Source organism: Flavobacterium sp. CAU 1735, from assembly GCF_039888695.1.
Taxonomy (GTDB): domain Bacteria; phylum Bacteroidota; class Bacteroidia; order Flavobacteriales; family Flavobacteriaceae; genus Flavobacterium.
Genome location: NZ_JBDQQQ010000003.1, coordinates 1 through 230,686, shown reverse-complemented (window position 1 = coordinate 230,686; position 230,686 = coordinate 1). Strand labels below are relative to the sequence as shown.

Here is a 230,686-nt window from a genome sequence, read left to right as displayed (position 1 = left end):
TTCTGGAACAGATGAAATCCGGAGTAAACCTGATGTTACTGGAACAACGCAAATTTGAAATTGAATCCTTATTAAAAGAATTGGCCGCTTCATTAAAAGCCGATACCGAACAACAGATTCAGATTTATATTCAGAATGAGATTCATCCGATTCTGAAAAATGCGAAAAGTAACCATCTGGAAGAAGAGCTTATTGATGCTTATTTCGAAAAACTGGATGAAAAAACGGGTACCTTTTATGATTCCCGTAGAAAATTTGATCTCGCTTTATCACTTACCAATAAAAAAATGGCTTCCATTCTCGATGCCAAACAGGTAGAAGCACAAACGATTTTCCCGCATTATTACGAGCGTTTCAAAACCGATGGTGTGGAACACAACCTCTATATCGGGGCTTCCATCGCGCCACAACGGAATTTTGATCTGATGTTTTTACAGAACCTTCGTTTATGGCAGTTACAAGCCTTATGCGAAATGGAAATCGAACACGAGAAACTCAAACTATCATTACCTTTTCAATTGGAAGTGACCTCGCTGGTACTCGTTTTCAGTTCACCTATTGCGATCCGTTTCCGTATGGATGAAAAACGTTTTGACATTGACGGTACCTATAATGCCCGTTACGAAGTGGTTAAAAAGCGAATTGACAAAGCCCATATCCGCGGAACGGACGAACGCATCACCGAACAGGGTAAAATCACGATTGTTTATTCGCATCTGGCCGAGGAAACCGAATACAAAAAGTACATTCAGTTCCTGCAATTCAAAGGCATTCTGGAGCCAAATATCGAAAGTTTTGACGTCGAAAGCCTACAAGGTGTTTCCGGCTTAAAAGCCCTTCGCGTAAAAGTAAATTACAAATCGCAAAAAGGGACAACCCGAACCTATAGTTATCAGGAATTACTGGACGAACTGAAATAAGATCAAACGCCCAGTGAACGGAATGCGATTACGAATACAATTACCGAAAAGATAATCCCGATCATAAAGATCGTATAGGTGATGCGCAATAATTTGTATTTGCGATCCAATACCAATCCGAGGTAATATAGATCCTTGATCATGGAATTATACAAATAATCCCGGTCTTTCATCATGACGTTCATCGCCCATTGGTATTCGTCGATTGGCATTTTGTAAAAATTACCAAAAAAGAGCAGATTCACTTTTTTATCTTCGATATCCTTACGGGTAAAGGTTCCGCTGGTTACTTTGGGGCGGGTTGACAATATGGCAAAAATGATCGACAATACGCTAAACATAATCATCGTAAACGTTGGTATGATCAAATGCGAATTACTCGGACTGTCCAATTTAGGTACCAAAGTCGATAGTGCGATGGAAATGATAATCGCATTAACCGATAAAAGAATATTCGCCTTACTGTCGGCAATATCACTCAATCGCGTATGATTGCTTAGCGTCACGCGAAACATCGTATCAATACCGCGTTCGGGACGTTCCAGTTTTTCCAGTTTCTTTTTTTTGATATTCGATTTCGAATCGGCTCTGTCTTCCGTTAATTTCTGGATGATTCGCTGGCATTCGATCGTATTTTTTTCTTTTTTCGGTTGCCAGTTGGTTTTAGCAAAATCGGTATAATAACGATGACATTGTACCATCATGGCCCGGTTTCCCATAGCCCATTCCAGATCGGTATAATTCTTTTGTTGCGTCAGTTTCCATTCTTCGCGCAAAAGTTCGCTCAATTCACTATAATTATCGGCTGCAAAATGAAAATAATCGGCATCCTTAATAATCTTTTGCGCCAGATTTTCCGGTTCCCGATCGATTTTCGTAGCCCGGATAATTTCTTTTACTTCTTCAATATACGCCTCAGATTTCTCTTGTCCCCGAAGGAATTTTTCTACAATATGCGTTCCGCATTCTTCGTGTTCGGTACAACCTTCCGTATAACCGGTATCGTGAAACCAGGCTGCTATCATAATTTTCTCAGCCGTATCGGGATCAACTTTTTCATTTTCAACAAGTTGTTTGGCCGCAGACACCACCCGTACAGTATGATTAAAATTATGGTAAGTATATGAAATAGAAAGTTTATCTTTGAGTAAGGCGAAAACGTAATTTTCAGCTTGTTCTATAATATTCATAAGCCAATTTTTATCCCTCTAAATTATGAAATTGTTTTGGTTAAGTATTGATAAGAAACGTAATTATATACTATTTCAGTATGTATTGTTTATTTTATTATTCCAATCCTGTGCCACCCATACCATACAGACGGGTAAAAATCTTACCGATACAATTGACAACCAAGCGATAAGCAAAAGTCCGGAATACCAATTATATTTGGTGGGCGATGCCGGAAATTCGGATGAAAGCAACGGTCAGCAAACACTTAAATCGTTGGAAACCCAATTAAAAAACGCAGGAAAAAACACCACCTTACTGTTTTTGGGCGATAATATTTATCCGTACGGTTTTCCGGATTCCAAAAATGAAGCCGCACAACAACTGGCCCGACAAAAACTGGACAATCAGATACAAATGGGGAAATTATTTCCCGGTAAAACTATATTTATTCCGGGGAATCATGACTGGTACAGTGGCGTAAAAGGACTGGAACGTCAGGAAAAATATGTGGTGGATCAATTAAAAGACAAAAAAGCATTTTTACCCCGAAAAGGTTGTGCTATTGACGATATCAAGCTGAGCGACCGCATTACGATGATCACAATTGATAGTGAGTGGTACCTTGAAAACTGGGATCAACATCCCACGATAAACGACAATTGCAATATCAAAACCCGGGACGATTTTTTTGAGGAACTCGAAAGTTTGATCAACAAAAATCAGGACAAAACCATTGTTCTGGCTATTCACCATCCGCTGATGAGCAATGGGTCACACGGAGGCCAGTTTTCACTTCGAAAAGAACTGTTTCCACTGGAAAAAGACATCCCCTTGCCTTTTGTTGGTTCGTTGATCAACCTGATCCGAAAAACCTCCGGAATTAGTCCGCAGGATATCCAAAACAAACAATATACTGCCTTAACCAAAAGAATCAAAACCCTGATTCAGGGCAAAGACAATATCGTAGTCGTTTCCGGCCACGATCATAATTTGCAATATATCGAACACAACAACATCAAACAGGTGATTAGTGGTTCCGGATCGAAAAGAGAAGCCGCAAGAAGCATCTTTCCAAACGACTTCTCCTCTGGCGACAACGGTTATGCCCGACTGGATTTTGACGCAGACGGTTCGGTAGCGTTGAGCTTTTTCGATAAAAACAATACGACTTTATACCAGCAAACTATCATTAAGCCGGAAACCGAAACGCACCCGGCTTCCTATCCTGATACTTTTCCGGCCATTACCAAAGCTTCTATTTATTCGAAAAAAATGACCTCCAAAAGTGGTTTTTACCGTTTTTTATGGGGCGAACACTACCGCAAATATTATAGCATGCCGATAATGGTGCAAACGGCGACACTCGACACCCTTATGGGCGGATTAAAACCCGTACGCGCCGGCGGTGGTCATCAGTCAAAATCCCTGCGATTAAAAGACGAAAATGGCAAAGAATTCGTCATGCGTGCCTTAAAAAAGAGTGCCTCCCGATTTTTACAATCGGTAGCTTTTAAAGATCAGTTTGTCGAAAATGAGTTTGAAAACACTTTTGCAGAGAATTTCCTTTTGGATTTTTATACCTCATCCCACCCCTATATTCCCTTTATGGTAGGCAATCTGGCCCAGCCTATAGGTGTAAGCGCGACCAATCCGAAACTGTATTACATTCCAAAACAGGCGGCATTAGGTGCTTTTAACGACCGTTTTGGTGACGAATTGTATATGATTGAAGAACGTCCGAGCGACAGTCATGCGGAACACGAAAGCTTTGGTGAAGCGGATGCCATAGTGGGTACCGACGATGTGTTGAAAAACCTAAAAAAGGACGAAAAATACAAAATCAACGAGAGCGAATATATCAAAGCGCGCTTATTTGATATGCTGATAGGCGACTGGGATCGTCACAGTGATCAATGGCGATGGGCCGAAAACAAAGAAGGAAACACTATCGTATACCGTCCGATTCCAAGAGACCGTGATCAGGCTTTTAGCAAATATGACGGTGCCTTGCTTTCTCCATTGATGCGCGTTCCGGCCATACGTCATATGCAGGGTTTTGGCGAAAACATCCGCAGTGTCAAATGGTTTAATATGGAACCCTACCCTATGGACCTTTCTTTTGCCGCCAATGCTACCGAAAACGACTGGATCGCACAAGCCCGATATATCCACGACAATCTAACCGATGCGCTAATTGACAATGCTTTTTTTAACCTACCGGAAGAAGTGAACGATGCGACGATCGAAGACATCAAAAAGAAATTAAAAATCCGTAAAACACATTTGGAACAATATGCTTCCGAATATTACAAAGTGCTGCACAAAACCGTACTGATTGTCGGGACGGATAAAAAAGACAAATTTATAATCGACCGAACCAACAACGGCTCTGTAACGGTTTCCAACATCCGCTTAAAAAATAGCGGAGAAGAATTGATCAACTCCAAAACCTATCCCGATAGCGAAACAAAAGAAATCTGGATTTACGGACTAAATGATGATGATCAGTTTGAAGTAAAAGGCGACGGGAAATCCAAAATCAAAATCCGATTGCTCGGTGGTCAGAATCACGATACCTATACCGTTGAAAATGGCAAAAAAGTAATTGTGTACGATTTTAAATCCAAAGAAAACACCTATTCGCTGGACGGTAAAACCCGTAAATTCCTAACCGACGATTACGAAATCAACTCCTACGATTACAAAAAACCGAAGTACAACGCTTTTAACAGTCTGCCGACAATTGGTTATAATCCGGACGACGGTTTTAAACTCGGAATGATCGGCTCCTATACCGTTAATGGTTTTAACCGTGCCCCGTATTCGAGTATGCACGGCTTTAAAGCCAACTATTATTTTGCGACCCACGGTTTTGAATTAACCTATAATGCGGTAGTAACCAAAGTAATTGGTGACTGGCAGTTTGAATTTGAAGCACGCTTTACAAGTCCGAATTTTGCGATTAATTATTTCGGATATGGTAATGAAACCGAAAACCAGGACGAAACACTCGGAATGGATTACAATCGGGTTCGCATCCAATCGTATAAAGCGGCTCCGGCACTACGAAAAATAGGCCGAAACGGCAGCGATATACAAATCCAAGCGACTTTTGAGAATATCGAAGTTGAAGATACCCAAAACCGTTATATCAACATTCCGGGTGTGATTAATCCGAAAGTATTCGAAAACCTGCAATTTGCCGGACTGAACTTTAAATACGGCTTTGAAAATTACGATAATCCGTCGCTTCCCACTATGGGTATGGGCTTTTCGATCCTGGGAAGCTGGAAGATGAATCTATCCGACACCAATCGCAATTTCCCATATATCGAAAGCAAACTGAACTTCAATCATAAAATTGATCCGGAAGGAAAACTGGTACTGGCTACGATTTTAAAGGGGAAGTTTTTACTCAACAACAATTTCGAGTTTTATCAGGGCGCGACGATTGGCGGTGACCATGATATCCGCGGTTTCCGAAACGAACGCTTTTTAGGGAAACAGGCTTTTTACCAAAGTTCTGATTTGCGCCTTACACTCGGAAAAATCCGTAAAAGTATTATCCCGATGACTTTCGGAATGATTGGCGGATTTGATTACGGTCGCGTATGGCTAGACGGTCAGGATTCCCAAAAATGGCACAACTCCTATGGTGGCGGTTTATGGCTAAACGGCTTAAATGTGATCACCGCACGGGTGACTTATTTCAGAAGTAACGAAGACGGTCGGATTGCATTTGGATTAGGATTTGGTTTTTAAGGTTTTTATAGCAACCTCATATACCTTACCCCCATTTTTTTTGACTTTTTCATCCGCAATAATCAACGTGTCCTTATCGGTAAAGGTAATGGCTTCTTTTTGCGACATATGATTCAGTTCCAGTCGGGTTACTTTTCCGTTAAAGAAATCGTCATTTTTAAAATCTTCGAACAACCATACTTTCGTATGACTTAACAGTACCATCTGTTTGCCATCCGGGCTAATTGCCGCACTGGTAACCGCGCAATGGTTATAGATATCGCAGGTTTTAAACGATCCCAATAATTCGGCTTTATGATTTCCGGCTTTATTGGGCACGCGATATAACAAGGTTGTTCCGTCGAATCCTTTGCTACGGTTTTTAGTAAATAGGTAGAAATTGTCTTTCCAGATAAAAAAACCTTCTACATCATACCATAATTCTGTTTTTTTAGGAGGAAATGCTTTTTGTTCCGGATAAGAAAAATGAATGCTCGCACTGGAATTGGCTTCCGGTTGCGCTAAATCGGCCGCATTGACTTTATAAATTACCAAATCCTTACGCGTATTATCGTTATTTCCGAAATCGCCTATATACATATTTTTATGTTCATCCATCGTGAGATCTTCCCAATCGGTATTGGTTGCATTTCCAACCGTCACCGTATGTTGGATCGCTCCTTCCCGATCCAATTGGTACACTTTATTTTCATTACCGCTATCTTCGATCACCCACAAACTTTTACCGTTATCGGAGGTTGTGATTCCCGATACTTCTTTTAATTTTTTAGGAAGTTGAAACAAAACCGGTAATTCTTTTTTGGTTGTACAACAAAAAAGAAGAGTAAGACTAAGCAGGAAAAAAGTCGTTTTGATCGTTTTCATAACAGCGTGAATTCTTATTTCTTTCAAAGATAGTATAAATACAACTCCGATGTTGGTAACCGAAAAAACAGTAATTTATTTTGTACTTACTATAAAAAATGGTAATTATATATTAATTTACACTGGTGTTATTTTTTTTCTTACATTAACAGATAATTTTAAAATCATAATATTATGCCTGAGCCAATATTTAAAATTGGAGATATAGTTACTCTAAAATCTGGAAGTGTAAAAATGACTATAAATGCACTTAAACATAATAGACCTCTCAGTGGTACTCCTTACTTTAATGGTTTTGTAACTTGTAAATGGTTTTCCGATGGAAAACTAAATGAAAGTGAGTTTCATCAGGATGCATTAGACCTCGGTTAATTCTCTATAATATTTCTATCAGTTGAGAGATAGAAGCCGGTTTTTAGTTGTAGGGCTATTTTCAATAGTTCTATCTTATGTTCTATATTCATAATCAGTATTATTTACATTTTTAGAATTAAAAAAATTAGCTCTTTCTGAAAAGGAAGGGCTTTTTTTGTTGTTTTAAAAAATAAACCGATACCATTCGTCATCGGTTTTTATGATTCCGATCATTTAAATGCAAGCGGAGCCAAAAAACTATCGATATACCTTAATGAATGCACTAATAATATTCTAAACAAGAAGCTGTAATCGCATTTTAATAGCAACTTAACAAACAGAGAATGTAAAAACAGGCTTTATGTGATTTTTTTATGTACTTTCAATCGAACAAAAATAATCCCAAAAAAGAATAGTTATGCGTACAACAAAGCAACAAAATCCTACATGCGAACAGAAAGTTAAACCGACTGGTATCGCAATAAATAACGTTAAAGTGAATCGGTTGGAGGCACAAATCGACTTTCCAAATCCAAGACATGACAAACCATTACCTCCAATTTCTCAGGCAACAATCAATAAGAATAACGAATTAGAAATCAGTATTGTCGTATTTATTAGTCAAAACACTGAAATCAAAGGAGATGAATTAGGTGTTATTCAGGATTTTAGTTATACAAACGACCAAATTCCGTTTGCTAATTTTTACGTTTGTTATGATATCGCACCGGAACCCTGTGCCACCTTCAATATTTTTCAACTGAATTTTATCGCCGATCCGAAAGGCTTTGTTCCCAATGCAACCCTACCAAAAGGCTTACCCATACCGAATCTTTTAGAACTACCCGAAATTGTGACCTTTTTATGGGACGAAGACCCGGTTGGTTCCCGAGGTACGGTTACGACGGTACAATCGGGCGTATAACGGCGAATGGTTAAAAAACAGCGCGTATTTACACGCTGTTTTTTACTTAAATTGCGGTAAAAATCACCAGATGAAAGCCGTTTTTAAAATCGTATTTTTAAGTTTTTTGTGCTATTCCCAATTCACACTAGCGCAACAAAACTATAGCCCTTTTGAAAAAGAAATCATAACCAAAAGCAAGCCTCTTCTTGATCATCCTGATTTTGCCAAAGCACAGGGCTTTTTTTTACAAAAAGAATGGGACTCCTGTTTTGTTTATACCCTGAAACAACTAAGTATCGAAAATCAAAAAAAAGAGATTCAAGACTTTTGCCATTTCTTTAGAGGTTTCGGTTTTAAAGCGAAAAAACTTTTTAAGGAAAGTAAGAAAGAATTTCAATTCATCAGCAATGATTTTCCATTCCACAATCACATTAAAATGTTTCTAGGCGAAATAGCCTTGGAAGAAAAACAATTCAATACCGCCATCAATTATTTTAACGCAATTGAACAACTGCATCCCGATTTGCTTTTGGGAATCAAAAAAAGTAGTGTCAAACACAACCTGGGATTGTGTTATTTGCATTTGGAAAAATACGATAAAGCAGAGCATTATTTACTAGAAGAGTTACAACTGGAAGAAGCGCAAAACGATACTGCTGTACTCGTGGGTTCTTATGGCGATATTGCCACATTGTATTATGATCAATATAAAGACAATCTCGCGATTCCCTATTTTGAAAAAGCCTATCATCTTTCGAAAAAAGTAAACAATTACCAATTAAAACAAAATGCAGCCTTGAATATGGCTGTGGTCGAAGAGAATCGGAAAGATTACATCAAAGCGCTGACCTATCGAAAAGAGTATGAACAGTGGAAAGACTCCCTAAACGATCAGAATAAAGTATGGGAAGTTGCTCAACTTGAAAAACAATTTACGGTAAAACAAAAACAAAAGGAAGTCAGTCTGTTGAAAGCCGAAAATAAAATTAAAATCGCAGAGCGAAACGGACTCTTATATTCGGCCATCATTCTGTTATTGTTATTGGGTACAGCCGTTTATTTTTACCGCGAAAAAACAAAAAATAACAAAATTATATTGGCTCAAAAAGAAGCACTTTCCGAGTTAAATGCCACAAAAGACAAACTATTTTCCATCGTGAGTCATGATTTGCGTTCCGCTGTCAATGCCCTGAAAATCAGTAACGCTAAATTATTGGAAAATTTAGCCGCCAAAAACCTCGACGAGCTGGATTCACTGTTACAGCGCAATAGCGCCATTGCAAATGGTACCTATAACTTATTGGATAATTTATTGCACTGGGCATTGTTACAAACAAAACAATCGTATTTTGAAATAACAGCTATCCGTTTGTATCATTGCATCGAACAAATGGCTTATAATTATCAGCCTTTGATGCTTGAAAAGAATCTTGTTTTTGAAAATACCGTTTCCAAAAATGATTTTGTTTGTGCCGATCAGGAATCTTTAAAAATAATACTTCGGAATTTTATCGACAATGCGATTAAGTTTTCAAATGAAAATGGATTTATAAAAATATATACCCAAAATACCGATGAAAAGTATTGTACTTTAATCATAGAAGATAACGGAATTGGTATGGATGCGGCGCTACAAACAGCCTTATTAAACGAAACAACACTATTGTCGAAAACAGAAAATGAAGCCATAGTCGGCACGGGTCTGGGAATGCAATTGTGTAAATCATTGATTCAAAAAAACAACGGAAAATTAGACTTAAAAAGTGACGTTGGGAAAGGGACAAAAATCATTGTATCTTTGATTAAAAAGCAATCCAATGGATAATGTAAACATACTTATTATTGAAGACACCCCTTTAGAGAGCGAGGCGTTAATAAAAGTATTGAAAGCACATAATTATACAATCACGGGCGTCGCTACCAATCATAAAGAGGCCTTAACGCTTTTTTACAATCATAAAGTCGATATCGTTATCATTGACATTTTTTTAAATGGTTTACCCGACGGACTTGCTTTTGCCGAAACCATCAGTGTTGTTCCCAATGCTGCCAGGCCTTTCGTTTTTTTGACAAGTTCGACAGACCGACAACTATTTGAACGGGCAAAACTCACAAATCCATTTAGTTATCTGATCAAACCCTTTAACGAGCTGGAACTTTTATATGCTCTTGAACTCGCTGTTGAAAAATTCTACAATCAAAATGATGTGTTTCTTGGCGAAGAAGAAAATACGATTATCAGTCAGGATTATTTATTTATTAAAAAAGGAAAGTCCCTTAAAAAAGTGGAAATCCGTGATATTATCTATATTGAAGTCGAAGAAAAATACTGTAGCATTGTCACCGAAACCGAAAAATTTGTCATTCTGATATCCTTAACCAAAATTTTGGAGTTGTTCGATAGTCAAGTATTTTGTAGAACACATCGCAATTTTATCGTGAATACTAAAAAGATAACCGAGATCATTCCGATAGACAATTTGGTGCTACTGAAAGGGGACCATAAAGTAATCCTCAGCGACAAATACAAAGACAGTATTACCCAGCGTTATATTTTAAAGTAATCCTTCCCGCTTTTCCCAAAACCGATTCATCATAATCCTTTTTATGATTATGGTAAATGAAGTTTTAATTTGTACTTCCGATTGGGAATCTTATGCCTAAAAAGCACTGTCTCGTTCCATTTTTTTAAATCACGGTGGCTTGTTATGCTACTTTTATGAAACTAAATCAGTTCATAACTTTAAAAAAACAATATTATGGCAACATTAACAGTAAATTTTAAGAACAACAGCGGGTTACCGGATAACCTGGTATCAATTGGTTTTGTTTCAGGAAGTACTAGCGCTCCATTTAGCATAAGCTACCCTGATCCCAATCTGACACAACCATTGGAATTGGAAATACAACCTTTAAATCAAACAAAAGGCGCTGGAAATTGGTACTCCTTAACCGATTTAAGCAATGGCATTTCCATTTCAAATTTCAGTGGTCGAATTTATGTCGCTTATGGTCAGACGTGGTCTGTTTTGAATGCCGGATATGAGCCGGCTCAAAATATTACCGATGTCAATTTCTTTCTTCGCTATGACAAAATGGAGTTGACTTTTAACGGAAATCCGGCAGATGTAGCCGATTTAACCAGCATTGATTATTGGAGTATTCCGATGCAGCTGGAAACTTTCCTGAATGGAGTTAGCGTTCAAACAGATAATGGCATCAAAACCGGAAAAACGGCTGAGATGATTTATTCGCAATTAAGTGCCATTACAACACCACCGCAATCGGGTTTACAAAATGCTATTGCAGCGGTTGTTCCGGGTAGCTTTCAACAAGCGCCTACACAGCCTGGAACTGGTTTTGCCCGTATAATCGGACCTTCATCGTATCCGCCAATCGGAGGCGTTCCGATTATTCCCTATGCCCTTTTTTCAAATTATATCGACTACTTAATCCAAGACTTTGGACCAGGTACTACTTCAGGGCAAGTAATCCCAGGATTAGGAAACGGAACGATTGCCACCATTGCGGGTCATTTTAATGGTGTTGGACCCAATGTACCCACAACCGGACCACAAAGTGCTCAAAGTTATAATTTTACGGCTTCAGTAAATAGTTCGGGCGATATCACGTTAACCGGAACTGTAGGTAGCGTGACCGGAACGACGACAATCGTGTATAAAAAAAGTGATTTGATCAGTCCAAGTGGCATTTATGGTGCCAATGCTCCTTTTTCGATTAATGGAGGAGCGTCTCAAAATCCGGCCAACGATGTTTATGGTTGGATAACCGGTGATTTATTAGCTGGATTTAATATTGGTGCCATTGCTTCGGCAACCAAAATAAACAGCGTACAAGTAGGAACAATGGAAAGCTCGAAATGGTTTACTTTACCCGACACGTCTTTATTTAATAATCTGCAGCAGAATTCGTTATATTACAATCAATATGCCGCTATATTACAACAGTTGTCGGATGCGTATAATTTTGCCTATTCCGATCGCTTTTCTCCGGTGTTAGTGTCATTAGATCCTTCAACAGTTAATACATTACAAGTTTCACTGTTTAATGTGACCACAAGTAGCTAATTGCTACCTCGCAATACCATACAATGAGCTCAATAATTATTGGGCTCATTTTGTATCCTATACTCTTCCGTTATTTTTTTGGATTAAAATCGATAATCCATTCGATTCCATATTTGTCTCTAAACATTCCAAAATAGGAACCCCACGGGCTATTCGAAATGGGCATTTCAATTGCTCCACCAGCAGAAAGACTATGAAATAATTGGTTTGCTTCCTCTTTACTTTCAGCGCTAATTGAAATTTTACTTCTGTTTTCATTTTCATTGACCCTTCCTAAAAATTCCGGAACATCATTTCCGATTAGCACATTGCTTTTCCCAATCGGTAATGCAATATGCATAATCTTATTTTCTTCATTTTTACTTATTTGGAATTCCGGGTTTTTAAAATCTTTGAATCGAACAATTTTTGAAAATTCTCCGCCAAAAGCAGCTTTATAAAATTCAAATGCTTCTTCTGCATTACCATTAAAGTTGATATGAGGATTGATCAGTGCCATAATGTGGTTGTTTGGATTAATGACGTTTTTACAATGCTAATCAGGATTTTATTTTAATCCCCTAATTATGTTAAAGATAGCGATTTTCAACGAGGATAAAATACAAGATGATCAAATAATATGTCATTTGATTGGATGGTTATAAGACGACTGATTAATGATATCTTCCACATCTTTTTGGGTCGTTACGTTTTTTCCGGCATCGGTAAACTCATAGCGCTGCTGTTCTTTCGAAATCTCTTTGATCAATCCGTTATCGATTAAAAATATAAAACACCGAACAACCTCATGTTCTTTGCAACCACTTTTATTGACTTCATAAATGCTACGCGCTACATTTTTTATGACCTTTTTACCATAGTCCGATTGATACCACAATTCCCGGATTAATAGAAACATTGTTTCCGCGCTCAGTTTTCCGTTTTCTGGGTTTTGCATTTTGTTTTATTTATTGATTCCGATGGTGCAGATTTACTTTATCTGTCCGACTAAAGTATCGAACGTAATCCGAGTTCACAATTAAAGCCAATCTAAAAAAGCATTTGTATTCTGTACAATAGTCTATATCAATTTACTCGGATTTGTAATCAGAGCGATCTGGTTTAGTGAATTTTAAACTTAGCACGGATTGCAAATCCGCGCTATCGGGGTATAAAACCGCTGTTAGCAGATGTACTAAATCTTTTTACTTACATTTTCTATTATATTGGTGACGAGATTTGGTGAACCTATATCATTTTCAACACCGCCGTATCCTGTATTTTGGTGTGAAAATATTGCCTGTGTTGCTTGGACTAATAACTTATCGTTACCATCTTCTGATTTAGCTGTATCTAATAGACTTAATGTACTTTTTAAAGAATTTGATTTATGAGAATTGATTATAAAATTATGCATTTGAGCATTATAATTTTTCGCACAAAACCTAATTCCATAAATTAAAAGGGAATAATATAATAACTTAGAAAAAATATATTTCCCATAAGAAGCATAGATTGTATTATTTATGATAGTTGGATCATATTTTACTTTATCTGATGCAAAATCTTTTTGAATTGATTTTGCAATATTTGAGAATGCATCACTGGTTTGCAAAGTGGAGCAAAGTATCCAAAATAGTATAACTAGTAATAAAAACAATATTACAGCCCAAATAATTGCAATTTGTTTATTCGTTTTTGCGTCTGTTTGAAAATCAACTCCTTTATCTGCAAATTCAAGCTTGGTTTTAAAGGAATTTAGCTTTTCCTCTTCCAAAAGAATACTCTCAGTCCGTTTTTGAAGGTCTTCTTTAATCTGTTGTATCGCATTTGATTCTGCTTGAAGTTTTTCTCTTTCTTTCTCCGCCTCTTCGCGAGCTTTTGCTAGAATCTTTTGTTTCTCATCTTCAGTAACGAAATCTAAATTTCGAACTGACAAATCTATATCATCGATCATTGCGCTAATTACGCTACGAAGTTGGTTCATAGAACTCAAAAAAGAATTATAATCTATCACGTTAATATCTACTTCGTCAACTAATTCTTTGTAGTCTGGGTTATTGTCAAATAATCTTTTAATATAAAGTTTCAGTTTATTACGAACACTTGTCAAAGTTACCGTATCAAATTCTTCCCGATATAACGTATCATCAAGCTCTTTGAGTAATTCGAATAATTTCTTTTTAATTTCATCCATAGTGTTGATTTGTTCAGGTGTGCAAGTATATCTGCTAACAGTGTTATTTACTAAACTTTCTCCTTTTTTATTTCATAAAAAAGCTATATAGCTGTATTTCGTAGATCCACAAGAAAGTAATTTATAAACAACAAAACAATACGTGTTTTTACCTAATTTAGAACGTTCCTACTAAGCCAATATCAAAAAATCACTTACTTTTAGACGTTTTTTATAGCTGTATATGTTAGAGATTATTTATCAGGACGATTATTTAGTCGCCATCAATAAACCACACGGTCTTTTAGTGCATCAATCACCTATCGCAAGAGATGCATCCGAATTTGCCATTCAGTTGTTGCGGGATCAAATTGGTAAAAAAGTATATCCGGTTCACCGAATTGATCGCAAGACTTCGGGAATATTGCTTTTTGCATTGGACAAAGAAGTGAATAAAAATCTTACGGAACAGTTAACGCTAAAAACCGTTGAAAAAAAGTATTGGGCCATTGTAAGAGGTTATACTCCCGATGAGCAACTTATAGATTATGCTTTATACAAGGATAATGGCACTTTACAGGAGGCACAAACAATGATTAAGACTTTAGCAAAAGTAGAAATCGATATCCCTTCGGGTAAACACAGTACATCCCGATATTCGTTTGTGGAAGCTTTCCCGCTAACAGGTAGAATGCACCAGATTCGCAAGCATATGGCTCATATTTTACATCCAATTATTGGTGACCGTCCTCACGGATGCAACAAGCAAAATAAAATATGGCTGGAAAAATTTGAAATGAATACCATGTTACTCCATGCTCAGAAATTGGTTTTCACACATCCTGTAAGCAATAAAAAAGTGGAGCTTACCGCCCACCCACAAGACGAATTTATACGAGCCGCAGGAATTATGGGCTTTTATATTGATGAACAAAATTGTATTAGTATTGGGAATACATAGTTTTTAAGCTCCAAACTATTTGTGATGTAAATAACAGAGTCGTTATTACACACAAGCACAGTTATATTCTATTTTTTTCTTTACTAATTTTAGTATTCTTTTTCGGGCTCCTAAATCTATAATTCCTATCGGACGACTGGAAAAAGCGTTAAATTCAATTTGGCTTTCGTGGATCTGGAAATGTACTTCATAATATACACTCAAAGCATATTTTTGATATCCCAACTTAATAACCTCATTATCAATATTTTAAATCAATCTAAATCTTTTTTCTTTAGCCAGTTTAACAATACTATTTTTTTTAGAAGCAGTGTCAAGATTACAAAACACAAATACTGATTTGGAATTTTGATATACTTTATAAATGGCATAGACATTCAATATAAATAAAAAAACAGAAGCTATGATTAAACTTTTATGTCTGTTTTCATACCCTAGAAAAAATAACACTATAGGAGGTCCAAGAGAAAACATCAAGGTCATTGCATACTTTAATTTATCTAAAAAAGAAGTTTTAATTTGTGGCATTAAAATCGTGAATTTAGTCTGCTTGTGAGGATTACCTATTACTTTTTTTTCGAAGCTTTTCCAGATGTTATTTTATAGGTTACATTGCTATAAAACAACTCTTAAAGTCCGAATTGCATACTACTGAAAAGGGCATAAAAAAAGCTCTGATTTAAAATCAGAGCTTTCAAAAGTGGCGGGCTGAGAGGTATCACAATCGAACACCTCATACCACTTTTGTTGTATTTTAATAAGGTTGGATGATGTTATATATGACTGTATTGTTTAGTATTATTATGGCTTACTTATTTATAATGGTTTGGGGATTGCTGTAGGCGGGGATTTTTAGTACAAAAGTCCTATTGGTAACACCTAAATTTTCTTGATTATATTACTTTTTTCCGTTACGTCTTATTTGCTTCAAAAAATTATTTCTGAAGTTATCAGGTGAAAAACCATGGGCATTAATTAACTTTCCAATATCTTCTTTGTTAACTACATTAATCCCCTTATTTACAATCGCATCATAAAATTGCTCTAGTTTTGTTTTTAGATTAGATAGAGACATTTCATCTATAACCCTAGTATTTTCACTGGGATTCACATTCCAACCTTTAACATTAGGCGATTGTAGAGTAACTAATGTATGTGACACATTATTTCCGTAATTTTTTTTAAACCATTCACCTGATTGCAATAATTGTCCAATATTATCTCTTGTAATTTCTTCGTGAATCGCCATTGATTTTGCCTCCAAAATTAAATAATGATTATCACTCATGATCCATAGTACATCTGGTCCATTACCAAATTCGTTCTCTGGCTGTTGGGCATCAAATCCAAGTAACTTTCCAACCTCGCTAAGCGCCTTCTCAAATTTAGGTGCTTTAATGTCCTGACTAAATGTAAGATCAATAAGAAGGGACTGGATATGAATTTTCAAATCCTGTGACTTATTAAATTGACTAATGTAAGAAAGAATTGTAGAGGACTGACCTTCATTTTTATTCAGTTTACTGTAATTTTCTCCATTTATTGGTCTTAACATATGAGGTACCATTGTCGCTTTAATTTGTAAATCATTCGATAACACTGTATCTAGTTGATAGGTAAATTTCGCCGCATACTCATAATACCATCCTTGATGTTTCAAACTTAAACTCAATTCATTGTTATTTATAATTTTAGAAGTTATAATATCGGTTGCATTATTATATCTTCTTAAATTAAACTCATTCAACGCTTGTTTTTCTCGCTGTGCAACATTTAAATCCTTTCTCTTGATATCACTAAGTTCATCATCTTTTACTTCATCTAAAATCGTACTATGAAATTCTCTCCAACTTTCATCTTGATCAAGGCACAAAAAAATGGTTTCCCTAATAGTTCGTATCGAATTGGTTCTATCTTCCTCTTCATCAAGTATTGTAAGCCCAGTCTCAATTTGTTTTCGTGTCACTGGAGAGAAATAACCATAATTAAATTTATTCCCTAAAAACTGAACCAAATCATTCCCCATTAGAATTACGGAACAGTAATCACTCCCAGATCTAACAGCTCTACCTAAACCTTGTTCTATAATCTGCGATTTTAAGGAGGCTTGGATAGAGTCTACTCTCATTTCTTTATATAGATCACTATACGATACGAATCTTGGATATCCATCTATTATTAACAAACGACACATATCACCGTGCAAATCAATCCCATCATAACGATTAATCAAAACGTAAATTCCACCATTCGAACTTTTTAATTTCTCTATATTATATGCAATATTTGCACCATCATTAAGATTTTCAGCACCATACGAATACCAGACCCTGGCTCTTTCAATGGAAGGAACTAGTACAACAGCATTATATCCTTCACTAGTAATATCAACTACTAATTCTCTTATTTTCGAGTCTTCCAAACTTGGATCAAATCTCTTAGGAGCTAATATTAATCTTTGTCCAACGTCTTTTCTATTTCTAGGGACAATCGCATTAAGAATACTTTCTTCTGATATTCCAAAATCTTTAATTAAATCAACTTGATCTTCAAAAGTCGCTGATAAAATGTATTTAAATTTGGCCTCAGAAAACGATCGAACAGATTCATAAGGTACAATCATAGGTGATATTTGAAGTCCGTTCGGACCGATAAAGCAATCAAATGTGTCTAGAGAATCGCATATCATTTGCCATTTGAATTTTAACTCATTATCATGAGAAAACTCATTTAATATGTCTAAAATTTCTTCTTTTCGATCAAACCAAATCCAATAAGGGACTTTCAGTATTTTAGCATACGGATCACCGTCTATAAGTCTTCTGTAACTTCCAGGTGCTTGTCTTTTTAATTCAATTTCAAATAATTTGATAAGTCTTTCAAAGATTTCATGGGTCTTAGGTATCTCTAACGTGGTATTTTGCCTCGCAATATCTAAACAAGCATGAGCATCATCAATAACTATACCTCCAAGCTCAATATTATCCCTATTAAATATTGATTTTGAATTAAATAGTTTATAAAAGTTACAAAGTAATATACTCTTACAATTTAGAAAATCTGAAGGAAACTCATTTTGATCTGTGATCTCGCAAACAGGAATGCCATAAAATTGGGCCTGTCTTTTTGCTTGCTCTAATAAATAGTTATCAGGGCATACGTAAACAACTGTTCCCACTCCCTCGATTAATTTAGAGTAAAGCATCATTAAACTCACTAATGTTTTACCAGAGCCTGTATTCATTTTACATAAGACTTCCTTTTCATCTCTTCTTTGATGCCACGATTTTAGTACTTCTTCTTGAATCCCTCGTAAATACGCATAACCTTCTTTATGATATAAATTTTGGTATAAATCAATAGGATCTATAGGAAATGAGGGCTTATTTTTATTTTCGAGTTTCTTTTTAAATACATTCATATTACTCGCTTTTAGATGTTAATATATTATAAGAAATTTATTTATTATAAATGAGAACAGTGTACTCGAGAGCTAGTGAATCAAGGATTGTGAGCTACATCTTTAAAAAACAAAATGTACCAAAAATAAAAAATAACGACTAAAAACTCTATTATATTTTCTCAAAACGAGAATAAATTTAGCAAAAAAAATAAAACATTGCGATTTTATACATAAAACCTTATATTTATAGCTTAACAATACTTCATCATTAACTCAAGAAAAAATTGAAATAATCTATTCAATACAATCAATAGCTAAGCATTCCAAATGAACAAAGTCATCCAATAGTCTAGCCCAAGTGACATGGAGGTAATTAGCACATGGTTAGGTGCAGTATTATTGCATGAATGGGAAATACCTTTACTAAGCTCACTAATACATAAAGGTAATGATCAAAAATAAGGTGATGCTTCTATAAAATGTGTGAAGAAATTTACGGAGAAGATTGGAAAACGTTAAAAGCAAATCCGGATTTCGAAATAAACGCAATTAAGGAATGCTACTCATTTTGGAAAAACGACGACAACCTCATAACGATCAATTGAATTTAATTTCCGAATTAATTAAAATAAATAATAAAATAATTAAAACATGAACTGTCTATTATTAGGAGGAAATGAGAATGTAGGAAAAACAGAAACCATTATACGACTACATAAATATCTTGCCAATTTTATAAACGCTGCACCGCAACCACAACAACAACACAAGACTTTACAAGGTGTCCCCATTAACGATTATATGTGGATACTTGAAGGACAAAACAAAGAGAATAAGAATATCCGTATCATTATAAATACAGCAGCTGACGATAAAAATTCTATAATGTCTTTTAAAAATTTCTTTGATAAAAATTTTGGATTAGCTGGTTATGACATTTTAATTTCCGCTGTAAGAGACAAGGATACTGAAGAATCTCCTTCAAAACGTCACTTGTTCTTTAACACCATGAACATTAATCCCTTTTTCAATTTCATATTAGAAATTCCATTTGGCAAAGTCAGAAAAGGAAAAAAAAGTCCTATTGCAAAAAAATGGTATGCTGACCAAATAGACAACTTAATCCATCATACTTTAGCAAATCCTCCTTTCAATATATAAAAAGTTAACCTATCTCATGATATAGAAGAAAAATAGAGGCAGCTTATAACAACAACCTCATTTTTTTGAGATAGCACCTCTCTTACAATATATTGAAATCTACCTAGCTCCTACAGTAGATGATCCTCCCAAATGGGTTTTCTTCAACAGTATGACTATTAAGTCAGAAGGTGGAGCCAAACATGTAATAACAAGAAGTCTTACTTCCGAGTTTAGCTATACAGCAAAGTAATTAAAAAAGATCCCTACAAGTTATTGAAATAACCAGTAGGGACAATTTATTTTAGGAGGATTCTAAAAAACATCAATGAATGATCACTATACCTTCTAATAAATACGAAACCACTCCATCAAAAAACTGTGACTCGCAATTATAATATAAACAATCTTTTAGCATTTAATCCCAAACAGAAGCTTCCTATAATAAACCAGTAGTTACACGTATACTCATTCTCTTTTTATGATCTAACTTCCCTGTAACAAAAAAATAACTGATTATGAAAACATTACATATTTTAGGACTACTTCTCTTTGTTACAGGTAACAATTTTGCCCAATTTAAGGACAGCAATGAAACCGTTGTCTATAATATTGATAATCCAAATTTTAGTAATTTTAAAATTTCTACTAACGAAGCTATAGTAGAATTCCTTTTATTTGATTGGGAAAGCTCTTGGGTTGACACAAATGATACACTTAAAATCACTGCTATTAAAAAGAGTGGCGTATTTGCGAAGGGTGGCTTAACTAATACAAAAAAATTATTGACATCGATGATTTTAATTTTTCAAAACATGGATTTCTTTTAGGAGTAAGTTATGTATATGGAGCCAAAGAAGTTATTGATCCTAAAAAAGGTTTATCTACTTTTAGATTAAGTTTTGAATTCAGACAAGATAAATTTAACAATTATGATCCCGACACGAAAGATATAAAGTTAAGATACCCCGAGACCTTTTCAATAACCGGTGGCTTCACACATTATTCTTTTTATAATAAATTTGTTTGGGCATTATCTCTAAATGGCACATATAACCCTAGAACCTACAATAATTCAAGTTTGATAGATTATAAAGAAATCGATCCAAGTACAATAATTGATAATGTAGTTCCATTCAAAAGTCCTGATGGAAAATATGGTTCAATTAATAATAGAATTGCAGGAGGCAATTGGGGAATTTCATTACCTTTTTTCTTTGACTATACTCCCACCAAATTTTACCCATTGGTGAATATCGTACCATTTATTTCATCTCAAATAATACACACAAATAAACCAACATATAACTCTGGAATATGCATTGGCTTTTTATCAACAGAAATTTTTCAAAAACCAAAAGCATCTGAAAAAAAAACTACAGTCAATGTAGATCACATTCAAACGGAGATAGAGCGTAAAGAAGGTGCCAGAATTTTTAATACTCCAAGTTATATATCCATAGGAATTGACCGCATGTATCAAAGTGACTCCAAACCATCAAACGTCAATATTTTCTTATCAGGAACTTTTAATTTTTAAACTTACAGCTAACATATAACTAATTTTAATCTCTCTACCATCCGTAACTTTATCTAAACCCATACATTATAAAACAAAAATTTATAATAGATTTTATTTGAATGTGATAAACAAAATACTCTTAAACCAAGAAACTGCTTCATAATCGTTATGAAGCGGTTTTTTATTTCAGATTAAACTTGCTACTTCCCCTGTGCTACTTCGTTTTCAGGCATAAATTTGACTTTCTGCTTTCGTATGTTCCCAAAATTGTCTTTGACGGTAATCTCAAAGAAATGTTCGGTATCGGTATATGACGTATATTTCAATATGAAAGTCCTGTCATTCAAATCTTACTCAATGTTCTGACCTAAAAAAACACCTGATTCATTTTCCAGTGTACCAGTCCCCATATATTGAACATAGCTTACTTTATATTGTGTGGCGGACTGTTGTACCAATGGTACGATACGTAAACGTAATTCCAGAGGTGTATACTTTGCAATTATATTGAGAACTTTAGCTTCGAGACTTCCCAATCATCCGTTTTTCTATATCATCCCAGTCATCGACAAAAATTTCCAAATCAGAAGCAAACGGGCATTGCTTAGAATTAATTGTCAAACGTATCATAATCGATACTTTTCCATTTTTGTTTGGTCTATTTTTTCTCAAATAGAACAAGACACTTAGTCCTTTCTTCATCATAACACTCATCATTAGAGTTAAACATAATTGATTATTTGTTAATAATGAGTTATTTACACCTGCCAAATATTGACTAATGACCGACTAATGAGTAAATCGTTACCATTTTTTGAAGAGATTTTAATGGTAACGAATTGGTAACGTTTTCTATGTAAAAATTGGCTTTTAGTTGTCGCGACGTGGAATAGGCTTTAAGAAATGAAAAAGCGCCTTAACACATTACTGCATTAAGGCGCTTTCTTGATTTGGCAGACAAGTGTCTGACTATTAAGCGGAGAGTGAGACTCCCAAACCTTATTTTATAACGATTTGCAAATATGTTAGTTACAATACCTTTTCAAATCATCGGTAACTATTTTGTAACGATTTAAAAGAACAATTTTTCATTAAATTGTCACCATTTGTCATTACCACGTTTACAAAAAAAGCCCTGAGATTAAAAATCTTAGGGCTAAATATGCGTTTTAGATAGTCGCGGGCTAAGAGGTATTACAATCGAACACCTAATGCCGATTTTGTTGTATTTTAATAAGGTTGGATGATGTATATGATAGTATTGTATTATTGCTGCTTACTTATTTATAACGTTTCGCTGGCTTTACGTAGTTGCGGCAAGTTAAAGAAAAATGCAAGAAGAAATTGTAAGGTTCAGCGTATTTTCCAAGAAAGATATGCCTGCTATAACGCAAAACCGCTGTTAACTGTAGTTGCCATTAGTTAAAACGGTATCAATATTAGTTAAAATTGTCTGGTTTTTACTTTCTAAATTGAAGTCTCTATTCAATGAGATTTTTTCCAATTGATTTTTACAATCTTCAATTATTATTATTAATTCTAAATGAATTTTGTTATAGTTTTCAATTACTTCTTTTGATAAATCAAGATTAATATTTTTTGATTCAAGATCAACTAAGCTTTCATTATAAATATTAGAATATGCGTATGAGCATAGTTGATCTACTTTTTTTAAAATTTGTCTACTCAACTTTTTGATATTGTTGTAATCATCAAAATTTTCCGTTTCAAACCATAAACTGCAAACTTTTTCTAAATTGTGTACTACATTTTCATAGTTTTCAAGAGTGATGATGACTTTTTCTATAGAAGGGTTTAATCTAAACATTCTACTTTTAATGCCGTTCCAAACAATTCTGGTATAAACTATCAAACCTGGAACTCGTGTCATGGTGTGTCTACGCTTTAAAGATTTAATTTCATCTTTCACAAAATCTTTGAAATCATTGACGGTATCAACTTTCCATTGTCTATTAATGTGTGAATGATTGTGAATAGTAACTACTTCTACTTTATTCTTCCAACTGGATACTGAAAAATTACTTGAGCCATAATATAAATCTTTATCCGTTAGAATCCATTTAGAATGATTGTTTCCATTTAAAATCACTCCAATGCCATTTATAATGCAAAAATTAATGATTGCCGGTTGATTACTTCCATTTCCATATAAGTGTGATGGTAAAATAATTAATATAGGTAAGCCTTGCAATGCTTTTTGTCTTAATTCTCTAAAAAAAGAATATCCGACTGTTTTAAAAGTAAAATTATAACCTCCAACAATTATAAAATTATCTGCATTATGAATGATTCCAATTATATCTCCAGCTATATCATGTCCGCTTCGTTTAATTCCCCAGGTTGAATTTGAAAGTGTTATCATTTTTTATGTAGTTGGTTTGCAATTACAGCTAACATTCTTTTACACGAAACTTCTCCTTATTTATCTTATAAAAAAGCTATATAGTTATATTTCTTGGATCAACAAGAAAGCAATTTATTCATGATCAAACAATACGTGTTTTTACTTAATTTATAGACAACTACATTTTTAAAGTATTGAAATCTAATTCTTAATAAAAAAGAGAAAGTCTTTAGTTGAACCGAATAAAAAGCGAGCGAATTACAAAAAAGTAGCATAACTTTTTCTCCAGTTTTTGTTTGCATATCTAGGTGCCCTTTCAGCATTATTACAAGCTGAAGTAAAAGCAGAATTGTGAATGCTAAAATATATTTCATAGAAAGATGATTCTTCGAGTAATTACCACTAACGGTCTGGTAATTTGCTCAGTAGCTAATTTCGAAGAACAAAACTATCAATACACTATAAAGGTTGGTACGAGGTAGAATATTCAATTAACGACTTCACCTGATTTTTTACTAAACACTTGTTAGTAATTTGTACTTAGCCTTTTAATTTTTTCAAGTGTTCTCGTATAACCTCCCCCATGTCCTTTAATAAATCTGCTTTTACATTTGCGCTTAATTGTCTTGTATGAATTACTAATTTAATTCCATCCTCACTGTAATGTGAGAAAAACCAATTTGTTTTGGTATAAACTTTCTTAGGATATTCGACCTCATACTTTACACCGAAAATTTCGTCAATTTCTCGTAGATCGCCATTGTTTTTTATATAATTCGAGCAAGCTAAAACAACAACCGGAAAGTTTTGTATAAAATCAGATTCTTTAAGTAATGACTTTCGCTCGTTCAATTTACTTTTGTCGGCAGTAATGGTATTTTTGTTAGGTGCATCATTCATTTCTGTCGTAAACACATTTTCAAGAAAATCAATATGGTATGATCTTTCTTCCTTTTCAAATATATGATTTGTCAATCTTTGATATTTGCTCCAGGTGTTCTTCCCCCAGCTCTTTTCTCGTCTAAAAACATGGTCTTCTAGAATTGGATAGCTTAAAATTTCGCAAGTATTATTCTCTACATGATTTTGCCAATTACTTGCGTTTCTCTCATAGCATTTTTGATCTTCAAGATTGTCATCAGTAATTGCAGATTCTTTACCAATAAATAAAATTTGAGCGTTGGGATTACCAGTACCAATATGGAATTTATTTTCAACTCCCTTATTTACAAACTTTTTAAAATCGTCTTTGTGCATGTTTTTATTGATTTGATAGTTCTGTCCATCTGGTTCCACAGTATGACCATTAACGTTCCGCAGCTTGGTGCAGTGGCGGAACATTAATAATTTATAAGAAAGATAAGTAAAATTTGAATTAGCGGATTGTTTTCCAAGAAAGATAAACTAGCCATTACGCAAAGCTGCTGTTACCAGCCGTTTTTCTTAAAACCTTTGTACTCTCTCATATGCTAAATTCCCGTGTGCATAGTATTCAATTTGACAGCTTCTTTCTGCAATATTTACAATGACATAAACTCCTAGTAAATAGCCACAAACGTGCTCAGGATGCACTTCAGCTTCCCATGACCATACACCATCATAACTATCTTTTGTCATTGTTCTCAATCTTTTTCTGTCCGCAACTTTTTCTGCTTCTGGGCGAGTTGATTTTTTCATTTCTATAGCAATCAAGTTATCGTGCTTGACTACATTTCCTCTACTATGCACAATTAAATCGCATTGAATTGGGATGATAGTTTCTTCACCATCCAAAATAGTTTTTACTCGACCGCCTTGTTTACGATTATATTCTGGATCAGCAAAGTAACCTTTAATTCCGAATTCGTCTAGTTTAGGAGTAATGTAAATTGCAAGTCTTCCACACAAGTTTCTTTCTGCAACATTGCTTAGGATATTTTCTGTTTCGTGAGTTAAAAATATATTTAATGATCCGTCAAATAATTCGACTAATAATTCTTCATTCATAATTTATGCGATAGTTTTTAAAATGACTGGTAACATCCCTGTATTTGCGCTGGAGCGGAAATGGGAGCTGAGTTTTCTCTGTTAAGATACAACTTTCTTGGTTTTGAGGAACGTTTCAATTTATTCAAACCAGCTCTTGCACAAATGCAGTGTTGGTGGCAGTTTATGCTATTTTAATAATTTCTGAGATTAATTCATCTACACTTTTTTTTTCTGGTTTTCTTTTCGACAAATAATATTTCATAATTCCAAAGCAATGTTCCATATCTTTAAGTTGTTCATCTGTAAATGTTATTGTTGTTATTCCATATTGCTGGAAGTATTCATTTCTCTTAGTCATTTCATGAGCCCATCTTTTGGATAAATCTTCATTCATTTCTATTTGAGTTTTTGACTTTATTCCCGAAACAGCCATATGTGTCGATTGAGGACTTAATTCAAAACCTATACGCTCACCTGTGTGACAATTTAGTATTGTGAAATCTAAACGATATTTATGCTTCTTAGTTAATCCATCATATCTAAATTCTGGAATTAAGAAAGGTTCAGATAAAGGATCGGCTGATGAGTTAATGTAATCTTTATAAAAATCGAAAATAGCTTTTTCATAGATTGAATTTGAAACTCGCTTAAGTATAGATTCATAAAAATTCATAAAAACTGCAAGATCCCGAAATTTATACAATTTATCGTTTTCTGGGTCAACCAAACCTGTTTTCAATATTTGGCCAACAGTCCAGTATTCAAAATCAACTTTACGAATTCTTGCTGGCTTATTGTACCAAACTCCATCCCAAAAACGCGGCGCAATCAATAATCCCCATGTTAATGTTGAATTCCCAAACCAGATAGACCATAAATTTTCTTGGGGCTTTTGTTTGACTCGAATTTTATAATGACGATAAAAGTCACGTTCTAAAAAAAGCAAAATATATTCTCTTATTTCTTTGACCTTAAATATCTTCTGCATCATTGAGTTTCTTCCACTCGCAATCAAATCTTTTAACCCAGAAAGCCAACTTGCAATGTAGTCTTCATAAGTTGGCCACATTCCGTGAACTAGGTCTAGATTAGCTGCCTTATTAAGGCCAATTGTTCCGTGAAGTGAGTGGACAGAAAAAGTTCCACCTTTGATTTCACAATACTCTTTTAAAACAATTTCTTGCCGTTTAATAAGCTCGGCATTTATATCATTTTCTATTTTTTCAAAATGATCAGAGTCAATAACTTTCATTTCTATTTTTGAATGTTTATATGATGTTCTTATGGATTGACGTCAACAGTGTTTTTTACGAAACTTTCCCCTTATTTATTTCGTCAAAAAGCATATCGCTGTGTCTACACACGCAAGAAAGTAATTTATACATAATAAAGCAATCCGTGTTTTTACCTAATTGATAGGTAATTGAATTCGTAATAAAAAGAAGAGAATAACTTTATTAACCAGAAGAAGAAGAATGGCACAAATACATAAATAAAAAAACCTTAAAACAATCAAGCTTAAGGATTTACAAGAAAATTATTTCGGGTCGAGAGGTATCACAATCGAACACCTCCTGCTGCTTTTGTTGTATTTTAATAAGGTTGTGTGATGGATATTGTTTAGTATTATTATGGCTTACTTATTTATAATGTGTCGCGGCTTGACGTGTGTAGATACAATTTCGTGAAAAATGTAAAATTAAAATGAAGCTCGCATTTTTCACGAAAGATAAATAGGGTTATTATACGAAATCATTGTTAGCCAGTGGTGTGCTCATCCTCTCTAGTAACAAAGTTAAAAGCGCATTAGCATTTTCGAAATTTGTTTGTTGCTCATCTATAACTTGAATGTCTTTTACTCCATGAAAAAGATTGTTTCTAAATCGGTAAACAATAATAACTAAGGCTAGAATTATATCCCAAGTATTTGTATTATTTCCCAACAAAACTTGTTCAACTAATCCTTGTCGATCGTTTTGTCGAAAATTTAAATGTTGAAAACGTCCATTTAAGTTCGCATTGGTTACATAGCGATTTCTAAAATACTCTAAAAAAGGTTGAAATTCTAATATGTCAAAATGATGGATTTGTATTTCATTTTCAACAGTTTGTATTCTGAAATTAGATAGACAAACAGAACTCTCGAAAATGTTCCATATTAAGACAAAATCTTTCACACTTGCTAAGTCTTGGTCATTTAAATTTGTTCCAAATCTTCGATTAATCCATTCTCTCATATATTTTAGAATTATTTACGCCTCTACTAATTCAAGAGACATTAGCAGCAATTTAAGAAATATTATTAAACAATATTGAAACTCTGTAGTTTTTATAAAATATAAAAAACGAACTATTACACTACACAGCCTGTTAGGTGCTTTTACAATCATCTAAAATTTTAATACGTTTGAAAAGCAATTCTCTCATTTGAATATCAAGACGATTTACCTCTTCAAATTGTTTCAATGCTTTCTTGTTATGCTCATCAACAATAACTAAAAGTTCTTCATTGAAATTATATCTGATATCCTGCCTGATTTGATCATCCTTTTCTAAATTTAAATTAGTTTCCGCTTTCCAAAAAGCTTCATAAAGTGAGTATATTGTGTCTGATACAATTTTTTGAAGTTCGATAACTTCGTTAACTAATTTTTCTTTTAGTTCCATAAACTCACTATCGTGTATAAACAAGACAAGGTGAGCGGCAGCTAAGTCATATTCATATTGCCGCTTTTGATTTTCTAAATATTCCAACCCAACTTCTTTGTAAGTCTCGAAATTATATTTATAAAACGAAAATCTAATCAAAGAATATATCCATACAGACTTTTGTTTATTAAAATCGAACATCGCTTCTCTCTCTGCAGATTTGATATTTAACTTATGTTGATTTGTTAAAGAAAGTTGTGCTTTTAAAAATTCCGTTTGTTGAAATAAATCAGATTTAATATTTTCTATGATTTCGGTAATTTCCCCAATATCTTCTTTTGTAGCTTGGTTTGAAGCTTTAGTTTCGAAATACTTTGGCAAAAAGTTTTTGAATAGATAGAAAATCGATAAGGATATGAATATTAATATAAAATTGTAAAGATCTTGCTCAAAATTTTTCATTAGGCTATTTTATTTACGGAATGTTTAAGCAATTGCTGGGAATACTACTATTATTCGAAGTTGCTGTTAATTAATGAGTTCAAGTCATCAAACATATTTATTAATCCCGTAACTTTTAAATCTAAATAAGTTTTCAAATACTTCTCTGTTACAATATCTATACTTAAACTTTTATTATAGCCTTTTTCATATGGTGCTTTTAGCCTGTAATATTCAATATCTTTAAGTTCTAATTCTTTCTGATTAATTATTTCAATCATTTCACCTTGCAAAACAATTAGAGGTATGAATATTTCAAGTCTTGTAAAATCGGGACGAATTTCTTCCCATCTTTCTTTTGTGTCAGATTTCTTAATCTTTACGAATTGAGAAAGCTTACTTAAAGTTTGGTGAAAATCATCAGGATGGTTAGCCATCCATTTTTCATCTATATTTTTATCTTTTTTCATAATAAAACCACAATATTGACGTGCAGGCATGGACTTAATAATTTCGTTCTGTCTATCATATATCACTTGAGGAAAGCTCTCACTGCAAAATTCTAAGAATTGTGGACTACCATTTATAAAATTATATGCCCAATCTGTAGTTGGTTCTTCTCGATCACCATAACTACAAAACAAAGCTAATGGAACCGGATTATTTATACATTCTACGTAAAAATTAACGAAAAGTGTAATATTAGTTTTATTGGTGGAATTAGATGCTAGATTTGCCGTAGCCAACACATCTATTTCTCTAAATTTTCCTTCTACTTCATCGATAACGTATCGATGACTAGATTCTGCATCAAACTGGTTATCATTAAAAAAGTTTAAAACTCTATTCTCGAGTAAATAGCCCGACCTGATCAAAGCTTTTTTTATTTCATCAAAGGTGATTTTTTCCATTTTTGGGTATAATTTCGCTCAACATTCTTTTTTACAAAATTTTTCAACTGCTTATATAGTGAAAAGGCTATAGTCATATTTTGTAAAGTTATTCTGTTAGTTCATTAAATATCGCTTCTATATTCTCTAACAAATAAGAATTCTACTGGATTAGAAAAAAAATAACTTATTGATAATAAAGCAATATATGTTTTTACCTAATTACATATTTTCAATAGAAAAGTAAACAAACCATAGTGTAAAACGATTGTTTGTGACTACAGACTTATTCCTTTTTAGTATAATCAAGATATGCTATAATAACTGCTGCAATAGAAATCAAAAAAGCCAAAATTGATAGAATATGGGGGAGCCATTTGGTTTTGTAAAGCCATTTGTTTAAATCAGTTGTTATTTCTAAATTTTTTAATTCTAATTCTGTTCTATATTTTTGTTTTCTTTCAAGACTATTTATCTCTTCTAAATATTTTTTATAACCACCTTTAGATTTTATTTGTCTTCCATAATCAGTTAATTCGTCAAAAGCTCCACCAGTTTTAATTATTCCTCTTTGAACTAAAAGAAATCTTGCAAGATTATATAAATAAACACCTTTATCAGTTTTCATTGTGTCTACCAATATATCATAAACGAAATATTCATTATAACTCGGCCATTTACTAATAAATTCATCTATAAAATCTTCAACCTCTTGAATTTCAAATTCTTTAAAGTGTAAATTTGACATATTGATTTTTTTGGGATTTTGAGAATGATGTTCTTAGGTTGCTAACAGTTTCGGGATTTCCATTCTGGCTGGTTTCGGAGCATAAAACTTCATTTATGCACTGAATCCTCTTTTTATCACACGATTGTTATTTCTTCGCCCTTCTTTTTCTTTTGTCCGTTTTGTAGTCATTTTGTGTCTATCTTGGTGAGTAGGAATCAATATTCCAATTTGTTTCTTTCTGCATCTTCATCCATTTGTTGTGCATCAAATAAATATCCTTGTTTCATATTTTTGAAAATCTCAGCAACATTTGGAAATTTATTTTTATAGTCATTTTCTAACTTTTCAAAGTATGCTGCTTTTTCTCTTTCAATGCTTCCTCCTTCAAATGCAGCTCTTGATGAAAAACTTCTTTTGTTGAATAAAGCAGAAGAATAATTTTGCTTAAGACTATCTGTATTTATTTCTTCAATTAATTTAAATATTTTTTCCTGTGGCCACAAAGGAATATTTTCTGGATATTGTGCTAATACTTTACCAATTTCGGCATCAGCAACTTCTAGTCTACTTACGTTTTCTGCTAAAAATCTTGTTTTTATAATCCAATTTTTCAATTCCATTTCATCTATAGAATTGTCTTCTTTCATACCTGGAATTTTTTTCCAAGAATGAAGCAAATGATAGGCTTGTTTTGCTCTATTTTGAATAGCATCATCAGAAATACCCTCTCGTTCTTTCTCCAATAATGCTTTGTCTTTTGGAATGTAAATCCACTTTAAAATCTCAATAAAAAAATCAGGGTTGTTTGCCAATTCTTCTTCTAAAGTCTTGGGGTTTCTTCTTGTTCCGTATGAATCCAAAATCGGAAGATAAAGCCATTCCAAATGAATGAGGGTTGATTTCTCAATATCTGTACGCTTGTCAAGTTCTTCAAAAATTTGATCAATTTTATACCCACTGAAACGTGGCGTTTCACTTGCTTCCTCTATCGCTGCTTTTTTCAACATCTCTGACAGCAGGCTGCTCGAAATTACGTTTGCAAAATGTGAAGCAATATCTATTACAGAAAAAAATCTTTTGTATTTCAAAAGCATTTTAATTCCAATTGTTTTTTCTTCATCTGTAATGTGATAAAAATGTGGATTGATGTTTTGCCAATATTCATTTTGTATTTCTTCATCTAATGAAGCTACAAAATTCCACAATTGTTGATTTTGATTTAGTGGAATTAGAACATTAGAAAGTGCTTTGTTGCTAAACTTCTTTTCTTGTAATTCTTTGAATAGTGATTTTATCCAATCAAAGTTTTCAATAATTGATTTACGATAAATAAAGTTGTGAACAAAACCAATAAGATTTTTATCGTCATACAAACATTCACAAACTGTAATAACATCTTCTTTATTTGTGATTACGCCAGCTAAAGCACCGCCCAAAAGCCAAAACTCGTTAACTTTTTTTCGTAATTCTAAGGTTGCGTTTAAACCTAATTCTTGAAGAAAAACTGTTATTGCTGTTTTTCTTGCTTCATCAATACGCTTTTGTTGTTGATCGTATCGTTTTTCTGATTCATTGGGTTCGTATTTGAAACCTTCTGGAAACTCAGGCCAATGTTCATCGAAAAGCCAAATGTATTTGTGGACAATGTCTGTTGGTTGAAGTTTGTTATACAAATTTTCTAACCGTACTAACTCGGATTCGGGTAAAGCCCAATCGGTATCAGGATGCGACCTATGATGATTTAAAATTCTCCTTATTGTTTCCCAAGTTGAAAATTTTTCCTGTTTGACATTTGGGTAAACTTCATCAGCCCAATCCAAAACTCTTTTTCTATCTTTAGGAGAAAGATTGGTTATTTCCTTTATGAGTTGAGAAAACTTTTCTTCATCATTATCAAAAAGATTTATAAGCATTTCTATTACTTCTGAATGTGTATTCCATATTTCTTGATAAGAGTAAGTGAGATTGGTATTCTTATCAAACATTCGCCAACGCATTTTATGTGTTGGCTGTGCTATACCGTGATGATCTGGAAGCATCCTAATTAAAAGAGACCAACCTGATTCTTTTTCTTTTTCGGTAATGTATTTTAAAATTTCCATTCTTTCATCATATGATGAGAGAGTTTGAAAATGCCATGGTTTGAAAATTTCTGAAATACTATTCAGTGGCCTATTTGATAAACTACCGCCTGGGTCAAGGCTTGAAAGTTTAAGTAGTGCGAAACTCACATCCTTTAAATATTCGGGCAACCAAGCCAAATTTTCAAGTGCCCACAACAAACCAGTGTGATTACTTGTTTTGTGCAAAAAACCATCTTCCTCTTTGAACATATCCATTATTTCGGGCTGTTCTTTTGCCAATGAATTTTTTACTGCTTTAAGAAAACTTTCAGGTGATGCCTCCGAAATAAGAGGTAATTCGTGATCAACGGAAATCCACATTTCACCACTTGCATTGTTGAGTAAATCAAAAATGATTTTATCAACCCAATTTTGGGGATTGTCGAGGTTGGTAATTTTTACTCCATTCAATCGTCCAACTAATATTAACGATTGTGTTAAGCCTTCTCTTGACCAATTCGAATATTTGTTTTTTTTGTTAAAATAAGCTGCGAAACTGTTTTTGCCCTCAGGTTCCACTATCGGATTTCCATTTTTGAAAGCTAATGTATAACACTCTTGAATGTTCTGAAAGTCTTTAGATGAAAGTTGAAATGAAAGAGCTGTCCACAAATCCAGAGGAGAGATTAATCTCCAAGTCTGACCTATTTGGATAATGGGCGATTCTTCAAAGTTTTTCCATTTATTTAGGATAACTAAATAGTCTGAATACTTTTGTTCGGAAAGCTTTTCAATTAGTTCAATATCTCCAACAAATTTTTCATTCCATCTTCCAATTATAAGAGCAGGAATTATCTCACGGATGTTTTCTTTCTCTATCCATTTTGCTTTGTAGTGTGGGAATCCAAGTAGTTTTTTGAGTATCGTAATGTTTCTGCCTGATTCCCTAGAAAATTTCTCAGCATCTTCTTTTGATATACCACTCTTTATTAGGGCATTGATTTGATCATCTCTATCAATTGTTGGTAGAGTAATTGTTTCTTGATTAAAGTCATCATCTGCACCGAGAGGAACTAATACGTGGTTTCCTTTTGATACAGCTAAGTAAAGAGGTTGCGCTTCATCAAATCTTGGAATGAGATTTAACGTAGAGGTTATATTGTTTCTTACTATTCCGCGAAAATTCCCTTCAGTATCAACAACTAATGCTTTTGAAAAAAAACGGTCAAACTCTTCAGTTGGAAATAATTTTGCTGAAGCAATTATAAATGCAATTGCTTCAATCTTTGTTGATGCTTTTATTCCTTTGATTGTTGGGGCTCCTTGTAACGCTGATAATAACAAATCTTTCTCATATTCTCTTCCTGCTACTATACATTCTGGTGAAAGAACCAATCCTTTTGGACCAATTGACCATTCTTCCCAGAATTCGTCAGCCGTCATTATCCCATCAAATGGATATGTTCCAACTCCATCTTGCGAAGCAAGCCAACGAGAAACAGAGAACGTATCGTCAAGCCATTGCTCTAAGTCTATTGAATCATATACTATAACATCTTTCCAATGATTTTCAGCTTTTTTCGCTGCAACCCATGCGTCTTTTTTTGTCCAAAGTCTTGGCGTAACAAATATGAAAACAGAATCACGTGGTGTAAATCCTATTGGATTTGCTTTTCTTTTATCATAATCATCATCGGCTTTTCCTTTACAATCAGAAGAAGTGCCAAATTCCCACAAAGAGATTCCTTGAGGAACATAAGCTGTTTTAATTTCACAATTCACAACACCGTCCCAACCTCCAATATAGGATGCACTGCCCGAAGGAAGGTTTGCTTTTGTACTTGCAGGTGTTGTCGCTCTTACCAATCTTGAAATTAGGTAAGGTAGAATGGCTTTTGAAAAGGTAGTGTCTGCCCAATTTTCAAGATTATTTCTCGTAACAAGTTTCATATTGTAATTGTGATTTCTTTCATTTCTGTTTATACTTAATGTCTGTCATGTCGTCTTTTAGGGTAAGGCATAAAACTGTTTTTTACAAAACTTTCCACCTGTCTGTTTTCTAAACAAGCACATAATCTTATTTCGTAAAACTTATTCTTTAATAATTGTAATTTTGTTAAACTCGCAAGAAACTGATTTACAAACAACAAAGCAATACGTGTTTTTACTTAATTTTATGTTTTAAAAAAGACGTTAATAGAAAGCTTTTTTTTGCAAATACCTTGAAATATTTATGTGTTGATACGTGCAAATAAACAAGCACATTTACACATCTATAGATTTTATATCCCTTCTGTCACGGGTGAAAAGAAAGAACTATTTATAATCAATAATTAGAAAAAAATCTTTTTCTGTCTGTTGGATATAACACCTCCATAGTTTTATTAATTGATCAAAAAGGATTGCCTCTACCAATTGTAAGATCGGCCTCGTTTGAACTCAAAGCATAATTAACTGTAACATTCTAAGTTATACAGATACTTATTGCAAGAAAAGTATCACAATGTTTATACGTGTTTATACTGCATTTTGGTACAAAATGTCTTAACTACGGGAAAACCGTAATTGGATTGATTTTGAGAAGGTAATATTTGCACACGCATTTTAATAACAATTATGAAAACTATTTTTAAAGTATGGATTTTTATGATCCTGGTGATGCTTACTGGCTGTGAGCTGAACGAGGAAGTCGTTCGTAACGAAAACTATGCGGCTAAAATCAAGATTAGAGAAGCATCATTGGATAAATTACTTGGTGAAAGCAAGTTTGTTACTGCCTATAATAAAGTTTATGTTAACAGGGATAAATCCCGTACAGCTATGGAAGTTCAGTACAATTTCAGCATCGTACCGCATGGCGCAAAGGTGATAGAAGATGGTACTAAAACTTCCTACACTTTTAAGATTACACGGGAAATCAATAGCCCTGATTATTTTGAAAACCTTGTGATCAACGTAGACAGCATAGGACAACCAAGTGCATATATTTTAAAGTATACGCCTAGTGAGCCTTTACATTCAGGTGTACATGGCTCGTTTATATTTAAGGGAGACATTGATTTAATGCCGATAAATTATACTACATCATTATCAGGTAAAGATATTGTTTGCCATACAGCTACGATAATGATGTGCAATGAACATAAAGATGGAAATAAAATCGGACCAGAGCATGTTCGGGGTGAAGATTGTCAAAATTCTCTTTATTTATATGGGGTAACCTCAATAACCTGTGACGTCGTTGGCGGAGGAGGAAGTTTTGGAGCCGGAGCAGGTCAATACACCGGAGGTAGTAATACCGGAGGGCAAACCGGTAATGGCGGTGGCGGTGATGAAGATCCAAGTGGGGGAAACTCTAATCCTCCGAGTAATTGTCCACGTTGTCCAAATATAATAACGGTACCTGTTGAAGATTGGATTGAACCTCCTTTGCATTGTGACAAATTGAATGAGTTGTTGAAAAGCTTTAATTTTAAAGCGGCAATAAAAAAATTAAAAACAGATCAATCATTGACAGGTGTTAAAGAGCAAGGATTCAATTTATCCTATAATGGAAAAGGAAATCTTGTCGTATCAGAAGTTCCAGAGGCTAATACAGGTGACAATCATGTAAATTATTCCAGTAATTCACTGCTTTTTGGAGGAATACATTGCCATTTGAATGGTCATTTCTCAATGTTCTCGGAAGCGGATCTCTTTTTACTGGATAAATTTTATCAAGGGCATAATTATACTGCAAATAATGGAATTCCAGATCCATTAATACCTGTCCATATACTTGTTTCGAATATAGGAACTTATGCTATATCTGCTGATAATATTCAAGCATTGGAAAAGCTAAGAGCCATTTATTCGGATAATAGCAAGCGTGAAGATTTTAAAAGAGCTTTAGGAAGAAAATATAAAAAAATCGATAACAGTAGCTTTGCATTAGCAAATTATCAAACGATATTTTTAGAATTCCTAAAAGATAATGGCTTAGAACTTTCATTGTATAAAGCTGACGATAATCTAACCAAATGGACTAAATTAGCTTTGAATGAAAATCCAGAGACTAAAACAAACAAACCGATAAATGAAATAAACTGTAATTAATGTTAATATGAAATATATTCTTAAAATTCTCATGTTGCTAACCTTCTTCTCATGTAAAGCACAAATTATAGTGCCTCTTGCTGTAGATAGCGATGCAGCATATACAAATGGTACTTATAACAAAGATGTTGATAATGATTTTAGTAAATATATCGGTACTTGGAAATATCAAAACGGTAATACTACACTAACAATTTCTTTAGTAAAGAAAACTTTTGAATACTTCCCGTATAAAAATTACTATCAGGATTTGTTAATTGGAGAATACAAATATGTTCATAATGGGACTGAAATTATAAACACATTATCATTGCTTGCTAATAACTCACTACGAGGAGATGATCACAGCATTTCCGGAAATTTGATTTGGACAAAAAATTTGTACCCTATATGCAGTGATTGCGAAGAGAATGAACGTCGTATTAAATTATCAATTTCTGATCCTGAAAGAACCTATTTAAGTAACTCTATTGTTTTACGATATAAAAATGACAATGGAACCCAAAAGATAATTGTCAAAATATATAAAAGTGATAATTCTATTATGCAACCCGAAGGTTCTCCAAATGAAATGCGTGTTCCTTATGGAGAATATATTTTGATAAAGCAACCGTAATTAGATAGTATTAGCTGTAACTAAATACAACTATGAGATATATTTTCACAACGCTTGCTTTATTTGTCCTATTCTCCTGTAAGGCACAGACTGTGGTCTCACTTGCAAGTGATAGCGATTTAGCCTTTACAAACGGAACTTATAATAAAGATGTAGATAATGATTTTAACAAATATGTTGGGACCTGGAAACTCATACAGGGTAGTACTAGCCTGACTTTTGAGATAAAAAAGCTAACATTTAACCATTATCAATCAAAGAATTATTATGAAGATTTATTAGTTGGGGAATATCGATTTATTGAAAATGGTGTTGAAAAAATAAATACTTTAAGTCAAATGATTAATCCGCCTGCTAAGGCAGGATATCACAATATTTGGGGCAATTTAATATGGACAAAAAACTTGTTTCCTAAGTGTGATGATTGTTCTCAAAATGAGAGAAGAATAAAACTGTATATTACAGATCCTGAAAGAAAATATCTTGACAATGCTGTAATCTTACGATATAAAAATGAAAATGGAGTAGAAAGGATAATTGCTAGGATATATAAGAACGATACATCTGTAATGCTTCAAGAAGGGGCGCCGGATGAAATGCGTGTTCCTTATGGAGAATATGTTTTAACAAAACAACCTTAGAGTTTTTTAGGAAGTTTACCTCGTTCCTGTAAACGGCCAGATGTCCGGTTGTTAAACAAACCGATCTTTCAAGCCCTTAACTCGGAACTCGTAGGCTTAGCTTGCAGTAAGGATTTATACCTGTCTACTTAAATTAAAAGTAGACAGGTATTTTTTTTGTCTGGAATTAAGATACTCGATAGCGCGGATTTGTAACCTGTTAGTACGGATTTTTAATCCGTGCCCTACTAAGAAAAGATAACATTAAGGATAAAAAAAAGCCCTGATTTAAAATCAGGGCTTTCAAAAGTGGCGGAGAAAGAGGGATTCTTAATACCTATTTTCACTATTATGCACATGTTGTAAATCAGCACTTTACACTTATAAAATAGCTAAAAAATTAATGATTCTGACACAAAATTGACACAGGTCAAATCGCTGGATAACTAATAATTACAGGCCTTTCCTGCTATTTTATAAACAAAAAACCGTTGATTTTCGCAAAAATCAACACCTTATTAGTAATCCCCTTTCAAGGGATTACTAAAACCGTTTTTCATAGAAAAACACCATTAAAGAAGGCACAGCCTTTTTGTAGGCGGTCTTTTTTTTGTTTTTCCTTCCCTTTTATTCTATTTATTATTGTTTTTTGTATTATTTGTATTTATAAAGGAAAAATGTAGTAAAATCAACACTTTACGAGGTAATACAAAAAATAATACAAAAATTAAATAATACAAAAAAATGTATTATTTAAACTTTATCAATATTCCTTTGAAGTTTTGGCCGGTTCCGTCGTCTTCAAGTATTATTCCGTCAAATTGGATGTTTGTTTTTTCTGCTTTCTTAAGTAATTTCTTTTTTATCGTTTGATAACTCATGCCGTTGTAAAGGGTTCCTAATTTCTCTTGACCTACAACATCATAATTTTTATTCGTTGGTTGACAATCTGAAAATATAAGCTTCCCTTCATACTCATTAACTTCCGCCTGTTTATTAGGAGAAAATACATTAAAAGCTACCAAAAAACTAAGACTTGCGCCCATAGTTAAAAAAAGTATGTTTTTTTTCATATAAATAATATTTGATTATTGTAATTAACTCATTGTGTTTATTCTTATGCTAGCCTTGATAAGTGCCAGTGCTGTTATTTTTGATAAATGAATTTCTATATCATGATGATGCTTGTTTTCGCTAACAAGTTTTATGTGTTCATTACTTTTTTCGCTTTTGTGAATATATTTAACTGTAATCATTGGGTCATCATCCATTCGCCATCCAATTAAGTACATTTCTCCGAATATTATATTTTCTTTTACATTACTCAATTGTTTATACATTACAATATCTCCCGACTTCAATAAAGGATACATAGAATCTCCTGTAATGTAAAGCGCACCATCACACTTGGGAAGGTTAGGTATTTCTATATAGTCTACCGGTTTAGTATTTGACGAATCAGCAAATAAAGTAACGATACCAGCAGAGGCTTTTATACTGTACAATGGTACAGATTGATTTTTTATTATACGATCTGACTTCAAACTGAATATTGCTGTTTTATCTTTCTCCATACTTCCAACACCAGTAAGCAGCCATTCTATATTTATGTTAGGATATGTGGTCAAAATTTTTGCCACTGCGTCTGAATTCAAACTACCCTCCTTTGCTTTACCTTTAAAACTACCGTAACTCATATCGATAGATTCTAAAAAAAATTCGATGCCAATATTCTGATTTTTAGCAAAATACAACACTCTTTCCTTTATGTTGGTATATTTTTCGTCTATATTTATTTTTTTAGTCAAAATTTATACTATATTTGTTTAACAAAACGGATTTAAAGCGGAATTGAAACGGAAACAAAACCGAATTAAAACGGAAAATAAAATTAAGGTATTTGTATCGAAAGGTACCAATAATAAAACATTTTTTTTTCCGCTAAAAAAAAGGCAATAAAAAACCATTGAAAAACACCTGGTTAAAAGGTCTTTTCAATTAAACATTGCCACCCGCTTTGTAAGTCAATTATTATACCAAAGGTTAATTGAAATACTGAAACTGCTATATAAAAAGAGCGGGATAATCCCGCTCTTAAAAAAGTTGGTCGCTACTTTTTTGGCGTTAAGTCTACTTTTTTAAAAGAAGAACAAAGGCAAATGCAATAAGTGAAATAGCCAATTGTTCATCCGTGAGACTCAACTCAACATTGTCATTTAATTTAACAACATTCATACGACCATCGGGGCGCGAGTGGTTAGCGCGCCACCTACTCAAATATAGCAGTTTCTTTTTTATTAAAATAGCTATGATCAACAAAGCACAACAGGAAAAAATAAAATCAGTACTGGGTTCCAAATACTCCCCGGCCATTATTAAACGGCTGAACCGCCGTAAAGTGGTAAATGCCCGTGGCGGTTCCTATTCTCCCGAATCAATCCAGAAGATTGTTAAAGGAAAAATAGAAAACCCAGCGGTCGAATTGGAAATCGCAAAACTCGTTTCCGACACGATCGCGAAACAAAAAAAAATTGAAGCCCAAAAAAAAGCATTGTTAAAGTAGCCTACATCCATGAGTAACAATAACTACCCTATAACGACAGAACAAATTTTCGAGGCTACAAATGGCGGACTAGACATTTACAATAAGTATTTGTCGCTTCCTGCCGGTGTGGAAAACGGAAAGAAAAAGTTCAAACTACGCGATGAAGAGAAAACGCCTAGCTGTGTACTGGTAAATCGTGACGGTATTTTCTTTTTAAAAGACTTTGGAGATACTAAGGCTAAATCACCGATCACTTTTGTTATGGACTTTTTCGGTATTGAAATGGGTGACGCTATTAAAAAAATCGCTGCTGATTTCAACTTATTACCTGGACAAACATTCTATAAACCGGAAAAAGATTTTTCCGATACTGATCTGCCGGAAAACCATTGGAAGGTTGTATTTAAATATTACGGAAACCTGTCCACTATTGGTCCATTCATTGAGCCGGAATTAGCTATTGAATACGGTTTTAGAGAGGTCGAATACTATGAAAAAGTAATAATCAGTAGCAAAACGAATCGCAAAACGTTGCTAACGGTTACCGCAACGAATCATTATCCAATTTTCGCCTATTTGGAAAAGGATATTGAAGGAAACGTTTATCCGGTACCAGTAACCGGAAAATCTAAACCAAAAACAAAGCAGGAATCAACAAACAATTGGTGCAAATTATACGAACCTAAAGCAACTAAAAACGAATCCGGTTTTTCGTCCAAGCATTCTTATTTAGGAACCAAACCGGAACGTCACGTTTACGGCCTTGACCGGATTTTAAACAAAACGAACTATGACCGAATTTTAGATATTAAACGTGAAATAGCGACATCTAAGGATAAATCTTATATCGAAGAATTACGCGAAGAATTAAATTATTTAATGCTTGATCAGGTGTTTGTACTATCCGGCGGTACCGATGGTTTAAACTGTGCATCGCTTGATAATGATGTTATTTGGTTTGGCTCTGAAAGCGAACAAATTAATAGCAAGGAATACCAACTATTGAAAACGATCGCAAAAAAAGTGATCAACATTCCGGATATTGACGCGCCTGGCCAAAAGTACGGTAAAGAAGTAGCCGGTAAGCACTGGGAAATGTTGTCCTTATGGCTTCCTAAAGACAAAATGACCAAAGGCGGTAAAGACTTCCGAGACTGGATGGGCTTTTACAAGTCATGCGACAAAGAAAAATTGAAAGAGTATTTCAATTTACTATTGCCAACAGCTTTAAAATGCAAATTTTTCGATAAAAAAACCGCTAAAAACGGATCGATCACCTATAAAATAAACCTGTCAAACCTACACTATTTTTTAAATGTAAATAATTTTTACACTTATAAAATAGCACATAAACACATCGATATTTCTACGGATGAACAGATAATTTTTGTATTCATTCAAGGTAACATTGTCCGTAGGGTAAGTCCGCGAGATATTCGCCGTTTCTGCCTTAACTACATTAAGGAAAAAGGCCAAAAAATTGACGTTGCAAATTTAATACTGTCAACACCGTATTTTAATGAAAATCATTTATTAGGGCTTTCTGATATCGAGTTGAATTTTAAAAACTACGATTCGGAAAACCAGTACTTTTTTTTCCAAAATCAACTTGTAAAAATTAGTGCTGATTCCATTGATTTTAAAAAGCACGGAACGGCCTTAAATTATGCTTGGGATAAATCAATTATCAAGCATAATATTTTTCCGGAAGATCAATTTTTCAAATACTATACCGACGAATTAGGCCATAATAGAGTAAAAATACTCCGTTCGGATTGTCAGTACCAAAATTATTTGATCAACGGAAGCCGTGTTTTTTGGCGCAAAGAACTGGAAGAACCTTTCACCGATGAATCAAAAAAGAAAGCGTACCACGAAAAAAACCGGTTTAATCTGAACGGTGATAACCTTTCAATTGACGAACATATTAAACAAGAGCAACACTTTTTATCCAAATGCTTTGCTATTGGATATTTAATGCACAGGTACAAACGCAAGAGTTACGCCCGGCTTATTTATTCAATGGATAACGCGGTTAAAGATTCAACCAGCGACAGCAAAGGAGGTACCGGAAAGTCTGTTATGTTCGATGGTCTTGATTATTTATTGACTAACCGATTTTTCTTGAATGGTAAGGACAAAAACATGACCACAAACAACCACTTGTTGCAAGGTGTAACTGAAAACAATGATTATTTGTTGATAGAAGACATTGACCGATACATAGACATTTCTTTTCTGTACACATGGATAACGTCTTCGGTGAAGGTTAATCCTAAAAACAACGGGCAATATGAACTTTCGTTTCAAGAGTTTCCCAAAGTGGCAATTACATCTAATTACGGTATACCGTCTTTGGATGATTCCACGATGAGACGTGTATTTATTATCTCATATTCTGACTATTATCATGCCAAAAACGACAATTACAGAGAAGAACGCCGGATAACACATGATTTCAATGGAAAAGAGTTGTATGCTGATTGGGATAATTCCGAGTGGGTTAAGTTTTTCAATTTTCTATTTCAATGCTGCCAATTTTATTTACAAAACCGTCAATTGGATATTGTTGCGCCCGATGATAATATTAAAATCAATAACCTAAAATCCGGTATCGGCGATTCATTTATAGAGTGGGCAAACAGTTATTTTATAGCTGACAATTTAAATACAAAAATCCCACGCAAAGAGATGATGCGCGATTATTCAGACTTTGTAGGTAAGTCCTCTAAGTCCGCCCAAGCGTTCCGAACATCACTACAAAACTACTGTAAGTTAAACGGATGGCAGTTGAACCCGGATGAAGAAAAACGCGCAAGTGATGGGCGAATAATGATCAACCAATACGATCCACAAAAACAAAAAAACTCTATGGTTGAGTGTTTTTATATCAAAGCCGAAAATGTTGTCAAAGAACCATTGACCGACAACCCTGAATCGGAATCAGAGCCGGAACAACAGGAATTATTTAACAAAAAAGAAGTAGACACTGACGTACCATTTTAAAACCAATAACGATGGAAAACACGGAGTTCAATATTTATTTGAAATGGTGCCTGGATAATGATATTAAAATTTATCCAATACCGACAGTTGTACCAGGGCATTACCGGTTAATCATTTCCACACGTGGAATTGAAAAAATGGGAGACAACATTTACCGCGATAAGCCATTGAAAGATGAGCCGTCCGTTTGGGAAAAAATAAGGCTACTGTATAGAGACATTTATAAAAAAAATAACAATCCTAAAGCCGCATAACATGATGAGTATCGATACATTTTTAAAGAGAAAACACGACATAGTAAAGTGTTTAAATTGGGTTTTAACCGATTATAAATACGCTATGTTGATACCATTTGACGATTACAGCACCTTTGCTGATTTCCTTGAAGAACATCATATGTCAGCCGGAATTTGTAACTATTTAACCTGTGAGTTAAATAATGTATCAGCAGAATTAACGGTTTATATAAAACGGGAAATGTCTAAAACGTTTAACGAGTCTTTTGTTCCGGGTGATTTTTTTTCCGAAACGTTGCCTGATTTTCCGATACATACAAACATATCAGATCATTATTTTTTTCCAATACTGGATAATTCAATGCAAATAAACACAGTCCAGGAAGTTAAAAACATTGTCTTACTCCCACGAATAGAACTACTCCAAAAAACCATTGATCGGCTAAACATTGAATTAACCGATTTCATAGAAAAAATACATTGAAAATTACAAAACGCCAACCAAAATGAAAGAATTATTACGAATCAGAGATAAGGACGAACTATACAACTTGTACAGGCTTCAAATATCGGAAAAAGAAATACGCGCCGAAATAAACGAGATAATCGCCGAAAATAGGCCTAACCTATCGCGAGACAAACCGCTATTTGTCCGGTTACTCCGTATCGATGAGATAGTGATTTTCATTCATCGGAATGGCGTTCCTTTTGGCTATAAACTATCCGAAGAACTCCAATATAGATTGGACAGATATCGCGAAGAATTAGCCGCTGAAAAACGATTTACATTGAAAAGATATAAATATAGAGAGATATGACAGTAACAGATTTTATACACGGTGACTGTGTGGAAATAATGAAAGGCTTTGCAGATAACCAATTTGATTTGGCTATTGTTGATCCGCCTTACGGAATTGGCCAAAACTGGAAAAAAGATAAGTTCTCACAATTTTATGATCATGTTAATGATTTCAATAACACTATACCAGGTCAAGAATATTTCGATCAGTTATTTAGAGTTTCTAAACATCAAATAATTTGGGGTTGTAACTATTACTGGAATTTTTTACCGCCAACAAACAATTTAATTTTTTGGGATAAAGGTAAAGATGCAAAAAAACAGTTCGGATCGGCCGGCGAACTCGCCTATACTTCATTTACAAAATACCCCTTGATGAAATATTATTTTTTATGGAACGGCTGTTGTGTTTGTGAAACAACAAAAAAAATACACCCCCACCAAAAACCGGTTAAACTCTATGAACAATGCTTAATTGATTTTGCGCATCCAGGAATGAAAATACTTGATACACATCTTGGTTCCGGCAGCGGTGCGATAGCCGCCTATAAATTAGGATATGATTTTACAGGCATTGAAAAAGATGAGAATTACTTAAACGATGCAAGAAATCGATTTAATGAAACCGTAAAACAGTTAAGAATAGATTTTTAATCAATAATTCCTTAAAACCATGCAAACAGAAAACAACAATCTGCAAAATGACAACTGTATAACGTTTGAAATTCGATTAGATGAACTAATTGAAGTAGGTCAGGCTTTAGCAGAACATACAAAGTTTCAGTTGTTTGAAAAAGTTCATTACGTCTCTGCTACACAATCAGTTTTATCAAATAATGGAACTGTCTCTCAAAAGGTAACAATAAACATGGATTGTGATTTTATAATAGTAATTCACGACGGTACAGAAATACCTATTTCAATTAGTAATTGGAATAGTTTGTGCCAACTTGCGCAGCATTGCATTTCCAAAGTTGATGAAGTAACCAATTTTATAAAAAATAACTCTTAAAAACTAAAACAATGATATACAAGGAATTAAGCATACATCAAAAAATAAACGTCAAGCAGTCAATTATCAATTGGTACGAAAATGTAAATGGATGGTCGCAGACCGCAAAAAAAGAACATCTACCTGTATACATGATTTTTTATAATCCGGAAGTAACAGAAAGCGAATGTGAAATGATTCAGTATGTAAAAAAAACAAAAAAAAGATGAAAACAGAAAGTACAGAATATCTTATTCGAAACCTTGTCTCAATGACTGATTTCGTTTTAATCCGAAGCAATGAACCAGCATTAAAAGATTGTCCTGCCGAAATTAGAACAATACACCGTTACGCTGAGTTTTTACAACAACCGCTAAAACTCGAAATGTTTGTACCTATTGACTCGGATGGTTTTTTTTGTGAAGAACCAAATCATAAAGATTTTTTAGAAGCCGACGACTTTGTTAATAATGGCTTTTTCTTAGAATTAAACGACTACGAAAAAGCCTTAAATAAAATATTGTTCAAAGGCTTTAGTGTTCTACCAATCAACCCTTATCAAGACACAAACTTTGAAAATTTAATTGGACATATAGTCCCTTTAACCAATGGTGAGGTTATGTTACCATTTATAGACAACGCAAACATGACTATTGGGGATTTTATCGTGATGTTTAATCTTTTAGAAACTATTACGGTAGAAAAAAAGCCATTAACAGGAAAGGAAGATTTAAAGCATGGTGTAATCATCCTGACCGACACCGCATTAAAACAAATATTTGGTCATGCCGGCTATTAAATCCGACTGTCCGACACGAGCGGAAATCAATCGTCACTTTGTAATTAGCTACGAAGTTCAAGGCGAAAAAGGCTCTAAACTGATCGGAGCCGGGAAATATGAAAGCCTTGTCGGTGAAAAACTAAAAATAAAGCACTTTAACGAGGTTTTAAGCGGTAAAAGGTATCAATACACATTTAAAATCAGAAACCGCCTCACAATTAAATTTCGGTCAAAATAACAAAACCAATTAGACATTTAAACTATGAAAACAGAATTTACACCCGATAACTTTGAAAAACTGACAATCGCAACGGTTGAAGCTTTTAACAACTTACAACGCGTTAAAAAAACGCGTCAACACTTGAAAGTACCTTTAAAACCATTATCAATGACTGTTCAACAAGCTATTGACTATAATCAGGAATTGGACATAATTGAAACCGAAAGACAATCATGTTTATCGTATGAGCGCGAATTAGAAGCCGATTTCAATAGCAAAAGATCAAGTCTTTATCAAATGATTCCAGAGTTAAACCAATGGTTTATTGTGGATAGTCGCAAATATGCGGTCGGTATAGTTAACTATTCTAATTATAGATTTCAAAGAGACGCTATAGTTATTACAGATCAAGTAGATAATCTTAGAAGGTTGGAATATGATTCTTACAGGTCTTTTTCCGATGGTAATCTACTTAAATACGACGAACAATCTTAAATACCAATCCATGACAAAACAAGAAAAAATAAAGCACGTTTACGGCGGTCAATGGGATCGCTTAAAAGACAAGATCGACGATAACGGTTGGTCGACTGAAAAATTAAGTTACGAAGGTGCCGACGGTGATACTTATGGTTTTTTCGATTGTAATTCTCAAACCTTTAATGGAGTAACAATGTATCGTCCATTTGATCTAGTTGGCATTGAAAACAACAACGGTTGGTTTAAAATTGAAAAACAAGACGGTCTTTACCCGGCTGGTTTGTACTGGGTAGTTATGGAAATAACTACAAGTGATTCAATGAAATTTAAGGTTGTAGTGCCGTACACCGCAAACGAACCGTTTACTGATTGGCCACAACCTTCGGAAAGAGTAAGATATACTCATTATGATTTAATCGTTCGGCCAACAAAACTACCTCTTTACTAACCAATAACTAATTGAATTATGAGTAGACAAAATTTATTGGTAACCGTTTCCGGTGGTAGATCATCGGCAATGATGGCCAGGCATATTCAAATGAGCCATAAATATAAAGATTATAATAAACTTTATGTTTTCTGTAATACTGGTCAAGAACGTCATGAAACAATTGATTTTCTTAAAGACATTGTTAAGTACTGGAAAATACCTCTTAATATAATTGAGGGGGTGTATTCATTAGAACATGGCGTCGGCGTTAAAAGTAAGATTGTAGATTTTGACACAATGGACATGCAAAGTATGGTTTTTTCCGAAGCAATCGCCCATGTAAATAAAAATAAATGGATTGGGGTTCCTAATTCTGCTACTCCATATTGTTCAGAGTATCTTAAAATCCGTCCATCTCATCATTTTGCAAAAAAAATATTTGGGACTACAAAGTATGTTAAAGCTTTAGGTTATCGTCGTGAAGATATGCCCAAAAGAATCACTTTGGCTGAATTAAAACATGATGCCACCCGGATTGCACCACTATTAACAGACTTTGATCGTCCAATTGGACATCGGGAACTAAACCATTTTTACGACAACAATGAATTTAAACTTCGAATTCATTCCGACTTAGGTAATTGTGAAATGTGCTATAAAAAATCAACTAAGAATTTAATAAAATCAATCCAAACCGGAGCCACGCATATAGATTGGTACAGAGACAAACAAAATCAGTATGGAGACCTTTTTTTTCGGGAAAATATGTCGATCGATGATCTTGTAAAATTAGCAGAAAACAGCACTCAACTCGATATGTTTGAAAATGTAGGAGACGGATGCGTTTGTAATTTTTAACCAATAAAAAATTTAAAATCATGCTTGAAAACATCTTGAAAATAATCGACAACATCTACTTTAAAATTATTTACTTCTTGTGTCTAGGATATACAGTTATGTATATTCAGTTTTGGTTCAACCAGCTTAACGATCCGCCTTTCGAGAGGCTTTCGGCCATCGTAATTAAGTTTACATTAGTCACAACAATCGTTGCAATATTAATTTCAGCCATTGTATTAATCAAAAACAACCAAAAAGCGGCAAAATAGCCGCTTTTTTTGATGCTTTCAACTAATAATTGCTAAACCATTGCAATTATTAATTTAATTTTTATAACAATACACCTGCTCAAAGTTATAAAAACATAACACAACCTTTCCTAACCTTACGTAAACTACCCTATCCTTACCCGGCTTTCCTTAACCTTTCACGCCTAATTCACTGTACACCAACTTTGTAATGTTCAAAACAAGGAATATTAAAGGTGAGCGATACAACGAATTTTAATCCACTTTACAGGCCAATTTTAAGCGGTTCAGAATATAACAAATTAATTCCCGATGCTCCATGTATGGAATTTTCGCTCGGGAACGGTGATACCGGCTTCACGGTTACCGCAATGGAAACTTGGATTAAAGAGCATTTCAAACAACTTTCGAAAATCGCTCCCCTTTTAAAAGCGGAAACGCTTCAACAAACAATTGCAAATATTCATGGATGGACGTGCTGGCATTTTCAGTACGTGAGAGACGATGCCGAACAACGCTTAAAATCCCCGGCCTGTGCTTGGAAAACAAGATCACAGGGAATGGATTGTAAAAGTTATACGATCGTTGTTTCTAGCCTACTGCTAAACCTCGGAATCAAACACTATATCCGCAGGATTAAACAACCAGGAAGCGACCATCCGAATGAATATTCACACGTATACGCAATTGTTCCTTTTGATCAAAACACAGCCGATTTAAAATCCGGCTATTACACAGTAGACGCGACCCTACTGTTAAATAATGTAGAAGTTGAACACACAGAACCAAAAGACACACTGATGGACTTTAAACACACAGGACTTAACGGGGTTGCGAAATATCGTCCGGGAAAACCAAGACGGGGTCTTGGAATCTCGTTAGGCGATATTAAAAGTTTGAATTTCGGTTCGCTTTTTTCCAACATGAGTTGTTGGGGCGGATCGGCGTACGAAAGCCAGGATATCCAAAGAATGTTACCCGGGATAATGGCAAAGTACAAAAAAAATTATGATGAAATAAACGTTGCTGTTGCCACTAAAGACATGGCAAAATTGTCACAAACCGTAGCTTATGCACAAGCTTGGCCGTTCGCTGCTTGGAACAAATTGCAAAATATCTTCTATGGCAAAAAGTGGAACGTTTGTACAGATGACTCGATCAGGTACACTCAACAAATCCACACCGATATGAACAACAAAGTCAATCCTTTGTTAGTCGCATACCTGGACAAATATTTCATCAAAACACCATCCGGTCAAAAAGTATCGATATGCACTAACGTTTACACAGCTGAGTTTGCCACGATGTTTTTTAGCGATATCGGAGCGGAAGGCTGTCACTCGATTGACTCATACAATTTTATGATAAAACCCGGTATAACCATCGTACCAAAATTCGAGTTACCGCCTGATCTGATCAACGCAATCAATCAAGGATTGCCGGCACCTTCAACAGCATCGAGTTTGGCACAAATGGTTAACACGGCCGCTAGTTATATCAGCCCAACCGCACCACCGGGAGCAACGCCAACACAAGGCGGAAACTACACACAGGATCCAGCAGCCGGAACCGACGGCGTGGCACCAAACACACCCGGAACCGACAAAGGAAAAGGTATTGGCGTATGGGGATGGATTGCAGCCGGAACAGCACTATTAATCGGCGGTACCGCCTATTACATGAACGAAAAGAAAAAACCAAAAACACCAAATACAGATGGACGAAAGTAAATTTTTTGGGAAAGGAGGCTGGTTGGCTCGTCAGTTTAGACGTGGAGCTAGTTTGATAAGGGATACTCCAATATTAAGAGATTTTTTCGGTCAATTGGCTTTAGGGCTTGATTTTGCCGCGGATGGCGCGGAGGCCATCGAGGTCGGCTTTAAAACAACAGCAAATATAAGCCTATCACCTTTAGAAGAACAACAACTCGATGCCTGGGCGGATCAATTCTTAATCCAGCTATCACCAAGATTGGAAGATTTTGCAAGATATCAGAACAACGAATCATTGCAACAAAAAATTGACATACTGAACAATGCTTACAAGGAATCCGCAGCGATTAAAGCGCATTTCGCGGCTGCTACAACAGGATTAACAACAAACCAAGTTCAAGCCCGAAATACCTACGTACAGAAAATCACTGAGCAACTAATGTTAAAAGCAGAGCATTTGACAACAGATTTACCGGCGGAAATCACCGTACGTAATACCACCGTCCAAATGAGCAAAATTAATACGAACGGAATTACGGCAAATTCCCCGGTTACCGCGATTATAACGCCTCAAATTTCAACGAATGTAAAAACCGGAACAGTAGACCCGGTATTAATCATCCCGAACATTCCAACAACGGGAATCCCGTTTACTCCGGCACCAAACACACCGGTAAAAGACGTGGCGGTGGTTGATCCAATTAAAGTCGATCCAAACACGCCGGCAACAAATACCGGAAATAACACCACAGGAACCAAAACAACGACTTCCAGTAACGGAAAAATGGCTTTAGGGTTATTGGTTTTGGCTGGACTGTCTTTCGTGGGTTACAAAGCCTTATCAGGCAATAAAAAAAAGAGCAACAAAAAATAAAACAACTTTTTAAATCTTAAACAAAAATGGAATTCAAAAAACCGAAATCAAAGGATGTTGCGCCGGTTGCGGGTGCTGTTATCGCTGGTGCTGGTGGTGGTTTTGCTACCCGTGCAATCATTGATTCAGTAACAAAACCCGCGATTGAGGCCGCGCCAACACAAAAAGAATTAGATACTAAAAAATGGGCACAGGGCGGAGTGGCACTGGCTAGTTTAGTCGCTTTAATGTTTGTTTCAGGCAATGACACCGCCGCGCAAGTGACAAAAGGTGCTTTAGCTGGTACAGCTATCGTTAACGGGCTTGATTTTGCCGCAGCGGCATTCAAAAAAGAAGGCGCATTACCAGCTAACAAAATGGGTGATTTCGTTCGATCAGGTTTAGGCCTGGGTTGCGGATGCCAAACTGGACAAACCGACAGCGGATGGCATCAAGCATTAAATCAACCTTCATACGATGGTTATACGTGGGAAGAAATTTCCGCGATTCGCGATGCAAACCTTGACAGAGCAAATACCACGCTATTAAGCACAGGAAATTCGGATGCTTGGAAAAGTATGCCGGTAGTATAATCAAAACAAAAAAAACACTAACAAAAAAAACACATTAAAAATGTATACATCAGACAGACAAAACGAATTGAACAGAGCCGCGGAAGCGGTTAGCAAATTAGGAATTAGCCCCGCTACTTTCAAAGACACGACTGTTTACAAGCGTATGAATGTAAAGGGAAAAGGTGGTCAAATTAAGCTAATGGAAACCCAGGTTAACAAGCTTGTCGGAGATTCCAACCTTGACGGTAACATGTTAGCGCAAAACCGTCATTATATCATTGATGGGGCTAGAATTTTAGCTGATTCAGGTGCCGCTTCATTGGGCGCTGCTACATGGGAAGCTGATTTACTTCCACAATTGTTAAATTCCGAATTGGAAATCGAGCAAAACGGAAATACCATTTTCAAAATGCCGATTGCGGATTTGCACAAAAAAGAACTTGCTAACGGAAGTAATTTTTCTGTAAACAGTGAGTTCCGTTCGATCGCTAATCCGGTGGTTTTATTCCCGCAAAAACAATTTGAAATCAAAATCAATATGCCGGATGGTACTTCCGTTCCTGCGGGAACAGATTTCTACATCAGTGTAGAGTTTAGAGCCTTCGAAGCGTATTCCAAGTAATAAGCTGCGATTTTCATGTTTTCATAACCGAAAGCCCTTGAATCCGTTTGAGGGCTTTTTAAAAAAAACAATCCAAAAATGAACACACAGGAAGAAGTCATTCAATTTAAGATTGAAAAAGATGCAAAAGGCGGAATGATTGGATCAGGTGCATTGGCATCCGGTCAAGTTATGGAAGTTATCGTAAACTCAAATCGTAACAAGGATACGTATTTACAATTCCAAATCAAAGACGCTAACGGAGTAGAAATTTCCAAAATGCAACATATTGGAAACTACGAAATGCGAAACGCGGCAAACTATTACCAATGTGGAAAGCCTTTGTTTTTCAATCCAAACAACAGAACTATTTATCTGTATTTCAATTGCCCGGATGGGGCTACCGAAGACATAATCGGTGAAGCCACATTCGTTTACGAATGTCAAAACTAAAACCATGAAGAAAACAAATTTTGTATCAATGGAAATATCAGGAAATCACGCTTTTAAAGTCAAAAGCGTTACTTCTCTGTCTATCTCAAATCATGGCGATACAGATTTGCATGTATTTGGCCGGGTTATCCCCGCAATTTCAGGGGTAAATCCGTCTCGATTTGTAATCGATTCGGACGGTACTGAAACTGATATGGATTTTCCGTTAAAATTCGACACTGGTAAAGGGCGTGCATACATTGACTATAAATGTCTTGTAGAACCAAACAACTGTTAAAAAATGCGACCAAAACAACAGGAAAAAGAAACAACAATGTTAGAAATTATCACCAAGTTAGAAACCGACAGATGCTACGCGATTTCAGTAATGAACGCGGATAATTACGCATTTGTAGATAAAAATTTAATCGGCTCTAAAATGGTTGATGATTACGGCAGTGTAGAAGGTTATTTTCAACACCTTATTGATCAAAATATCACTGAAATTGTGATTCACCCTAAACGAACGAACGGAAAAAATGCATTTGTTCCAGCTGGAGAGAATCAAAAATTTTCCATTGGTAGTAAACCGGAAATTCCAAATCAATCAACCGTTGAAACGGAAAACGTGGAAAAACCTGTAAAAAACTACCATGAGACTAAACCGGAACCACCGAAACAAACACACAATATCCCGGTACCTACTGGGCTAAATGGTTCGTTTGGACTTGGTTTTACTGATATGATGAATTTATACGTCAATTCGAACGATAAAGCCAGGTTGGAAGTTGAAAACAATTTTTTAAAAGGCGAAAACGAACGGTTAAAAACCGATTTGGAAAAATTAAAGGAAGAAAAGCTAAAAAACAAGTATGACAACTCAAAATCCGAAGGAACCAAAGATTTTGTTTTAAGTTTAGCAGGTGTGATTAAAGATATTATTCCGACGGTCATACCAAGCGCCGCTCCCGGGCTAAACGCCCCAGCGCAACAACCTTTAAACCAATCACCGGAAATAACCTTTTTATCAAGTCTTGAGCCTGAGTTTTTACGCTTTTTAACTGGAGTCGGTCACATGGCACTTACTAACGAACAGTTCTGTAAAGAATTATTTGAACTAAAAAAAACACACGAAAATGTCACAGAAAACAATAGCGGTAACAATACCGGGATCTAACTTTATTGAAGAACAAACCCGTCAAGAAAAATTACAAACAATCGCACAGCTGCCATCTGACGACCTGGACAGGCTATCTCAAATAGCCGGAAACCCAAAAGCACTAAGCACGCTAAAATCAAAGTGGCTTTTCCTTAAAACAATGTTTTAAATGAAAAAAAATACCGGCCTAAAACGTTCGCCCGGTACTAGCAAGGTCGTAGCTAAACCGGGCAACAAAGGCCAAAAAACAAATAAAAGGGGGTTAGGTAACCCGGCGGCCATTGCTGCGGCATCTGCCGTGGCTTCGCCGGCGGGGCAAAAAGCAATAGATAAGGGAATTGACTTGTTTTATTTAGGCTTAAAAATTCTAATTGTAGGAGGTCTTGTATATTATGGATACAAAAAAATTTCCAACAAGTTTACTCCACGTCAAGAAGTTTCCACTTATCCTATTGCAAACATTACGCTTCACCAGGCGCAAGACCGTGCAAATGCATTATATCAAGCCATGGTAGGATATGGAAGTAATTTAGTGCAGGTTGCACAAAACCTTCAAGGTTTAAATTATAATGCATGGATAAGGGTTTATAATGCGTTTGGTCGCCGTCAGGGTGTTGTTCCTTTTTCAAAGGAAATGGACTTAACGGAATGGATAATTGATGAGTTTAACGATGCCGATTTAACGTATTTACGAGGTCTTGTCGGAGGCGTATTTTAAATAACAAACCAATGGATTTTACAGATAAAGAAAAAAAATACGGACTTATAGCGTTAGGTGTTGTTACGGCTGGTGTGATCGGATACTTTGTTTTTCGTTCGTCACCGCCCGGAAAAACTGGCGCAAGTGCCGATCCAACAGGAAACGGAACGGTTATAAATCCGGGATCATCCTATACGTTTGATGTTAACAAAACGGTAACCTCATTGTATGACGCAATGCGCCCAAGCGGTACCGCCGGATGGCCGCTCAATCCGAACGAGCGCGAAAAGATATTTGCGGCTTTAGAAAAGGTAACCGCGACTCAATTTGGACAGGTGTACCAAAAATTCGGAAAACGATCTTATAACAAGACTGCTGGAAATCAAATCAATTACCTGCCAATTACGCCGCTTCCGTTGGAACCTTTGGACGTGTGGTTGAAAAATGAATTGTCCTACGAAGATTATAGGCTTTTACAAATAAAATACCCTAATCATTTACCATAATGGATCAGAACAAAAAAATTTATATAGGAATCGGTGCTGCTGCCTTGCTTGGATTAGGGGTTTATTTTTATACTAAATCAAAAAAAAATCAGTCCGCACCTACAACCGATCAACCGGTTATAATTCCCACAAGCCCAACGCCAACCACGCCAACACCAATGGTTTTAGACCGAAATAAGGTGTTAAAAAAAGGCGTTTCCGGTGCGGAAGTTAAGGAACTGCAAAGGTTGTTAGGTGGTTTAACGGTTGATGGTTCGTTTGGAACAAATACCGAAAACAGATTGAAGGCGGTTAAAAACGTGATTCAAATTACTCTGAACACCTATACCACTACAGCATCAACTAATCCAAACGTATATCCTAATGGCACGAAAGTTTTTGCAGCAAAAACTAGCGGTGCAGTGGTCACGTTTGCAAAGGTTCGCGATGACGGAGCGTTTCTTGATACTGGGACTGTTTTTCGCACTATTCCACGTGGGGACACGGTTGGTGTTATTATATCAAGAGTTCCATCAGGTAATTACTACGTGGTAAGGTTTCCGTATGGAGACATACCGGTATTTGTTGCCGCGGTGGATGTAACCAAATCGTAAAAAAAATAAATGAAAGGATTTTTAATTTTTCTAGGTACCGTAGCTGCCGCCGGTACAGCTTATTGGTTGTACACGAAAAATAGTACACCACAACCAGTGGTTAGCGATGTTGTTTTGTCTCCACAGCTGGACTACAACAAGGTATTAAAGTACGGCGTACGCGGTGAAGAGGTAAAAGAGCTTCAACAAAGATTAGGCGGACTGGTTGTCGATGGAATCTTCGGAACCAAAACGCAATCCAGGCTAAAATCCGTTAAAAACGTGATTGAAATCACCTTAAATCAATTTTAAAATGATAATAACAGGAACAGTTTTTTTGCTTGATGATGGCCAAAGCGCTTACGGCGCAACAGTCACCGTCAAACAGACCGGACAAACCGCCACTACGAATTTGGACGGAACATTCAGTATTAATGTTCCTGATTTTAGCAGTGTATTAGTATTTGACTATCACGGTTTAACGCTACCGGTAGAAAAAACAGCGGCAGATGTAACCGGGCAAAAAACATGGTTGCAACTCGATCCGAGTGAGCCAGGTGCTCAAATCCAGGTAAAAGTAAAAAAGGATTACACCTTAGCGTACTGGGGGCTTGGCATTGCGGCGGTACTCGGAATCACTGCCCTTATTTTGGTTGCTGTAAAAGGCGACTCAAAACCGGATAAACCAAAAGTAGAACCTAAAGAAGTAGAAGTATAATTATGGCAAAAAGTTATCTAAATCAAAATGTACCTACACTGGGTTTAAAAAATAATAATCCCGGTAACATTCGTAGGTCAAAGGAAACTTGGGACGGAAAAGTACCTTTTTCATTAAGCCGTGATTTGTCGTTTGAACAGTTTTACGAACTACGGTACGGTTTAAGGGCGGTAATGCGAATACTGGTAACCTACTCTAAATCAGGTTACAGTACAATTTCGTTAATGATCAATCGATACGCCCCGGCTTCGGATAATAACGATACTAACGCATATATCAACTATGTTAGTCAAAAAACTGGATTGAAGCCTGATCAACCGATTACCAAATTAACAGGAACCTTGCTAATTGAACTAACCAAGGCCATTGTAAAAATGGAAATCGGACCATCGGTCGCAAATCAATACATTACCGATCAAGACTATCGTGACGGATTCAATATTATAGGGTTAGACTTAAATTCAATAGTCTTACCGGCTCCAAAAAAAAAACTGATTTAATCATTCCGATTGCTTTTGCATCGGTCGTGCTTTTTTCTATTTATAAAATTTTCAAATCGTCTGAAAAATGATCGGAATCATAATCCCGGAAGCTGCTTCCGATAGCAACAAAGAAGATAAGGTAAATAAAGTGTATGATTGGGAAATCATACAACCGGAATTATATCCGTCGGTTCCATTGGTTTACGAATCGGTTAAGGATTTGCAAAACCAAATAGACGATATGTGGACGCCTCGGACACACACTTTGCGATACACCGCTAACGCAATGCTTTCCGCGCAAACGTTGTGGCAAACTCACATTCGGGATTCTGCGCATTATCAAAATCCGGCGTTTACATACACAAACTTTAATCCAAACAATGTAGCTGGTACCAATTTCGATTGGAGAACGTTTAATGATATCGTGCCGTTTAACTGTAAAATCAAATCGGCACGCGTAAAATTCCAATCAGGAACAACGGCGGCCGTTGATTTTGCGGTTTACACAGCGAACCTACCGCAAGGAAGTGCGTTATATCCCACTGAACAGGGAACAAACCGAACCATCAATGTCCGAGAAACCCTGTCGTTAACAGCTACAAATGCATTTTCGCACAAAATAATCAATCCGGCCAATATCACTGATAACGTTATTCGTGAGGGGGCATTTTTGACAGTTCTATTTAATACCGGAAATCTCGCCGTGAATCTCTATTCATTCACGTTAATCCTTAACCTCGAAGAAATACAACTATGATGATGAGATACGTTTATAATGAAGACGGTTTTTACACCGAATCGGTTACCTCTGATGAATTAGTTGAAAATTCTACCTCGGTATCACCGATCGGTGTTATAACTCCAAAAATTGAGTTTCCAGGTGATCCTGATAGTAATTGGATTGATGGACGAACGCCTGACGAGATCAAAGATTGGAAGGCGTATCAGGTAGAACAAATTCAAGAAAAATACGATGGGTTAATTTCAAAACTCTTATCCAAACATATCGGTAAGTTTTTTATAGCAGAAACCCCTATTCCGGAAGAAATCAAAGCGGAAGGACAACGTTTGATTGATGAATGCAATTTGTTGATATCGGAGATCGATTCCGATGGTGACGAATACAAGTGACAATAAAATAAAAATCAACCAAATACCAAAAACAAAAAATGCCAATAGAATTATCTACACTCTTAACTATCATTTTAAGCGGAACGAATGCAGCACAATTTTTTATCATTTGGAAAACGCGCAAATCATCAGTCCGAAAATCCGACGCGGAAGCCCAACAGCAGGAAATATTAACTGTAGCCAATCTATCCGATGTTTATACTAAAATTAGTGAGGCTTTAAAAAAAGACGTAGAAGAACTGATAAAAAAAACTGAACGTCAAGCGGAACAAATTGAAAAACAGGCTAAACAAATCGCTGGACTTACAAAAACACTAACCGACTATGAAAGAAAATGCAAATTGTGTCAAAAGTAGGATAATCATCGGTCTTATTTTTTGGATTTTAATGATTGTAGGATTAATCAGTTTAGTATCGTGCGGATCCACACGCAAAAAAACGGAAATCACTGATACATCCAAAATAACTGATACGACTTTATACAAAAAAACAATCGTTTCGAAAGATTCTTTAATTCTGATCCCAGGCGCAACACTTAGGGTTTCGGTTCCGGCCGCACAATTGGACAACGGCCAACCAGTCGAAACAAAAACCGATCGTGGCCGGGTGATACTGCAAAAACAAGGCGAAAACATTGAAGCTGTTTGCATGATTGATGATTTGGTTAAGGTTATTCAATTACAAAATACAATTATTGAAAACCATCAAAAAATAGAATCATTGAAAATGAAAACGGAGAGTACAAGCGTTGTTAAGGATTCCTTTTGGAACACGTTTTTTGCTTCAATTGGATTTGTCTTATTACCTGTTACCGTTTTACAGTCAATATTCTTGATATGGATGATCAGAAAAAAAATAACTACATAGCCCCGGTTATTTGGGGAATAACTATAACCAGTTTAATAATTGCACTAACTATGACAGCAAAAAAAGCATTCGCGGCCATCGTGCCAAATCAAAAAATAAGAGGTTGTGACACTCACGGGTGTGGTTCCTTTGGTGCATCCCGAGGTGGTCGTAAGCATGAAGGTGTGGACGTTGTGGTAACACCAGGTACAAAAATTTTATCACCGATAGCAGGTAAAGTAATTCGACATCCTTTTCCTTATCCCGGAGATATTTTTTACAAAGGTATTTTAATTGAAAACGAGCAGTATAGTGTTAAGATTTTTTACCTGAATCCGACCGCTATTCAGAACACAACGGTGAAACAAGGAGATGTTATCGGAGTTGCGCAAAATATTGCGTCAAAATACAGTCCAGGTATGACAAACCATGTTCATATCGAAGTTAAAGACCGAACCGGAAAATTACTAAACCCAACTAATTTATTTACGTAAATGGGAACTGCAAAAAAAATATTGATTACTGGAGCCGTTATTCTTGGCGGCTTGATGCTTGTTGGCTGGAATAAAGCCAAAAACTTGACCAAAATTTTTTCAAAAATGGACATTTTCCCGTCAGGAATCAAAAATATTGATCTAAACTGGAAGCGTTTGTCTTTCAAAATGGATATAACATTTACAAACGGATCAAACGAGGACTTATCATTAAACGGATACGTTGTTACTTTAAAACGGCTAGACATTTACTACAACGGTAAATATGTGGCTTCCGCCCACCCTTATTTAACGTCAATTTCAATACCGGCTAACAATTCGTTGATTATACACGATATTCCGGTAGAAATTCCACTAACAGCCTTACCGAACATCCTGCTACAAATCACCGATTTTAATTTGTCTTTGTTAAAAGTAAATGCGACTATCGATGTTTTAGGTAAAGAATACTTAATAACCCAGGATTAACAAAAAGATATGAGCGCGATAAAAGAATTTAACGATCTGAACGGTAAGGAAGTCTCCCGGGTATATTTAACCGGTTTGATCAGCCGCGGCCGGAAAGAAAAAAACACGGAAGTGGTTTCCCGATTATCCGGCTTACTGAAAAATAATCCAGGTATTGATCGATTTGTAATTAAAATCACAAATCAAATCAAAGAAAATCCGCCGGCTGAGAAAAATACAAAACCTAAGCTGGTTAACCATAAATCAGCATCAAAACAGCCTATCGCAAAACCATCGCGAAGGATTTTGAGAAAACCAAAACGAACCGGCTTAAACAGCCCGGAAGGCGTTCAAAATAGTAATCTGTCAGCACTTGAAAAAATGGGTTTTGTGATGGCCGATAAGGCTCCGGAAAAAGCTGAAGGCATTTTCCAATTACCAGGCGATATCGGAAAGTTTATACAAGAAATTCAGCCGCATAAAGCGCTTATCTTGATTAAAGGAACAAAGCATACATCCAAATCACAGCTGGCTATGCAAATTGCTAATGCATTTGGTGAAATGGGTGAACCGGTAGCGTATATCGATTATGAGCAAGGCGGTATGGACAGTAAAGACACAATTGCCAGTTTAAACCGAAATTCAACACCGGCCGGTCGAAAAAATATCGCCGTTATTGGGTTCCTTGAAAACCCGATGGTGGATTTGAAAAAATTTTGCGGACACTGTAAGGTGATTGTAGCGGATTCGGTAACAGATTTAGGAATTACTGCCGATCAACTTAACGAACTCCGGGTTAACTACCCAAAGGTAATTTGGGTTTTTATTAGCCAGGTTCGCGAAAACGGTCAAATGTATGGCGGAAACAAAATGGCTCACAATCCAACCGCTATTATTCAGTGTCACCCATCACCAAACCCGGAAGATAGATACGCAACACTTGAAAAAAACAGGGGAAATGATTTGAGTTTGAAATACTCCATTTTTCATAAAGCCCTCATTGTTCCTATTGATCCCAACCGAAAACTAACCTTTAATGTACAATAATATGACTAGACAGCAAAAAGAAAGAATTATCAAAGAGTTGGAAAAGAGTCCTGATTTCATCATTGCTCTTACCGATACACTTAGTACACCAACAAAAACAGTCATTGAATCAGTTGCCTATATGCATAAGGTAGATAAAAATAACAAGCTAGGATTGAAAACGTTTGAAGATGAAGTTGGTATCGGGTATGTAATTGAAAAAAAAATAACTAAAAAACCAAAACTTATGAAGTGGAAAGGACAAAGAAAATCTAAAAACGTAGAAGACCGTCGAACTACTAAGCCAGGACGAAAGGTTGTAACGTTAAAATCATTAGCTTCCGATTCTGAAAAGAAAAGAGCGGTCGCGAAAAAGAAAAAGGCCACCGGATTAAACGGGGCGACTTCAACAACTAAAACAGTGCGGGTTTCAAAAGCTGCCGGAACCAAGGCAAATGGAACGTTGAAAAAAGGCCACCGGTACGTAAAAGGTGGCGGAATCGTCAAAGTTACAAGCAAATAAACAGCCCGTATTATACGGGTTTTTTTATGTGTTTCCGGATTCGAGTCAAATAAGAAATGCCCCTATATAGGGGCATTTCTTATTTTCATATAGATAAAAACAAAGCATACCAAACCACATTAAACAAATATAGTTATATCAAATGTTAAATAGCATTATTTAACATTTTCCGTTTCTTTCCATTGCGGGTGCTTGATTTTATCCAAAAACACGATAATACAAAATAATACAATTTGTATTTGCATAATAATACAAAAATAAAAACATATAATTATTTGATTTTCAATATTTTAAAATTAAAAAATACGGATAATACAAATAATACACTTTTTTCAAACTCATATACACCTAGCAGAAAAATAAAACAAATTTACTGGGCTTACAGCATTTTTCTAGCAAAATTCAATTTTTGCTTTTTTTATTTCAGCTACTCCGCCTTTTCCTCTCTCCGTATATAATTCTGTTATTTTTATGTCGTGATGGCGTGCTTGATCACGAATTTTAATTGCCGGAACTCCAGCGTTAAACAAATCTGTTATTCCTGTGTCTTTTAATGAGTAGAACTGAATAGAATCCGGAAGCCTGGCTATATCTCTAACACGCTCCCATTTGTCATTTAGCTTCCTAACAGACAATTTCTTTTTGCCCGGCCTAAAATCATCACTGGAGAATAAATAGTCATTTTTGTTAGCCCTTTTAATATGATCAATTAAAAGCTTTAACATTGGATCCGGAATTGTCACATACTCATCTTTCTTATTTTTCGAAACATCACCAGGAATAAATAACGTACTGTTTATTATGCTTATCATTCCGACTTTCAATTTTGTTAGTTCGGTATTCCGAACTAAACAATAATAAGTTGTCATTCCTAAACAAGCATATTCTTTCCCGATCTGATTCATAGCATCAATAATTCTTTTCTTTAACTTATCAGGGATGGGCGTTCTTTTTTTCTTACCAACTTTTAATTGTGAAATTCCAACCGTAGGATTTTCTTTTAAAATCCCTTGATTTACAAAATAGGTACATAACAGCCTCAAAAAAGCAAGATGATTATTTCTTGTAACCGGTGCTACGGCTCGATCCAAATAAATCCAATCAATGTATTTTACACAAAAAGCCTTATTAATTTCCATTGCAAAGGATATTTCTATATTTTTTTTCTCAACAAACTCCTTTATAAGGTTAATGTTGGAATTATATGTACGCTGCGTATCTGGACGCATAACATTATCTTTTATTTGTTTTTTAACGTATTTAACGAAATCATCTAAAGCCTCGGTAAAAGGCTTGTAATTGTTCCCACTCTCTAGCGCAGGCGTCCATCCTTCAGATAGGTCTGTATTAATATCATGAACCATTTTTTTTGCAAAACGCGTCCTGACCGTTTTGCCTTGCATTACAGGTACGCGAACACGATATCTGTCCAAGTTTCCTGTAATAGGGTTTTTTGCGTAATAAACAATAATCCAATCTTTTCCGATTCGAAGTTCCGCCGGCCGGTAGTCTACAAAGGCCTTATATTGTACGCGGGAAGATTTTTTTTGACTTGTAAGCATTTTTTTATTAGGCTAAAAAACAAGCTGTTTTATAACCGTAAAATGCGTGACACAAATCTGACACAGTAGTATAATAAAAAAAATAAGGGGTTCCCGTATTTTACTGGTATTCCCGTATTTTTAAGCGGAGAAAGAGGGATTCGAACCCCCGGACCTGTTACAGTCAACAGTTTTCAAGACTGCCGCAATCGACCACTCTGCCATTTCTCCAATATGTCACAACCATTTCCTGATTGCGGTTGCAAATATAACAAGCTTTTTCGTATCTGCAAATCTTTATGACTAAAAAAAGTAAACTTTTTATAACAATAACTTAATTCACTCAAAATCAAAATACAATTAGTAAAAATAAACATATAATCAGTTCTGCAAATTCATTACTATATTACCTTTGAAAATCGCAACGAACGTTTTTTTTCTTCCGGAGTTTATTTTAACTTTAACACAATGTATTATAAAACATTTGATCCGACTCCGGAGTTACGCGAACTTATAAAATGTTACTGGATTCTGGAAAGCCCTGAAGAAGCTGTCCCGGAACGACAAACCATTGTTCCCGACGGTTGTATGGAAATGATTTTCCATTATGGCGATTTATACCGACAATACCTCGCTGATGGAAGCAATATTGTCCAACCACGATGTTTTGTAATCGGGCAACTCACCCAACCGTTGGAAATTGAACCCACCGGTACAACCGGAATTTTTTCGGTTCGTTTTCATCCGGGCGGTTTTCTTCCCTTTGCTAACCTTCCGATTCGGGAAATGGAAAACACCGCCGTTTCGCTGGAACAACTATTTGGTAACGACGGACTCGAAATGGAGCAAAAAATCCTGAATACTCCATCGGTAACAGAACGCATTCAACATATTGAACGCTTTTTGCTGGATCGGCTAACCGATGCGAAAACCATCGATCGGATTATCAAGACTACGGTTGAAACGATTTTAACCGCTAACGGTCAGCTAACCATTGAAGCCGTTTCCAAACAAACCCATGCCAATCGCCGACAACTGGAACGCAAGTTTGCTACCACTATAGGACTCAGTCCCAAACAACTTTCTAAAATGGTACGCCTACAGGCCACACTTAAAATGATGCTTAACAATCAATTTACCAGCCTTACTACCCTGGCCTACGAAAATGAATATTATGATCAGGCACATTTTAGTAAAGATTTTAAAGAACTAACCGGATTTACACCAAAAGAATTTTATGGTGATCAGCTAAAAATGTCTGCTCTTTTTTATGGAACGGAATAGCACTGTCGCATTTTTACAATTTTATAATTATCGTATAGTGCAACTTTGCAGGACAACAAAACCATTAGTAGTATGAAAACAAAATTGCCATTACTGTTTGCCGCTCTTATGCTTTTAGGAGCCTGGACTCAGGAATCAACCGATATCAAAAAAGCCGATTGGATTATTGGCACTTGGGAAAACAAAACGCCTAAAGGAAGCCTCTATGAAACCTGGCGTAAAATTAACGATCATGAATACCGTGGTAAAAGTTATATATTACAGGGAAAAGATACAGTCGTTTTTGAAACGATTCAACTTGTACAGGAAGGTCCTAACCTATTTTACATTCCGACAGTTAAGGATCAGAACAATAACCAACCGGTGCATTTTATTGCGAAAACAAGCTCCGCAACACAATTGATTTTTGAAAACCGACAACACGATTTCCCACAAGTGATCACGTACACAAAAACGGGTACCGATGCGCTAACTGCCGAGATATCCGGTACCAAAAACGGACAGGAACGCAGGCAGTCCTTTCCAATGAAACGGATAAAATAAAAAAGCGTTCTTATGGAACGCTTTTTTATCTAGTATTCAAAATTATAGATCGTCAATATGATTTAGAAGTTGATCAACCTCATCGATGGTATTAAAATAATGCGGTGAAATCCGTACAACGCCTTTTATTCCTTTTTTATCAAAATCAATAACACCGGATTCACGAGCACTGATACTGCAATACACCTCCCTTTTTAACAACTCCTCTTTTAACGTTAGAATTGGTTTTTCCCCTTTTGTAAATGTCAGGATATTGCACGTCACAGAACCCTGATCAAAAGTTGCTACTCCGGGTATGGTCGCGATATTTTTCCGAAGATATGTCATTAATTGATCATTATAAGATTGAATGTTTTCTATGCCGAGGCCTTTCTGATAACGAATAGCTTCTTTTAAGCCCAATAATAAGGCATACGGAAGTTCCCAATACTGAAAACGTTTTCCCTGTTCGATTAGTTCAAATGTATCTTCCGAGCGCCAGATCGCTCCGGCTCCATCGATAAAAAGCGGGTAACTTCCCCGATCCAGCATTCGATCTGAAATATATAAAAATCCCGTACCTCTTGGTCCGCGTAGAAATTTCCGCCCGGTAACACTCATAAAATCACATTTTATTTTGGCTACCGAAACCGGCAACTGTCCAACCGACTGACAAGCATCCAATAAAAAGGTCAGTCCTTCGCGTTCACAGATTTCGCTCACTTTTTCGACATCCTGAACAAGACCTGAATTGGTGGGTATATGCGTTACACAAACCAGTTTTGGCTTTTTTATAGCGATAAGGCGTTCAAAATCTTCAAAATCGATATCGCCATTTTCTGTATTTCGTACCTTTTTAATCGCAATTCCAAATCGTTTTTGTAGTGACAAAAACTGCATTTGATTGGTTACATAATCATCGGCAGTGGTCAGAATTACATCGTCTTTTTGAAAATCGATCGCCGATAGCGCTTTAGCATAGGCATCGGTCGCGCTATGCGCAAAAGCAATATTATGAGGTTTGGCTTCGATTAATTCGGCTACTTCGTTATAAAACTGTTGGATTTCGGCGCTATTCCGATCGAAAGCTGCATAGCCACCGTATTTTTCTTCTTCAATAAGATATTCCTGAATTTTCGCCATAACCGGTTTGGGCATTAGCGAGGCACCGGCGTTATTAAAATATAATTTATCAAGACAATTGGGCGTGTCTTTTCGAATCTGATCCAGATTTAAGTTGGTATTATAAAGCATTAGTATAGTCTAAAATCCCTTTAACAAAGGCATTATTTTTTAAGAAATTTATAAAACTGTTTTTCGGCTTCCATTTGAATCTGAACAAAATAAGTACCGGGAGCCAATTGTTCGGTATCGATTTGTACCGCTTCATCTGTTTTCGCAATAGCAACGCGCATTTGTTTTCCTAAAACATCAAACACCGTAATTTGATCAAAATCTATGGCCGTCATATAAATCCGATCGGTAGCCGGATTCGGATACATCCGGATCTGTTTTTTAGTAAAATCCGTGTTGGATAATGCCGTAACTGTAAGCGTTTGTGTGTTTGTAGTATTCGTATTACAGGCATTGGTTGTCAGACTAACCGTATAGGTGCCATTGGCCTGATAGGTATGCTGCGGATTTTGTATAGTTGCTGTTGCTCCGTCTCCGAAATTCCAAAGATAGGTTGTCGCAGTCGGATTTAGCGAGTCAAATTTATAGGTTCGGTTTTGAAGATCGTCCCATTTGAAATCGGATGGATTGTCATGCACTCCAACAAACCAGGTACCAAGATGATCAAACACAATATTTTTTACAATTCCTTTGATCATATTGGCATCGTCTTGCGACAAATCACCGATAAACGATGTTAATGTGGGATCCTTTTTAAAAAAAATGGTGTAAAATGTAAACGCGGCCGCCATCGAACCGATATAGGATGGATGTGAGTTGTCTTCGATATACAACTCCATACCCGGGTTTTGTTCCCGGATAGCCCGCCAGACTTTTGATACTGGTGAAATCAGACTTTTATTATCGGTTGCCATTTTCATATACGAGGTATACAGAGCGTTGTCCATTCCTTCATAGGTACACAACTGTGGGAGTCCGTTGTTACAGTTTTGCTCATCGCCATACTTACGTCCCCAGGTCATATAAAAAACCGCAGAACCACACGGATTGGCTGTTTTAAACGCATCGACCAATTGCCGGGCATACGGATATACCATATTGGCCACCTGTTGCTGCGGAAACGACGGCAATTGACTTTGTTCCTGTAAAACCACATGATCCCAGTTCCCTTCGGCGATTTTATTCAACACCGTAGGATTGGCAGCATGCTGTTGAAAACGCGAACCGCCGGGCGTATGACTGTCATATTCTAAATGATCATTTGTAGATTGTGCTATTTTTTGGATTAATTCCGGCAGGTTATTATAATAGGTGTAACTATTCCCTACAAAATAAACCCTTTTGGTTGTCTGTGCATAACTCCAGGTTATCCACAACAAACACACGATAAGCAAGCCTTTAAATTTCATGGTTTTACCGAATTATAATTATCTCAAATAATGTAAACAATCCTTAAATACTATATACGAATATACTTAAGTATTCTGACATTTTTAATAAATCATCACTTCAAGTAATAAAAATAGTAATTCCTATAATTAAAAAGCCTCCGGGACGATCCCGGAGGCTTTAACCTCACTAACTATCAACAAAATTTAATAATCGCCCTTTCAGGCGGAATATTTAATTCCATCCACCTCCTAATGCGCGGTATATGTTTACCATCGCATTCATTTGCTTCATCTTCGTTTCAATCAGGTCAAATTTGGATTCCAGAGCGTCACGTTGGGTCATCAAGACTTCCATATAATCGGCTCTTGCCGAACTGAAAAGATCATTTGAAATTTCAATCGACTGGTTTAAGGCTTCCACCTGTTTGGATTTCAGGTCGAAGGTTTTTTCCGTATTGCTGATCTTAGCCAATTGGTTGGCCACTTCGATGTAAGCATTTAAAAGCGTACGTTCGTAATTATACACCGCCTGAATTTGTTTGGCATTGGCAGTATAATACGCCGCTTTTATAGCATTCCTGTTAATTAACGGCGCGGCAAGATCGCCGGCCAACGAATACAACAGGGATTCCGGTTTAATTAAATAACTTGGATTAAACGCCTGATAACCGATACCGGCCGAAATCCCCAAAGACGGATAAAACCGGGCTTTGGCCACTTTAATATCTAATTTGGCGGCAACAAGATCCAATTCGGCTTGTTTGACATCCGGACGGTTTTCCAATAATTGCGACGGAATTCCGGAATGAATCACATTTGGTACCAAACCACTAAACGTAGCGGTACTTCGTTCAACCGGTTGCGGGAAACGACCTACCAAAAAGTTGATTTTATTTTCCGTTTCCGTGATTCGCTGTTGAATATCGAATTGCAGACTTTTGGTATTTAAAACCTGTGCCTCGAATCGGCGTACGGCTAATTCGTTCACACGGGCTGCCTGTTTTTGTAATTTTACAATTTCCAGTGCATTTCCCTGGATTTCGATATTCTGTTTTACAATAGCCAACTGATTGTCCAAAGCCAATAATTCGTAATAGGAATTAGCAATTTCGGCGATCAGATTGGTCACGGTAAAGTTTTTACCTTCTACTGATGCCAGGTATTTGCTTACAGCTGCTTTTTTGGCATTATGTAGCTTATTCCAGATATCCAGTTCCCAGGTAGCATACGCTCCGATGGAATAATCCTGTAGCGGTTCCGGCATTTCTTTTCCGGGTTTGATCTCGGTATTGGCTTCCATCGCACCGATGTTTGTAAAACGGGCTACTTTATCGAAACCGGCCGAACCTTTTAATCCGATAAACGGCAGGTATTCTCCTTTTCGCGCCCGGATTTCGTTACGACTGATTTCAATCTCCTGCATTGTAATATTCAACTCCTGATTCTTTACCAATGCCGTATCGATAAGCGCTACCAGGTATTTATCGGTAAAATATTCCTTCCATTTCATTTTTCCGGTATTCACCGAATCCTGTACTGCTGTTGTGTTATAGGCAGCCGGAACGTTTTTATTTTCCGATCTACCCAAGGTTGCAGGGGCTTTACACCCCGCAACCGTTAGTAGTAAACTGCTTACTCCTATACCTATATATAAATTTAATCGCTTACTCATTTTCTTGTTCCTCTTTTGTAAAATTATCTATCTGATGTACAAATTCGTGTGATAAAGAACTGTCTTCTTCATCGCGTATCAATTTTCTACCCGCTGCCAGTGAGCCGAAAATATAATACAATCCCGGTACGATAATTACCCCGAAAACGGTTCCGAAGAGCATTCCTCCAAGTGCTGCAGAACCCAGTGTTCGGTTACCGATAGCTCCGGCTCCACTGGCAAGCATCAACGGAATTAATCCGGCGATAAACGCAAACGAAGTCATCAGGATCGGTCGGAAACGCACTTTGGCACCTTCGATTGCCGCTTCGAGTATTGTGGCACCTTCATGGTGCTTCTGGACGGCAAATTCGACGATTAGTACGGCGTTCTTACCGAGTAGTCCGACAAGCATGATCAATCCGATTTGCGCATAGATATCATTTTGAAGTCCCATCATTTTCAGTAATAAAAACGAACCGAAAACCCCAACCGGAAGCGAGAAAACAACCGCCAACGGAATGATAAAGCTTTCATATTGTGCCGCTAAAACGAAATAAACGAACGACAATACGATTAAAAAGATATAAATGGATTCATTTCCTTTACCGGCTTCGTCATACGAAAGTCCTTCCCACGCAATGTCATATCCTTTTGGCAATGATTTTTTAGCGACTTCACGAACCGCCTGAATGGCTTCGGCTGTCGTATATCCTTTTGCCGGAAGTCCCTGAATCGCAGCCGAGTTGTACATATTGTAACGGGTAATCTCATTTGGTCCCTGTGTTTTCTTCAATCGCATAAAGGCTGAATACGGTACCATTTCGCCATGATCATTTTTGATATACAGGTTTAAGATATCCGACGGAAGTCTTCTGAATTTAGGATCCGACTGTACGTATACTTTAAAGAAACGCTCGAATTTAATGAATCCCTGTTCGTAGGTACTACCAATTAAGATATCCAGATTTTCCATCGCTTTTCCGATAGATACCCCTTTTTGCATCGCCAACTGGTTATCGATTTCCAATTCATACTGCGGATAGTTGGCCGCGAAGAACGTAAACAAACCGGTTAATTCTTTACGTTTACCCAGATCTTCCATAAACTTCTTGTTTATTTTATCGAAGTCTTTGTAATCGACCGTGGTACTCTTATCCAAAAGACGCATTGAGAAACCACCCGACGAACCAAATCCCGGAATGGCCGGTGGTTCGAAAAACTCAATTTTCGCACCAAGTCCTTTGGTTTTTTCTTCCAACTCTTCCATGATTTCCGTAACCGTATGTTTTCTATCGGACCATTCTTTAAGGTTGATCAAACACGTACCGGCATTGGATCCCCTACCTTCTGTCATGATTTCATAACCTGCTAACGAGGATACCGATTCTACTCCATCCACATGTTCGCAAATCTTCTGTAAACGTTGTGAAACCTGATTGGTTGTTTCCAACGTCGATCCCGGAGGTGTCTGAATAATAGCATAGATTGTTCCCTGATCTTCACTTGGAATAAATCCGGACGGAAGAATCTTATTCACAAAGAAAGTACCGGCACAGAAGGCGATCAATACGCCAAATGTTAGCCATCTTCTACTTACAATCGATTTCAGCAGGCTTACATATTTACCGGTCATTTTATCAAAAACACGGTTAAAACTGTCCAAACTTTTGGTTAGTATGTTCTTTTTAACTTCTTTTCCGTGGTTATTTTTGAGCAACATCGCACACAACACCGGTGTTAACGTAAGCGCAATCAAGGCCGAAATTACAATCGAACTCGCCATCGTAATCGAGAACTGGCGGTAGAACGTTCCAACAGGACCGGACATAAAGGATATCGGTACGAATACAGACACCATTACAGCGGTAATAGCGATAATAGCACCACTAATTTCACCCAATACTAATTTCACCGCCTGATATGGCGTAATATGTGGGAATTCTTCAAATTTGGCATGGACTGCCTCGACGACGACGATCGCATCATCGACCACAATACCAATGGCCAGTACAAGGGCAAATAACGTTACAAGGTTGATCGAGATTCCGAAAAACTGAATGACAAAGAAGGCACCAATTAAGGAAACCGGAACCGCTAATATCGGAATCAGCGTAGAACGCCAGTCACCAAGGAAGATAAATACTACCAGAGCCACTAATATAAAGGCATCACGTAAGGTATCGACAACCTGTTCCATAGATGCATCCAGGAATTTCGATACGTCATAACTGATTTTATAATCCAATCCCGGAGGGAAGGTTTCTTTCATTTCCTCCAACTTGGCTTTTACCTGTTTGATTACATCGTTGGCGTTACTACCGTAGTTTTGTTTTAATACGATTGAAGCCGAAGGATGTCCGTCTAAATTGGAATAGATATCGAAAAATTCACTACCCAGTTCCGCTCGTCCGATATCTTTTAATCGGATACTTTCACCATCTGCATTGGCCCGGATAATTACATTTTCATATTCCGATGGTTCGCTATATCGTCCTTTATAGGTTAAAACGTATTCCAGGGATTGTGCCTGAATACCGGAACTTTGTCCGATACGTCCCGGACGTCCCACGATACTCTGTTCGCCCAGTGCTTTCATTACTTCATCTACCGAAACATTGTACGCTCGCATACGATCCGGATTTAACCAGATACGCATGGCGTAGGTTCTACTTCCTAATATCTGAGATCGGGCAACTCCTTTAATCCTGTTAATTTCAGGAAGCATTTTTACGTTGGCATAATTGTACAGGAATTTTTCATCCATGTTTTTACCTTTCGCATATAGGTTGATGTACATCAACATACTCGGCTGAATAGGTGTGATTACCACCCCTTCCCGTTGTACCAGTTCGGGTAGTAACGGCATTACCTGATCCACCCTTGTTTTGACCCTCACAACCGCCTGATTCGGGTCGGTACCCGGTTCGAAGATGATTCTTAAAGTCGCTTCACCGGCACTGGTTGCATCGGTTGCCATATAACGCATGTCCTGAACCCCGTTAATAGCATTTTCCAATGTTATCAGTGTTGATTTCACCAATACGTCTGCACTGGATCCCGGATAAGCGATAAAAATATTTACTGTTGTTGGCGCAATATCTGGAAATTGCGATGTTGGCAACTGTTTAATTGCCAGGGAGCCCATAAAGACAATCATAATCGAAATTACAATCGCAAATACAGGTCTATGTATAAATTTACTAAACATGTTTTCTCTTTTTAGTTATTCGATTATTCTGCATATAGCTCTAAATGCGACATAACATATTCAGGCTTCTCTAATTTGTAGTTGATTTTTTCATTCTCTTTTACGAGACGTATTCCTTCGATAAGTACTTTATCATTTAGCGACAAGCCGCTTTTAATCACGAAAATATGTGGTAATTCTGCAGCGATTTGAATTTCTCTTGATCGCAATACATTGTCTTTATCCACTACGTATACATACTTTTTGTCAAGAACTTCAAAAGTTGCTTTTTGCGGAATCAGAATCGCATTTTTAAGTGGAATTCCCATTTTGATGTTACCGGTTTCTCCGTGACGTAACAATCCTTTAGGGTTCGGGAATGTTGCTCTGAAGGCAATGTTTCCGGTTTCATTATTAAATTCACCTTCAATAGTTTCTACCACACCTGAATGGTCAAACATTTTATTATTTGCCATTAATAAGTTTACTTTTGGAGCACTATCGCTTTTTACTTTCGCTTTATAATCCAGATATTCGGCTTCGGGTACATTATAATACACCCACATTTTACTGTTGTCCGAAAGATTGGTTAACAGATCACCTTCGTCTACAAGACTTCCCTGTCTTACATGAAAACGGTCGATGATCCCGTCGAACGGCGCACGGATTTCGGTAAATCCAAGGTGTACCTGCGTTAGCGCTAATTCGGCTTTGGCTTTATCTAGTTTCGCTTTCGCCATAGCCAATTCATTTGGTGCTACCACATTTTTATCGGCAAGTCGTTTGGTATTTTTATATTCGATTTCAGCAAAACTGGCTTCAGCAGCTGCTTTTTGTGTTTCTGCCTGGTATAATTTTGGCATAATCTGGAATAACAATTGTCCTTTTTTCACAAATTGTCCTTCATCGACAAAAATTTTCTCCAGATATCCACGTTCCTGAGCTCTTAACTCGATATGTTGAATGGAATGAATCTGGGACACATAATCCTTTGTAATCATCGTATCCTTTTGAACAGGATTGGTTACCAGATATTTTACTTGATCTTCTTTTTCGGTTTCTTTTTTTGACGTACAGCCAATGGAACACAACAAGGTACATAACCCTGTGAGCATTAGGATTTTCTTCATAATGGTTTTGCTTTTAAGCAGTATAAAATTTTATTGATTTTTTAGTGTACGGGCATAGATATCCTTACTCCGAAACGGGCAAAAAAATCCCAGGAGCATGGTGCCGCAAAACAAATGTTAGTGGAGATAGCGTTTTAACGCCAATGGTGGTTTGGAATCAAATTCTGATAACGCGGAAGATGATAAATTTTTTGCAGGAAGGCAAAAACAAAAAAGGCTTACAAAGTTGTAAGCGCTTTTTTATAGTGTAGTAATCCCTAGCGGGTACTTGTGTGTATAATACGGTAGTAAAATAATTATTTAACTCCAACCATTTTTTAGAAGACGTCAGTTCATTTTCTTCGGTCTCATTATCGGTAGGATATGTTTTGTCATTTAATTTTTCTACATGACATGAAGTATAATTTGTGATATCACTAAGTGTACTGTATACACCAGCGTTCTGAAATTTTTCAGAATTCCCACTTGTTTCATAGCCCAAAAACTGCTGATGTGCCGTACGGGCAAAAAGCCCGACAGATCCGCTCAGCAGCACAAAACATAGCGCTATAAAAAGTCTAATTCTTAACTTCATAATAATGGATTCAAAATTATATAAAGTTGTGTATACAGACCTTTTAAGAAATGTTAAATTTTCAATAAAATAATACCTCCCAATCGAAGCTCTTTGTCCGGTTATTACATTTACAAACATCCTGAAATTTTTCGAATAACAGGTAAAAAATATACCTTTTCAAAAACAGTAACAGTTAATCAATAAAGAACTCTATTTCAACACTTTTAATTCTCATTGATTAGCTGTTTAACTGCTTTAATTCTTAAAAAAACATTTCATCTGAAACAATACCGACTACCATTATAATAGCCACCAGTTTCGGATTCAAAACTTTTATTTACCCTTTGTATGTATTTTTCACTACATAGTTTTTTCGAAACTCGTCCAGTTTTTTAGGACTTCTGTTAATTAATCGTTCGTTTAAGGCCACTTCAATGTCTGACATACGATAAAGACATTTCCCTCTTAATTTTGTATAAGGTAGTAATTCGTCCTTACGCAAACGTTGTAATGTTTTTGTACTAATATGGAACAATTGACATACATCATAATTGTCCATCCATATTTCATCTTGTTCTTTTACCTGTTTTGGCTTTGTGTCGTATCCTTTGATGTATTCCTCTATTTTCGCAATTTTTGCTAATAGCATCTGATACGCTTTGCTTTCTAAAGTAACTAACTCCATAATTTTCTGTTTTTTCAATAAAAAATAAAAGATCGTTTCCATTAACGTTTTCTAAAATTATCCCGTTTTTTTTATTCTGATAGTCTATTTGGCTCTTTATTAGTATGTTTTGACCTATAATTCCTTTTTTTAAAACTTGTGATTATTCTTTCATTTTCTCAAAAAGCAAACTATTAAATTGATACAAAAAATCACTTTTATACGCTTCTTTTTAAATAATAATCACATTTTTCAATTCTTTACTTTTAAATCGTTAAAGCTGTAGGAAGTGTATTTCGTGTAATCCGAAATTGTTTCTTTTGGGATTTCTATTCCGGAAAACCTGATATCTCTTCTACCCGCTGGCGTTCGGTATCCGATCATAAAAACCGCGTGTATTATTTTGAAACAGTTCTAACGCCAACTAGCTTTTGGGTTGACTTAAAGGAAATCGACTTTGGTGAAAAAGCAGCCGTTAGAAAATATAAAGTCTGTATTTAACAAATAACACCAATGCCCTTTTTATCCATAAGAATGATTTGTTTATCCATATAGTCACTCAACGTGATTAAAAAAATTGCCTTTTTGGGTCATTTTGAGAAAACAATACACATTAATTCTGCTCCAATTGGAAGTATTCGATTTTAACCAATTCGCCTGCTTAACAATTACATCATGTATAGTATAATTACTAAAAAACACAAATAATTCGCATTACGCCTACACTTAAACCGAAAAATGTGTCATTTCATTTAACAAATAATTTAAACCGGTAACATTCTGTTTAATAAAGAATAACCTACAGCTTACCATAACACAATCTTAGAAACGGCAATTTTTAACACCTAGCCTCTATGTTTGTATTGTATTGATAATCAATAGTACAACCAAATCTTTTAATTTATGAAAACACATTTACACAAGACAATTGGCAATGCCGGTCTTCTGTTTACGGCCTTAATGGCCTCGACAGTGATGTGGGGTCAGGTTACCTTACCGGGAACTTCGCCTTACTCAGAAAATTTCAACACCACACCAGGTGCAACCGGAACTACGTATCCTACTGGATGGACTTCGTATAACGGTACGGCTGTGGACAATGCCATGACAGTGGGTAATGCCACTTCTAATGGAGGTGCTAACTACAACTACGGATCAAAAATTGGTATCCTTGGTTCTGGAAGTGCTTTTGTACCGGGATCAATTGTATTGCGACTAACCAATACAACCGGTAAATCGAATTTAAAAATTTCGTATGATGTAATCAAAATCAGAGAGCAAGCCCGTAGCAACTCTTTCGATCTTGAAATCAGTACGACCTCAGCTACCAGCGGATTTACAGCTGTAAGCGGAGGAGCTTATGCATCCGGTACACTTGCAGAAGGTACTGTAACCAATTACACGAATATTGATCTTTCTGCCATCGACAATAACTCCGGAAACGTATGGATCCGTTGGAAATACGATGAAATCAGCGGATCAGGTAGTCGTGATGGTATTGCTTTAGACAATGTAGTGGTATCATGGGCTGATGCTCCAACAGTAACTACTGTAGCTGCTTCAGCAATTACAGCGTCTTCAGCTACACTTAACGGTACGCTTAACGCCAATGGAACAACATCTTCTGCTTCTTTTAACTGGGGAACTTCTTCAGCTTACGGAAACAGTATTGCAGCTACTCCATCATCTGTAAGTGGAACTACTGCAATTGGAATCAGTGCTGTATTAAACACTTTATTACCGAATACACAGTATTTCTTCAGAGCTGTTGGAACAGCTGGAAGTGCTGTTTCTAACGGAACAGGTGCTAACTTCTATACTGCTGCCAATGTTCCGGGAATTTTAACAGTGAACAATCCTGGAATTTACACTTTGGATATCACGGTAAACGCTACAACACAGAACAACAACCCTGCAGTTACTACCTATGCAATCCGTGAAATCAACGGAAGTTATGTACAGGCTAACGGTACTTTAGGTGTGAATCCTGTTTGGAGAACCGCTGCTCAATGGGGAACTATTACAGTAACAGGTCTTGCCGACAATACCGCTTATACTTTTGGTGTGAAAGCCAGAAATCAGGCTACTCCGGCAGTAGAAACTATCTTTAGTGCCGATGTTACTGCCAGTACTTTAGTAAATACTTTACCGACATTAACCGTTGGTACGATCCGTACGTTTGGAGAAGTTTGTGTGAATCAGTTCTCAGAAGTACGTAACTTTATCGTAGAAGGAATCAACATGACTACAGCTCCGCTAGTAGTAGGTCCTTTAGCCGGATATGAGTTTTCAGAAACGGCAACAGGTCCTTTTTCTGCTACTTTATCTATCGCTCAGGCAGGTGGTACACTTAATCAGACCGTATACATCCGTTTTGCTCCAACTACTACCGGTGCACACAACGGAAACATTGCTATCGTTGGTGGTGATGCTCCGGCTGTTGCTATTGCAGCTAGCGGAACAGGAATCAACACGCAATCGTCTATCACTACAATCGAAGCAGGTGCTTTATCTGCTGCTACTGCCAAAGTTACATCTGAAGTAAGTGCTGAAGGATGTTCGACAGTAACAGAAAGAGGAATTGTTTATAGTACATCGGCTAACCCGGTAATCGGTGGAACCAATGTAATCAAGGTTACAGATGCCGGAACCGGTATCGGAAATTATGTTACCAGCTTATCTGGTTTAATTGGAGGTACAGTGTACTATACAAAAGGATACAGTGTTAATAACGGTGGAACTACCTACGGTCAGGAATTGACTTTCACTACAGCTCCGGTTATTGCTCCTGTTGCTACAGATGCAACTAACGTAACACACAATAGTTTTACTGCCAACTGGGACGCATCAGAAGGTGCAGCCAGCTACCGTCTTGACGTGAGTGAATCGGCTACTTTTGGTACTTCATCTCCGGCTACTGAACTTTTCTTCTCAGAATATGTAGAAGGTACATCAACTAATAAATATGTGGAAATCTATAACGGAACCGGTGCTGCTGTTAACTTATCAGACTACCGTGTACGTTTATATTCAAACGGAAGTACAAGTGCTTCAGGTTCTGCCAACGACGTACAATTATCCGGTACTTTAGCAAACGGAAGTACTATCGTTTTACGTAATTCAGGTGCTTCTATCTACTCAGGTGCAGCTACAGTGGTGGCTTCTGTTAACTTCAACGGTAATGATGCCGTAGCCCTTTACAAAGTTTCAACAAACGCTAACGTAGACATCATCGGAAGAATCGGACAAGATCCGGGAGCTGCCTGGACTAGTGGTTCATTAAGCACTCTTGATCAAACTTTAGTTCGTAAAGCATTTGTTACTTCAGGTGTAACGGTAAATCCAACTTCTGGATTCCCTACATTGGCTACAGAATGGGATGCTTTACCATTAAACGATGTGTCTAACTTAGGTACACACACTTTCGCAGGTATTGCTCCTTCATTTGTTGCCGGTTATGAAAACTTAACCGTAAACGCTACACAGCAAAACGTAACAGGTTTAACTCCTGAAAAACACTACTACTACCGTGTAAGAGCTGTTGCCGGAAACACAAGTGACAACTCAAACATTATCGAAGTAGTTACTATCGTAAATACACAACCTACATTCACGGTAACGGCATTGACTAACTTCGGTGAAGTTTGTATTAACGCTGTAAGTACTGTACAAAACTTTACTTTATCCGGAATCAACCTTACTACTGATGCTATCGAAGTAGGACCAGCTGCTGGTTTCACTTTTGCAACTGATGCTGCGGGACCATTTACATCGACTCTTTCATTAACACAAGCCGGAGGAACCTATTCTCAGGTTATCTATGTACGTTTTGAGCCTACAACTGTAGCTGCTTATAACGAAAACGTAACTATCGCTGGTGCTGGTACAGAAATCATCGTTGCTGCTGCCGGTACAGGTGTAAACAAAGTTGCTACTGTAGCTACTACAGCTACTGAGGTATTATCGGCTTATGCTGCAAAAGTATCTGCTGAGGTAACCAACGAAGGATGTTCAACTGTAATCGAAAGAGGTATTGTTTTCAGTACATTACCTTCACCTGAAATCGGAGGAACTGATGTTGTAGCCAGAGCTGATGACGGAACTGGAATTGGAGCCTATACAGTTAACATTTCCGATTTATACGGACAAACAGTATACTATACAAGAGCATATAGCGTAAACGCTGCTGGTGTAAGCTACGGTCAGGAATTGACTTTCACTACGGCTCCGGTACCGGCTCCTATTGCTACTGAGGCTACTGCTGTTACAGGAACTAGCTTTACAGCAAACTGGGATGAAGTTTTCGGTGCTGAAAGCTATCGCATTGACGTGAGTGAATCAGCTACATTTGGTTCTACTGCTCTTGCTACTGACTTATTCTTCTCCGAATATGTGGAAGGAACTTCTACAAACAAATATTTAGAAATCTATAACGGAACCGGTGCTGCTGTTAACTTATCAGACTACCGCGTACGTTTATATTCAAACGGAAGTACAAGTGCTTCAGGTTCTGCAAACGACGTACAATTATCCGGTACTTTAGCTAGCGGAAGTACAGTTGTAATCCGTAACTCAGGTGCTTCTATCTATTCTGGTACTGCTACTGTAGTTGCTTCGGTTAACTTTAACGGTAACGATGCTGTAGCGCTTTACAAAATTTCAACAAACGCTAACGTAGATATCATCGGAAGAATCGGTGAAGATCCGGGAGTGGCTTGGACAAGTGGTTCTTTAACTACACTTGACAAAACTTTAGTTCGTAAAGCTTCTGTAATTTCGGGAGTATCGGTAAATCCAACTTCAGGATTCCCTACATTGGCTACAGAATGGGATGTATTACCAGTAAATGATGTAACCAACTTAGGTACACATACTTTCTCTGGTTCAATTCCATCATTCTTACCAGGATATGAGAACGTAACTTCTTTTGGAGTTAGCTTACCGGTATCTGGATTAGTACCAAACAAAACGTACTACTACAGAGTAAGAGCAGTAGCTGGTAATACAAGTGGTAACTCAAACATCATCGATGTTACAACTGTTGAAACTGTAGCTAAAGCAGCTCAAAACCTTACTTTTGGTCAACCGGTTAATGCGATCACTATGTACAAACAAAACAATGTGATCAACGTTGTATCTTCTACAGATGCAATCCAGTCAGTAACTATTTTTGACCTATCTGGTAAAGTATTGTTCAACAACGATAACTTCAATGCTCAGGCAATTGCTATCGACAAATTAAACAACAATAACCAGGTGATCATCGTAAGAACTGTAACGGTTAACAATGAAGTGAAAACGCAGAAAATGCTTTTCTAATTTCAAATAAACAAATATGAAAAAGGGGCTGTCTTTCGGGATGGCCCTTTTTGCTATTAGTAAAATCGTGATTATCTCAAAGCTGACTTAGCTTAAAACAATAAAATTTTCTTTTTTCCAGATTTTCAATGAGAATATCGCTACAATACAGCAGGAATACTCCTTCCCGGATAAGCATAAAGCACACTGACTGAATGAATTTCGTGAGGGCCAACCATTAATTTTCCACTACTTGAAACACTTATAGGTACATCCCACCATAACACTATATCTTTATCATCTGATTCTGTCAAATAAATACTTTCAATAATCCCTGTTTCTACATTGTATTTGCATCCCCAAAAGGTACGTATATGATGAGGTGTAACAGTAGTTATCGAACAAACTCCTCTTTCTTGAAACCCTTTTATGATAAACTCCGAAAACGCTTTTACGTTATTGGGATATTTCTCTTCAAAAAAAGAATGATCAAAAAAATGATCTATATTTGGAAATATTTCCGGAAAATACTTCGGAAAATACCAAATCATTCCTTTTAATTCCATATTTCCCTGATTAGGAAAATGAGAAGCAAACGTTTCAAAAACGGCCAATTGCCGGAAATTAGCATGCTCTCTACCCGGAGTAAAACCATTTGGAACCCCAACAGGAAGTACATTCCCATCGGCTATATAACGATCCTGCCACCATTGAATCATATTACTACTGGTAGCCGCCCAACAAAGCTTGGAGTCCTGAGAAAATCCTTCCTGCCCTCTCGACTTATTCTGATCATACCACCCTGTATCCAAACTAACGCCTTCGGCAAAAAGCGTTCCCGGTTCATGAGGAACATGAGTAAGCAAAGGAACTTCTACCAGAATTACCGCCGTTTCCCATTCCGTTACCTGAATTCTAAAATCAATAGCCTTTTTGATCGTTTTTACCGGTTTAATTTTTAATAAAAATCTCTTATTCCGTACCACACTTTCGGAATTTTCGATCGTGATTATTTTTGCTTTTCCAAGATTGGGGTCGTTTGGTGTAATATATATTTTGATCTGCTGGCTCTGATAAAAGTAGGCTATATTTTCAGGCGTATTTACCGCTGTCAATTTCGAACTGTAATCGGTCTTTCCCTGTGCTGGTAGTGCTGTAACAGTATTACTAAACAGAGCACCTTCCTGTATTTGTAATCCTTCCATTTCAATCCGGTAACTATTATTATAAACAGTACCCGCTGCTGCATTTTCTTCTACTTCTACATATAGTGCAGACGGTACTCTTTGCAACGACGCCTCAATTACAATCGGAGAAGCGTCTCCGGATAAAACTGGAAGCGCACTGGTACACATCGGAAAACCATCACTTATAAAATCTTCCGGACGACGTGTACTTTTCAATTGAAGTAATTCTGCTTCCGTTATCGGATCGTCAGAGAAAGTCATATTAGCCACTAAATAGGCTTTTAAACCCTCTCCTATTTCACTTTCCGGAATCGCAACGGTTATTTTTTCATTTTTAATTTCATGATGGCGTTCTTCCTGAACTAATTCTTCTCCGTTATTATGGAAAAGAAATAAACTATGCTGTTTTATAGCATTTTCCTGTTCTGTTGGATTGGCGTCTGAACTTTCGTTAAAATCACTCAGACTGATTTTAAATTCCAAAGACTTCATTCCGTTTGCCGGATCAGCAGTAAAAACATCTCGCTCTTCAGAACAGGAAACAGGCGTAAAAACAAAAAGAATTATAATTAGAAAACTTATTGTCGACTTAACCGACGATACAAAATACTTATTCATACTCATTTATATTAATATTTATCGTTAGTCTTTTGGAATTGTACGATTAAATTGAGGATACAGAACAATATTTTGGCACATCATAACTGATTATTACAAAGTTAATTTATACCACCTTAAATTCAGGTAAGCCTAACCGAGTCAATAACAACCTTTCAACAGACATTAATTTAAAACGGTTTACCCGCCTGTTTCTATCCTGTCTACTTTACATTCAAAACCTAACAATTATCATGTTTTATCCGCGAATAGGTTCATTATTTTGTAGAAATCTATTAGAACCATATGAATTACTGGAAAAAAGTAACCGCAGCAGAACGTCAGCTCCACATCCGGGAAGCGCTGGCAGAAAATGTTAACTTTTCAAAAGATGCCTCCTTAGGCTATCCCGCCTCCAAACTGGATGGCAAAGTCTTTTATGAAGAAGCTCCCTTTTTAAAAGAGGCTCCGATGCTACAATCGTTTGTAGCCAATCCAAACCATATTGGTTGTCATACATTTGGCACTTCCGAAAAGGCCTTTAAAGGCACGCAGGAAATCGAACGTGAAGTACTCAATATGATCGCAGTGGATATCTTCCATATGGAACCTGAAAACTTCGACGGTTATATCGCTCCCGGCGGTACCGAAGCCAATATACAGGCACTGTGGATTTACCGGAATTATTTTAGCAATACTTTCGGAGCACATCCTGATGAAATTGCAATCCTGGCTTCCGAAGACACCCACTATTCCATTCCGAAAGGAGCCAATCTGTTACTGATCGACTGGTTAAAAGTTCCGGTAGATTTTGGAAATCGTTCCATCACAGCAGAAACACTGGAAACAATATTGATCAAAGCCAAAGAAAATGGTAAAAAATACTTTATCGTAGTAGCCAATATGGGTACCACCATGTTTGGTTCGGTAGACAATCCCGACCTGTATACGTCTTTGCTTGAAAAACACCAGCTCGACTATAAATTACATGTCGATGCCGCCTATGGCGGTTTTGTTTATCCGTTTAGCAATGCTTCTTCGGTTCTTGATTTCCAGAATCCAAAAATCAGTTCCATTACCATTGATGCACATAAAATGCTACAGGCGCCTTATGGAACCGGTATTTTTATCTGTCGTAAAGGACTTATCGAAAACGTACTCACCAAAGAAGCCGAATATGTGGAAGGTCTTGATCTGACACTCTGTGGAAGTCGTTCCGGAGCAAATGCCGTAGCCGTATGGCTGATTCTGACAACCTATGGTGCACACGGATGGTTTGAAAAAGTTTCTGTTCTACAAATGCGTACCAACTGGTTATGTCAGCAACTCGATCTATTGAAAATCCCATATTTCAGGGAACCGTTTATGAATATCGCAACCGTTCAGGCTTCCTTTGTCCCGGAACAAGTTGCCGAACGCTTTAATCTGGTACCACAAAAACACGACGCAACCAACCAATGGTATAAAATTGTCGTAATGGATCATGTTGAAATCGAGCATCTGACCGCATTTGTCACCGCCTTACAAAATGTCGCCATCACATCCGAAACATCCGTTTAAATCAGGAACGAAACATTTTTAAATAACAAAGCGCAACTAAAAGTTGCGCTTTGTTAAATTGCGGAAGTTTAATAACAATCCGTCAGTATTTGATTATGGGATTGATAATAATGCAACTCCATACCATTATGCTCCTTACAAATTGTTTCCAATAAAGTCGTTACATTTTGCTGCATTGCCAATGATCCACAAATCATGATCACACCACCCGATTGTAGCGTTTCGGCAATAAAAACCGCATCCCGTGCCAGTAAATCCTTGACATATTGTTTTGCGCCTTCGCGTGAATAGGCAATATGCAATTGTTTTAATTTTTGTGAGGTCAAACAGGTTTCAATACCGTCCCGATATAAGGCAAACGAAGCTTCTCCCCTAAAACCGCAATACAAATAACAATTCGCCCCTTTATTTTCGTCCAGCATTCCTAAAAAGGGTGCAATACCGGTTCCGTTGGAAATCATAATCACGTTTTGGGCTTTTTTCGGAAAATAGAAATGCTCATTACCTACAATTCGGGCTTGTAGTGTATCGCCCGGTTTTAATGCATACAGATAAGACGACCCCAAACCTCCGGGATATAACTTGACACTCAACTGTACCATATGGTCCACTTTTCCAATCGAATATTGACGTTCCCGGTGATCGTCAGCCGGATAAATCGCTAATAAATCTCCGGACGTAAATGGTAACTTGCGTTGTGGTGCTATCTGAATCAGAAAGGCACCGTCGGTATGTGCCAGTTCGGTTTTCGAAACAACGGTAAACGCTTTTAATCCCTTTGGTTTTATCTGAAAATCAATCATCGATTCGGAAAAAGGAATTTCGACTTTTTGCGACCAAAGGTTCGCCCAGCGTTGGAAATCATCCGGAGATTTATCATTAACAGTATGAATATCCAGAAATGGTATTGTCCATGTTTGTTGCTCCAATATATTGTGAACCTCAAAAGCAAACTTACAGAAATCCGGATAGGATTTGGATCCGAAACCTAAAACCGAAAAGTGAACCGGTTGCTGTTGTGGCTGTTTTTCCAATAATGTACGGAATTTTGCCGCATTTGTCGGCGCATCACCCAAACCATAAGTAGCCGTTAACAGGATGAGGTGTTCTGCTTTCGGGAAAACTGTATATGCATTCAGTTCCGTAATAAAGGACTTCTCTCCTTGTTTTAGCAACTGTTCGTGAACGGCATTCGCAAAACGAAATGTTGTCCCGTTTTCCGATCCGACCAAAATAATAAAACGGCTTTCGTCGCTTTTAAATTTATTTCGAACACGATTTCCGCGTCTTTTAAATGTGATTGCAAAACCGGAATAAATAAAAAATAGAATATTCGCAGCAGCTATCGCCAGAACAATCGCCCAAACAGCACTCGAACGCCCGGTATGCAACGTCAGACTCAGATTGGACAAAAGTGTGGTTTGTGAATACGGTATTTCGCTTAGGATATCACCGGTTATCTGATTCACGACCAATTCCCGGTCTTTCAGTTTAAACGTATAATAATCTTCTACATCTTCGGAAAACGGAAATTCAATGGATTGTACTTCGGATAAAGGTAAATGCTGAAATACTTTAAAATCGGATAACTTTTGAGCCGGCTCCGAACGGATGGCATCAAAATCGATAGCGTGCGTTATCTTTTTTTCCGGTCCTAGCAATTCAAAGCGCACTAACGACAGATAGGTTCCGGTAATTGTAATGATCAAAATCGGAATTAATGCCAGTCGTCCCAATAATACATGGTAATACTGCGCGAAGTTTTCTTTAACGATCCGGGTAAAAAAACGTTTCAAACCACGTTGCCGCTGAATCACTAAAACCGTTCCGGTACTCGCGATCAGTAACAATAAAAAGGCGGTTATCCCTATAAAAACCCTTCCGGTTTCATGTAAAAAAAGCGAGCGGTGCAATGTGGTTACCCATCGAAAAAATTCATTTTCTTTAGGTACCGCTCCGAGTGATTTCCCTGTTTTCGGATCTACGTAAACCGTTGCGTCCTTACCATCGGCATCAATCACTTTGGCTATTACAAACTGGTTGGCATCAATCGTTACATCGGTAATTTCGTCGTATTCCTTTTTGAGTACCGGTAGCATTTCAGCCACCGTAATTTGGTTGAAGTCGGCTGCGCGATAGGGTTGTGTTTTTTGCAGAACGGGTTCAAAAGCAAGCACAATTCCCGTTACGGAAGCGAGGGCTATAAAGAGAAAAGAAGATACAGCCAACGCTAGATGGCTGTATCTCCATAATGAGATTGTCATATTTCCAATTGTTAATTCGGACTGATACGTACGTAACGGATATATCCCGTACCTTCATTTTTACCCGAAAGATTCTCGGTTGTTAACGGGAATTCGATGTCTTTTACACGGTATTCCTGGTTCTCTACCGCTGATTCGAATCGAAGGCTGTAACCTGCATTAATCTTCGCATTTTCTAATTCCAACACTGTAATGCTACGCTCACCACCCGAAACCGATGCTCCGGTAATAGCACTAAGATTAGCTGGTTTTTTAGTCTGGAATTTATGCCATTCTTTCAGGTCTTTGTACCATTTTTTATCATCGCCCATCACATAAAGTGTTTTTTCATAGGCTCCTTTCGGATCGATTAACGATACTACAATATAAGCACCTTCACCGGGATAATTTGTCATCTGAACCATACATTTGTATTTCGATGATCCGGTTTTCTGTGCCATTACTGTTACTCCCGAACAAAATGTCAACGCAAGGATAAGGGCTACTTTAAACAGTTTTTTCATATTCTTATTTTAAGAAATCTAGTGATACTTTATTTTTAGTCAATGTTTCGTTTTCAGAAGCCAGGTCATAGGCTGTTTCTTTAAACTCGGTCTGGATTGATTTTTTAGCGTCAAGATTGTTGATCAGGTGCTTTAAAATCGCATCGTCCTGCGCTACTAAAGCCGCTTTATGTAAAGCAGTCATTCCTTCTTTATTCTTAGCATTTACGTCCGATTTATAACTTTCGATAAGTTTGATCAACGACATATCATTTTTTGCAACTGCCATATGCAACAACGTATTTCCGTTTTTCTGAGGTGCTGCCACATTCAATCCGGTTTGCTCGATTGTTTTTAATTTGGCGCGGAACAACTCCTCTTTTTGCGGTGTATACGATTGCATTAAATAGGCTACTACATTATCGCCATTGGCATCCACAACTTTTACATCGGCCTCTTTACTTAACAACAAACGAACCACTTCCGGAGAATTGTAACGTGCCGCTAATAACAATGCGGTTGCTCCTTTTTTATTCGCCTGATTGATATTTTTAACCGAAGGTAGTAAAATATTTAGCACTTCAAGATCGCTGTTACTTGCCGCTGCGTTCATAAAAGCGGTTGTTCCTTCTTTGTCCGGTTGGTTTACATCTACACCTTTAGACAGGAAATATTTAATAATATCACCTTGTTTGTCTTTTCTTACGATGGCATGTAAAACGGTTTCTCCATTTTTCCCGGTAGCTGTCGGCTTGATTTTTAATTCTTCCAGATATTGGTAAACATCCAGCGTGTTGGCAGTACTACGTGTTCCCTGACTCGCAAAGATCATCGCGTTATCGTTAAACTTCACTCCTTTTTTTAACAAAGCTTTCAAGGTTTCAATATTTCCGGTTCTGGCGGCATAGTTAAAAGCCGTATTTCCATTGGCATCGGTACTTTTAAGATCCAATCCTTTATTCACAAAGTAGTTGATCAAAGAAAAGTCTTTATCATAAGCTGCGACTAATAAAAGTGCATTAGCTCCTTCGTGATCCACATCTTTTTTCAGACTGGCTCCGTTTTTAAGACATAAATCGTACACTTTGGTGTTTGCCTGACCATTTGCAGCAGCAAAGTTCAATGGGGTATACCCTTTGTCATCCTGTAAATCCGTTTTAGCACCTTTGCTTAATAAATACTCCATCAGATCGACATTTCCTTTATAAGCCGCCCAAAACAGGTAGGTTCTACCATCGTGTGTTAGCTTATTTACACCGTTACCCTCTTGCGATAATAAAAATTTGATGGCATCGTTAGAAACCCCTTCGGTTATGGCAAATACCACCGGATCAAAAGCATTACTGTTCAACTGTGAAGGATTTCCTCCTTTTTGAATTTCCGCTTTTATAGTGGTTATGTCGGGATTTTTTTTCCAGAAAGAGCGCTCTAAAAATACATTTTGTTGCGCGTGAAGCGTTACGGAAGCCAGTGTTATCGAAGCGATAAATAGCTGTTTGAAGTTTATAGTCATGATAATTTGGTTTTGAATGATACCGTTTTTACAGCAACTACTGCAAAATCACGGTCGGGCAAAATTAATAAGAATCATTCTAAATAAAAAGCTAAATTATCACAAAATATAGATGGTTGCTTTTATTTGTTTATCAAACATTTATTTATTTCCAACAATAAAATAGGCCAGACTTCCCAAAACCGGAAAAGCAAGTATCAGTATACACCAGATAATTTTCCTATCCGATTCCAATCTCGATTTGCTCAATCGAAACAAACTAAAGATGATAAATGCAGCCAAAAGCGGCATAATCATTTGTAAACATAAATCTAACAACATTTTCTTTATATTTTAAATAGCAATGTGCTACAAAAAGGAAAGTAACAAATATGAAGGAGTAAGTGTCCCTAAATTATTAATATTCATCTAAAGCACGTTTCAACACTCCTTGTCAAAACCTAAATTGCAGCCAAGTCTTATATAATTATTTAGCATTTTTAATTTGATACTCTGACCATGCCGCATCTAACCTAGCGGATACATCATCGTCACTTAAAAGAGGCTCTTTTGAAAATATCTTTTCTAAATCGTCTAAAGACTTCAGCATTATACACTCATCAGGTTTAATTTCGTCCGTAAACGATACATTGGCCGGGTCTAATCCCAGCTCTTTAAATTTTGCCAGTATCAATTCTTTTTTATAATTTTTCTCCTCTTGACTTAAACTTTTTGGCGTCGTTTCTGTATCATCGGAACCACACGAAACAAACAACAATATTCCTAAAAAAGGAATTCCCATTTTTTTTACAATAGTGACTAATCTCATAACTTCCCTTTTCTAACGTTTACCAGAAGTTCCGTAAACATTAAAAAACAATAGCATAAATGACTTTTTCTTACTGCTTTTCGAACGGAAATACAACATTAAAAACGATACAAACACAAAAACCGTAGCGCATTGAACATTTTCAATACGCTACGGTTTATATTTTTTAAGGATTCAGCTATCGGTATCACGAGAACAATACCAATCGTTCGTTGAATTATACTGGTTTATGATGCTTACAATTCACCAGTAATTTCACCATTTGATCAAATTTCTGACGGTATTCATCCGTAAACGCGCCTTCGTGATCGTATAACGCTTTACGCGCAACCGGAACACTAAAAGGTAACGTCCACGCCCGTAGTGATTTGGCCACGGCATCCATATTCGTAATACCGTTCATCGCATGACTTCCATCTGCCCAACAAACAAACCCGATCGTTTTATCCGTTAGATAGGGTGTCGTTTCTTTCGAACTGACTTCCAGCCAGTCAAGGCAATTTTTCATCACACCCGTCATTCCGCCGTGGTACAAAGGTGTCAACCAGATATGTATATCCGCATTGCGAAATACATGTGCCATCATCTCCACCGATTTGGGCACCGTATTCAGGGTTACGTCAAAAAGTGGAATTCCGGAATCCGGCAGATTAAAAACGGTAACATTTGCCCCGGTCGCTTCGAATTCGGTTTTAAAATAATCGGCAATTTTATGTGAGGTCGCATTGGATCTTCTTTCCAAAGCGCCGTTAAATACAAGTACATTCATAAATCACAGTAATTGGTTAATATTTCCGGATCACTTTGGGCAATCCCGGTTCGCCATATAGCAATGTGGCAACTTTACCGGCCAGAATAGTGCTTACGCAAATATAAAGTGCATCCGGTATATGTTCGCTGGCCTTAACAGCCACTTTTTTATCAAAATATAAAGACAAATCGGCATTTTCGACCGACTTTTCCCAGCTTTTTATCAGGTGTTCCTTTTCCGTCCCGTAGGCAATTGATGCGGCAAAAGGCTTTAATTTTGTTGTGATCAACATATAAACCCATTGTGGAATAATCGCATCAACAGAACAAACAACTGACACTGCTTTACCCGAATAGTCTTCCCAATTTACGGAATCCATCGCAGTTCTGAAACTTTTTTCTACAATGATCAATTCTTCATATAAGTAGGTTTTTATATCAAATGTTACAAAAGTCATCGTAGGACGATAGACTTCTAAATCCAGTCGTAAAATCCCGGAAGCCGTCACTTTATTTTCTATGGTCGCATCTTCTGTCATAATCCAAACGAATCCAATTGTACCTTATAAATAGCCTTAAATTACGAAGTTCGCGCTAATCCTGTAAAGATACAATCGCTGTTTATTATTTTTGATTCTGAAGCAAATGTAGTAAATTCGCCTAATAAACCAAATAATCACTTTGTTTGTTATGGAAATTAAATTACCGGAAAACGAAAGAGCCTTATGGATCTTAAAAACCAAAGGCCCGCTTTCTGTTATAACCCTGGCCAAAGAACTGAATGTGACCACCGAAGGTGCGCGTTTTAATATTTTAAAGCTCGCTTCCGAGGGATTGGTACTATCGGAAACGGTTTCCAAAGGACGCGGCCGACCGCAGCAAATCTGGTCGCTTACCGCTACCGGTAATTCCCGTTTCCCGGATACGCATGCCGATCTGACGGTAAAACTGATCCAGAAAACAAGGGAAATACTCGGCGAAAAAGCACTAGATGCCGTTATCGAAGCACATTCCGCAGAAATCCGGAACAGCTATCTAAACGCGGTATCGGGTATAGACGTACTTGAAAAACGCATTCAGATTCTAACCGAAATCCGCAACAACGAAGGTTATATGGCCGGCTATACCCAAGAGGACGATCATTTTTTAATATACGAAAACCACTGCCCGATTTGTGCTGCAGCTACGATATGTCAGGGTTTTTGCCGATCCGAATTAGAAACTTTTCAGGCTGTTTTAGGCGAAAAAACAACTGTAGAGCGCCTGGATCATATTGTTTCCGGTGCGACGCGTTGTACCTATAAAGTCAGTATCAAAAAGAATCGGTAACCAATTAATACCCTGTTTACATCCAAAATCTCATAAAAAAATAAATGTTGTATCTTTGCCGAAAATAGACACTGTATGACCACTTTCGAGCAATTTAATCTTCCCAAATCCTTACAAAAAGCTATAGACGAGATAGGATTAACTACGCCTACTCCAATCCAGGAGCGTTCTTTTCCGGTAATTATGTCGGGACGGGATATGATGGGAATTGCCCAAACCGGTACGGGTAAAACGTTTGCCTACCTGTTACCGATTTTAAAACAGTGGAAATTTACGCCAACACATACTCCAAAAGTAGTGATCATTGTACCAACAAGAGAATTGGTGGTTCAGGTGGCGGAAGAAGTTGAAAAACTATCCAAATACATGTCTGTCCGCGTATTGGGAGTATACGGAGGTGTAAACATCAACACTCAGAAAACTTCGGTTTACGAAGGTGTAGACATTTTAGTAGCCACACCGGGACGATTAATGGATCTTGCCTTAGATAATGTTGTTCGTTTTGACGAAATGCAAAAGCTGGTCATCGACGAGTTTGACGAAATCCTGAACCTAGGATTCCGTTTTCAGATCACGTCTATTTTATCGATGATGAAACCGAAACGTCAGAATATTTTATTCTCGGCGACCATGACGGATGAAGTAGATGAATTACTGGACGAATATTTCGATTTCCCGGAAGAAGTTTCCCTGGCACCATCCGGAACACCGTTGGAAAAAATACGTCAGATTGCATACCATGTACCGAATTTCCTAACCAAAGTAAATCTTTTAAAACATTTACTAACGGAAGACGATAGCCTGGAACGCATCTTGGTATTCGTAAATAACAAAAGAGTTGCCGATATCCTGATGGAACATTTGGACGAAGACTTTTCGGGTCAGTTTGGAGTAATCCATTCCAACAAATCCCAGAATTACCGTTTGAATACCATGGCCGAATTTCAGGAAGGAAATCTTCGCGGTATCGTAACCACCGATATTATGGCGCGTGGATTGGATATTTCGGATATTACTCACGTGATTAACATGCAATTTTCGGAAGTTCCGGAACAATATATCCACCGTATCGGACGTACCGGTCGTGCCGATAAAGAAGGTATTGCCATTAGCCTTATCGATCCGAAAGAAGAAGAATTCCAGGTTGAATCCGAATTACTAATGGAAAAAGAACTGGAAATCTTGGAAATTCCGGCATCGGTAACAATCGAAGAAAAAAGACTGGAGTTTGAAAAGGAAAAACAAAAAGTAAAATTCCTTTTAAAGAGAACCAAACTTGATGGTGGTGGTGCTTTCCACGATAAATCCGACAAAAATAAAAAAGTAAACCTTGGTGGTCCCGGCAAACGTAACCCGCGAAAAACAAAACCGCGTAACCGTGCTGTAGAAAAGAACAGAGCCGCCAAACGAAAAAAGAAATAATTGGTACCCGAAGTAATGTCGAAAACTAAAAACTAATTACTATTTTTGACAAACATTAAAATACAATGCAATTCAAACACCCTGAAATTCTGTATTTCCTCTTTCTATTGGTTATACCAATTCTGGTTCATTTATTTCAATTGCGTCGTTTTAAAAAAGAATACTTCACCAATGTTCGCTTCCTGAAAGAAGTTAGTATCCAAACCCGAAAGAGTTCCCAAATAAAAAAATGGTTATTGCTTTGTACGCGATTACTATTGTTAGCCTGTTTGATTCTGGCTTTTGCACAACCTTTTTTTAACGCAAAAGATTCCAAAAATACAGCCAACGAAATGGTAATCCTTTTGGACAATTCCTTTTCGATGCAGGCCAAAGGCAACCGCGGTGAATTGCTAAAAAGAGCCGTACAGGATCTTTTGGAAAACACTCCGGACAATCAACGGTTTTCATTACTAACCAATACCGAAGCGTTTTGGGATACCGATATCCGTTCGATTCAAAAAGAATTACAATCATTATCGTACAGCTCGGCTCCTTTCCGACTTGATTTTTTACGAAACAAAGTCGAAGCTAAAAAACACAATGTTCCAAAAGATATTGTGATCATTACCGATGCCGTACAAGCCGATAAAAACGCGGCGGTCATTCAGGAACAAAGTCCAGTCTATTGTATCATTCCAAAGGCCGAAAATAAAAACAATATCAGCATTGATAAGGTTTCGATCAACCAGCAATCCGACGATTTTTATGAGATCAAAGTAGCGTTAAGTGCTTATGGCGAATTGCAATCCGAAATTCCAATGGCGGTTTATAACGGAAAAAATCTGGTTGCCAAAACCGTAATTGCATTTGATACCCCGAAAAAAAATATCGTGTTCAATCTTCCAAAAAAAGATTTCCACGGTTATGTTTCTTTGGAAGACAACAGCCTAACCTACGACAATACCTATTATTTCAGCATTTCGAAACCGGAAAAATCCAATGTGATTGCCATTGGTGATGCCGACAAAAATGCATTTTTATCACGGATTTATACTCCGGATGAATTCCAATACAAAAATACCACTTTAAGCACACTCGATTATAATGCACTCGACAAACAAGACGCGATTATTATAAACGAATTAAAAGAAATTCCGCAGGCACTAACCACTACTTTAAAGGCTTTTTACGACAAAGGCGGTACTATTGTGGTAATCCCGGCTGCGGAAACATCGGTCCAAAATCTGACTTCATTTTCCGGGAATTTCGGAATTACCAAAATCGGTTCGTTACAAAATACACCGAAACAAATCACGAAAATAGCCTTTAACCATCCGCTATACCAAACCGTATTCGAAAAGAAAACCGACAATTTTCAATATCCGAAAGTCAATACAACCTTTACGATTGGCGGTAATCCGTCCGGTATTTTAAGTTACGACGATCAGACACCGTTTTTGAGCTCCGTAACCAATAAAATCGGAATACTATACCTGTTTGCCGCACCGATAAATAAAACAAACAGTAACTTCCAAAACTCCCCGTTAATTGTGCCTACTTTTTACAACATGGCACAAAATAATCAGAAAACCGGAATATCCGAATTTACAATCGGAGACAATCAAAGTCTGATATTGGACGTTATCTTATCGAAAGATGAAGTGGTAACGGTTCAAAACGAAAAATCGGATTTTATCCCAATGCAACAGATCCTAAACAACAAGATCAAACTGTCCTTTGGAGACTATCCGGAACAATCTGGAAATTATGCCATCGCGAAAGGAAATACGCTACTGAAAAACATCAGTTTTAATCATGCCCGTACCGAAAGCGATCTGAGCCTGCACAACGAAAACATTTACGATAAATATACTAAAACCGACTCCATTGCCACTGTTTACAACGATATCCATTCGACGCGAACAGCCAGTGAAGCCTGGAAGTATTTTATCATCGCAACACTACTATTTTTATTACTAGAACTACTGATCCAAAAATTCGTAAAATGAATGTAATTCTTAAAAACGCAACGATCATCGATACCGACAGTCCGTATCACAACCAAAAAACGGACCTGAAAATTATCGATGGTGCTATCCGTGCTATCGGATCGAACCTTTCGAATGAAGAAGGCGCCGCCGTTATCGAACTGGAGAATCTCCACGTTTCCCAAGGGTGGTTTGACAGCTCCGTATCGCTTGGCGAACCGGGTTATGAAGAAAGAGAAACGATTGCCAACGGACTGAATGTTGCCGCCAGAAGCGGTTTTACCGATATAGCGTTACAACCCAATTCCGCTCCTGTAGTGGACAATCAGACCGAAGTTAATTTTGTATTACACAAAGCCCGGGAAGCCGCCACACAATTACACCCGATTGGCGCACTGACCAAAAACAGCGAAGGAAAAGACCTGGCCGAATTATTCGACATGACCAATGCCGGTGCTGTGGCTTTTGGCGATTATAACAAAAGTCTGGACAACGCCAACCTGTTAAAAATCGGATTGCAATATGCTCAGGATTTTAACGGACTGATCATCGCTTATTGTCAGGATGAAAAAATAAAAGGAAACGGAGTCGTAAACGAAGGTATCGTGAGTACGCGTCTTGGATTAAAAGGAATTCCAACACTGGCCGAAGAAATCCACGTAGCCCGCAACCTTTTCTTATTGGAATACACCGGTGGAAAACTACATATCCCGACCGTATCTACGGCAAAATCCGTATCTTTAATACGCGAAGCCAAAGCAAAAGGTTTAAACGTGAGTTGTAGTATTGCAGTACACCATTTGGTGATGACCGACGAAAAATTAACCGGTTTTGACACCCGTTATAAAGTGACACCACCTTTGCGCGACGAAAAAGAAAGACAAGCCTTGATTGCCGGCGTTATTGATGGTACGATCGATATGATCACTTCCGATCACAATCCGTTGGATATCGAACATAAAAAAATGGAATTCGACAATGCCAAAAACGGAACTATTGGTCTGGAAAGTGCTTTCGGAGCGTTATTAGCCGTACTTCCAATCGACATCATCGTAGCCCGCTTAACCGCCGGAAAAGCACTATTCGGATTAAAAAAACAATCGATAAACGTCGATCACAAAGCGAGTCTGAGTTTATTTACAACCGAAGGAACATGGGAATTTACCAAAGCTCATATTCTTTCCAAATCTAAAAATTCCGCTTTTCTGGGACAACCGATGAAAGGGAAAGCTTATGGAATTTACAACCACGGAAAATTAATCCTAAACGAATAAAAGATGCAAAATACTGTAGAGCAAGGCAAAACAACCGCTATTATCAGCTATATCACTATTATCGGAACCATTATCGCTATTTTTATGAATATGGAAACCAAAAATCCATTTGCCGGTTTTCACATTCGTCAGGCATTTGGTACACACCTGGCTTTTTATGTCCTGGCTTATTTTGTAGGATATGCCGATAGCTGGATGGCTTCTTCTGCATTTTTTATCTTCTTTTTTGTTCTTTGGGCCTATGGAATCGTAGGTGCCTTCCAAAATGAAATGAAAGTCACTCCTATCCTGGGAAAATATTTCCAGGACTGGTTTAAAAATTTAGCATAAAATGAGTCTATCGTTATTTCACCTCGTTAGAGAACCCAAAATCAAATCGGATAAAAATCCGTTATTATTGTTATTACACGGATACGGCAGCAATGAAGAAGATCTGTTTTCATTTGCTTCGGAACTTCCGGACAATTATTATGTTATTTCTGCACGGGCACCGCATCCGATGCCGCCTTACGGAAATGCCTGGTATAGTATCCACTTTGATAGTGATGCCAATAAATTTTCGGATGACGACGAGGCGATCGAATCCCGCGCGCTTATTGCAAAATTTATCGATGAATTAATCGAGACCTACCCTATTGATCCGACAAAAGTTACTTTGGTTGGTTTTAGTCAGGGGGCAATTTTAAGTTATGCCGTTGCTTTATCCGATCCGGAAAAAATACAACGCGTAGTCGCTTTAAGCGGTTATATTAATCCGGCGATTTTGGCCGATGGTTATGCCGATAAAGCACTTTCAAAGCTTCAATTTTTTATTTCCCACGGAACAGTCGATCAGGTTATTCCGGTAGAATGGGCTCGAAAAGCCCCAGAATTTTTAAGAGCTTTGGGACTGGATGTTGTTTATAACGAATATCCGGTAGGACATGGTGTCGCTCCGCAAAACTTCTACGATTTTAAAAACTGGTTGCAACAAACCTTATAATAAACTAAAAAGTCCGGTAATCACCGGACTTTTTTATTGTTCGGGATTATCACTTCCCGTTACTTGTTTTTCTTCAGTTAAGGCACCTTTATATTTTACGATTCCTTTTTCGATCAGTTTTAAACCGTCACCGGTTTCCAATGTCCAACCTTCTCCGTGGTAAGGTTTACCTTCTTTTTCACGTGTCAGGATAACCGAATTGTTTCTGTCCGGCAAAAACAATTCCGCCCGATCACCATCTTTTTCGAAGGTTACAAATCCACTGATAATTGGTTCTTCGATTTCTTCTTCCTCGTCAACAGTAGTTTCTTTTACCGGATTTAGACGAAAACCTTCTTCGAACACACGAATACAATCATTTTTAAGTACCGACCAACGATAACCGGCAGAACCAACACATCCGTGTTCGTCTCTGTCGGTTCCTAAAACCATCGGTTTAGGACTCACTACAACTTCTTTTTCGTCATCGTGTTTTTTCATGATATAATCACAGGATACGAAAAGAAAACTGCATAAAAGTAAGGGCAATATTTTTTTCATGCTATTATCTTTTTGCTTCAAAACGGTTTCCAAAAAGGAAACCCTGTTGAAACTTTAAAGTTACAAAATAATCATATTATTGTACGGTATTGGCAAACAAAATCGCATCAATACGCTCGAAATCCGTAGGCTTATCTTCATTATGAAAATATTTTAACAGGACTTCTCCTCTAGCCGATCCGCTGTAAAAGTCGGCTATAATCCAACGGTGATTTAGTATTTTTATTTTACTGATAATAAATTTATTTCCGTTAATCGGTTCATAAGGTACCAAACGGTTACCGGTTTTGGCATCGTTAAGAGTTACCAGATCTTCTTTTACTTTGGCTGCGACTTTAGCCACATCATAACGCGAGAAATATTCCTGTGCATCGTCGTCAAAATCCAGAGAAAAATAATCGCTGTCATTTTTTTCTTCTTTCAGAGTATTGATGGAATCCCGAACTTTTGTGATACGGGTTTTGGCATTTTCAAGTTCTTGTCCTTGTGTTTTGAGGATTTTATTCGAGTTCATATACTGAAAAATATTAAACAGTAATGACAGGATAAAAAGATAGAGTATCGCTTTTTTCATAGTGGTTAAATTACAATTTCAAGGTTGTCATAGGCTAGGAATACATTTTCCGGCAGGGTTTGCTGCACTTCTTCGTGGAATCCCATATGATGACTGATATGCGTCAGATAGGCTCTTTCGGGCTCAATTAATTTGATAAACGCCAGTGCTTCTTCGAGATTAAAATGGGAAATATGCGGTTCGATCCGAAGTGCATTTACCACAAGGACTTTTAATCCTTTTAATTTTTCGATTTCTTCAGGGTCGATTGTTTTTACATCGGTCAGATAGGCAAAATCATCAATACGATAGCCAAATACCTGTAAATCGGCATGCCAGGCATTTACCGGAATTACTTTTTTACCGCCGATTTCGAAATCGGAATCCTTTTCCACTTCCGTTACCGTTACGGATGGCGCACCCGGATAGCGGTTTTCGGTTTCAAAAATATAATCGAAACGTCTTTTCAGACTTTCAATTACTCTTTTATGTGCATAAACTGGCATATCACCCTGTCGGAAATTAAACGGTCGGATATCATCTAATCCGGCCGTATGATCCGCATGTTCATGCGTAAACAATATACCGTCGAGTTTACGGCAATTGGCCGCTAGCATCTGTTGCCTGAAATCCGGACCACAGTCAATTGCATAGGCTTGGTCATCCCAGCTTAGCAAAGCGGAAACCCGTAATCGTTTATCTTTTATATCGCGGCTCAGGCAAACCGGATGATCACTTCCAATTATAGGAATCCCCTGTGAGGTTCCCGTACCCAAAAAATATACTTTCAAAGTAGTCTTCTTTTTTACAAAAATAAGAATCTCTCTTCTAAAATAATGAATACACCCTGTGTTAAAAAACAATAGTTTCAGAAATTTAGAGCCGATCCTAATAATAACGGGAGATGACAGCTTATCAAAATCATTTTAAAACTACACGTACAATAGTTCACATTTTATTTTACATTCCAGTAATCGGGTCTGACAAAACGACTTACTAAGCCACTAACAACACATAAACCCCAAAACCACTTGACTTTTTAGTTAAAATGTCGGATATTGCACTGCAAATCAATGACGATCATGAAAGATAAGGAGCAACCGGAAGAAAGTCAACCCAAAAAAAGAAAAGTATCGCAGGGTCCGATAAAGGAAAAAGCCCGAACGATGCAAAAACTTGTTGATGCAGTGGGAATTGTCCTGAAATCGGAAGGTTATACAGGTCTCACTATTGCAAAAATAGCAGCTGCTGCAGGTTTAGACCGTAAACTGATTTACGCGTATTTTGGTGATGTAAACAATCTTATTGAAACCTATATCAGGAAACGGGATTACTGGGCGAATTCGTATGACGATGATATCGTTCCAGACATCATCACACAAAATCACGTCAGCGTAACGGATGGTCAATATTTTCTGCAAGGTCATTTTAATGCATTTCTTGAAGACATCGAAATGCAAAAAATGATTCTTTGGGAACTTAGTGAAGTCAACCCACTTTTAATTGAAATTGCCGAATTACGAGAAAAAGTAGGCGAAGAACTATTTAAATATTCAGATCCCTATTTTGAAGGAACGGGTATTAATATGCGCGCCATAACAGCCATCATGATTGGTGGAATCTACTACCTTTCCTTACACGCCAAGACCAATGGTGTTACAATTTGCGGAATTGACGTCAATCAACCCGATGGAAAACAAGCCATTTTAGATGCGTTAGCACAAATTGTTGCTTTTGGCTATGAAGCTGCTGAAAAAACAAAAAAATAATTCTTAAAATACCTTTATACAGAAACCGCTTAGAAAAGCGGTTTTTTTATGCTTTTATATTTTTTATCGCTTTTTTCACTTTACACAACCTGATTTCACAAAAGGATTTTTAGATTAAATTATTTCTCAATTTGTTACAAAACACAACAAAATATCAATTTTAAAACGAAACCTATATTTTTTAACAATACAAAACCTATTAAAACAAAAATATAACCGTTTTTTCAATTCAAAATATCTAAAAAAATAGATTGATTTTTTAAAATATTCACATTTTGCACCATTAATTAATCTTTTGATAATGATAATTTAATAAAAATGAGGCTGAATTTATTATTTCCAAGACAAGCGATATATTTTTTCAATAGATTTGTTTTCAACTAATTATCAAAAAATTTTAATTATGAAAAAATTTATTTTGATGGCAGCAATGATTCTGCCTTGTGTATTTGCTTCAGCAGCAACTTCTGAAAAAGTAGCACCAAACGCGAATCCTTCAATTGAATTAACCAGCAACATGGTATTAGGCCAAACTGCTGATGAAGTTGGAGAAGCTATCTATTTAGGTGTTTACGATGTATACGTGGATGGTGTCTATATTGGAACTTATCACGTATATCTGGTAATCAACTAGAAATGTTCGCAAAGTGTCTGTTATTTTTATAACAGACACTTTCTTTTTTAGTCAAAAAATCATATTTTTGATTAAATCACACTAAAAGTTCCAAATTTAGAGTCCCTAAAAATTATTTCTATGAAACGTTACATTTTTATCCTACTAACCAGTATCGGCATGAATCAGACTATCACCGCACAAACCTCCAAAATAACGTACGAAGAACAGGCGAATATTGAGAACCAGTTAAAAAATGTAACCGATCCGGCAACACGCGAACGTGTATCAAAATACCTGTCTCAGGTTAAAACATTTACGCTATACTATAAAGATGGTATCTCATTGTATAACGAACAAAACGCAAATGACACTTCAGATAAAGACAGTGGATTAAGCGAAAGCAGCTCCAAATTCAAGACCGTAAACATTGGTAAGAAAAGTGGTGGCATTTATAAAAATCAAAAAACAAACGAATACCTACAGGAAGCCGATCTTTTAGGCAAAGCTTTCCTGGTTTCGGACAAACTGGATAAAATCAGCTGGAAGTTGATCAATGAAACCAAAAAAATTGGCGAATTTAACTGTAAAAAAGCCACTGCCGTTGTAAACGGTGAAAACGTTACCGCCTGGTATGCACCTTCACTTCCCATAAATGACGGACCAAAAGACTACTGGGGATTACCCGGATTAATTATCGATCTGACAACCGATACGAAAACGTATCATGCTATAAAAGTCGCATCGATAGCGCAATTTGACTTTGAAAAACCTTCTAAAGGACAAAAAATATCCAAAGAAAACTATATAAAAGACCGAAACGAAAAAGTTGATCAACTAAAAAGAGGAATGGGGAATGTGTTAAACCAGAACTAAATGATCCGAACTTTTTTTGTACTGCTTATTCTAGTTATACCCACGCTCCTAAATGCCCAGAACATTACCGGTATCCTAACCGACTACCAGTCAGAAAAGGGCATTTCCGGGGCAACCCTGCAACTCATCGATAGTCAGACAAACGCTACCATAAGCTATGTACTATCCGATGATAACGGGAAATTTACGCTGGCAATACCTCCGCCCGGGAATTATATTTTAGAGATCAATCATATCGCGTATGATCCGGAATTTCAACAAATAACCGTTTCTAATTCCAACCCTGAAATTCATCTTCCGATACAACTCAGAACGAAATCCAAACAACTTAACGAAGTAATCGTTCAAGGTTCGCGCGCAGCAGCACAGCAAAAAGGTGATACAATTCGCTACAACATCAATGCTTTTACAACCGGAAACGAAGAAAAGCTTAAAAACATTATCGAAAAACTTCCCGGCCTTGAAATCGACGATAACGGCAAAATAAAATCCCAGGGGAAAGTCATCGAAGAATTACTGATCAACGGTAAACCGTTTTTTGGTAAAAATCATAAAATGGCTACGGAAAATCTGAATGCCAAAATGATCGACGATATTGATTTGATCAACAATTATGAAACCTTTGGCGCCATAAAAGATATTGAAGGAACGAACAATAAAAAAGCGCTTAACATCCATATCAAAGAAGAATACCTTGGCAAAATAACCGGTGATATTGCCGGGCTATCGGCTTATGACGATCGGTATAAAGTGCACAGCAACCTGTTTCGGTTTATGCCCAAATTTAATGCCAGCGCTATTCTCGACAGTAATAACCTAGGCGAACAGGCGATTAGTCTTCGGGATTATATGGACATGGACGGCAACATCAAATCGGATATCCGGAACAACGACATGGGCAATCCGTTTTTTGGAGCGGGGAAAATTCCAAAGTTTCTGGTTGCTAACGAAAACAACGAAACCAGTCGTTCGCATACCGCGGCTCTTAACATCAGTGCCATGCCAACGGACAAGTTGAGCATTAATGCTTTTAGCATTTTAAATCATTCCCGTTTTACCGAGCAACGTCTGGTTGAAAAAACTTTTTTTAACACTGCCAATTCCCTACAATCTCAGGATGCTATTTCCGGTAAGATGAACTTTTTATTTAACCAGACTAAAGTAAATCTGGAGTACAAACCAAACAAAGATAACCTGATTAATTATTCAGCCATTCTGGATTCCGGTCATGATAAAGGGCAACGGGACACCGAAAGCATTCTAAACGGTCAGCCGCAGGATTTTGAAGAAAACAACAAAGCGATTAAACTTAATTTCGGACAACAATTGAGTTATGTTACCAAGCTCGCTCGTAATAAATTACTTTCAATCAACGCCTATCAGGAATTTAAAAAGCAGGACAACCGTTATGATTTTCTTTCCGACCAACAAACCTTGCTTCCACCCTATCAGCGGCTTGATCAGGAATATGTTTTTAATAGTAATGAAATCGGCGTTTTTAGCAAATACACGCAAAAAATCAGCAACCATGTGGTACGTGGCAATGCCGGTTTTGTATGGAATCGTTCGTCTTTAGAACTCCTGCAATCGGCATTAGTCACCGGTCAGCCGGAAATAAATCGAAACAGTAATTATGCCTTCGCCGACATATCGGTCAAAAAAGCCGTTTCCCTATTGCAATACAATGCCAAGTTGGAATTCCGAAATTATTTTTTACAGCCGTCTGATGCCACTAAGGCTTATCTGTTACCGTTTGTACAAGTAAAAATCGCTTTTACCGACTTGCATTACCTGAGTCTGAGTTATAACCGGAATATTAGTTTTTATGCCAGCGATGTCCAAAACAATTTTCTATATGCCGACGATTACCGGAATTATTACAACCCTAGTACCATCGTTTTCGAAAAACCATTCGAGCAAAATATTGTATCGCTCAACTATTTTAAATTCGACCTTTACAATGGCTTTTTATTTCTGGCCAATTCGTCCTATTCCCGGAATAAAAACGAAAATACCAGCAACAGTAGCAATGTCGGAAATTACAATTATATAGCCTATCGCAACGATGCCAGCGGTTATTCCTGGAACAATCTGATCAGTGTGGAGCAACGTATAAAACCGCTCAAATCCAAAGCAAAAGCGACATTTTCGTATTTGCTTACCGAGAGCTATAACTTTATAGGCGATCAGCAAAATGATTACCGAACCGATAATTTTATGGCGCGTTTTTCTTTGATCAGCTCTTTTAAAGACAGTTGGTTTAATTACGAAATCGGTAGTCAGTATTCGAATTATGAAACACAGTACAAACTGTTTAATAGTACGATTTACACGCGTAAATGGACACCGTTTCTAAACTTTAACGGTCAAATTAATGACAGACTGCTTTATAGACTGGACAATAGTCTGGAGCATTTTTCGACGACCGACAGTGACCGTCAGTTTTTTAAAACCGATTTTAAGTTGAGTTATAAAAAGCCGAAAACCCATTTTAAATACTGGGTGGAAGGCAATAATATTTTTAACATCAGTAATCCTTCCATAATTGCCACCAGTAATAGCAATAACAGTTTTAGCCGTGAAACCATCACCCGACTGGCTGGATATATCGGTTTCGGAATCGGTATGGAATGGTAATTCTCTTCCAATCATTTATTTTTTTCCGTTACATTCAATTATTTTTATTAATTTCACAGTAATGTGAAACATTATTCACAGTGTTCTGCCCCGCAAATTAATGGCATAACACGATTTATCCTCTTTTCGGTTTTTGATAATGCCGGCAGCAATGCCGGCTTTATTATAAAGTCGCAAAAAGTACCTGAATACTATTTTTCATCGTTTGAACAACGCTATTTTAACATTAAAAATAGAATTATTTAGCTTTTATTAGAGTCCCTATTTTGTTAACTTTGCACTATTATGGCATTTATGAAAAACACAGATAACGAAATTACACTTAAAGGCGACCGGGAAATTGAACACATTCCGGCCCTTAAAGAAAAGGCGCTCCGCATTAACCTTAATAAAAACATTTACGGGACATTTGCCGAAATCGGCGCCGGACAGGAAACGGTAAGGCATTTTTTCAGAGCCGGAGGTTCTTCCGGTACCATTGCAAAGGCAATGTCGGCCTACGACAAAGATTTCAGTGACGCAATTTATGGTGTGGAAGATGATGGACGTTATGTTACTGAAAGCCGCTTAAAAAAGATGTTATCCCACGAGATTCAACTGGTGGAAGAACGTTTAGGAAGAGACAAACACCCAAGCAAAATGTTCTTTAGTTATGCGAATACCGTAGCTACTATCGACTTTGCGAAACAATATAAAGGCCACGGATGGGTTGGTATCAAATACCAACTGGATCCGGAGGAAGACTATAACGAGATTATCCTTCACATCCGTTTTAAGGAAAGCGATTCAAGATTACAACAGGAAACTCTTGGAATTTTAGGTGTTAACCTTATTTACGGGGCTTTTTACAAATACAACGATCCAAAAAAATTACTGCGTTACCTATACGATCACCTGGACAAAGATCAGTTGGAAATTGACACAATCAATTTTTCCGGTCCGCGTTTTAAAGAAGTCGACAACCGATTAATGAGTTTACAGCTTGTTAAAAACGGAATGACCGATGCGGTGATGTTTGGTCCGGATGGTAATAACGTACTTCCGGCAACGATCCTATACCGTAAAAATATCCTGGCACTACGCGGAAGTTTCCGCCCGGTTACCAAGGTTAATATGGACATGTACCAGAAATCGTACGAAATGTTCCTTCAGGAGAAAAAAGTAGACAAGGATAATACGATGGTTATTTTCGAAATCACATTATCCAACCTACGTTCGGAAGGCGAAATCGACGAGCGTGACTTTATGGATCGCGCCGAATTGCTTTGTTCATTAGGACAAACAGTTATGATTTCGAACTTTCAGGAGTATTATAAAGTGGTGGAATATTTCTCCGAATACTCCAAAGCCCGAATGGGATTGGCCATGGGCGTTAGCAATCTGATTGATATTTTCGACGAAAAATACTACCGCCATCTTAGCGGTGGAATTCTGGAAGCTTTCGGTAAATTATTCTATCGCGATTTAAAAGTATTCCTGTATCCGATGGAAGACGAAGATGGAAATGTGATCACTTCACAAAACCTGAAAGTACACCCACGAATGAAAGAGTTATATAAATTCTTTGCCTACAACGGAAAAGTGGTTGACATTACCGATTTCGACAAAGACCACCTTAAAATCTTTTCCCGTGAGGTTTTAAAAATGATTCACGACGGACAAGAAGGTTGGGAAGAAATGCTACCGGAAGGAATTTCGGAATTGATCAAACGCGATCACCTGTTTAGTTGTGGTGATCAGCCGGAACTGGAACAACAATCCAATTAAATACATTGGAAAACAATCATAAAAAAACCTGTCGGATTTAAAATCGGACAGGTTTTCTTTTTTGGTTATTATTTTAAAATCTGATCGGCATGTGCTTTGGTTTTTACCTGATTACACATCAATTAAACACAAGTAGGTCGCAGAAATCACATTTTGAAAGCCTCTAAAAAAGAGGTATATTTGATTTATTTCTCATTAAGCATCAAAACAGACATCCCTAATAAATCTGCGCTAAGAAAAATTACACTTAGTAAAAAACACTAAATCATATGATTCGTCTAATCAATCACTCGTTATAAATGGATAATTTAGAAGAAAAATCGAATTTTATGTTCTACGCAACGGAAGACGGAACTATCAATATTCAAGTAGTTTTGTATGACGATACCGTTTGGGCTACGCAACGCTCCATGTCGGAAATTTTCGGCGTAGAAGAAAACACAATTACATACCATTTATCAAATATTTATACAGAAGGTGAATTAATTAAAAACGCAACTACTCGAAAAATTCGAGTAGTTCGATTAGAAGGAAATCGAAATGTTAATAGGGAACTTGATTTTTATAATCTTGATGCCATTATATCTGTAGGATATCGGGTAAACTCTGTAAAAGCTACCCGATTCAGAATTTGGGCGACTACCATCTTAAAAGAATATCTGATAAAAGGATTTGCTCTTGATGATGATCGATTAAAACAAGGTAAAGCTTTATTCGGCAAAGACTATTTCAATGAATTATTAGAAAAAATACGTGAAATACGTGCAAGCGAAAGACGTTTCTATCAGAAAATCACCGATATATACACCACAGCTGTAGATTATGATGTTAAAGCAAAAATTACGCAAACATTTTTTGCTACCGTACAAAACAAACTCAAATTCGCTATAACAAAACAAACCGCTCCAGAAATAATAAAGTCGAGAGCTAATGCTACCAAACCGAATATGGGACTTACAACATGGAAAAACGCCGGTACGTATGGTAAAATAATGCGGTCGGATGTTTGTACCGCAAAAAACTACTTAAATGAGGAAGAAATAACAGAGCTAAACATCTTAGTAAATATGTATCTCGATTATGCAGAATTACAAGCCAAAAGAAATAAAATAATGACCATGGCAGATTGGATTAAAAAGATTGATACCTTTCTAAATTTCAACGAATACGACCTTTTAAAGAATTCCGGAAAAGTACGAACAGAAGTAGCAAAAAGTTTTGCTCTGGAGGAATATGAAAAATTCAGAGTTATACAAGATCGTGAGTACAGGTCTGATTTCGACAAAGCCATTGAAAAAATAAAATCATCCAGAAAATTACCCTCGGAAAACACCATCAAAACATCAAATAAAAAAGACGATATACATAACGACAATCCAGATTCCTAATTTTATTACTTTTTAAATACTAAATAATGCTATAAAAATAAAGTAAAGGCTGTTTATTACAGCCCTATACTTTTAAATTATCTAAAAGAACAGTTCTATATTTATTCTCTTTATTTTAAAATCTGATCGGCATGTGCTTTGGTTTTTACCTGAGTGATCACATCTTCGATCACTCCTTCTTCGTTAATCACAAACGTAGTCCGATGGATTCCATCGTATTCTCTTCCCATAAACTTTTTTGGTCCCCAAACGCCAAAAGCCTGAATAACCGATTTATCCTCATCGGCCAGTAACGGAAACGGAAATTCATATTTATCTTTAAACTTTCCCTGTGCTTTGGCATTATCGGCACTCACACCTAACAACTCGTAATTATTCGCTTTAAAGCGTTCGAAATTATCTCTTAAATCGCAAGCCTCCGCGGTGCATCCCGGCGTATTGGCTTTGGGATAAAAAAACACAACCAGTTTTTTCCCTTTGTAATCGGCCAGTGTATGCGTTTTTCCATCCTGATCCACTCCTGAAAAATTCGGAGCCTTATCTCCTTTTATTAATGTCGTCATAACCGTATATTTGTTTTTATAAAAGTAGAAAAAATGACCAAAGAAGACAAAGTCGAATTTGTTATAAGAACGTTAAACGAAATCTACCCGGAAATTCCGATTCCTTTAGACCATAAAGATCCTTATACACTGTTGATTGCCGTATTATTATCGGCACAATGTACCGATGTACGCGTTAATCAGATTACACCTTTGTTATTTGCCAAGGCCGATAATCCGTATGATATGGTAAAAATGAGTGTCGAGGAAATCAAGGAAATCATACGTCCCTGCGGACTTTCACCGATGAAATCGAAAGGAATTTACGGTTTGTCGCAGATTCTGATTGAAAAACACAATGGCGAAGTACCTCAGGATTTTGATGCCCTGGAAGCGCTACCGGCTGTAGGTCATAAAACGGCCAGTGTTGTTATGTCGCAGGCATTTGGTGTTCCGGCTTTTCCGGTAGACACCCATATCCACCGATTGATGTACCGTTGGAACCTATCGAATGGAAAAAACGTACAGCAAACCGAAAAAGATGCCAAACGTATTTTTCCACGGGAATTATGGAACGATCTTCATTTGCAAATCATTTGGTATGGCAGGGAGTATTCGCCGGCCAGAGGATGGAATCTCGAAAAAGACATTATTACGCAAACCGTAGGACGGAAATCGGTTATTGACGAGTATTACAAAGCGAAAGTCAAATCCAAACTATAAAAAAACATCCCGATATTTACTATATCGGGATGTTCCTTAATTAGCAATAGACTCAAACGTCAAATCACCTACTTTGACAATAGTCAGCGCTTTTGAATAGCTGAGTAAAAAACTTATAGTTTCTTTTTTAGGTAACATTGTTTGACTTGCTGTTTTTTTCTTAGAGTAAAGTTTTGCCATATTTGCGATTTAGGATATACATAATAACGCAAAACAAACTCCAATATTGTTTAGTTTGTCAAAACTATTTGATTTTTTTCGATTACTTTTCTAAGATTCATTAACGCGTAGCGCATACGCCCTAAAGCGGTGTTGATACTCACTCCGGTTTGATCGGCGATTTCCTTAAAACTAAGATCCTGGTACATACGCATTACCAGTACCTCTTTCTGATCTTCCGGTAGTTCCTCGATCAGGCGTTGCAAATCTACTTCCACCTGTTCGCTGATGATTCTGTTTTCAACATTCGGACTGTTATCCGTCATGATTGAAAAAATAGAAAACTCTTCCGTTTCCCTGTGGTACGGCATTTTTTTGGATTTTCTAAAATAATCTACGATTAGATTATGGGAAATACGCATTACCCAAGGTAGGAATTTACCTTCTTCACTGTAATTTTTGGATTTCAGTGTTTTGATGACTTTAATAAAAGTATCCTGGAAAATATCTTCTGTTATTTCCCTGTCCATTACTTTAGAATAAATAAAGCCATAAATTTTGGACTGATGTCTTTCAATTAATGTAGCCAAAGCGGTTTCATCGCCTCCTACATAATTTTTCACTAAGACAGCGTCTGGAAGTACAACATTAGCCATAATAATACCTTTTAGTTTTTGGTTTGGAATTTTTGAGAAATTGTGTCTAAAAAGTATTTTTATCCTATAGGCAAATGTTAAATTGGGATTAATGTTAAGCCAAATATAACATAATTTTTTATTACAACACTAACGGATTTTAAAAATTAACATATTTTCCTGTAGTAAATCCCATCGTTTTTTAAAGAATTTTCAACGGTACCCCAGCTTTTACCGGGGTCTTACAACCGAAGGAACTTTTTTTCGGGAAACACAATATTCTATCGTAAAATGCTGTTTTTGCTTATCTTTGTATTCTATGAAAACTGACATTACCACACTGGAGCCCAAAAAAAATATTATCATAAAAGGGGCGCAATTACACAATTTAAAAAATATCGATGTAGCGATTCCGCGGAACAAACTGGTTGTGATTACCGGTCTGTCCGGTTCCGGAAAATCGAGTTTGGCTTTCGACACCTTATATGCCGAAGGACAACGCCGTTATGTAGAAAGTTTGTCTTCCTATGCCCGTCAGTTTTTAGGAAGGCTGGACAAACCCAAAGTGGAATACATTAAAGGAATTGCACCGGCCATAGCCATCGAACAAAAGGTGAACACCACCAATGCGCGTTCGACGGTTGGTACATCGACCGAGATCTACGATTATTTAAAACTGCTTTATGCCCGGATTGGAAAAACCATTTCTCCTGTTTCCGGCAGAGAAGTTAAAAAAGATACCGTGACCGATGTGGTAAACGAAGTCAAAAAGCTTCCGTTGGATAGCAAATGGATGCTATTGGCTCCGATTCACCTGGAAGAAGGCCGTAAACTGGAAGACAAATTAAAAGTTTTACTGCAACAAGGTTTTGCCCGTATTTTGGTGGATACCGAAATGGTACGCCTTGATGAAATTGATCAACATAGTTTAGATCATAAGGATGTACTATTGATCATTGACAGGATCATTGTAAAAGACGACGAAGAGTTTTTTAACCGTCTGGCCGATGCCGCACAAACCGCATTTTACGAAGGTAAAGGCGAATGTTATTTACAGGAACTCAACAGCGAAAAGCGCATTGTTTTCAGTAATAATTTCGAAATGGACGGTATCACCTTTTTGGAGCCTAATGTCCATTTATTCAGTTTTAACAACCCGTATGGTGCCTGTCCGAAATGTGAAGGTTACGGGAATGTAATTGGTATCGACGACGAACTCGTAATTCCAAATACGGCACTTTCGGTTTACGAAAATGCTATTTATCCGTGGCGAGGCGAAAGTATGGGTTGGTACCGCGATCAGTTGGTCAACAATGCTTATAAATTCGATTTCCCGATTCACAAACCGTTTTTCGAATTATCGGAAGAACAAAAAAGTCTGATCTGGAAAGGGAACCGCTTTTTTACCGGACTGGATGACTTTTTTCAGGAACTGGAAGAAAAGAACTATAAAATTCAAAACCGTGTGATGTTATCCCGTTACCGCGGTAAAACAAAATGTAACGTTTGTAAAGGAAAACGTCTCCGACCGGAAGCTAATTACGTACACGTAGGAGGCAAAACCATATCCGATCTGGTTGACCTTCCGATTAAAAATCTGATTGGATTCTTTAAAGAACTAACATTGTCCGAATATGACGAAAAAGTAGCCAAGCGACTGCTAATCGAGATCAACAACCGTTTGCGTTTTCTGGATGAAGTGGGCTTAAACTACCTAACGTTAAACCGAAATTCGGCTACCTTATCCGGAGGAGAATCGCAGCGTATCAATTTGGCCACTTCATTAGGTAGTAGCCTTGTTGGATCGATGTATATTCTGGATGAACCGAGTATTGGTTTACACCCTAAAGATACCGAACGTTTGATCAAGGTACTTGAAAACCTTCGCAACCTTGGTAATACGGTTATTGTAGTCGAACATGATGAAGACATCATGAAAGCTGCCGACATGATTATCGACATCGGACCGGAAGCCGGAACCTATGGCGGTCATTTGGTCGCACAGGGAACTTATGACGAAATCCTGAAAGCCGATTCGCTTACGGCACAATACCTAAACGGAAATATGGAAATCGCAGTTCCTAAAAAAAGACGCAAATTTAAAAACCATATCGATGTTATCGGTGCGCGTGAAAACAACCTTAAAAACATCGATGTTACCTTCCCGTTGGAATGCCTTACCGTAATCACGGGGGTTTCCGGAAGTGGAAAAAGTACACTGGTTAAAAAAATACTTTTCCCGGCCTTGCAAAAACAGCTGGAAGGCGTAGGTGAAAAAGCCGGTCAGTTTAGCGAATTAAAAGGGAGTTATTCGCATATCAAGCATATCGAATATGTAGATCAGAATCCTATTGGGCGGAGTTCCCGTTCCAATCCGGTTACCTATATCAAGGCTTATGACGACATCCGGGACTTGTTTTCCAAACAAGCTGTTTCGAAAATGCGAGGCTATCAGCCCAAACATTTTTCGTTTAACGTAGACGGTGGACGTTGTGAAACCTGTAAAGGAGAAGGTTCCGTGACGATTGAAATGCAATTTATGGCCGATGTACATCTGGAATGCGAAACTTGTAACGGAAAACGCTTTAAAAAAGAGATTCTTGAGGTAAACTTCGAAAATAAAAACATCGACGATGTGTTAACAATGACTATTGACGATGCTATTGCTTTTTTTGATCAGCATAAACAAACCAAAATCACACAAAAGCTACAACCCTTACAGGATGTAGGATTGGGTTATGTACAATTGGGTCAGTCGTCATCTACACTTTCCGGTGGAGAAGCACAACGGATCAAACTGGCTTCATTCCTGGTTAAAGGGGTTACCAAAGAAAAAGCGTTATTCGTGTTTGACGAACCGACAACCGGTTTGCATTTCCACGATATCAAAAAACTATTGGCTTCTTTTGATGCCTTACTGGACAAAGGTCATTCGATTATTGTTATCGAGCACAATCTGGATCTGATCAAATGTGCCGATTATATTATTGATATCGGTCCGGAAGGCGGTGAAAACGGCGGAAAACTAATTGCTTTTGGTACGCCGGAAGAAGTTGTCAAAAACAAAAACTCCGAAACCGGTAAATATTTAAAAGAAAAATTATAATCATAAAAAAAAAATCCCGTTTCAAATGAAAAGGGATTTTTTTATGATGGTATATTTAAACCTGACAGGTTTTGAAAACCTGTCAGGTTTCTCGTTTCAATCTATATCTATATCTATATCTATATCTATATCTATATCTATATCTATATCTATATCTATATCTATATCTATATCTATATCTATATCTATATCTATATCTATATCTATTCGATCACAATCTTTTTCGAAATACGGTGTTCTCCGGTTTCGAGTATTCCCATATAGATTCCTTTGCTTAGCTTACTGATATCAACCGATTCCAGCAATTTGGCATTAGCAACCTTTTGTTTTAACACTTGTTTTCCGTTAATATCCACCAAAGTAAAAACATACTCATTTACTTCCAGTTTTCCTTTGTTAATCGTTAGGTATTCTTTTACCGGATTCGGAAAAAAGCTTACATTAAAGTCTTTTTCAAAGGTATCGGTACCCAAACTTGCCGTAGTGGTTGCTTTGGCAAAATGTAAAGTCGCACCCGTAGCGGCTTTTGCCACATTATATACATATGTCGGATCCATATTTATCAATAAATCCTGAGTGGTATGTGCATGCGTTGTTTCGTTGGTTTCAAAAAAACCGGTAATAATTTCACCATTCGACTGAAAAGGCATATAATCGGATGCATAGGCATACGACAATTTGGTCTGCAAAGGCGAATACAGCTTAACACATTTGATCAACTCATTAGTAATCGTATTCGAGGCCGCATTATTGGCCGATGGATTTCCGGTATCTCTTTCGCAGGTAATGGTATTATTTAACATTCCGGCAACACCTCCTACTTCATCGATATTAAATACGAGTTTGATACTCATTTTTGGCGTTGTACCATTTACAATGGTGCTCACATAATTCTGACTACCTCTTAGTCCGTCTTCTTCTCCGCTGAAATTGATAAACTTAATCGAATATTCGGTCGGGATGTTTTGTAATAGTCGGGCGATTTCGAGTATACTCGTTACCCCGCTACCGTTATCGTTTGTACCTGTTCCGGTAATCGTATCATAATGTCCGCAAACAATTACATACGTATTCGGATAGACCGTACCGATTTTCGTAACGATCAGGTTTTTACAAGTCGCCCCAGAATAGGTAAAAGTGTCTTCCGACAATTGGCTTGCCGTATATCCGTAGCTCAGGTATTTATTTTTGAGCCATTGTAGCGTATTGGCCTGTGCCAAGGTTCCGCGGTACTTGACGCCCAGATTTTCAAACTCCGTGAGATTCGTCAGAATTCCGGATTGTGAAGCCTGGTTGACTACATTGGCATAGCTCTGTATATAGGTTTGGGCTTGGGTTGTATTCCCATATACAGTCGCCAGCAATGAAATCATTAAACTTTTAGTTAAGTTTTTCATTTTTTTAGTTAGTTTTTCATTTTATTATGGGTTATTACCGGAAAACCGGTCAACGAAGATACTAATTTTTCAGACTAGCTGTATTGGGCATTACAAATAGCTCCTATTTTTTTTAACTTCTTAAAAACAAAACGATTACAAGCCTTTATAAAACAAACGATCCGACATAAGCCGGATCGTTTTAGCAGGTTTAAGATCATTTTTATTCGATCACAATCTTTTTTGTGATACGATGCCCGTCTGCTTCCAGAACGGCCATATAGATTCCTCTGTTTAGTTTCGAAATATCGATTGTTTCCAATAACTCAGCATTGGCAAATTGCTGGTTCAACACCCGATTTCCATGAATATCCACAATTGTAAAAGAATAGTCATTAGTCGTTAGTTTTCCTTTATTGATCGTTAAGCGATTTTTAACCGGATTCGGGAAAAAGCTCACATTAAAATCCTTATTGGCATTTTCTGTTTCTGAAGTCGGAATAGTCGCTTTAGCAAAATGAAGTGTCGCACCGATGGCCGCTTTAGCCACATTATACACATATACGGTATCCAGATTAACCAATAAATCCTGTGTGGTATGGGCATGAGGGGAATAATAATGTTCGAAAAATCCGGTGATCACTTCTCCGTTTTCCTGAAATGGCATATAATCCGATCCGTATGCATACGACAATTCTGCTTTTAAAGGCGAATAAAGCTCCGTGCAGGCCATTAATTCTCTTGTTACCACATCGGAAGCCGCATTATTTGAAGTCGGCGCAAATAGGTCGCGTTCGCAAACAATCTTATCGTTTACTATTCCAGCGACACTTCCGATTTCGTCAATATTAAAAACCAACTTAATATCCATCTTAGGCGTTGTTCCGTTAACCACTGACGTCACATAGTGCGTACTTCCCAATAGTCCGTCTTCTTCTCCACTAAAATTGATAAATTTGATCGAATATTCCGTTGGGATATTTTGCAACAATCGGGCGATTTCAAGAATGGTAACTACACCACTACCGTTATCGTTGGTACCACTTCCAACAGCCGTATCATAATGTCCGCAAACAATTATGTAGGTATTTGGATAAACCGTACCCATTTTAGTCACAATTAAATTTTTACATGTCGACCCCGAATAGCTAAAGGTATCTTCCGATAATTCACTCGTTGTATAGCCATAACTCAGGTATTTATTTTTAAGCCACTGTAAGGTATTTGCCTGATTTACGGTACCCCGGTATTTCAGACCGAAATTTTCAAATTCCGTCAGATTCGTTACAATTCCGGTTTGTGACGCCTGGTTCGCAACATCGGCGTACTCCTGTATAAAGGTTTGCGCCTGAGTCGCCGTACCGCATACGGCCGCGACTAAAGAAAGCATTACGCTTTTAGTTAAGTTTTTCATTTTTTTGGTTAAGATTTAGGTTTTTTAATAGGTTATTCTCGATATATCGGGTAACGAATATAATAAATATTAATTTCACATTAGCGAGAATTTACAAAAAAACTTACAAAATTATTTTTTTTCATTTTTAACAATCGCTGTAACACAGGTATTTACAGGGATTCCAAAAAATAGTCCTATTCGCTTTATTGTTTTGGCACGCAAATTGAATTTAGATAAGTAACGGAATTCTTTAAAACCGATTCCGACAAGTGGATCCGAAAAACTATACGAGTAGGAAACTATTAAAATTAGGTATTATGAAAAAAATTACACTTTTAGTAGCCAGCATCTTCCTGGTGGGAAGTATGGCTCAAGCATCCGTTAATCCCGTTTTTTCTGATGCTAAAACCAACGGTCCGCGTTATGGAATCGATTACAGAAATGCCGAACCGATTATGTTTATGGAACGTGGTATTGCGTTTTATATCTTTCCGAATGGGGAATTTGATTTCAACACCCAACCGGAAACCAACGGAACCGTAGTATATCGAAACGGAAGACGCGGTGTGGTAAACACCACTTATGGCGCACCCGATCCTCGCAATCCGCGTTATTACAATACGGCTACAAACTATGGAATCCGTATCGAGCATGACAACTTTGGCCGTGTACGCCGCGTAGGTAACGTTTTTATCAACTACGACAGTGCAAACCGTGTCAAAAGAGTGGGAACCGTTTATATGAGTTACAACAGCTTTGCCTTGTCACAAGTAGGTGGTCTGCGTATTTTCTATAACAGAAGAGGACAAATTGTAGACATCAGCGGGTATGTAAACCGTGATTCTCAAGGATATGCCTATATTCCAGCTGGAAACAATACAAACAACGGTTATTATCCGGAAGATGATTATACCACTGGCGGATCATGGCAAAACAATAACGATGATTACTATTATTACAGAGCCGACGGTACGAAAGCGAAAATGACCGATAGTGACATCAAAGAAATAAAAGACAAATAATAAAAACGATTTATATTAAAATTTTGGTTGGTTAGTTTGAAGAAACCCGCGACGCTTTTTTTGCCGAGCGGGTTTTCTTATTATCGTTTTAACCGAACCATCGTCAGGACTTTATCCATAACGAAATTAATATCTTCCGAAATTTTAAAGATATAATTCAGATATAAGTATACGGCCGAAATCAATGTTGATTTTAGCAGGATTCCAATCACCGCATGAAACGGGAAATCCCAATAATAAAAAGCAAAAAAGCAGCCCAACGAGATGGCAAAGGAATAAAGTGTTTTTTTGGAAAACGGAAACAACTTCATCCGAACCACTACAAAAAGTAATTTCGCCACGCTATAAAGCGTAATCGAAATCAGAGTAGCAATGGCCGCTCCTTCGATTCCCAACCGCGGAATAAAATACATATTCAGACTTACGGTGAGGAAAACCAACAGCAATCCTAAAAACAAAACTGCCCGATAATATTTGGAATTAAAAATAATGGCATTGTTATTTCCTAAAAGCAAATCGAAATATTTGGAAAGTCCGATCACAAAAACCACAAAAATCCCACCGCTATAATTGGCCGGCAAAAGCGTATATAATTCTTTTACATTTACCAAAATTCCCAAAAACACCAATCCGCCAACAACCTGTAAGGAGATTGATGTTTTTTTATAGAGTTCGTTTAGTTCGTCGTGTTTATTTTCGGTCATTAATTTGGCCGTAATCGGATACGTAATCTGGTGCATCGCCCGACTGGGAACCGAGATAACCGTGGCAATAAAAATGGCCACCGAATAATAGGCAATATTTTCGATCGCGATATATTGACCAATCATATTTTTATCCACATCCAATAACATGTTCGCAATACTACCCGACAGGATAATAAACGACGAATACACCAATACGGCGCGGGTATTGTGCGGCAATTTAAATCGGAATACGATTGGTTTGACTTTAAAAGCATAAAACAGCATGAGCAACATCACCGCCAGGTAAATCAACATCAGGAAATTTACAAAAGCCTCGGGTGTAATCCATTTAAAATAAACCGAAAACAGGAAAACGGTAATAAAAATACGAAGTGCGATTTCTTTGATAAAACTTCCGAAAACCGATTGCATATGCACTTTCACCCAGGCATAAAAAATCTCGAAATATCCCATACACAACCCGATAACCGGAATTTGCCAGACATATTCATAAATGATCGGATTTTTTCGGGATAAAAACGAAGCTATAGCCGAATAGCCAAAAGTCCCAAACAGCATCATCGGAATGATCAGTAAAAAAGGAAGAAACAACACCAGTGTTAAGAACGCTTCTTTTTCTTCTTCCGTTTTATAATGGGTGAAATATTTGATCAGTGTGTTATGTACACCAAAAGCCATCAAAGGCATAATGATATTGGCCGACGACAACAAATAGCCGGTTAACCCATAATAGGTTTCGCCCAGAAACTTCGGATACATAAACAACGTATTCGCTGCACCGATAGCAAAACCGATATAGGTAATAATGGTGTTTTTTATGGATTGATTAATGACAATTCCCATACTATTTCAATAAATCGGCCAGTTGTTTGGTTAAATTCCTACGGCTGTATTGTTGCAAACCTACCGGATATACTTTTAGGTTTTGCGTCAGATAAAGTCTGTAATACGACAATAACGTCTCTTTTACCAAATCTTTATTATCGTATAAGGCAAAAACACCGGTATTCGTTTGTTTTATGATTCCGGCAAAATCGGCATCTTCCGGACCAATTGCCAGAATCGGTCGTTCGGAAACCATATATTCGAACAATTTCCCCGGGATAATACTTTTGGTTTCTTCCGAGTCGATTTCAACCAGCAATAACACTTGCGAACTTCGTTGCTGTTGCACAGCTTCCTGATGGGAAACATAACCAAGGTTATTCACATAAGGCGAAAGTCGGAACTCCTCGATCGTTTCGAGTACTTCCTGACTCGTTGCTCCGATTAATTTTAATTCGAAATGATCTTTAAAACCCGGTTCCTCTTTTATCAGTTCGCTAAGTGCTTTCCATAAAATCCGCGGATTACGTTCGGACAAAAATGACCCGATATGCGCCAATGAAAACTTCTCATCCAACGGAAGTCGGGTTACGTTTTCCACGTCATAACCGTTTGTAATCACATGAATAGGTTTGGATGTAATCGCTTCAAACTCTTTTTGCGTCGTACGACTTGTCACCAGTAGAAAATCGGCTTCCTGCATCACTTTTCGTTCCAGATCTTTGTGCTTTTGAGCAGCATAGTCCGATAATTTTAATGCTTTATGATACCCGATAGTCGTCCATGGATCACGGAAATCGGCCACCCATCGAATGCCCGTTTGCTCCTTTAAATGCATCCCGATAAGGTGCAAACTGTGCGGCGGACCGGTTGTAATTACCGTATCAATTCCGTTTTCTTTGATATACCGTTGCAAATAGGATACCGAAGGTTTTACCCATAACACCCGTGCATCCGGGATAAACAAATTCCCTCTGGTCCATAACATCAGGCGTTCGAGGAACGATTGCTTCTTTTTGTTCGGGATAATCCCGGAACTGATTTTTTTGGTTTTATTTTTTGAAAAAACCGATGCCCAGGCATACGGTTCTGTAATTTTCTTTTGTAATACCGTCACCCCTTGCGGCACTTCGTCCAGTAATTTAGCATCCTGTAACGGATAGGTTGGGTTCTCCGGAATATACACAATTGGTTCTACTCCGAACTCCGGTAAGTACTTTACAAACTTCAGCCAACGCTGTACACCCGGTCCTCCGGCCGGTGGCCAATAATAGGTTATAATCAGTACTTTCTTCATTATCGCTACGACGGGATCTGCTGTTTCTTTTTGTTGTCAAAATAAATACCGGCAATGATCAACGCTAACATCACGATAAAGCTAATCAATGAAATCATACTTCCTTTTTTGATGACTTCCGGTTCGAATTTGAATTCAATCGTATGTTTTCCGGCTGGAACTTCCATCGCACGCAATACATAATTCACTGCAAAATGAGGTACTTCCTTACCATCGATAGTCGCTTTCCATCCTTTCGGGTAATACACTTCCGAGAAAACCGCCAATCCTTTATTCGGATTATTGGCTGTATATTTTAGGTAGTTTGGTTCGTATTGTGTTAATTTAATGGTCGCTGTCGAATCGGTTACAAACGTATTTTCTTTTACCACACCAACAAATTCCTTCTGATTCAGCACGGCTGTTTTTTTCGTATCCAGTTTATCCAGTGCTTTCATTTCGGCATCCGGCGTATCCACTTTTTTCACGTCGCTCACAAACCAGGCGTTTCCATTTGCTTCCGCATTTTTTAATGGAATATCCTGACCCTGATCGTCTTTCTGGATGATATATTTTACATTCAGCATGTTTAACACACCAATGTTGTTTTTCGCAATCTGATAATCGAACAGCTGTTGCATTTTTCTTGGTTTGGCCGCATGATAACCGCCAATCGAGCTATGGAAATAGGACGTTCTGGCGCTCGACATGTTTCCTTCGACTTCAAACACACGGTAGTGCGTGGTGTCTTTTAGAATCTGTTCGTCGGCCGGAGTTGCTTCAAACGGAACATCCGCCTGACGTGCCGATACAAAACTATCGCTGTTTACATAATTTTTATCCACAAAGAATAAATCACCTACCATTAGTACGCCTACCAAAACCACTGCTGTTACCTGCGACAATTTGTTTTTAGAGAACAACCATAAAATAGCAGCCGCTAGCAAAATCAATACGCCCGAACGCAATAAATCGGATACATACATCGCTGCACGTTGTTCTTTTAAAGCGTCGATAAACGGAGGGCCCATTTCGCCATAGGCCTTTAAATACATACTGTCACTTCCGCCGGTAAAGTCGAACATTCCTTTGGCAAACAACAATATTACTACTACCCCCAATGCCGTAGCACCCGATTTCCATAGGGCATTCCAACGTTCTTTTTCTTCAGCTTTAAAGAAAGACTGCAATCCTAAAACCGCCAGAACCGGCATACACAATTCCAGGATTACCTGAATTGAAGACACGGCACGGAATTTATTGTACATCGGCACATAATCGATAAAGAAGTTGGTCAGCGCCGGGAAATATTTCCCCCACGACAAAAACAACGACATTAATGCTCCGGCCAAAAAGGCATATTTAATTTTTCGGTTATCGACAAACAACGCCAATACAGCCAGGAAGAAAACGATAGCTCCGATATAGGCCGGTGCGGCTACAATGGGCTGTGCTCCCCAATAGGTTGGCACACTCGATACAAAATCTTTCGCCTGACTTGGAGAGGCTCCCTGATTGGAAATAAACTCATACATGGGTGAATTTTCACCTACATTTTCGTGGTTCGAACCACCAAATAAACGCGGTGCAATCAGGTTAAAGCTTTCGGCAATACCGTAACTATATTCGGTGATATAATCGTAGGACATCGCATTGCTGCTTTCTTTTTTAGAACCGTCCGGATTAAAGGTCAGTTCACTATCACTTCGGGTACTGTATTTGGCATATTCCGAAGTGGCCATTAAATTCGTTGCGTTTACACCGATACTCAAAATACCGGCAATCGCAAACGTGGCGGCAATGATTCCAAGATCTTTATATTCTTTATTTTTAATATACTGAACCAGATAATAAATTCCGATTACCAATAGGAATAACAACAGATAATAGGTCATCTGGAAGTGATTCGCATTGATTTCCAACGCTGCTGCAAGCATCGTGAGTATTCCGCCTGCCAAATAGCGTTTCCGGAATACCAGAATCACCCCGGCAACTACCATAGGCATATAGGCGATGGCGTGGGCTTTTGCATTATGTCCGACACCGAGAATGATGATCAGATAGGTTGAAAAACCGAAAGCCAGCGCTCCGAAAAATGCTTTCAGGCTATCGACACGAAATACACGTAACAGTATATAAAATCCAAGGAAATACAGAAACAGATAATCGGCCGGACGCGGCAGAAAACGGATTACCGAGTCCAGTTGTTTGATAAAATTATTAGGATAATTGGCACCCAACTGGTAGGTTGGCATTCCGCCAAAAGCACTATCCGTCCAATAGGGTTCTTGTCCGGTTGTTTTTCTAAAATCGGTTTGTTCTTTCGCCATACCGATATATTGTGCGATATCGGATTGGAAAACTTTTTTCCCTTGCAATACAGGATGAAAATACAATAAAGAGATTAGTACGAAGCCAAGTATTGCCAGTACATGGGGATAAAATTTAGAAAGGTTTTTCATAAAACGAATTTAGCCTAATAATAGTAGGCTAAAATAGAAATAAAAGTATTGTAAAAAAAGAAAAAGAGTAGCTTTAAACACTACTCTAACTCTTCGAAATCGATATATTCTCCAACTTTTTTCTTTTCCTTTGGTTTATCGGACGAAAAGTTGGATTGTGTATTTTGTTGCTGTTGCGTTTGTTGCTGGTTATAATATTGTTGTTGCTGCTGGAAATTTTCTTCTGCTTTTTTCACCACCTGCTGTAAAAAGTAAGGTGCCAATAGTTTCATTACAAATTTCAGGGCATAGTAAATTACAATAATCCACAACAACGTTTTTACAAGACCGCTAAATGATGCCGTATCCATAATCTATAATTTTTTCCAAATTTACTAAATCCAACGGTTAAAAATAAATTCTATTTCTTAAAATAATAATAAAATAACTACATTTGATTTTACGTTTATACGTTACTGAAAACTCTTTTTACCCATGATAAAGCATTTTAAACTCAAGATAGCAGGTCTGCTTCTATTTTCCACTTCCGTACATTACGCCCAGTTTACCGACGAGATCAACTCGAATCGTCCCGGTAAATCCCACGGTGCCTTTTCGGTTGGAAAAACGGTAATTCAGGCCGAAGCCGGTACCTATTATATTAACGACAAACACAAATACTTAGGGTATAAATCATCCGGTTTTGGGGGCGAATTGAGCTTGCGTTACGGTGCGGTTCTGGAGCAATTGGAGTTTATCGGCGATATTCAATACCAGTTTGACACCTATAAAACCGATTATTCCGAAACCAGTCGAACCGGTATCAAACAAGCATTAATCGGAGCCAAATACCTGGTTTACGATCCGTTTAAAAACCACGAAGACAAAGTAAACATCTATAGCTGGAAAGCCAATCATCGTTTTAAATGGCGTCAGTTTATCCCGGCTGTCGGTGTATATGCCGGAGCCAATTTTGCTTTATCCGACAGTTATAAAATTCCGGACGAACCGGCTTTTAGTCCGAGGGTGATGTTGATCACCCAAAACCATTTTGGCGCGCAATGGGTGTTGGTCGGAAACTTTATCGCCGACAAGTTTATTTCCGAATATAAGAGTTATGGCTATATTCTAACGTTAACGCGCGGAATCAACGCCAAATGGTCGGCTTTCCTGGAAAACCAGGGTTATCAAAGTGATTATTATTCTGATATGATTTTTAGAGGTGGTGCAGCTTATCTGCTTCAGAAAAACATGCAGATCGATGCTTCCATCGGAGCAAACATCAAAGACACACCGGCTTTAATCATAGGTGGAATCGGATTTTCATGGCGTTTTGACAAAAACTACAAACCGGTAGAAATCAAAAGCGGAAAAGAAGAAAAAGGCAAAAAAGACGGTAAAAAAGAAGAAAAGAAAAAACGTGTTGACGAAGTACAACCCGAATAGATTTTAAAATGATTACAATAAAAGAAGCCCTCACTCAAAAGGAAATGACCGATTTCGTTACCTTTCCTTTTCAGTTATATAAAAACAATCCCTATTGGGTTCCTCCGTTGATCAAAGATGAACTAAAGAGTTTTAACCCCAAAAATGATATTTTTAAAAGCGTAACCGCTCGCTATTTTCTGGCGTATCAAGACGGAAAACTTGCAGGCCGGATTGCTGCGATTATCAACTGGACGGAAGTCAACACACTACACAAATCGAAAGTACGCTTTGGCTGGTTTGACGTGATCGATAACCTCGAAGTGACCAAAGCGTTACTGGATAAAGTAATTGAACTCGGCAAAGAACACAACCTTGACTATATGGAAGGTCCTGTGGGTTTTTCCAACATGGACAAAGCCGGAATGCTTACCGAAGGCTTTGATCAGATTGCGACAATGATCGGACTTTATAACCACGCTTATTATCCGGAACATCTGGAAAAGTTAGGCTTTACCAAAGAAGCGGAATGGCTGGAATATAAAATCGATGCCAAACAGGTTGACTTAGGTAAAATTGAGCCGCTGTCGCGCATTATCGAGCAACGCTATGCCGTCAAAAGTCTGAATTTTAAATCAACAAAAGACATTATTCCATATGTAGATGAAATGTTTGGGCTTTTAAACAAAACCTACGCCGAATTACAGAGTTTTGTTCCGATCGAACAATTTCAAATTGATCATTATAAAGAAAAATACATCTCGTTTATCCATCCCGATTTTATCACCTGCGTAACCGACAAAGATGGCAAAATGATTGCCTTTGGTATTACGATGCCTTCGTTTTCCAAAGCGTTTCAGAAAGCCAATGGAAAACTCTTCCCTTTTGGTTTCCTGCATTTGTTACGCGCTATGAAAAAGAATGATCATGCTGAGTTTTATCTGATTGGCGTGGATCCGGAATATCAGAACAAAGGGGTTACCGCGTTGATTTTAAAAAGGATGTATGAAGTTTTTACCAAGCGTGGCATTCTAACCGTAGAAACCAATCCGCAGTTGGAAGAAAACAAAAAGATACAACAACTTTGGAAAAATTTTAGTCCGATTATCCATAAAAGACGTAAAACATTCCGTAAAGATTTATAATAAAAAGAGACTATCATCTAATAGTCTCTTTTTTGTTTTACACTAAAATGCCAAACCTGACAGGTCTATATTGCAAACGCTAAAAGACCTGTCAGGTTTAATATCTATTAGAATAATCATTCCCTTTTATCCCTATTCAATTTAAAAGCCAAACCTGACAGGTCTATATTCCAAACGCTAAAAGACCTGTCAGGTTTAATATCTATTAGAATAACCCATTCCCTTCTATTCGTATTCAATCTAAAAGTCAAACTATATTAAAAACGCTAAAAGACCTGTCAGGTTTAAATAAATAAAAAAAAGACTGTCTCTTACGACAGTCTTTTTCCTTTTTTGAGAGATCCGATTTTTAATTTAATTTATTAAACGTATCGGTATAATTTCCTGTAATCGTTACATTGTTTCCTTTGGTAACCGAACCGTAGATCGTGATCGAAGATCCGCTACCTACGAATTCTAATGTCGCACCACTATTTAATACAAGGTTACCGTAAATTACTACACTACCTTCTACTTTAAGTTTTGCGTTACTGTTAATGTTTAATGACTGATAAGGATTATTCGCCTGACCTTGCGCCAAAGTTCCTTTCATATAGAACACACCACCACTGTTAATGTTCAATCCTTGCGATACCGCCATTGAACCACAGAAAGTAAGGTTTGCATTTACGTTAACACCTTGTACAGAAGCCGAACCTTTATATTTTAGGTCTTGTCCTGAGTTAACATTTAACCACTGGTCACCTGGATAATTCGGGAAGCTTGTACAGTCGATTGAACTCACCGGAGCAGCAATCATCTTAATGATTTTCAGACCACCATTACCATTTGCTACGAAAATATAGTCACCAGAACTTTTTACATAGTTTGCAGAACCGTTAGGCGTAGAAGCATTTAAAGCCAATGAACCTAAAAGTGATAATGATCCGGAAGTATTATAGATATATAAACCGGCAGCACCATTTGCAACGAATGCTTTATTGTTGTTAACCGATACCGCATTGGTAACGATATCCTGTTGATTAGCACCTGCAACATTAGTAGGTACTGCAATCGTTTGTGATTTAGCACCACTAGTAAGATTATATACTCCTAAACCATTGTATCCTTCTGATACTAACACGCGGCTATCGGAGAAATCGATTGTTCTTTTAGCATCGGCTACGTCCTGAGAAGTTGCGAAAGATGTTTGTAAAGCGAATGTATTTTGATCATACACTTTTACCCCTTGCGTACCACTCAACACAACAATTTTATTGTTTACACTTCCTAAAGCTCTTAAATCCGCAACCGGGATTGAAGCCTCAAAAGTATTGTTTGATTTGTTATAACGTACCAATTCTCCATTATATCCGGAAACCGCATAATATTTAGAGCTGGTTGCGAAGATATCCATCGTTACATTTCCTAAAATGCTTGTTGATGCATAGTTATTGGTTAACAATCCGTTTTGTAATGGCATTTTTGCTACAAAAGCAGGGCTTGTTGTACCAGAATTTGCATTGGCGCCAGAAGCACCTGCAATATATAAGAATCCGTCATTATACGAAATCGCGCTAATGTCGCTGTTCGGGAAAATCGCCTGAACCACTAACTGCGGATTGTTCGGATTTGAAATATTGATCACATCAATAGCTCCTAAATAGGTATCTCCTTCTGTATTATACGAAACATACGCATAAACACCGTTGATATCTACGTGTGTAGCTTTTAAAACTTTTCCGTTGTAAGAAGGCGGATTTACTTCGGCTACTAAAGCTAATGGAAAATCGCTTCCGGCAGCAGTTGCCATTTTACCTTCTCCGTTAGTTAACTCTAAAACTCCGGAGTTCGAAAAACTAATTCGCTGATTTAAAGCGTTAATGTCTGAATTTAAGATAACTTTATCAGCATCTCCGTTAGGATTTACACCGTTCGTATCGTCAGACTGACATCCAATTACAGTAGCAAAAAGGGCCAAAACGGCAATCCCTGTTAATTTATTTAATTTCATAGTTAATTTATTTGGGACAAAACTAAGACTTTTTTAAGCCAATTCATGTTAAAAAAAAGAGTTGTTTATCGTAAAAAAAAGCGCGACACCGAAAAATTTCCCGGTGTCGCGTAAATTTATATGTAAAAAAATCTTATTGTGCGCTTACGTCAACTGTTGTTTCTGCAGCGATTTTTTTATAGGTTCCATTTGTCAGTTTTTCGCGAATCGCTTCGAAAGCACGTAACGTCTCTTCGATATCCTGTAAGGTATGCGAAGCTGTCGGAATCATACGTAATAAGATAATTCCTTTCGGGATTACCGGATACACTACGATCGACAGGAATATTCCGTAATTTTCACGTAAATCGTTTACCATCACCATCGCTTCCGGAATACTACCTTCCAGATAAACCGGTGTTACACAGGTATTGGTATCACCAATATTAAACCCTTTTGATTTTAAACCGTTTTGTAGTGCATTTACATTTCCCCACAATTTGTCTTTCAATTCGGGCATGGAACGCAACATATCCAAACGTTTTAAAGCACCAACCGTCATAATCATCGGTAACGATTTTGCAAACATCTGAGAACGTAAATTGTACTTCAGGTAATCGATAATGTCTTTATCAGCCGCTACAAACGCTCCGATACTAGCCATCGATTTGGCAAAAGTCGAGAAATACACATCGATACCGTCCTGACATCCTTGCTCTTCTCCTGCTCCTGCTCCGGTTTTACCCAGTGTTCCGAATCCGTGTGCATCGTCTACCAATAAACGGAAATTATATTTTTCCTTTAAAGCTACGATTTCTTTTAGTTTTCCCTGTTGTCCTCGCATTCCGAAAACACCTTCGGTAATCACCAGAATTCCGCCACCGTTTTCCGTTGCCATTTTAGTAGCACGCTCCAGGTTTTTTTCCAGACTGGCTACATCGTTGTGTTTATAGGTAAATCGTTTCCCCATATGCAAACGTACCCCATCGATGATACATGCATGTGAATCCACATCATAAACGATCACGTCATTTTTAGTCACCAAAGCATCAATAATAGACACCATTCCCTGATAACCAAAATTCAGCAGGTAGGCTGCTTCTTTTTGTACAAAAGCCGCCAATTCATTTTGCAATTGCTCGTGGATGGTGGTATGTCCACTCATCATCCGCGCGCCCATCGGGTAAGCCGCACCGTAGTCTAAAGCTGCTTGCGCATCTACTTTACGAACTTCCGGGTGGTTTGCCAATCCTAAATAATCGTTGATACTCCAGTTTAAAATTTCTTTTCCGTGAAATTGCATTCTAGGTCCTAATTGTCCTTCCAATTTCGGAAATACATAATATCCTTCAGCCTGAGAAGCCCATTTTCCCAAAGGACCTTTATTACTTTGAATTCTTTCGAATAAATCTTTTACCATACTATTCTATGTTAAGTATATTAAAAACGTGCCAAAAGTAGTTATTTATTATATGCCATCATAATAATTTGGGATTGTTTTATGGCGGTATCCGGTTTTTATAAAAAATAAACAGAGCCGGGAAAACCCGACTCTGTTAGCACCTAATTTATAACATATACTTGAGGGTGTATGTTCAGAATTCAAAAATGACACAATAACTTCCCAACAGGAGTATTAGTGCAATAATTACTCCGGCAAAGCCAATTTTTATAGCCCTATCCCGATCGTGTATCATTCCGTTTACGACTATTAGTCCGGAACAGACAAAGAGGAAAACAAGCAGGAGTAACAATACTAATTGTCCTAAACTCATCTATTATTGTCTTACATTGAAATAATGATGAATTCACTTCTCCGGTTTAGCTGGTGTTCTGCTTCGGAACACGGCACGCCATCGGCGCATTTGTTCAGCAGTTGTGTCTCACCATAACCTTTCCCGGTTAAACGGGAAGGATCAATGCCTTGTTTCACCATCCATGCAATGGTCGATTTTGCCCTTCTATCAGACAAACGTTCATTATATTGATGTGTTTGGCGACTATCAGTATGCGAACGTACATCGATTTTCATTTTCGGATAGTCTTTCATCACTTCTACAATCTTCGCCAGGTCTACCGCGGCATCCGGACGGATATTCCATTTATCCAGATCGAAATAGATGATTTTGATTCCGAATGTTTTCGCTAAATCATCACCTGTTTGTACCGGTTTAACGGTTTTATCCAAGGCAACCGGTAAGTTGGTAGTTCCCGACGTTTCCGGAATGATCACACTAATTTCGCGGGTATTGTAGGCCGGTAATTCGGCTTTTACAAAATATTTGCGTTTGCAATCCACTTCTCCGAAATTGTAATTTCCGTTGGCATCCGTCGTGATCGTTTTTACCACTTTAAAGTTTTCGTCAAACAAAGTAACCGTAGCATTTTGCAAAGGCGCACCGGTTTCCGAATCGGTTACTACGCCAGCCAACAACTGTTCGCAGGCATATTGCAACGGTATGTTTTCGATAAACGTATAAATATCATCCGCTCCTTGTCCGCCGTCGCGGTTTGAGGTCAGGAATCCTTTTTTGGTAGACGTATTGATCAAGAAAGCAAAATCATCTTTCGGACTATTCGCCGGCGCACCAATATTCATTACCTTTTTATAGGTACCATCGTTAGCCGGTTTCGATACAAAAATATCCAGTCCGCCCAAACCTAAATGGCCGTCGGAAGCGAAATACAATTCGTTATTTTCCGACACAAACGGAAAGGTTTCCCTACCCGGTGTATTGATGGTTGGTCCCAGATTTTGTGGTGTCCCAAAACTTCCATCGGCCTTAATTTCGACTTTAAAGATATCCGATTGTCCTAAGGTTCCCGGCATATTCGAAACAAAATACAGTGTTTTTTCATCCGGACTTAAAGCCGGGTGCGCCACACTATAACTGTCGCTATTAAACGGTAACTCCGTTACATTTGTCCACTTTCCGTCTTTTAACGTCGCTCTGTAAACTTTTAGCAAGGTTGTTTTCGCATTATCTTTACCTTTCTTTCCGTTGTTAAAGTTATTACGGGTAAAGTACATGGTGTTCCCATCTTTGGTAAAAACCGGTGTGGCTTCGTGAAAACGGGTATTGATTTCCTTCGCGAAACGTTCCGGCTGTGACAACGAACCGTCCTGATTGATCGTTACCGCATACATATTGGTAAACGATTCTCCGGTCCAGGTGTGTACTCTTTTACTAAATACACCAGAGGTATCCCGAGCCGAGACAAATACCATTTTATCACCGGAAAAAGCACTTCCGTAATCGGAATATTGTGAATTGATTCCGGCATTATCGATCGTAAATCGTCCTGAATTTCGTTTAATCACTTCCAGATAATCCGTTTGATTCTGGTACATTTTTCCACGGACATCACTGGCGTTTTTTTCATGGAATTTTGCCAACATCCGGTTCGCTTTTTCATAATCGCCAACCGATTTTAGCGATTGCGCATAGCGGTAATAATATTCCGCTTCCACATCCTGCGACAGTGCAAATAATTCGCCATACCATTTTGCAGCCTGATCCAATTTCCCGTTAAAATAATAGGAATCGCCCAGTTTTTCCAATACTTCAACTGACTTATAGCCTTTGTCGGCTATTTTTTCGTAGGTTTTAATCGCATCGATATAGGCATAATTATCATATTCCTTATTCGCTGTTTTTATTTTCCCGTTTTGTGAATAGACTCCGGTCGAAACCAACATCATCAAACCGAATTGCAATACTATTTTTTTCATAATCCTTTTATTAATTAGAAGAATCTCGGAGACGTTATTCTGTTATTTCTGTTAAACAATTCGAATCTCAGGAAAATTTCATGCGATCCTGAATTATAGTCAGCCAGTTTTGTGGTTTCCATATCGTAAGCATATCCGGCAAACAAACCGTTTGTAATCTGAAATCCAACCATCGCACTGCAAGCCGCATCCCAACGATAGGCCAATCCGGCGGTAAATTTCTCATACAACAGGAAATTGGCCGACAAGTCTACCTGTAACGGCGCTCCTTTTACCACTTTGGTTAGTAAAGCCGGTTTGAATTTTACATCGGAACCCAATTCGAACACATGTCCGGCGATCAGGTAGTAATGCATATTCTCTTTGGCTGTCGATTGCGAACTTTTGTCGTAATGTTTGGTTTCCAAAAAATTCGGCACCGAAATTCCTACATAGGTTTTATCGGAATGCAAGTAGATTCCGGCACCGAAATTGGGAGAAAACTTATTATCGATATTGTTCTGAAAACGCGGATCCGACCAATCGTAAACATTCAGTTTGGTAAAGTCGACATTTAATAAATGTGCCGTGGCTTTTAAACCGAAAGACAATTTAAAGCGTTCGGATGTATTAATGGTATATGAAAAATCTGCTGAAATCGCATTTTCATCCGCCGGCCCGATTCTGTCATTTACAAACGACAAACCCAATCCGAGATTACTATTATTAAGTGGTGTATTTAGCGACACGGCATTTGTTACCGGCGCACCTTCCAATCCAACCCATTGTGTACGGTGTAATCCGAAAATACTCATCACGCCACGGGAACCGGCATAGGCCGGGTTAACGTTAATGGTATTATACATATATTGGGTATACTGAGCATCCTGCTGGGCAAATCCACCGATACCGGTTAACAGTAAAACGAAAAGTATAAATTTTGTTCTCATTTTTATTTTGTTTTATAAACCCGGGGTACTTATTTCCCCCGGGATTTCATTTATCTATTACTATACAGGTATCCGTTTTTCTCATGTGTCGCCCCATCGGCTGTGGTATACTTCAGGATGTAGAAGTACGTTCCGTCCGGTAATGGTTCGGACGAACTGATCGTCGCTCTTCCGTCTGAGTATCCTTTGAATACTTTATCGTTGTTGTTGTATCCTTTGGTTTCGAATACCTGAACACCCCAACGGTTAAAGATCAATACTTCGTTATTCGGATAACATTCGATACCGGCGATATATAAGATATCGTTGCTTCCATCTCCGTTTGGAGAAATCGCATTGAACACATTAATCGTACAACCGTCTACTTTTATTACGGTTGGATTATTACCTACCAGGTCATGATCATCCGAACTGTCGGTTACAACCTCTCCCTGTGGACTCGTTCCGTTTACAAAAGCCTGATTGCTTACTGAACCGGCGATAATATCCGCCTGAGTGATCACATAAACCGCAGTAAACGTAGTACTGTCGCTTGCTCCTACGGCCAGGTTAATCGGTCCACCGTTTACCACCACACCCGGTAGCGGATCGGTAACCATTACATTCGACAAGCTTGTATTTCCGGTATTGGTAACCGTAAAGCTGTAGGTTATCGTTTCGCCGGCCTGAGCAATACCATCGTGGTTGTTATCGTTAAACACACCTGTTTTGATCAATGCAATACTTGGTGTCTGAATTAACGGTGTTACGGTACAATCCGGACACGCTGGATCTACCAACGGATCGTTCGGATCAATAGGTGTCGGATCTTCCGAATCCTCTACTACCGTACTACCATCCGGAGCCGTACCTTCCACAAATGCCAGGTTGTAAACCGCTCCTTCATCGATATCCGACTGTGTGATTGTATATAGCGCTGTAAACGTCGTGTTATTTGTCATACCCGGCTCCAGACTGCTTAAAGGTCCTCCGGTTACCGTTACAATCGGATCACTGATTGTGATGTTTGTGATCGTTACATTACCGGTGTTAGTCACTGTAAACGTATAGGCAATCGTATCACCAACATTTACAATTCCATCGCCATTGGTATCCTGATACGTGCCATCTTTATAAAATGCCAGTTGTGGATTTTGAGGTAATATCGTTACCGTTGGCGTATCGTTCGTTGTACTCGTTCCGGAGGTATCCTGAACCGGATTTCCTTGTGGAGACGTACCACTTGCAATAGCCGTATTACTAATCTGACCGTTGTTGATATCAGACTGTGTTAGTACATAAGTAGCTGTAGCCGTTCCAATAGCACCCGGTGCTAATGTCGCTGGCGTTACCGCAAGGTTCGTCACACCTAATAATGCATCGTTGATCACAAGACCGTTAACCGTTACGTTACCCGTGTTGGTTACTGTAAACGTATAGGTAATCGTCTCACCAACCTGTGCAAAAGTATCCGCATTGGTATCGTTAAACACCGCTGTTTTTACTAAGGCAATTGCAGGGTTTTGCGGTAAGGTTGTTACCGTTGGCGTATCGTTCGTCGTACTCGTTCCTGAGGTATCCTGAACCGGATTACCTTGTGGCGATGTACCACTTGCGATAGCCGTATTACTAATCTGACCGTTATTGATATCAGACTGCGTCAATACATAAGTAACTGTAGCTGTTCCGATAGCGCCCGGTGCTAATGTTGCTGGCGTTACCGCTAAGTTGGTTACACCTAATAAGGCATCGTTGATTACTAATCCGTTAACCGTTACATTTCCAGTATTGGTTACTGTAAACGTATAAGTAATCGTCTCACCTACCTGAGCAAAAGTATCGGCATTGGTATCGTTAAATACCGCTGTTTTCACTAAGGCAATCGCAGGGTTTTGTGGTAAGATTGTTACCGTTGGCGTATCGTTCGTTGTACTGGTTCCTGAAGTATCCTGAACCGGATTACCCTGTGGCGATGTACCGCTTGCAATAGCCGTATTACTAATCTGACCGTTATTGATATCCGACTGTGTCAATACATAAGTAGCTGTAGCCGTTCCGATAGCGCCCGGTGCTAATGTCGCCGGCGTTACCGCTAAGTTGGTTACACCTAATAATGCATCGTTGATCACTAATCCGTTAACCGTTACGTTACCCGTGTTGGTTACTGTAAAGGTGTAGGTAATTGTCTCACCAACCTGTGCAAAAGTATCCGCGTTGGTATCGTTAAACACCGCTGTTTTTACTAAGGCAATCGCAGGGTTTTGCGGTAAAGTTGTTACCGTTGGCGTATCGTTGGTTGTACTTGTTCCCGAGGTATCCTGAACCGGATTACCCTGTGGTGATGTACCGCTTGCAATAGCCGTATTACTAATCTGACCGTTGTTGATATCAGACTGTGTTAGTACATAAGTCGCTGTAGCTGTTCCGATAGCGCCCGGTGCTAATGTCGCCGGAGTCACTGCTAGGTTCGTCACACCTAATAAGGCATCGTTGATCACTAATCCGTTAACCGTTACGTTACCCGTGCTGGTCACTGTAAAGGTGTAGGTAATCGTCTCACCAACCTGAGCAAAAGTATCCGCGTTGGTATCGTTAAATACCGCTGTTTTAACTAAGGCAATCGCAGGGTTTTGCGGTAAAGTGGTTACCGTTGGCGTGTCGTTCGTTGTACTCGTTCCCGAGGTATCCTGAACCGGATTACCTTGTGGCGATGTACCACTTGCAATAGCCGTATTACTAATCTGTCCGTTGTTGATATCCGACTGCGTCAATACATAAGTAGCTGTAGCCGTTCCGATTGCTCCCGGTGCTAATGTTGCTGGCGTTACCGCAAGGTTCGTCACACCTAATAATGCATCGTTGATCACTAATCCGTTAACCGTTACGTTACCCGTGTTGGTCACTGTAAAGGTGTAGGTAATCGTCTCACCAACCTGAGCAAAAGTATCGGCATTGGTATCGTTAAACACCGCTGTTTTTACTAAAGCAATCGCAGGGTTTTGCGGTAAGGTTGTTACCGTTGGCGTATCATTCGTTGTACTGGTTCCCGAGGTATCCTGAACCGGATTTCCCTGTGGAGACGTACCGCTTGCGATAGCCGTATTACTAATCTGACCGTTGTTGATGTCGGATTGTGTTAGCGTATAGGTAGCTGTAGCCGTTCCGATAGCACCCGGTGCTAATGTAGCCGGAGTTACCGCAAGGTTCGTTACACCTAATAACGCATCGTTAATCACTAATCCGTTAACCGTTACGTTACCCGTGTTGGTTACTGTAAACGTATAGGTAATCGTCTCACCAACCTGTGCAAAAGTATCCGCATTGGTATCGTTAAACACCGCTGTTTTTACTAAGGCAATTGCAGGGTTTTGCGGTAAGGTTGTTACCGTTGGCGTATCGTTCGTCGTACTCGTTCCTGAGGTATCCTGAACCGGATTACCTTGTGGCGATGTACCACTTGCGATAGCCGTATTACTAATCTGACCGTTATTGATATCAGACTGCGTCAATACATAAGTAGCTGTAGCTGTTCCGATAGCGCCCGGTGCTAATGTTGCTGGCGTTACCGCTAAGTTGGTTACACCTAATAAGGCATCGTTGATCACAAGACCGTTAACCGTTACATTTCCGGTGTTGGTTACTGTAAACGTATAGGTAATCGTCTCACCAACCTGTGCAAAAGTATCCGCATTGGTATCGTTAAACACCGCTGTTTTTACTAAGGCAATTGCAGGGTTTTGCGGTAAGGTTGTTACCGTTGGCGTATCGTTCGTTGTACTCGTTCCCGAGGTATCCTGAACCGGATTACCTTGTGGAGACGTACCGCTTGCGATAGCCGTATTACTAATCTGACCATTATTAATGTCTGATTGTGTCAATGTATACGTAGCTGTGGCCGTTCCGATAGCACCCGGTGCTAATGTCGCCGGAGTTACCGCTAAGTTGGTTACACCTAATAAAGCATCGTTGATCACTAATCCGTTAACCGTTACGTTTCCGGTATTGGTTACTGTAAACGTATAGGTAATCGTCTCACCTACCTGTGCAAAAGTATCCGCGTTGGTATCGTTAAACACCGCTGTTTTAACTAAGGCAATCGCAGGGTTTTGTGTCAGGGTTGTTACCGTACATTTCGGACAACCGGAATCATATCCGTTATCTCCAGGTTGTGAAGGATTTGTTGGATCTTCCGATTCATCCGTAACCGGGCCTCCAGTTGGATCTTGACCGGTAACAGTCGCTAAATTTCGAACAAATCCATTATTCAGATCCGCCTGTGTGATTGTATGGGTTGCCGTAACCGTTACACTTTGTCCTTGTGCCAAAGTCGCAATAGTTGCCGGGGAAATACTACCTGCATCCGCATTAGTATCCGTTACCGTAATATTGGTAACTGTTACATTTCCAGTGTTGGTTACTACCAAAGTATAGTTGATCACATCACCAACGCTATCATAGGTTCCGTTGGCTGCGTCTTTTGTTAACGTTAATTCCGGTTCCATTACAAAAACCGTTACTACCGCTGTATCACAATTCGTTGGATTTAATACCTGACAAATCTGATACGTCAACGTATACGTTCCACCAGGTGTTCCTGGAATTACATCTACATTTCCATTCGGATTTAAAACCAAATTCGGATTTGGTACCGTAGTCGTTAAGATCACTTCCGATGGAACTACTGCGGTTCCATTTAAGGTGTCATTCGTATATACATTTACAACATTCGTCGCACCTGTGGTTCCGTTGATGTTCGTAGCCGAATCATTCGCTGCGTCGATCGCTGGTGGTACTACTGTTACACTTACTACCGCTGTATCACAGTTTGTTGGGTTTAACACCTCACAAATCTGATACGTCAATGTATAGGTTCCTGCCGGAGTTCCCGGAATTACGTCTACGCTTCCATTTGGATTTAAAACTAAATTCGGGTTTGGTACTGTAGTGGTTAAGATTACTTCCGATGGAACTACTGCCGTTCCGTTTAAAGTATCGTTCGTATATACATTTACAACATTCGTGGCGCCTGTGGTTCCGTTGATGTTGGTAGCGGAGTCATTCACTGCGTCGATCGCCGGTGGTACTACGGTTACACTTACAACAGCCGTATCACAGTTTGTTGGATTTAATACCTCACAAATCTGGTACGTCAATGTATAGGTTCCTGCCGGAGTTCCCGGAATTACATCTACATTTCCATTCGGATTTAAAACTAAATTTGGGTTTGGTACCGTAGTCGTTAAGATCACTTCCGATGGAACTACTGCGGTTCCGTTTAAGGTATCGTTGGTATACACATTTACAACATTCGTGGCACCTGTGGTTCCGTTGATGTTCGTAGCCGAATCATTCGCTGCGTCGATCGCCGGTGGTACTACTGTTACACTTACTACAGCCGTATCACAGTTTGTTGGGTTTAATACCTCACAAATCTGATACGTTAATGTATAGGTTCCTGCCGGAGTTCCCGGAATTACGTCTACGTTTCCATTCGGATTTAAAACCAAGTTTGGGTTTGGTACCGTAGTCGTTAAGATCACTTCCGATGGAACTACTGCGGTTCCGTTTAACGTATCGTTCGTATATACATTTACAACATTCGTCGCACCTGTGGTTCCATTAATATTTGTAGCCGAATCATTCGATGCATCGATCGCTGGTGGTACTACTGTCACACTTACTACCGCTGTATCACAGTTTGTTGGGTTTAACACCTGACAAATCTGATACGTTAAGGTGTATGTTCCTGCCGGTGTTCCCGGAATTACGTCTACATTTCCATTCGGATTTAAAACTAAATTCGGGTTTGGTACCGTAGTCGTTAAGATCACTTCCGATGGAACTACTGCCGTTCCATTTAAAGTATCGTTCGTATATACATTGACAACATTCGTGGCACCTGTGGTTCCGTTGATGTTGGTAGCCGAATCATTCGCTGCGTCAATCGCCGGTGGCACTACCGTTACACTTACTACAGCCGTATCACAGTTCGTTGGGTTTAATACCTGACAAATCTGATACGTCAATGTATAGGTTCCTGCCGGAGTTCCCGGAATTACGTCTACGTTTCCATTCGGATTTAAAACTAAATTCGGATTTGGTACTGTAGTGGTTAAGATTACTTCCGATGGAACTACTGCCGTCCCGTTTAAAGTATCGTTCGTATATACATTTACAACATTCGTGGCACCTGTGGTTCCGTTGATATTGGTAGCCGAGTCATTCACTGCGTCAATCGCCGGTGGCACTACCGTTACACTTACTACCGCTGTATCACAGTTTGTTGGGTTTAATACCTGACAAATCTGATACGTCAACGTATACGTTCCTGCCGGAGTTCCCGGAATTACGTCTACGTTTCCATTCGGATTTAATACCAAATTCGGATTCGGTACTGTAGTCGTTAAAATAACTTCCGATGGCACTACTGCCGTTCCGTTTAACGTATCATTCGTATATACATTTACAACATTCGTGGCGCCTGTGGTTCCGTTGATGTTGGTAGCCGAATCATTCGCTGCATCAATCGCCGGTGGTACTACTGTCACACTTACTACCGCTGTATCACAGTTTGTTGGGTTTAACACCTGACAAATCTGATACGTTAATGTATAGGTTCCTGCCGGAGTTCCCGGAATTACGTCTACGTTTCCATTCGGATTTAATACCAAATTCGGGTTTGGTACCGTAGTCGTTAAAATGACTTCCGATGGAACTACTGCCGTTCCGTTTAAGGTATCATTCGTATACACATTTACAACATTCGTGGCACCTGTGGTTCCGTTGATGTTGGTAGCCGAATCATTCGCTGCGTCAATCGCCGGTGGTACTACGGTTACACTTACAACAGCCGTATCACAGTTTGTTGGGTTTAACACCTGACAAATCTGGTACGTCAATGTATAGGTTCCTGCCGGTGTTCCCGGAATTACGTCTACGCTTCCATTTGGATTTAAAACTAAATTCGGGTTTGGTACTGTAGTCGTTAAGATCACTTCCGATGGAACTACTGCGGTTCCGTTTAACGTATCATTCGTATATACATTGACAACATTCGTGGCACCTGTAGTTCCGTTGATGTTCGTAGCCGAATCATTCACCGCGTCAATCGCCGGTGGCACTACCGTTACACTTACTACCGCTGTATCACAGTTTGTTGGATTTAATACCTCACAAATCTGGTACGTCAATGTATAGGTTCCTGCCGGTGTTCCCGGAATTACGTCTACATTTCCATTTGGATTTAAAACTAAATTCGGATTTGGTACTGTAGTCGTTAAGATCACTTCCGATGGAACTACTGCGGTTCCGTTTAACGTATCATTCGTATATACATTGACAACATTCGTTGCACCTGTAGTTCCGTTGATGTTGGTAGCCGAATCGTTTTCTGCATTGATCACACTAATTGCACGTGTTGGTGTAATTGTGGATGTATTGTTTGTTAAATTCGGATCACTTTCATTACCTGAAATAACCGCACTATTGGTATAGGTTCCGGTTGCGTTTACTGTAGCTGTAAGCGTCAAAGTATACGACTGTCCATTGGTCATATTACCAATCGTCCATAATCCGGTTACGTTATTAAACGTTCCTCCGGTGGTTGTTGCAGATACATATGTATAACCACTTGGCAACTGTTCCACAACCTGAACACCGGTAGCATTTCCGGCTCCGTTATTTGTCGCCACAATAGTAAAGACAATCTGATCCCCTACCGATGGTGCCATGGTTGCAGTCGTTTTGGTTACAGCCAAGTCGGCCGAAACTGTCGGCGTAATGGTATTGTATTTAATATTATTACAATTCTCCACAGCCGTACCGTTTAAACACTCCAAATGCGGATCCGTAGGTGGATTGGTTCCCGGGTTGGTTGCATCCGGATCGGTAACGTCTGCCGGTCGTATAATACTGGCTTCCACTGTTAAGGCTTGTCCGCCTGCAGATGCGCCAACGGTTCCATTAATGGTAAACACCACTTGTCCGCCATTGGTCATATTCAGATTCGCGGAATAGTTGCCAGTAACCGGATCGATTGTTCCGTTTACCACGACAACCGTTCCCTGGCTGTTAACATAGGTTACCGAGCTAATGGTAAAACCAGCCGGTACAATAAAGTTAAAACCGGCTCCGGTTACGGCACTCGGTCCGTTATTGGATACGGTTACCGTATAATGCATATTCTGTCCGGCAATAACCGTTGTAGTCGACGGTACAATACTCACTACTTCCAGATCGGCAGCAGCAACTACGAGGTCCAGATTTTTTACCACAACGGCTCCCGGTACAAAACTCCAGGTATCCATTGATTTTTCGTTTCCGAAACTCGACGATCCGGTTCCACTGTTTCCACTTCCGCTACTTCCGGAAGTGTACAAGCCCCATTTATGACCGTTAGTATTACTGGAAATTCCATTGCTTCCGGACGCCGTAGGATTCGACTTGTGTGTTGCCATACCTCCAGAGATATCGCTATCATCCCAATATACCAGATCTCGGTTTGGTGTAAATAAATTGTAGCTGTTATCCAGCTGCTCTATAATAATTCCTCCCGGGTTAATCTCCATATCGATAAACGGAAAGTGTACTTCTGCCCCAAATAATTGTACACGAATTTCCCCGATATTCGTTCCCGCCGGAAGGATGTTTCCATTTCCGTCTCTACCGTCCCAAAATACGGTATTGGTTCCTACGATACAGTTTCCTGTGATTGTTCTTGTTGGAAAACCTCCCAGAATCTCAATTTTGTAGGTACCGGCCAGATTTGAATCAAAACCGATATACGCGCCTTTATTACCCGATAAATCCGGTGTTCCTTCCACTCCGGTATAGGTAATATTGGACGCTGTTGGCGTTAAAACCGAATTTTTTAACCAGGTTGTGGTTCCGCCACTCATACTGGCACTTGTTGGTAAATCCAACGCCGGTTTTGAGTAGAAAATTTTATGAGTTACATTCGACCCGGAATCCGCACTTCTCGGATCGTGGATCCGGAATTGCGCATCGGTCGGATCTGAAATATCCAAACTTTTATACGAAGGGTTTCCCGAAGCGGTCAGGAAGCCTTTATTGTTTACGAAGAAGGTAAATCCTACTCCATTCGAACCATTATTACTCACACGATACGCAATACCATCGCGTGTTAAGACATACATATTTCCGTAAAAAGCCTTATTCGCCAAAAAGGAAGATCCTGAGATATGCAGGTTTAGGATATTGGTATATACCCTTCCGTTAACCCAGGCCGAATTGGCACTGTTCCGTACCGATACATCCCAGGCGGCAATCAGTTCGGTATTGGTTCCCTGTGTCCAGTTAGCATCGGCCGCAATGTCCGTTACACTTGGTGTAGACGAACTCGTTTCCGATCCCGACGGCAAAAATTCTACTTTCCAGATTCCTTCGTTTCCGGCTGTTACTACGGTAGTATAAGGCTGGTAGCGGTTAGCTCCCGTTGCCTGTCCCGAGTATAAAGGCCCGGCTAACTCTTCGGCTCTGCTCGCGATTCTACCAATGGCATTGTTTGCCGAAAGATAAACCGTACCATCCGGTGCCGTTAGTCGGATTCTACCATTGCCCACGCCTTGTGCACTGGAAGCTGCAGCAATCGTTTCGCCGACTTTTGCATACACATAATGCGTCCCCAATGTTTTAAAAGGCCAGGACCGTATGGTTGTCCCTCCAGATTCATACTGATTACTGTATAAAAACGCACGGTTCCCGGTGGCACCCGAAGGATAAAAATCCTTACTACCATCGGCAAACATTACATTCCATAAACCGGTAATCATAAAAATAAAGAACAAGAAGCAGTATTTTTTCATGTTGAAAAACAACATTTGAATACAACTACTTCCCTGTCGATAGGACAAATTCTTGTCGCTATAACTGTAATTTTCGTTCATTTTTTTGGTTTTTAATTTTACTCTCTTGTAAGATTTTGCAAGTGCGAAATTCTAAAAACCGAAAGGGTAAAACGTTTCAATCGTGTGGCATGACGTACTTCCCACACGATTGAAACGTGTATAAAAATTTACAAAACACTGTTTAACAATTAGTTATAAATAAACCGTAAAAAATCACGTAGAAATACGGGTGCAAAAAAACCGGATTTTCGATCCGGTTTTTGGTTATTGTTTTGCGTTAATTTTTTTAGGGTTGTCGGTATTCCGACGGAGTGCATTCCATCTGACTTTTAAAATAACGGTTGAATGTCACTTTGGAATTAAATCCGCTTTTAAATGCAATTTCTTCCAGGTTCGTTTCCGGCTCTTCCAAAAGTAATTTGCAGGAATGATTTATTCTGTAGGTATTGATGTATTGATAAAAAGTCTGGTTGATTTTTGTATTGAATAATTGTGTCAGGTGGTGTTTTGGAATTTTGACTTTTCGGGACAGGCTTTCCAAAGAAAGTTCGGTATCGAGAAAAACCTGTTCCGTTTCCATTATCGTGTTGAGCTTTTGTTCGTATTCCCTTAATATTTCAACTGTGAGTGCCGATTTTTGATATTGCCGCGGAGCCGAGAGCGGAACCGTTTCTTCCAATTCTTCTTTCACTCCGGCTTGTGCCAACAGGTTATTGATGGAATATTTAAAAATCAGAAAGGAAACAAACAACATCGCTCCATAGATTATAATTCCCGGAAGCAACGAACCGATGTCTTCTTTTCGGAGTATTTTTGAAACAATAATGCTGGCAAGCAAACTGGCAATTAACAGTAACCATGTCGCTCCTGAGTTGATCAACTTTCTAACGTGGTTGTCAGAAATAGCCTTTTTATGGTTTAAGAAAATATATAAAACATAGCCAACCATCGATACCACCACACCGGAATAGAGTATTTCAAAATAATACAATCCGTAATCGCGGCGCCATTCCGGAAAAATCAAAAAAATCACATAGCCAATCGTTGCCACCAAAAACGGACTCCCATGTTTTATAACGTTGCTCCGACTTAACCATTTTTCGTGATTCGAAAACGACAGGAAAAACAACATGGGACCATACAACAATCCAAACGGTGCCGCGCGATCGATAAATGACAACTCTTCAAAATAATAGCGGGACAAAAAGGCGTAGGCCGAATGGAATAAAGAAATCCATACCACATAGCGGATAACTTTATCAAATAATTTATCGGATTGGGTTTTCAGAATTACATATAGTGTAAGGGCGTTACAGCCAAACACCAGTGTTAATAACATAAAGAGCATAATATCGTCTGCTTATAAATGTTGTACTTTTATTTTATAATAAGACGGTAAATAGCCGGTATACTCTTTAAAATAGCGGTTAAAGGACGTTTTGGAATTAAATCCGCAATCATAGGCCAACGATTCGATCTTAATTCCGGAATCTTCTTTCAGACAGGAAATGGCATATTCGATTCGCAATTCCGCTATATATTGGTAGAAATTTTTCCCGAGACAACCGTTTAGCAATTGCGATAAATGATGTTTCGGGATTGTTGTTTCGGTAGAAAGCATTTCGAGCGAAATATCCGGATTGCGGTAAATATTGGTTTCGCGGACACATTTTTCGAGGGTTTCCATATAAGCCAAAGAGGTAGACACATCGATACCCGGCAATATCGCCTGACTTCCTTTTGATTTTCTTATTCCCTTTTCTTTTTTCCCGTAAAATACCAGAAATATCAGAATCAGAACACTAAAAAGCCCCAGTTGAAAAAACAACATCGAAACCGGATCAAATCCAAAATCCAATATTCCAAACCCAACGCGGAGCGCCAGAAGGACTACTAATAAAGCGGCAAAATAACAACCGTATGCTAATACTTGTAGAAATTCTTTTTCAAAAACCGGAGCCGGATGTTCTTTTTTGCTTGCAACCGTCACTGCTACGGCATACGAACACAATGAAATAGCCAACGCCAACAGATAGATCGTATAATACAATTGCCAGCCGCCAAACGCAACAGCATCCACTTTAAAAACAAGATACACTCCGCTAAAAATAAAAAAAGGAAGTGTGTGTATCCAAAGTTTAACCGGTTCCATTTTACGAACAATCAGGAGCAATAACGGACCGTAAAGCAGTCCGAACGGTACACGCTGATTCCAGTAGAAAGATGCAAAGTGCACAATCGACAGTATTAAAATAAGCTTTAAAACACCTTTTAGTCGGGCATTATCAAACAATATTTTGATATACATAATCTTGTATTTAGGATTGACTTCAACATTCTCATAGCACTAGTTATCAATTCTAAAATTTGGGGAATACAAATATCTATAGTTCAAAACAATTCCTTTGTACGGATTCTTTATCGAATATGTAGAATTATTTCTACAAAAACAGTCTGTAAATCTTGTTTATTTTTTTGTAATATTGAACCTTCTCCGACAACCCGAACAGGATCAGATTGTCAAAACCGTTCCTATGACTCTTTTTTCACGTCTTTTAGTACTATTTATAATCAGCACAATGCCAGCATTTGGGCAGCAGGAACGCTCTTATAAATGGTATACTTCCGACAATGGAGAGCTGCCACAAAACAGTGTTAAATCGATCGTTCCGGATAAACTTGGTTTTATCTGGCTGGTAACCGAAGACGGTTTGGTTCGTTTTGACGGTCAACAATTTAAAGTCTACAACAGTGAAAACATCAAAGGGTTGAAATCCAACCGGATGAAATTTGCTAAAAAATTATACAGCGGAGAAGGCAATTATGTTAGTAATGATCTCGGTCAGATTTTAAAAATTGAAACCGATCCGAAACTCTATTACAAAGACGGAAAAGACATTCATGCGTTAAATGAAACCGGGCGATTGTTTGGTAATAACATCAAAATATCGGCTTCTTTTTTTAAATATTACCGCCGTTATGATGTCTTGATCAAAGATAAAGTATTTCAGTTTTATCCGGATAGTATCAGCTATTTCTCGGTGAGCACTAAAAAACGGATTAGCGGTTACCCGCATAAACTGTCACTCGATTCGGAGTTGTTTGTCCTGAACAATACACTCTATCTGAAAAGTAAAAAGCAGTATTTTGAAGTTACCCCTCAAAAGCTGGTTCCGACACGAATTGATCAACAAACTGAAGAAGACGGTAGTATCTATATCAATAATGCCGTTGATCAGGCCTTTTTGTATGCCAATCAAAAACTGTATTATCTGACAGCCGATCAAAACGGTTTGCATAAAAAATTGATCCTATCCAATTTTGATGTTGAAAAGCAAAAAGTACATGCATTCTATTACAACACCAAATTAAACATCCTCTACCTGGGTAGCCTTACCAAAGGTTTTTTAATTATCCGTCCGGAATATTTTAAAAGTTATGTCGACGAACAGGATCCGGTGACGTACTCTAATGTTTTATTCGATTCGACCCGCGTATTGACCGGAAAAGGACAAATTATAGACTATAGAGGAACGATTAAACATCTCACACCTCCATTAAAAGGTGAAAAGTTCTTTTCGGTAATCGATAATAACGGTGACATTTGGACATTGGATATCCGTAACCTGTATCGTTATAAAAAAAGCACCAATTATACTACTTCCGACCGTTGGACGCTTCAGTATTTTATGAGTGCGGTTTATAAAGATGAAAAAGGCCGGATCTGGATTGGAACCACCGACAGTAAGACGTATAAAAAAGGACAATTATATGTAATTGATCCGAATGCGATAGCGCCCAAACTCGTTCCTATTGCCGATCTGAATTTTTCACCGAACAGTATCTACAAAGATAGGAATTCCGGAGTTTTGATTGGCTCTCCTTCCGGATTGTACCATATGAATACGGAAACCAAATACATCACACCAAACAGCGTTATAGGCGAATCGTATATTCGTGGTATTCATTGTTCCGATCGGAATAATATCTGGGTATATACCTATAATAATGGTTTATTTCTGATCCGGAATCACCAGGGAACCACTCACTTCCCTTTCGACAAAAACAAGTATATCCGTTCGGCACATTGTGTAGTCGAAGACCAGAAAGGTTTTATCTGGATTCCCACGAACAAAGGATTGTTTCAGATTTCCCGACAAAGTCTGTTTGATTATGCCGACAAAAAACAAAAAACCATTTATTATCATTATTACAATAAAAGTTCCGGTTTTAGCACCAATGAATTTAATGGTGGTTGCTTCCCGTGTGCTACCAATCTTCCCAATGGTTATATAGCCTTACCCTCTTTTGAAGGGCTCACTTTTTTCGACAGTAAAAAGGTTACTCCTATCCTACCGACCAATCCGATTTATAGTAACGAGGCTAAAGTGGACGATCGCTCGGTTACTTTTAACGATACACTCGTTATAAACCGGGATTTTAGTCGTGTGGTCATTTCCTTTAACAGTCCGTTTTACGGTAACCCGGAAAACCTCACTATTGAAGTCCGTCTGGATGGAAACGATGTACATCAGAACTGGACAAAAACCAACGACAATCATACCATTTCCTATACCACCTTATATCCGGGTGAATATACGTTAACCGCTCGTAAATTAAGAGGATTCGATTCGCAATACGATTATAAAACGATCACGATTATAGTTCCTCCGGCTTTTTGGCAAACAACATGGTTTAAAAGTTTGCTAATACTCACGGTTTCTTTATTGATTTATTACGGATTCCGTCAGCGTACCAAATACATTCGCCACCGAAACCTGTTACTCGAAAAACGGATTTCACACCGCACTGCCGAATTAAAAAGTACGATTACCGCACTTACACGAACACAAACGGATCTGAGTGAACAGATTCATTCGCATAAAAAACTCATCGGCTCCATTACCCACGACATTAAAAGTCCGCTAAAATACATGGCCTTAACCGGGAAATATCTGTATGAAAATCTGGATCGCGATAATCCCGATTTTCAGGAGAATATCAAAACCATGTATACGTCGTCGTTCGAATTGTACCACTTTGTAAACAACCTGTTGGAATATTCTAAAATCTATCTGAATAAAGACAATTTACAAAATGAGGCTTTTGTACTTCGTGATTTGATCAATGAAAAAATAAAACTCTTCGATCCGATTGCAAAATCCAAACGCAACGTATTGGAAAACAATATTTCAGACGCTATTTATCTCAACCTCAACAAACAGCTTTTTACGATCATTTTACACAATCTGCTGGATAATGCGATAAAAAATACGGTCGACGGAACGATTCGTTTTAGTGCGGTTCAGGACGGTGATTCCATCCGTATTATCCTTACCGATACCGGATGTGGTATGCATGCGGAAATGTTGGAATATTACCAGACACTGGCTCAGAAGATGAAATCCGAAAACGACCGGAAACAGTTTACCAAAGGAATCGGTTTCCATATTATTATAGAGTTGTTACATCTGGTTTATGGAGATATCACTTTGGAAAGTGAAGTCGGAAAAGGAACCACAATTACCTTAAATCTAAAGCAATAGTTTTTAACTATTTTCTTCGTAAAGTTTAAAGAGATCGGCCAGAGAAACGACATTTTTGATATCCAGTTTTTCAAAAATCCGGCCTTTATAAGTACTAACCGTCGACATCTGGATATTGAGATGATTGGCAATTTCAAGATTCCCGTAACCGTTCACCAGCAATCGGCTAATTTCCAGCTCCCTGTTGGAAAGTCGTTCGAGCGGATTGGTTTGCGAAACATTGTTTAACAGGTCGTTGATCAGTTTGTCTTTCAGACTGTCACTGATATATTTTCCGGTAGTCATTACTTTCCGAACCGCTTCGACAATTTCTTCTTCGTTCCCTAATTTATTCAGATAACCATTGGCTCCCGAATTGAGGTACCGCATCGCATACAGGTCTTCTTCAAAAGCCGAAAACATCAGAATTTTCACATTTGGATCGATTCCTCTGATTTTTTCGATCATCAAAACATTATTGCCTCCGGGTAAATTGATATCCAGAATAATCAGGTCGAAAGTAGTTACAACCATTTTTTCCAAAACCCCGTTTAGAGTATCGGTCTGGTTGATAATGATATTCGGTAGCGAATATTTCAGGATCAACGATACGCCCTGTCTTACCACACTATGGTCATCGGCTATCAGTATGTTATATTCGGAAGTCATGCGGATGGGAGGAGGTTGGTTTCCTTACAAAGATATATTTTTTTATTCCGTTCTTTATATAAGGAACCCTAAAAAGTGTATCAATTATCCCGTCGTTTACTACAAATTGGTAAAATAACTGCCATCCGGATTTTCGCTGGCTGCAAGCAACAATTCGTACTCTTCATTTTTCATTTTATGTACATATTGATTTAGCTCGCGCGTATATAAATTCAACAGATCTGCCGATTCTTTCATTCCCTCAATCAGCATTCGCAACTCCTCCTGATTTAACTGTGTTTCTTTTAACAGGTCGGACACGCCTAAAATCTGCGTAACCGGTTGTCGTACTTCATGGGATATTTTAAAAAGAATTTTTTCCAGTCTTCGGATTCTTTTTTCGCGTTGTTCGTCCAGTTTCTTTTTCTCATCAATCGGAACGCGAATTGAAAAATACTGTGTAATTTTATTATGGACGTCAAAAACCGGAAAGATTATCGAATATACCCAATAATAACTTCCGTCTTTTGCTTTGTTTCGGATTTCACCATCCCATACATTACCGTTACCGATAGTCTTCCACATGGTTTTAAAAAACGTTTTCGGATGATGCCCGGAGTTTAGTATCCGATGGTTTTTTCCCAGTAATTCCGTTTCCTCATATTTAGAAATTTCGCAGAACTTCTGGTTGGCATAGATGATATTTCCTTTGATGTCCGTGATTGAAGAAATAATATTAAAACTGCTATCTTCCGAATTCTTGTCCAGTAAAATCCGAAGATCCTTTATACTCTTTTGCATTATAAAAATCGTCGATTGTAATTTGCTCAATAATGAAGTTACAAACTTCATCCCCTAAAAACAAATTTACAAAATGCAACCGCTGTCCGACTTAAAAAAGGCATCTTTTTAACGATTATTGAATGTAACCCCAAAACAACTACGATTCGTTATATTTCTTCATTTTTTTTAAGACAAAAAACATACTTAACAAAAAACTACTCTTAAAATCACGACACAGCGTTTTACAAAAAGCATAAAAAAGACAGAATAAAAGTCCGTTGAAAGTCTTCAAAAGTCCTTTTTCAATCATCCGTTTATTTATTCCCGATGATGCACACAAAGTTTACTCGCGTGTAATGTTCTGTTTTTACATTGTTTCCCTTTTTGGGTTATTCCGTTACAGCGCACCGAAAAACCTTTTAATTCACCACTATAACATTCCTCCAGCGTTGCCAGAATACTAATCCGGTATTCCAGTCCGTTTGTCTGAAACTCGGTAAACCTGTCGTCATTAAAAAAGACACCCTGAAAGTCTTGTATCACCGTATGATCTTCATTCCGGATTTCTTTTAGATATCCTTTTTCCACTTTGATCGTCAGATTGTGTTTGGACGCATTTTTGGCTTCCGGATCATTAATCGATACCGTAGCACAATAGTCACCGTTAAGGCTTGTATCGGGTTCGTTTATCGCGACTACTTTCGAAGGCGTTGCCATCAGTCCGGCGGGAATTGTTTCCGTTTCTTCGTTTAACAGAAGCTCTTTATCCCGACAAGACACCAGAATAAGTATACAAAATAGATAATAGCGTAATTTTGTTTTCATGGGTTTTGTTTTTTATTTGAATATCCGTTACCGATAATTTGCTTCAAATCACAATAGCAAAAAAGTACAACCAATCGGAATATGATCGGAAACTTTTCGGGCCAGTGCCAGACTTTCGAATTCCGTATAAAAAAGATGCGCTTTTTTATTTAGTAATCTAATCTTCTTAGAATTATAAAAAATATTGTCAAATTCCGATGCCAGACAATCCTGTGCTATGCAACGTTGTCTAAGCGAGGTTTTCTGATTCCGGAACACCGGTTGAAAGCCCATTCCCTTTAACGGATTAAAAACGGTATGGGATTCCGGACAATTAAAGTCACCGGCAAATACCAAATTATGCTCCGATAATCGCAATGGGATTTTTTTAAAATGTTTGATTTCGGTTTCGGGTTGCCGGCTTTTGGTGATCGCGTGAAAATTGACCACCGTAAATAACTTTCCTTTATAGGAAAATGTGCCGTAATACGGTTCCCGATCGATTTCCAGTTGCAAAACCGGATCCAATTCGGCTTTTACTTTCCTGATACGGGCTGTTTTCCAGAGAAACGCATAGCGTTCGGTTTTATAGGACGATCCGGTCGTTGGTGCGCTCACCGCATAATCCCATTTGTCGCCGGTGCGATTGAGTGCCGTAGCCAATCGGGCAACCGCCTGTGCGCCGCCAAATCCCGCTACGACTTCCTGAATCGCTACCACATCATATTCCTTGACGGTATTCGCTATAAAAGCAATGGTTGCCGGCTGTTTTCGTTTTCCGAAATCGGATAAATTCCAACTGCAAAATTTTACCTGGGCGGAAGCAAGACAAGTGAACAGCAGGATAACAAAGAAGATTTTATACCTCATATCATTTTTCAATTAAAAAATCAATACAACACTTCTTATCCGGTTATTTTTTCTGATCGATAAAATCTTTAATTATTTTTTCCATATTCGATGGTAATTCGGCACCTCTCACTTTAGGGTTACTCACTTTCATTTCTTTAAGCCATTTTTCCCAGTATTCTATAATAACTGCTTCTTCATTTGTATTCTTTGTATCCGGATTGATCCCTAAAACCAAAACTTCCAGATTCGACAAATTGTTTGCAGCCTTAATAAATCCGAAATTACCGGCATCCATTTTTTCTTTCCACATAGCATCATTCAGCTTATTGTTGCGAATTGTCTTCGAAAGCAGGTAATTCGTTCTGTTTCCGTTTTTTAATTCGGATCCTTTATTAAAAATATAACCATCTGTTAGAATGATCAAAATATTACGGCTATTCTCCTCAATACAATAATCGGCTACCTTGTTTTTAAAGAACCCCCAAATATCCGAACCGACATAGGCTTTATCTTTTATCGCCAATTCGTAAATCTGGATTGGAAAGTTTGCATAGATTTTTCGTATTTCATTTAATTTTTCTTTGGAGATATTGTTTCTATCCAGCTTGATTTTAAGTTTTTCGGATATCGCATTGATTTTGGTATTTTTAGGCTCCGGGTCAAAAAACAACTGCAATTTATCGTTAACCTGATTTATTTTTCTTTTACTGGCATGATCGGTAAAAGCCTCGGAAATAGCCTTGATATACCGAATATCCCTTTGATAATAGTCCATTGTTTTATTAGCGTGCTTTATCGGATCGATCCGGTCGGACAAATCCAAAAAAATACTGATATTATAATTTTCTGTTGGCTTGATTCTTTCCGGTGTTTCACTGGCAACCGGTTGTTCTTTTTCGGTAGTATCGGGTATATTTTCAATACAGGACATCGAAAATAAGGATAGCGTCAGGACAATCGAAAGTATTATTTTTTGTTTCATGATGTAGTAGGTTTATGTTTCAATCTCTATCTGTGGTTGCAGTTCGGGCTCACCCAATCCAATATCGTTTAAATGTTCTTTGGAAATGATTTCGCATAATTCCAGCAAAAGTGTTTTTTCCCGGTGTGGTAAAGCAATTTCAGCCGATACCGCCTGAAACCATCCTTCTTTATATTTGTGATGATGGTAAAAATATTCCTTAACCGGGATAATAAATCCATCGATTTTGGTTTGCAATTCGGCAATGATTCCGTTTATGGCGGTGACTTGCTGTTTGCCTTCGTTTAATTTTTCGGTATTGGCATTCTTTGAGGCTTCAAGGTTAACCAATTCTTCTTTTTTTACTTTAATAAAGGTTTTGACTTTATCGAGGCTTTCATATTCTTTCATCATGCTATCCAAAACCAAACCCCAAATGATATACACCATAAAACCCGCAAAAATGATCAACCAGAATTCGGCTTCAAATAAAGCAATCTTAAGTGTATAAGGTTCCGACGACGTCGTTTTATTAAAATCGTAGATCTTCTTTTCGATCTGATAAGCCAATATGACATCAAATAAAAACGTCACCAAACCGAGCAGTCCTATTTTGATCCATTTCATTTTTCCTTTTTCTTTTAACAACATATGAATCAGATATCCCAATCCCATAAACACAAAGGGAATGGTCATGATAAAAATTCCTTCCAGCCAACTGGCCTGAAAAGCGTTTTTTAAGGCATCGGCATCGAAAATGGCAGCCGTAAGACTATTATCATCAAACTCTTTAAAAAAAGCCGAATAACAGGCCGAAATATAGAATACCAACAGATACAACGTAATTGGAAACAAAAAAGCCAATCCCATATAAAACTGCACTTTGATACCTTTTCCGCCTTCGATCCCGTATTTTTCCGGATGCTGACGTACCTCAACCATATCTTTACGGGTTCTTTCTATGGTTTCATTCAGTTCTTTTTCTTTTGCTTCGGCAATTTCAAGGGTGGTTTCGCACTTTTTAAGTTCAGAACGATTGCGCTCCTGATCTTCTCTGTAAATCTGTTTTAAGGACTCCTGTTCTACTTTTTGTTTGCGGCATTGCTCTTCAAAACTCCTGTACAGATTTTGCAGACAGGCTTTAAATACGATCGGTTTCCCCATTGCTTTTACCGAAGCACCAAATCCGCGCTGATAATGGGTTAAACGTACCAGTTCCCGGGATCCGGTTTGCGTTTCATCCGGTAACTTCCCCGACACTTCATCATTTTTTAAACGAAATAATTGTTGTAATGACTTCATCATTTATGCATTTAACTGGTTTATAATTTCTTCTTTTTGAACCCCTTTTTGTACGCAATCGATAAAATAATCGGTCAGATCTTCGATATTCTCATCCAGGAATTCAAACTTTATACAGTATTTTTTTAGCGCTTCCCGATCTTTACTGGTAACTCTACCACTTGCCCAAATCATTCGGGTTAGATCATACAAGTATTCGATACGGGTTTCCAAACGTTCCGGCAATGCTATTCCATACGTAACGGGATTTAATAGTAGTGCTCCCAGATCTTGCTTTGTAAATCCTTTTTCGTCCGCCAAATGATACAACACCTCCAATTCGGACATCAAAAAGCCGGCGTCAGACATTGCGATCTGGTATAAACTGAGAAAATGACTTTTTAAGGCGGGTGACATTGTAGTAGTGGTATCCATATCTTTATAATAGCTTTTATTGTAAGACATCGCGATGGACATAACCAACCGTTCCGGTTTTTTCGGATTTTACTTTGAACCACGGTTCGTTAGCCTCTATAAAAATCACCCGTTGTCCTCTTTTAACGGTTTCGATTATTTTGTAATTTTTCCCCGGACCTTCGTATAAGGAAACTGATGTGGCAGTGATATATAGCAATTGATCCTTATAAAATTGAGCTTTTTTGGTTATCGTCACTGTTTTGACTTTCGTCCCGGAAGGGGTCTTTTTTTCTTTTCGTTTCACGGTGATTACATCGGTACTTCTATCCCTGCAAACACCGCAGGTTCCGCCACTTTTGCAATATTTACAACCACTACAATTGGTGCAGGCGGTACAATAATCGGATCCATTGCAGCCTCGTCCGGCTGTGTCGCAACAGGAAGCCAAGAGTTTTCCCGGTTTGGTTTGTGCTATCAAATCATTGCTACTCCACAGCAATAGACTTAGCCAAAAAATATATTTGATCATCGTTTTTTAAATGTATTAATGGGTTATAATTTCGGTTTATTCCAAACCGATTTTTAGTGTTTTCAGCCAACGGCTATTCGTTGTCATAAAAGCTGAGACTTTCCAACAAGGCCTCTTCAAACTGATAAATCGCATCGATGGATTCAATCGGATGACGGGTTTCGTTTTTCGCTTCATCAAATAATCCGATATATTTTTTTCCGCCATTCAGATGTAACCTACAAATCGGTTTCCGGTTGTTATCATCCAACAATATCCCGAAATAAGATTTTGTATCTCGGGGAACAATTCGGTCAATCGCTACTTTTCGTCTCAAAATGGCCACTACAATACGGAAACCATCCATTTCCTCATCGGTAGTGATCACTTTGCTTATTGGCTCGGCTTCTACATTTTCGACTTGTTGTTTTTTCGCTTCTTTATTTAATGCGGCGTTCAATCGATCGTTAATTTGATCATTTATTACCTGATTAAAAGCTTTATACACCAGTTCCTGGAATTCTTCCATCACACGTTCGGTCAGACGACCAGAATAGATACGCTCGGCAAACTGACGGACAAACTTATGAGAAGGAGTTTGCAGCTCTTCGGCAATTAATTTTTTAATTTCCTTTGTATATTTTAAAGCACTAGCGTTATCGGTTATTTTTTCTACATCGAAATTCGACTTGTGAAACTTATTAATTTCTTGAATTACAGCATCTTTCAGATTGGTAATATCAAACTCAAAAAAAGGTTTCTCGTCCATTTTATTCTTTTCGTCCAAATCGGTATAAAACTGATACTGAATCCCGTTGGTCAGTAAAGCAAACTTCGTTTTAGATACATGAAAATACCGGAATAATTGCGAATTGTGAACCGTCAGGTTTTCTTTCCAGTTTTTACATTCCACGATCAGGATCGGTTCTTCATTCTGAAAAATGGCATAGTCGACTTTCTCCCCTTTTTTAAGTCCTATATCGGCCGTAAACTCCGGCACTACTTCCATCGGATTAAATGTATCGTACCCCAAAAGGTTAATAAATGGTAATACAAAGGCATGCTTTGTAGACTCTTCCGTTTCGATCTTGTCTTTCATCTGATCGATTTTATCGGCTAATGATTTGAGTTGGCTTACTAATTCCATCCTATTTGTTTTTTGAATGTTTATTTTATTTTTATATCACACTCCAAAACTAGGATGCCTGTAACGGACTTCATTACGGTTTTACGTAAATGCCAACAAGCGGCAAAAAAAAACACCTCAAAAGAGGTGTTAAAACTTGCGATCAAATCAATCCCAGATCTTTGGAAATGGAGACCAGATGTGGGTTATTTTTGGCTTTAAGGGATGTCTTTAAGCGGTTGATTCTTTTTTCGATACTGCTCCGGCTATAATGCATATCGTCGGCAATTTCGCCTTGATCAAATCCTTTGGATAACAGACGAATAATCTGAATATCCTGTTCGTCGATTTCATCCAGTTCGGAATCGGCTTTCCCATATTTTAACTCCGGAGAGACAAACTTTTCATCGCTTGCAGCAATCGATCGGATGGCCTGTTTTAATTCGCGAATACTCTCCCGGCTTTTGTTGATATAGGCATTGCAATCGAGATCGTCCAATAATGTCCGGATCACATACGGTTTTGTTTCGACGGAATACACGATAACTTTGATATCGGGCTGTTCGCGTCGTACGGCCTCAATTAATTCTTCACCGGAATTGAGCTTGTTTTCCCGGAATTTATCTTCGACAAACGACAGGTCGCTGATCAATAGATCGAACGGCTCCTGATCCATTTTAGCTCTTTTAATTTTCAATAAAGCATCATCACAATATTTTACGTGATGGATACGGTCTTCCGTTACAAACTCCTCCAGTAGTTGTTTTACTCCTAAATTAACGGAATCGAAATCTTCGGCAATTAAAATCTTTTTAAACATACTTCGTATAATTTACTTTAGAAATGAAAAACTTACTTTAAATCCCTTATCGGGAACAGAATCAAAAGTATAGGTTCCGGAAATGCTTTTGATACGGGTTTCCACATTTTGCAATCCATTTTTTAAAGCGAGTTTATTTTTATCGATTCCCACGCCATTATCGGAATAATCAATCTGAATCCGATTCGCGTCGAGTTGGAAACGAACGACCACAAGCGAACTTTTACTGTGTTTTTTCATGTTGACCAATAATTCCTGTAAAACCCGATAAACCACAATTTTTTTAGTCGGATCGACCTCATCCCAGTTAATCTGATCCAAACCACTGGACATGACATTTACCCGTTCGCTTTTGTATCCTTTGATCACCTCTTTTAATTGTTCCGGATAGTCAGATCCGGTGTCTATGGTGCTGTTTTCCCGGGAAATGTTTCGGCTTCCGGTATAGATTTTATCCAGGGATTCGAGTAGGATTTCTTTGTTTTCGACATTGGACAAATCTTTTATTTCGGCAAAAGTCATCGCATTAAACACATCATTAGCCAATTCGTCGTGTACTTTTTTGGCAATACGGGTTTCCGTTTTATACGATTCCAGCAGTTTTTCTTCGCGACTTTTCTGTTGCATTCTGCGGATTACAAAAAAGATAACGCTACCACCAATCAGAATCAGAATTCCCAATCCAAGTTTCTGGGTTTCGGCTTTTGCCAATTGTGCTGTTTTTTGCGCTTCACTGGCTTTTCGGCGTAAATTTTCTTCCTGTGTCGCTTTATACTCGTATTTGGTTTGTACAAATGTGTTCCTTTTAGACTGGCGCACCTGACTAATACTATCATTTAATCCCTGAAATTTTAAGGAATACGGTTTTACAGCCATCCCGGAACTCAGGTTTGTTAATCGTTTTAAAGCTTCCAACCGGTCGTCTATACGACGCATTTTGGTTGCCCGATCGTAGGCTGTTGTGGCATATTGTATCGCCAATGTCGGATTGCTGTTTTTATAATAATCGGAAAGATGCAACTCACTCACAATACGATCACTCGCCAACATCGGATTGTTGGATCGGATTTCATATCCTTTTTTATAATAATCCAGACTTTTCGGATCGCCCGCTCTATAATAGGAAAAACCCAGGTTATCATAAGCCCTTGCTTTGGTCGCGTCAACGGTTGTTTTTTGGATAACCGATTCGAATATCGGGCGAGCTTTGGCATAATCGCCCAAATAGGTATAACTCAAACCGATATTATTTTTGATGATCCAGCGATCTTCCGGTTCATCAGTACTATCGGCTGCTTTTTCAAAATTCTCGATGGCTTTTTTATAATTATACATGGATTTATCGGCAATTCCCAAATTATTTCTGGCCGAAACATAATAGTTACTGTTGTTAACTTTTTTATTAAGCTTAAGAACATCTACATTCAGATCGGCTACCATTCCATAATCATTCGATCGTTCGACGATATCCGACATCAATAAAAGGATATACATTTCCTCATCTTCCTTTCCACGGTTGTCCAATAACGTTGTGGCATCTTTAAGTAAGCCAAATGCAAGCGTATCTTTCCCTTTCGCAGCATAATACCTACCTAAATCACGTTTAGCCTTGGCGATGTAAAAGGTGTCTTTTTTTTGTTCCGAAAATTGTAGAAAATCCTTTGTAAAAGCCTCGGCCTTATCCGGAAAATACCAATACAGCGTTTCTGATTTTTCGGCAGTGGCTTTTAACTGTAGCGAATCGATTTTGGCAGCAACCGACAGTTTTAGTGCTTTATCGATTTCGGTAATCCTATAGATCCCGGAACTATCATCGGTAGCGCTGTTTTCGATATGCTTTTGGATCTGTTCGACCACAGTATTTGCTTTGCTATTTTTGTCAGCATCTTTAGAACAGGCACCGAATAAAATCGCAAAAAGCAATAAAAAAAACGGGGAATAAAACTTTTTAAGTATCATTCCCCGAAGTTAATAAAAATACAATATGATTATGCTGTCATTTTTTATGGTTTTTTAGGTGGCTTTACCGGAATTGTACCATCTTCTCCGGTTCCTCCTCCTCCTTCCTGATTCGGTGGAATGGTATCGCCGGGTTTTGCGGCAAGATAATAGTCCTCACTTTGATACAGATTTTGTAACAGTTCATCCTGTTGTTTTGTGGACGGTGCGAAAAGTTCTTCGGCACTATTTTCTGTTGAACACGATACTAACGACAATCCCAGTACAGCAAAAGCTGCGATATAAAAATTTTTCATAATGTTTAATGTTAAAAATTAGACATGGGCGTGGCTGTCCGGGACCTTGTCCCGGAGATTAGCTTTGATTACGCCATTGATTTTTGTATTGGGAAGTGTTGGTGAGACAGAAAAAGCATAAGGGTATTATACTTCCCGGATAACGACATTACGTTTTTCCGTATCACCAAGTTAGAAGTAGTCATGTACATTTGTCCGTGAATGCATATCGGGACTGAACTAATTCTGAGGCAAATTAAAGGGCTATTTTTCAGCTTGTTGCTATCGAATTCTGGTAATTCCGACTATTCGAATGAATTCTGATAAATACTGATAAATACCGATAACACTATGGAAGAAAGAACTGTTGATTCCTATATAGAAGCTATAAAAGCACAATATGAAAAAGCTAAAACTGGGCCATATACTACATATCTAATACGCCCTTCGCCGGCGCAATTAAGAGAATTATGCTTTGATATTTTAAGACAGAATAAGAACAATAATGATGCTCTTGTTTTTAGAAACTTTTGGGAAATTTCATTTAAAGAAGAAGAGATTAGAGCTATTACCAATAGCATTGATATCACCCGGTTGATTCCGATTCAACGTTTTTATTTAGGCTCAACTACTCCTGCCGATTTGATCACGATCGAAATGGCCGCACTTTTAGTTGACTTTCCGGAAAGACCTTATAGAAAGTTTATAAATGCCCCCCCTGAACCACCTAAGCCACCTAATGGGTCGGGCACGGGCACAACAGACCCTCCAAAAACGGGAGGAGGCTCCACACAAGGTAATAAAGGCAGAAACACGACAGCTGGTACAGATCAAACTGATATCATACAATCACTAAAAAATAAACTTCAAGCTATTTGGAATACTATTACTCGTTTTTTCCGGAAACGCCAATTAAGCAAAATCCATTACGGATTGGCGACCGTTGCAATTATGGGGCTTTTAGTATGGAATATGAACAAGACGGTTTTCACACCGAAAAACTGTATGGTATGGATGGAGGATCATTATGAGAAGATTGATTGTAATGATCCGGAAATTAATGGTTACAGTGTTAAACTGGACGAAGAACTTTTGGAACACTTCCGGAAAGTTTCCTATAGTGATACATTGACATTTTTTAATCTTTATGGTAAACCGCTCATCTGGTATTCCAAGTCGAATGGTGTTTACGAATTGTTTACCTATCACGGGTTACATCCGGTAACCGAAAAAACATTAAAGCCAATTACCTACACCATTATTAACAATTTAAACAGTAATCCGAATCAATAACCTAATAAAAACAAAAAGGCCTCCGTCGGGAGGCCTTTTTTAATACCAGTTTTGTTTTTTCTTTTTGGAAAGTTTCTTTCCATGGTGTCTTTTTACATTTGAGTCGCCTTCAAAACTTAATTGTTTTTTCCTGCTTCTTGTAAAAAACCTGATAATCGATTCAAATAAATTAGACATGGGAGTTTAAATTTGCGCATCAAATATATAAAATCACAACATATTAAACATTTTAACATATACTATTTAAGACAAAAACCACATAATAATCGATGAAATCACATTTTAACACAATTTTTTAAAAATACAACAATTAAAAGCCATTCTAAATAGGTAATTTCCACCTTTCTTACGAGGTTTCTTACAACGCAATAATGCTGGTTTTTACGTCTTTTTTATGGATTATGGAAAACCGTAATCCCATCCTCACTTTAGCTCTTAAGTTTGCCCTACTATTATAACATTTTGTACAATCAAACTTAATTAATTATGGCATTCCTTACAGACTTAGCAAAAAGTTTTGCGTATGCTGCAGCGCGACAAGCAGGACGTAACTACAGTAATTCTCAAAACAATTTATATGTTGCATCGGTAAATCAGACACAATACCAAACGCCAACGGACATTAACGTCTTAAAAGAAGACAAAGAATATATTGTTATTAAATGGTTTTGGGCGACGGTACTTGCTTTCCTTATCCCCTTTGTCGGTTCGGGAATCCTACTATACCGAAGCTATATAAACTATACCAAAGATTACAAACTAATGTACTATATGGAGCGGCAGAATGTTTATAGAAGTGATGCTCGTTACCGCAATGGCTTAAGATCTTTGGGCTACCGCAACGCTAAGGTCCAAGCCAAAGTCGATATTGATCAAAACAAGAAAACCAGCAATAGGATTAAAGCATGCGGTTACTTTATAATTGGTTTTGCAACCCTTTTCTTTTATATCATTGTACTTAGCCAATAATACTGTCTAAATCGGAATGCAGGTTTCAAACAATCGATACGCAAGCTGCCGCAATTTAAGGCAGCTTTTTTTATGGTTGTATTCGCTACAAATGCATTTTTAGTTATACGATAATTTATCCCAATAAAAGCTAACATTTATCATATTTTATATTTCGGATACGGTTTTATTTTGCTCTTTATAAGTATGTTAATCGCATGCAATAACCATTAAAATAATTCCGTTATGAAAAAGTTCATCCGTCTTTCGGTTCTTGTCAGTATAATCGCAATGACTACAGCCTGTAAAAATCGAAACGAAACAACCGTTCCCGAAACCACTCCGACAACCGAACAGAACGAAACGGTTTCCACTTCTGAAAACACATTGGAAATTGAATCCACCGACCAGATGCAATATTCTACAAACGAGCTAAAAACCGGTGTTGGTACTATAACATTAACACTAAAACATACCGGTAAGATGGATAAAGCCGTTATGGGACACAATCTGATCATTCTTAAACCGGGCACCGATATCACCGCATTTACGCAAAAAGCCGCTTTGGCAAAAGCCACCGACTATATTCCGGAATCTGAAAAAGCAAGTATAATCGCCCATACCCGATTACTGGGCGGAGGCGGAGGCGAATCCGACACGATTGAATTTACTATTTCCGAACCGGGAACCTATGATTTTTTATGTTCCTTCCCGGGTCATGCCGCTTTAATGAAAGGAAAACTTGTTGTAGAATAAACCGGCTATTATCTAAACTCCCGGAAAAAATATCATGAACGAAACGACCCTAATTGCCGAGATCAACCGGTTACGACAGGAGAAAAATGCCGTTATTCTGGCGCATTATTATCAGGAAAAAGCCATTCAGGAAATCGCCGATTTTGTAGGCGACAGTCTTGAATTATCTAAAAAAGCCGCCACAACCGATGCCGATATTATCGTATTTGCCGGTGTCCATTTTATGGCCGAAACAGCAAAAATCCTAAACCCGGATAAAAAAGTGCTACTCCCGGATTTTAACGCCGGTTGTTCGCTTGCTGACAGCTGCGATCCGGACGACTTTAAAAAATTAAAAGACCAATATCCGGATCATGCCGTTGTGACGTATATCAATTGTTCGGCTCGAATAAAGGCGCTGAGTGATATTGTTTGTACATCGTCGAATGCTAAAAAAATCATCGCTTCGATTCCGGAGGATCGGAAAATTATTTTTGCGCCTGATAAAAATCTGGGCAAATACCTGATTCAGGAAACCAACCGGGATTTAGTCTTATGGGACGGATCGTGTGTGGTACACGAAGCTTTTTCGTTAAACAAGCTAATCGATCTGTACAACCAATATCCCGGTGCTAAAATTGTAGCGCATCCGGAATCGGAAGACCCTATTTTAAAAGTCGCTCATTATATCGGATCCACATCCGGGATCATTAACTTTATCAAAGAAGATCCGGGAACTGTTTTTATCGTGGCTACCGAAGCCGGAATACTCCATCAACTTTCCAGGGATGTACCGGATAAAACGATTATAGCCGCGCCATCATATCAGGAAAACAGCTGTTCCTGTAGTGAATGTGCCTATATGAAAGTGAATACGCTTGAAAAACTATTTCGATGTCTTCAAAACGAATATCCCGAAATAAAAATCAGTGATACACTACGAGCCGAAGCGCTAAAGCCAATTTATCGCATGCTCGCACTCTCCTAATTTCAATACTTATAATATGGAAAAAACGGATATACTTATAGCCGGTTCCGGAATTTCAGGGTTATTTTTTGCCATTAAAATGGCTAAAAAACGTCCCGATCTTTCCATTACTCTTTTTACAAAAGCATCGGCCGACACAACCAATACCCGCTATGCACAGGGAGGAATTGCTGTCGTAACCAATACGGAAGAAGACAGTTTTGAGCAACACATTCGTGATACGCTCCAAGCCGGTGGTGGTAGTTGTGATAAGGAAATTGTTCGTATGGTTGTAGAACAGGCTCCGGAAAGATTACAGGAATTACTAAGTCTGGACATCGATTTCGACACCACTACTTCGGGAGCATGGGATTTAGGATTGGAAGGCGGGCATTCCCATCACCGGATCCTACATCATAAAGATCAGTCCGGATTGGAAATGGAACGAAAACTATTACGTCAACTACGCCGGTATCCCAATATTGTACTGTTTGAAGACTATTTTAGTATTGATCTGACAACGGAAAACAATAGTTGTACCGGGATGACCTATTATGATAAAACCCGTAGCACGATAAAACACATCCGATCCCGAATTACTGTACTTTGTACCGGCGGATGCGGACAGCTTTTTCAAAACACGACCAATCCGGAAATTGCCACCGGCGATGGCGTGGCGATGGCTTTCCGTTCGGGGGCCGTTATAAAGGATATGCAGTATATTCAGTTTCATCCGACCGCTTTATATGAAACCGGCAAAAATCCGCTTTTCCTACTGTCGGAAGCGGTAAGAGGTTTTGGCGCACATATCATTAATCATGATAACGAACGTTTTCTTTTTAAATATGACACCCGCGGCGAACTGGCCACGCGCGATATCATTTCGAAGGCAATCGGAACGGAACTACACAAAACAGGCGAAAAATATGTTTATCTCGATTGCCGCCATCTTAACGCCAAACGTTTTTATGAGCATTTTCCATCCATAACCGATTATTGCCTGAAATCGGGATTTGATCCGGCCAAAGAACCGATTCCAATTGTTCCGGCGGCACATTACCAGTGTGGCGGTATACAAGTGGACAAAAATGCGCGGACTTCGATACAAAATCTGTATGCTGTTGGTGAATGCGCCCGAACGGGATTGCATGGAAAAAACCGACTCGCATCCAACTCCCTACTGGAAGCATTGGTATTTGCGCATCAAGGCGTACAATCGGCACTTAAAACGATCGATTCCATCCGGTTTTCAACATTGATCACTTTAAATCAACAGCCAATTAGCACCTATTCGGTATCACCGTCAATTAAGCCTTTAAAAGCGTTATTACAAAAAACGATGACCGCGTTCTTTACGACAGAAGCACCGGACATAAATACTGTTCGGAATACGATGGAAAGACTAAAACAAAAAGCCGATTCGCTATTTAACGGTCGCGACAGGAATTCTTTCCCCGCTTATATTGAATTGAGGAATATGCTAACGGTTAGCATGATCCTATTGGAACACCGTTATAGCACTTCCGAAATAGCGTCACTCACTACATCATAATTTTTAAACGTATGAAAATTAACACCCAAACCACTATCGGAGAAATTGTCGCCCGTGATTTCAGAACTGCGGCTTTGTTCTCAAAATACAAAATTGATTTTTGCTGTAAAGGCGATCGGACACTGGAAACGGTTTGCGCTAAAAAAGACATCTCTCAAAAAGAGCTGATCGACGCGTTGGAAACTCTTTTAAACAATTCGCAATCCTATATTTCCGATTACGGACAATGGCCTTTGGATTTACTCATCGATTATATCGAAAATACACACCATCATTATGTGGAAGAAAAAACACCGGTATTGCTTCAATTTCTGGACAAACTTTGTAAAGTACACGGCGAAAAACACCCGGAATTACTTGAAATTAACACCCTTTTCAGCGAATCGGCCGGAGAATTAGCCATGCATATGAAAAAGGAAGAACTGGTACTTTTCCCTTTTATCCGGCAAATGGTAAAAGCTAAAAATGAAGGTTCCGATCTAAAACGTCCTCATTTTGGTCCGGTTTCAAACCCTGTAGCCATGATGCGACACGAACACGATACCGAAGGAGAACGTTTCGATAAAATCGCAACACTTACCAATCAATATACGCCACCTGCTGATGCGTGCAATACTTATAAAGTTACGTATGCGATGCTTCAGGAATTTGAAAATGACCTGCACAAACACATCCATCTGGAGAACAACATACTGTTTCCAAAAGCGATTCTATTAGAAAGTGCTTTTACGGTTTAATTATTCTGAATCCGGTATTCGTTAGGCGATTGTCCAACATGCTGCTTAAACGATCGGCTAAAATGTTGCGGATATTTGAATCCCAATTCATAGGCAATTTCACTCACCGATTTATGTCGGTCGAACATTCGTTCTTTAGCGGTATTGATCACTTTTGACTGAATATATTCCTGAGCCGATTTACCGGTTTCTTTTTTGATCAGATCACCAAAATAATTGGCCGATAAAAACAACTGCTCGGCGCAATATCCCACAGAAGGTAACCCTAAGGTCTGCGGTTTCTCCGATTGGAAATAGTCGTTAAGTACGGTTTCAAAACGTTCCAATATCCCTTTATGGGCTGTGTCCCGGGTAATAAATTGTCGGTCATAAAAACGTACGCAATAATTCAGGAACAATTCGATTGTATTCACGATCAGTTTTTTACTGTGCTTGTCGATCGGTTGTTCCAGTTCCTGATTGATTTTTTGAAAACAATCGATAATGATTTTTCGTTCACTTTCAGACAAGTGCAACGCTTCGTGTACATCGTACGAAAAAAAGCTATACTCATCGATATGACGTCCCAATGCTGTTCCGCGAATCAAATCCGGATGAAAAACCAGTGCATATCCCTGAGGCTGGTAAAGTTCTCCGTTGTTTTCGATTCCCATAACCTGACCCGGCGCCAGAAATACAAGCGTTCCCTCCTGATAATCGTAATAATTACAACCATAGCGCAGGTTTCCGCACTTTACATCTTTTAAAAAAATAGTATAAAAACCAAAATTCAGCCGGATCGTAATCTTTTTATCCGACTTCGAAAGGTCAATTACACTCACCAATGGATGCTGTGTATCAGTATTATAATAGGCATTGTATTCGCTTACGGTATCAAATCGTACGATATTTTCCATGATCATTTTATTTCGGGAATCAAAGTTATTGCATAATTTTATTGCATGTACCATTCCATTATTATAATCAGTGATATTGGTAGGTAATTCTGTAATTCATATACGCCCCGGTTTAAAAATAGATTGGAATTTTGCAACGTTCATAATCGTATCACCAAACTAAAAACAAATCACATAAAACTAAAAATCACTATGGAAAAATTTAATGTAAAGGCATACGGTACCCATGCTATCGAAGCCGACCTGGAATTAGTAACGATTCCGCGAAGAGAGGCTACGCCTAATGATGTGGAAATTGACATTCTGTACTGTGGTGTTTGCCATTCCGATTTACACACGGCTCGTAATGACTGGGGCGGTACGGTTTATCCGGCAGTTCCGGGACATGAAATCGTAGGGAAAATTACAAAAGTAGGCAGTGCCGTAACCAAATTCAAAGTGGGCGATCTGGCAGCTGTAGGCTGTTTAGTGGATTCCTGTCGCGAATGTGCACATTGTAAAAATGATCTGGAACAATACTGTATTCCGGGATTTACCGGAACGTATAACAGTCCGGACAAACACCTAGGATTACAGACCTATGGCGGTTATTCCGAAAAAGTTGTTGTTGACGAACATTTTGTACTAAGAGTACCCGAAAATCTTGATCTTGCAGCCACTGCGCCATTACTTTGCGCCGGAATCACCACCTGGTCACCATTACGCCACTGGAAAGTAGGCAAAGACAGTAAAGTAGCCGTAGTTGGTTTAGGTGGACTGGGACATATGGCGATCAAACTGGCCAAAGGATTAGGTGCTCATGTGACTTTATTTTCGCGATCACCTAAAAAAGAAAAAGACGCTTTTGCTTTGGGTGCAGATGAAGTGATCATCTCAACAGATGACGCACAAATGGATACTGTAAAAGGAAAATTTGATTTGATCATCGATACCGTTCCTTATGTTCATGATGTGAACCATTATATTCCAAGTCTGACCATTAGCGGTACTATCGTATTGGTTGGCTATCTTGGAAATCTGGAACCGATGCTAAACACTGTTCCAATGATTTTGGGTCGAAAATCCGTTGCCGGTTCGGTTATTGGCGGTATAGCCGAAACTCAGGAATTACTGGATTTCTGCGGAAAACACAATATTACTTCCGACATTGAAATCATCAAAATGCAGGACATCAACGAAGCGTATGAACGTATGCTAAAAAGCGACGTACGCTACCGTTTTGTAATTGATATGGCTTCACTGAAAAACAACTAAGTCAAAAAACAAAAAGGATGGAAATTTTTTCCATCCTTTTTTATTACAAGGCTATCACGGAATCGCTTTCCGATTGTTTTCGACATTCGAATCCAACAATAGTCTATTCGGATCCAATGCTACGGCAACCGTTATATATAATTAATATTCTGAAAATAATAAAAATTCCAAAATAAGCTCTTGTTTTTATTTTGAAGACAGGTGGTTTACAGCCGCTTCCATTACCCGATCTACAAAAGTATCCGGAGCATTTTCCATCTGTGTTACTTCAGCATCGGTAGGAGGTGCTACATAGATGTCTGGTTTTATCCCGATACCTTCTATTATTTCACCATTAACATCTTTTACAGCAGAAAAAGGCATATAAAAATAAAACCAGTTATCGGCTATAGTACCGACGATTCCTCCATTAAAATCTGCGGGATTGGGGGTAATACCGGCTGTTGCGCCATAAGTATAATCTCCAATAGAAACAACATGATTCCCCTGACTTTTCAGCAATAACACCGTTATTTCCGACATGCTGGCACTATAATTATCCGTCAAAATAGCTATAGGGATGTTAGAAGGAATACCTCCTAATTCATGAGGCTTTGTTCTTTGTGGAATCCAAGGAGTATAGTCAAATCGTCCATTTGCTTCTTTTGTTCTTTCATAAGACCATATCGTACTTTTTGTGACCAAACGTTCTATAAAAAACTGTATATCTTTTACAGCTCCACCACCATTACTTCTTAAATCAAGAATCAGCTTTTTAATCGTTCCTTTATGCAATGGATTCAGAAGATTCTGATAGAAAGGAGCCCGCTCAATAACAGCCGTAACGGCTATTTCAAAATCATTTATATTGCGTTCATTTCCAATATACTGACCCATTTCACTTATAAACCAATCAATATAGAGCCTACTTTCAGGAGTCAGAACAGTGGCATAGGTCTCCTCCTCTTCATAAGCCGGCAGCTCATCATATTTTATTACTGCGGATCGTGCAGCCTCCAACAAATCGTCAGATACGATTTCCGTAGTCCTGAACTGCCTGCACTGAGTCCTGAAAACATTTAGCTCCGGAGCTATTGTAAAAGCCTCCCACTTACTTTGTATATCGCGGGTAAGCACTTTTACATTTTCTCTAACTGTAAGATCTGTGATTCTTTCCAGCAAAAGGTTATTTTCAATGTTACGAGTACGTAATCCCAATTCATTCTGATTGTTATCGTTTAAAAATTTAGAGCTCAGAAATTTTGTCAGGTCGCTTAAATACAGTGAAAACGAATCATAGGTCAAATAATAGATATCCGGATTTTTTTTTACACTTCCCATCAGGTAGGTGATCGAACGGTTACTCATTTTTACCCCTGGTATCATCGTATATTTCTGACATATGGTATCATTTCCTAAATAATTTTTTATATATCCAAGCTTCGATGAAAACATATAACTATTTGCGTGTTGCTCTTTCATTCCTCCCCGAAATCTAAAAATACCATACTGATAACGATTTAAAGGTACCTTTATCTTTACAAAAAAATGCCTGTCAATAATAGGGTTTATAATGTCGATAAAATAGTGTAAGGCTTTAACTTTGTCCGTATCAATTTCATTTTTATCGTCTGTACTTCTGCCAAAAGTTTTTAAAGCTGAAAACTTCGGATAATATTCATTGTAAATAGCGTCCCAATCCTTGCCATCCTTTCTTTTTTGCTCATAAAAATAACTGTAACGCTGATTCATAACCGTCCAGAATACTTTAAAAAGATCTGCATAGGATTTAACATCGTTCCTAGTATACTGTTCCGGTGCGGTAATCGGATATTTATCATCCAGTTCACAAGCGTTAAAAATCAGTATCGCTAGTAGTACTCCTAAAACAAAAGCTGTTTTTTTATATAATTTTACGTACATAACTACATTTTTAATTAAATTGATAAGAAGTTCCGGCAGCAATCCTATAAGATTGAATTGTTTTTTGCATATTTTTATTCGTATTAGCCATACTGATATCGGACAATCCATACTGATAATTACCGGTACCATAAAATGTCCACTTTTTAAAAGAATATCCCAGACTTAACTGCCCTTGCAAACCATAACCAAGCCGATTTAGCATATTTTCATTTTTTTTAAAATCATACGTCTCCGAAACTTTTTTATATCTATTTTCTGTTAGCGCGATATACTGTCCTTTCCGTTGCAAACGCATCAGGTACTCGATGTAGGTACCACCGGCTATTTTTAGCCATACACCCTGACTTTTATCGGCGGAGCTCAATACCGTAACGCCTACCAGAAAAGGTATCGAAAGGAAATCATTATAATATTTTGTATACCATCCGAGTCGGCTGCCTGTTCGCCTGAACGTGTAGTTTTTTTGCAGGAACGATACTGCTGTTTTCAGAAAAACCGGTTTCCGTATCGCATATTCTCCCGTAAGACTAGCACCAAAACCATAGCCTCCGCTATATTTCGATTCCACTAAATTAGACAGATTAGCATTGAGATTACTATAAGTATATCCCATATCGAATCCTGCCTTAAATTTACTTTGTGCCTGCAATGCTATACTTGAAAGGAAGAAGTAAAAACAAAACAACCAAACTACTTTTTTTACCATAATTTAACTGAATATAAAACCATTAATAATTTATAGAAGTTATTACAATTGGGAAGTCTTTACTATTTTTCAGTATACTTGTCCTTACAAACTCCATATTAGTCTTTACCTACGCAATACAATTTGGCCGCAAGCCATAAAAAAAGCCGATCCTGTTACAGACCGGCTCCAAAAACTAACTAATTATTCCTGTGGTAATTTATGAAAAAGATTGTATTGATACGATTTTAGCGGTATTGATGCTTTCGTTTTAGCTCGGTATTCATTTTTCGGATGCTTTTATACATCACACTTTGAACTGCCTTGCGTTTTTCTTCGTACCGCTTGGTACAATTGTCCAATTCCGTTATCAGATTCCGGAATTTTAGATGGAGCATTTGTAACTCTTCCACGCCCTGACGGGTTTTATGATCATCTTCAACCGATACCGTATGGGTCGAAATACGAGCCAGTTGTTCAAATTTTTTAAACGCTTCGACGATAACCTGATGTTCCTTGGTGTTGATTCCCCGCATATGATTAAAACTAAAATACTGTTATGATATAAGCATCGCCGGCTAAAATGCCAATGGTACTAAAGGAATTCCCTCCGTATCGATATGCGATAGCGGTAGAGAAATAGTTTGCGGCGATGTTGTTTTATTTCCGTGTCCTAAAATGTGTTGTAGTGTTTTTTGCAGCAGCAGTTCCTCCGAATCGCCCAATGCTAGCACGGCAAGTCCTTCCAACTCGTTTGCTTCGATTACGGGCTGGATTCCGCTGCTATAATTGCCCTGATCGTTTGCATTAAACAATTTATAAATTGACGGATACAAAATCCATCCCGGTTTATTCGGATTCCGGTTATCCTGAATTGGAAATCCGGCTACATCTTTTCCTACGGTTTTTTCGCCAATCGTAATCACTTCCATATAGGGCTTTAGATTGTTGATTATAATTTCGGAAGCCGATGCCGTTCGGTTTCCGCACAATATATATATCCGTTGCAATTCCGGATGTGCAGCGCGCAGTGTTGTAAAATCCACCTGCGATTCATTCATGGCCAAAGCTTCCGCAAACGATTGGGATACGATTCCGCCATTGGCATTGCCGCGGTATCGGATAAACAAATTCCCCGGTTCGATTTGTGGCGCCAGTAAAACACTAAGTGCCGCAGCCGAGGCTATATCACCACCGCCATTATAACGGAGATCGACAATCATTTCGGTGACCGACTGATTTTTAAATTCCTGAAAAGCCTGTAAAAAAGCCCCGGCCATTCCGGTATCAAAATGGGGTATCATCAGATAGCCGACCTGTTTGTTTTCCAATGCTATTATTCGTTTTAAAAGCGGTTGTCCGAAAGTATAACCGGATCCGATTTCTTTATGTACCGGGTTTGAAAAACCGGATTGCGGATCGTATCGAACCCGGTCGACTATAGCTGTTTCGGACTGCACCAACTCCCGATATACGGTATTATAATTACTGCTGGTGACGGCCACTCCGTTAAATGTTGTGATCAAATCACCACGGGATAAACCGTGATTTTGTGCCGGAGAACCAGTAAGGACGTAGAGTACCACGCCGTATACCTGTCCCTGATGGTTTATAAAAGCAATATCGAAACCAAATTTCCCCCGAAGGGTTTTGGATAATGTTTCCGGTAACGACGGGTGTATGATATAGGAAAAAGGATCGTCCGAATGGCGCAATTGTTCCAAATAATCTTTTGGAAATACCGACAAATCGGTTGCTATCGGTAGATTTCCATTCCACAGATAATAGCGTTTCATCTGTTCGTACATCCATTGATTCACATAGGCATTCGTTCCTTCTTCATATACCACCGTAGCGTCGTCTTGCTGACAAGAGGATAGTCCACCAAGAAATAATAATCCTCCCAATAATACCCACCAGGCTTTCATATTTTCGTTCTATTTTAAAATTGAAAAAAATCGCATAAATCCAGTGTTCCCTGAACGCCCGAAAAATTGCCACCGGCATCCTGTTTTTCTTCCAGTACCACCAATCGCGATTTGTTGTTCTGCATCACCATAGCAACTACTACCGGTTGCCCATTACTTCGATACGATTCGGTGGTTCCGTGTTTGACCAGTTCCATACGCAGGATGGGCGGCGCGGCAAACGGAAATTCCACAAAATTGCTAAACGTTTCTTTGGTGATATTCTGAGCGACACCCAGCACTTGTCCGCTTAGATTACGGATAATCCCATCGATCGGGCCATCATAACCACTATTGGAATACCGATTCAGTGTCGGGAAAATAAATTTATAACCGGTTCGTCCCGACTGACTTATGGTTCCGGGCGAAAAAGACAATACGTCGTTAATCCACAAGCCCGGTTTATAGAAAAAAGACAAGGTATCCGGGCTGTTCTCCTGCGTAAAAGCATAGGACCCCAAAAGCTGCTGTGTCGTTTTTACCCGTACGTCCATATAGCGCGCCTGTCCGTTATAATACACGAATTCATAATCTTTGCTGATTGTCCCTCCTAATGTTTCATGCTGGTTGATTTTTAAAAGCGATCCATTGGAAACAATCTGAAGCGAATCTTCCTGTACCACACCCCGAATCACTATTTTTCCCGGTGCCTGTTCGTCGTAATACGGTAGCATATTGTTATCGCAGGACACCCAAAAAGTAGCGATTCCTCCCAAAAGACCTAGCTTCGTCAATGTTGTTTTATACATATAGTGTTGTTTTAAAAAACGGTATGCTTTTATTTATTTTTTGATGAATTTTATTTTTTCGGTTACGTTTCCATTTCCTACAACCGCAAAATAAATTCCGGCCTGTAAATGACTAACGGCGATCGCATCGGTAGAAAAACGGGCTTCTTTTACCAATATTCCGGATGCATTGTACACATAAACCGTAGCATTGGTCATATCGTTTGTACCCGATACAAATTCCAGATTATCGCTTACCGGGTTTTGTTTTAAGGCAAATTTTGTTGCAGAAACCTCCGCTACACCAAGAAGATCCGTAGCGGTAATACGTACCTGATCCACTTCGATTCCAACGCTGACCAAAGCATTCATAACCAAAGCAAAATGCACTTCCGTTTGTCCGGCAAACTGCGAAAGATCGACCTCATAATCATGGAAAAATTCGCCATCGTTTGTCGTACGAACCAACGATAAGGCGGTAGGTGTTCCGGTTTGTAAAACCATTGGATCGGCAGAGGTGCCTACATACACCAATAAATCACGGGTTCCGTCGTAGATAGCCGTTTGTGCATTGATGATCAATTTGATTGAACCGGTATAAAACGAAAGATCGATCACCGGAGAAACCGCCCAGTTGTTTTCGTCACCCGATAAAGGCGAACCGTTTGTCAGGTTAATATGATAGCTTCCCAATATGCTTTTTGTCCCGTCGATTACTTCGCCATTTCCGCCCATTTGTATGTTTTTACGGGAAATCCAGTTACTGCCGTTACCGTCCAGATCCTGTAATGACCAGTCGGAAACAGTACTGTTATTAAACGTTTCTTCCCAGATGGTAAATTGTGCCGAAGCTGTTGCCGACACCAAAGCAAATGCTGCTAATAGTAGTTGTTTTTTCATTTTTTTGTTTTTTAAAAGGCATGAGAAGCCACTACTTCTCATGCCGGTTTGTATTTTTTTACTAATCCTTATGGTATTAGAAATTGCTGAATTTTGTCCATCCGCTTGTCCATCCAGACTCCGTTTTAAAGGCTCCTGTATTTCCGGAAAGGTTAAATGATCCAAGATTAAAGAACGGTTGTGAAATTCCCAATGGTAAAGCCGGGTTATCGGTATAGGTGCTGTTTCCGAAACCTAAAGAAACCGTAGCCGGCGTTACGAAAGCATGAGCCGATACCGCACTCCATGAAGAACTTGAAGCTACAGAAGGTGCTTCCCAACGAATACCTGTATTATAACCGGTAACCGTTACATCCTGAAGTGAAATCTGACCTAAACGTCTTACGTGAATTGCATTTTCATATGCATTAGCATCAGCAGGGCTGCTCATTCCCACGATAGACATTTGAGAAATTACCGGTTTTGTGATGATCGTAGTAGCGGTACCGGAAGCGTTGTTGTCTAACTCGATTCCGTTAGAATCCGGATTTCCGGAACTGGTACTATGTGTTGAATTTTTATCGGCAATAGCGATCGCTTTCGTAATGCTTCCTGTATATCCTAAATCGAAATCGAAGTTATCGTCATCGGCAGCAAATGAAACCAAGTGTGTTGCACTTACTTTTCCACCGAAAAACTCATACGAGTCATCTCTTCCGTATGATACCTGAATGTGATCCACTTTAGTAGCGGCACCTACACCACCAAAAGTAAGTCCGTTGATTTCCACACCGTTTACAGCGTCAAGAATACGTCCTGCAAATTCGATACGGATATAACGTAACGTACCGGCATTGTGGTTAAGATTCGTACCACCGTAATAGAAATCACCTACGTTTGGCTGATCTCCTAAACCTTCGATTACGTTTGTATTCAAGCCATTGTTCACTTCGTCGTCACCTAATATAACAACACCTCCGAAATCACCTGGTGTAGCTCCGGTAGCAGCATTACCGTCTAACAGGTTGTAACTTGTAAAGATAATTGGCGCTTCAACAGTACCTTTAGCGTCAATTTGTCCTGATTTTGTAATTACCAATACTCCGGTAGCAATACCCGTAGCAAGTGGTTTTGCTTTGATAAAAGTTCCCGGCTGGATTGTTAATACAGCTCCGTTTTTAACGCGAACCACGCCTTCGATTTCCCAAACTTTGTCGTTTGTCCAGGTAGTGCTTGTTGTAATATCACCTGATACGGTTTGAACCGCAGCCGGATATCCGGTATAATCGGCACCGGAAGCCTGCATTTTAAAAGAAGAATCGGCAGAATCGTCATTCTGACACGAGAACAGCGTTAAAGCTGAGGCAACTAACAAAAAAAATTTTTTCATAATAATGTAATTTGTTGGTATATTTGCTGCTAGCTTAGTAGTAGGTCTTTGGGAAGGCAGCAATTTTCTTTCCTTAGACCTTTCTTTTTTTGAGGTCATCCCTCATTTTATACCTGATTTCCGTCTTTCCCCGCCAGGATTTTATTCGGGAGAAAGGTTTACAGCATCGGACTTCTTTTTGGCTATCTGACCGGCAGAACATAACTCGGAACGATAAACGCATTACTACCTTTTCGGCTTTCGTTTGCACGATGGTTGTCGTTATTCAACATTTTATACGTCGGACATTTTTCCTGCCTGATCTAAATTTTTCAAAGAAGCGGTTTTACAAAACAGTACCTATTTCTATCTATATTAGCTTTGTAACATTCAAAATATCACGCTATACCATCAGGCTTAACCGTTTCTTAATACCTGTAACACCGCTGTAATATTCGCATAACATTTTGTTAGGCAAGGCTTTAAAAACTATAATTAAGCGACACGCTGATTGTCCTTCCTGTAAAGGCTTTAAACAACTTTCTATCAATATTTTCATCGTAACGGTTTGTCGCCCCGGCACCAAGACTATACTGATCTCTCGGGTTCGAACCATACGCCGAATTCGTAATATGCGAATAGCTGTTTTTGTTGTTATACGTTTCAATCGGACTATCGAACAGGTTTTTCATATTGCATTTTAATTCCAGGTTTTTATTTTTCAAAAACTTACAACTTACCTGAACATCCGTTTGAGCATATGGCAGTCGGATTTCTTCGGCATCATAATCGAAACCGACCAAAATATATTGATCACCTGTGGCGTTATGGCGGATGCTAAATCCCAGACGGTCACCGATATAATCCAATCCGAGGTTATAGGTATACGGCGATTGCCCAAAAAGCGGACGATCAGCTTCATACAAACCTCCCGTTCCATCGATTTTTACATAGGAGGTTACTTTGGTTTTATTGATCGCAGCATTGGCATACAGGTAGATTTGTTCCAGGGCTTTTCCTTCGCCTAAAAACGACAGGTTTTTAAGGATTTCGGCTTCCAGTCCCCAAAGTTTGGCGCTATGGGAATTCATATTATAGATACTTCTCGAACCACCATCGCCACCAATTACCGTTACCGCTTCGATTGGATCCTGAATGTTTTTATGGTATAAGCCTACCGACATGATCTGTCCGAACGATGGAAACCATTCGTATTTCAAATCATAATTTTCCGATACGGACGATACAATTCCATCGGTCCAGTTGAGTACTTTAGCGCCGCGAACCGGATCGAAATACGGGATTTTTAAACGCTCCGAAAACTGCGGACGCATAACCGTTTTGGAATATCCCAAACGGATATTCGTTTTGCTATTCGGACTTATGGTTACATTGACTGATGGCAGGTATTGCCACACTTTATCGTCTTTTTGCGAACCTTCGAACTGCGCTGCATTGTCCGACTGACTCGAGATTTCTTTATACACATAACTTTCGGCACGCATTCCCCAAACCACGCGTACCCACGATCCGAATTTATGATCCAGCATCAGGAAAGGCGCATGGGTTATCACTTCACCTTCGTAGGCACTACCGTAGTAGTTTAGTTTTTCCCATCCGAAACCGCCGTAATAATAATGCGATCCGTCCAAAAGTTCCGATAACGGATAATACACATCTGCCCGATCCGATCCTTGTCCAACGACTTTTAAAAGGGAACGTTCCTGGAAATTGGTGGCGCGTTTATAGGTTCCGAAATAACCGGCTTTAATATCGTTTTTAACCGATCCGATGGAAAAGGAACGATTGATATTTGCACCAACGTTATAATCATCTTCACTATTGCTAAAATTGGCTCGGGCAATATTCGCACCCGGATTATACACCTGATGGTACAACAAGATATCGTCGCCTACTCTTTTGCGGAACTTGGTCAGAAAAGTGGCATCGCGGGTATCTTTGTCGACGCGACTATACGCCCCAAACCAGTTGACTTCAAAATCATTAAAACGATGGTTTCCTTCGATCTTGTTTTGTAAAAATGTTTGAAAAACCGGGTAGTTGGTTTCTTCCGTATCCGGCAGATCGGTTCCGTTTAAGATATCGTCTACACTACTCCCGTAATAATTCCAACCGGTAATTTGCGTGAGTTGGTTATCATAAATATGCAACAAGGTATTCCGCATGGTAATCCGGTTGTTTTTTAACTGAATTCCGGCGTTTAACATTCCACCCAAGGTCGAATTGAAATTATAGGACGCACCGGAATTTTTAAACCCGTATTTCTGAAGTGTGGAATAACCGCGATCGGTTTCGGGCGTAAAATACGAGTTGTGCATATAGGTTCCTCTTTCGGTATGATCAATATCCAGTGTGGTTTGTGTATTCCGAAACATAATCGAACCAACAAATCCCCAACGGTTGTTGTCTTTCATTTCAAAAGCCCGTCCTAACGCAAATTGTAATGACATTCCCGGGTCGGCTACGTTTTTATAGGTCGAAAAATTATCCTGTGTAAACTGTCGGGATTGTTGGAAAAAAGGTTCCGATCCGGCTTGTGCTGTTGGCGTCGGAATATGGACCAACGATGGATAGCTCCGCGTTCCGTCGTCAAAACCCAGATAATCAAAACGTCCGCGCTGTTTCGAGAGCTGTTCTTTAAACGTACTGCGGCTGTTATACGAATTCCCTACGGTAATACTGGTAAAATCTTCCCTTGGGATATCTTTGGTCTTCACTTCCACATAACCACCGGCAAAATTGGCATTCATATCGGGAGTCGCGGTTTTACTCACCACCACACTTTCTACCATAGCCGTCGGAATAATGTCGAAAGCAAAATTTTGTTGCTGCGCATCGGTACTCGGCAGATTCACGCCGTCCATTACCGCCTGATTCCAGCGTTCGCCCATTGAACGTACCACTACATATTTATCGTCAACCGTGGTAATCCCGGTGATTCGCTTTAGGGTACTTCCGACATCGTTATCCGGTGTACGGGAAATTTGTTCGGCCGAAATTCCATCGGAAAACTGAGCCGCTTTTCGTTGTTGTCGTAATAAACCTTCGGTAGACGCAGCCGATTTGTATTGCTGTACGCTGATGACCACCTCATTCAGTGCAATGTTTTTATGTGCACCCGACTTTAACGCTACGTTTAGCGGTGTCGTCTGACCTTCCTGAACCGGTACGTTTTCGATGAGCTGCGTGGTATACTCCTGAGCCGATATTTCCACGGCATAATTTCCGGGTTCCAGATCCAGTACAAAATCACCATTGTTATCCGTAAATGTGAGTTTAGCTCCGGGTTGCGTAAGCACCATCGCGTCATATAACGGCGCGCCATAACCGTCAACGACTCTACCGGTTATCCCTTGTTTTTTTTTTTTAGCCGCGTCCCTGTTGTGAACGGCAATATTATTTCCGTTACGTCTAAAATTTAAAGTGGTTAGCTGTTGCAATTCGCCCAGTAAAACGTCGATCGCTACATTTTCCTTTTTCAGCGTAATTCGGGGTGTATTGAGTGTTGTTGTATTCTGATAAATAAACCGATAAGGTGTTCTGGATTCCAGATTTTCGATAATCTCTTTCGGGGAAGCATTTTTATAATCGACCGATACGGTACCGGTTTGGGCCAGCAGATTGACCATTCCCAGAAAGTATCCGAAAAGCGTTAACCGGAACAAAGCCGGAAGTCGCTTGAAAATAGTGTTGTTCATGATTTGTAAAAGTGTTGTTTGTATTAAGCGTTAAAAATTGATTACAGTTTAGTCGCTAACAGTATAGCTTTGATTTCCGGTTTTGGTAATGGTAATACCCAAAGCAAACGACAGTGTTTCGAACATTTCCGGCAATTGCTGACGGGTGTGCAGTGTTCCGCGCATCGTGAGTTTTTTCAGATCCTCACGGGCATAGGTAATGGTTATTCCTTTAACCGGTTCCAATAACTGGAATACCTGTTCGAGCGTAAGACCATCAACATCCAGCAGCGTTTTTTTCCATTCCGGTTCCAGCAGTGTGATCTTTTGTTTTTTCAGACGCTCACTTGTGGGCATAAAAACGGCAGCATAGCCTCTTTCCAGAAAAACGGTTGTCGTACTGTTGGCGACTTTAACTTTTCCGGTACGAACCGCGACCACCGGTGCTTTTCCGTTATAAGCCTTTACGTTAAAAGACGTTCCCAATACTGTGGTTTCGATACGTCCGGAATGAATGATAAACGGTTTGGAAGGATCCCGTTTTACTTCGAAAAAAGCTTCCCCGGTTAACGTTACCTTTCGTTGTTTTCCATTAAAAGCCTCCGGATATTCCAGTTTCGAATTTTCATTGATCCAAACACGGGTACCGTCCGGTAATCGTAGTAAACGGACATCGTTCGGAAAGGTTTGGGTAATAATTGTCTTTTCGGGAAACAGGTTTTCAGTAAAAAGTAATTCATAGGCGACTACCGAAAGTAGCAAGGCGGCACAAGCAGCTGCAGCCCAACGTGACCATTTTACCGGTTGCTTAAAAGTAGCCTTTTGGATACGCTTCCACATACGGCGTTTGGTGTCTTCCGGTAACAATCCCTGTTGTGGAATCTCGTCCCAGATCTCTTTTAATCCATTCAATTTCATTGCATTTTTTTTTATGTTGCGCAACACACATTGGTGTTTTACTTACATTAGGAAGGAATTGCAGGAAATATCACGGGAGAAAAGCAGTCTTAATAATTATTTAAAAAAGCTGCCCGATCGGAAACATTGCGATAACAATGGTACTAGCGTTTCAAATCAAAAGTCGATATAAACGTGGTGAACAAACATCAGAAGAAACCAGTACAGTTCGTTATTTTTTACCGAATGTTTTTTGAGATATTGGAGTGTTTTGGAAATCTGGTTGGCTACGGCACCGGGGGTCATGTTCATTTCGGAAGCGATCTCTTTATAGCTGCGCTCCTCGAATTTGTGTAGTGTAAATATTTTGCGTCTTTTTTCGGGAATCTGGCGTAGTAACTGTTCGATTTGTTCAAATCGGGAATCGAGTACCTCATCCGATTCGTAGGTGGTATCCATTTCGGAAATGATCTGTTTTTCTTCGGTTGTAAAAATCCGATTCTGTTTTTGATACCATTTGGAGATTTCCTGTTTGGAGCTTTTAAACAATACCGATTCCAAGGCTACTTCCGGGTTGAGTTTTTTCCGGTAATTCCATAAATGGATAAAGACATTTTGGGTCACATCTTCGGCATCGGCGGGCTGTTTGGTATATTTCTTCACAAAGCAATACACTTTAAAGGCATACAGATCATAAATTTCCCGGAAACAAGATTCGTCATCTTCGCGTAACCTTATAATCAAATTAGCACTCATATTGCCCATAATTGTAGGTATGTATGCGTACAAAAATAACACAAACTGTCATCAATAATTGGAATCGTCGGATATTTAAAGATTTATTAATATATAAAAAAGTCGGCTATAAAGCCGACCTTTTACTAAGACTCATCTTCAACCAAAGCCGTTGGTGCATTTTGCTTTACGGAATCAATTCCAGTTTCACGAGCTTCTACAGATTGGTACATTTGACTGGTTCCGATAATTTCACCATTACCCGCTTTGAGGTTAAAATACAGCCTCCCGTCTTTCGCCGTTTCCCTTGCATAACGGGCATCCAATTGTGAGTTTTCACGTACCGATTTGATACCATTCAAACAACCTGCTTTGGCAGTATAGCCTTCGCTGGTAAGGATTACCTGTCCGTTGTTTGCTCTCAGATTAAACTGAAACTCATTGTTCGTTCTTCTTGTAATTACAAATGTTCCCATTGTTATAATTTTATTGTTACTAATTGACTACAATAGTATAGCGGCATTTGCTATAAAAATTACGGGTTTTCGCAAAAACACTTTTTTACGTTGCAAAATTTATAACACATCACCTTTATTTGTTTTTTGACAAAATCAATTTATAACCGATTCGTATACCGGAAGTTTGTCAGCGCGTCAAACACTATTTTCAAAACGAACGGCTTTGGCAACCGTCAGCACTTCGCGTCAAGGCATTCTGGCGATAGTACCCGGAAACATTCTGATTTTTATAGTACCTTCGCTTTATCATATCCAAATGTATGTCGAAAGCAACCCTTACCCGAATGTCTATACTCGAAAAATCCTTCGAACTGATCTACCGAAAAGGTTATCAGTCGACTAGTATCGACGATATCATCGCGACCACACAGGTTACGAAAGGTGCTTTTTACTATCATTTTAAAAATAAGGACGAAATGGCTTTGGCTTTGATCAACGACTATATGCGCCCGAATATGTACCAGGTAATGCTTCGTCCATTGGAACAAGCCGAAAAACCATTGGAAACCTTTTACGATATGATGCGGAATTTATTACACGACACGGATTTTTTTGATGTGCGCTACGGCTGTCCGGCGATTAATCTGATTGAAGAGATTGCGCCGCTAAACGAAAACTTTCGGGAAGCACTTTCCGTTTTGATGACCGACTGGAAATTGGCCATTGCCGACTGTATCCAATACGAACAACAGCAAAAAACCATTAGCCCGGACATCGATCCGCAGCAGATTGCGTTGTTTTTGATTTCCGGTTATGGCGGTATTCGCAATATCGGAAAACTGGAAGGTACCCAAAGCTACGAAAGCTATCTGAACGTTTTAAAAAGTTATCTGCGTAGTCTTAAACCAACTTTTTCAATATAAAAAGGCGGTCTATTTCGGTACGGGCATACGGCAATGCTTTCCGGTACCAGTCAGCTGCGGATTCACGATCACCTAGTCTTTCGTATCCATAGGCTTTGGCCGTTAGTAAGACAAACTTATTTTCGTTATCGAATAAGGATTCCATTTGATCAATTGCTTCTAATAACGCTGGCGTCATGGTGATATGCATTTCGGCAACAATACGATTAAGCCGTAACAAGGTTGATTCCGGTTGTAAATGTTCTAACTGTCGGTACAAATAGACGATCAACTGCCAATCGGTATCTTTAAAATCGGAAACGGTACAGTGTAACGAAGCGATCAAAGCTTCCAGATAATAGGCATTCAATTCTTTTTCCGGCCGCGCCTGATCCAGATAATAAAATCCTTCGGTTATAAACGTATGATCCCAAAGATTTCGGTTTTGTTCAGCCAATGTAAGCCATTCACCGGTAGTCGTAATCCGTGCCGGAAAACGCGCAATGTTAAAAAACAATAATGCCAGCAATCCGTTTGTCTCGGAATTTCCCGTATCATATTCCCGTACGATTTTAGCCAGACGGATGGCTTCATAACACAGATCGGTATTAATCCCGCTGCTTCCTTTGGTTGTTTTATAACCTTCGTTAAACAACAAATACAAAGAAGTATGCAGTAACGCAAAGTGTTTCCGAATATCATCTTTGTCGGGATTTTCAAATACGTACTTTTTATTTTTGAGTGCTGCTTTGGCTCGATACAGGGCTTTTTTAACCGCCTCCCGAGACATCAGTAAAGCATTCGCAATTTCACCGATCCCAAAACCGCAAAGCACCTGTAAGGTAATGATGATTTTCTTTTGTGGAGTAAGATCCAGTCGGCAACAAGCCAGCAACAAACACAACTGACTATCACTTATTTCATAATCCGAAAAAACAAGTTCCGGTGCCATCGTATCATTAAAATCGGATGTTGCGACAGTTGTAGTTTTACTATCACGTTTTAGTATATTAATCGTTTTATTCCGAGCGACTTTCATCAGCCAGGCAGCAGGATTATCCGGAACACCGGTATACCGCCATTTTTGAATTGCCGATTCAAAAGTGTCCTGAATCGCATCGGTAATACAATCCAGTTTATCGATTCCGTAAAGTCGTATCAATACGGCAGTCATCTTTCCCGCATTTTCACGGAAAAGATGTGCCGTTAAACGGTTAACCGGTTGTTTATCCGCCGTATTCTTCATCGGCAGCTATAATCGGTCGGACTTCCACCATTGCACCAAGCTCCAGAGACGGACATCCTTTGGCAATTTCCCTAGCTTCGTCGAGCGAACTTGCCAAAAGGAAATAAAACCCACTAATACATTCTTTAGTTTCGATAAAAGGACCATCGGTAACAATCCGCTCTTTTCCGCGAATACAGCAGCCTTCCGCATCCAATGGATTCCCTTCTTTAAAGTGTCCCTTTTCGATTAACGATTCCACCCATTGCATGTGTTTTTCGATATCTTCCTGCATTTCTTGTGCTGTAAGACTACCGTAATTTATGTTTTCACGGATCAGCATTAAAAATTCTTTCATGATTTTCGTTTTTAAATTAATACTATTCCTATAACAATTCACCCGTTTAAAAAGGGACAATTTAATCTATTTTTTTTCTGTTTTCAGATCGATCAAAAATGGTTTTAGTCGGATTCCGTCTTTATTTCTGAAATTTACCGTAGCCGTCGACTGATAGTGATTCCACGGTTGTAATTCGGTTTCAAAACGAAACGAACGTCCATCATCCGAAAAACCGATTACTTTTGAAATCCGCAATACATGACTTTCTCCTAGCGGACCGAAGTCAAATCCCCGGAAATTTTTATCCATTTCTTCCGAGAATGTCAACGTTACCGTAAGCGGACCGGATGGCACTAACCCGTTTTCTCCAGCAGCTTCCGATAGTTTCATGTCGATTATCGTGGGTCTTATTCTTTCATAATCCGCTTTAAGCTGTGCAAGTGTTCCTGGGAAGAAACCGGTACTGTTTACCAGATTATCAATCTGTTCCGGCTCATTATAATCCAGTTCGATAAGCGTTTTGATGGCCTGTTTTTTATCTTTTGCCTGATCGTAATATTTTTCGCAAATCGCATAACCGATATAATAGCCCAGATCCCTTTCTTTTAATTCATTCTGATTGGTTCCCCAAAGCCAGTTATAAGTCGTTTCGATATGCTGCATGTCTTTTACGAATACTGCTTTAACCCGTGCTTCATTCTTTTTTCCGAACGCTATCGCCGGCGTATAAGACGGTTTTCCGGTAACTTTAGTCGAAATAAACTCAGCCACCCCTTCATACAAACAATAATACAATAGGTTATCGACCATGTCTTTTTGCTGCGTATGCACATATTCGTGCGTACATAACAATCCGATATCGTCTATCGGGTTCAGGTTTTTATAATACGAATGCAGGTATTTCGGAAGCGCATCGGTATTTACATTCCGGTCCGACAACGCCATTTCACTTCCAATGAGTACTTTTCCATTCGAAATCGTTCCGTTTGTACGGAAAACGCCTACCGTAAAATAAATCGGAGCCGGTCGTAATTCCGGATAAGCCTTTTTTAATCGGGCAATATTTTTTTGGATTTCCGGACTTACTTTTTTGACCGAAAGTGTATTTTCCCGAATCGTTTTCCAGAAATCCGGATACTTTTTAATGGCGTCGATATACTCTTTTGCTGTATAACGTCTGCGTTGTTTTATGGCTTCGAGTCCTTCGGTTCCGCTGTCGAAATACAACTTTTGCAACAATTCATACTGACGCGCACTATCGGGTGTTGCGACAATCGCATCATAAGCTTCCCAGAAATGATCAATATCAGAAGAAATGATTTCCGTTTTTAGTTTTTGGCCGTATGATACGGATAACGATAGCAAACTCAAACAAAGGATAACGTTTTTTTTCATGGTATATAATTAATCATTTAAAGATAGTCGACTCGTTTTTATTGATCTACAAATAACGTATTTTCTTTCATTTTAATATTTGATCAAAAAAAACATACTAATCAGTATGTTTTTTTAGTTATCTTTGAAACACAAATTTACAAAAGCATGTATTCCGTACTTCTACCACTTCATTCTGTAATCCGCTGGTTGGTATTGATCAGTCTTTTGATTACAATCGGAAAATCCATTTTGGGTTACTATAAACAATCCGTTTTTTCGAAAACCGACAATCGTTTACGGCATTGGACGGCTACTTTTTCCCATATACAACTCCTGATCGGAATGCTGCTTTATACACAAAGTCCGTTTGTAACCTATTTTTACGACACCTATAAATCCGGAAACCTGAATACAGAAGCATTGTTTTTTGGTGTTATTCATATTATATTGATGTTTATTGCAATACTTTTTATTTCGATCGGATCGTCTAAAGCCAAACGAATAACCTCCGACAAGGAAAAATACAAAACGATACTGATCTGGTTTTCTTTGGGATTGTTACTGATATTTCTGGCGATCCCGTGGCCATTTTCGCCTTTGGCTGTCCGACCTTTACTACGTCCATTCTAATTCCTGAATTTTTTATAGCTACCATAAAAAAAGCCGGCATAAAGCCGGCTTTGTCTCCTTTAAAAAAGGAATTATTTTTTAGACCATTCTAAGATAGAGTCTTTATTCATTTTTACGTAATCACCGTTGTTTGCTTTTTCAGCGCTTGCCTGTGATAATTTTGCTGTTTCGATCGCTCCTTTTTTATCTCCTAATTTCGCCTGAATCAATGATTTTAGACGTAGGTACCAGAAAGGCGCATCTTTTTCCATTCCAACTGCTTTGTTTACCCATTCCAATGCTTTGTTCATATCGCCTCCGGACTGGTAGTAATACTGTGCTGAAGAAAAATAATCGTTAGCCGTTGGTCCCGCTAAAGCACCTTCGATGCTCTTCATAGCGATTTTTTGTGTTGGTACTGTAAATTTAACGGCTACCAATGTTTTTTCCCATGAAATTTCAAGGCTTCCGTTATCGTTATCTACATTATTAACTGCAATGGTAAACGTTTCTACTTTTCTACCTAATGTTTCCGGTTTAACCGTAGTACGCAACGCTACTTTCGAATCGTCCCATTTTTCAGGAGTTCCCCAGTTGTTCGTATCGGTATAGAAAATCACATCCCATGAATCTGCTTTTGGCAACGTATAAAGGGCGTATTTTCCTTTTTTCAGTGTTTTTCCGTCGATCACAACATCATCATCGAAAGAAATAGTAGTATTGGCATTGGCACCGGTTCTCCATACTTTTCCGTAAGGAACCAATTCACCAAAAACAGCTCTTCCTTTAGAACTCGGACGGGAATAATCCAATTCTACTTGTGTTAAACCTACAACCTGTTCCAATTCTGCTTTTGGACTGGCCTGTGGCGTTTTTACCTGAGCTTGAATCGCTAGAGTAGCCATAAAAAAAGCTGCAGTAATAATAATTCTCTTCATAACTATTTTGTTTATTTGCGAACGAATTTACTAAAAAAACACACTTTAAATGTTAATTTTAATTTAAAAGAAAAAACCATCCGACCGGTATCGATCCGAATCGCAAACATTTGTAATTTTGTTTTAAATGAGGCTATATACCCTACATACCCGCCAAAAACTACCGGTTTCACTAGACGAAGCCTGGGCTTTTTTTTCGGATCCGTCGAATCTCAATACGATCACACCCGAAGACATGAAATTCCAAACCCTTTCGGGCGACGATCGGAAGATGTTTGCCGGCCAGATCATTCACTATAAAATCAGCCCGTTTCGCGGTATTCAGCTACAATGGGTAACGGAAATCACCCATGTGGAACCGAATGCTTTTTTTGTAGACGAACAACGATTCGGTCCTTATAAATTCTGGCATCACAAGCATTTTTTCAAAGAGATCGACGGTGGTATCGAAATGGAGGATCTTATTCATTATCAGGTTCCTTTTGGTTTTATCGGAAATCTGTTCCATCCGTTACTCGTCCGACCAAAACTAAAGGCTATATTCGACTACCGAAAAAACAAACTGGAACAATTATTCGGCCGTTATCCCGGCTAAACAACTGTCATTTTATATGCAAAATACGATCTCTATTTTCTGGTTTCGGAGAGACCTGCGGTTAAACGATAATACCGGACTGTTTCACGCCCTTAACAGCGAACTTCCGGTGTTACCCATTTTTATTTTCGACATCAGCATCCTTTCTCAGTTACCCACCAATGATGCCCGGGTTGGTTTTATCCACAACCTACTCGATCAGATGCAACAGCAACTCTCGAAATCGGGAAAATCACTGGCTGTTTTTTATGGTGATCCTGTTAGCATTTTTCAAAAACTGATCCACGAAAATAACATTGCTACCGTTTATACTAATCACGATTACGAACCATCGGCGCGCAAACGGGACACGGCTGTTTATAACCTTTTAAAAGAAAACAACATTGCTTTTAAAACGGCTAAAGATCAGGTTATTTTTGAAAAAAGTGAGGTCGTAAAAGACGACGGCACGCCCTATGTGGTCTATACACCTTATTCTAAAAAGTGGAAAGAGCATTTTTATAAAACGACTATTCACCATTATCCATCGGAAACCGTTCTGGGAAATATAGTGTCACACGACTATCCGTTTTTAAGTCTGCATGACATCGGATTTCAATCGTCCAAAATCACGGTTCCCACTTTTGACGTTTCGGAAAAGTTAGTCGAAAACTACGAAGACACGCGCAACTTCCCGGCTATTTCCGGTACCTCTTTATTAGGACCGCACCTACGCTTCGGATCGGTGAGCATCCGACAAATGGTGCGCTTAGCGGCCGGGTTTAAAAATCAGACCTTTTTAAACGAATTGATCTGGCGGGAGTTTTTTATGCAGATCTTATGGCACTTTCCACATACGATTCACCGTAGTTTTAAAGAAAAATACGACGCTATCCAATGGAGCAATAACGAAGACTTATTTCGGAAATGGTGCGAAGGTCAAACCGGCTATCCGTTTGTCGACGCCGGAATGCGCGAACTGAATACCACCGGACATATGCACAACAGAGTCCGTATGATTGTAGCCAGTTTTCTGTGTAAACATCTTTTAATCGACTGGCGTTGGGGCGAAACCTATTTCGCTCAGAAATTACTCGACTACGAACAGTCCAGCAATGTTGGTAACTGGCAATGGGCCGCCGGATCGGGTGTGGATGCCGCACCGTATTTTCGAATCTTTAACCCAACCGAACAAATCAAAAAGTTCGACAAAGATCTTATCTATATCAAAAAATGGATTCCGGAACTCGGAACCGAAACCTATCCGTTACCTATCGTCGATCACAAAACGGCACGTGAAAAATGCCTGACAACCTATAAAAAAGCCGTAGGATAATCCACGGCTCCTATACGATTAGCGTTGTTTTATTTGGGAAACGATCTGATAATTGATCTCATCAAAATGTCCGATTTCATGATCAGCTTCCGACAAATCCTGTAGTTTGGAATTGATACTGTTATACGCCAGACAAAATATACCCGCCGCTTTCGAAGCTTTGATACCATTAGTACTATCTTCGATTACGATACAATGTTCGATTGGAGCAACCGACAAAGACGCTGCGTGTAGAAAAATAGCCGGATGCGGTTTGGATTTTGGAAAATCTTCGCCACTAACCGTATGGGTAAAATACGGATGCAATTCAAAACGGTTAAACACTCTTTCGATCGTTCCTTTGGAAGCCGAAGAAGCCAGAATGAGTTGCATACCATTTCCGTGAAGATCAACGATCAACTTTCGGACTCCATCAATCAGTTCCAAATCTTCTTTGGTATCGAAAGCATCGTTAAAAAGGAAACGTTTCCGCAGAATCAATTCTTCCACATCGTGTTGCAGCTTAAAACTTTCTTTTAATTTCTGAAACACATTTCGGGTAGAATTCCCGGTAAAAGAAGCATACATTTCTTCCGAAACGTCGATTCCTAATTCTGAAAAGTGTTTATAATAAGCATATTTATGAACGGGTTCTGTGTCGACAATCACGCCATCCATATCAAAAATTACGGTCTTAACCATTGTGTGTTGTTATTTTTTACAAAAGTACGCTTTATTCCAGTATCCCTTTCCGGTTGTAAAAAAGATATTTCCGATTAAACTTTTTCGGTTATCTTTAGTCTAAATCATAAAAACAGTCAGTTTGCAGGACGAAGCTCTTTTTATCCGCCAGTTACTCGATCCGAAGACGCAAAACGAAGCGTTTCGCCGGTTATTGACCGAATACCAACGGCCATTGTACCGTCATATCCGGAATATAGTACTGGATCACGACGATACCGACGACGTACTGCAAAATACCTTTATCAAGATTTTTAACAATCTAAAACACTTTAAAGGAGAAAGCAAACTGTTTTCCTGGATGTATCGTATTGCAACCAACGAAGCGATCACCTTTATCAACCAACGCGCCCGGAAAGCGGGAATCAGCAATGAAGAATTGCAATCGAAAGCCGTAGGCAAACTGGAAGCCGATGTGAATTACGACGGTGACGAAATTCAGTTAAAACTGCAAAAAGCAGTCGCCACTTTACCGGAAAAACAACAGTTGGTTTTTAAGATGAAATATTTTGAAGAGCTGAAATACGAAGCCATATCGGAGATCCTCGGCACTTCGGTGGGTGCCTTAAAAGCCTCGTATCATCATGCGGTAAAAAAAATTGAAGAATATTTGAATTCCGTTTAAACCTTTCAATCGGAAATTTGTCAAATAAATAACAGGAATAGGAAATAACGCTATTAAAATTCACAAATAGTGTTAGCGAAGAACGAAAAATGAGAATAATGAAAAAGTTTAATTTAGAAAACGATCCGAAAATTACCTCCGGTTTTACCACTCCGGAGCCGTATTTCGACCAGCTGGAAGCCCGTATTATGGACCGACTGTCGCAACCGGAAACCAAAGTAATTCCGTTATGGCGTCGCAGCAGTGTATGGATGTCGAGCATCGCGGCCACTCTTTTACTGGCCGGCGGATTGACGATCTATTACAACAGCCAATCCAATCCGGTGACTTCTTTAGACGATGCTACGGTGGAAACCTATTTGCAGGCGAATGTGAATTCGTATGATCTTATCCAGCATTTGGATGAAAACGACATTCAGGCGTTGGAAAAATCGATCGTTTTAAACAATGATGCGGTAGAAGCGTATCTGTCCGATCACAACAATTTAGACCTTTATTTAAATGAATAATGCCATGACTATAAAACGAATCCTACCCTTTCTATTGTTATTGCTGTCCGTTACGGTTTTCGGACAGGGTTTTAGAGAAAAAAGAGAGCAGATCAAACAGTTAAAAGTCGCTTTTATCACGACCGAATTAGGTTTGACAACGGAAGAAGCAACTAAATTCTGGCCGATTTACAATACTTTTGACGAAAGACAATTTGAATTACGCCATAAAAAAATGCGTGTTTTTCAAAGCAATATGGATGAAGGAGCCATCGATAAAATGAGTGAGAAAGAAGCCTTGGTATTTCTGAATCAGATGGAAAATACCGAAGAAGAACTTTTTAACCTGAAACTTAAATTTATTGCCGATCTGAAAACCGTGATCAGTCCGACAAAAATTTTAAAACTCAAAAAGGCAGAAGACGATTTTAACCGGAAACTTTTACGACAAATGAAAGACCGCGGAAGATAATAAAAAGGAGCTTTTTTTATTAGGAAACCTGCTTAGATGTTGCAAAACATCGGCAGGTTTTTGTTTTTATAGACACTCTAAACCTGACAGGTTTATTAACGTTGCACTGAGAAACCTGTTTAGTTCTAAACTTGACCGGTTTTTAGCGTTGTGCAGAGAAACCTGTCAGGTTTTAAATAGTCATTATGTATATATAATATCCCGAAACCTGTCAGGTTTATTTACGTTGCACCGAGAAACCTGTTTAGTTCTAAACCTGACCGGTTTTTAGCGTTGTGCAGAGAAACCTGTCAGGTTTTACTAGTACTCATACATATACAAAACCTCACTGAAACCTGTCAGGTTTTTTACTATGCGCTGAGAAACCTGACCGGTTTTACTAAAACCGAAATCGTAGAATTTTGTTATTTCCGGCTGCTATAACGGTTTTTCGGTTTACAAAACGAATCGTAAACAAATCTTTATAATCGGCTATTTTTTGCCAGTCTTCTCCAAAATCAGCCGAATAATACACACCACTAGCTCCTACGGTTAGCAATTCCCTACCATTACTACCGGGAAAAAACTGTACACAGGAACCATACCCAAAGCCTTTATTATCGGCCACTTTTTGCCAGGTTTTCCCGCCATCGGTTGTACGGATTTTATTTCCGTGGTTCTGATTTGGTTTTTCATAATTTCCACCTATCGCAAAACCGGTATTCTTATCGTAAAAATCGGCCGAAAAAATACCCGTCATTGCTTCACCCTGAACAATTGGTGTATCGACTACTTTCCAACTTTTTCCCTTATCCGGAGAGAAGAAAACCCGCGAACGTTTTCCGCCCGATACTACCCAGGTATTATTTTCTTTTACAATAATATTGGTGTTACTGGCGGCAAAAAAAGCCTCGCCATCAGCAATACCCGGTAATTGATCACAACCTATTTTTGTCCAGGTTGTTCCGCCATCTCGGGTGATTAGGAGCGAAAAACAACCGTCGGTCGGATCGCCAACCACGATACCTTCCTGATCGTTCCAAAACTGCATACTATCGTAAAAAACCTTTTCCCCTTTTTCTTCATATACCAACTGTACATGACTTCCACTTTTATCAATCCGATATAACAATCCGGGATTTCCGATACTGACCATAAAAACATGCTCTTTTGTTTGCGCACTACTCCGAAATTCGGGTTTCAGATCATTCTTTTCGATATGTCCCTTAAAAGCCTTCGAACCGTCTAACGCAACATAGCCGTATTTTCCATTACTTCCCGCATACCAAATGCGGTTACTGTCGACTGTAATGGCCCGGATACTGATTTTATCCGTTAGCAGCGTATCGATAGTAACCGCATTTGGGTTGGTTAGCGTCACCGATAAACCGTTATTTTCGGTTGTATCGGTTGTCGGTTTTAGTTTATTACAGGAAAAACAAATGAATGCTGTAAACAGTAGTAGCCTTATTTTCATTCCGAAGGGATTTAAAAGGCTAATTTACAAACATTTTTAACTATAAACGTTTGTTTTTTCCATCCAACAGATACATCCACAACATACGGGACATTCTGAAATTAAAGGTACTTAACAGGATCGACATAATTCCGATAAGCACCACAATCGTCACAAAACTGTCCACAAAAAACTGGATAATCAGGAAAAAGGCAACCATTTCGGCCACCGCTACGGCATAACTCACAAACATGGATCCGAAGAAATATCCGGGTTCTTTTTCGAATTTATGATTACAGTTGGAACAATGCGTATTCATTTTTGGCATCTGAAAAAGCAATATATTTCCTTTCTTTTCAAAAACCTGTCCCTGATGACATTTAGGGCATTTTTCCGTTACAATGTTCTTTAAAATTGACATAACTCTTTTTTTATACAAATTTCACAAGAATTCGGCAACAAGCTATAGACGATTCACACAAGTTTTTGTACTTTTAGGACATAAAAAATCCCGATATCCGTTTTATGAAAACAGCTATTCTCGACATAAAACAATTCGAACCGGGCGAAACCCGTAAGGAATTCTACTCAAACACTATTGAAAATCACATCATTACCAACCATCGTAACATTCATAAACCGCATAAACACAATTTTTACCTGACTGTACTTTTTACGCAGGGAAGCGGCATTCATGAAATTGATTTTACGACATATACCGTAAAACCCGGTAGTCTTTTTTTCCTAAATCCCGGACAAACACACCATTGGGAATTATCGGAAGACATTCGCGGTTATATTTTTTTCCATACACAGGCTTTTTATGACCTGCATTACAATCGGATCAAGATTCACAACTACCCTTTTTTTTATAGTGTACAAAACGCTCCCTTTTTATATCTTGAACACGATGCAACCGATTTTGAATCTTTATTTCGCGAAATTCTGAAAGAAAATCAAAATGAGGCCGTTCTAAAAATGCAAAAAATCCTAAGTCTGATTGATCAGATTTATATCGACAGTACCCGTTTGTATATCGAAAAGAATGCCACCGCGACCGCTGTACAACATTCGTACGCCTTACGATTTCAGGAACTCGAACGATTGATTGAAAAGCACTATAAATCCGAAAAATCACCCTCACAATATGCCGAATGGCTCAATGTGAGTCCGAAGCATTTAAACCGCATCACGCAATCGATGGTCGGCAAAACCACTTCCGACGTCATTTTGGATCGGGTATTCCTGGAAGCCAAACGGGAATTGATCCGATTTAAGAACAATTTTGCAGAAGTAGCCACAGCATTAGGCTATGATGATTATGCTTATTTTTCGAGGCTATTTAAAAAAAAATGTGGCGAAACGCCCTCTTCATTTATTAACCGATACAGATAGGCTTGTAAGTAAATAAATTAACTATCTTTGCAAGCTGATTTTTACACAAATGAGATTACACAGAAACCTGGTTTTTACCGTTATTGATTCGATAATGGCTATTTTCAATGAAGGAGAATATGCCGACAAAGTAGTGGCACGCGCCTTAAAAAAAGACAAACGTTGGGGAAGCCACGACCGAAAGTTCGTTGCGGAAACCATTTATGAAATTGTACGTTGGAAACGTTTGTACACTGAAATAGCCGAAGTTAAGGAACCGTATGACCGGGACAATGTATGGCGTATTTTTGCCGTTTGGGCGGTTTTACGCGGGTATACCTTACCGGATTGGAAGTATTTTGAAAGTACTCCGGTACGAAAAATAAAAGGCCGTTTTGACGAATTGTCAAAAATCAGAAAATACAGAGAATCCATTCCGGACTGGATGGACGAAATTGGTGTGCAGGAATTGGGCGAAGCCTTATGGTCTACAGAAATTGCAGCACAAAACGAACAGGCGAAAGTTATTTTACGTGTTAATACACTAAAAACGACCAAAGAAAAGCTTCGTGCTGTCTTAATGGACCTGAATATCGAAACGGAATTCCATTCGGACTATCCGGATGCCTTGATTTTAAAAGAACGAGCGAATGTATTCCTTACAGATGCCTTTAAAGAAGGTATGTTTGAAGTACAAGATGCCTCATCGCAAATGGTTGCCCGTTTTCTGGATATTAAACCGGGAATGCGCGTAGTCGATACTTGTGCCGGAGCCGGTGGAAAAACATTGCATATGGCTTCCTTAATGGAAAATAAAGGCCAGTTAATCGCAATGGATTTGTATGAAAGCAAATTAAAACAATTAAAAATCCGCGCGAAAAGAAACGGTGCTTTTAATATTGAATACCGTATCATCGACAGTACGAAGGTGATCAAAAAATTACATGAAAAAGCCGACCGTGTCTTAATCGATGCACCGTGTAGTGGTTTGGGTGTTTTAAAACGTAACCCGGACAGTAAATGGAAACTACAACCGGAGTTTATCGACAACATCCGTAAAGTACAGGCGGAAGTATTGGAAAACTACTCTAAAATTGTAAAACCGGGCGGGAAATTGGTGTATGCCACCTGTTCCGTATTGCCTTCCGAAAATCAGGAACAGGTTCAGAAATTTCTGCAAACCGAATCCGGAAAGCAATTTGAATTTGTAAAAGATATTAAGGTTTTGGCGTCGGAATCCGGATTTGACGGGTTCTATATGGCACTTTTCAACCGAAAATCCTAATAAACAAATTGTATAAACTGACTTAAAATGAAAAAAATTTACGCACTCGCGTTAGCCCTTTCTCCTCTATTGGGCTTCGCACAAGCAGGTGCTCCGGCTTCTCCGTACTATAACGGATTTAACTGGACTGTGACCGGTAGCAACTTAAAAAGTGCGCTATCGACTAAAATCACAAACACGCACACTAAAACACTGAGCTATGACGACATTTGGGATGTAGACAAAATTATTGATCTGGATCCTAATGATGCCTCGAATGCCAACGTATTATTGTTGTACGGTTTTAGCAACAACATGTGTCCTTCTTCTTCATCGGATGACAACGACCACAGAAGACGAAGCAAAAACAGCAATGGCGGTGGTACAACTTGTCAATGGAATCGCGAACACACGTTTGCCAAATCATTGGGAACCCCAGATTTAGGAACTTCGGGACCTGGTGCCGATGCACATCATTTGCGTGCTTCCGATGTACAACGTAACGGTGCACGTGGTAGTTTAAAATTTGCAGCCGGTTCCGGTAACTCCGGATCTGTTTCTGGCGGATGGTATCCCGGAGACGAATGGAAAGGCGATGTAGCACGTATGATCATGTATATGTATCTACGTTACCCAACCCGTTGTTTGCCTAAAAATGTAGCAACAGGATCGACCGTTTCGTCCGACAGTAACATGATGACCTTATTATTACAATGGAATGCAGAAGATCCGGTTTCGGAATATGAAGACCGTAGAAATACCTATTTAGGAAACGCTAGTAATTCTTTCGGACAAGGAAACCGTAACCCGTTTATCGACAATCCTTATCTGGCGACGGTAATCTGGGGCGGACCAGTAGCCGAAAATCGTTGGCCGGGTATGTTAGCTACGGATAGTTTTGATCTATTGGCGAATGTTATGGTATATCCAAACCCATCCAACGATCAGAAAATCAATATTTATTCGGAAAAAGAATTGGATGAGATTGAATTGATTAACATCAACGGACAAATCATACAGCAAATCAAAAAACCGGTACACAATCAGGAAGTATATACGCTTGAAAATTTACCACAAGGTTTTTACCTGATCCGTATGTCATCTGAAAATATGAGTACGACCAAAAAAGTTATCATCAACTAGAATTCCGTTCTATTTTATAAAACAAGCCTGCTTTTCAGCAGGTTTTTTTATATCCTTTTTTTACAGACCTCACAAAATGTTAAAAGTTTACCCTATATTTTCCTACAAAATAAACCTTACAGAAACTTTTTTTGTAATTCACTCGTTTCTAAATAGTTAAAATTCTTTTTTTGTAACGTCAAACATTTTACATTTGAATCCTAAATATTATTTCTTTTATGAAAAAACTCTACACTACCGCACTATTATTGTCGGTATTTTTGGGATTTAGTCAGATCCCGGCCGGGTATTACAATTCGGCCACCGGTACCGGGTATACCTTAAAAACCCAGCTTTATAACATTATTAAGGGACACACAGACAGAACTTATAATGGTCTTTGGACAACCTACGGTACATCGGACCGTGATCATTACTACGAAAACGACAACACTATTTTAGACATTTATTCAGAAAAACCAGCTGGCCCAGATGCCTATAGCTATACGTACCAAACCGACCAATGTGGAAATTATACAGCAGAAGGCGCTTGCTACAACCGGGAACATACCGTTCCACAATCGGTTTTCGGATCACAGACACCTATGTATTCCGATGCACACCACATTCCACCGACCGACGGATATGTAAATAACAGAAGAGACAACTGGCCACACGGTGTTGTAGGAACCGCCACGTGGACCTCAACCAACGGATCCAAACTGGGATCGGCTTCCAATAGCGGCTATGCTGCGGGATATACCGGAACCGTATTCGAACCAATCGATGAATTTAAAGGCGATATTGCCCGTATGTATTTTTACTTCGCCACCCGTTACGAAAATACCGTATCCGGCTATACTTATGCGATGTTTAACGGTACCAGCAATCAGGTATTCACTACGACATTCCTTCGTATTTTATACACCTGGCATACACAGGATCCAGTAAGTCAGCGTGAAATTGATCGTAACAATGCGATTTATGCCCGTCAGAACAACCGTAACCCATACATTGATCATCCAGAATATGTACAAGCTGTTTGGGGACCAACATTGGCTACGGATAGTTTCGAAGTGATTGCCAATGTATCGGTATATCCAAACCCGTCAACCAATCACACCATCAATATTTATTCGGAAAAAGAACTGGACGAAATTCAATTGATCAACATTAGTGGTCAAATCGTACAGCAAATCAAAAAACCGGCACACAATCAGGAAGTTTATACGTTAAACGAACTGCCACAAGGTTTTTACCTGTTACGCCTTTCTTCCGAAAACCAATCCACCACCAAGAAGATAATTATTAATTAATAATCGAGGTTAGTTATAACTGAAAGAGCACCCGTAATGGGTGCTCTTTTTTATTATATGATGATCATCTGTTAATTACATATTTCTGCGGTATTGTCCACCTACTTCAAACAAAGCTGATGTGATCTGACCTAAAGAACAGTATTTCGCAGCATCCATTAGCTTTTCGAAAATATTCTGATTCTGAATCGCCGCTTCCTGGATAATCTCTAATTGTTTTAGCACTTCATCCGCATTCGCCTGATGTAGGTTTTCCAGGGTATGAATCTGGAATTGTTTTTCCTCTTCCGTTGCACGGATAACCTCAGCCGGAACAACCGTTGGCGAACCTTTCGAACTTAAGAACGTATTCACTCCAATGATCGGGAATTCTCCGGTATGTTTCAGGGTTTCGTAGTACAAACTTTCCTCCTGAATTTTAGAACGCTGGTACATGGTTTCCATAGCACCCAACACACCACCTCTTTCGGTAATTCTGTCGAATTCGGCTAAAACGGCTTCCTCAACCAAATCGGTTAGCTCTTCGATGATAAACGATCCCTGAATTGGGTTTTCGTTTTTCGCCAATCCTAACTCTTTATTAATGATCAACTGGATTGCCATCGCACGACGCACCGATTCTTCGGTTGGCGTAGTAATCGCCTCATCGTATGCATTCGTGTGCAACGAGTTACAGTTATCGTAAATCGCATATAGCGCCTGTAAAGTCGTACGGATATCATTAAAATCGATTTCCTGTGCGTGCAACGAACGCCCGGAAGTCTGAATATGGTATTTTAACATCTGTGCTCTTTCGTTGGCTCCGTATTTTAATTTAAGCGCCTTCGCCCAAATTTTACGCGCCACACGTCCGATAACCGCATATTCCGGATCGATACCGTTTGAAAAGAAGAACGACAGGTTTGGTCCGAAATCGTTGATGCTCATACCACGGCTCAGGTAGTATTCCACATAGGTAAATCCGTTTGCCAGCGTAAAGGCCAACTGTGTAATCGGGTTAGCACCTGCTTCGGCGATATGGTATCCGGAAATTGAAACCGAATAGAAGTTTCGTACGTTTTTCGTGATAAAATACTCTTGAACATCACCCATCAAACGCAACGCAAATTCCGTAGAGAAAATACAGGTGTTTTGTGCCTGATCTTCTTTTAAGATATCCGCCTGAACTGTTCCACGCACTTGTGCTAATGTTTTTACTTTGATGTCGTTATAAATATCCAACGGTAAAACCTGATCTCCGGTAACGCCCAATAGCATTAATCCCAATCCGTCGTTACCTTTTGGCAAATCACCATTATAACGTGGACGCGCTACGCCTTTTTTCTTGTAGATCGCTTCAATTTTAGCTTCCACTTCTTTCTCCAATCCGTTTTCTTTGATATACAATTCACATTGCTGATCAATAGCGGCATTCATAAAGAATCCTAATAACATAGGCGCCGGACCGTTGATGGTCATACTTACCGATGTCATCGGGTGTGCCAGATTGAATCCGGAATATAATTTTTTCGCATCGTCAAGACAACAGATCGATACTCCGGCATTTCCGATTTTTCCGTAAATATCCGGTCGGTGACCCGGGTCGTTTCCGTATAAAGTCACACTATCGAAAGCGGTTGACAAACGTTTTGCCGGCATTCCCAAACTTACATAGTGAAAACGACGGTTCGTACGTTCCGGTCCGCCTTCTCCGGCAAACATACGGGTTGGATCTTCTCCTTCGCGTTTAAACGGATACAATCCGGATGCAAACGGGAATTCTCCCGGTACGTTTTCCTGTAACGACCAACGTAAAATATCGCCCCATGCCTGATATTTCGGCAATGCTACTTTTGGTATCTGCGAATGCGACAAACTTTCGGTATGTGTCGCGATTTTGATTTCTTTATCACGAACCATAAAACTGTACACCGGGTTTTTGTATTTGTTTACTTTTTCATCCCAGGTTAGAATAATTTCCCAGTTATACGGATCGAGGTTCATTTTTACTCTGTCGAATTCTTTTAGCAATAACGACAGGAATAGTTTTTTATCGTCATCGGAAGTTACTACGGAAGCCTCATCGATTCCTGATTTATCGATCGATGGTTTTAGACCTGAAACGGTTTCGATGGTTTTAAAAATTCCGTATAATTTTTGAGCCACATCTTGTTGACTAACCGCTACCTGATCGTATTTACGGTTATTTTCGGCGATTTCCGATAAATAACGGGTACGATGCGGTGGAATCACGAAAATTTTCTCGCTCATCTCGCGGGTAATTTCAAAAGTCGACTGTAAAGCGGCACCGGTTTTTTCCACTACTTTATCCATAATGGATTTGTAAAGCGTGTTCATTCCCGGATCGTTAAACTGCGAAGCGATTGTTCCGAAAACCGGCATCGCATCCGGGTTTACGTCCCAAAGGTTATGGTTGCGCTGGTATTGTTTTTTCACATCGCGAATCGCATCCAACGCCCCTCTTTTATCGAATTTATTGATCGCAACCAGGTCGGCAAAATCCAACATATCGATTTTTTCCAACTGCGTCGCGGCTCCAAACTCCGGAGTCATCACATATAATGACACATCCGAATGTTCCAGAATTTCCGTATCCGACTGACCGATACCGGATGTTTCCAATACAATCAGGTCGTATTTCGCTGCTTTTAGCACTTCAATCGCTTCAGCCACATATTTTGACAACGCCAGATTGGACTGACGCGTAGCTAAAGAACGCATATAAACTCTTGGATTGTTAATCGCATTCATACGAATACGGTCGCCTAATAAAGCACCGCCTGTTTTTCGTTTGGACGGATCGACAGAAATCAAACCGATTGTTTTTTCCGGGAAATCGATCAGGAAACGACGTACCAGTTCATCGACCAAAGACGACTTACCTGCACCACCGGTTCCGGTGATTCCCAATACCGGGATATGATTTTCTTTATTTTTCTGATGAATCTGATCCAAGGTATCTTTGGCCACTTCGGGAAAGTTTTCGGCCGATGAGATCACCCGTGCAATTGCCGTTGGATTTTTCTCTTCCAAATGATTGATCTCTCCGTTTAGAACATCTCCAACCGGGTAATCGGCACGTTGTACCAAATCATTGATCATTCCTTGTAATCCCAATTCTCTTCCATCATCCGGCGAATAGATACGGGTAATTCCGTATTCGTGTAATTCCTTAATTTCCTCCGGAAGGATCACACCGCCTCCACCGCCAAAAATCTTGATATGTCCGGCACCTTTTTCTTTTAAAAGGTCGTACATATACTTGAAATATTCATTATGTCCACCCTGATACGACGTCATTGCAATTGCATTGGCATCTTCCTGGATCGCAGTATTAACTACTTCTTCCACACTTCTGTCGTGACCTAAGTGGATCACCTCAACACCGGTTGCCTGGATAATTCGACGCATGATGTTGATCGCCGCATCGTGCCCGTCGAATAACGACGCAGCCGTTACAATACGGACTTTATTAACAGGTTGGTAAGGTTGTGCTTGTTCCATTGTTATTCTGAATTTTGAGGTCGCAATGTAGTGAATTCTGCAAGATTAAAAAAGTGTTCGGTTGTTAATAGATTGCGCTTCAACACGCTTTAAGCCTATTTTTATAACACAAAAAAACAGGGTTTCACAATTCATCCAAGATATTCGATTGAAAAAACTACTCCGATTAACTGTAACAAACTACCGTTTTACCGGACTGATAAAAGAAAATGATGAAAAAAACGGGATTTTTACTACTCCTATTTTGTCTGACAACCACGCTGTTCGGTCAGGAGCAACATCACTCCGAATTATACCGCACCTTACAGGAAAAAGACAGCCTTTTATTTAATGTGGGATTCAACACCTGCGACATCCGCCAATTTGAAAATCTTATCAGTGATCATTTTGAATTTTACCACGATTTGGGTGGCATCACAAAATCCAAAGCCGAGTTTATTTCCGGGATCCAAAATGGACTATGCCAATCGGAATACAAATCCCGCCGGGCATTGATTCGCGAAAGCTTACAAGTCTATCCATTAAAACAAAACGGTGTTTTATATGGTGCTATCCAAACGGGAAAACATCGGTTTTATGAAACCGGGAAAAACAAACAGGAATATCCAACCAGTATCGCACAATTTACACATGTCTGGTTACTGGAAAACGGCGTATGGAAATTCAGCCGTGGATTAAGTTATGATCATCAGCCGTATAAACCCTAAGCACGGATCTTTTATAAAACAAAAAAGGCGCATCTCTGCGCCTTTTTTAAATCGATATACGATTTATTTTATCCTTTATGGATGTTGTCCATATCAATTTCTACGCCCAATCCCTGTGCAATACCCATTCCCAATCGGGCATCGGCACGGAACCAGTGACAAAGCTGGCGGTTGATAATTTCCATTTTTTTAGGTCCGCCAATGCCTTTCATCGCACCTACAATATTATGGATGGTATTTTGTTTGGCTTCCGGTGTCATAATATCAAATAATTTACCCGGCTGTGAATAATGATCGTTTTCACCTTCCGCATTGCGATCGTACCAGTCGGCTATAGAATTTCCTAAATCCCAGGCCGGTTCTTTATACGATTGATCCACTTCAATGTTATCAAAACTATTCGGGAAATAATTCGGATTACTACCGCCGTTTCCATCGACACGCATCGCTCCGTCGCGTTGGTAATTGTTCACTGCAAACGGACAACGGTTTACCGGAATCTGTTCGAAATTGGATCCCAAACGATAACGGTGCGCATCCGGGTAAGACAACAAACGTCCCTGTAACATTTTATCGGGCGAATATCCGATTCCATCCACTACGTGCGCCGGAGCAAAAGCCGCCTGCTCTACGTCCTGGAAGTAATTATCCGGATTCTGATTCAATTCCAATACCCCCACATCGATAAGCGGATAATCGCCATGCGGCCATACTTTTGAAAGATCGAACGGGTTGATATGATAGTTTCGCGCTTCCGCTTCCGTCATTACCTGAATTCTCAAATTCCAACGCGGATAATGCCCGTTTTCGATCGCTTCAAACAAATCGCGTTGTGCATAATCCATATCTTCCGCACGCATTTGATCGGCTTCCTGACCGGTAAAATTTTTGATACCCTGAGCCGATTTAAAATGGAACTTCACATAAAAACGCTCGTTTTTATCGTTAATCATCGAAAACGTATGACTTCCGAATCCGTGCATAAAACGATAGCCTTTTGGCGTACCGCGATCGGACATTAAGATGAGCACCTGATGCAAACTTTCCGGGTTTAGCGACCAGAAATCCCACATCATGGTTGGCGATTTTAAATTCGTTTGCGGATCCCGTTTTTGCGTGTGGATAAAATCCCCGAATTTTTTAGGGTCTTTGATAAAGAAAACCGGTGTATTGTTTCCTACCAAATCCCAATTTCCGTCTTCTGTATAGAATTTCACCGCAAAACCTCTTGGATCGCGTTCCGAATCGGCCGATCCTTTTTCTCCTCCAACCGTAGAAAAACGCAGAAACACACGGGTTTCTTTTCCTACCTTATTAAATACTTTTGCTTTGGTATATTTCGAAATATCATGGGTAACGGTAAAAGTCCCATAAGCACCGGAACCTTTGGCGTGTACCACTCTTTCCGGAATACGCTCCCGATTAAAGCTGGCCATTTTTTCGTGAAGAATAAAATCCTGAAGTAAAATCGGTCCGCGTGCGCCAACGGTTTGCGAATTTTCATTTTCAACGTAGGGTTTTCCTGAGGCAGTTGTTAGTTTGTTGTGTGCTTTCATTTTTTTAGATTTTTGGATTAACAAACGATTTAAGGATTTAAAGTTTTGAGAATCAATCTCCATAGCACTTTAAATGTACTCAAAATTACCGAATGCATCCGCACAAAAACCATAAATCAAATTGATTGTTCTTATTTTTTGATAAGTAAAAGTTATATTAATTTTTGGTACAAACTTTGATTACCTTTGAACATCAATAACAAATACTATGAAACGAATAATTTTACTCCTTGCGCTTTTGTCACTATCCTATCATGCCGATGCGCAGATTTTTAAACAATTAACCGATAAAATAAAAGGTTCTACCAAAACACAAAGTACCGGTACCGGATTGTTGAGTCAGACCGATATAGCAGCGGGTTTAAAAGAGGCCTTAAACAAAGGGATTGAAAAACAGGTAACCAAGCTAACTCAGGTCGATGGTTTTTATAAAAACGAAATGGTTAAAATCCTGATGCCGGAAGAATTGCAAAAAGTAGACAAAACCCTACGCAGTATGGGAATGGGAAGTCTTGCTGATGAAGGTATAAAAGTAATGAATCGCGCGGCCGAAGATGCCGTAAAAGAAGCCACTCCTATTTTTGTGAACGCGGTTAAAGGAATGACGTTTACCGATGCCAAAAATATTTTAATGGGTAACGATACCGCTGCAACGACCTATTTACAGGGTTCCACGTCAACAGCATTATACGCTAAATTTAATCCGGTTATTAAAACCTCGTTTGAAAATGTAGGTGCTGATAAAGTATGGACGGGAATTATCAATAAATACAACACCTTGCCATTGGTTAAAAAAGTAAATCCGGATTTAACCGATTATGTAACCAACGAAGCCATGAAAGGGGTGTTTAAAATGATTTCGGTAGAGGAAAAAGACATCCGTGGAAACCTGAATTCGAGAAGCTCTGATCTATTGAAAAAAGTGTTTGCAGTACAGGACAAAAAATAGTCTGAAAATTATAAAAAATGGAATAAGAAGCCTTCGGGAAAGAAAAATCTTAAAGTATTCTTAAGAATCTATTTTTTTAATTATCAATAACATACAAATAACATTCCGTTAACACAAGTGCTAAAAAAAATGTCGGACATTTGCAGAGTAATAAATGATTTCTCATTTGGTTAGGGTTAGTTAAAAAAGAATTGCCGGTGCTTCTCACACCGGCTTTTTTTATGCCATAAATTAAAACACCTGACAGGTTTTGGAAACCTGTCAGGTGTAACTTATAAGGTAAAACTCTACAAAGATGTTGAAAACCTTTAGGGTTCGTTAAGAAGAATTTCCGGTGCTTCTCACACCGGTTTTTTATACCATAAATTAAAACACCTGACAGGTTTTGGAAACCTGTCAGGTGTAACTTTAAGGTATAACTTTATAAAGATATATTTATAAGGAGTTTAAAAAGGCTAATAATGAAGTTCGCTCCGCTGTAGAAAGTTGTTTAAAACGATCTTTTGCATTTTGTCCTTCACCGCCATGCCATAGAATGGCTTCGGTTAGGTTTCGCGCACGTCCATCGTGTAGAAAATGCGTGTGTCCGTTTACCAATTCTGTTAAACCGATTCCCCATAATGGTCGTGTTTTCCACTCTTTACCATTTGCAAGGAAATCCGGACGGTTATCGGCCAATCCATCCCCCATATCATGTAATAGCAAATCGGAATACGGATAAATGACCTGATTCGACAAGGCCGCTATCGGGCTATATCCTGTGGTTTGTTTTGGCGTATGACATTGCGCACAGCCAATTCGTTCAAAAATCGCAGCACCTTCCCGTACCTGTCGGCTACCGATATTTCGCGGTGCCGGAACGGCCAGTGTTTTACAATACAACGCCACCTGATCCAAAACAGCATTGGCAATTTCCGGATCATCATTCAGACCATCTTGCCCGTTTGACTGGTTGTGTCCGGTTTCATTCGGAAATATATAATTGGTAATCCCCATATCTTCCACATAGGCCGCCGCACATTGTACCAAAATGGTTCCGGTATTGGCTTTCCATCCAAAACGTCCCAATACGGTTTGTTGTAACATCGGATCCCAGACATAATTGGCTTTTCCGGAAATCCCATCGCCATTGGTGTCATTGATATCCTGTAATGCCAGAATATTCGCTTCCGGAATGGCTTCCAAAAGTCCCAATCCAAAAACCGGGGTTCCGATTCGCGGTGATGTCATCATACCCGCCGGAAACGGCATATATGGATTGGTTAAGGTGATCATCGGTTTTCGAAGTCGCACAACGGTACCATCGGCTAAGGTTTCGATACTTTCTTCAAAAGTCACCTGATAAGCTGCTTCCGGTGTATAACCGAATAAAGCCTGATTTTGAATCTGCAAACCAAAACCCGGAGCGGCAAGTGGTCCGCCATGGGCATCCATTCCCGGAATACTGGCGCGAACCAGTAAACCGCTTCGATTGTTGATCACAATAGGAAACGCCGATCGTCCGTCTCTTGGGTGACAGGCAATACAGGATGAATTATTAAAAATGGGGCCCAATCCGGAGTTCACATTTGCCGGTGCCGTCACAAAAATGGATTCAAACTGTACATCACCCGACAAATGGATTCCCAAACTTTGCGGATCCAGATTCGGTGCCGGCATACTAAACGCATTACTGGTTGCCAGAAAAACAGTCGTTTCCCCTCCGGCCATTAACCGGTCATTTAAATCCGGAATATTTTCATATTCGTCCGGATTGTTATCACTACTACAGGAACCCAGTATTATTCCCAACAAGCCTAATGCTATGTATTTTTTTATCATGTTGTTTTTCATTGGAAAATCCCCCACTTAAATTGTATTAGGTGAGGGATTAGGAAGACATCATAATGAAGGTTCACAAATTAATTACAACTTGTGAAACTAAATCACGGTCAAAATTATAGTTACTATGGCAATTACTATTCTTAGTTATTAATTAACGGTAACAATTGCGTTTGCAACATGCTAAACAATTCGTTCACTTTTTGCTGTGCATTTTCAACTGCCGGTCTGTTATTATAGATGGCATCCGTAAACGATACCGGAATAGTTTCGATTGCTGAAATTGACTCTGCAATTTTCGCTTTGATCGCCGTATCCAATTGGGGATTTCTGGCCGCCACTACATCGGTTAATCCTTTTCCATTTACACTTCCGTAATCACCTAAATAAATATTCTGAACACTACGAATGTTATCGGCAAAATCTAAAAGTGAATTTTTACTAAAACGAGATTCTTCAGCCTGAGGCGAAACTCCTTCTCCATTCGGTCCGTTTAACGGCTCCTGAATTTTAGTATTGGCTACCTCATCCGCAATAGTGATGATTCCGTGAACAAATTCTTCCAATGCCGCTTTTTGAGACGGATATTTTACGTTTCCGGAATTTCCGGCCGTAAGGAAAAATCCAACATAATTTCCGGAAGAAGCACTCCATCCGTTGATCAATGTTTGAGTGTTATTTTGTAAATCTTCTGCAGCCGCTTTAAGGTATTGTAACTCACGAGCCGTAAGTTGTGCCGCTGTTTTCGTTCCGTTTTCTCCCCATAATAAGAACTCGATTAAGTGGAATCCACGTGCTTCCGGGTTAGCTGCAATTACATTCGCAGTGATTTGCTGCCCACTGTTAAGAATGTTGTTCATCGCTTCCACGTCAACCGGCCAGGTATCCATTGCCGGATCCAAACCTCCGTTTCCTAAAGCATCATCGGCAACCGGTCCGTAAAGGAATCCTTCCGATTGTTCCCACGGTTTACGGGTATTCATCCAGGCCTGTTTTGCAGCAGCAAGATTGGTTTCGTTTGGTGTTGTTGCCAACGTATTGATTGCCGTTCTTAATTCTCCGGCTTTTTGGTTTAATGTTTTATAGGTTTCTACCACTACATTTGATGACACATTACCAATTACATCCGAAAATAATGAAGCGTTCGGGTCTACATAATTAGTATCGTCATTATTACTACAATTTGCTAATGTCATTGCCATTGCAACAAATCCCAGACTTAAAATTCTTCTTTTCATCTATTAAAAATTTGAGTTAGTATTATTAAAACGAGAATCCGATTCCGGCAGAAAAAGTATTCTCTTGTTGTCTTTCACCTGTGTTTAACGATGTTACCGGATCAAACTGATACGATCCCAATCTTCGGTTTTGATAATGTGCTTTTAAAACGATCTGCGGATGCACAAACCAGTTAAAACCACCCATCATAGCACTGCGTTCCCAACGCGGCTTACGCACTACGTTTCCTTCCACTTCATGCATGGTGTCGTAGTAGTCGTAACGTAAAAACGGGTATACTTTATGCTTGGCCTGCGGATTAAAGAAATGCAGGATTTCGTAGCCTACTTCGGCCGAAAATCCGACTACATTTTTCCCAACCGGCGTTCTTTTTACCCCTAAGTTATTGGACAAACTGGCATTTTTACGGGAAACGATATTGGAGTTTTCAAGGTTTCCATATAGGAAAATCGAGTTAAAACGCAGGTAATCCTCATCGTAGGTAATATGCCCTTCGAAAATGGTCACATAAGCCGTTTCCTTCATATCGTTTTTCGGACGGTTTGCAGCGGCATCATTAATATAGGCCGAAACCCCGAAATAGGTATTTTTGTGTGTTCCGAATTTATAATCCAAACGTGCTGTTAAAGCCCAGCTTTCGCCAACTGACATTTCAAAACGGGTTTGGTATCCTTCTTTGATCCATCCTCGGGAACTAAATCCGGACGCATCCAAACCATTGGTAACCGATACTTCGTATTTGAATCGTTTTTTCCAGAAAGTACCGTGGAATTGTACCCCGTTTTCATACCATCCTAAAGGCAGAATTTCGTTTTCCATTTCCTGACGGTGCGTTGTAAAATACGAGATCGGACGGTCTAAATCCTGTGCCAATCCAAAGTGAATTTTCATACGTCCCACACGAACGTTAAAATACGGACGGATGGCCAGGTTAACGTGAACCTGTTCGATTTTCACTTCTCCACCCGCTTCGATTTCCTGTTCGTATTCTCCGGCTTCTTCCTGTGTATCCAGTTCGATAGTAGAACCGGTTCCGCCGTGTTCGAATTCGATTTCCGATTTAAAACTAATCCAATCGTTAAAATTATAACCCAGATATAGGTTCAAACGTTCGGCATCAAATTTATCTTTCATTCCCAGATCGGTATCATAGCGTCGGTAGTTGTAATAATTCACTACTCCATAACCGCTCAGCGTAAACTTGCTCCAGTTAAAAAGGTTTTTATTATCGTTAGCAAAATCTTGTTTCACTTCTTGTCGAAGCTCTTCTCTAAGCTCCTTTTTGATTTGTTCTTTAAGTTGTTTAACACTCGTAGAATCAACCATTTGTGCGTATCCAGTATATGAAATTCCGGCGAGTAATAAAAGTAATATTCGGTTCATACAGTCTTTAAATTTCGGGCAAAGCTATATATTTATTTTTAATAAGTCTAAATAAGTGCAATATTTTTTTAACTTTGCCCTAACTTTTGATTAAGATTTTTTTATGTTAAAAGATTATCGATTCGCTAACGTTTTAGCCTTCAATCGCTTAAAACCGATAAAAGGCCAATTCAAAAAAAAGCAGGATCAGTTACTATCCGCCTTATTTACCCCGATTGACAATTCGCAATTAATCCTTTTCAGGATTGTTTTTGGTTTATTGATCACATTACATTGTTTACAATCTGTCACCTCCGATTGGGTACGCCGCAATTTTATACTTCCCTCCTATACGTTTACACATATCGGAATGGACTGGTTGCAGCCATTACCCGGTAACGGTATGATTTATTACTTCTATGCGATGGGAATTGTCGGACTGCTAATTTCGATCGGATGGTTCTACCGTTTCAGCATGGCGTTGTTCACGATTATGTGGGCAGGTGTCTATTTTATGCAAAAAACCGCCTATAACAATCATCATTATCTGTTGTTGTTACTTGGGATTATGCTGTTTTTTTTACCGGCCAATTGTGCCAATTCGGTAGATGCCCGATTAAAACCATCCATCCGCAAAACTCATATCCCGCAATGGTGCATTTGGGTTTTAATCTTGCAGGTTGGTATTGTTTACTTTTATGCAACCGTAGCCAAGCTATATCCCGACTGGCTTGACGGTACCTTTACCCGCGAAATGCTAAGCAAACATGCCACGTCATCACTAAAGACATTGTATTCTCAGAAATGGTTTTACCTGTTTATCGCCTATGCCGGTATCCTTTTCGACTTACTCGTTGTGCCGTTAATGCTATGGCGTCGCACGCGAATGCTGGCTTTTATCGCCTCAGTGATTTTCCATTTTTTTAATAAAATACATCTTGGTATTGGGATTTTTCCGTTCCTGGCCTTGTCGTTTTCCATATTGCTTTTCCCACCGGAAACCATACGCAAGCTATTTTTCAGAAAAAAAATTGTACCGGAAACCGATCATCAAAAAACGGATTATGGAAAGCGGATACTGCTTTACTTTTTTATCCCTTATTTTATTTTTCAATTGGCATTCCCATTACGGCACTGGCTGATCGAAGGCGATGTTTTATGGACGGAAGAAGGCCATCGGTTAAGTTGGCGAATGATGTTGCGCAACCGAAGTGGTTATTCCAAATTCTATGTCGTGGATCATGCCACGGGTGAAAAAAAACGCTATAAATTAAAACGCATTCTAACCAAAAAACAGATCCGCGGAATGCAAACCAAACCGGATATGATCTGGCAAACGGCGCAAAAGATCAAAGAAGAATATCAAAAAGAGGGGAAAAACATCAGCATTTATATCGATTCGAAGGTATCGATTAATAAAAAACCACTCCGTACGCTCATCGACCCCAATGTCGATTTTGCCAAAGCAAAGTGGAATTATTTCACTCATAATGAATGGATTCTACTCTATAAATAGCAGTATAATTGATAACAATTCGGTCACTTCATTAAATAAAATTCAAAAAAATATCGATTAAAGGTCAAACCATTAAGAAAATTTAGTAGTATTGCAAATTATTTAGATTTAGTATAAATAAAAATAACTCACCCAAAATGAAAAGAACATTACACGCCTGTTTTACTGCATTACTCTTGCTTACACTACCCGATTGTATCGCACAACCAATACGCATCGGAAACGAAACCAGTAATAACATTACCAGCGATGCTCCGGTAAACTGCGTATACGAAAAATCGGCTAGCGAAAGTCTGTATCTGTCCAGTGAAATTAACAGTTCCGGAACCATAACCGCACTATCCTGGCAACACAGTTCCACTTTTAATGCAGCAGCTACCAACAATATCAAAATTTATTTAAAAACCGCTACCCTTACCGCTTTACCATCGGGTACTGTTGGCAGTGGTTTTTCGGGCTATACCGAAGTATATTCCGGAGCATTACCGGCTATAAGTACAGCCGGATGGAATACCATCACCCTTACAACCCCATTTTCCTACGATAAAAATACCGGTAATCTGGCTATACTGGTAGTACGGGATGCAACTACAAAAGACGATAACAATTATCCGAGATTCCGAGCCACGACAACCAATCCCAACTATCTGTGTCGCAAATACAGCAGCGGTGTCGACTTTTTCACACCAACCGCAACACCGTGGAACAGCAATGCCAGTATGAGCGGTTCGTATTTCCGCCCGAATATTCAGATCACAATGAACAGTAATACGCCAACAGCTACTTACTGCACGATCAACAATAACAACAGCTGTTTGTATGGCGGTACGATAACCAACGTTACTTTTGCCGGAATCAACCATACCACCGAATGCAGTCAGGATAACTATTCGTATATCGATTATAGTGCGACTGTTGGCGCGGCACAAATTGCCAAAGGTTCTACAAACAGTATTTCCGTGACGGTAGACAATCCGGGAAGCAGCGGAGGTGTAGGTGTTTGGATCGATTTTAACCAAAACGGAACCTTCGAAAGCAATGAGTTTTTTAGCTTAGGAACCATCAACAGTAGCAACAGTGCTACCTTTAGCAGCAACCAGATTGTCGTTCCTACAACCGCTTTAACCGGTACCACCCGTATGCGAATCCGTTCGAAACGACTAACCGCCGTAACGGCTGCCGAGGCGTGTGAATTTATAGGCAGCGCACGCGGCGAAGTAGAAGATTATGCCATTACCATTGCCGAACAACCTATGGGACTTTCCGATTTCGATAAAACTTCCGTACGACTGTATCCAAACCCAACACAAGGAACCGTGACGTTTGAAACCACTGAAAACATCAAAAAAATTACGTTTTACAACTCACTTGGCCAAGTTATTGCCGTTCAGACATCGACTATCGCAGACCTGTCGGCTTTTGGAAACGGGATTTATACCGCGAGAGTTGAGTTTGAAAACGGTCAGACCACGACTCAAAAGATCATCAAAAAATAACCCCTATGAAAAGCCACTATTTATTTTTACTCCTAATCAGTACCTTTACATATGCCCAACATTGGGAAAATGATTTTGAAAACGGCAAAAAAAATGCCGTGGCCGAAAATAAAAATATCGTACTTGTATTCTCCGGTTCCGACTGGTGTGCGCCTTGTATCAAACTGGACAAAGCCATCTGGAGTTCTGAAGAATTTAAAACCGAAGCGGATAAAAACTGGATTCTGGTAAAAGCCGATTTTCCGAAAAAGAAAACCAACACTTTATCGGAAAGTCAACAGAACCAAAACAACAATCTGGCCGAGCAATACAATAAAGAAGGTCATTTTCCGCTGGTAGTTGTACTGGACAAAAATGGAAAAGTACTGGGAAAAACCGGATATAAAAACATTAGTCCTACGGCTTATATCGAACTATTACACACTTTAGAAAAGAAAATATGAAACGCTTTCTCCTGATCGCATTCCTGACAAATACTATCGTCCTTAACGCACAAGTGGCCCATAAAAGGGTCGTAAAACTAATGGGTAGCCGTTTTGACATCACTATTGTGGCGAAAGATATTCCCACTGCGGATGCTTATATCGACACCGCCGTGGCCGAAATCACCCGTATTGAAAACCTGATTTCGGAATGGATGCCCCAAACTCAGGTATCGGAAATCAACCGGAATGCCGGCATTCGTCCGGTGGTTGTAGATCAGGAACTTTTTGATCTGACACAACGCGCGATCGGTTTTTCCAAACTGACAGACGGTGCTTTTGATATCAGTTTTGCGGCAGCCGATAAAATCTGGAAATACGATGGTAGTATGACCGTGTTACCATCGCCGGAAGAAATAAAAGAATCCGTAAAAAAGATCGGCTACCAAAACATCATCCTCGACAAAGAACACCGTACTATTTTCCTAAAACTTCCGGGAATGAAAATCGGTTTCGGATCGATCGGGAAAGGCTATGCCGCTGATAAAACCAAAGCACTTATGATGGAAAAAGGTGTCGTAGCCGGAATCATCAATGCATCGGGCGATATGAACACCTGGGGAAAACAACCGGATGGTAAAGAATGGACTATCGGGATTACAAATCCTAAAAACAAAGCACGCATTTTTGCGGTTTTCCCACTTACCGACGGTGCCGTGGTTACGTCCGGCAGTTACGAAAAATATATTGAAATCGATAAAAAACGATATTCCCATATTATTGATCCCCGAACGGGCTACCCGGCCAGCGGCTTATCGAGTGTTACGGTTTTTGCCGCAAGTGCCGAAATGGCCAATGGTATTTCCACCTCCGTTATGGTACTCGGCCAGGAAGTCGGCATGAACCTCATCAACCAGATCCCTCAAATCAGTGCGGTTATTGTAACCGACAGCGGCAAAATTTTCTACTCCAAAAACATTGATCACAAAAAATTAAAAAAGACCAACTAAATGAAACCCGCATTACTCCTTTTAGGGTGCTTCCTCCTATTTTCCTGCAACACCGTAAAAGAATACGAAAAACAAAATAGTAACGATCCCGATATGAAACTATCGGCACGATCGTCTGAGCGCTACGAGACCAATTTTCAAATTTACCGCGAAGGTGCTTCGGGCGCCAATGGCGGAAAAACAGGAGGAGGCTGTGGCTGCAATTAAACATGAAAAAAATACTTTTTTATACCAGTCTCTTCTGTTGCTCCATTGTAAATGCACAGGAAGATGAAAACGCCACGTCCTATAAAAAACGGGTACTCGAAACAACCGAGATCGAATTTTTGGGCAGTTATTACCAGCAGGACGGAAAACACTCGGCTGTTGGCGGTGGTGTCGGAACCGAAAAATTAAAAGATTACACGTCCAATATCGTATTGACCATTCCGTTGAACGACGACGATGTGTTAACCATCGATGCCGGTTTTTCGGCCTATACGTCGGCTTCATCCAGTAATATCAACCCGTTTGTAACCGATGGATCGTATACCGTAACCACCACCAATAACAACAATACCGGAGCTTCCCGTGGTATGAATCCAACCGGTCTTTACAGTAAAGACGACGATTATACGACCACGACCACTACTCCGGCGCCTTATGGAAGTCCGTGGATCGAATCGACCGGAGCTTCCCGTAAGGATGTTTTAAAAACACTATCGGCCAGTTATAGTCATAGTTCAGACAATCGGAATACAATCTGGAATCTTAACGGTAGTGTTTCCAAAGAATACGATTACCAATCCTTTGGAGTGGGTGCCGGTGTTGCGAAATTGTTTAACGACAAAAACACCGAAATCAGTGTAAAAGCCAGTGCCTATTTTGACAAATGGGATGCGATTTACCCGACCGAACTCCACGAATATGCCCTTTACGGATTGAATTTTCAGGGTTACGGTTATTTCCAGGGGGTAACGATTTTGGACGAATACGGACAACAATCAACCAATTACCTACCGAAAGCCTTTCAGGAGTTTTCCAATGAAAACCGGAATTCTTATTCCTTCTCCTTAGGATTGTCGCAGATATTGACCAAACGCTTACAGTTTTCCCTGTTTATGGACGTCTTGTATCAGGAAGGATTACTGTCAACACCGTATCATCGTATTTATTTTGCCGACAAAGCCAACTATTATATTGGTCAGCCGCGCTATATTCCAATTTATGATAAACCCGGAAACATTGGTGTATTCCGACTATCGGATGATGTGGAACGTCTACCAGGAACGCGATTTAAAATTCCGGTTGGAGCGCGCGTTAATTACTATATCAACGAACAATTTGTGATACGCAGCTATTACCGCTACTATGCCGACGATTGGGGATTATCGGCCCATACGGCCAGCATCGAAATTCCGTATCGCATTTCGGATCATTTTACCCTTTTGCCCATGTATCGTTTTTACACCCAGAAAGGTGTCCGCTATTTTGCGCCGTTTGAAAAACATTATTCGTACGAACGCTATTATACGTCCGATTATGATCTTTCGTCTTTCGACAGCCACCAATATGGTTTCGGACTGAGTTATACCGATTTGCTTACCAATACGCGTATTCTTCATTTCGGTCTGAAAAATATTGACTTACGCTACCAGCGTTACGAAAGAAGTGACGCTTTAAAAGCGGATATCATCAGTATCGGAATCAAATTTGTCCAGTAAATAATTATTGATCAATAAACAATTATATTTTAATTTTTAACCTTAATCCATTATGAGTAAAAAACTATTTTTAATGCTAACCCTGGTCGTTACGATCGTATTTTTTAGCTGTAATAAAGACGAGGATACTGCGATATTACAGAGTAACCCTGTGATTGGAACCTGGAAACTGGTTGAGGAATACAGCAACAACCAGCTGGTAACCTTAAATAACTGTAACCTACAGGAAACCTATATTTTCGGGGAACAACAATTTACCCATGAAATGTATTCGAATGGCGGTCGTTTTGACGATTCGACCTTTCAAAAAGGCGGTGATGACGACGATGATCACCACAGCGGAGGTGATGACGATGACGACGATGATGACGATCACGGGCCGGTAAATCCAAACCCAGGAACCGGTGGTGGAACAACCGATGACGACGACGACGACGATCACGGAGGAAACGGTGGTACCGGAACGTGCGTATTATCTGAAACAGTAATTGGTTACTGGACGAATCCGGGTAACAACCTGTACAGTCTGACGAGTTCGAATGCTATCGATACCAAAAACATTATTTTCACCGACAATGGTAACAAGTTTTACTATGAAACAGCCGTAAACGTAAACGGTATTTCGGTGACTAAAAAATATGTGTTCAAAAGACAGTAATCCGGAATTTTTTAGTGTCTCAACAAAAGAGCCGTCTTGATCAAGACGGCTCTTTTTCGTTTTATGCGATACGTTGATGTAACTGTTTAAAATAATCAAACGCCTTTACCAGTCGGCTGCCATACCAGGAGAACATTTCTCCGTCTACAAAAATCGTTTTGGCATGATGGGTAAAACGTCCGATTTCAAAAGCGTGTTCGTCCTTAAACGGATAGGGTTCCGACGAAAGGAATACCAGATCCGGATCGCCTTCCAGTCGGATTTTTTTTAATTCCACTTCCGGATAACGTCCTTTATTGTCATAGATGTTTTTAAAATGATTCAGTTGTAGCAATTCATTGATAAAATTGTCCGAACCAGCGGCCATATACGGATCCCGCCAGATAAAATAAGCGACTTTCTTTTCGGGCTTATCGGCTATAAAACGCTTAAAATCTTCATAGGCATAGCGTGTCTTATCGATCCATTTCTGCGCATCGGTACGTTTGTTAAACAACTGACCGAAATCGGCTATCATTTGCAGGTTATCTTCTATCGTAATAATATTGGTTACCCATACCGGACAGATTTTAGACAATTCGGCTACAATCTCAGCCGTATTTTCTTCCTTATTCGCGATAATAATATCCGGAGCCAACAAGCGTATTTTTTCGTAATGCACCTTTTTTGTACCACCAATGACTTTTTTGGTCGATTTAAGATGGAACGGATGAATGCAAAACTTGGTTATCCCGACTAACTGTTCTTCCAATCCTAAGTCAAAAAGTAATTCGGTTTGCGACGGTACCAACGAAACAATGCGTACCGGCGTTTGTTCGAACGTATGCAACGTTCCCATTTGATCTGTAAGCGATTTCATTTTACAAAAATACAAAAAGCCGTATCTTAGTAAGTAAAATCAGAACAGAATGAAACGAATTTTATACACCTTACTCGGAATTCTGGCTTGCCACACTCTTTTCGCTCAGAAATTACAACCCGGTTTTGACAAATCGGAATACACCGAACTACTCTATGCCTACTCCCGCTGGAGCGATAGCACACACTATAAAGGAATCCCCGAAAGCAATCGTTTTAAAAGAACCTACCGATCGGAAGAAATGGGATTGGTCAACCGTTGGGAATTGTATGAAGATCCGTATGGGATTAATGTGATCAGTATTCGCGGAACCACACCAAGCGAAGTAAGTTGGCTGGCCAATTTTTATGCGGCGATGATTCCGGCCAAAGGGAAGCTGCAATTAAACGATTCCACGACATTCGAATACCATTTTGCCGACGATCCGCGTGCCGCTGTTCACGTAGGCTGGAGCGTTGCAAGCGCCTTTTTGCTTCAGGATATTATTCCGGTCGTGTGGCAACAGTACAACAAAGGTGTTAGGGATTTTATCATTTTTGGACATAGTCAGGGCGGTGGAATCAGTTACCTCATCACGGCACAACTGCTATATTATCAGAAAACCGGAGTACTCCCGGCCGATATGTATTTTAAAACCTATTGCAGTGCCGCACCCAAACCGGGAAATCTGCCTTTTGCCTACGAATATGAAGCCTCGCGGCAAACCGGATGGTCACAAACGGTTGTCAATGCAGCCGATTGGGTTCCGGAAGTTCCCGTATCGATTCAAACCCTGACCGATTTTAACGTGACCAATCCGTTTAAAAATGCCAAAAGTATGATCAGTAAACAAAAATTCCCGACCAATCTGGCTTTAAAACACATATACAATCAGTTGACCAAACACAATAAAAAAGCGATGCGACGTTACCAAAAATACCTTGGCAAAGTCGCATCAAAATTTGTTGTAAAAAAATTAGTCGGTTATAAATCTCCGGACTATTTTGAATCCAATTATTATGTTCGAACCGGTACTACCACTGTTCTCTATCCCGATGCACAGTATTATGTCCAATTCCCGGATAGTGATACCAATGTTTTTGTACACCATTCTTTACAATCCTATCTGTATCTGACGGATAAATTAACGGATTAACAAGAATTAGCGGTTGGCTAAAATACTTTGCATTTCCTGTTGGATTTTTAAGGCTTCGGCTCTTGCTTTTTCGGCAAAATCCATTCCCTGAGATGCATAAATAATCCCGCGTGAGGAATTGATCAATAAACCTACATTGGCATTCATACCATAACGGCAAACTTCCGAAAGACTGCCACCTTGCGCACCTACTCCCGGAACCAGTAAAAAGCTATCCGGGATAATTTTTCGTATTTCCGAAAAGTATTCCGCTTTGGTTGCGCCAACCACATACATTAGGTTCTGACTATTTTTCCAGGTTTTGGAAGTCGCAATTACTTTTTTATACAATTCTTCTCCGTTTACTTCCAATGTCTGAAAATCGAACGCACCTTCATTGGATGTCAATGCCAACATAATTGTATGCTTGTTTTCAAAAGCGAGGAACGGTTCCACGCTGTCTTTTCCCATATAGGGTGCCACGGTCACACTGTCGAAATCCATATCTTCCAGAAAAGCTTTGGCATACATGGATGATGTATTTCCGATATCACCGCGTTTCGCATCGGCTATTGTAAAAATATCAGGGTATTTTTCGTTGATATAACGAATCGTTTTTTCCAGTGACTTCCAGCCTTTGATTCCGTAGGCTTCATAAAAAGCCGTATTGGGTTTGTACGAAACAGCCAGGTCGTGTGTGGCGTCGATAATCCTTTTGTTAAACTCAAAAATCGGATCTTCATATTGCAACAAATGTTCCGGTATTTTCGTCAAATCGACATCCAGACCTACGCAAAGAAAAGATTGCTTCTGTTGGATTTGTTCAATTAAGTGTTGTGTTGTCAAGATGTTGTTTATTTAGTTGTGTTGTTGTTTAAAAAAAATGCCACACTAAGATTTCTTTTGTGTGACATTTAGTATTTTCGGTATTTTGATCATTAAAATACGTCGCTTTCTTTTAATTTTTCGGTATTGCTCACCAACTGTAGCTCTTCGATTACTTTCTGGATATTTCCGTTCATTACACCGTCCAGATCGTAAAGGGTTAACCCGATTCTGTGATCCGTAACACGTCCCTGCGGATAGTTATAGGTACGGATTTTTGCCGAACGGTCACCACTACTTACCTGTGAGTTTCGTTTTTTAGCATCCTCTTCCTGTTTTTTCGCCAATTCCATTTCATACAAACGGGAACGTAAAACGGTTAATGCTTTGTCTTTATTTTTATGTTGCGATTTTTCGTCCTGACACTGTGCTACCAATCCGGTTGGAATGTGTGTCATACGCACCGCCGATTTTGTTGTATTTACCGACTGTCCACCTGGTCCTGACGAACAGAAAAAGTCAATACGTACGTCGTTCATGTCGATATGTACATCAAACTCTTCCGCTTCCGGCAATACCATAACAGTAGCTGCAGAGGTGTGAACACGCCCTTGAGTTTCGGTTTGTGGTACACGTTGTACACGGTGAACACCCGCTTCGAATTTCAAGGTTCCGTAAACATCTTCTCCGGTAACTTCGAAAATCACCTCTTTAAAACCTCCGGAAGTACCTTCGTTCAAATCTACAACAGAAGTTCTCCAGCCTTTGTTTTCGCAGTATTTGGTATACATACGGAACAAATCTCCGGCAAAGATACTCGCTTCGTCACCACCGGTACCGGCACGGATTTCCACCATTACGTTTTTCGCATCTTCCGGATCTTTCGGGATCAGTAAAAATTTGATTTCTTCTTCCAGTTGCGGTAAACGCTCTTTGGCTTCATCCAACTGCAATTTGGCCATATCGACCATTTCCGGATCCGATCCGTCGGCAATGATTTCGTTGGCTTCCTTGATATTTCCGTCAAGATTTACATATTCATCGCGTTTTTCAACCAATGCTTTTAAATCTTTGTATTCTTTATTCAATTGTACATAACGCTTCTGATCGGCAATAACATCCGGCTGGATAATTAAGTCCGAGATCTCATCAAAGCGTTGTTTTACTATCTGAAGTCTATCTAACATTTTGTATTTCCTTTGTTTGGAGTGCAAAATTACAAAAAAATCCGTTTAGTTGTATCGTTATACCACCTTAGAATTTTCGCTAAATTTGATTATCAAAACGGCTTATTATGGAAAATTTCGACTGGACGCGGTTTACGCTACGGATTGCAATAAACGCAACACTCCCAAACCTTTACAATGCCTGGACCAAAGCTTCCGAACTGGAAAAATGGTTTCTGAGTCAGGCGGATAGTTTTGAGCCTGATGGCACTCTTATTCCGAAAAACCAAAGTATAAAACAGGACTATCGCTATGAATGGAACTGGTATTTATATCCCGATCTTGAAATGGGTACTTTTACTGAAGCGAATGGTCGTGATTTTGTACAATTCACTTTTGCCGGTCAATGTCTTGTGGCTATTTCATTAACGGAACAAGACGATTTTGTGATCGTAGAACTAACGCAGAAAAATATCCCTACCGACGATTCCTCTAAAAAAAATATCCGATTGGGTTGCCACGGTGGCTGGTCGTTTTATCTGGTGAATCTGAAGTCAGTCTATGAAGGCGGATTGGATTTACGAAACAAAAACACCGATCTGAAACCGATGTTAAACAACTAAAAAAGGGTTATCACAATGACAACCCTTTTCTATATTTAAACAATACCGTTTAGTTTTTTAACGGAATCTCCTGTAAAATTTCCAATACGAATTTCCAGTATTTCTGAGCCGATGAAATCGAAGCTCTTTCATCCGGGCTATGTGCTCCTTTGATCGTAGGACCAAAAGAAATCATATCCATATCCGGATAATTGGTTCCTAAAATTCCACATTCCAATCCGGCGTGACAGGCCACTACATGTGGTTTGCTTCCGTTTTGTTTTTCGTAGATTGACGTCAACACATCCAAAATCGGTGAACTCACATTTGGTGTCCATCCCGGATACGAACCGGCAAAAACCACTTCACATCCAATTAATTCGAAAGCCGAACGCAACGCATTCGCTAAATCAAATTTTGAACTTTCAACCGAAGAACGCGTTAAACACTGCACGGTAATTTTTCCGTCTTTAACGATCACACGAGCAATATTATTAGACGTTTCTACCAAATTGTCCATATCGGCACTCATACGGTAAACACCGTTATGAGCGGTATACAAGGCACGAATCAATCCTTCCTGAACGCCTAAATCCATAACGGTAGTTGGTACTACATCGGATTTTACGATTTCGATGGTCAGATTCGGCTCTGTCGTTTTAAACTCAGCTTTGATATCGTTGATCACTTCCTGCATATCGAAAACGAAAGCTTCATCATAAATCTGAGAGATGATCACTTTAGCAACACTTTCTCTTGGGATGGCGTTACGAAGACTTCCTCCGTTGATTTCTGCGATTTGTAAACCGAAGTTTTCAAATGCATCAAAAAACAAACGATTCATAATTTTATTGGCGTTACCCAAACCTTTGTCGATATCCATTCCGGAGTGCCCTCCGTTTAGTCCTTTAACCGTAATGGTATACCCTACCGAACCTTCCGGCGTTTCTTCTTCGTTATACTCACGAACTGCGGTTACATCTACTCCACCGGCACATCCGATATCGATTTCATCGTCTTCTTCCGTATCCAGATTTAAAAGGATTTCACCATCCAATAATCCACCTTTTAATCCCATTGCTCCGGTCATTCCGGTTTCTTCATCAATAGTAAAAAGCGCTTCAATAGCCGGATGTGGGATATCGTTGCTTTCCAGAATCGCCATGATCGTAGCCACACCAAGACCGTTATCCGCTCCTAAAGTTGTTCCCTTGGCACGAACCCAGTCGCCATCTACATACATTTCAATTCCTTGTGTATCGAAATCGAAATCAGTATCGTTATTTTTTTGGTGTACCATATCCAAATGCGATTGCATCACGATGGTTTTGCGGTTTTCCATTCCGGCAGTGGCCGGTTTTTTAATGATGACGTTACCTACCTCATCTTTCAGGGTTTCCAATCCTAGTTTTTTACCGAAATCCATCATAAAAGCAATCACGCGTTCTTCTTTTTTAGAAGGCCGCGGAACAGCATTCAGGTCGGCAAATTTATTCCAAAGCTGTTTAGGCTCAAGGTTTCTTACTTCCTGGCTCATTATTTTACCTTTTGTAGTTATACTTCAAATTTTGAATTCCAAAGGTACAAAGATTTTCAGCCCGGGAAAATGATAATCCGGGGAATTTTAAATAAAGAAAAGGGATGTTATTTTAAGACGGAAATGGCTGTTATTTTGCGATGGTAAGTATCGGTGGCGCGATATATTCTTCGAAAATCTGAACGGCTTTTTTTTCAGACACATCGCCAAACCAAAGGTTTTCCGGTTGTACAGCGATAACCGGTGCGCATTTACAATTATCGGTACAAAAAGTTTTTACCAATGCCACTTCGTTTTTCAATCCGGCTTCTTTTACCAGCGTGCGGATTGCTTTACGATTGTGTTTATTCTCCTTACTGCATTTGCTACCATCACAGAAATAAATTGCTTTTTGAGGTGCGTCTAACTTTTTCATTACCAGAATAATTGAAGGTGTTATTTTTATCTATTCTAATTAAATGCAAATATACAATAAGAAAATTAACAGGATCTTAAATTAACATTTTTTATATTTATAAAAATTTTGTCGATGAAGAAAAAGCTCGTATTACCTGTATTCCTTGTGGTTCAGTTTGTTATATTAAAGTTACTTTCGTTTTTCCCCGAGCTTGTCGAACGTTATTACAGCAATGGATTTTACCCTGTTTTATCCAAAATTTCGCGTGTCACTTTAGGCTGGATTCCGTTTTCCGTGGGTGATCTACTCTATGGAATCGTTATCTTTCTACTTTTAAAATGGTTGTGGAACAAACGAAAAACCTGGAAAATCGCCTGGAAAGAAAACCTGTTGAGTCTTATCGGTTTTGTTTCCGTTTTTTATTTTCTGTTTAACCTGTTATGGGGCATCAATTACATACGCGTACCCTTATATCAAAAACTGGCACTCGAACGTGATTATTCGACTGAAGAACTGATCGCTTTTACCGAACGGGTTATTGTAAAGGTTAACGCCATCCATTCCCAGATCGAAAAAAACGACAGCCTGAAAGTAGTCGTTCCGTATACCCGTGATGCGATTTTTGAAAAAACACAAAATGGTTATGATCATCTTTCCAAAACCTTTCCGTTTTTTACCTACAAGCATCCATCTGTAAAAAAATCATTGATCAGTACGCCATTAACCTATATGGGGTTTAGCGGTTATCTGAATCCGTTTACCAATGAAGCGCAGGTAAATGCTTTGATTCCGTTGCCGAATTTTGCCACAACCACGTGTCACGAAATGGCGCATCAGATTGGTTACGCCTCCGAAAGTGAAGCGAATTTTATCGGTTATATGGCTTCTATTTATAACGATGATCTTTATTTTCAATATTCCGGATATACATATGCCCTACGTTATTGCCTCCACAATATCGAATTAAAGCAGGAAGGTCGCAGTGAAGCCTTACTTCCTTTAATCCATCCGGGCGTTCTCGAAAACTTTAAAGATTCGGATACTTTCTGGGACGAACATCAGAACATCATGGAACCATTGTTTAAAGTCTTTTATGACAATTTCTTAAAGCTTAACCAGCAAAAAGACGGGATGGAAAGTTACAGCAAGTTTGTCGACCTGCTGATTCATTACTATCGCAACAAACCATTATAGAAAAAGACGCCGGATTGGCGTCTTTTCGTTTATAATTCATCGGGTATAAAACTCTGCGAACTTTTCTTTTTATAAGGTCGGATGATCAATCGCCCTTCCCGATCAAAACGGATATAGTTATAAACCCAGTTCAGAAATACAACCGCTTTATTTTTAAATCCGATTAGGGAAAATAAGTGGACAAACATCCATACAAACCAGGCAAAAACGCCGTTAAAATGCCAACGCGGTAAATCGACCACCGCTTTATTCCGACCAATGGTTGCCATCGATCCTTTATCGTTGTAAACAAACGGTTTCATTTTTTGCTTTTGAATTTTTCGGAGCATATTCTGCGCCAATAACGCCCCTTGCTGTAACGCCGGCTGCGCCATCATGGGATGTCCCATCGGATAGCTATCGCTGACCATGGTAGCAATATCACCAATGGCAAAAATGTTCTCATACCCCAAAACCTGGTTGCATTCATCTACTTTAATCCGTTCGTTTCCGGCTAATGCTTCGGGTTTTAAACCTTTAATCGCCGCGCCTTTCACTCCGGCCGTCCAGATTACGGTAGCCGATTCGAATGTCAGATCCGAATTGGTGGTCACCGTTTTACCGTCGTAATTGGTTACGCGAACGTTTTTCCAGATGCTAACTCCCAGTCCGCTTAAAAATTCCTCTGCTTTCCGGGATGCTTTTGATGACATCGCATCCAGGATTTTATCGGTTCCCTGAATCAGGTTGATTTCCATTTTCCGAACATCGAGATCCGGGTAATCTTTTGGCAGAATGGCTTTTTTCATTTCGGCCAATGCTCCGGCCAGCTCCACTCCCGTTGGTCCGCCACCTACGATTACAAAGTTCATCAGACTCAATCGTTCGTTGATATCGTTTGTAAGCAATGCCTGTTCGAAATTTTCCAGAATCAGACTGCGGATATTGAGTGACTGCGGTATGGTTTTCATGGCCATACTGTTTTTTTCAATCTCCTTATTTCCAAAATAATTGGTTTTGGATCCGGTGGCAATCACCAGATAATCGTAGTATAAATCACCAATATCGGCGGTTACTTTTCGGGTTTCCGTATCGATTTCCTTTACCTGTGCCAAGCGGAAATAAAAATTATCATAATCCTGTACTACTTTTCGGATTGGATAGGCAATCGATCCGGCTTCGAGTCCACCGGTTGCAACCTGATAAAGCAACGGCTGAAATGTATGGTAATTGTGTTTGTCCAACAGGACTACCTGAACATTTTTATTACGCAATTTTTTAGCCAGCGCAATACCGGCAAAACCACCTCCAATAATAATGATACGGGGAAAACTCGATCGGGGAATGTTCATTTTCTCTTGTTAAATTTAGCTTCTAAAGTTACGAAGTAAAATTGGCTCACACGCTATTTAAAATGGGATTCTGCAGGCGAATTCCTTCTATTTCCGATACAATTATTCCTAATATCAAAAAAATAAAAAAGCTTAACTTGTAACAATTTGCAGTATATCCACACTAATCGGTTATGAATTCGAACCTGGAACAGTCCTTTGTATCGCAATTAGAACAACATCAGAACATTATACACAAGATTTGTCGTCTGTATACTTCTGATGAAGATTCGCATAAAGACTTGTTTCAGGAAATCACAATTCAGCTTTGGAAAGCATTCCCCCAATTTCGCGGCGAGGCAAAATTTACTACCTGGGCCTATCGGGTTGCTTTGAATACGGCCATTACCTTATACCGAAAGAAAGTCAAAACGGTAAACACTATCGAGTTTGATGGCAAAATACACAAATTCAATCACGAGGATTACAACTATGAAGAAGAAGAACAGATCAAGTTGTTGTATAAGGCCGTACATCAGTTAAACGATATTGAAAAAGCCTTGGTTTTCATGTATCTGGAAGACAAGGATTATACCGAGATCGCCGATACACTGGGCATTAGTGAAGTAAACGCCCGTGTAAAGATGAACCGTATAAAAGGGAAACTAAAAAAAATTGTAAATCCATAACGGGAGCGATTGTCATGGAAGAGTTAGATTTATTAAAAAAAGACTGGAAGAAAAACGAACATTCCTTTCCGAAAATTACGGAACAGGAGATTTATGCCATGCTGCATAAAAAGTCGTCTTCCATCGTAAAATGGATTTTCATTATCAGTATACTGGAAATGATTGCCTGGAGCCTCATTAGTTTTTTTACGGCAGATGAAAATTACCTGAAAACACTGGAATCCTATCATATCAAGACTTTGGTCAACACCTTTACGGTGATCAACTATATTGTTATTTTTTCCTTTATATTCCTGTTTTATCGGAATTTTAAAAGTATCAATACGACCGACAGTGTAAAATCGTTGATGAAAAATATTCTGAAAACACGAAAAACGGTACAGTATTATATTTGGTACAACCTGGTAATGATCGGTATTATTTTTATTACGATGATGGTGGCTACCTGTATTTATGACGAGCGTTTTAACCGTATGTCCGGGCAATTTGAAGGTAATGATCAAGGTATGTTGTTCTGGATGATGATTTTAGGTTTTACGATTGTTTTCTTCGGAATATTCGTAGGAATCATCTGGTTGTTCTACCGACTTGTATACGGTTTTCTATTACGCCGACTGTATAAAAATTACGAAGAGTTAAAGAAAATAGACTTATAAAAAAAGAGGCTTACAAATTGTAAGCCTCTTTTTTTATATTAATAGTCCCATTGTCGTTGTCGGTTTAATTCTTCCTGTGCTTCGATTTCTTCGGCCGGAATTACTTTTAGAAATGACGGATGCTGTTCGATGGCAAATTCCACTTTTTCTACAATTTCGTCTATGGAATCATTTTCATAATCGATATCCAACGGTTCTTTAATAATAAACGATTGTAGTATTCCTTTTTTCTTTAATCGCAATCCTTTTTTATCGAACGAACGACGGAATCCATCGATCACAATCGGTACAACTATTGGTTTATGTTGTTTGATGATGTGCGCTGTTCCTTTTCGAACCGGTTTAAACGATTTGGTCGTTCCCTGCGGAAAGGTGATTACCCATCCGTCTTCCAGTGCGATTCGGATATTTTCGGTATCGTTAGGATTTACTTCCCGTTTTTCGGTGACGTCTTTTCCTTTCGACCGCCAGGTACGTTCTACGGTAATGGCGCCTACATACGATAAGATTCGCGGTAACAATCCGGCCTGCATGGTTTCCTTAGCAGCGACATAATAGATATTCAATTTCGGTTCCCAAAGGTATCCGATGTTTTTAATATTGTCTTCGCGGCCTTTTAAACTGGCGTTAAAGACGTGAAACATGGCCACCACATCGGCGAAATAGGTTTGGTGATTTGAGATAAAAAGTACATTTCTATCGGGTAAAGCCCTTATAATTTCCGATCCGTCGATTTGCAATTCATTAAAGCCGCGATACCGTCGGTGCGTAAGAGCACCAAAAACACGGATCAGCCATTTTTTCAAAAAGAGTATATGACCAAAAGGATTTCTTTTAAACAATCCCATTTTTTTACTGTTTAATTTCCAAAAAAGAACTGCAAATGTATAGAAAACAAATCGATTAGATTACATTCTTAACAGTTTCTTTGAGTTCGCTCATCATCATGGCTGTTGCGCCCCAAACGATATGATCTTCAATCTGAAAAGCCGGAACTTTAATATTGGTGGCATATGAAGTGGTCATGGTTACTTCCACGATTATTTCGTCATCCAGAAAACGTTCCAACGGTAATTCGATAATCTGTGCGACTTCTTCCAGTTGGGGAATAAAATGAAGTTCCTGATGGGCAATTCCCATAAACGGTGAAACCAGAAAATTGCTGGGTGGAATATAGATTTCACTAAACGGTTTGATCACTTCTATTTTACCCGGCGCAATCCCTACTTCTTCGTGTGTTTCCCGTAAAGCAGTGTGAATCAGATTCCGATCTTCGGGTTCGACCTTTCCACCGGGAAAAGCAATCTGCGAAGAATGGATACCGGGATAGGAATTTCGGACGATTAGTACGAGATGCGGTACATTATTTTTCGGATAAAAAAGCATCATTACCGCGGCTCTTCTGGGATTTTTATCGACATAGCTGGCTTCCTTCAGGGTCGAAATACGCTCCAGGGGTGCCATTTTTATATGTGCATCCGACGCCAAAAGCTTTTCTTTTTCTATTTTTGGAATATATTTTAAAAAATCCTGAAAGTCCATCGTTTTTGTGTGTTTTCTTTTAAAACCTAACTATAAAGTTACCTCAAAAAAAACTCATGGCAAATTTTTATTAAAACAAATATTCAAAGAAAAAATGTTCAGCAAAGAAGAAGCGCAAAAGATAAAAAAAGAATTCTGGACCGAATTTGCGGAAGCGTATCCCCGGAAATGGCTCTTGTATGATACCAAAATCAAAGACTTTTCCTTTAAGTTTTATGTCGATAATAAAAAGGCACAGGTTACACTGGATATTGAAAGTAAAGACGATGAAAAACGAAAAATCTACTATGAAAAAATAGAATCGCTACGCACTATTTTACATGAGGATTTTTTACCGGAAGCCGTACTGGAGCGCAATTTTTACCTGGAAACGGGAAAAGCAATCAGTAAAGTTTGGGTCGAAAAAACCGGAATCAGTTTGTTTAACCGTTCCAGTTGGCCGGAAATTTTCGATTTTTTTAATGATAATATGGATGCTTTCGAGCGTTTCTTTTATGAATATGAAGATTATATCCGCGATCTGGAAATCAACACCTAAATTTAAAGCTACCTATGGGGTAGCTTTATTTTTTTCGGCAATCCATTTTGCCATATAATGTGTACTCTGCATCGTATGATGTTGGAGCATCGCTCCTATAAAATTGGTATCTCGGTGTGCTTTTAAATTGGCTTTCAGATGTGCTATCCGCTGTTGCAATTTTTCCAAATGTGGTTTGGCCGTATAGCGATCACTACTGATCCGATAACCGTTTTCTTGTTTTTGATACCATAGTTCCGAATCGGAATACAACTCGGTTGCTTTTGCAATAAAAGTCGCATTATCGTCTGCTATAAAACCATTCCAGTCACCGTTATCCTGCATTGATTCGGCTCCAACTGTAGTCGTTACTGTTGGTGTTCCGTAGACCATCGCTTCGAGTAACTTCCCTTTTATTCCGGCTCCGAAGCGAATCGGTGCAAGTAAAACCCGGGCGTTTGCTATTACTTCCATCGCATCGGATGCTCTTCCCATCACATAAAAACGCTCTTTCGGGTTGTGGAGATCCGTCACTTTTTGCGTCGCATAGGCTCCATAAATCCGTAGGGTCGCTTCCGGCAATTGTTCTTTTAATTCCGGCCAGATTTCATTTTTAAGCACCCAGGTACAATTCCAGTTGGGTTCGTGAAAAAAGTTTCCGATAAAAACAAAATCCTTTCGCTCTCCGAATGACGGCGGCGTATGTTCTATCGGTTCCAACAATAATGGCAAATAGTGTAAAAGGGCCACATCGACTTTAAATTGGTTTTGCAATACGGCCATTTCAAATTCTGAAATCATCAGGGTTACATCCGATCGAAAAATACTGGCGATTTCCCGTTTCGCGATTTCAGACGATGGTAGTATTTCCCGGTAATCGGTTTGTTTTTTATAGGCCTGACGCCTTGCTTCGCGCAAACAATGCAGGTCTTCGGTATCGAGTAACCGAATCGCATCCGGACAATATTTAGTCACACGCCAGCCAAATTGCTCTTCCATCATAAAACGGTCGAACAGTACCATATCCGGTTGTAATTCCTTTATATAGTCATCGAAACTGGAACAATTCAATTGGATATTTTGGGTTTCCACGCCTATGGTATGTAGGTCAACAGCAAATTCACTATGTGCCGCCGGACTGGCAAAGACAATTTTATAACTTTCGGATTGAAAAAAGCGGATGAGTTGCAGCATTCTGCTTCCGGCCGCCGACGAACCCGGTTCCGGCCATACATAACCAATGATGAGTAGTAACGGCATTTTGAATCGATAATAAAAACAAATATACTACTTGTCGCTACGCATTTCGGACTTTCGCCGTAAAATTGTATTTTTACAGCTAAACTTTATATAATGTTAGGCTTAAAATTAAAAACAGACCCGAGATGGGTAACGATTGTAGAATCGAACATCCAGGAAATTCTGACCGATCATGCCTGGTGTGAGCAAAAAGCGGCTACAAATGCCATATCGATTATCACGATCAATTCCGAAAAAGTAGATTTGGTAACCGAAATGATCAAAATTGCCCGGGAAGAAATGGAACATTTCGAAATGGTTCACGAGATCATCAAAGAACGTGGACTGGAATTGGGACGGGAACGAAAGGACGATTATGTAAACGAACTGGCCAAATTTATGATTAAAGGCGGTAGCCGAAATCAGGCATTGGTCGATCGTTTGTTATTTTCGGCCATGATTGAAGCCCGAAGCTGTGAGCGTTTTAAAGTTTTATCACAGAATATACAGGACGAAAAACTGGCTACTTTTTACAGGGATTTAATGATCAGTGAAGCCGGACACTATACTACTTTTTTAGGATTTGCCCGAAAATATACCGAAAAGACCGATGTCGACAAACGTTGGCAGGAATGGATCGATTATGAAACCTCGATTATTACCAACTACGGAAAGCAAGAAACCATACATGGTTAATAAAAAAAATCCCCTTCAGATGTGAAGGGGATTTTTAGTAAACAAAACAATTAAAAAATTAATAACGGCGCAATGAATCCGATACTAAAACGTCCTGTATTGTAATCGGTTTGACCCAACTGTTCCTGTGCATATGTAGAATAGTTATAATAACGTCCGACGTAGGATACGAAGAATCGTAAATTAAGGTCTTTAAAAGGTATATACTGAACCGAAGGGATAAATCCATAACTGGATCGGATATGACTGTAACCGCTATCGGCGGCAACCATATTTTTGGCATACGCATTACTGTGCATTAACGTCAGCGACAGGTTAACTTTTGGCGCAATCAGGTATTCTGCACGAAGCCAGTTTTCCAGATACGAAACATTTTCCTGGATATTCACTTCTTCGCCCGGGATCATATTGGTGATAATCCCTTTACGATCGATTCCTTCGTTACTATATTTAAAATCATATAGCAACGTTAGCTTTTTATCCTGGTATTTATGCCCTAAGGAATAGAAATTCATTCCCTTTTGGGTTGTTTCCTTAAAATAGCTATAGCTATAAATCGTTTCGAATTTACCCCCGAAAAAGCGCCCTCTCCAATTGGAGATAAAAGCCATTGGTACTTTTGCTTTTTCAAGATTAACCGGAATTCGATCCTGATAAACATCTTCAAAATCGGAAACCCTTGAATTTAGTACCTGTAGGCCAAAAGAATGGTTTTGGAATGCCTGATAGGTAATTCCGGCACCGGTTAGGAAGTTATCCGCATATTCGAGGATATCGTTGTATTCGAGTATGTCGATCGGATTCAGGTCGAATTCATATCCGCCCCAATCGGCACTCATTTTACCCAGATTCAGGCGTGTTTTGGGAGACAATTCAATCCCGATAAACGCCATATCGGTCGACCGGCTTACGTTATCGCGGGAACCCGGATCGGTGGTTTTGGTATAGCGATCCCGAAACCGGAAATACACTTTATCGTGTATTTTTCCTTTAATTTCAAGACGCATTTGATTATTGCTAAATGCCGATTCCTGGAACTTTCCGTCCCGAAAAAAGTTATCATTAGCAAATTGCATATTAAAAATGATATCCACATTTTTGAGTAAATCCAATCGTTCCTTAGGAATAATGGGTTTGGAAAGAGTGTCCTTACTCAGTTGATGGTCTTGTCCCGACATTCCGGCCTGAACAAAGAGAAACAGTATTAAAAGAACATATTTTTTCATGGCATGTATATTAAAACATAACTAAACTTTATCTATAAAAAGGCACCTATCAGGAACCCCGCTGCGATAGCAACGATCACGGCGACGAGCCCCGGTACCATAAAACTGTGGTTGACCACAAATTTTCCGATTTTAGTACTACCGGTCCTATCAAAGTTGATAGCGGCCAATAGTGTCGGATAACCCGGCAAGACGAAATCAGCATTTACAGCCGGGAAAATAGCGATCAGCGCATGATGCGGTACCCCCAATGCCATTCCTAATGGCATTATGGTTTTGGTTGTAGCTGCCTGACTAAACATCAAGGCACCTAGTGCAAATACGGCAATGGCAAATGTCCAGGGATGTGCGGTAACGATTTCTTCCATAAATCCTTTAATGGCGACCTGATTGTGTCCCATAAAGGTTGCACTCATCCAAACGACTCCAAAAACGGAAACCACTGCGGTAGCCATAGCACTAAACAAACTGACTTTGGTTACATCGACAGCACTGGTTTTGGTTAGCAGCATCATTAATGCCGAAGCGGTTAACGTGACAATACTGATCACCGCCACCATTTTCAATTCACCATTGGCACTTAAAACCAGAGAAGCTTCTCCCGCTCCGAATTGCGGTAACAACTGCGGACAGGCACCCGCCAAAACGATTAACAATACGGCTATCGCAAAAATAACCACCGACGTTTTGGCTCCTTTTTTAAGCTGTTTGGGTTTATTTCCCGGTTCGGAATCCAAACTTTTTGCAAACTCCGGATCCTTCATTTTATCAATAAAAATAGGGTCCTCTTCCAGCTCTTTCCCTTTTTTGAGTACGGCGAAACAGGAAAATAAGATTCCGATAAGACAAGCCGGGATACAAATTTTCATGATATCGATTAATGCTCCGGGATAGGCTAATATTCCCGCTCCGGCAAAGGCAGCTGTTGCGGCACTCATCGGACTTCCGGTTATCGCAAGGTGCGACGCAATTACCGAGACACTTAACGGGCGTTCCGGTCGGATTCTTTTTTTTGCGGCTACTTCCGAAATAATCGGTAATAAGGAATATAGTAAATGTGCCGTGCCCGCAAAAAGGCAAAAGAAATATACCGTAAAAGGCGCGATAAAAACAATATTGGAAGGATTGCTGCGAATGACTTTTTCGGCCAGCTGAACTAAATAATCCAGTCCGCCGCAAGCTTGTAATGTTGCAGCTGTCGAAACGATCGCCATGATGACAAGCATCACATCAATTGGAGGATCACTTGGGCGCATTTGAAACAGAAAGACAAAAATCATTAGTCCGACCATTCCCATAACACCAAGACCAATCCCTTTCATCTGGGAACCGATCAGGATCATTGCTATTAAAATTATAAACTGTATCAATAACATAGGCATACTATTTACGTTTATAAAAGTTTTACAGGAGATAAAGGAGAAAACAAGACTGCCTTCCCTTTTATCCTATACAGTAAAAGAACTTGATTAATATTTGAAAAAGAGATCCTGAATGGTCTGCTGATCATTTGTCTGCGTTAGCGCCAACATCAATAAGACACGCGCTTTTTGCGGATTCAGATCATCGGCTACTACAAAACCCAATGCTTTGTCATCGACTTCATTAAATAGCGTTACTCGTCCGGCACCCGCACGGGCAGCACGACAAACGACAACTCCTTTTTTTGAAGCATCGGCAAGTGCTTTACCAACAGGGGCATTAAAATTACCATTTCCCATTCCGGCATATACAATACCTTTGACTCCTTCTTCAACAGAAGCGGTTATGGCTCTTGGACTGGCATCGGCATATCCGTAGATAATTTCAACCTGTGGTAATTTTTTCAGTCCTTTGATATTGAATTTCTGAGCCGGCGAACGAAGTGATTTATAGTAATAACTCACTTTTCCATCATAAATCAGTCCGATCGGGCCAAAATTTCGGGATTTAAAAGTAGCGGTATTTGTAGTTACGGTTTTTGTGACATCGCGAGCGGCATAAATCTCTTCATTCATCGCTGTCACTACTCCAATTCCCTGACTAGCTGGTGCTGCAGCAACTGTTACGGCATCAAATAAATTCCGGTTACCATCCTGACTCATAGCCGTAGCCGGACGCATCGCTCCAACCAAAACCACCGGTTTATCGGATTTAATCGTTAGCGATAAGAAATAGGCTGTTTCTTCCTGCGTATCCGTACCATGTGTTACCACCACACCATCGGCTTCGTTATTGTCGAAGATGGCATTAATACGGTTGCTTAATTTTAACCAGGTATCCACATTCATATCCTGACTTCCAATTTGAGCAATCTGCTCGCCTTTGATACGTGCCAAATCGTGAATCTGCGGAACTGCATTGAGCAAATTATCCACCGGAATCTGTCCGGGCGTATAGGCTGCTTTTGAAGAAGATTCACCCGCACCGGCAATGGTACCGCCTGTCGCCAGAATAATGACACGCGGTAAATTCGCATCTTTAGTCTTTGTATTTTTAGATTGTGCCTGTACTTGAAAAACAATCAATACGGCAAATAAGACACTTACTATTTTTTTCATATTATATACGTTTAATTAAGATATTATCAATTTCGGATGTATTAAATTGTCCATTGCATAAATCTCATTCCATTTCTCCTGAGAGATCAGTTTTCTTTCGAGCACTACGATTTCATGGATATTTTTACCTGATAAAAGTGCTTCACCTGCAATACTGGCACAGGTTTCATATCCTAAAATAGGATTTAACTGTGTCACAATACCGATACTATTCATTACTAAGTTAGCACAATGTTCTTTATTAGCCGTAATACCGGTCACACATTTATCAACCAAAGTATTAATACTATTACCAAGGTACTCCAAAGAAGTGAATAGTGCAAAACCGATAACCGGTTCCATTACATTGAGTTGCAACTGACCGGCTTCGGCAGCCATAGTAACGGTTACATCCTGTCCGATAACATAAAAACAAGTTTGATTGACCACTTCCGGGATAACCGGATTCACTTTACCCGGCATAATGGAAGATCCCGGTTGACAAGGAGGCAGATTTATTTCGTTTAATCCGGTGCGAGGGCCGGAACTCAACAATCGCAAGTCATTACAAATTTTTGATACCTTAACGGCGGTTCTTTTTAGGGTTCCCATAGCCAGTACAAAAGCACCGGTATCGCTTGTAGCTTCGATTAAATCGGGTGATAACATTAGTGGAAGGCGGGTTTCTTTGGCCAGATATCGAACACATAATTCCGGATAATCTTCCGGAGCGTTAACTTTTGTACCGATAGCCGTTGCGCCCATATTTATTTCTAAAAGAAGACTTTGCACTTCGCGTAATCGTTGAATATCTTCACCAATCGTTGTTGCAAAACCATGAAACTCCTGACCTAAAGTCATCGGAACGGCATCCTGTAGTTGTGTTCGTCCCATTTTTAGCACCTCTTCGAATTCCTTGCCTTTTAGAGCAAATGCATCTTCAAGACGTTTCAATATCGTACAGAATCTGTTTAATTTGTAATAAAGTGCCAGACGAACAGCCGTCGGATAGGCATCATTTGTAGATTGTGAACAATTCACATGATTGTTTGGATGTACATATTGATAAGCACCTTTTTCGTGTCCCAAACATTCCAGGGCAATATTAGCAATGACTTCATTAGCATTCATATTGACGGAAGTACCGGCACCACCCTGAATCAGATCACTAACAAACTGATCGTCAAATTTACCGCTAATAACCTGATCACAGGCAAAACAAATGGCATCCGCTATTTTCGGGTCCAAAACGCCACAATCTCTATTGGCTAAAGCAGCTGCTTTTTTTACCTGCCCTAATGATTTGATCAATCCATTCTCATTCTTAAGGGTAATACCCGTAATATTAAAATTTTTTTTCGCACGGAAAGTCTGAATTCCATAATACATTTCATTTGGGATATCCAATTCTCCCAAAAAATCGTGTTCTTTTCTTGTGTTTTTCATACTACTTAAGATTTAAATTATTGAGGCTTATAATCCTTCGACTCTTTTTCGAAGGCTTTTATTTTTGAGTAGCACAAATTTAATGTGATAAAAAAACTAAAAACATGACAAAAAACATATTTTTACAACATTATTCAGTAGTTCAGTTATTATATTATCAATAATATAGAAGTCAAAAACATAAAAAGTATGGAATTAGAAATTTCCCTGATGTTATAAAATATAAAAACCGGACAAGCTCCGTTTTTTTTATCTTTTGCAGTATACACCTGACAGGTTTTAAAAACCTGTCAGGTGTGATATACGGTGAATAAAAAAGAAAACCCCGGGAATCCGGGGTTTGTAGTGCTTTATTTGATATGGAATTATTATAAAACAAAAAACCCTATCCGTTTGGATAGGGTTTTCAAAAGAAAGGCGGCGACATACTCTCCCACAGGATTGCAGTACCATCTGCGCAGGCGGGCTTAACTTCTCTGTTCGGAATGGGAA

The 230,686-nt window shown here is 38.7% G+C and carries 206 protein-coding genes, 1 tRNA gene and 1 rRNA gene (1 of these 208 cut by a window edge); 103 read left to right on the top strand and 105 right to left on the bottom strand.

Annotated features, from left to right (window positions below; translation table 11 throughout):
* Window positions 1-920 carry the end of a GAF domain-containing protein gene (locus tag AAFN64_RS09965; RefSeq protein WP_347760328.1) on the top strand. The gene continues 1,435 nt to the left of window position 1, outside the view, so only the last 920 of its 2,355 coding nucleotides appear in the window; its start codon lies off the left edge, out of view; the stop codon is at window positions 918-920.
* A 2-nt stretch (window positions 921-922) separates the two neighbouring features.
* Here the strand turns inward: AAFN64_RS09965 and AAFN64_RS09960 are convergent, their stop codons facing one another.
* Entirely contained in the window at window positions 923-2,110 is a 1,188-nt protein-coding gene (locus tag AAFN64_RS09960) for a Pycsar system effector family protein (RefSeq protein ID WP_300490905.1), read from the bottom strand.
* A gap of 25 nt (window positions 2,111-2,135) precedes the next feature.
* Here AAFN64_RS09960 and AAFN64_RS09955 point away from each other — a divergent pair, with 25 nt between their 5' ends.
* Window positions 2,136-5,855 (top strand): metallophosphoesterase, encoded by a 3,720-nt coding sequence (locus tag AAFN64_RS09955; RefSeq protein WP_347760327.1) that lies wholly within the window; start codon window positions 2,136-2,138, stop codon window positions 5,853-5,855.
* Here AAFN64_RS09955 and AAFN64_RS09950 read toward each other — a convergent pair.
* Window positions 5,838-6,719: a hypothetical protein gene (locus AAFN64_RS09950; RefSeq protein ID WP_347760326.1), complete on the bottom strand. Its 882-nt coding sequence runs from the start codon at window positions 6,717-6,719 to the stop codon at window positions 5,838-5,840. The two genes, AAFN64_RS09955 and AAFN64_RS09950, sit on opposite strands and share 18 nt — an antisense overlap.
* A gap of 174 nt (window positions 6,720-6,893) precedes the next feature.
* Between AAFN64_RS09950 and AAFN64_RS09945 the strand changes: the two genes are divergently transcribed.
* The 5 genes from AAFN64_RS09945 to AAFN64_RS09925 all read left to right on the top strand — a co-directional run bounded on the left by AAFN64_RS09945 (window position 6,894) and on the right by AAFN64_RS09925 (window position 12,068).
* On the top strand, window positions 6,894-7,091 hold the full coding sequence (locus AAFN64_RS09945) for a DUF2158 domain-containing protein (RefSeq protein WP_347760325.1): 198 nt from the start codon (window positions 6,894-6,896) through the stop codon (window positions 7,089-7,091).
* Between the two features lie 400 nt (window positions 7,092-7,491).
* Window positions 7,492-7,998, top strand: coding sequence for a hypothetical protein (locus AAFN64_RS09940; RefSeq protein ID WP_347760324.1), 507 nt, complete (start codon window positions 7,492-7,494; stop codon window positions 7,996-7,998).
* 70 nt (window positions 7,999-8,068) lie between these two features.
* Entirely contained in the window at window positions 8,069-9,805 is a 1,737-nt protein-coding gene (locus tag AAFN64_RS09935; RefSeq protein WP_347760323.1) for a HAMP domain-containing sensor histidine kinase, read from the top strand.
* Window positions 9,798-10,544: a response regulator transcription factor gene (locus tag AAFN64_RS09930; protein ID WP_300490925.1), complete on the top strand. Its 747-nt coding sequence runs from the start codon at window positions 9,798-9,800 to the stop codon at window positions 10,542-10,544. The genes AAFN64_RS09935 and AAFN64_RS09930 overlap by 8 nt, the downstream gene beginning before the upstream one ends.
* A gap of 195 nt (window positions 10,545-10,739) precedes the next feature.
* A complete protein-coding gene (locus tag AAFN64_RS09925) occupies window positions 10,740-12,068 on the top strand; it encodes a beta-1,3-glucanase family protein (RefSeq protein ID WP_347760322.1) in 1,329 nt (442 codons plus the stop codon).
* A 70-nt stretch (window positions 12,069-12,138) separates the two neighbouring features.
* On the opposite strand, the gene AAFN64_RS09920 is transcribed toward AAFN64_RS09925, so the two are convergent.
* The 3 genes from AAFN64_RS09920 to AAFN64_RS09910 form a co-directional block, all read right to left on the bottom strand.
* The gene (locus AAFN64_RS09920; protein WP_347760321.1) at window positions 12,139-12,567 is read right to left on the bottom strand and encodes a VOC family protein; all 429 of its coding nucleotides are present in this window, start codon (window positions 12,565-12,567) and stop codon (window positions 12,139-12,141) included.
* A gap of 123 nt (window positions 12,568-12,690) precedes the next feature.
* Entirely contained in the window at window positions 12,691-13,005 is a 315-nt protein-coding gene (locus AAFN64_RS09915) for a hypothetical protein (RefSeq protein WP_347760320.1), read from the bottom strand.
* A 237-nt stretch (window positions 13,006-13,242) separates the two neighbouring features.
* Window positions 13,243-14,244 carry a hypothetical protein gene (locus tag AAFN64_RS09910; protein ID WP_347760319.1) on the bottom strand — a complete coding sequence of 334 codons (1,002 nt, stop codon included), beginning with the start codon at window positions 14,242-14,244 and terminating at the stop codon, window positions 13,243-13,245.
* 223 nt (window positions 14,245-14,467) lie between these two features.
* On the opposite strand from AAFN64_RS09910, the gene AAFN64_RS09905 reads away from it, so the two are divergent.
* Window positions 14,468-15,184, top strand: a complete 717-nt coding sequence (locus tag AAFN64_RS09905; protein ID WP_347760318.1) for a pseudouridine synthase — start codon at window positions 14,468-14,470, stop codon at window positions 15,182-15,184.
* A gap of 249 nt (window positions 15,185-15,433) precedes the next feature.
* On the opposite strand, the gene AAFN64_RS09900 is transcribed toward AAFN64_RS09905, so the two are convergent.
* Together AAFN64_RS09900 and AAFN64_RS09895 are read right to left on the bottom strand one after the other, a co-directional pair.
* A complete protein-coding gene (locus tag AAFN64_RS09900; protein WP_347760317.1) occupies window positions 15,434-15,712 on the bottom strand; it encodes a hypothetical protein in 279 nt (92 codons plus the stop codon).
* Window positions 15,713-16,082: 370 nt separating this feature from the next.
* Window positions 16,083-18,605, bottom strand: coding sequence for a DEAD/DEAH box helicase (locus AAFN64_RS09895; protein WP_347760316.1), 2,523 nt, complete (start codon window positions 18,603-18,605; stop codon window positions 16,083-16,085).
* A gap of 633 nt (window positions 18,606-19,238) precedes the next feature.
* Between AAFN64_RS09895 and AAFN64_RS09890 the strand changes: the two genes are divergently transcribed.
* The 3 genes from AAFN64_RS09890 to AAFN64_RS09880 all read left to right on the top strand — a co-directional run bounded on the left by AAFN64_RS09890 (window position 19,239) and on the right by AAFN64_RS09880 (window position 21,267).
* A complete protein-coding gene (locus tag AAFN64_RS09890; RefSeq protein WP_347760315.1) occupies window positions 19,239-19,748 on the top strand; it encodes a hypothetical protein in 510 nt (169 codons plus the stop codon).
* Window positions 19,749-20,245: 497 nt separating this feature from the next.
* Window positions 20,246-20,557 (top strand): hypothetical protein, encoded by a 312-nt coding sequence (locus tag AAFN64_RS09885; RefSeq protein ID WP_347760314.1) that lies wholly within the window; start codon window positions 20,246-20,248, stop codon window positions 20,555-20,557.
* A 251-nt stretch (window positions 20,558-20,808) separates the two neighbouring features.
* Window positions 20,809-21,267, top strand: a complete 459-nt coding sequence (locus AAFN64_RS09880; RefSeq protein ID WP_347760313.1) for a hypothetical protein — start codon at window positions 20,809-20,811, stop codon at window positions 21,265-21,267.
* Between the two features lie 332 nt (window positions 21,268-21,599).
* Here AAFN64_RS09880 and AAFN64_RS09875 read toward each other — a convergent pair whose 3' ends face one another.
* The 10 genes from AAFN64_RS09875 to AAFN64_RS09830 form a co-directional block, all read right to left on the bottom strand.
* The gene (locus tag AAFN64_RS09875; protein ID WP_347760312.1) at window positions 21,600-21,785 is read right to left on the bottom strand and encodes a hypothetical protein; all 186 of its coding nucleotides are present in this window, start codon (window positions 21,783-21,785) and stop codon (window positions 21,600-21,602) included.
* 866 nt (window positions 21,786-22,651) lie between these two features.
* Window positions 22,652-23,632: a phospholipase D-like domain-containing protein gene (locus tag AAFN64_RS09870; RefSeq protein WP_347760311.1), complete on the bottom strand. Its 981-nt coding sequence runs from the start codon at window positions 23,630-23,632 to the stop codon at window positions 22,652-22,654.
* A 522-nt stretch (window positions 23,633-24,154) separates the two neighbouring features.
* Window positions 24,155-24,910 (bottom strand): hypothetical protein, encoded by a 756-nt coding sequence (locus tag AAFN64_RS09865; protein WP_347760310.1) that lies wholly within the window; start codon window positions 24,908-24,910, stop codon window positions 24,155-24,157.
* 147 nt (window positions 24,911-25,057) lie between these two features.
* Window positions 25,058-25,600: a hypothetical protein gene (locus AAFN64_RS09860; RefSeq protein WP_347760309.1), complete on the bottom strand. Its 543-nt coding sequence runs from the start codon at window positions 25,598-25,600 to the stop codon at window positions 25,058-25,060.
* Window positions 25,601-25,763: 163 nt separating this feature from the next.
* Entirely contained in the window at window positions 25,764-26,834 is a 1,071-nt protein-coding gene (locus AAFN64_RS09855) for a hypothetical protein (RefSeq protein ID WP_347760308.1), read from the bottom strand.
* Between the two features lie 490 nt (window positions 26,835-27,324).
* Complete coding sequence (locus AAFN64_RS09850; RefSeq protein WP_347760307.1) at window positions 27,325-27,819, bottom strand: hypothetical protein; 495 nt, start codon at window positions 27,817-27,819, stop codon at window positions 27,325-27,327.
* Between the two features lie 133 nt (window positions 27,820-27,952).
* Window positions 27,953-28,693: a hypothetical protein gene (locus AAFN64_RS09845; protein WP_347760306.1), complete on the bottom strand. Its 741-nt coding sequence runs from the start codon at window positions 28,691-28,693 to the stop codon at window positions 27,953-27,955.
* Between the two features lie 50 nt (window positions 28,694-28,743).
* Window positions 28,744-29,583, bottom strand: coding sequence for a hypothetical protein (locus tag AAFN64_RS09840; RefSeq protein WP_347760305.1), 840 nt, complete (start codon window positions 29,581-29,583; stop codon window positions 28,744-28,746).
* Between the two features lie 265 nt (window positions 29,584-29,848).
* Window positions 29,849-30,310, bottom strand: coding sequence for a hypothetical protein (locus tag AAFN64_RS09835; RefSeq protein WP_347760304.1), 462 nt, complete (start codon window positions 30,308-30,310; stop codon window positions 29,849-29,851).
* A 197-nt stretch (window positions 30,311-30,507) separates the two neighbouring features.
* Complete coding sequence (locus AAFN64_RS09830; protein WP_347760303.1) at window positions 30,508-34,305, bottom strand: hypothetical protein; 3,798 nt, start codon at window positions 34,303-34,305, stop codon at window positions 30,508-30,510.
* 666 nt (window positions 34,306-34,971) lie between these two features.
* Between AAFN64_RS09830 and AAFN64_RS09825 the strand changes: the two genes are divergently transcribed.
* Genes AAFN64_RS09825 through AAFN64_RS09815 form a run of 3 tightly spaced genes read left to right on the top strand, consistent with a single transcriptional unit; the run spans window position 34,972 to window position 37,707 of the window.
* Window positions 34,972-36,450, top strand: a complete 1,479-nt coding sequence (locus tag AAFN64_RS09825) for a hypothetical protein (RefSeq protein ID WP_347760302.1) — start codon at window positions 34,972-34,974, stop codon at window positions 36,448-36,450.
* Between the two features lie 7 nt (window positions 36,451-36,457).
* Window positions 36,458-37,066: a DUF6705 family protein gene (locus AAFN64_RS09820; protein ID WP_347760301.1), complete on the top strand. Its 609-nt coding sequence runs from the start codon at window positions 36,458-36,460 to the stop codon at window positions 37,064-37,066.
* A gap of 32 nt (window positions 37,067-37,098) precedes the next feature.
* Window positions 37,099-37,707, top strand: coding sequence for a DUF6705 family protein (locus AAFN64_RS09815; RefSeq protein ID WP_347760300.1), 609 nt, complete (start codon window positions 37,099-37,101; stop codon window positions 37,705-37,707).
* Between the two features lie 728 nt (window positions 37,708-38,435).
* Here the strand turns inward: AAFN64_RS09815 and AAFN64_RS09810 are convergent.
* Window positions 38,436-38,759 (bottom strand): hypothetical protein, encoded by a 324-nt coding sequence (locus AAFN64_RS09810; RefSeq protein WP_347760299.1) that lies wholly within the window; start codon window positions 38,757-38,759, stop codon window positions 38,436-38,438.
* Between the two features lie 24 nt (window positions 38,760-38,783).
* Window positions 38,784-39,494, bottom strand: a complete 711-nt coding sequence (locus AAFN64_RS09805; RefSeq protein WP_347760298.1) for a S24 family peptidase — start codon at window positions 39,492-39,494, stop codon at window positions 38,784-38,786.
* A 500-nt stretch (window positions 39,495-39,994) separates the two neighbouring features.
* On the opposite strand from AAFN64_RS09805, the gene AAFN64_RS09800 reads away from it, so the two are divergent.
* From AAFN64_RS09800 to AAFN64_RS09640, 33 genes are all read left to right on the top strand, one after another.
* A complete protein-coding gene (locus tag AAFN64_RS09800) occupies window positions 39,995-40,249 on the top strand; it encodes a hypothetical protein (RefSeq protein WP_347760297.1) in 255 nt (84 codons plus the stop codon).
* A gap of 9 nt (window positions 40,250-40,258) precedes the next feature.
* Entirely contained in the window at window positions 40,259-43,237 is a 2,979-nt protein-coding gene (locus AAFN64_RS09795) for a hypothetical protein (RefSeq protein ID WP_347760296.1), read from the top strand.
* A gap of 11 nt (window positions 43,238-43,248) precedes the next feature.
* Entirely contained in the window at window positions 43,249-43,491 is a 243-nt protein-coding gene (locus AAFN64_RS09790) for a hypothetical protein (protein WP_347760295.1), read from the top strand.
* Between the two features lies 1 nt (window position 43,492).
* Window positions 43,493-43,957 carry a hypothetical protein gene (locus AAFN64_RS09785; protein ID WP_347760294.1) on the top strand — a complete coding sequence of 155 codons (465 nt, stop codon included), beginning with the start codon at window positions 43,493-43,495 and terminating at the stop codon, window positions 43,955-43,957.
* 22 nt (window positions 43,958-43,979) lie between these two features.
* Window positions 43,980-44,291, top strand: a complete 312-nt coding sequence (locus AAFN64_RS09780) for a hypothetical protein (RefSeq protein ID WP_347760293.1) — start codon at window positions 43,980-43,982, stop codon at window positions 44,289-44,291.
* Window positions 44,288-44,926: a DNA methyltransferase gene (locus AAFN64_RS09775; protein ID WP_347760292.1), complete on the top strand. Its 639-nt coding sequence runs from the start codon at window positions 44,288-44,290 to the stop codon at window positions 44,924-44,926. The genes AAFN64_RS09780 and AAFN64_RS09775 overlap by 4 nt, the downstream gene beginning before the upstream one ends.
* Window positions 44,927-44,945: 19 nt before the next feature.
* Window positions 44,946-45,284, top strand: a complete 339-nt coding sequence (locus tag AAFN64_RS09770) for a hypothetical protein (protein ID WP_347760291.1) — start codon at window positions 44,946-44,948, stop codon at window positions 45,282-45,284.
* A gap of 205 nt (window positions 45,285-45,489) precedes the next feature.
* Window positions 45,490-46,062, top strand: coding sequence for a hypothetical protein (locus tag AAFN64_RS09765; RefSeq protein ID WP_347760290.1), 573 nt, complete (start codon window positions 45,490-45,492; stop codon window positions 46,060-46,062).
* Window positions 46,049-46,282, top strand: coding sequence for a hypothetical protein (locus tag AAFN64_RS09760; protein WP_347760289.1), 234 nt, complete (start codon window positions 46,049-46,051; stop codon window positions 46,280-46,282). The genes AAFN64_RS09765 and AAFN64_RS09760 overlap by 14 nt, the downstream gene beginning before the upstream one ends.
* A 24-nt stretch (window positions 46,283-46,306) precedes the next feature.
* Window positions 46,307-46,759, top strand: a complete 453-nt coding sequence (locus AAFN64_RS09755) for a hypothetical protein (protein WP_347760288.1) — start codon at window positions 46,307-46,309, stop codon at window positions 46,757-46,759.
* 10 nt (window positions 46,760-46,769) lie between these two features.
* Window positions 46,770-47,192, top strand: coding sequence for a hypothetical protein (locus AAFN64_RS09750; protein ID WP_347760287.1), 423 nt, complete (start codon window positions 46,770-46,772; stop codon window positions 47,190-47,192).
* Between the two features lie 18 nt (window positions 47,193-47,210).
* Window positions 47,211-48,032, top strand: coding sequence for a phosphoadenosine phosphosulfate reductase (locus tag AAFN64_RS09745; protein WP_347760286.1), 822 nt, complete (start codon window positions 47,211-47,213; stop codon window positions 48,030-48,032).
* Window positions 48,033-48,498: 466 nt separating this feature from the next.
* On the top strand, window positions 48,499-49,992 hold the full coding sequence (locus AAFN64_RS09740) for a hypothetical protein (protein WP_347760285.1): 1,494 nt from the start codon (window positions 48,499-48,501) through the stop codon (window positions 49,990-49,992).
* Window positions 49,979-50,848, top strand: a complete 870-nt coding sequence (locus AAFN64_RS09735; protein WP_347760284.1) for a hypothetical protein — start codon at window positions 49,979-49,981, stop codon at window positions 50,846-50,848. The genes AAFN64_RS09740 and AAFN64_RS09735 overlap by 14 nt, the downstream gene beginning before the upstream one ends.
* 26 nt (window positions 50,849-50,874) lie before the next feature.
* Window positions 50,875-51,420: a hypothetical protein gene (locus AAFN64_RS09730; RefSeq protein ID WP_347760283.1), complete on the top strand. Its 546-nt coding sequence runs from the start codon at window positions 50,875-50,877 to the stop codon at window positions 51,418-51,420.
* 40 nt (window positions 51,421-51,460) lie between these two features.
* The gene (locus AAFN64_RS09725; protein ID WP_347760282.1) at window positions 51,461-52,024 is read left to right on the top strand and encodes a hypothetical protein; all 564 of its coding nucleotides are present in this window, start codon (window positions 51,461-51,463) and stop codon (window positions 52,022-52,024) included.
* Between the two features lie 78 nt (window positions 52,025-52,102).
* Complete coding sequence (locus AAFN64_RS09720; RefSeq protein ID WP_347760281.1) at window positions 52,103-52,456, top strand: hypothetical protein; 354 nt, start codon at window positions 52,103-52,105, stop codon at window positions 52,454-52,456.
* Between the two features lie 4 nt (window positions 52,457-52,460).
* Entirely contained in the window at window positions 52,461-52,733 is a 273-nt protein-coding gene (locus AAFN64_RS09715) for a hypothetical protein (protein ID WP_347760280.1), read from the top strand.
* Window positions 52,734-52,736: 3 nt separating this feature from the next.
* Window positions 52,737-53,612, top strand: coding sequence for a hypothetical protein (locus tag AAFN64_RS09710; RefSeq protein WP_347760279.1), 876 nt, complete (start codon window positions 52,737-52,739; stop codon window positions 53,610-53,612).
* Between the two features lie 151 nt (window positions 53,613-53,763).
* Window positions 53,764-54,312 carry a hypothetical protein gene (locus AAFN64_RS09705; RefSeq protein WP_347760278.1) on the top strand — a complete coding sequence of 183 codons (549 nt, stop codon included), beginning with the start codon at window positions 53,764-53,766 and terminating at the stop codon, window positions 54,310-54,312.
* 11 nt (window positions 54,313-54,323) lie between these two features.
* Window positions 54,324-54,800 (top strand): hypothetical protein, encoded by a 477-nt coding sequence (locus AAFN64_RS09700; RefSeq protein ID WP_347760277.1) that lies wholly within the window; start codon window positions 54,324-54,326, stop codon window positions 54,798-54,800.
* Window positions 54,800-55,393 (top strand): hypothetical protein, encoded by a 594-nt coding sequence (locus AAFN64_RS09695; protein ID WP_347760276.1) that lies wholly within the window; start codon window positions 54,800-54,802, stop codon window positions 55,391-55,393. The genes AAFN64_RS09700 and AAFN64_RS09695 overlap by 1 nt, the downstream gene beginning before the upstream one ends.
* A gap of 9 nt (window positions 55,394-55,402) precedes the next feature.
* Window positions 55,403-55,684 (top strand): hypothetical protein, encoded by a 282-nt coding sequence (locus tag AAFN64_RS09690; RefSeq protein WP_347760275.1) that lies wholly within the window; start codon window positions 55,403-55,405, stop codon window positions 55,682-55,684.
* Window position 55,685: 1 nt separating this feature from the next.
* Entirely contained in the window at window positions 55,686-56,090 is a 405-nt protein-coding gene (locus AAFN64_RS09685; RefSeq protein WP_347760274.1) for a carboxypeptidase-like regulatory domain-containing protein, read from the top strand.
* A 2-nt stretch (window positions 56,091-56,092) separates the two neighbouring features.
* The gene (locus tag AAFN64_RS09680) at window positions 56,093-56,590 is read left to right on the top strand and encodes a hypothetical protein (RefSeq protein ID WP_347760273.1); all 498 of its coding nucleotides are present in this window, start codon (window positions 56,093-56,095) and stop codon (window positions 56,588-56,590) included.
* Between the two features lie 67 nt (window positions 56,591-56,657).
* A complete protein-coding gene (locus AAFN64_RS09675) occupies window positions 56,658-57,329 on the top strand; it encodes a hypothetical protein (protein ID WP_347760272.1) in 672 nt (223 codons plus the stop codon).
* Window positions 57,326-57,703, top strand: a complete 378-nt coding sequence (locus tag AAFN64_RS09670) for a hypothetical protein (RefSeq protein ID WP_347760271.1) — start codon at window positions 57,326-57,328, stop codon at window positions 57,701-57,703. The genes AAFN64_RS09675 and AAFN64_RS09670 overlap by 4 nt, the downstream gene beginning before the upstream one ends.
* Window positions 57,704-57,741: 38 nt before the next feature.
* A complete protein-coding gene (locus tag AAFN64_RS09665; protein WP_347760270.1) occupies window positions 57,742-58,059 on the top strand; it encodes a hypothetical protein in 318 nt (105 codons plus the stop codon).
* Entirely contained in the window at window positions 58,028-58,570 is a 543-nt protein-coding gene (locus AAFN64_RS09660) for a hypothetical protein (RefSeq protein WP_347760269.1), read from the top strand. Before AAFN64_RS09665 ends, AAFN64_RS09660 begins: the two co-directional genes overlap by 32 nt.
* Window positions 58,540-59,043 (top strand): M23 family metallopeptidase, encoded by a 504-nt coding sequence (locus AAFN64_RS09655; protein WP_347760268.1) that lies wholly within the window; start codon window positions 58,540-58,542, stop codon window positions 59,041-59,043. The genes AAFN64_RS09660 and AAFN64_RS09655 overlap by 31 nt, the downstream gene beginning before the upstream one ends.
* A complete protein-coding gene (locus AAFN64_RS09650) occupies window positions 59,044-59,511 on the top strand; it encodes a hypothetical protein (RefSeq protein WP_347760267.1) in 468 nt (155 codons plus the stop codon). It begins immediately after the preceding gene.
* Between the two features lie 9 nt (window positions 59,512-59,520).
* Window positions 59,521-60,537: a hypothetical protein gene (locus AAFN64_RS09645; RefSeq protein ID WP_347760266.1), complete on the top strand. Its 1,017-nt coding sequence runs from the start codon at window positions 59,521-59,523 to the stop codon at window positions 60,535-60,537.
* Entirely contained in the window at window positions 60,527-61,039 is a 513-nt protein-coding gene (locus AAFN64_RS09640; RefSeq protein WP_347760265.1) for a hypothetical protein, read from the top strand. The genes AAFN64_RS09645 and AAFN64_RS09640 overlap by 11 nt, the downstream gene beginning before the upstream one ends.
* A 392-nt stretch (window positions 61,040-61,431) precedes the next feature.
* On the opposite strand, the gene AAFN64_RS09635 is transcribed toward AAFN64_RS09640, so the two are convergent.
* Both AAFN64_RS09635 and AAFN64_RS09630 read right to left on the bottom strand, forming a co-directional pair.
* Window positions 61,432-62,601 (bottom strand): tyrosine-type recombinase/integrase, encoded by a 1,170-nt coding sequence (locus tag AAFN64_RS09635; RefSeq protein ID WP_347760264.1) that lies wholly within the window; start codon window positions 62,599-62,601, stop codon window positions 61,432-61,434.
* 125 nt (window positions 62,602-62,726) lie between these two features.
* A tRNA-Ser gene (locus AAFN64_RS09630) sits at window positions 62,727-62,811 on the bottom strand.
* A 237-nt stretch (window positions 62,812-63,048) separates the two neighbouring features.
* Between AAFN64_RS09630 and AAFN64_RS09625 the strand changes: the two genes are divergently transcribed.
* Both AAFN64_RS09625 and AAFN64_RS09620 read left to right on the top strand, forming a co-directional pair.
* Window positions 63,049-63,864: a helix-turn-helix transcriptional regulator gene (locus tag AAFN64_RS09625; protein WP_347760263.1), complete on the top strand. Its 816-nt coding sequence runs from the start codon at window positions 63,049-63,051 to the stop codon at window positions 63,862-63,864.
* Window positions 63,865-63,936: 72 nt separating this feature from the next.
* Complete coding sequence (locus tag AAFN64_RS09620; protein WP_347760262.1) at window positions 63,937-64,407, top strand: DUF6265 family protein; 471 nt, start codon at window positions 63,937-63,939, stop codon at window positions 64,405-64,407.
* A gap of 42 nt (window positions 64,408-64,449) precedes the next feature.
* Here the strand turns inward: AAFN64_RS09620 and AAFN64_RS09615 are convergent, their stop codons facing one another.
* From AAFN64_RS09615 to AAFN64_RS09585, 7 genes are all read right to left on the bottom strand, one after another.
* The gene (locus AAFN64_RS09615; RefSeq protein ID WP_347760261.1) at window positions 64,450-65,640 is read right to left on the bottom strand and encodes an aminotransferase class V-fold PLP-dependent enzyme; all 1,191 of its coding nucleotides are present in this window, start codon (window positions 65,638-65,640) and stop codon (window positions 64,450-64,452) included.
* Between the two features lie 32 nt (window positions 65,641-65,672).
* A complete protein-coding gene (locus AAFN64_RS09610) occupies window positions 65,673-66,929 on the bottom strand; it encodes a PKD domain-containing protein (protein WP_347760260.1) in 1,257 nt (418 codons plus the stop codon).
* A gap of 214 nt (window positions 66,930-67,143) precedes the next feature.
* Window positions 67,144-68,583 (bottom strand): efflux transporter outer membrane subunit, encoded by a 1,440-nt coding sequence (locus AAFN64_RS09605; protein ID WP_300485172.1) that lies wholly within the window; start codon window positions 68,581-68,583, stop codon window positions 67,144-67,146.
* Window positions 68,576-71,773, bottom strand: a complete 3,198-nt coding sequence (locus tag AAFN64_RS09600; protein ID WP_300485174.1) for an efflux RND transporter permease subunit — start codon at window positions 71,771-71,773, stop codon at window positions 68,576-68,578. Before AAFN64_RS09600 ends, AAFN64_RS09605 begins: the two co-directional genes overlap by 8 nt.
* Before the next feature lie 23 nt (window positions 71,774-71,796).
* A complete protein-coding gene (locus tag AAFN64_RS09595) occupies window positions 71,797-72,882 on the bottom strand; it encodes an efflux RND transporter periplasmic adaptor subunit (RefSeq protein WP_300485176.1) in 1,086 nt (361 codons plus the stop codon).
* Window positions 72,883-73,039: 157 nt separating this feature from the next.
* Entirely contained in the window at window positions 73,040-73,456 is a 417-nt protein-coding gene (locus AAFN64_RS09590; protein ID WP_347760259.1) for a hypothetical protein, read from the bottom strand.
* Between the two features lie 319 nt (window positions 73,457-73,775).
* Window positions 73,776-74,123, bottom strand: a complete 348-nt coding sequence (locus AAFN64_RS09585) for a helix-turn-helix domain-containing protein (protein ID WP_300485180.1) — start codon at window positions 74,121-74,123, stop codon at window positions 73,776-73,778.
* Between the two features lie 882 nt (window positions 74,124-75,005).
* Here AAFN64_RS09585 and AAFN64_RS09580 point away from each other — a divergent pair.
* The gene (locus AAFN64_RS09580) at window positions 75,006-79,421 is read left to right on the top strand and encodes a lamin tail domain-containing protein (protein WP_347760258.1); all 4,416 of its coding nucleotides are present in this window, start codon (window positions 75,006-75,008) and stop codon (window positions 79,419-79,421) included.
* 140 nt (window positions 79,422-79,561) lie between these two features.
* Here the strand turns inward: AAFN64_RS09580 and AAFN64_RS09575 are convergent, their stop codons facing one another.
* The gene (locus AAFN64_RS09575) at window positions 79,562-81,205 is read right to left on the bottom strand and encodes a fimbrial protein (protein ID WP_347760257.1); all 1,644 of its coding nucleotides are present in this window, start codon (window positions 81,203-81,205) and stop codon (window positions 79,562-79,564) included.
* Between the two features lie 285 nt (window positions 81,206-81,490).
* Between AAFN64_RS09575 and AAFN64_RS09570 the strand changes: the two genes are divergently transcribed.
* Window positions 81,491-82,744, top strand: coding sequence for an aminotransferase class I/II-fold pyridoxal phosphate-dependent enzyme (locus AAFN64_RS09570; RefSeq protein WP_347760256.1), 1,254 nt, complete (start codon window positions 81,491-81,493; stop codon window positions 82,742-82,744).
* Window positions 82,745-82,812: 68 nt separating this feature from the next.
* Here the strand turns inward: AAFN64_RS09570 and AAFN64_RS09565 are convergent, their stop codons facing one another.
* The 7 genes from AAFN64_RS09565 to AAFN64_RS09535 form a co-directional block, all read right to left on the bottom strand.
* Window positions 82,813-85,008: a PepSY domain-containing protein gene (locus tag AAFN64_RS09565; RefSeq protein WP_347760255.1), complete on the bottom strand. Its 2,196-nt coding sequence runs from the start codon at window positions 85,006-85,008 to the stop codon at window positions 82,813-82,815.
* An 11-nt stretch (window positions 85,009-85,019) separates the two neighbouring features.
* Window positions 85,020-85,511, bottom strand: coding sequence for a DUF2271 domain-containing protein (locus tag AAFN64_RS09560; protein ID WP_300485186.1), 492 nt, complete (start codon window positions 85,509-85,511; stop codon window positions 85,020-85,022).
* 4 nt (window positions 85,512-85,515) lie between these two features.
* Window positions 85,516-87,003: an ankyrin repeat domain-containing protein gene (locus AAFN64_RS09555; RefSeq protein ID WP_347760254.1), complete on the bottom strand. Its 1,488-nt coding sequence runs from the start codon at window positions 87,001-87,003 to the stop codon at window positions 85,516-85,518.
* Between the two features lie 141 nt (window positions 87,004-87,144).
* The gene (locus tag AAFN64_RS09550; RefSeq protein ID WP_347760253.1) at window positions 87,145-87,324 is read right to left on the bottom strand and encodes a PLDc N-terminal domain-containing protein; all 180 of its coding nucleotides are present in this window, start codon (window positions 87,322-87,324) and stop codon (window positions 87,145-87,147) included.
* Between the two features lie 145 nt (window positions 87,325-87,469).
* Window positions 87,470-87,811 carry a hypothetical protein gene (locus AAFN64_RS09545; RefSeq protein ID WP_347760252.1) on the bottom strand — a complete coding sequence of 114 codons (342 nt, stop codon included), beginning with the start codon at window positions 87,809-87,811 and terminating at the stop codon, window positions 87,470-87,472.
* 217 nt (window positions 87,812-88,028) lie between these two features.
* The gene (locus AAFN64_RS09540) at window positions 88,029-88,580 is read right to left on the bottom strand and encodes an NADPH-dependent FMN reductase (protein WP_347760251.1); all 552 of its coding nucleotides are present in this window, start codon (window positions 88,578-88,580) and stop codon (window positions 88,029-88,031) included.
* Window positions 88,581-88,596: 16 nt separating this feature from the next.
* Window positions 88,597-89,100 carry a DUF2480 family protein gene (locus tag AAFN64_RS09535; RefSeq protein WP_347760250.1) on the bottom strand — a complete coding sequence of 168 codons (504 nt, stop codon included), beginning with the start codon at window positions 89,098-89,100 and terminating at the stop codon, window positions 88,597-88,599.
* Window positions 89,101-89,251: 151 nt separating this feature from the next.
* Between AAFN64_RS09535 and AAFN64_RS09530 the strand changes: the two genes are divergently transcribed.
* From AAFN64_RS09530 to AAFN64_RS09505, 6 genes are all read left to right on the top strand, one after another.
* Entirely contained in the window at window positions 89,252-89,890 is a 639-nt protein-coding gene (locus AAFN64_RS09530; protein ID WP_347760249.1) for a metalloregulator ArsR/SmtB family transcription factor, read from the top strand.
* A 75-nt stretch (window positions 89,891-89,965) separates the two neighbouring features.
* On the top strand, window positions 89,966-91,312 hold the full coding sequence (locus AAFN64_RS09525; protein ID WP_300485194.1) for a DEAD/DEAH box helicase: 1,347 nt from the start codon (window positions 89,966-89,968) through the stop codon (window positions 91,310-91,312).
* 65 nt (window positions 91,313-91,377) lie between these two features.
* The gene (locus tag AAFN64_RS09520) at window positions 91,378-93,303 is read left to right on the top strand and encodes a BatA and WFA domain-containing protein (RefSeq protein ID WP_347760248.1); all 1,926 of its coding nucleotides are present in this window, start codon (window positions 91,378-91,380) and stop codon (window positions 93,301-93,303) included.
* On the top strand, window positions 93,300-94,556 hold the full coding sequence (locus AAFN64_RS09515; RefSeq protein ID WP_347760247.1) for a dihydroorotase: 1,257 nt from the start codon (window positions 93,300-93,302) through the stop codon (window positions 94,554-94,556). The genes AAFN64_RS09520 and AAFN64_RS09515 overlap by 4 nt, the downstream gene beginning before the upstream one ends.
* A gap of 3 nt (window positions 94,557-94,559) precedes the next feature.
* Window positions 94,560-94,886 (top strand): hypothetical protein, encoded by a 327-nt coding sequence (locus AAFN64_RS09510; protein WP_300485199.1) that lies wholly within the window; start codon window positions 94,560-94,562, stop codon window positions 94,884-94,886.
* Window position 94,887: 1 nt separating this feature from the next.
* Window positions 94,888-95,538 carry an alpha/beta fold hydrolase gene (locus AAFN64_RS09505; RefSeq protein ID WP_347760246.1) on the top strand — a complete coding sequence of 217 codons (651 nt, stop codon included), beginning with the start codon at window positions 94,888-94,890 and terminating at the stop codon, window positions 95,536-95,538.
* Between the two features lie 33 nt (window positions 95,539-95,571).
* Here the strand turns inward: AAFN64_RS09505 and AAFN64_RS09500 are convergent, their stop codons facing one another.
* The 3 genes from AAFN64_RS09500 to AAFN64_RS09490 all read right to left on the bottom strand — a co-directional run bounded on the left by AAFN64_RS09500 (window position 95,572) and on the right by AAFN64_RS09490 (window position 97,422).
* On the bottom strand, window positions 95,572-96,078 hold the full coding sequence (locus AAFN64_RS09500; protein WP_300485203.1) for a hypothetical protein: 507 nt from the start codon (window positions 96,076-96,078) through the stop codon (window positions 95,572-95,574).
* A gap of 76 nt (window positions 96,079-96,154) precedes the next feature.
* Window positions 96,155-96,652, bottom strand: coding sequence for a hydrolase (locus AAFN64_RS09495; RefSeq protein WP_300485205.1), 498 nt, complete (start codon window positions 96,650-96,652; stop codon window positions 96,155-96,157).
* Window positions 96,653-96,657: 5 nt separating this feature from the next.
* A complete protein-coding gene (locus tag AAFN64_RS09490; RefSeq protein ID WP_347760245.1) occupies window positions 96,658-97,422 on the bottom strand; it encodes an MBL fold metallo-hydrolase in 765 nt (254 codons plus the stop codon).
* A gap of 291 nt (window positions 97,423-97,713) precedes the next feature.
* On the opposite strand from AAFN64_RS09490, the gene AAFN64_RS09485 reads away from it, so the two are divergent.
* The 6 genes from AAFN64_RS09485 (at window position 97,714) to AAFN64_RS09460 (ending at window position 105,681) form a co-directional block, all read left to right on the top strand.
* On the top strand, window positions 97,714-98,400 hold the full coding sequence (locus AAFN64_RS09485) for a TetR/AcrR family transcriptional regulator (RefSeq protein ID WP_347760244.1): 687 nt from the start codon (window positions 97,714-97,716) through the stop codon (window positions 98,398-98,400).
* 403 nt (window positions 98,401-98,803) lie between these two features.
* Entirely contained in the window at window positions 98,804-99,034 is a 231-nt protein-coding gene (locus AAFN64_RS09480) for a hypothetical protein (RefSeq protein WP_347760243.1), read from the top strand.
* A gap of 120 nt (window positions 99,035-99,154) precedes the next feature.
* Window positions 99,155-99,889, top strand: coding sequence for a GLPGLI family protein (locus AAFN64_RS09475; protein ID WP_347760242.1), 735 nt, complete (start codon window positions 99,155-99,157; stop codon window positions 99,887-99,889).
* Window positions 99,890-102,526 (top strand): carboxypeptidase-like regulatory domain-containing protein, encoded by a 2,637-nt coding sequence (locus AAFN64_RS09470; RefSeq protein WP_347760241.1) that lies wholly within the window; start codon window positions 99,890-99,892, stop codon window positions 102,524-102,526.
* Window positions 102,527-102,820: 294 nt separating this feature from the next.
* Window positions 102,821-104,293, top strand: coding sequence for a TonB-dependent receptor (locus tag AAFN64_RS09465; protein WP_300485220.1), 1,473 nt, complete (start codon window positions 102,821-102,823; stop codon window positions 104,291-104,293).
* 299 nt (window positions 104,294-104,592) lie between these two features.
* A complete protein-coding gene (locus AAFN64_RS09460) occupies window positions 104,593-105,681 on the top strand; it encodes a virulence RhuM family protein (protein WP_347760240.1) in 1,089 nt (362 codons plus the stop codon).
* Window positions 105,682-105,791: 110 nt separating this feature from the next.
* Here the strand turns inward: AAFN64_RS09460 and bcp are convergent, their stop codons facing one another.
* Window positions 105,792-106,244 (bottom strand): thioredoxin-dependent thiol peroxidase, encoded by a 453-nt coding sequence (gene bcp / locus AAFN64_RS09455; RefSeq protein WP_347760239.1) that lies wholly within the window; start codon window positions 106,242-106,244, stop codon window positions 105,792-105,794.
* A gap of 33 nt (window positions 106,245-106,277) precedes the next feature.
* Between bcp and nth the strand changes: the two genes are divergently transcribed.
* The gene (gene nth / locus AAFN64_RS09450) at window positions 106,278-106,946 is read left to right on the top strand and encodes an endonuclease III (RefSeq protein WP_347760238.1); all 669 of its coding nucleotides are present in this window, start codon (window positions 106,278-106,280) and stop codon (window positions 106,944-106,946) included.
* A 36-nt stretch (window positions 106,947-106,982) separates the two neighbouring features.
* Here the strand turns inward: nth and AAFN64_RS09445 are convergent, their stop codons facing one another.
* Complete coding sequence (locus AAFN64_RS09445) at window positions 106,983-107,126, bottom strand: hypothetical protein (RefSeq protein ID WP_300485226.1); 144 nt, start codon at window positions 107,124-107,126, stop codon at window positions 106,983-106,985.
* 50 nt (window positions 107,127-107,176) lie between these two features.
* Window positions 107,177-107,761: a sigma-70 family RNA polymerase sigma factor gene (locus AAFN64_RS09440; protein ID WP_347760237.1), complete on the bottom strand. Its 585-nt coding sequence runs from the start codon at window positions 107,759-107,761 to the stop codon at window positions 107,177-107,179.
* Between the two features lie 298 nt (window positions 107,762-108,059).
* On the opposite strand from AAFN64_RS09440, the gene uvrA reads away from it, so the two are divergent.
* Window positions 108,060-110,846, top strand: coding sequence for an excinuclease ABC subunit UvrA (gene uvrA, locus AAFN64_RS09435; protein WP_300485227.1), 2,787 nt, complete (start codon window positions 108,060-108,062; stop codon window positions 110,844-110,846).
* A 203-nt stretch (window positions 110,847-111,049) separates the two neighbouring features.
* Here the strand turns inward: uvrA and AAFN64_RS09430 are convergent, their stop codons facing one another.
* Window positions 111,050-112,243 carry a M28 family peptidase gene (locus AAFN64_RS09430; RefSeq protein ID WP_347760236.1) on the bottom strand — a complete coding sequence of 398 codons (1,194 nt, stop codon included), beginning with the start codon at window positions 112,241-112,243 and terminating at the stop codon, window positions 111,050-111,052.
* Between the two features lie 202 nt (window positions 112,244-112,445).
* Window positions 112,446-113,636, bottom strand: coding sequence for a M28 family peptidase (locus tag AAFN64_RS09425; RefSeq protein WP_300485233.1), 1,191 nt, complete (start codon window positions 113,634-113,636; stop codon window positions 112,446-112,448).
* A 299-nt stretch (window positions 113,637-113,935) separates the two neighbouring features.
* Here AAFN64_RS09425 and AAFN64_RS09420 point away from each other — a divergent pair, with 299 nt between their 5' ends.
* Window positions 113,936-114,640 carry a hypothetical protein gene (locus tag AAFN64_RS09420; protein ID WP_347760235.1) on the top strand — a complete coding sequence of 235 codons (705 nt, stop codon included), beginning with the start codon at window positions 113,936-113,938 and terminating at the stop codon, window positions 114,638-114,640.
* Window positions 114,641-114,720: 80 nt separating this feature from the next.
* Here AAFN64_RS09420 and AAFN64_RS09415 read toward each other — a convergent pair whose 3' ends face one another.
* The 4 genes from AAFN64_RS09415 to AAFN64_RS09400 form a co-directional block, all read right to left on the bottom strand.
* On the bottom strand, window positions 114,721-116,190 hold the full coding sequence (locus tag AAFN64_RS09415) for a polysaccharide biosynthesis C-terminal domain-containing protein (protein WP_347760234.1): 1,470 nt from the start codon (window positions 116,188-116,190) through the stop codon (window positions 114,721-114,723).
* A 1-nt stretch (window position 116,191) separates the two neighbouring features.
* The gene (locus AAFN64_RS09410) at window positions 116,192-117,469 is read right to left on the bottom strand and encodes a glycosyltransferase family 4 protein (RefSeq protein ID WP_347760233.1); all 1,278 of its coding nucleotides are present in this window, start codon (window positions 117,467-117,469) and stop codon (window positions 116,192-116,194) included.
* A gap of 5 nt (window positions 117,470-117,474) precedes the next feature.
* The gene (locus AAFN64_RS09405; protein WP_347760232.1) at window positions 117,475-119,910 is read right to left on the bottom strand and encodes a YfhO family protein; all 2,436 of its coding nucleotides are present in this window, start codon (window positions 119,908-119,910) and stop codon (window positions 117,475-117,477) included.
* A gap of 80 nt (window positions 119,911-119,990) precedes the next feature.
* Window positions 119,991-120,260, bottom strand: coding sequence for a DUF4834 family protein (locus AAFN64_RS09400; RefSeq protein WP_300485245.1), 270 nt, complete (start codon window positions 120,258-120,260; stop codon window positions 119,991-119,993).
* A gap of 124 nt (window positions 120,261-120,384) precedes the next feature.
* Between AAFN64_RS09400 and AAFN64_RS09395 the strand changes: the two genes are divergently transcribed.
* Window positions 120,385-121,335 carry a transporter gene (locus tag AAFN64_RS09395; RefSeq protein WP_347760231.1) on the top strand — a complete coding sequence of 317 codons (951 nt, stop codon included), beginning with the start codon at window positions 120,385-120,387 and terminating at the stop codon, window positions 121,333-121,335.
* An 8-nt stretch (window positions 121,336-121,343) separates the two neighbouring features.
* The gene (locus AAFN64_RS09390; RefSeq protein ID WP_300485250.1) at window positions 121,344-122,459 is read left to right on the top strand and encodes a GNAT family N-acetyltransferase; all 1,116 of its coding nucleotides are present in this window, start codon (window positions 121,344-121,346) and stop codon (window positions 122,457-122,459) included.
* Between the two features lie 349 nt (window positions 122,460-122,808).
* Here AAFN64_RS09390 and AAFN64_RS09385 read toward each other — a convergent pair whose 3' ends face one another.
* The 7 genes from AAFN64_RS09385 to AAFN64_RS09355 all read right to left on the bottom strand — a co-directional run bounded on the left by AAFN64_RS09385 (window position 122,809) and on the right by AAFN64_RS09355 (window position 141,246).
* Window positions 122,809-124,452: a hypothetical protein gene (locus tag AAFN64_RS09385; RefSeq protein WP_347760230.1), complete on the bottom strand. Its 1,644-nt coding sequence runs from the start codon at window positions 124,450-124,452 to the stop codon at window positions 122,809-122,811.
* 133 nt (window positions 124,453-124,585) lie between these two features.
* Window positions 124,586-125,851 carry a pyridoxal phosphate-dependent aminotransferase family protein gene (locus AAFN64_RS09380; RefSeq protein WP_347760229.1) on the bottom strand — a complete coding sequence of 422 codons (1,266 nt, stop codon included), beginning with the start codon at window positions 125,849-125,851 and terminating at the stop codon, window positions 124,586-124,588.
* Window positions 125,852-126,217: 366 nt separating this feature from the next.
* A complete protein-coding gene (locus tag AAFN64_RS09375; protein WP_347760228.1) occupies window positions 126,218-128,164 on the bottom strand; it encodes an OmpA family protein in 1,947 nt (648 codons plus the stop codon).
* Window positions 128,165-128,178: 14 nt separating this feature from the next.
* The gene (locus AAFN64_RS09370) at window positions 128,179-129,093 is read right to left on the bottom strand and encodes a type IX secretion system membrane protein PorP/SprF (protein ID WP_300485258.1); all 915 of its coding nucleotides are present in this window, start codon (window positions 129,091-129,093) and stop codon (window positions 128,179-128,181) included.
* Between the two features lie 50 nt (window positions 129,094-129,143).
* Complete coding sequence (locus AAFN64_RS09365) at window positions 129,144-138,977, bottom strand: gliding motility-associated C-terminal domain-containing protein (RefSeq protein WP_347760227.1); 9,834 nt, start codon at window positions 138,975-138,977, stop codon at window positions 129,144-129,146.
* 247 nt (window positions 138,978-139,224) lie between these two features.
* The gene (locus AAFN64_RS09360) at window positions 139,225-140,277 is read right to left on the bottom strand and encodes a helix-turn-helix domain-containing protein (RefSeq protein WP_347760226.1); all 1,053 of its coding nucleotides are present in this window, start codon (window positions 140,275-140,277) and stop codon (window positions 139,225-139,227) included.
* A 21-nt stretch (window positions 140,278-140,298) separates the two neighbouring features.
* Window positions 140,299-141,246 carry a helix-turn-helix domain-containing protein gene (locus tag AAFN64_RS09355; protein ID WP_300487063.1) on the bottom strand — a complete coding sequence of 316 codons (948 nt, stop codon included), beginning with the start codon at window positions 141,244-141,246 and terminating at the stop codon, window positions 140,299-140,301.
* 271 nt (window positions 141,247-141,517) lie between these two features.
* Between AAFN64_RS09355 and AAFN64_RS09350 the strand changes: the two genes are divergently transcribed.
* Window positions 141,518-144,484, top strand: coding sequence for an ATP-binding protein (locus AAFN64_RS09350; protein ID WP_347760225.1), 2,967 nt, complete (start codon window positions 141,518-141,520; stop codon window positions 144,482-144,484).
* Between the two features lie 3 nt (window positions 144,485-144,487).
* On the opposite strand, the gene AAFN64_RS09345 is transcribed toward AAFN64_RS09350, so the two are convergent.
* The 12 genes from AAFN64_RS09345 to AAFN64_RS09290 form a co-directional block, all read right to left on the bottom strand.
* Window positions 144,488-145,132: a response regulator transcription factor gene (locus AAFN64_RS09345; RefSeq protein ID WP_300487069.1), complete on the bottom strand. Its 645-nt coding sequence runs from the start codon at window positions 145,130-145,132 to the stop codon at window positions 144,488-144,490.
* Window positions 145,133-145,231: 99 nt separating this feature from the next.
* On the bottom strand, window positions 145,232-145,963 hold the full coding sequence (locus AAFN64_RS09340; protein WP_347760224.1) for a PAS domain-containing protein: 732 nt from the start codon (window positions 145,961-145,963) through the stop codon (window positions 145,232-145,234).
* A 249-nt stretch (window positions 145,964-146,212) separates the two neighbouring features.
* Window positions 146,213-146,719: a hypothetical protein gene (locus AAFN64_RS09335; RefSeq protein ID WP_300487075.1), complete on the bottom strand. Its 507-nt coding sequence runs from the start codon at window positions 146,717-146,719 to the stop codon at window positions 146,213-146,215.
* 48 nt (window positions 146,720-146,767) lie between these two features.
* Entirely contained in the window at window positions 146,768-147,568 is an 801-nt protein-coding gene (locus tag AAFN64_RS09330) for an endonuclease/exonuclease/phosphatase family protein (RefSeq protein WP_347760223.1), read from the bottom strand.
* A 43-nt stretch (window positions 147,569-147,611) separates the two neighbouring features.
* Window positions 147,612-148,532 (bottom strand): hypothetical protein, encoded by a 921-nt coding sequence (locus AAFN64_RS09325; RefSeq protein ID WP_347760222.1) that lies wholly within the window; start codon window positions 148,530-148,532, stop codon window positions 147,612-147,614.
* A 12-nt stretch (window positions 148,533-148,544) separates the two neighbouring features.
* Window positions 148,545-149,816: an ABC transporter permease gene (locus AAFN64_RS09320; RefSeq protein WP_347760221.1), complete on the bottom strand. Its 1,272-nt coding sequence runs from the start codon at window positions 149,814-149,816 to the stop codon at window positions 148,545-148,547.
* Window positions 149,817-150,227, bottom strand: a complete 411-nt coding sequence (locus AAFN64_RS09315) for a hypothetical protein (protein ID WP_347760220.1) — start codon at window positions 150,225-150,227, stop codon at window positions 149,817-149,819.
* 16 nt (window positions 150,228-150,243) lie between these two features.
* Window positions 150,244-150,738, bottom strand: coding sequence for an SH3 domain-containing protein (locus tag AAFN64_RS09310; protein ID WP_347760219.1), 495 nt, complete (start codon window positions 150,736-150,738; stop codon window positions 150,244-150,246).
* A 73-nt stretch (window positions 150,739-150,811) separates the two neighbouring features.
* Window positions 150,812-151,864: a type I restriction endonuclease gene (locus tag AAFN64_RS09305; protein ID WP_347760218.1), complete on the bottom strand. Its 1,053-nt coding sequence runs from the start codon at window positions 151,862-151,864 to the stop codon at window positions 150,812-150,814.
* A gap of 142 nt (window positions 151,865-152,006) precedes the next feature.
* Entirely contained in the window at window positions 152,007-152,663 is a 657-nt protein-coding gene (locus AAFN64_RS09300) for a response regulator transcription factor (RefSeq protein ID WP_347760217.1), read from the bottom strand.
* Between the two features lie 12 nt (window positions 152,664-152,675).
* On the bottom strand, window positions 152,676-154,622 hold the full coding sequence (locus tag AAFN64_RS09295) for an ATP-binding protein (RefSeq protein ID WP_347760216.1): 1,947 nt from the start codon (window positions 154,620-154,622) through the stop codon (window positions 152,676-152,678).
* 44 nt (window positions 154,623-154,666) lie between these two features.
* Window positions 154,667-154,918, bottom strand: coding sequence for a hypothetical protein (locus AAFN64_RS09290; RefSeq protein ID WP_136404410.1), 252 nt, complete (start codon window positions 154,916-154,918; stop codon window positions 154,667-154,669).
* A 330-nt stretch (window positions 154,919-155,248) separates the two neighbouring features.
* On the opposite strand from AAFN64_RS09290, the gene AAFN64_RS09285 reads away from it, so the two are divergent.
* The 6 genes from AAFN64_RS09285 (at window position 155,249) to ric (ending at window position 161,129) form a co-directional block, all read left to right on the top strand.
* Window positions 155,249-156,190, top strand: a complete 942-nt coding sequence (locus AAFN64_RS09285; protein ID WP_347760215.1) for a hypothetical protein — start codon at window positions 155,249-155,251, stop codon at window positions 156,188-156,190.
* 486 nt (window positions 156,191-156,676) lie between these two features.
* Window positions 156,677-157,159, top strand: a complete 483-nt coding sequence (locus AAFN64_RS09280) for a hypothetical protein (RefSeq protein ID WP_347760214.1) — start codon at window positions 156,677-156,679, stop codon at window positions 157,157-157,159.
* Window positions 157,160-157,384: 225 nt separating this feature from the next.
* Window positions 157,385-157,894, top strand: coding sequence for an azurin (locus AAFN64_RS09275; protein ID WP_347760213.1), 510 nt, complete (start codon window positions 157,385-157,387; stop codon window positions 157,892-157,894).
* A 34-nt stretch (window positions 157,895-157,928) separates the two neighbouring features.
* Complete coding sequence (nadA, locus tag AAFN64_RS09270) at window positions 157,929-158,861, top strand: quinolinate synthase NadA (RefSeq protein ID WP_347760212.1); 933 nt, start codon at window positions 157,929-157,931, stop codon at window positions 158,859-158,861.
* 16 nt (window positions 158,862-158,877) lie between these two features.
* A complete protein-coding gene (gene nadB, locus AAFN64_RS09265) occupies window positions 158,878-160,392 on the top strand; it encodes an L-aspartate oxidase (protein WP_347760211.1) in 1,515 nt (504 codons plus the stop codon).
* Between the two features lie 11 nt (window positions 160,393-160,403).
* A complete protein-coding gene (gene ric, locus AAFN64_RS09260; RefSeq protein WP_347760210.1) occupies window positions 160,404-161,129 on the top strand; it encodes an iron-sulfur cluster repair di-iron protein in 726 nt (241 codons plus the stop codon).
* On the opposite strand, the gene AAFN64_RS09255 is transcribed toward ric, so the two are convergent.
* The gene (locus AAFN64_RS09255; protein WP_347760209.1) at window positions 161,126-162,025 is read right to left on the bottom strand and encodes a helix-turn-helix transcriptional regulator; all 900 of its coding nucleotides are present in this window, start codon (window positions 162,023-162,025) and stop codon (window positions 161,126-161,128) included. The genes ric and AAFN64_RS09255 overlap by 4 nt on opposite strands.
* 192 nt (window positions 162,026-162,217) lie before the next feature.
* On the opposite strand from AAFN64_RS09255, the gene AAFN64_RS09250 reads away from it, so the two are divergent.
* Complete coding sequence (locus AAFN64_RS09250) at window positions 162,218-163,279, top strand: NAD(P)-dependent alcohol dehydrogenase (RefSeq protein WP_300491747.1); 1,062 nt, start codon at window positions 162,218-162,220, stop codon at window positions 163,277-163,279.
* 186 nt (window positions 163,280-163,465) lie between these two features.
* Here the strand turns inward: AAFN64_RS09250 and AAFN64_RS09245 are convergent, their stop codons facing one another.
* The 11 genes from AAFN64_RS09245 to AAFN64_RS09195 form a co-directional block, all read right to left on the bottom strand.
* Window positions 163,466-165,181 (bottom strand): S41 family peptidase, encoded by a 1,716-nt coding sequence (locus tag AAFN64_RS09245; RefSeq protein ID WP_347760208.1) that lies wholly within the window; start codon window positions 165,179-165,181, stop codon window positions 163,466-163,468.
* 10 nt (window positions 165,182-165,191) lie between these two features.
* A complete protein-coding gene (locus AAFN64_RS09240) occupies window positions 165,192-165,890 on the bottom strand; it encodes an outer membrane beta-barrel protein (RefSeq protein ID WP_347760207.1) in 699 nt (232 codons plus the stop codon).
* A gap of 227 nt (window positions 165,891-166,117) precedes the next feature.
* On the bottom strand, window positions 166,118-166,405 hold the full coding sequence (locus AAFN64_RS09235; RefSeq protein WP_300491753.1) for a hypothetical protein: 288 nt from the start codon (window positions 166,403-166,405) through the stop codon (window positions 166,118-166,120).
* Between the two features lie 42 nt (window positions 166,406-166,447).
* Window positions 166,448-167,797 (bottom strand): S41 family peptidase, encoded by a 1,350-nt coding sequence (locus tag AAFN64_RS09230; protein WP_347760206.1) that lies wholly within the window; start codon window positions 167,795-167,797, stop codon window positions 166,448-166,450.
* 14 nt (window positions 167,798-167,811) lie between these two features.
* The gene (locus AAFN64_RS09225) at window positions 167,812-168,585 is read right to left on the bottom strand and encodes a hypothetical protein (RefSeq protein ID WP_347760205.1); all 774 of its coding nucleotides are present in this window, start codon (window positions 168,583-168,585) and stop codon (window positions 167,812-167,814) included.
* Between the two features lie 33 nt (window positions 168,586-168,618).
* Complete coding sequence (locus AAFN64_RS09220; protein WP_347760204.1) at window positions 168,619-169,464, bottom strand: T9SS type A sorting domain-containing protein; 846 nt, start codon at window positions 169,462-169,464, stop codon at window positions 168,619-168,621.
* Between the two features lie 76 nt (window positions 169,465-169,540).
* Window positions 169,541-170,833, bottom strand: coding sequence for a hypothetical protein (locus AAFN64_RS09215; RefSeq protein ID WP_300491761.1), 1,293 nt, complete (start codon window positions 170,831-170,833; stop codon window positions 169,541-169,543).
* Between the two features lie 461 nt (window positions 170,834-171,294).
* Window positions 171,295-174,531, bottom strand: a complete 3,237-nt coding sequence (locus tag AAFN64_RS09210) for a TonB-dependent receptor (protein ID WP_300491763.1) — start codon at window positions 174,529-174,531, stop codon at window positions 171,295-171,297.
* A 48-nt stretch (window positions 174,532-174,579) separates the two neighbouring features.
* Window positions 174,580-175,428: a FecR domain-containing protein gene (locus AAFN64_RS09205; RefSeq protein ID WP_347760203.1), complete on the bottom strand. Its 849-nt coding sequence runs from the start codon at window positions 175,426-175,428 to the stop codon at window positions 174,580-174,582.
* 156 nt (window positions 175,429-175,584) lie between these two features.
* The gene (locus tag AAFN64_RS09200; protein WP_300491767.1) at window positions 175,585-176,163 is read right to left on the bottom strand and encodes a sigma-70 family RNA polymerase sigma factor; all 579 of its coding nucleotides are present in this window, start codon (window positions 176,161-176,163) and stop codon (window positions 175,585-175,587) included.
* Window positions 176,164-176,288: 125 nt separating this feature from the next.
* The gene (locus tag AAFN64_RS09195) at window positions 176,289-176,618 is read right to left on the bottom strand and encodes a YegP family protein (protein ID WP_347760202.1); all 330 of its coding nucleotides are present in this window, start codon (window positions 176,616-176,618) and stop codon (window positions 176,289-176,291) included.
* 302 nt (window positions 176,619-176,920) lie between these two features.
* On the opposite strand from AAFN64_RS09195, the gene AAFN64_RS09190 reads away from it, so the two are divergent.
* Window positions 176,921-177,523 carry a TetR/AcrR family transcriptional regulator gene (locus tag AAFN64_RS09190; RefSeq protein WP_347760201.1) on the top strand — a complete coding sequence of 201 codons (603 nt, stop codon included), beginning with the start codon at window positions 176,921-176,923 and terminating at the stop codon, window positions 177,521-177,523.
* Here AAFN64_RS09190 and AAFN64_RS09185 read toward each other — a convergent pair.
* The 3 genes from AAFN64_RS09185 to AAFN64_RS09175 all read right to left on the bottom strand — a co-directional run bounded on the left by AAFN64_RS09185 (window position 177,501) and on the right by AAFN64_RS09175 (window position 180,462).
* Complete coding sequence (locus AAFN64_RS09185; protein ID WP_347760200.1) at window positions 177,501-178,748, bottom strand: sigma-70 family RNA polymerase sigma factor; 1,248 nt, start codon at window positions 178,746-178,748, stop codon at window positions 177,501-177,503. The genes AAFN64_RS09190 and AAFN64_RS09185 overlap by 23 nt on opposite strands.
* The gene (locus tag AAFN64_RS09180; protein ID WP_347760199.1) at window positions 178,729-179,085 is read right to left on the bottom strand and encodes a YciI family protein; all 357 of its coding nucleotides are present in this window, start codon (window positions 179,083-179,085) and stop codon (window positions 178,729-178,731) included. The genes AAFN64_RS09185 and AAFN64_RS09180 overlap by 20 nt, the downstream gene beginning before the upstream one ends.
* Window positions 179,086-179,151: 66 nt before the next feature.
* Entirely contained in the window at window positions 179,152-180,462 is a 1,311-nt protein-coding gene (locus AAFN64_RS09175) for a DUF2268 domain-containing putative Zn-dependent protease (protein ID WP_347760198.1), read from the bottom strand.
* A 147-nt stretch (window positions 180,463-180,609) separates the two neighbouring features.
* Between AAFN64_RS09175 and AAFN64_RS09170 the strand changes: the two genes are divergently transcribed.
* The gene (locus tag AAFN64_RS09170) at window positions 180,610-181,074 is read left to right on the top strand and encodes a hypothetical protein (RefSeq protein WP_300491778.1); all 465 of its coding nucleotides are present in this window, start codon (window positions 180,610-180,612) and stop codon (window positions 181,072-181,074) included.
* A 71-nt stretch (window positions 181,075-181,145) separates the two neighbouring features.
* On the opposite strand, the gene AAFN64_RS09165 is transcribed toward AAFN64_RS09170, so the two are convergent.
* The gene (locus AAFN64_RS09165) at window positions 181,146-181,991 is read right to left on the bottom strand and encodes a DUF2911 domain-containing protein (RefSeq protein WP_300491780.1); all 846 of its coding nucleotides are present in this window, start codon (window positions 181,989-181,991) and stop codon (window positions 181,146-181,148) included.
* Window positions 181,992-182,118: 127 nt separating this feature from the next.
* Here AAFN64_RS09165 and AAFN64_RS09160 point away from each other — a divergent pair, with 127 nt between their 5' ends.
* Together AAFN64_RS09160 and AAFN64_RS09155 are read left to right on the top strand one after the other, a co-directional pair.
* Window positions 182,119-182,586 (top strand): SRPBCC family protein, encoded by a 468-nt coding sequence (locus tag AAFN64_RS09160; RefSeq protein WP_300491782.1) that lies wholly within the window; start codon window positions 182,119-182,121, stop codon window positions 182,584-182,586.
* 16 nt (window positions 182,587-182,602) lie between these two features.
* The gene (locus tag AAFN64_RS09155; protein WP_347760197.1) at window positions 182,603-183,901 is read left to right on the top strand and encodes a deoxyribodipyrimidine photo-lyase; all 1,299 of its coding nucleotides are present in this window, start codon (window positions 182,603-182,605) and stop codon (window positions 183,899-183,901) included.
* 18 nt (window positions 183,902-183,919) lie between these two features.
* Here AAFN64_RS09155 and AAFN64_RS09150 read toward each other — a convergent pair whose 3' ends face one another.
* Complete coding sequence (locus AAFN64_RS09150; protein WP_347760196.1) at window positions 183,920-184,582, bottom strand: HAD family hydrolase; 663 nt, start codon at window positions 184,580-184,582, stop codon at window positions 183,920-183,922.
* A 121-nt stretch (window positions 184,583-184,703) separates the two neighbouring features.
* Here AAFN64_RS09150 and AAFN64_RS09145 point away from each other — a divergent pair, with 121 nt between their 5' ends.
* From AAFN64_RS09145 to AAFN64_RS09135, 3 genes are all read left to right on the top strand, one after another.
* Window positions 184,704-185,246 carry an RNA polymerase sigma factor gene (locus AAFN64_RS09145; protein ID WP_300491788.1) on the top strand — a complete coding sequence of 181 codons (543 nt, stop codon included), beginning with the start codon at window positions 184,704-184,706 and terminating at the stop codon, window positions 185,244-185,246.
* A gap of 98 nt (window positions 185,247-185,344) precedes the next feature.
* Window positions 185,345-185,755: a hypothetical protein gene (locus tag AAFN64_RS09140; protein ID WP_300491790.1), complete on the top strand. Its 411-nt coding sequence runs from the start codon at window positions 185,345-185,347 to the stop codon at window positions 185,753-185,755.
* Window positions 185,756-185,759: 4 nt separating this feature from the next.
* Window positions 185,760-186,206 carry a sensor of ECF-type sigma factor gene (locus AAFN64_RS09135; RefSeq protein WP_300491792.1) on the top strand — a complete coding sequence of 149 codons (447 nt, stop codon included), beginning with the start codon at window positions 185,760-185,762 and terminating at the stop codon, window positions 186,204-186,206.
* 379 nt (window positions 186,207-186,585) lie between these two features.
* Here the strand turns inward: AAFN64_RS09135 and AAFN64_RS09130 are convergent, their stop codons facing one another.
* Window positions 186,586-187,662 carry an oxidoreductase gene (locus AAFN64_RS09130; RefSeq protein ID WP_347760195.1) on the bottom strand — a complete coding sequence of 359 codons (1,077 nt, stop codon included), beginning with the start codon at window positions 187,660-187,662 and terminating at the stop codon, window positions 186,586-186,588.
* 40 nt (window positions 187,663-187,702) lie between these two features.
* Entirely contained in the window at window positions 187,703-188,062 is a 360-nt protein-coding gene (locus AAFN64_RS09125) for a DUF983 domain-containing protein (protein ID WP_300488160.1), read from the bottom strand.
* 104 nt (window positions 188,063-188,166) lie between these two features.
* Between AAFN64_RS09125 and AAFN64_RS09120 the strand changes: the two genes are divergently transcribed.
* The 4 genes from AAFN64_RS09120 (at window position 188,167) to AAFN64_RS09105 (ending at window position 192,717) form a co-directional block, all read left to right on the top strand.
* Window positions 188,167-189,036 carry an AraC family transcriptional regulator gene (locus AAFN64_RS09120; RefSeq protein WP_347760194.1) on the top strand — a complete coding sequence of 290 codons (870 nt, stop codon included), beginning with the start codon at window positions 188,167-188,169 and terminating at the stop codon, window positions 189,034-189,036.
* A 49-nt stretch (window positions 189,037-189,085) separates the two neighbouring features.
* Window positions 189,086-190,300 carry a methyltransferase domain-containing protein gene (locus tag AAFN64_RS09115; RefSeq protein ID WP_300488155.1) on the top strand — a complete coding sequence of 405 codons (1,215 nt, stop codon included), beginning with the start codon at window positions 189,086-189,088 and terminating at the stop codon, window positions 190,298-190,300.
* A gap of 27 nt (window positions 190,301-190,327) precedes the next feature.
* A complete protein-coding gene (locus AAFN64_RS09110; RefSeq protein ID WP_347760193.1) occupies window positions 190,328-191,422 on the top strand; it encodes an endonuclease in 1,095 nt (364 codons plus the stop codon).
* Window positions 191,423-191,640: 218 nt separating this feature from the next.
* Complete coding sequence (locus tag AAFN64_RS09105; protein WP_347760192.1) at window positions 191,641-192,717, top strand: endonuclease; 1,077 nt, start codon at window positions 191,641-191,643, stop codon at window positions 192,715-192,717.
* Window positions 192,718-192,792: 75 nt separating this feature from the next.
* Here AAFN64_RS09105 and AAFN64_RS09100 read toward each other — a convergent pair whose 3' ends face one another.
* On the bottom strand, window positions 192,793-196,221 hold the full coding sequence (locus tag AAFN64_RS09100) for a methylmalonyl-CoA mutase family protein (protein WP_347760191.1): 3,429 nt from the start codon (window positions 196,219-196,221) through the stop codon (window positions 192,793-192,795).
* Between the two features lie 209 nt (window positions 196,222-196,430).
* On the opposite strand from AAFN64_RS09100, the gene AAFN64_RS09095 reads away from it, so the two are divergent.
* Window positions 196,431-196,928: a nuclear transport factor 2 family protein gene (locus tag AAFN64_RS09095; RefSeq protein ID WP_347760190.1), complete on the top strand. Its 498-nt coding sequence runs from the start codon at window positions 196,431-196,433 to the stop codon at window positions 196,926-196,928.
* A 68-nt stretch (window positions 196,929-196,996) separates the two neighbouring features.
* Here AAFN64_RS09095 and AAFN64_RS09090 read toward each other — a convergent pair whose 3' ends face one another.
* Window positions 196,997-198,484, bottom strand: coding sequence for a catalase (locus AAFN64_RS09090; protein WP_300488140.1), 1,488 nt, complete (start codon window positions 198,482-198,484; stop codon window positions 196,997-196,999).
* Between the two features lie 208 nt (window positions 198,485-198,692).
* Here AAFN64_RS09090 and AAFN64_RS09085 point away from each other — a divergent pair, with 208 nt between their 5' ends.
* Window positions 198,693-199,433 carry a DUF4197 domain-containing protein gene (locus AAFN64_RS09085; protein WP_300488138.1) on the top strand — a complete coding sequence of 247 codons (741 nt, stop codon included), beginning with the start codon at window positions 198,693-198,695 and terminating at the stop codon, window positions 199,431-199,433.
* Between the two features lie 435 nt (window positions 199,434-199,868).
* Here the strand turns inward: AAFN64_RS09085 and AAFN64_RS09080 are convergent, their stop codons facing one another.
* The 3 genes from AAFN64_RS09080 to AAFN64_RS09070 all read right to left on the bottom strand — a co-directional run bounded on the left by AAFN64_RS09080 (window position 199,869) and on the right by AAFN64_RS09070 (window position 203,876).
* Window positions 199,869-201,254: a di-heme oxidoredictase family protein gene (locus AAFN64_RS09080; RefSeq protein ID WP_347760189.1), complete on the bottom strand. Its 1,386-nt coding sequence runs from the start codon at window positions 201,252-201,254 to the stop codon at window positions 199,869-199,871.
* 143 nt (window positions 201,255-201,397) lie between these two features.
* Window positions 201,398-202,492 (bottom strand): imelysin family protein, encoded by a 1,095-nt coding sequence (locus AAFN64_RS09075; protein WP_347760188.1) that lies wholly within the window; start codon window positions 202,490-202,492, stop codon window positions 201,398-201,400.
* A 25-nt stretch (window positions 202,493-202,517) separates the two neighbouring features.
* On the bottom strand, window positions 202,518-203,876 hold the full coding sequence (locus AAFN64_RS09070) for an autotransporter outer membrane beta-barrel domain-containing protein (protein WP_347760187.1): 1,359 nt from the start codon (window positions 203,874-203,876) through the stop codon (window positions 202,518-202,520).
* 103 nt (window positions 203,877-203,979) lie between these two features.
* Here AAFN64_RS09070 and AAFN64_RS09065 point away from each other — a divergent pair, with 103 nt between their 5' ends.
* The 7 genes from AAFN64_RS09065 to AAFN64_RS09035 all read left to right on the top strand — a co-directional run bounded on the left by AAFN64_RS09065 (window position 203,980) and on the right by AAFN64_RS09035 (window position 210,660).
* The gene (locus tag AAFN64_RS09065; RefSeq protein ID WP_347760186.1) at window positions 203,980-205,371 is read left to right on the top strand and encodes an HTTM domain-containing protein; all 1,392 of its coding nucleotides are present in this window, start codon (window positions 203,980-203,982) and stop codon (window positions 205,369-205,371) included.
* A gap of 137 nt (window positions 205,372-205,508) precedes the next feature.
* Complete coding sequence (locus AAFN64_RS09060) at window positions 205,509-206,867, top strand: T9SS type A sorting domain-containing protein (protein WP_347760185.1); 1,359 nt, start codon at window positions 205,509-205,511, stop codon at window positions 206,865-206,867.
* 5 nt (window positions 206,868-206,872) lie between these two features.
* Entirely contained in the window at window positions 206,873-207,310 is a 438-nt protein-coding gene (locus tag AAFN64_RS09055) for a thioredoxin family protein (RefSeq protein ID WP_300488121.1), read from the top strand.
* Complete coding sequence (locus AAFN64_RS09050) at window positions 207,307-208,299, top strand: FAD:protein FMN transferase (protein WP_347760184.1); 993 nt, start codon at window positions 207,307-207,309, stop codon at window positions 208,297-208,299. The genes AAFN64_RS09055 and AAFN64_RS09050 overlap by 4 nt, the downstream gene beginning before the upstream one ends.
* Entirely contained in the window at window positions 208,300-208,506 is a 207-nt protein-coding gene (locus AAFN64_RS09045; RefSeq protein ID WP_300488115.1) for a DUF4266 domain-containing protein, read from the top strand.
* 2 nt (window positions 208,507-208,508) lie between these two features.
* Window positions 208,509-210,002, top strand: coding sequence for a DUF3570 domain-containing protein (locus tag AAFN64_RS09040; RefSeq protein ID WP_300488113.1), 1,494 nt, complete (start codon window positions 208,509-208,511; stop codon window positions 210,000-210,002).
* Between the two features lie 52 nt (window positions 210,003-210,054).
* Window positions 210,055-210,660, top strand: a complete 606-nt coding sequence (locus tag AAFN64_RS09035) for a lipocalin family protein (protein ID WP_347760183.1) — start codon at window positions 210,055-210,057, stop codon at window positions 210,658-210,660.
* 61 nt (window positions 210,661-210,721) lie between these two features.
* Here the strand turns inward: AAFN64_RS09035 and AAFN64_RS09030 are convergent, their stop codons facing one another.
* Window positions 210,722-211,519 carry a helical backbone metal receptor gene (locus tag AAFN64_RS09030; protein WP_347760182.1) on the bottom strand — a complete coding sequence of 266 codons (798 nt, stop codon included), beginning with the start codon at window positions 211,517-211,519 and terminating at the stop codon, window positions 210,722-210,724.
* A 49-nt stretch (window positions 211,520-211,568) separates the two neighbouring features.
* Between AAFN64_RS09030 and AAFN64_RS09025 the strand changes: the two genes are divergently transcribed.
* Complete coding sequence (locus AAFN64_RS09025) at window positions 211,569-212,654, top strand: lipase family protein (protein ID WP_347760181.1); 1,086 nt, start codon at window positions 211,569-211,571, stop codon at window positions 212,652-212,654.
* A gap of 6 nt (window positions 212,655-212,660) precedes the next feature.
* On the opposite strand, the gene pyrF is transcribed toward AAFN64_RS09025, so the two are convergent.
* Window positions 212,661-213,479: an orotidine-5'-phosphate decarboxylase gene (gene pyrF, locus AAFN64_RS09020; protein WP_300488102.1), complete on the bottom strand. Its 819-nt coding sequence runs from the start codon at window positions 213,477-213,479 to the stop codon at window positions 212,661-212,663.
* A 92-nt stretch (window positions 213,480-213,571) separates the two neighbouring features.
* Complete coding sequence (prfA, locus tag AAFN64_RS09015) at window positions 213,572-214,645, bottom strand: peptide chain release factor 1 (protein WP_300488099.1); 1,074 nt, start codon at window positions 214,643-214,645, stop codon at window positions 213,572-213,574.
* A gap of 107 nt (window positions 214,646-214,752) precedes the next feature.
* Here prfA and AAFN64_RS09010 point away from each other — a divergent pair, with 107 nt between their 5' ends.
* Entirely contained in the window at window positions 214,753-215,247 is a 495-nt protein-coding gene (locus AAFN64_RS09010) for an SRPBCC domain-containing protein (RefSeq protein ID WP_347760180.1), read from the top strand.
* Between the two features lie 49 nt (window positions 215,248-215,296).
* Here the strand turns inward: AAFN64_RS09010 and AAFN64_RS09005 are convergent, their stop codons facing one another.
* Together AAFN64_RS09005 and AAFN64_RS09000 are read right to left on the bottom strand one after the other, a co-directional pair.
* Window positions 215,297-216,763 carry an aminoacyl-histidine dipeptidase gene (locus tag AAFN64_RS09005; protein WP_347760179.1) on the bottom strand — a complete coding sequence of 489 codons (1,467 nt, stop codon included), beginning with the start codon at window positions 216,761-216,763 and terminating at the stop codon, window positions 215,297-215,299.
* A gap of 130 nt (window positions 216,764-216,893) precedes the next feature.
* Entirely contained in the window at window positions 216,894-217,178 is a 285-nt protein-coding gene (locus tag AAFN64_RS09000) for a (2Fe-2S) ferredoxin domain-containing protein (protein WP_300488091.1), read from the bottom strand.
* A gap of 114 nt (window positions 217,179-217,292) precedes the next feature.
* Here AAFN64_RS09000 and AAFN64_RS08995 point away from each other — a divergent pair, with 114 nt between their 5' ends.
* Window positions 217,293-218,354, top strand: a complete 1,062-nt coding sequence (locus AAFN64_RS08995) for a DUF3810 domain-containing protein (protein WP_347760178.1) — start codon at window positions 217,293-217,295, stop codon at window positions 218,352-218,354.
* A gap of 29 nt (window positions 218,355-218,383) precedes the next feature.
* Here the strand turns inward: AAFN64_RS08995 and AAFN64_RS08990 are convergent, their stop codons facing one another.
* On the bottom strand, window positions 218,384-219,685 hold the full coding sequence (locus tag AAFN64_RS08990) for an NAD(P)/FAD-dependent oxidoreductase (RefSeq protein ID WP_347760177.1): 1,302 nt from the start codon (window positions 219,683-219,685) through the stop codon (window positions 218,384-218,386).
* Window positions 219,686-219,858: 173 nt separating this feature from the next.
* Here AAFN64_RS08990 and AAFN64_RS08985 point away from each other — a divergent pair, with 173 nt between their 5' ends.
* Together AAFN64_RS08985 and AAFN64_RS08980 are read left to right on the top strand one after the other, a co-directional pair.
* Window positions 219,859-220,353, top strand: coding sequence for a sigma-70 family RNA polymerase sigma factor (locus AAFN64_RS08985; RefSeq protein WP_136404463.1), 495 nt, complete (start codon window positions 219,859-219,861; stop codon window positions 220,351-220,353).
* Window positions 220,354-220,367: 14 nt separating this feature from the next.
* Window positions 220,368-221,009: a hypothetical protein gene (locus AAFN64_RS08980; RefSeq protein ID WP_300488079.1), complete on the top strand. Its 642-nt coding sequence runs from the start codon at window positions 220,368-220,370 to the stop codon at window positions 221,007-221,009.
* A 38-nt stretch (window positions 221,010-221,047) separates the two neighbouring features.
* Here AAFN64_RS08980 and AAFN64_RS08975 read toward each other — a convergent pair whose 3' ends face one another.
* Both AAFN64_RS08975 and AAFN64_RS08970 read right to left on the bottom strand, forming a co-directional pair.
* Window positions 221,048-221,857: a lysophospholipid acyltransferase family protein gene (locus tag AAFN64_RS08975; protein WP_300488077.1), complete on the bottom strand. Its 810-nt coding sequence runs from the start codon at window positions 221,855-221,857 to the stop codon at window positions 221,048-221,050.
* A gap of 55 nt (window positions 221,858-221,912) precedes the next feature.
* Window positions 221,913-222,551 (bottom strand): CoA pyrophosphatase, encoded by a 639-nt coding sequence (locus AAFN64_RS08970; protein ID WP_300488075.1) that lies wholly within the window; start codon window positions 222,549-222,551, stop codon window positions 221,913-221,915.
* A gap of 94 nt (window positions 222,552-222,645) precedes the next feature.
* On the opposite strand from AAFN64_RS08970, the gene AAFN64_RS08965 reads away from it, so the two are divergent.
* Window positions 222,646-223,089 carry a DUF4268 domain-containing protein gene (locus tag AAFN64_RS08965; RefSeq protein ID WP_300488072.1) on the top strand — a complete coding sequence of 148 codons (444 nt, stop codon included), beginning with the start codon at window positions 222,646-222,648 and terminating at the stop codon, window positions 223,087-223,089.
* A gap of 12 nt (window positions 223,090-223,101) precedes the next feature.
* Here AAFN64_RS08965 and AAFN64_RS08960 read toward each other — a convergent pair whose 3' ends face one another.
* A complete protein-coding gene (locus tag AAFN64_RS08960; protein ID WP_347760176.1) occupies window positions 223,102-224,328 on the bottom strand; it encodes a glycosyltransferase in 1,227 nt (408 codons plus the stop codon).
* A 93-nt stretch (window positions 224,329-224,421) separates the two neighbouring features.
* Here AAFN64_RS08960 and AAFN64_RS08955 point away from each other — a divergent pair, with 93 nt between their 5' ends.
* Window positions 224,422-225,003 carry a tRNA-(ms[2]io[6]A)-hydroxylase gene (locus AAFN64_RS08955; RefSeq protein WP_347760175.1) on the top strand — a complete coding sequence of 194 codons (582 nt, stop codon included), beginning with the start codon at window positions 224,422-224,424 and terminating at the stop codon, window positions 225,001-225,003.
* A gap of 50 nt (window positions 225,004-225,053) precedes the next feature.
* Here the strand turns inward: AAFN64_RS08955 and AAFN64_RS08950 are convergent, their stop codons facing one another.
* From AAFN64_RS08950 to rrf, 5 genes are all read right to left on the bottom strand, one after another.
* Entirely contained in the window at window positions 225,054-226,229 is a 1,176-nt protein-coding gene (locus tag AAFN64_RS08950) for a porin (protein WP_347760174.1), read from the bottom strand.
* 32 nt (window positions 226,230-226,261) lie between these two features.
* Window positions 226,262-227,605: an anaerobic C4-dicarboxylate transporter gene (locus tag AAFN64_RS08945; RefSeq protein ID WP_347760393.1), complete on the bottom strand. Its 1,344-nt coding sequence runs from the start codon at window positions 227,603-227,605 to the stop codon at window positions 226,262-226,264.
* Between the two features lie 93 nt (window positions 227,606-227,698).
* The gene (locus AAFN64_RS08940) at window positions 227,699-228,769 is read right to left on the bottom strand and encodes a type II asparaginase (protein ID WP_347760173.1); all 1,071 of its coding nucleotides are present in this window, start codon (window positions 228,767-228,769) and stop codon (window positions 227,699-227,701) included.
* Between the two features lie 15 nt (window positions 228,770-228,784).
* Window positions 228,785-230,194: an aspartate ammonia-lyase gene (aspA, locus tag AAFN64_RS08935; protein WP_347760172.1), complete on the bottom strand. Its 1,410-nt coding sequence runs from the start codon at window positions 230,192-230,194 to the stop codon at window positions 228,785-228,787.
* 412 nt (window positions 230,195-230,606) lie between these two features.
* Window positions 230,607-230,686, bottom strand: a 5S ribosomal RNA gene (gene rrf / locus AAFN64_RS08930); the annotation flags it as partial.

Excerpts from the sequence above, each read along its gene's own strand:
- AAFN64_RS09960 (WP_300490905.1), bottom strand. The coding sequence starts at position 2,110 with ATGAATATTATAGAACAAGCTGAAAATTACGTTTTCGCCTTACTCAAA.
- AAFN64_RS09955 (WP_347760327.1), top strand. The coding sequence starts at position 2,136 with ATGAAATTGTTTTGGTTAAGTATTGATAAGAAACGTAATTATATACTA.
- AAFN64_RS09950 (WP_347760326.1), bottom strand. The coding sequence starts at position 6,719 with ATGAAAACGATCAAAACGACTTTTTTCCTGCTTAGTCTTACTCTTCTT.
- AAFN64_RS09945 (WP_347760325.1), top strand. The coding sequence starts at position 6,894 with ATGCCTGAGCCAATATTTAAAATTGGAGATATAGTTACTCTAAAATCT.
- AAFN64_RS09940 (WP_347760324.1), top strand. The coding sequence starts at position 7,492 with ATGCGTACAACAAAGCAACAAAATCCTACATGCGAACAGAAAGTTAAA.
- AAFN64_RS09935 (WP_347760323.1), top strand. The coding sequence starts at position 8,069 with ATGAAAGCCGTTTTTAAAATCGTATTTTTAAGTTTTTTGTGCTATTCC.
- AAFN64_RS09930 (WP_300490925.1), top strand. The coding sequence starts at position 9,798 with ATGGATAATGTAAACATACTTATTATTGAAGACACCCCTTTAGAGAGC.
- AAFN64_RS09925 (WP_347760322.1), top strand. The coding sequence starts at position 10,740 with ATGGCAACATTAACAGTAAATTTTAAGAACAACAGCGGGTTACCGGAT.
- AAFN64_RS09920 (WP_347760321.1), bottom strand. The coding sequence starts at position 12,567 with ATGGCACTGATCAATCCTCATATCAACTTTAATGGTAATGCAGAAGAA.
- AAFN64_RS09915 (WP_347760320.1), bottom strand. The coding sequence starts at position 13,005 with ATGCAAAACCCAGAAAACGGAAAACTGAGCGCGGAAACAATGTTTCTA.
- AAFN64_RS09910 (WP_347760319.1), bottom strand. The coding sequence starts at position 14,244 with ATGGATGAAATTAAAAAGAAATTATTCGAATTACTCAAAGAGCTTGAT.
- AAFN64_RS09905 (WP_347760318.1), top strand. The coding sequence starts at position 14,468 with ATGTTAGAGATTATTTATCAGGACGATTATTTAGTCGCCATCAATAAA.
- AAFN64_RS09900 (WP_347760317.1), bottom strand. The coding sequence starts at position 15,712 with ATGCCACAAATTAAAACTTCTTTTTTAGATAAATTAAAGTATGCAATG.
- AAFN64_RS09895 (WP_347760316.1), bottom strand. The coding sequence starts at position 18,605 with ATGAATGTATTTAAAAAGAAACTCGAAAATAAAAATAAGCCCTCATTT.
- AAFN64_RS09890 (WP_347760315.1), top strand. The coding sequence starts at position 19,239 with ATGAACTGTCTATTATTAGGAGGAAATGAGAATGTAGGAAAAACAGAA.
- AAFN64_RS09885 (WP_347760314.1), top strand. The coding sequence starts at position 20,246 with ATGAAAACATTACATATTTTAGGACTACTTCTCTTTGTTACAGGTAAC.
- AAFN64_RS09870 (WP_347760311.1), bottom strand. The coding sequence starts at position 23,632 with ATGATAACACTTTCAAATTCAACCTGGGGAATTAAACGAAGCGGACAT.
- AAFN64_RS09860 (WP_347760309.1), bottom strand. The coding sequence starts at position 25,600 with ATGAATGAAGAATTATTAGTCGAATTATTTGACGGATCATTAAATATA.
- AAFN64_RS09855 (WP_347760308.1), bottom strand. The coding sequence starts at position 26,834 with ATGAAAGTTATTGACTCTGATCATTTTGAAAAAATAGAAAATGATATA.
- AAFN64_RS09850 (WP_347760307.1), bottom strand. The coding sequence starts at position 27,819 with ATGAGAGAATGGATTAATCGAAGATTTGGAACAAATTTAAATGACCAA.
- AAFN64_RS09845 (WP_347760306.1), bottom strand. The coding sequence starts at position 28,693 with ATGAAAAATTTTGAGCAAGATCTTTACAATTTTATATTAATATTCATA.
- AAFN64_RS09840 (WP_347760305.1), bottom strand. The coding sequence starts at position 29,583 with ATGGAAAAAATCACCTTTGATGAAATAAAAAAAGCTTTGATCAGGTCG.
- AAFN64_RS09835 (WP_347760304.1), bottom strand. The coding sequence starts at position 30,310 with ATGTCAAATTTACACTTTAAAGAATTTGAAATTCAAGAGGTTGAAGAT.
- AAFN64_RS09830 (WP_347760303.1), bottom strand. The coding sequence starts at position 34,305 with ATGAAACTTGTTACGAGAAATAATCTTGAAAATTGGGCAGACACTACC.
- AAFN64_RS09825 (WP_347760302.1), top strand. The coding sequence starts at position 34,972 with ATGAAAACTATTTTTAAAGTATGGATTTTTATGATCCTGGTGATGCTT.
- AAFN64_RS09820 (WP_347760301.1), top strand. The coding sequence starts at position 36,458 with ATGAAATATATTCTTAAAATTCTCATGTTGCTAACCTTCTTCTCATGT.
- AAFN64_RS09815 (WP_347760300.1), top strand. The coding sequence starts at position 37,099 with ATGAGATATATTTTCACAACGCTTGCTTTATTTGTCCTATTCTCCTGT.
- AAFN64_RS09810 (WP_347760299.1), bottom strand. The coding sequence starts at position 38,759 with ATGAAAAAAAACATACTTTTTTTAACTATGGGCGCAAGTCTTAGTTTT.
- AAFN64_RS09800 (WP_347760297.1), top strand. The coding sequence starts at position 39,995 with ATGATCAACAAAGCACAACAGGAAAAAATAAAATCAGTACTGGGTTCC.
- AAFN64_RS09795 (WP_347760296.1), top strand. The coding sequence starts at position 40,259 with ATGAGTAACAATAACTACCCTATAACGACAGAACAAATTTTCGAGGCT.
- AAFN64_RS09790 (WP_347760295.1), top strand. The coding sequence starts at position 43,249 with ATGGAAAACACGGAGTTCAATATTTATTTGAAATGGTGCCTGGATAAT.
- AAFN64_RS09785 (WP_347760294.1), top strand. The coding sequence starts at position 43,493 with ATGATGAGTATCGATACATTTTTAAAGAGAAAACACGACATAGTAAAG.
- AAFN64_RS09780 (WP_347760293.1), top strand. The coding sequence starts at position 43,980 with ATGAAAGAATTATTACGAATCAGAGATAAGGACGAACTATACAACTTG.
- AAFN64_RS09775 (WP_347760292.1), top strand. The coding sequence starts at position 44,288 with ATGACAGTAACAGATTTTATACACGGTGACTGTGTGGAAATAATGAAA.
- AAFN64_RS09770 (WP_347760291.1), top strand. The coding sequence starts at position 44,946 with ATGCAAACAGAAAACAACAATCTGCAAAATGACAACTGTATAACGTTT.
- AAFN64_RS09765 (WP_347760290.1), top strand. The coding sequence starts at position 45,490 with ATGAAAACAGAAAGTACAGAATATCTTATTCGAAACCTTGTCTCAATG.
- AAFN64_RS09760 (WP_347760289.1), top strand. The coding sequence starts at position 46,049 with ATGCCGGCTATTAAATCCGACTGTCCGACACGAGCGGAAATCAATCGT.
- AAFN64_RS09755 (WP_347760288.1), top strand. The coding sequence starts at position 46,307 with ATGAAAACAGAATTTACACCCGATAACTTTGAAAAACTGACAATCGCA.
- AAFN64_RS09750 (WP_347760287.1), top strand. The coding sequence starts at position 46,770 with ATGACAAAACAAGAAAAAATAAAGCACGTTTACGGCGGTCAATGGGAT.
- AAFN64_RS09745 (WP_347760286.1), top strand. The coding sequence starts at position 47,211 with ATGAGTAGACAAAATTTATTGGTAACCGTTTCCGGTGGTAGATCATCG.
- AAFN64_RS09735 (WP_347760284.1), top strand. The coding sequence starts at position 49,979 with ATGGACGAAAGTAAATTTTTTGGGAAAGGAGGCTGGTTGGCTCGTCAG.
- AAFN64_RS09730 (WP_347760283.1), top strand. The coding sequence starts at position 50,875 with ATGGAATTCAAAAAACCGAAATCAAAGGATGTTGCGCCGGTTGCGGGT.
- AAFN64_RS09725 (WP_347760282.1), top strand. The coding sequence starts at position 51,461 with ATGTATACATCAGACAGACAAAACGAATTGAACAGAGCCGCGGAAGCG.
- AAFN64_RS09720 (WP_347760281.1), top strand. The coding sequence starts at position 52,103 with ATGAACACACAGGAAGAAGTCATTCAATTTAAGATTGAAAAAGATGCA.
- AAFN64_RS09715 (WP_347760280.1), top strand. The coding sequence starts at position 52,461 with ATGAAGAAAACAAATTTTGTATCAATGGAAATATCAGGAAATCACGCT.
- AAFN64_RS09710 (WP_347760279.1), top strand. The coding sequence starts at position 52,737 with ATGCGACCAAAACAACAGGAAAAAGAAACAACAATGTTAGAAATTATC.
- AAFN64_RS09705 (WP_347760278.1), top strand. The coding sequence starts at position 53,764 with ATGAAAAAAAATACCGGCCTAAAACGTTCGCCCGGTACTAGCAAGGTC.
- AAFN64_RS09700 (WP_347760277.1), top strand. The coding sequence starts at position 54,324 with ATGGATTTTACAGATAAAGAAAAAAAATACGGACTTATAGCGTTAGGT.
- AAFN64_RS09695 (WP_347760276.1), top strand. The coding sequence starts at position 54,800 with ATGGATCAGAACAAAAAAATTTATATAGGAATCGGTGCTGCTGCCTTG.
- AAFN64_RS09690 (WP_347760275.1), top strand. The coding sequence starts at position 55,403 with ATGAAAGGATTTTTAATTTTTCTAGGTACCGTAGCTGCCGCCGGTACA.
- AAFN64_RS09685 (WP_347760274.1), top strand. The coding sequence starts at position 55,686 with ATGATAATAACAGGAACAGTTTTTTTGCTTGATGATGGCCAAAGCGCT.
- AAFN64_RS09680 (WP_347760273.1), top strand. The coding sequence starts at position 56,093 with ATGGCAAAAAGTTATCTAAATCAAAATGTACCTACACTGGGTTTAAAA.
- AAFN64_RS09675 (WP_347760272.1), top strand. The coding sequence starts at position 56,658 with ATGATCGGAATCATAATCCCGGAAGCTGCTTCCGATAGCAACAAAGAA.
- AAFN64_RS09670 (WP_347760271.1), top strand. The coding sequence starts at position 57,326 with ATGATGATGAGATACGTTTATAATGAAGACGGTTTTTACACCGAATCG.
- AAFN64_RS09665 (WP_347760270.1), top strand. The coding sequence starts at position 57,742 with ATGCCAATAGAATTATCTACACTCTTAACTATCATTTTAAGCGGAACG.
- AAFN64_RS09660 (WP_347760269.1), top strand. The coding sequence starts at position 58,028 with ATGAAAGAAAATGCAAATTGTGTCAAAAGTAGGATAATCATCGGTCTT.
- AAFN64_RS09655 (WP_347760268.1), top strand. The coding sequence starts at position 58,540 with ATGGATGATCAGAAAAAAAATAACTACATAGCCCCGGTTATTTGGGGA.
- AAFN64_RS09650 (WP_347760267.1), top strand. The coding sequence starts at position 59,044 with ATGGGAACTGCAAAAAAAATATTGATTACTGGAGCCGTTATTCTTGGC.
- AAFN64_RS09645 (WP_347760266.1), top strand. The coding sequence starts at position 59,521 with ATGAGCGCGATAAAAGAATTTAACGATCTGAACGGTAAGGAAGTCTCC.
- AAFN64_RS09640 (WP_347760265.1), top strand. The coding sequence starts at position 60,527 with ATGTACAATAATATGACTAGACAGCAAAAAGAAAGAATTATCAAAGAG.
- AAFN64_RS09635 (WP_347760264.1), bottom strand. The coding sequence starts at position 62,601 with ATGCTTACAAGTCAAAAAAAATCTTCCCGCGTACAATATAAGGCCTTT.
- AAFN64_RS09625 (WP_347760263.1), top strand. The coding sequence starts at position 63,049 with ATGTATTATAAAACATTTGATCCGACTCCGGAGTTACGCGAACTTATA.
- AAFN64_RS09620 (WP_347760262.1), top strand. The coding sequence starts at position 63,937 with ATGAAAACAAAATTGCCATTACTGTTTGCCGCTCTTATGCTTTTAGGA.
- AAFN64_RS09615 (WP_347760261.1), bottom strand. The coding sequence starts at position 65,640 with ATGCTTTATAATACCAACTTAAATCTGGATCAGATTCGAAAAGACACG.
- AAFN64_RS09610 (WP_347760260.1), bottom strand. The coding sequence starts at position 66,929 with ATGAAATTTAAAGGCTTGCTTATCGTGTGTTTGTTGTGGATAACCTGG.
- AAFN64_RS09605 (WP_300485172.1), bottom strand. The coding sequence starts at position 68,583 with ATGAGTAAGCGATTAAATTTATATATAGGTATAGGAGTAAGCAGTTTA.
- AAFN64_RS09600 (WP_300485174.1), bottom strand. The coding sequence starts at position 71,773 with ATGTTTAGTAAATTTATACATAGACCTGTATTTGCGATTGTAATTTCG.
- AAFN64_RS09595 (WP_300485176.1), bottom strand. The coding sequence starts at position 72,882 with ATGAAGAAAATCCTAATGCTCACAGGGTTATGTACCTTGTTGTGTTCC.
- AAFN64_RS09590 (WP_347760259.1), bottom strand. The coding sequence starts at position 73,456 with ATGAAGTTAAGAATTAGACTTTTTATAGCGCTATGTTTTGTGCTGCTG.
- AAFN64_RS09585 (WP_300485180.1), bottom strand. The coding sequence starts at position 74,123 with ATGGAGTTAGTTACTTTAGAAAGCAAAGCGTATCAGATGCTATTAGCA.
- AAFN64_RS09580 (WP_347760258.1), top strand. The coding sequence starts at position 75,006 with ATGAAAACACATTTACACAAGACAATTGGCAATGCCGGTCTTCTGTTT.
- AAFN64_RS09575 (WP_347760257.1), bottom strand. The coding sequence starts at position 81,205 with ATGAATAAGTATTTTGTATCGTCGGTTAAGTCGACAATAAGTTTTCTA.
- AAFN64_RS09570 (WP_347760256.1), top strand. The coding sequence starts at position 81,491 with ATGAATTACTGGAAAAAAGTAACCGCAGCAGAACGTCAGCTCCACATC.
- AAFN64_RS09565 (WP_347760255.1), bottom strand. The coding sequence starts at position 85,008 with ATGACAATCTCATTATGGAGATACAGCCATCTAGCGTTGGCTGTATCT.
- AAFN64_RS09560 (WP_300485186.1), bottom strand. The coding sequence starts at position 85,511 with ATGAAAAAACTGTTTAAAGTAGCCCTTATCCTTGCGTTGACATTTTGT.
- AAFN64_RS09555 (WP_347760254.1), bottom strand. The coding sequence starts at position 87,003 with ATGACTATAAACTTCAAACAGCTATTTATCGCTTCGATAACACTGGCT.
- AAFN64_RS09550 (WP_347760253.1), bottom strand. The coding sequence starts at position 87,324 with ATGTTGTTAGATTTATGTTTACAAATGATTATGCCGCTTTTGGCTGCA.
- AAFN64_RS09545 (WP_347760252.1), bottom strand. The coding sequence starts at position 87,811 with ATGAGATTAGTCACTATTGTAAAAAAAATGGGAATTCCTTTTTTAGGA.
- AAFN64_RS09540 (WP_347760251.1), bottom strand. The coding sequence starts at position 88,580 with ATGAATGTACTTGTATTTAACGGCGCTTTGGAAAGAAGATCCAATGCG.
- AAFN64_RS09535 (WP_347760250.1), bottom strand. The coding sequence starts at position 89,100 with ATGACAGAAGATGCGACCATAGAAAATAAAGTGACGGCTTCCGGGATT.
- AAFN64_RS09530 (WP_347760249.1), top strand. The coding sequence starts at position 89,252 with ATGGAAATTAAATTACCGGAAAACGAAAGAGCCTTATGGATCTTAAAA.
- AAFN64_RS09525 (WP_300485194.1), top strand. The coding sequence starts at position 89,966 with ATGACCACTTTCGAGCAATTTAATCTTCCCAAATCCTTACAAAAAGCT.
- AAFN64_RS09520 (WP_347760248.1), top strand. The coding sequence starts at position 91,378 with ATGCAATTCAAACACCCTGAAATTCTGTATTTCCTCTTTCTATTGGTT.
- AAFN64_RS09515 (WP_347760247.1), top strand. The coding sequence starts at position 93,300 with ATGAATGTAATTCTTAAAAACGCAACGATCATCGATACCGACAGTCCG.
- AAFN64_RS09510 (WP_300485199.1), top strand. The coding sequence starts at position 94,560 with ATGCAAAATACTGTAGAGCAAGGCAAAACAACCGCTATTATCAGCTAT.
- AAFN64_RS09505 (WP_347760246.1), top strand. The coding sequence starts at position 94,888 with ATGAGTCTATCGTTATTTCACCTCGTTAGAGAACCCAAAATCAAATCG.
- AAFN64_RS09500 (WP_300485203.1), bottom strand. The coding sequence starts at position 96,078 with ATGAAAAAAATATTGCCCTTACTTTTATGCAGTTTTCTTTTCGTATCC.
- AAFN64_RS09495 (WP_300485205.1), bottom strand. The coding sequence starts at position 96,652 with ATGAAAAAAGCGATACTCTATCTTTTTATCCTGTCATTACTGTTTAAT.
- AAFN64_RS09485 (WP_347760244.1), top strand. The coding sequence starts at position 97,714 with ATGAAAGATAAGGAGCAACCGGAAGAAAGTCAACCCAAAAAAAGAAAA.
- AAFN64_RS09480 (WP_347760243.1), top strand. The coding sequence starts at position 98,804 with ATGAAAAAATTTATTTTGATGGCAGCAATGATTCTGCCTTGTGTATTT.
- AAFN64_RS09475 (WP_347760242.1), top strand. The coding sequence starts at position 99,155 with ATGAAACGTTACATTTTTATCCTACTAACCAGTATCGGCATGAATCAG.
- AAFN64_RS09470 (WP_347760241.1), top strand. The coding sequence starts at position 99,890 with ATGATCCGAACTTTTTTTGTACTGCTTATTCTAGTTATACCCACGCTC.
- AAFN64_RS09465 (WP_300485220.1), top strand. The coding sequence starts at position 102,821 with ATGAAAAACACAGATAACGAAATTACACTTAAAGGCGACCGGGAAATT.
- AAFN64_RS09460 (WP_347760240.1), top strand. The coding sequence starts at position 104,593 with ATGGATAATTTAGAAGAAAAATCGAATTTTATGTTCTACGCAACGGAA.
- bcp (WP_347760239.1), bottom strand. The coding sequence starts at position 106,244 with ATGACGACATTAATAAAAGGAGATAAGGCTCCGAATTTTTCAGGAGTG.
- nth (WP_347760238.1), top strand. The coding sequence starts at position 106,278 with ATGACCAAAGAAGACAAAGTCGAATTTGTTATAAGAACGTTAAACGAA.
- AAFN64_RS09445 (WP_300485226.1), bottom strand. The coding sequence starts at position 107,126 with ATGGCAAAACTTTACTCTAAGAAAAAAACAGCAAGTCAAACAATGTTA.
- AAFN64_RS09440 (WP_347760237.1), bottom strand. The coding sequence starts at position 107,761 with ATGGCTAATGTTGTACTTCCAGACGCTGTCTTAGTGAAAAATTATGTA.
- uvrA (WP_300485227.1), top strand. The coding sequence starts at position 108,060 with ATGAAAACTGACATTACCACACTGGAGCCCAAAAAAAATATTATCATA.
- AAFN64_RS09430 (WP_347760236.1), bottom strand. The coding sequence starts at position 112,243 with ATGAAAAACTTAACTAAAAGTTTAATGATTTCATTGCTGGCGACTGTA.
- AAFN64_RS09425 (WP_300485233.1), bottom strand. The coding sequence starts at position 113,636 with ATGAAAAACTTAACTAAAAGCGTAATGCTTTCTTTAGTCGCGGCCGTA.
- AAFN64_RS09420 (WP_347760235.1), top strand. The coding sequence starts at position 113,936 with ATGAAAAAAATTACACTTTTAGTAGCCAGCATCTTCCTGGTGGGAAGT.
- AAFN64_RS09415 (WP_347760234.1), bottom strand. The coding sequence starts at position 116,190 with ATGGGAATTGTCATTAATCAATCCATAAAAAACACCATTATTACCTAT.
- AAFN64_RS09410 (WP_347760233.1), bottom strand. The coding sequence starts at position 117,469 with ATGAAGAAAGTACTGATTATAACCTATTATTGGCCACCGGCCGGAGGA.
- AAFN64_RS09405 (WP_347760232.1), bottom strand. The coding sequence starts at position 119,910 with ATGAAAAACCTTTCTAAATTTTATCCCCATGTACTGGCAATACTTGGC.
- AAFN64_RS09400 (WP_300485245.1), bottom strand. The coding sequence starts at position 120,260 with ATGGATACGGCATCATTTAGCGGTCTTGTAAAAACGTTGTTGTGGATT.
- AAFN64_RS09395 (WP_347760231.1), top strand. The coding sequence starts at position 120,385 with ATGATAAAGCATTTTAAACTCAAGATAGCAGGTCTGCTTCTATTTTCC.
- AAFN64_RS09390 (WP_300485250.1), top strand. The coding sequence starts at position 121,344 with ATGATTACAATAAAAGAAGCCCTCACTCAAAAGGAAATGACCGATTTC.
- AAFN64_RS09385 (WP_347760230.1), bottom strand. The coding sequence starts at position 124,452 with ATGAAATTAAATAAATTAACAGGGATTGCCGTTTTGGCCCTTTTTGCT.
- AAFN64_RS09380 (WP_347760229.1), bottom strand. The coding sequence starts at position 125,851 with ATGGTAAAAGATTTATTCGAAAGAATTCAAAGTAATAAAGGTCCTTTG.
- AAFN64_RS09375 (WP_347760228.1), bottom strand. The coding sequence starts at position 128,164 with ATGAAAAAAATAGTATTGCAATTCGGTTTGATGATGTTGGTTTCGACC.
- AAFN64_RS09370 (WP_300485258.1), bottom strand. The coding sequence starts at position 129,093 with ATGAGAACAAAATTTATACTTTTCGTTTTACTGTTAACCGGTATCGGT.
- AAFN64_RS09365 (WP_347760227.1), bottom strand. The coding sequence starts at position 138,977 with ATGAACGAAAATTACAGTTATAGCGACAAGAATTTGTCCTATCGACAG.
- AAFN64_RS09360 (WP_347760226.1), bottom strand. The coding sequence starts at position 140,277 with ATGTTATTAACACTGGTGTTTGGCTGTAACGCCCTTACACTATATGTA.
- AAFN64_RS09355 (WP_300487063.1), bottom strand. The coding sequence starts at position 141,246 with ATGTATATCAAAATATTGTTTGATAATGCCCGACTAAAAGGTGTTTTA.
- AAFN64_RS09350 (WP_347760225.1), top strand. The coding sequence starts at position 141,518 with ATGCCAGCATTTGGGCAGCAGGAACGCTCTTATAAATGGTATACTTCC.
- AAFN64_RS09345 (WP_300487069.1), bottom strand. The coding sequence starts at position 145,132 with ATGACTTCCGAATATAACATACTGATAGCCGATGACCATAGTGTGGTA.
- AAFN64_RS09340 (WP_347760224.1), bottom strand. The coding sequence starts at position 145,963 with ATGAAGTTTGTAACTTCATTATTGAGCAAATTACAATCGACGATTTTT.
- AAFN64_RS09335 (WP_300487075.1), bottom strand. The coding sequence starts at position 146,719 with ATGAAAACAAAATTACGCTATTATCTATTTTGTATACTTATTCTGGTG.
- AAFN64_RS09330 (WP_347760223.1), bottom strand. The coding sequence starts at position 147,568 with ATGAGGTATAAAATCTTCTTTGTTATCCTGCTGTTCACTTGTCTTGCT.
- AAFN64_RS09325 (WP_347760222.1), bottom strand. The coding sequence starts at position 148,532 with ATGAAACAAAAAATAATACTTTCGATTGTCCTGACGCTATCCTTATTT.
- AAFN64_RS09320 (WP_347760221.1), bottom strand. The coding sequence starts at position 149,816 with ATGATGAAGTCATTACAACAATTATTTCGTTTAAAAAATGATGAAGTG.
- AAFN64_RS09315 (WP_347760220.1), bottom strand. The coding sequence starts at position 150,227 with ATGGATACCACTACTACAATGTCACCCGCCTTAAAAAGTCATTTTCTC.
- AAFN64_RS09310 (WP_347760219.1), bottom strand. The coding sequence starts at position 150,738 with ATGATCAAATATATTTTTTGGCTAAGTCTATTGCTGTGGAGTAGCAAT.
- AAFN64_RS09305 (WP_347760218.1), bottom strand. The coding sequence starts at position 151,864 with ATGGAATTAGTAAGCCAACTCAAATCATTAGCCGATAAAATCGATCAG.
- AAFN64_RS09300 (WP_347760217.1), bottom strand. The coding sequence starts at position 152,663 with ATGTTTAAAAAGATTTTAATTGCCGAAGATTTCGATTCCGTTAATTTA.
- AAFN64_RS09295 (WP_347760216.1), bottom strand. The coding sequence starts at position 154,622 with ATGATACTTAAAAAGTTTTATTCCCCGTTTTTTTTATTGCTTTTTGCG.
- AAFN64_RS09290 (WP_136404410.1), bottom strand. The coding sequence starts at position 154,918 with ATGAAAAATTTTTATATCGCAGCTTTTGCTGTACTGGGATTGTCGTTA.
- AAFN64_RS09285 (WP_347760215.1), top strand. The coding sequence starts at position 155,249 with ATGGAAGAAAGAACTGTTGATTCCTATATAGAAGCTATAAAAGCACAA.
- AAFN64_RS09280 (WP_347760214.1), top strand. The coding sequence starts at position 156,677 with ATGGCATTCCTTACAGACTTAGCAAAAAGTTTTGCGTATGCTGCAGCG.
- AAFN64_RS09275 (WP_347760213.1), top strand. The coding sequence starts at position 157,385 with ATGAAAAAGTTCATCCGTCTTTCGGTTCTTGTCAGTATAATCGCAATG.
- nadA (WP_347760212.1), top strand. The coding sequence starts at position 157,929 with ATGAACGAAACGACCCTAATTGCCGAGATCAACCGGTTACGACAGGAG.
- nadB (WP_347760211.1), top strand. The coding sequence starts at position 158,878 with ATGGAAAAAACGGATATACTTATAGCCGGTTCCGGAATTTCAGGGTTA.
- ric (WP_347760210.1), top strand. The coding sequence starts at position 160,404 with ATGAAAATTAACACCCAAACCACTATCGGAGAAATTGTCGCCCGTGAT.
- AAFN64_RS09255 (WP_347760209.1), bottom strand. The coding sequence starts at position 162,025 with ATGGAAAATATCGTACGATTTGATACCGTAAGCGAATACAATGCCTAT.
- AAFN64_RS09250 (WP_300491747.1), top strand. The coding sequence starts at position 162,218 with ATGGAAAAATTTAATGTAAAGGCATACGGTACCCATGCTATCGAAGCC.
- AAFN64_RS09245 (WP_347760208.1), bottom strand. The coding sequence starts at position 165,181 with ATGTACGTAAAATTATATAAAAAAACAGCTTTTGTTTTAGGAGTACTA.
- AAFN64_RS09240 (WP_347760207.1), bottom strand. The coding sequence starts at position 165,890 with ATGGTAAAAAAAGTAGTTTGGTTGTTTTGTTTTTACTTCTTCCTTTCA.
- AAFN64_RS09235 (WP_300491753.1), bottom strand. The coding sequence starts at position 166,405 with ATGCGGGGAATCAACACCAAGGAACATCAGGTTATCGTCGAAGCGTTT.
- AAFN64_RS09230 (WP_347760206.1), bottom strand. The coding sequence starts at position 167,797 with ATGAAAGCCTGGTGGGTATTATTGGGAGGATTATTATTTCTTGGTGGA.
- AAFN64_RS09225 (WP_347760205.1), bottom strand. The coding sequence starts at position 168,585 with ATGTATAAAACAACATTGACGAAGCTAGGTCTTTTGGGAGGAATCGCT.
- AAFN64_RS09220 (WP_347760204.1), bottom strand. The coding sequence starts at position 169,464 with ATGAAAAAACAACTACTATTAGCAGCATTTGCTTTGGTGTCGGCAACA.
- AAFN64_RS09215 (WP_300491761.1), bottom strand. The coding sequence starts at position 170,833 with ATGAAAAAATTTTTTTTGTTAGTTGCCTCAGCTTTAACGCTGTTCTCG.
- AAFN64_RS09210 (WP_300491763.1), bottom strand. The coding sequence starts at position 174,531 with ATGAACAACACTATTTTCAAGCGACTTCCGGCTTTGTTCCGGTTAACG.
- AAFN64_RS09205 (WP_347760203.1), bottom strand. The coding sequence starts at position 175,428 with ATGAAATTGAATGGATTAAAAGAGATCTGGGACGAGATTCCACAACAG.
- AAFN64_RS09200 (WP_300491767.1), bottom strand. The coding sequence starts at position 176,163 with ATGAGTGCTAATTTGATTATAAGGTTACGCGAAGATGACGAATCTTGT.
- AAFN64_RS09195 (WP_347760202.1), bottom strand. The coding sequence starts at position 176,618 with ATGGGAACATTTGTAATTACAAGAAGAACGAACAATGAGTTTCAGTTT.
- AAFN64_RS09190 (WP_347760201.1), top strand. The coding sequence starts at position 176,921 with ATGTCGAAAGCAACCCTTACCCGAATGTCTATACTCGAAAAATCCTTC.
- AAFN64_RS09185 (WP_347760200.1), bottom strand. The coding sequence starts at position 178,748 with ATGAAGAATACGGCGGATAAACAACCGGTTAACCGTTTAACGGCACAT.
- AAFN64_RS09180 (WP_347760199.1), bottom strand. The coding sequence starts at position 179,085 with ATGAAAGAATTTTTAATGCTGATCCGTGAAAACATAAATTACGGTAGT.
- AAFN64_RS09175 (WP_347760198.1), bottom strand. The coding sequence starts at position 180,462 with ATGAAAAAAAACGTTATCCTTTGTTTGAGTTTGCTATCGTTATCCGTA.
- AAFN64_RS09170 (WP_300491778.1), top strand. The coding sequence starts at position 180,610 with ATGTATTCCGTACTTCTACCACTTCATTCTGTAATCCGCTGGTTGGTA.
- AAFN64_RS09165 (WP_300491780.1), bottom strand. The coding sequence starts at position 181,991 with ATGAAGAGAATTATTATTACTGCAGCTTTTTTTATGGCTACTCTAGCG.
- AAFN64_RS09160 (WP_300491782.1), top strand. The coding sequence starts at position 182,119 with ATGAGGCTATATACCCTACATACCCGCCAAAAACTACCGGTTTCACTA.
- AAFN64_RS09155 (WP_347760197.1), top strand. The coding sequence starts at position 182,603 with ATGCAAAATACGATCTCTATTTTCTGGTTTCGGAGAGACCTGCGGTTA.
- AAFN64_RS09150 (WP_347760196.1), bottom strand. The coding sequence starts at position 184,582 with ATGGTTAAGACCGTAATTTTTGATATGGATGGCGTGATTGTCGACACA.
- AAFN64_RS09140 (WP_300491790.1), top strand. The coding sequence starts at position 185,345 with ATGAAAAAGTTTAATTTAGAAAACGATCCGAAAATTACCTCCGGTTTT.
- AAFN64_RS09135 (WP_300491792.1), top strand. The coding sequence starts at position 185,760 with ATGACTATAAAACGAATCCTACCCTTTCTATTGTTATTGCTGTCCGTT.
- AAFN64_RS09130 (WP_347760195.1), bottom strand. The coding sequence starts at position 187,662 with ATGAAAATAAGGCTACTACTGTTTACAGCATTCATTTGTTTTTCCTGT.
- AAFN64_RS09125 (WP_300488160.1), bottom strand. The coding sequence starts at position 188,062 with ATGTCAATTTTAAAGAACATTGTAACGGAAAAATGCCCTAAATGTCAT.
- AAFN64_RS09120 (WP_347760194.1), top strand. The coding sequence starts at position 188,167 with ATGAAAACAGCTATTCTCGACATAAAACAATTCGAACCGGGCGAAACC.
- AAFN64_RS09115 (WP_300488155.1), top strand. The coding sequence starts at position 189,086 with ATGAGATTACACAGAAACCTGGTTTTTACCGTTATTGATTCGATAATG.
- AAFN64_RS09110 (WP_347760193.1), top strand. The coding sequence starts at position 190,328 with ATGAAAAAAATTTACGCACTCGCGTTAGCCCTTTCTCCTCTATTGGGC.
- AAFN64_RS09105 (WP_347760192.1), top strand. The coding sequence starts at position 191,641 with ATGAAAAAACTCTACACTACCGCACTATTATTGTCGGTATTTTTGGGA.
- AAFN64_RS09100 (WP_347760191.1), bottom strand. The coding sequence starts at position 196,221 with ATGGAACAAGCACAACCTTACCAACCTGTTAATAAAGTCCGTATTGTA.
- AAFN64_RS09095 (WP_347760190.1), top strand. The coding sequence starts at position 196,431 with ATGATGAAAAAAACGGGATTTTTACTACTCCTATTTTGTCTGACAACC.
- AAFN64_RS09090 (WP_300488140.1), bottom strand. The coding sequence starts at position 198,484 with ATGAAAGCACACAACAAACTAACAACTGCCTCAGGAAAACCCTACGTT.
- AAFN64_RS09085 (WP_300488138.1), top strand. The coding sequence starts at position 198,693 with ATGAAACGAATAATTTTACTCCTTGCGCTTTTGTCACTATCCTATCAT.
- AAFN64_RS09080 (WP_347760189.1), bottom strand. The coding sequence starts at position 201,254 with ATGATAAAAAAATACATAGCATTAGGCTTGTTGGGAATAATACTGGGT.
- AAFN64_RS09075 (WP_347760188.1), bottom strand. The coding sequence starts at position 202,492 with ATGAAAAGAAGAATTTTAAGTCTGGGATTTGTTGCAATGGCAATGACA.
- AAFN64_RS09070 (WP_347760187.1), bottom strand. The coding sequence starts at position 203,876 with ATGAACCGAATATTACTTTTATTACTCGCCGGAATTTCATATACTGGA.
- AAFN64_RS09065 (WP_347760186.1), top strand. The coding sequence starts at position 203,980 with ATGTTAAAAGATTATCGATTCGCTAACGTTTTAGCCTTCAATCGCTTA.
- AAFN64_RS09060 (WP_347760185.1), top strand. The coding sequence starts at position 205,509 with ATGAAAAGAACATTACACGCCTGTTTTACTGCATTACTCTTGCTTACA.
- AAFN64_RS09055 (WP_300488121.1), top strand. The coding sequence starts at position 206,873 with ATGAAAAGCCACTATTTATTTTTACTCCTAATCAGTACCTTTACATAT.
- AAFN64_RS09050 (WP_347760184.1), top strand. The coding sequence starts at position 207,307 with ATGAAACGCTTTCTCCTGATCGCATTCCTGACAAATACTATCGTCCTT.
- AAFN64_RS09045 (WP_300488115.1), top strand. The coding sequence starts at position 208,300 with ATGAAACCCGCATTACTCCTTTTAGGGTGCTTCCTCCTATTTTCCTGC.
- AAFN64_RS09040 (WP_300488113.1), top strand. The coding sequence starts at position 208,509 with ATGAAAAAAATACTTTTTTATACCAGTCTCTTCTGTTGCTCCATTGTA.
- AAFN64_RS09035 (WP_347760183.1), top strand. The coding sequence starts at position 210,055 with ATGAGTAAAAAACTATTTTTAATGCTAACCCTGGTCGTTACGATCGTA.
- AAFN64_RS09030 (WP_347760182.1), bottom strand. The coding sequence starts at position 211,519 with ATGAAATCGCTTACAGATCAAATGGGAACGTTGCATACGTTCGAACAA.
- AAFN64_RS09025 (WP_347760181.1), top strand. The coding sequence starts at position 211,569 with ATGAAACGAATTTTATACACCTTACTCGGAATTCTGGCTTGCCACACT.
- prfA (WP_300488099.1), bottom strand. The coding sequence starts at position 214,645 with ATGTTAGATAGACTTCAGATAGTAAAACAACGCTTTGATGAGATCTCG.
- AAFN64_RS09010 (WP_347760180.1), top strand. The coding sequence starts at position 214,753 with ATGGAAAATTTCGACTGGACGCGGTTTACGCTACGGATTGCAATAAAC.
- AAFN64_RS09005 (WP_347760179.1), bottom strand. The coding sequence starts at position 216,763 with ATGAGCCAGGAAGTAAGAAACCTTGAGCCTAAACAGCTTTGGAATAAA.
- AAFN64_RS09000 (WP_300488091.1), bottom strand. The coding sequence starts at position 217,178 with ATGAAAAAGTTAGACGCACCTCAAAAAGCAATTTATTTCTGTGATGGT.
- AAFN64_RS08995 (WP_347760178.1), top strand. The coding sequence starts at position 217,293 with ATGAAGAAAAAGCTCGTATTACCTGTATTCCTTGTGGTTCAGTTTGTT.
- AAFN64_RS08990 (WP_347760177.1), bottom strand. The coding sequence starts at position 219,685 with ATGAACATTCCCCGATCGAGTTTTCCCCGTATCATTATTATTGGAGGT.
- AAFN64_RS08985 (WP_136404463.1), top strand. The coding sequence starts at position 219,859 with ATGAATTCGAACCTGGAACAGTCCTTTGTATCGCAATTAGAACAACAT.
- AAFN64_RS08980 (WP_300488079.1), top strand. The coding sequence starts at position 220,368 with ATGGAAGAGTTAGATTTATTAAAAAAAGACTGGAAGAAAAACGAACAT.
- AAFN64_RS08975 (WP_300488077.1), bottom strand. The coding sequence starts at position 221,857 with ATGGGATTGTTTAAAAGAAATCCTTTTGGTCATATACTCTTTTTGAAA.
- AAFN64_RS08970 (WP_300488075.1), bottom strand. The coding sequence starts at position 222,551 with ATGGACTTTCAGGATTTTTTAAAATATATTCCAAAAATAGAAAAAGAA.
- AAFN64_RS08965 (WP_300488072.1), top strand. The coding sequence starts at position 222,646 with ATGTTCAGCAAAGAAGAAGCGCAAAAGATAAAAAAAGAATTCTGGACC.
- AAFN64_RS08960 (WP_347760176.1), bottom strand. The coding sequence starts at position 224,328 with ATGCCGTTACTACTCATCATTGGTTATGTATGGCCGGAACCGGGTTCG.
- AAFN64_RS08955 (WP_347760175.1), top strand. The coding sequence starts at position 224,422 with ATGTTAGGCTTAAAATTAAAAACAGACCCGAGATGGGTAACGATTGTA.
- AAFN64_RS08950 (WP_347760174.1), bottom strand. The coding sequence starts at position 226,229 with ATGAAAAAATATGTTCTTTTAATACTGTTTCTCTTTGTTCAGGCCGGA.
- AAFN64_RS08945 (WP_347760393.1), bottom strand. The coding sequence starts at position 227,605 with ATGTTATTGATACAGTTTATAATTTTAATAGCAATGATCCTGATCGGT.
- AAFN64_RS08940 (WP_347760173.1), bottom strand. The coding sequence starts at position 228,769 with ATGAAAAAAATAGTAAGTGTCTTATTTGCCGTATTGATTGTTTTTCAA.
- aspA (WP_347760172.1), bottom strand. The coding sequence starts at position 230,194 with ATGAAAAACACAAGAAAAGAACACGATTTTTTGGGAGAATTGGATATC.